General features: G+C 36.0%; 197 protein-coding genes, 1 tRNA gene, 2 pseudogenes, 2 riboswitches and 1 other annotated feature (2 of these 203 cut by a window edge). Of the genes and pseudogenes, 24 read left to right on the top strand and 176 right to left on the bottom strand.

Annotated features, from left to right (window positions below):
• The 28 genes from clpX to WMO14_RS05715 all read right to left on the bottom strand — a co-directional run.
• Positions 1–216: the beginning of an ATP-dependent Clp protease ATP-binding subunit ClpX gene (gene clpX / locus WMO14_RS05850; protein WP_349153448.1), read on the bottom strand. It extends 1,209 nt beyond the left edge of the window; the window shows 216 of its 1,425 coding nt (coding positions 1–216); the start codon lies at positions 214–216; the stop codon falls past the left edge of the window.
• A gap of 30 nt (positions 217–246) precedes the next feature.
• Positions 247–1,965 (bottom strand): S1C family serine protease, encoded by a 1,719-nt coding sequence (locus tag WMO14_RS05845; RefSeq protein WP_318255908.1) that lies wholly within the window; start codon positions 1,963–1,965, stop codon positions 247–249.
• A 170-nt stretch (positions 1,966–2,135) separates the two neighbouring features.
• Positions 2,136–3,863, bottom strand: a complete 1,728-nt coding sequence (locus tag WMO14_RS05840) for a phospho-sugar mutase (RefSeq protein WP_022501918.1) — start codon at positions 3,861–3,863, stop codon at positions 2,136–2,138.
• A gap of 118 nt (positions 3,864–3,981) precedes the next feature.
• Complete coding sequence (locus tag WMO14_RS05835) at positions 3,982–4,248, bottom strand: HPr family phosphocarrier protein (RefSeq protein ID WP_022501919.1); 267 nt, start codon at positions 4,246–4,248, stop codon at positions 3,982–3,984.
• Between the two features lie 34 nt (positions 4,249–4,282).
• Entirely contained in the window at positions 4,283–5,572 is a 1,290-nt protein-coding gene (locus tag WMO14_RS05830; RefSeq protein ID WP_090140911.1) for a CdaR family protein, read from the bottom strand.
• Positions 5,553–6,431: a diadenylate cyclase CdaA gene (gene cdaA / locus WMO14_RS05825; RefSeq protein WP_022501921.1), complete on the bottom strand. Its 879-nt coding sequence runs from the start codon at positions 6,429–6,431 to the stop codon at positions 5,553–5,555. The genes WMO14_RS05830 and cdaA overlap by 20 nt, the downstream gene beginning before the upstream one ends.
• Positions 6,432–6,472: 41 nt before the next feature.
• Entirely contained in the window at positions 6,473–7,495 is a 1,023-nt protein-coding gene (locus WMO14_RS05820) for a hypothetical protein (protein WP_022501922.1), read from the bottom strand.
• A 14-nt stretch (positions 7,496–7,509) separates the two neighbouring features.
• Positions 7,510–7,911, bottom strand: a complete 402-nt coding sequence (locus WMO14_RS05815) for a hypothetical protein (protein ID WP_022501923.1) — start codon at positions 7,909–7,911, stop codon at positions 7,510–7,512.
• 79 nt (positions 7,912–7,990) lie between these two features.
• Positions 7,991–9,157 carry an Ig-like domain-containing protein gene (locus WMO14_RS05810; protein ID WP_349153447.1) on the bottom strand — a complete coding sequence of 389 codons (1,167 nt, stop codon included), beginning with the start codon at positions 9,155–9,157 and terminating at the stop codon, positions 7,991–7,993.
• Positions 9,158–9,159: 2 nt separating this feature from the next.
• On the bottom strand, positions 9,160–10,221 hold the full coding sequence (locus WMO14_RS05805) for a glycosyltransferase family 2 protein (protein WP_116444047.1): 1,062 nt from the start codon (positions 10,219–10,221) through the stop codon (positions 9,160–9,162).
• A gap of 202 nt (positions 10,222–10,423) precedes the next feature.
• A complete protein-coding gene (locus tag WMO14_RS05800; protein WP_349153446.1) occupies positions 10,424–11,401 on the bottom strand; it encodes a siderophore ABC transporter substrate-binding protein in 978 nt (325 codons plus the stop codon).
• 142 nt (positions 11,402–11,543) lie between these two features.
• On the bottom strand, positions 11,544–12,296 hold the full coding sequence (locus WMO14_RS05795; protein ID WP_022501927.1) for an iron ABC transporter ATP-binding protein: 753 nt from the start codon (positions 12,294–12,296) through the stop codon (positions 11,544–11,546).
• A 24-nt stretch (positions 12,297–12,320) separates the two neighbouring features.
• On the bottom strand, positions 12,321–13,304 hold the full coding sequence (locus WMO14_RS05790; protein ID WP_055174014.1) for an iron chelate uptake ABC transporter family permease subunit: 984 nt from the start codon (positions 13,302–13,304) through the stop codon (positions 12,321–12,323).
• Positions 13,285–14,319: an ABC transporter permease gene (locus WMO14_RS05785; protein ID WP_022501929.1), complete on the bottom strand. Its 1,035-nt coding sequence runs from the start codon at positions 14,317–14,319 to the stop codon at positions 13,285–13,287. Before WMO14_RS05785 ends, WMO14_RS05790 begins: the two co-directional genes overlap by 20 nt.
• 113 nt (positions 14,320–14,432) lie before the next feature.
• Entirely contained in the window at positions 14,433–14,804 is a 372-nt protein-coding gene (locus WMO14_RS05780) for a winged helix-turn-helix transcriptional regulator (RefSeq protein ID WP_022501930.1), read from the bottom strand.
• A 164-nt stretch (positions 14,805–14,968) separates the two neighbouring features.
• The gene (locus WMO14_RS05775) at positions 14,969–15,814 is read right to left on the bottom strand and encodes a metal ABC transporter permease (protein ID WP_116444049.1); all 846 of its coding nucleotides are present in this window, start codon (positions 15,812–15,814) and stop codon (positions 14,969–14,971) included.
• Complete coding sequence (locus tag WMO14_RS05770; RefSeq protein WP_022501932.1) at positions 15,814–16,521, bottom strand: metal ABC transporter ATP-binding protein; 708 nt, start codon at positions 16,519–16,521, stop codon at positions 15,814–15,816. Before WMO14_RS05770 ends, WMO14_RS05775 begins: the two co-directional genes overlap by 1 nt.
• 103 nt (positions 16,522–16,624) lie before the next feature.
• Positions 16,625–17,809, bottom strand: a complete 1,185-nt coding sequence (locus tag WMO14_RS05765; RefSeq protein ID WP_349153445.1) for a metal ABC transporter substrate-binding protein — start codon at positions 17,807–17,809, stop codon at positions 16,625–16,627.
• Positions 17,810–17,826: 17 nt separating this feature from the next.
• Positions 17,827–18,240, bottom strand: a complete 414-nt coding sequence (locus WMO14_RS05760; RefSeq protein ID WP_349153444.1) for a Fur family transcriptional regulator — start codon at positions 18,238–18,240, stop codon at positions 17,827–17,829.
• A 408-nt stretch (positions 18,241–18,648) separates the two neighbouring features.
• Positions 18,649–20,685 (bottom strand): FtsX-like permease family protein, encoded by a 2,037-nt coding sequence (locus tag WMO14_RS05755; protein ID WP_349153443.1) that lies wholly within the window; start codon positions 20,683–20,685, stop codon positions 18,649–18,651.
• Positions 20,675–21,445 (bottom strand): ABC transporter ATP-binding protein, encoded by a 771-nt coding sequence (locus WMO14_RS05750; RefSeq protein ID WP_349153442.1) that lies wholly within the window; start codon positions 21,443–21,445, stop codon positions 20,675–20,677. Before WMO14_RS05750 ends, WMO14_RS05755 begins: the two co-directional genes overlap by 11 nt.
• Before the next feature lie 166 nt (positions 21,446–21,611).
• Positions 21,612–22,679 (bottom strand): sensor histidine kinase, encoded by a 1,068-nt coding sequence (locus tag WMO14_RS05745; protein WP_022501937.1) that lies wholly within the window; start codon positions 22,677–22,679, stop codon positions 21,612–21,614.
• Positions 22,676–23,365 (bottom strand): response regulator transcription factor, encoded by a 690-nt coding sequence (locus tag WMO14_RS05740; protein WP_090140140.1) that lies wholly within the window; start codon positions 23,363–23,365, stop codon positions 22,676–22,678. The genes WMO14_RS05745 and WMO14_RS05740 overlap by 4 nt, the downstream gene beginning before the upstream one ends.
• Before the next feature lie 47 nt (positions 23,366–23,412).
• Positions 23,413–24,753, bottom strand: a complete 1,341-nt coding sequence (locus WMO14_RS05735; protein WP_055306218.1) for an MATE family efflux transporter — start codon at positions 24,751–24,753, stop codon at positions 23,413–23,415.
• 77 nt (positions 24,754–24,830) lie between these two features.
• Positions 24,831–25,661: a hypothetical protein gene (locus WMO14_RS05730; RefSeq protein WP_349153441.1), complete on the bottom strand. Its 831-nt coding sequence runs from the start codon at positions 25,659–25,661 to the stop codon at positions 24,831–24,833.
• Positions 25,652–26,353: an ABC transporter ATP-binding protein gene (locus WMO14_RS05725; protein WP_349153440.1), complete on the bottom strand. Its 702-nt coding sequence runs from the start codon at positions 26,351–26,353 to the stop codon at positions 25,652–25,654. Before WMO14_RS05725 ends, WMO14_RS05730 begins: the two co-directional genes overlap by 10 nt.
• 56 nt (positions 26,354–26,409) lie before the next feature.
• The gene (locus tag WMO14_RS05720) at positions 26,410–26,781 is read right to left on the bottom strand and encodes a GntR family transcriptional regulator (RefSeq protein WP_349153439.1); all 372 of its coding nucleotides are present in this window, start codon (positions 26,779–26,781) and stop codon (positions 26,410–26,412) included.
• A 138-nt stretch (positions 26,782–26,919) separates the two neighbouring features.
• Positions 26,920–27,273, bottom strand: coding sequence for a winged helix-turn-helix transcriptional regulator (locus WMO14_RS05715; RefSeq protein WP_242854082.1), 354 nt, complete (start codon positions 27,271–27,273; stop codon positions 26,920–26,922).
• A 301-nt stretch (positions 27,274–27,574) separates the two neighbouring features.
• On the opposite strand from WMO14_RS05715, the gene WMO14_RS05710 reads away from it, so the two are divergent.
• The gene (locus tag WMO14_RS05710; protein ID WP_055174002.1) at positions 27,575–28,219 is read left to right on the top strand and encodes a cupin domain-containing protein; all 645 of its coding nucleotides are present in this window, start codon (positions 27,575–27,577) and stop codon (positions 28,217–28,219) included.
• Positions 28,220–28,599: 380 nt separating this feature from the next.
• On the opposite strand, the gene WMO14_RS05705 is transcribed toward WMO14_RS05710, so the two are convergent.
• On the bottom strand, positions 28,600–31,416 hold the full coding sequence (locus WMO14_RS05705; protein ID WP_349153438.1) for a GLUG motif-containing protein: 2,817 nt from the start codon (positions 31,414–31,416) through the stop codon (positions 28,600–28,602).
• Complete coding sequence (locus tag WMO14_RS05700; protein ID WP_349153437.1) at positions 31,416–33,956, bottom strand: efflux RND transporter permease subunit; 2,541 nt, start codon at positions 33,954–33,956, stop codon at positions 31,416–31,418. Before WMO14_RS05700 ends, WMO14_RS05705 begins: the two co-directional genes overlap by 1 nt.
• A 259-nt stretch (positions 33,957–34,215) precedes the next feature.
• On the opposite strand from WMO14_RS05700, the gene WMO14_RS05695 reads away from it, so the two are divergent.
• Positions 34,216–34,791, top strand: a complete 576-nt coding sequence (locus tag WMO14_RS05695) for a TetR/AcrR family transcriptional regulator (RefSeq protein ID WP_055306225.1) — start codon at positions 34,216–34,218, stop codon at positions 34,789–34,791.
• Between the two features lie 85 nt (positions 34,792–34,876).
• On the opposite strand, the gene WMO14_RS05690 is transcribed toward WMO14_RS05695, so the two are convergent.
• Together WMO14_RS05690 and WMO14_RS05685 are read right to left on the bottom strand one after the other, a co-directional pair.
• The gene (locus tag WMO14_RS05690) at positions 34,877–35,839 is read right to left on the bottom strand and encodes a ketopantoate reductase family protein (RefSeq protein WP_349153436.1); all 963 of its coding nucleotides are present in this window, start codon (positions 35,837–35,839) and stop codon (positions 34,877–34,879) included.
• 20 nt (positions 35,840–35,859) lie between these two features.
• Positions 35,860–37,971 (bottom strand): methyl-accepting chemotaxis protein, encoded by a 2,112-nt coding sequence (locus WMO14_RS05685; protein ID WP_055306227.1) that lies wholly within the window; start codon positions 37,969–37,971, stop codon positions 35,860–35,862.
• Between the two features lie 357 nt (positions 37,972–38,328).
• Between WMO14_RS05685 and WMO14_RS05680 the strand changes: the two genes are divergently transcribed.
• On the top strand, positions 38,329–39,246 hold the full coding sequence (locus WMO14_RS05680) for a calcium/sodium antiporter (protein ID WP_349153435.1): 918 nt from the start codon (positions 38,329–38,331) through the stop codon (positions 39,244–39,246).
• A gap of 16 nt (positions 39,247–39,262) precedes the next feature.
• On the opposite strand, the gene WMO14_RS05675 is transcribed toward WMO14_RS05680, so the two are convergent.
• Positions 39,263–40,150, bottom strand: coding sequence for a LysR family transcriptional regulator (locus tag WMO14_RS05675; protein WP_022501950.1), 888 nt, complete (start codon positions 40,148–40,150; stop codon positions 39,263–39,265).
• Positions 40,151–40,352: 202 nt separating this feature from the next.
• On the opposite strand from WMO14_RS05675, the gene WMO14_RS05670 reads away from it, so the two are divergent.
• From WMO14_RS05670 to WMO14_RS05660, 3 genes are read left to right on the top strand one after another with little or no spacing between them, the layout of a single operon-like run.
• Positions 40,353–41,654, top strand: a complete 1,302-nt coding sequence (locus WMO14_RS05670) for an adenylosuccinate synthase (protein ID WP_055173997.1) — start codon at positions 40,353–40,355, stop codon at positions 41,652–41,654.
• A complete protein-coding gene (pyrB, locus tag WMO14_RS05665; protein ID WP_055173996.1) occupies positions 41,651–42,592 on the top strand; it encodes an aspartate carbamoyltransferase in 942 nt (313 codons plus the stop codon). Before WMO14_RS05670 ends, pyrB begins: the two co-directional genes overlap by 4 nt.
• Before the next feature lie 21 nt (positions 42,593–42,613).
• Positions 42,614–43,036 carry an aspartate carbamoyltransferase regulatory subunit gene (locus tag WMO14_RS05660; protein WP_055173995.1) on the top strand — a complete coding sequence of 141 codons (423 nt, stop codon included), beginning with the start codon at positions 42,614–42,616 and terminating at the stop codon, positions 43,034–43,036.
• A 6-nt stretch (positions 43,037–43,042) separates the two neighbouring features.
• Here the strand turns inward: WMO14_RS05660 and WMO14_RS05655 are convergent.
• The 8 genes and pseudogenes from WMO14_RS05655 to thiW all read right to left on the bottom strand — a co-directional run.
• Positions 43,043–43,186: pseudogene (locus WMO14_RS05655) on the bottom strand (5-methyltetrahydropteroyltriglutamate--homocysteine methyltransferase); the annotation flags it as partial.
• Between the two features lie 11 nt (positions 43,187–43,197).
• Positions 43,198–45,480 (bottom strand): 5-methyltetrahydropteroyltriglutamate--homocysteine S-methyltransferase, encoded by a 2,283-nt coding sequence (gene metE, locus WMO14_RS05650; protein WP_349153434.1) that lies wholly within the window; start codon positions 45,478–45,480, stop codon positions 43,198–43,200.
• Between the two features lie 120 nt (positions 45,481–45,600).
• The gene (locus WMO14_RS05645; RefSeq protein ID WP_022501955.1) at positions 45,601–46,506 is read right to left on the bottom strand and encodes a LysR family transcriptional regulator; all 906 of its coding nucleotides are present in this window, start codon (positions 46,504–46,506) and stop codon (positions 45,601–45,603) included.
• A gap of 12 nt (positions 46,507–46,518) precedes the next feature.
• Positions 46,519–46,941, bottom strand: a complete 423-nt coding sequence (locus WMO14_RS05640) for a threonine/serine exporter family protein (RefSeq protein ID WP_022501956.1) — start codon at positions 46,939–46,941, stop codon at positions 46,519–46,521.
• Between the two features lie 174 nt (positions 46,942–47,115).
• On the bottom strand, positions 47,116–47,862 hold the full coding sequence (locus tag WMO14_RS05635) for a threonine/serine exporter family protein (RefSeq protein WP_055173993.1): 747 nt from the start codon (positions 47,860–47,862) through the stop codon (positions 47,116–47,118).
• Between the two features lie 38 nt (positions 47,863–47,900).
• Positions 47,901–48,458: a histidine phosphatase family protein gene (locus WMO14_RS05630; protein WP_022501958.1), complete on the bottom strand. Its 558-nt coding sequence runs from the start codon at positions 48,456–48,458 to the stop codon at positions 47,901–47,903.
• A gap of 116 nt (positions 48,459–48,574) precedes the next feature.
• Positions 48,575–49,444: a hydroxyethylthiazole kinase gene (thiM, locus tag WMO14_RS05625; RefSeq protein ID WP_349153433.1), complete on the bottom strand. Its 870-nt coding sequence runs from the start codon at positions 49,442–49,444 to the stop codon at positions 48,575–48,577.
• Between the two features lie 146 nt (positions 49,445–49,590).
• Positions 49,591–50,103: an energy coupling factor transporter S component ThiW gene (gene thiW, locus WMO14_RS05620; RefSeq protein ID WP_022501960.1), complete on the bottom strand. Its 513-nt coding sequence runs from the start codon at positions 50,101–50,103 to the stop codon at positions 49,591–49,593.
• A 156-nt stretch (positions 50,104–50,259) separates the two neighbouring features.
• Between thiW and pepT the strand changes: the two genes are divergently transcribed.
• A complete protein-coding gene (pepT, locus tag WMO14_RS05615) occupies positions 50,260–51,489 on the top strand; it encodes a peptidase T (protein ID WP_349153432.1) in 1,230 nt (409 codons plus the stop codon).
• A gap of 11 nt (positions 51,490–51,500) precedes the next feature.
• Here pepT and WMO14_RS05610 read toward each other — a convergent pair whose 3' ends face one another.
• The 19 genes from WMO14_RS05610 to WMO14_RS05520 form a co-directional block, all read right to left on the bottom strand.
• Positions 51,501–51,887, bottom strand: coding sequence for a YbaN family protein (locus tag WMO14_RS05610; RefSeq protein WP_207643370.1), 387 nt, complete (start codon positions 51,885–51,887; stop codon positions 51,501–51,503).
• Positions 51,888–52,158: 271 nt separating this feature from the next.
• A complete protein-coding gene (locus WMO14_RS05605; RefSeq protein ID WP_349153431.1) occupies positions 52,159–53,577 on the bottom strand; it encodes an alanine/glycine:cation symporter family protein in 1,419 nt (472 codons plus the stop codon).
• Between the two features lie 212 nt (positions 53,578–53,789).
• Positions 53,790–53,959: riboswitch (glycine riboswitch) on the bottom strand.
• 8 nt (positions 53,960–53,967) lie between these two features.
• Positions 53,968–54,042: riboswitch (glycine riboswitch) on the bottom strand.
• Positions 54,043–54,260: 218 nt separating this feature from the next.
• Complete coding sequence (locus WMO14_RS05600) at positions 54,261–61,514, bottom strand: pectinesterase family protein (protein WP_349153430.1); 7,254 nt, start codon at positions 61,512–61,514, stop codon at positions 54,261–54,263.
• A 306-nt stretch (positions 61,515–61,820) separates the two neighbouring features.
• Positions 61,821–63,989 carry a hybrid sensor histidine kinase/response regulator gene (locus WMO14_RS05595; RefSeq protein ID WP_349153429.1) on the bottom strand — a complete coding sequence of 723 codons (2,169 nt, stop codon included), beginning with the start codon at positions 63,987–63,989 and terminating at the stop codon, positions 61,821–61,823.
• Positions 63,989–64,807, bottom strand: coding sequence for a substrate-binding periplasmic protein (locus WMO14_RS05590; RefSeq protein WP_349153428.1), 819 nt, complete (start codon positions 64,805–64,807; stop codon positions 63,989–63,991). Before WMO14_RS05590 ends, WMO14_RS05595 begins: the two co-directional genes overlap by 1 nt.
• A gap of 326 nt (positions 64,808–65,133) precedes the next feature.
• A complete protein-coding gene (gene ftsH, locus WMO14_RS05585) occupies positions 65,134–67,296 on the bottom strand; it encodes an ATP-dependent zinc metalloprotease FtsH (protein ID WP_082437072.1) in 2,163 nt (720 codons plus the stop codon).
• A gap of 139 nt (positions 67,297–67,435) precedes the next feature.
• A complete protein-coding gene (locus tag WMO14_RS05580; RefSeq protein WP_055306238.1) occupies positions 67,436–68,257 on the bottom strand; it encodes a DUF2705 family protein in 822 nt (273 codons plus the stop codon).
• A gap of 4 nt (positions 68,258–68,261) precedes the next feature.
• The gene (locus tag WMO14_RS05575) at positions 68,262–69,062 is read right to left on the bottom strand and encodes a hypothetical protein (protein ID WP_349153427.1); all 801 of its coding nucleotides are present in this window, start codon (positions 69,060–69,062) and stop codon (positions 68,262–68,264) included.
• 21 nt (positions 69,063–69,083) lie between these two features.
• Positions 69,084–69,647: a hypothetical protein gene (locus WMO14_RS05570; protein WP_055306240.1), complete on the bottom strand. Its 564-nt coding sequence runs from the start codon at positions 69,645–69,647 to the stop codon at positions 69,084–69,086.
• Positions 69,634–70,470, bottom strand: coding sequence for a hypothetical protein (locus WMO14_RS05565; protein WP_055306241.1), 837 nt, complete (start codon positions 70,468–70,470; stop codon positions 69,634–69,636). The genes WMO14_RS05570 and WMO14_RS05565 overlap by 14 nt, the downstream gene beginning before the upstream one ends.
• A gap of 38 nt (positions 70,471–70,508) precedes the next feature.
• Positions 70,509–71,264: a hypothetical protein gene (locus WMO14_RS05560; protein WP_349153426.1), complete on the bottom strand. Its 756-nt coding sequence runs from the start codon at positions 71,262–71,264 to the stop codon at positions 70,509–70,511.
• Positions 71,265–71,310: 46 nt separating this feature from the next.
• Positions 71,311–72,909 carry a hypothetical protein gene (locus WMO14_RS05555; RefSeq protein WP_055306243.1) on the bottom strand — a complete coding sequence of 533 codons (1,599 nt, stop codon included), beginning with the start codon at positions 72,907–72,909 and terminating at the stop codon, positions 71,311–71,313.
• Complete coding sequence (locus WMO14_RS05550) at positions 72,906–73,442, bottom strand: RNA polymerase sigma factor (protein ID WP_055306244.1); 537 nt, start codon at positions 73,440–73,442, stop codon at positions 72,906–72,908. Before WMO14_RS05550 ends, WMO14_RS05555 begins: the two co-directional genes overlap by 4 nt.
• 234 nt (positions 73,443–73,676) lie before the next feature.
• Positions 73,677–75,290: a CTP synthase gene (gene pyrG, locus WMO14_RS05545; protein ID WP_022501968.1), complete on the bottom strand. Its 1,614-nt coding sequence runs from the start codon at positions 75,288–75,290 to the stop codon at positions 73,677–73,679.
• A 147-nt stretch (positions 75,291–75,437) separates the two neighbouring features.
• On the bottom strand, positions 75,438–76,226 hold the full coding sequence (locus WMO14_RS05540) for a 4'-phosphopantetheinyl transferase family protein (RefSeq protein WP_349153425.1): 789 nt from the start codon (positions 76,224–76,226) through the stop codon (positions 75,438–75,440).
• Positions 76,227–76,233: 7 nt separating this feature from the next.
• Positions 76,234–78,003 carry an ABC transporter ATP-binding protein gene (locus WMO14_RS05535; RefSeq protein ID WP_349153424.1) on the bottom strand — a complete coding sequence of 590 codons (1,770 nt, stop codon included), beginning with the start codon at positions 78,001–78,003 and terminating at the stop codon, positions 76,234–76,236.
• A 19-nt stretch (positions 78,004–78,022) separates the two neighbouring features.
• A complete protein-coding gene (locus WMO14_RS05530; protein WP_349153423.1) occupies positions 78,023–79,741 on the bottom strand; it encodes an ABC transporter ATP-binding protein in 1,719 nt (572 codons plus the stop codon).
• A gap of 48 nt (positions 79,742–79,789) precedes the next feature.
• Positions 79,790–80,956 carry a flagellin lysine-N-methylase gene (gene fliB / locus WMO14_RS05525; RefSeq protein WP_349153422.1) on the bottom strand — a complete coding sequence of 389 codons (1,167 nt, stop codon included), beginning with the start codon at positions 80,954–80,956 and terminating at the stop codon, positions 79,790–79,792.
• Positions 80,957–81,056: 100 nt separating this feature from the next.
• The gene (locus WMO14_RS05520) at positions 81,057–81,590 is read right to left on the bottom strand and encodes a hypothetical protein (protein ID WP_022501973.1); all 534 of its coding nucleotides are present in this window, start codon (positions 81,588–81,590) and stop codon (positions 81,057–81,059) included.
• A 152-nt stretch (positions 81,591–81,742) separates the two neighbouring features.
• On the opposite strand from WMO14_RS05520, the gene WMO14_RS05515 reads away from it, so the two are divergent.
• The 4 genes from WMO14_RS05515 (at position 81,743) to WMO14_RS05500 (ending at position 85,358) form a co-directional block, all read left to right on the top strand.
• A complete protein-coding gene (locus WMO14_RS05515) occupies positions 81,743–83,275 on the top strand; it encodes an ABC transporter permease subunit (RefSeq protein ID WP_318255820.1) in 1,533 nt (510 codons plus the stop codon).
• Positions 83,262–84,002: an amino acid ABC transporter ATP-binding protein gene (locus tag WMO14_RS05510; protein ID WP_022501975.1), complete on the top strand. Its 741-nt coding sequence runs from the start codon at positions 83,262–83,264 to the stop codon at positions 84,000–84,002. The genes WMO14_RS05515 and WMO14_RS05510 overlap by 14 nt, the downstream gene beginning before the upstream one ends.
• 166 nt (positions 84,003–84,168) lie before the next feature.
• Positions 84,169–85,116 carry a DUF6709 family protein gene (locus tag WMO14_RS05505; protein WP_055306248.1) on the top strand — a complete coding sequence of 316 codons (948 nt, stop codon included), beginning with the start codon at positions 84,169–84,171 and terminating at the stop codon, positions 85,114–85,116.
• Complete coding sequence (locus WMO14_RS05500) at positions 85,113–85,358, top strand: hypothetical protein (protein WP_022501977.1); 246 nt, start codon at positions 85,113–85,115, stop codon at positions 85,356–85,358. Before WMO14_RS05505 ends, WMO14_RS05500 begins: the two co-directional genes overlap by 4 nt.
• A 213-nt stretch (positions 85,359–85,571) precedes the next feature.
• Here the strand turns inward: WMO14_RS05500 and WMO14_RS05495 are convergent, their stop codons facing one another.
• Together WMO14_RS05495 and WMO14_RS05490 are read right to left on the bottom strand one after the other, a co-directional pair.
• Entirely contained in the window at positions 85,572–86,360 is a 789-nt protein-coding gene (locus tag WMO14_RS05495; RefSeq protein ID WP_055306249.1) for a prolipoprotein diacylglyceryl transferase, read from the bottom strand.
• A gap of 119 nt (positions 86,361–86,479) precedes the next feature.
• Positions 86,480–87,127: a YkgJ family cysteine cluster protein gene (locus WMO14_RS05490; protein WP_242854081.1), complete on the bottom strand. Its 648-nt coding sequence runs from the start codon at positions 87,125–87,127 to the stop codon at positions 86,480–86,482.
• A gap of 413 nt (positions 87,128–87,540) precedes the next feature.
• Here WMO14_RS05490 and WMO14_RS05485 point away from each other — a divergent pair, with 413 nt between their 5' ends.
• A complete protein-coding gene (locus WMO14_RS05485) occupies positions 87,541–88,548 on the top strand; it encodes a sugar kinase (RefSeq protein ID WP_022501980.1) in 1,008 nt (335 codons plus the stop codon).
• A 270-nt stretch (positions 88,549–88,818) separates the two neighbouring features.
• Here the strand turns inward: WMO14_RS05485 and WMO14_RS05480 are convergent, their stop codons facing one another.
• Complete coding sequence (locus WMO14_RS05480) at positions 88,819–89,766, bottom strand: hypothetical protein (RefSeq protein WP_055173982.1); 948 nt, start codon at positions 89,764–89,766, stop codon at positions 88,819–88,821.
• Between the two features lie 113 nt (positions 89,767–89,879).
• On the opposite strand from WMO14_RS05480, the gene WMO14_RS05475 reads away from it, so the two are divergent.
• Complete coding sequence (locus tag WMO14_RS05475) at positions 89,880–90,662, top strand: hypothetical protein (protein WP_349153421.1); 783 nt, start codon at positions 89,880–89,882, stop codon at positions 90,660–90,662.
• Between the two features lie 12 nt (positions 90,663–90,674).
• On the opposite strand, the gene truA is transcribed toward WMO14_RS05475, so the two are convergent.
• The 5 genes from truA to WMO14_RS05450 form a co-directional block, all read right to left on the bottom strand.
• Positions 90,675–91,421: a tRNA pseudouridine(38-40) synthase TruA gene (truA, locus tag WMO14_RS05470; protein ID WP_055306252.1), complete on the bottom strand. Its 747-nt coding sequence runs from the start codon at positions 91,419–91,421 to the stop codon at positions 90,675–90,677.
• Complete coding sequence (locus WMO14_RS05465; protein WP_022501984.1) at positions 91,422–92,063, bottom strand: endonuclease III domain-containing protein; 642 nt, start codon at positions 92,061–92,063, stop codon at positions 91,422–91,424.
• Positions 92,056–93,570 carry a sodium-dependent transporter gene (locus WMO14_RS05460; protein ID WP_022501985.1) on the bottom strand — a complete coding sequence of 505 codons (1,515 nt, stop codon included), beginning with the start codon at positions 93,568–93,570 and terminating at the stop codon, positions 92,056–92,058. The genes WMO14_RS05465 and WMO14_RS05460 overlap by 8 nt, the downstream gene beginning before the upstream one ends.
• A 52-nt stretch (positions 93,571–93,622) precedes the next feature.
• Positions 93,623–94,792 carry an SGNH/GDSL hydrolase family protein gene (locus tag WMO14_RS05455; protein WP_349153420.1) on the bottom strand — a complete coding sequence of 390 codons (1,170 nt, stop codon included), beginning with the start codon at positions 94,790–94,792 and terminating at the stop codon, positions 93,623–93,625.
• Between the two features lie 107 nt (positions 94,793–94,899).
• Positions 94,900–97,005, bottom strand: a complete 2,106-nt coding sequence (locus WMO14_RS05450) for a methyl-accepting chemotaxis protein (RefSeq protein ID WP_349153419.1) — start codon at positions 97,003–97,005, stop codon at positions 94,900–94,902.
• A gap of 269 nt (positions 97,006–97,274) precedes the next feature.
• Here WMO14_RS05450 and WMO14_RS05445 point away from each other — a divergent pair, with 269 nt between their 5' ends.
• Positions 97,275–97,460 (top strand): hypothetical protein, encoded by a 186-nt coding sequence (locus WMO14_RS05445; protein WP_082421501.1) that lies wholly within the window; start codon positions 97,275–97,277, stop codon positions 97,458–97,460.
• Positions 97,461–97,489: 29 nt separating this feature from the next.
• Here the strand turns inward: WMO14_RS05445 and WMO14_RS05440 are convergent, their stop codons facing one another.
• On the bottom strand, positions 97,490–98,083 hold the full coding sequence (locus WMO14_RS05440; protein ID WP_090140189.1) for a 50S ribosomal protein L25/general stress protein Ctc: 594 nt from the start codon (positions 98,081–98,083) through the stop codon (positions 97,490–97,492).
• 394 nt (positions 98,084–98,477) lie between these two features.
• On the opposite strand from WMO14_RS05440, the gene WMO14_RS05435 reads away from it, so the two are divergent.
• Positions 98,478–99,131 carry a GntR family transcriptional regulator gene (locus WMO14_RS05435; protein WP_022501989.1) on the top strand — a complete coding sequence of 218 codons (654 nt, stop codon included), beginning with the start codon at positions 98,478–98,480 and terminating at the stop codon, positions 99,129–99,131.
• Positions 99,132–99,260: 129 nt separating this feature from the next.
• Here the strand turns inward: WMO14_RS05435 and pckA are convergent, their stop codons facing one another.
• The 11 genes from pckA to WMO14_RS05380 form a co-directional block, all read right to left on the bottom strand.
• Positions 99,261–100,865 (bottom strand): phosphoenolpyruvate carboxykinase (ATP), encoded by a 1,605-nt coding sequence (gene pckA / locus WMO14_RS05430; RefSeq protein WP_349153418.1) that lies wholly within the window; start codon positions 100,863–100,865, stop codon positions 99,261–99,263.
• Between the two features lie 294 nt (positions 100,866–101,159).
• Entirely contained in the window at positions 101,160–102,491 is a 1,332-nt protein-coding gene (locus WMO14_RS05425; protein ID WP_055306254.1) for an MATE family efflux transporter, read from the bottom strand.
• Positions 102,492–102,512: 21 nt separating this feature from the next.
• A complete protein-coding gene (locus WMO14_RS05420) occupies positions 102,513–102,959 on the bottom strand; it encodes a MarR family winged helix-turn-helix transcriptional regulator (protein ID WP_055173973.1) in 447 nt (148 codons plus the stop codon).
• 337 nt (positions 102,960–103,296) lie between these two features.
• Positions 103,297–105,141 carry a sensor domain-containing phosphodiesterase gene (locus WMO14_RS05415; RefSeq protein ID WP_349153417.1) on the bottom strand — a complete coding sequence of 615 codons (1,845 nt, stop codon included), beginning with the start codon at positions 105,139–105,141 and terminating at the stop codon, positions 103,297–103,299.
• A 68-nt stretch (positions 105,142–105,209) separates the two neighbouring features.
• The gene (locus WMO14_RS05410) at positions 105,210–106,385 is read right to left on the bottom strand and encodes a MalY/PatB family protein (protein WP_349153416.1); all 1,176 of its coding nucleotides are present in this window, start codon (positions 106,383–106,385) and stop codon (positions 105,210–105,212) included.
• A gap of 36 nt (positions 106,386–106,421) precedes the next feature.
• On the bottom strand, positions 106,422–107,399 hold the full coding sequence (bsh, locus tag WMO14_RS05405; RefSeq protein ID WP_090140201.1) for a choloylglycine hydrolase: 978 nt from the start codon (positions 107,397–107,399) through the stop codon (positions 106,422–106,424).
• Between the two features lie 261 nt (positions 107,400–107,660).
• Positions 107,661–108,992, bottom strand: a complete 1,332-nt coding sequence (locus WMO14_RS05400) for an MATE family efflux transporter (protein ID WP_349153415.1) — start codon at positions 108,990–108,992, stop codon at positions 107,661–107,663.
• Between the two features lie 325 nt (positions 108,993–109,317).
• Positions 109,318–109,944 carry an SGNH/GDSL hydrolase family protein gene (locus WMO14_RS05395; protein ID WP_055173968.1) on the bottom strand — a complete coding sequence of 209 codons (627 nt, stop codon included), beginning with the start codon at positions 109,942–109,944 and terminating at the stop codon, positions 109,318–109,320.
• A 490-nt stretch (positions 109,945–110,434) separates the two neighbouring features.
• A complete protein-coding gene (locus WMO14_RS05390; protein ID WP_349153414.1) occupies positions 110,435–111,226 on the bottom strand; it encodes an AAC(3) family N-acetyltransferase in 792 nt (263 codons plus the stop codon).
• A gap of 52 nt (positions 111,227–111,278) precedes the next feature.
• On the bottom strand, positions 111,279–112,601 hold the full coding sequence (locus tag WMO14_RS05385; RefSeq protein ID WP_055306339.1) for an MATE family efflux transporter: 1,323 nt from the start codon (positions 112,599–112,601) through the stop codon (positions 111,279–111,281).
• A gap of 178 nt (positions 112,602–112,779) precedes the next feature.
• The gene (locus WMO14_RS05380) at positions 112,780–114,090 is read right to left on the bottom strand and encodes a glycoside hydrolase family 28 protein (protein ID WP_090140208.1); all 1,311 of its coding nucleotides are present in this window, start codon (positions 114,088–114,090) and stop codon (positions 112,780–112,782) included.
• Between the two features lie 163 nt (positions 114,091–114,253).
• Between WMO14_RS05380 and WMO14_RS05375 the strand changes: the two genes are divergently transcribed.
• Together WMO14_RS05375 and WMO14_RS05370 are read left to right on the top strand one after the other, a co-directional pair.
• Positions 114,254–114,463 (top strand): hypothetical protein, encoded by a 210-nt coding sequence (locus tag WMO14_RS05375; RefSeq protein WP_349153413.1) that lies wholly within the window; start codon positions 114,254–114,256, stop codon positions 114,461–114,463.
• Positions 114,463–114,828, top strand: a complete 366-nt coding sequence (locus tag WMO14_RS05370) for a GGDEF domain-containing protein (RefSeq protein WP_349153412.1) — start codon at positions 114,463–114,465, stop codon at positions 114,826–114,828. The genes WMO14_RS05375 and WMO14_RS05370 overlap by 1 nt, the downstream gene beginning before the upstream one ends.
• Before the next feature lie 155 nt (positions 114,829–114,983).
• On the opposite strand, the gene WMO14_RS05365 is transcribed toward WMO14_RS05370, so the two are convergent.
• The 7 genes from WMO14_RS05365 to WMO14_RS05335 form a co-directional block, all read right to left on the bottom strand.
• Positions 114,984–115,706: a hypothetical protein gene (locus tag WMO14_RS05365; RefSeq protein ID WP_082421499.1), complete on the bottom strand. Its 723-nt coding sequence runs from the start codon at positions 115,704–115,706 to the stop codon at positions 114,984–114,986.
• Positions 115,703–115,882, bottom strand: a complete 180-nt coding sequence (locus tag WMO14_RS05360; protein ID WP_022501585.1) for a hypothetical protein — start codon at positions 115,880–115,882, stop codon at positions 115,703–115,705. The genes WMO14_RS05365 and WMO14_RS05360 overlap by 4 nt, the downstream gene beginning before the upstream one ends.
• The gene (locus tag WMO14_RS05355; protein ID WP_349153411.1) at positions 115,879–116,676 is read right to left on the bottom strand and encodes an acyl-CoA dehydratase activase; all 798 of its coding nucleotides are present in this window, start codon (positions 116,674–116,676) and stop codon (positions 115,879–115,881) included. Before WMO14_RS05355 ends, WMO14_RS05360 begins: the two co-directional genes overlap by 4 nt.
• Positions 116,677–116,707: 31 nt before the next feature.
• Positions 116,708–118,246 carry a 2-hydroxyacyl-CoA dehydratase family protein gene (locus tag WMO14_RS05350; RefSeq protein WP_349153410.1) on the bottom strand — a complete coding sequence of 513 codons (1,539 nt, stop codon included), beginning with the start codon at positions 118,244–118,246 and terminating at the stop codon, positions 116,708–116,710.
• 108 nt (positions 118,247–118,354) lie between these two features.
• On the bottom strand, positions 118,355–119,536 hold the full coding sequence (locus tag WMO14_RS05345) for a 2-hydroxyacyl-CoA dehydratase family protein (protein WP_055173962.1): 1,182 nt from the start codon (positions 119,534–119,536) through the stop codon (positions 118,355–118,357).
• Between the two features lie 16 nt (positions 119,537–119,552).
• A complete protein-coding gene (locus WMO14_RS05340) occupies positions 119,553–120,308 on the bottom strand; it encodes an ATP-binding protein (protein WP_349153409.1) in 756 nt (251 codons plus the stop codon).
• 60 nt (positions 120,309–120,368) lie between these two features.
• Positions 120,369–122,348 carry a RecQ family ATP-dependent DNA helicase gene (locus WMO14_RS05335; protein WP_349153408.1) on the bottom strand — a complete coding sequence of 660 codons (1,980 nt, stop codon included), beginning with the start codon at positions 122,346–122,348 and terminating at the stop codon, positions 120,369–120,371.
• Positions 122,349–122,688: 340 nt separating this feature from the next.
• Between WMO14_RS05335 and WMO14_RS05330 the strand changes: the two genes are divergently transcribed.
• Positions 122,689–124,881, top strand: a complete 2,193-nt coding sequence (locus WMO14_RS05330) for a hypothetical protein (protein ID WP_055173960.1) — start codon at positions 122,689–122,691, stop codon at positions 124,879–124,881.
• A gap of 185 nt (positions 124,882–125,066) precedes the next feature.
• Here WMO14_RS05330 and WMO14_RS05325 read toward each other — a convergent pair whose 3' ends face one another.
• The 8 genes from WMO14_RS05325 to WMO14_RS05290 all read right to left on the bottom strand — a co-directional run bounded on the left by WMO14_RS05325 (position 125,067) and on the right by WMO14_RS05290 (position 135,150).
• A complete protein-coding gene (locus tag WMO14_RS05325; RefSeq protein ID WP_022501593.1) occupies positions 125,067–126,545 on the bottom strand; it encodes a DUF1846 domain-containing protein in 1,479 nt (492 codons plus the stop codon).
• Between the two features lie 96 nt (positions 126,546–126,641).
• A complete protein-coding gene (locus tag WMO14_RS05320; RefSeq protein ID WP_022501594.1) occupies positions 126,642–127,661 on the bottom strand; it encodes a metallophosphoesterase in 1,020 nt (339 codons plus the stop codon).
• Positions 127,662–127,722: 61 nt separating this feature from the next.
• Positions 127,723–128,883 (bottom strand): aromatic amino acid transport family protein, encoded by a 1,161-nt coding sequence (locus WMO14_RS05315; RefSeq protein WP_055173957.1) that lies wholly within the window; start codon positions 128,881–128,883, stop codon positions 127,723–127,725.
• Positions 128,884–129,029: 146 nt separating this feature from the next.
• On the bottom strand, positions 129,030–129,875 hold the full coding sequence (locus WMO14_RS05310) for a bacteriohemerythrin (RefSeq protein WP_022501596.1): 846 nt from the start codon (positions 129,873–129,875) through the stop codon (positions 129,030–129,032).
• Between the two features lie 115 nt (positions 129,876–129,990).
• Positions 129,991–131,910 (bottom strand): hypothetical protein, encoded by a 1,920-nt coding sequence (locus WMO14_RS05305; RefSeq protein WP_349153407.1) that lies wholly within the window; start codon positions 131,908–131,910, stop codon positions 129,991–129,993.
• A 375-nt stretch (positions 131,911–132,285) separates the two neighbouring features.
• Positions 132,286–133,398, bottom strand: coding sequence for a tetratricopeptide repeat protein (locus tag WMO14_RS05300; protein WP_055173954.1), 1,113 nt, complete (start codon positions 133,396–133,398; stop codon positions 132,286–132,288).
• Between the two features lie 4 nt (positions 133,399–133,402).
• Complete coding sequence (locus WMO14_RS05295; protein ID WP_022501599.1) at positions 133,403–133,978, bottom strand: hypothetical protein; 576 nt, start codon at positions 133,976–133,978, stop codon at positions 133,403–133,405.
• Positions 133,975–135,150 (bottom strand): SPFH domain-containing protein, encoded by a 1,176-nt coding sequence (locus tag WMO14_RS05290; protein WP_022501600.1) that lies wholly within the window; start codon positions 135,148–135,150, stop codon positions 133,975–133,977. Before WMO14_RS05290 ends, WMO14_RS05295 begins: the two co-directional genes overlap by 4 nt.
• A 209-nt stretch (positions 135,151–135,359) precedes the next feature.
• On the opposite strand from WMO14_RS05290, the gene WMO14_RS05285 reads away from it, so the two are divergent.
• The gene (locus WMO14_RS05285) at positions 135,360–135,602 is read left to right on the top strand and encodes a helix-turn-helix domain-containing protein (RefSeq protein ID WP_022204188.1); all 243 of its coding nucleotides are present in this window, start codon (positions 135,360–135,362) and stop codon (positions 135,600–135,602) included.
• A 121-nt stretch (positions 135,603–135,723) separates the two neighbouring features.
• Here WMO14_RS05285 and WMO14_RS05280 read toward each other — a convergent pair whose 3' ends face one another.
• The 9 genes from WMO14_RS05280 to WMO14_RS05240 all read right to left on the bottom strand — a co-directional run bounded on the left by WMO14_RS05280 (position 135,724) and on the right by WMO14_RS05240 (position 145,527).
• Positions 135,724–136,320, bottom strand: coding sequence for a hypothetical protein (locus WMO14_RS05280; RefSeq protein WP_055173953.1), 597 nt, complete (start codon positions 136,318–136,320; stop codon positions 135,724–135,726).
• The gene (locus WMO14_RS05275) at positions 136,286–136,864 is read right to left on the bottom strand and encodes a hypothetical protein (RefSeq protein ID WP_022501602.1); all 579 of its coding nucleotides are present in this window, start codon (positions 136,862–136,864) and stop codon (positions 136,286–136,288) included. The genes WMO14_RS05280 and WMO14_RS05275 overlap by 35 nt, the downstream gene beginning before the upstream one ends.
• A gap of 213 nt (positions 136,865–137,077) precedes the next feature.
• Positions 137,078–138,484, bottom strand: coding sequence for a hypothetical protein (locus WMO14_RS05270; RefSeq protein ID WP_349153406.1), 1,407 nt, complete (start codon positions 138,482–138,484; stop codon positions 137,078–137,080).
• Between the two features lie 26 nt (positions 138,485–138,510).
• Positions 138,511–139,059: a histidine phosphatase family protein gene (locus tag WMO14_RS05265; protein ID WP_022501604.1), complete on the bottom strand. Its 549-nt coding sequence runs from the start codon at positions 139,057–139,059 to the stop codon at positions 138,511–138,513.
• Between the two features lie 113 nt (positions 139,060–139,172).
• The gene (locus WMO14_RS05260) at positions 139,173–140,231 is read right to left on the bottom strand and encodes an FUSC family protein (RefSeq protein ID WP_055173951.1); all 1,059 of its coding nucleotides are present in this window, start codon (positions 140,229–140,231) and stop codon (positions 139,173–139,175) included.
• A 211-nt stretch (positions 140,232–140,442) separates the two neighbouring features.
• Positions 140,443–141,423 (bottom strand): hypothetical protein, encoded by a 981-nt coding sequence (locus WMO14_RS05255; protein ID WP_022501606.1) that lies wholly within the window; start codon positions 141,421–141,423, stop codon positions 140,443–140,445.
• An 8-nt stretch (positions 141,424–141,431) separates the two neighbouring features.
• Positions 141,432–141,869, bottom strand: a complete 438-nt coding sequence (locus tag WMO14_RS05250) for a DUF4869 domain-containing protein (RefSeq protein ID WP_022501607.1) — start codon at positions 141,867–141,869, stop codon at positions 141,432–141,434.
• A gap of 156 nt (positions 141,870–142,025) precedes the next feature.
• Complete coding sequence (locus tag WMO14_RS05245; protein WP_349153405.1) at positions 142,026–143,795, bottom strand: ABC transporter ATP-binding protein; 1,770 nt, start codon at positions 143,793–143,795, stop codon at positions 142,026–142,028.
• Positions 143,770–145,527, bottom strand: a complete 1,758-nt coding sequence (locus WMO14_RS05240; protein ID WP_055306273.1) for an ABC transporter ATP-binding protein — start codon at positions 145,525–145,527, stop codon at positions 143,770–143,772. The genes WMO14_RS05245 and WMO14_RS05240 overlap by 26 nt, the downstream gene beginning before the upstream one ends.
• Positions 145,528–145,682: 155 nt before the next feature.
• Here WMO14_RS05240 and WMO14_RS05235 point away from each other — a divergent pair, with 155 nt between their 5' ends.
• On the top strand, positions 145,683–146,534 hold the full coding sequence (locus WMO14_RS05235) for a helix-turn-helix domain-containing protein (protein ID WP_318255823.1): 852 nt from the start codon (positions 145,683–145,685) through the stop codon (positions 146,532–146,534).
• A 634-nt stretch (positions 146,535–147,168) separates the two neighbouring features.
• Here the strand turns inward: WMO14_RS05235 and WMO14_RS05230 are convergent.
• Positions 147,169–148,905, bottom strand: a complete 1,737-nt coding sequence (locus WMO14_RS05230; RefSeq protein WP_055173946.1) for a carbon starvation CstA family protein — start codon at positions 148,903–148,905, stop codon at positions 147,169–147,171.
• Positions 148,906–149,061: 156 nt separating this feature from the next.
• Positions 149,062–149,313, bottom strand: a binding site (T-box leader).
• 532 nt (positions 149,314–149,845) lie between these two features.
• Between WMO14_RS05230 and WMO14_RS05225 the strand changes: the two genes are divergently transcribed.
• Positions 149,846–151,627 carry a methyl-accepting chemotaxis protein gene (locus WMO14_RS05225; RefSeq protein WP_022501612.1) on the top strand — a complete coding sequence of 594 codons (1,782 nt, stop codon included), beginning with the start codon at positions 149,846–149,848 and terminating at the stop codon, positions 151,625–151,627.
• A 250-nt stretch (positions 151,628–151,877) separates the two neighbouring features.
• Here the strand turns inward: WMO14_RS05225 and WMO14_RS05220 are convergent, their stop codons facing one another.
• From WMO14_RS05220 to WMO14_RS04915, 62 genes and pseudogenes are all read right to left on the bottom strand, one after another.
• The gene (locus tag WMO14_RS05220) at positions 151,878–154,370 is read right to left on the bottom strand and encodes a hypothetical protein (protein WP_349153404.1); all 2,493 of its coding nucleotides are present in this window, start codon (positions 154,368–154,370) and stop codon (positions 151,878–151,880) included.
• A gap of 368 nt (positions 154,371–154,738) precedes the next feature.
• Entirely contained in the window at positions 154,739–155,140 is a 402-nt protein-coding gene (locus WMO14_RS05215; RefSeq protein ID WP_349153403.1) for a (deoxy)nucleoside triphosphate pyrophosphohydrolase, read from the bottom strand.
• Positions 155,141–155,285: 145 nt separating this feature from the next.
• On the bottom strand, positions 155,286–157,523 hold the full coding sequence (locus tag WMO14_RS05210) for a DUF3427 domain-containing protein (RefSeq protein ID WP_500796441.1): 2,238 nt from the start codon (positions 157,521–157,523) through the stop codon (positions 155,286–155,288).
• 43 nt (positions 157,524–157,566) lie between these two features.
• On the bottom strand, positions 157,567–157,872 hold the full coding sequence (locus WMO14_RS05205; RefSeq protein ID WP_349153402.1) for a hypothetical protein: 306 nt from the start codon (positions 157,870–157,872) through the stop codon (positions 157,567–157,569).
• A 201-nt stretch (positions 157,873–158,073) separates the two neighbouring features.
• A complete protein-coding gene (locus tag WMO14_RS05200) occupies positions 158,074–159,252 on the bottom strand; it encodes a Shedu immune nuclease family protein (RefSeq protein ID WP_055306277.1) in 1,179 nt (392 codons plus the stop codon).
• A gap of 288 nt (positions 159,253–159,540) precedes the next feature.
• Positions 159,541–160,284, bottom strand: a complete 744-nt coding sequence (locus WMO14_RS05195; protein WP_349153401.1) for a hypothetical protein — start codon at positions 160,282–160,284, stop codon at positions 159,541–159,543.
• Between the two features lie 67 nt (positions 160,285–160,351).
• Entirely contained in the window at positions 160,352–161,980 is a 1,629-nt protein-coding gene (locus tag WMO14_RS05190) for a recombinase family protein (protein ID WP_349153400.1), read from the bottom strand.
• Position 161,981: 1 nt separating this feature from the next.
• Complete coding sequence (locus tag WMO14_RS05185; protein WP_349153399.1) at positions 161,982–163,679, bottom strand: recombinase family protein; 1,698 nt, start codon at positions 163,677–163,679, stop codon at positions 161,982–161,984.
• Entirely contained in the window at positions 163,680–165,389 is a 1,710-nt protein-coding gene (locus tag WMO14_RS05180) for a recombinase family protein (protein ID WP_349153398.1), read from the bottom strand.
• A 173-nt stretch (positions 165,390–165,562) separates the two neighbouring features.
• The gene (locus tag WMO14_RS05175; protein ID WP_349153397.1) at positions 165,563–165,691 is read right to left on the bottom strand and encodes a hypothetical protein; all 129 of its coding nucleotides are present in this window, start codon (positions 165,689–165,691) and stop codon (positions 165,563–165,565) included.
• 535 nt (positions 165,692–166,226) lie between these two features.
• Entirely contained in the window at positions 166,227–166,409 is a 183-nt protein-coding gene (locus WMO14_RS05170; RefSeq protein ID WP_349153396.1) for a hypothetical protein, read from the bottom strand.
• A gap of 815 nt (positions 166,410–167,224) precedes the next feature.
• Positions 167,225–168,658 carry an RNA/DNA-binding domain-containing protein gene (locus WMO14_RS05165; protein ID WP_055306283.1) on the bottom strand — a complete coding sequence of 478 codons (1,434 nt, stop codon included), beginning with the start codon at positions 168,656–168,658 and terminating at the stop codon, positions 167,225–167,227.
• Positions 168,659–168,741: 83 nt separating this feature from the next.
• Positions 168,742–169,191 (bottom strand): very short patch repair endonuclease, encoded by a 450-nt coding sequence (locus WMO14_RS05160; protein WP_055306284.1) that lies wholly within the window; start codon positions 169,189–169,191, stop codon positions 168,742–168,744.
• 13 nt (positions 169,192–169,204) lie between these two features.
• Positions 169,205–169,414, bottom strand: a complete 210-nt coding sequence (locus WMO14_RS05155; protein WP_012741086.1) for a helix-turn-helix domain-containing protein — start codon at positions 169,412–169,414, stop codon at positions 169,205–169,207.
• A 2-nt stretch (positions 169,415–169,416) separates the two neighbouring features.
• Positions 169,417–170,172: an HNH endonuclease gene (locus WMO14_RS05150; protein ID WP_349153395.1), complete on the bottom strand. Its 756-nt coding sequence runs from the start codon at positions 170,170–170,172 to the stop codon at positions 169,417–169,419.
• On the bottom strand, positions 170,169–171,428 hold the full coding sequence (dcm, locus tag WMO14_RS05145) for a DNA (cytosine-5-)-methyltransferase (protein ID WP_249752181.1): 1,260 nt from the start codon (positions 171,426–171,428) through the stop codon (positions 170,169–170,171). Before dcm ends, WMO14_RS05150 begins: the two co-directional genes overlap by 4 nt.
• Positions 171,429–171,444: 16 nt before the next feature.
• Entirely contained in the window at positions 171,445–172,344 is a 900-nt protein-coding gene (locus WMO14_RS05140; RefSeq protein WP_302435056.1) for a PD-(D/E)XK motif protein, read from the bottom strand.
• 3 nt (positions 172,345–172,347) lie between these two features.
• Positions 172,348–173,679 (bottom strand): DNA cytosine methyltransferase, encoded by a 1,332-nt coding sequence (locus tag WMO14_RS05135; RefSeq protein WP_055306288.1) that lies wholly within the window; start codon positions 173,677–173,679, stop codon positions 172,348–172,350.
• Positions 173,679–174,401, bottom strand: coding sequence for a DUF6339 family protein (locus WMO14_RS05130; protein ID WP_249752184.1), 723 nt, complete (start codon positions 174,399–174,401; stop codon positions 173,679–173,681). The genes WMO14_RS05135 and WMO14_RS05130 overlap by 1 nt, the downstream gene beginning before the upstream one ends.
• Positions 174,402–174,406: 5 nt before the next feature.
• Positions 174,407–175,348, bottom strand: coding sequence for a hypothetical protein (locus WMO14_RS05125; protein WP_249752185.1), 942 nt, complete (start codon positions 175,346–175,348; stop codon positions 174,407–174,409).
• Positions 175,348–177,435 carry a hypothetical protein gene (locus WMO14_RS05120; RefSeq protein WP_249752186.1) on the bottom strand — a complete coding sequence of 696 codons (2,088 nt, stop codon included), beginning with the start codon at positions 177,433–177,435 and terminating at the stop codon, positions 175,348–175,350. Before WMO14_RS05120 ends, WMO14_RS05125 begins: the two co-directional genes overlap by 1 nt.
• Positions 177,425–180,238, bottom strand: coding sequence for a Z1 domain-containing protein (locus tag WMO14_RS05115; protein WP_349153393.1), 2,814 nt, complete (start codon positions 180,236–180,238; stop codon positions 177,425–177,427). Before WMO14_RS05115 ends, WMO14_RS05120 begins: the two co-directional genes overlap by 11 nt.
• A gap of 182 nt (positions 180,239–180,420) precedes the next feature.
• Entirely contained in the window at positions 180,421–182,400 is a 1,980-nt protein-coding gene (locus WMO14_RS05110; RefSeq protein WP_349153392.1) for a relaxase/mobilization nuclease domain-containing protein, read from the bottom strand.
• Positions 182,373–182,741, bottom strand: a complete 369-nt coding sequence (locus tag WMO14_RS05105; protein WP_015521348.1) for a plasmid mobilization protein — start codon at positions 182,739–182,741, stop codon at positions 182,373–182,375. Before WMO14_RS05105 ends, WMO14_RS05110 begins: the two co-directional genes overlap by 28 nt.
• Before the next feature lie 394 nt (positions 182,742–183,135).
• Positions 183,136–183,570 (bottom strand): hypothetical protein, encoded by a 435-nt coding sequence (locus WMO14_RS05100; RefSeq protein WP_349153391.1) that lies wholly within the window; start codon positions 183,568–183,570, stop codon positions 183,136–183,138.
• 21 nt (positions 183,571–183,591) lie between these two features.
• Complete coding sequence (locus tag WMO14_RS05095) at positions 183,592–184,497, bottom strand: ParM/StbA family protein (protein WP_055306297.1); 906 nt, start codon at positions 184,495–184,497, stop codon at positions 183,592–183,594.
• A 4-nt stretch (positions 184,498–184,501) separates the two neighbouring features.
• The gene (locus tag WMO14_RS05090; RefSeq protein WP_249321221.1) at positions 184,502–185,083 is read right to left on the bottom strand and encodes a TnpV protein; all 582 of its coding nucleotides are present in this window, start codon (positions 185,081–185,083) and stop codon (positions 184,502–184,504) included.
• Positions 185,084–185,195: 112 nt separating this feature from the next.
• Entirely contained in the window at positions 185,196–185,363 is a 168-nt protein-coding gene (locus WMO14_RS05085; protein WP_172678503.1) for a hypothetical protein, read from the bottom strand.
• Between the two features lie 188 nt (positions 185,364–185,551).
• Positions 185,552–186,379 (bottom strand): phospholipase D-like domain-containing protein, encoded by an 828-nt coding sequence (locus WMO14_RS05080; RefSeq protein WP_349153390.1) that lies wholly within the window; start codon positions 186,377–186,379, stop codon positions 185,552–185,554.
• 143 nt (positions 186,380–186,522) lie between these two features.
• Positions 186,523–186,756: a hypothetical protein gene (locus WMO14_RS05075; protein ID WP_349153389.1), complete on the bottom strand. Its 234-nt coding sequence runs from the start codon at positions 186,754–186,756 to the stop codon at positions 186,523–186,525.
• Between the two features lie 20 nt (positions 186,757–186,776).
• Positions 186,777–187,487 (bottom strand): helix-turn-helix domain-containing protein, encoded by a 711-nt coding sequence (locus WMO14_RS05070; protein ID WP_349153388.1) that lies wholly within the window; start codon positions 187,485–187,487, stop codon positions 186,777–186,779.
• Between the two features lie 32 nt (positions 187,488–187,519).
• The gene (locus WMO14_RS05065) at positions 187,520–190,249 is read right to left on the bottom strand and encodes an AAA domain-containing protein (RefSeq protein ID WP_349153387.1); all 2,730 of its coding nucleotides are present in this window, start codon (positions 190,247–190,249) and stop codon (positions 187,520–187,522) included.
• Positions 190,250–190,259: 10 nt separating this feature from the next.
• Complete coding sequence (locus WMO14_RS05060; protein ID WP_278951457.1) at positions 190,260–190,448, bottom strand: tautomerase family protein; 189 nt, start codon at positions 190,446–190,448, stop codon at positions 190,260–190,262.
• Between the two features lie 17 nt (positions 190,449–190,465).
• On the bottom strand, positions 190,466–191,365 hold the full coding sequence (locus WMO14_RS05055) for an NAD-dependent epimerase/dehydratase family protein (protein ID WP_349153386.1): 900 nt from the start codon (positions 191,363–191,365) through the stop codon (positions 190,466–190,468).
• A gap of 19 nt (positions 191,366–191,384) precedes the next feature.
• Positions 191,385–192,035, bottom strand: coding sequence for an HAD family hydrolase (locus WMO14_RS05050; RefSeq protein WP_349153385.1), 651 nt, complete (start codon positions 192,033–192,035; stop codon positions 191,385–191,387).
• A gap of 14 nt (positions 192,036–192,049) precedes the next feature.
• Complete coding sequence (locus WMO14_RS05045) at positions 192,050–192,487, bottom strand: M24 family metallopeptidase (protein ID WP_349153461.1); 438 nt, start codon at positions 192,485–192,487, stop codon at positions 192,050–192,052.
• 38 nt (positions 192,488–192,525) lie between these two features.
• The gene (locus WMO14_RS05040) at positions 192,526–192,690 is read right to left on the bottom strand and encodes a hypothetical protein (protein WP_349153384.1); all 165 of its coding nucleotides are present in this window, start codon (positions 192,688–192,690) and stop codon (positions 192,526–192,528) included.
• A gap of 34 nt (positions 192,691–192,724) precedes the next feature.
• Positions 192,725–193,207, bottom strand: a complete 483-nt coding sequence (locus WMO14_RS05035; RefSeq protein WP_118344900.1) for an NUDIX hydrolase — start codon at positions 193,205–193,207, stop codon at positions 192,725–192,727.
• Between the two features lie 40 nt (positions 193,208–193,247).
• Positions 193,248–193,679, bottom strand: a complete 432-nt coding sequence (locus WMO14_RS05030; RefSeq protein WP_349153383.1) for an 8-oxo-dGTP diphosphatase — start codon at positions 193,677–193,679, stop codon at positions 193,248–193,250.
• A gap of 426 nt (positions 193,680–194,105) precedes the next feature.
• Positions 194,106–195,611, bottom strand: coding sequence for a DNA/RNA helicase domain-containing protein (locus WMO14_RS05025; protein ID WP_349153382.1), 1,506 nt, complete (start codon positions 195,609–195,611; stop codon positions 194,106–194,108).
• Positions 195,612–195,700: 89 nt separating this feature from the next.
• Positions 195,701–196,501 carry a S1 family peptidase gene (locus WMO14_RS05020; RefSeq protein ID WP_118615438.1) on the bottom strand — a complete coding sequence of 267 codons (801 nt, stop codon included), beginning with the start codon at positions 196,499–196,501 and terminating at the stop codon, positions 195,701–195,703.
• Positions 196,501–197,349, bottom strand: a complete 849-nt coding sequence (locus WMO14_RS05015) for an AbiJ-NTD4 domain-containing protein (protein WP_349153381.1) — start codon at positions 197,347–197,349, stop codon at positions 196,501–196,503. The genes WMO14_RS05020 and WMO14_RS05015 overlap by 1 nt, the downstream gene beginning before the upstream one ends.
• 35 nt (positions 197,350–197,384) lie before the next feature.
• The gene (locus WMO14_RS05010; RefSeq protein ID WP_349153380.1) at positions 197,385–197,753 is read right to left on the bottom strand and encodes a hypothetical protein; all 369 of its coding nucleotides are present in this window, start codon (positions 197,751–197,753) and stop codon (positions 197,385–197,387) included.
• Between the two features lie 115 nt (positions 197,754–197,868).
• Complete coding sequence (locus WMO14_RS05005; RefSeq protein WP_349153379.1) at positions 197,869–199,887, bottom strand: HaeIII family restriction endonuclease; 2,019 nt, start codon at positions 199,885–199,887, stop codon at positions 197,869–197,871.
• Positions 199,874–200,056 carry a ribbon-helix-helix protein, CopG family gene (locus tag WMO14_RS05000; RefSeq protein ID WP_055173939.1) on the bottom strand — a complete coding sequence of 61 codons (183 nt, stop codon included), beginning with the start codon at positions 200,054–200,056 and terminating at the stop codon, positions 199,874–199,876. Before WMO14_RS05000 ends, WMO14_RS05005 begins: the two co-directional genes overlap by 14 nt.
• Positions 200,057–200,139: 83 nt before the next feature.
• Positions 200,140–201,357, bottom strand: a complete 1,218-nt coding sequence (locus WMO14_RS04995) for a plasmid recombination protein (RefSeq protein ID WP_349153378.1) — start codon at positions 201,355–201,357, stop codon at positions 200,140–200,142.
• 150 nt (positions 201,358–201,507) lie between these two features.
• On the bottom strand, positions 201,508–201,879 hold the full coding sequence (locus WMO14_RS04990; RefSeq protein ID WP_349153377.1) for a TnpV protein: 372 nt from the start codon (positions 201,877–201,879) through the stop codon (positions 201,508–201,510).
• Between the two features lie 113 nt (positions 201,880–201,992).
• Complete coding sequence (locus WMO14_RS04985) at positions 201,993–202,934, bottom strand: AAA family ATPase (RefSeq protein ID WP_349153460.1); 942 nt, start codon at positions 202,932–202,934, stop codon at positions 201,993–201,995.
• Between the two features lie 155 nt (positions 202,935–203,089).
• Positions 203,090–203,464: a plasmid mobilization protein gene (locus WMO14_RS04980; RefSeq protein ID WP_349153376.1), complete on the bottom strand. Its 375-nt coding sequence runs from the start codon at positions 203,462–203,464 to the stop codon at positions 203,090–203,092.
• Positions 203,461–204,560 (bottom strand): annotated as a pseudogene (locus WMO14_RS04975) (site-specific integrase). Before WMO14_RS04975 ends, WMO14_RS04980 begins: the two are co-directional and overlap by 4 nt.
• Before the next feature lie 16 nt (positions 204,561–204,576).
• Positions 204,577–204,765 (bottom strand): helix-turn-helix domain-containing protein, encoded by a 189-nt coding sequence (locus tag WMO14_RS04970; RefSeq protein WP_021923573.1) that lies wholly within the window; start codon positions 204,763–204,765, stop codon positions 204,577–204,579.
• 559 nt (positions 204,766–205,324) lie between these two features.
• Complete coding sequence (gene guaA, locus WMO14_RS04965; RefSeq protein WP_022204477.1) at positions 205,325–206,899, bottom strand: glutamine-hydrolyzing GMP synthase; 1,575 nt, start codon at positions 206,897–206,899, stop codon at positions 205,325–205,327.
• Between the two features lie 499 nt (positions 206,900–207,398).
• Positions 207,399–208,961: an HAD-IA family hydrolase gene (locus WMO14_RS04960; RefSeq protein WP_349153375.1), complete on the bottom strand. Its 1,563-nt coding sequence runs from the start codon at positions 208,959–208,961 to the stop codon at positions 207,399–207,401.
• Positions 208,962–209,148: 187 nt separating this feature from the next.
• Positions 209,149–211,983: an excinuclease ABC subunit UvrA gene (gene uvrA / locus WMO14_RS04955; protein WP_349153374.1), complete on the bottom strand. Its 2,835-nt coding sequence runs from the start codon at positions 211,981–211,983 to the stop codon at positions 209,149–209,151.
• 152 nt (positions 211,984–212,135) lie between these two features.
• Entirely contained in the window at positions 212,136–214,136 is a 2,001-nt protein-coding gene (uvrB, locus tag WMO14_RS04950; RefSeq protein ID WP_349153373.1) for an excinuclease ABC subunit UvrB, read from the bottom strand.
• Between the two features lie 241 nt (positions 214,137–214,377).
• Positions 214,378–215,814: a S41 family peptidase gene (locus WMO14_RS04945; RefSeq protein WP_242854078.1), complete on the bottom strand. Its 1,437-nt coding sequence runs from the start codon at positions 215,812–215,814 to the stop codon at positions 214,378–214,380.
• A gap of 29 nt (positions 215,815–215,843) precedes the next feature.
• Positions 215,844–217,037 (bottom strand): murein hydrolase activator EnvC family protein, encoded by a 1,194-nt coding sequence (locus WMO14_RS04940; RefSeq protein ID WP_055173933.1) that lies wholly within the window; start codon positions 217,035–217,037, stop codon positions 215,844–215,846.
• 206 nt (positions 217,038–217,243) lie between these two features.
• The gene (gene ftsX, locus WMO14_RS04935) at positions 217,244–218,152 is read right to left on the bottom strand and encodes a permease-like cell division protein FtsX (RefSeq protein ID WP_022501244.1); all 909 of its coding nucleotides are present in this window, start codon (positions 218,150–218,152) and stop codon (positions 217,244–217,246) included.
• Complete coding sequence (gene ftsE / locus WMO14_RS04930) at positions 218,142–218,828, bottom strand: cell division ATP-binding protein FtsE (protein ID WP_022501243.1); 687 nt, start codon at positions 218,826–218,828, stop codon at positions 218,142–218,144. The genes ftsX and ftsE overlap by 11 nt, the downstream gene beginning before the upstream one ends.
• An 18-nt stretch (positions 218,829–218,846) precedes the next feature.
• Positions 218,847–219,938, bottom strand: a complete 1,092-nt coding sequence (locus WMO14_RS04925; RefSeq protein WP_022501242.1) for a PucR family transcriptional regulator — start codon at positions 219,936–219,938, stop codon at positions 218,847–218,849.
• A gap of 160 nt (positions 219,939–220,098) precedes the next feature.
• Positions 220,099–221,214 carry an ABC transporter ATP-binding protein gene (locus WMO14_RS04920; RefSeq protein WP_055173932.1) on the bottom strand — a complete coding sequence of 372 codons (1,116 nt, stop codon included), beginning with the start codon at positions 221,212–221,214 and terminating at the stop codon, positions 220,099–220,101.
• A gap of 173 nt (positions 221,215–221,387) precedes the next feature.
• Complete coding sequence (locus WMO14_RS04915) at positions 221,388–222,062, bottom strand: YitT family protein (protein ID WP_349153372.1); 675 nt, start codon at positions 222,060–222,062, stop codon at positions 221,388–221,390.
• 181 nt (positions 222,063–222,243) lie between these two features.
• Here WMO14_RS04915 and WMO14_RS04910 point away from each other — a divergent pair, with 181 nt between their 5' ends.
• The gene (locus WMO14_RS04910; RefSeq protein WP_022501239.1) at positions 222,244–222,420 is read left to right on the top strand and encodes a YjfB family protein; all 177 of its coding nucleotides are present in this window, start codon (positions 222,244–222,246) and stop codon (positions 222,418–222,420) included.
• Positions 222,421–222,560: 140 nt separating this feature from the next.
• On the opposite strand, the gene WMO14_RS04905 is transcribed toward WMO14_RS04910, so the two are convergent.
• From WMO14_RS04905 to WMO14_RS04875, 7 genes are all read right to left on the bottom strand, one after another.
• Positions 222,561–223,529, bottom strand: coding sequence for a CPBP family intramembrane glutamic endopeptidase (locus WMO14_RS04905; RefSeq protein WP_349153371.1), 969 nt, complete (start codon positions 223,527–223,529; stop codon positions 222,561–222,563).
• The gene (locus WMO14_RS04900; protein WP_022501237.1) at positions 223,520–223,897 is read right to left on the bottom strand and encodes a RidA family protein; all 378 of its coding nucleotides are present in this window, start codon (positions 223,895–223,897) and stop codon (positions 223,520–223,522) included. The genes WMO14_RS04905 and WMO14_RS04900 overlap by 10 nt, the downstream gene beginning before the upstream one ends.
• Positions 223,898–224,069: 172 nt before the next feature.
• A complete protein-coding gene (locus tag WMO14_RS04895) occupies positions 224,070–224,894 on the bottom strand; it encodes a CvfB family protein (RefSeq protein ID WP_349153370.1) in 825 nt (274 codons plus the stop codon).
• A 146-nt stretch (positions 224,895–225,040) separates the two neighbouring features.
• Positions 225,041–225,113, bottom strand: a tRNA-Gln gene (locus WMO14_RS04890).
• Positions 225,114–225,246: 133 nt separating this feature from the next.
• The gene (locus tag WMO14_RS04885; RefSeq protein ID WP_349153369.1) at positions 225,247–225,669 is read right to left on the bottom strand and encodes a hypothetical protein; all 423 of its coding nucleotides are present in this window, start codon (positions 225,667–225,669) and stop codon (positions 225,247–225,249) included.
• Positions 225,670–225,737: 68 nt separating this feature from the next.
• On the bottom strand, positions 225,738–226,235 hold the full coding sequence (locus WMO14_RS04880; RefSeq protein WP_349153368.1) for a hypothetical protein: 498 nt from the start codon (positions 226,233–226,235) through the stop codon (positions 225,738–225,740).
• A gap of 48 nt (positions 226,236–226,283) precedes the next feature.
• On the bottom strand, positions 226,284–227,180 hold the full coding sequence (locus WMO14_RS04875; RefSeq protein WP_349153367.1) for a DUF2156 domain-containing protein: 897 nt from the start codon (positions 227,178–227,180) through the stop codon (positions 226,284–226,286).
• Positions 227,181–227,586: 406 nt separating this feature from the next.
• Here WMO14_RS04875 and WMO14_RS04870 point away from each other — a divergent pair, with 406 nt between their 5' ends.
• Together WMO14_RS04870 and WMO14_RS04865 are read left to right on the top strand one after the other, a co-directional pair.
• Positions 227,587–228,129: a hypothetical protein gene (locus WMO14_RS04870; protein WP_349153366.1), complete on the top strand. Its 543-nt coding sequence runs from the start codon at positions 227,587–227,589 to the stop codon at positions 228,127–228,129.
• Between the two features lie 75 nt (positions 228,130–228,204).
• The gene (locus tag WMO14_RS04865; protein WP_022501231.1) at positions 228,205–228,543 is read left to right on the top strand and encodes a P-II family nitrogen regulator; all 339 of its coding nucleotides are present in this window, start codon (positions 228,205–228,207) and stop codon (positions 228,541–228,543) included.
• 107 nt (positions 228,544–228,650) lie between these two features.
• On the opposite strand, the gene WMO14_RS04860 is transcribed toward WMO14_RS04865, so the two are convergent.
• Together WMO14_RS04860 and WMO14_RS04855 are read right to left on the bottom strand one after the other, a co-directional pair.
• On the bottom strand, positions 228,651–229,307 hold the full coding sequence (locus WMO14_RS04860; protein ID WP_349153365.1) for a hypothetical protein: 657 nt from the start codon (positions 229,305–229,307) through the stop codon (positions 228,651–228,653).
• 141 nt (positions 229,308–229,448) lie between these two features.
• Positions 229,449–230,686: the 3' portion of a sensor histidine kinase gene (locus tag WMO14_RS04855; RefSeq protein ID WP_349153364.1), read on the bottom strand. 10 nt of this gene lie beyond the right edge of the window; only the last 1,238 of its 1,248 coding nucleotides appear in the window; its start codon lies off the right edge, out of view; its stop codon occupies positions 229,449–229,451.

Here is a 230,686-nt window from a genome sequence, read left to right as displayed (position 1 = left end):
AGGCATATTATTCATAAGGTCATCATAATTGATATCACTGTTATTAATTGTATCAAAGGTCTTCTGCATACAATCTGCACATACACATAAACCACCTGGCATATTAATCATTTTACCAGCCTTAGACTCTGACCTTCTGCATATATAACACACCTTTTCGTATTCATCTGTGTTAGCAGTTGTATTGTTCTCATTATTATTATCGTTGTTACTCATTTAATCCTCAATTCTGTGTTACGAGGCTTATTAGTTCTTCTTTCCTAATGTAACCTCCACACTCTTTAGTACATATTCACTACCTTCAAGATGATAGTAGTCAACCTTTACTGTCTCTCCTGCTGAATAATACTGCAGAAGTGACTGTAAGCCTGACATTGTTGATATTGACTGGTCATCAAAACCGACAATTATATCGTAAGCTGAAAGTCCTGCCTTCTCTGCTGCTGAGCCAGATGCTACTGTACGAACCATTATACCCTGTGGGTAACCATACATAGAAGCATATGTGCTTGTTATATCTATAGCAGCAATACCAAGATATCCAGCATTATCTGAATCTACCTTCTGTCTTGTCTGCTTGCTCATAAGTGAGCTTATAAGTTCCTTAACATTAGATACAGGTATTGAATATGCCATACCCTCAACACCATCTGATGATGTCTTAGCAAAGTTAATAGCAATTACCTTGCCGCTTGCATTAAGAAGTGCTCCACCACTATTACCTGAGTTAATAGCTGCGTTAGTCATTATAAGTCCTGAAAATGTAACATTGTTAACTGTTATTGATCTGTCAAGGGCACTTATAATACCATTAGTAACTGACTGTCCTTCTCCAAGTGCATTACCAATTGCCACTACCTGCTGGCCTACTGCAATTGTATCAGAATCTGCAAGTTCTGCAATAGCTATTTTACTTATTGTGTCAGACGGAATATCTGATAATGATACAGCAACTACTGCTATATCCTGATCTGACTTAGAACCCTTTACCGTTGCACTTACTGACTGGTCATCCACAAATACACATTTTAAGTTGGATACATTATCTACAACATGTGCATTAGTTACAATAAGAAGCTCTGTATCATTCTTACCAACAATAATACCAGTTCCACTTGTTGAAGCCTCGTACTGCTGCTGTCCCCAGCCATACATTGAAGATGAACTGCTTACTGTAGTTGTACCATTAAGGGCAACCATAGCCGGAAGTGCTGCCTGTGCCACACTTTCTACATTCATTGATGAATATTGTGAAAGATTAGTATCTCCATTAGCATTAATATCATCGCTTGTAACTTTATCAATATTGCTTGTCACAGTTGAAATTGTATAGTTCTTAGTATCATTACCACCTAAATATTTCTTCTCAATATGATAAGTTCCATACATTGCTGAACCAGCTACAACACCAAATACCACTGCTGCAAGCACACCACTTATATACTTCTTAGCCGTGGAATTCTTAGAAAACCAATTGTTAAATGACTTCTTTCTTGCTTCCTTCTTAGCCTGCTTAGCTGCTCTTTGTGCATTCCTATAAGAATTATTCTGATCACTGCCTATATTATTATTAACATATGAATATCTATAGGTTGAATTACTGTTATCTGATGCATTATGAAAGCCTGTATTAGCACCATTATTATATGCTGTGTTATTATATCCGGCATTAGTTCCTGTGCTATTGTATGATGTATTAGCACCATACTGTGAATTATTCATACCACCCTGATTATATCCATAACCATTATAGCCATAATTATTACTTCCGTTAGAATACTGGTTCTGTCCATTATTCATACCAGCACCACCTGCACTGTTCTGATTATAACCTGTGTTATGGCTGTATGTTGTATATCCAGTTGTTCCTGTACTCTGATTATTATCAGGCTCTACATTCTCATAATTCCTAGAATTATTATCAGAATTATTGTTCATATAATCGTTATCTTCATTATTATACATATCCAAACACTCCTTACTTATGTCATTTCAACGAAAAAATGAACACATTTCGTTGTTGATACTGTTAGTATATTCACGAAATGTGTTCATATTGTGTATTACTTGTTAAGAAAATCTGAACTTATATAATTATGCTATGTAAAACATATCCATCAAATAATACTTACTGATTACTGCCCAACAAGCTCCATAACAGCTTTCTTTAAAGCTTCTTCTTTAGCTGCTGCATCTTCTATGCTGCTGCCCTTAACGCCCATATAGAACTTAATCTTAGGCTCTGTACCAGATGGTCTTGCACAGCACCATGCATTATCTGATAAATCATAATAAAGTACATTAGAGTTAGGAAGTCCTGTGCTATGCTTATCGCCTGTAACCATATTGACACATTCGTCCTTCTTATAATCTCTTGCTTCAAGAACTGTCCAGTTACCAATCTTAGATGGTGTATTATTTCTAAGGTCATCCATCATCTTAGCAATCTTTCCAGCACCCTCAGCACCCTTCATTGTGATAGCAACCTGTCCTTCTTTATAGTAGCCATACTTCTCATAGATGTTAATCATCTGATCCCATAAAGTAAGACCTTTATTCTTATAGTAAGCTGCTGCTTCACAAAGTGCCATAACTGCAACGATAGCATCCTTATCTCTTGCGTGTGTTCCTACAAGACAGCCATAGCTTTCCTCAAAACCAAATTCATATTCATATGTACCCTGCTGTTCAAAGAACTTAATCTGCTCACCGATGAACTTAAAGCCTGTAAGAACTTCAATAAGCTTAAGGTTATATTCCTTAGCAATGCTGTCAGCCATATTAGTTGAAACTATTGTCTTAACAAATGCTCCGTTCTTATGAAGAAGTCCCTTTTCCTGTCTTTGTGAAAGGATATATTCTGCAATAAGCATAGCAGACATATTACCTGTAAATGACTGGTATTCACCTGTCTTAGTATCCTTAGAATATACACCAAGTCTGTCAGCATCCGGATCTGTTGCAAGAACGATATCTGCATCAACTTCCTTAGCAAGCTTTAATGCTAATGTGAATGCCTTAGGATCTTCTGGGTTAGGATATTCAAGCGTTGTAAAATCTGGGTCTGGCTTTTCCTGTTCTGGAACAACATATACGTGCTTAAAGCCTAATTCCTTAAGAACTCTTCTTACTGGAATATTACCTGTACCATGGAATGGTGTGTATACAATCTTAATATCATCCGCTACTTTCTTAATGATATCTCCATTAATACTCATCTTCTTTAATGCGGCCATATATCTGTCATCCATATCGTATCCGATCACATTGTAAAGACCGCAAGCCTTAGCTTCATCTTTATCCATAGTCTTAACTGTATTGTAATCTGTTACAGCCTTAACTTCTGATATAATCTGTGAATCCTTAGGTGCTGTAATCTGTGCACCATCTTCCCAGTACACCTTATATCCGTTGTATTCTGGTGGGTTGTGGCTTGCTGTTACTACAATACCAGCTATGCAGTTAAGGTCTCTTAATGCAAATGATAATTCTGGTGTTGGACGAAGTGAAGGGAATATATATGCCTTAATTCCGTTAGCATTAAGACAAAGTGCTGCTTCATCAGCAAATTCAGGTGACATTCTTCTTGAGTCAAATGCAATAGCTACACCTCTGTCTGCTGCACCTTCCTTAATAATAAAGTTAGCAAGTCCCTGTGTTGCCTTTCTTACAGTGTAAATGTTCATTCTATTAGTACCATTGCCAATTACACCTCTTAAGCCTCCTGTTCCGAATTCAAGATCTTTGTAAAATCTGTCTTCAATCTCCTTCTCATCATTAGCGATCGACTTAAGTTCATCTCTTGTTGCTTCATCAAAATACATATTGTCACACCAAGACTTATAAACTTCCATATAACCCATACTCTGTACCTCTTTCCTTGTTATTTAATAATGTCGGGGAAAATGGTATTTTTCCCTGACTGATGTACACGTATTGCTACATCATTTTATTTAATTATAATTCAATCCGTAGATTAAATCAATCTTTAAGAGCTTCTTTAAACTTTTCTGATACTGTCTTTAACGCTTCTTCTTCATCGCTTCCATCAGCTATTAAAGTTATCTCATCTCCACATTTAACACCTGATGCAAGTATTGATATTACACTCTTTGCATTGGCTGTCTTACCCTCTGCATATTCAAATGATATATTAGAATCAAATTTAATTGCCGCATCACACATAGCACCCGCTGGACGAAGATGTATTCCAAGCTGGCTTGTGACAATTATATTCTCCTTTACCATTATAATCCCTCCTTAAATGGCAGTTCTTAACAAATTACCTTGTCGCCGATGTAGTGCTTTCTGTCGCTTTGGTACTCTCTGTAGTTGTTTCCTGCTGTATTGCCGTTATTGTAACATTAACAGTAACATTACCTACTACAGTTATTCCATCAGGCAGTGATAACGCCACTGTGACATTATGAGTTCCTGCCCCAAGATTCTTAAGGTCAATGCCTGCCTTTACATCTGATGCACTGACAGCCGATAACACATTATCATTACCTGTTACAGTAAATGTAATACCCTGCATTACCTGTGCATTAAACCCTGTCTGTATATTATTAAGTGTTATCTCTGAAGCTGAAAGACTTATCTGCTTTGTAGCCTTCTGTGCTATCTTAACTGTAACAGTAAGACTGCTGTCAGATACAAATTTAATTCCTGATGGAACATAATCTGATAATCTGAAAGTATATGTCTTATCAGCACTCAATCCATCAGCATTAATATTCTGCGATGGAATTGTTATTGTATCTACTTTACCCAGCAAATCATCTGAACCTGTTATAACCGCAGATGCCTGGCTTAATATTGTATCTGTTATAATATATCCGTCTGACGGCGTTCCACCTGTCTTTGCTGTTATTGACACCGTCTTCATTCTTGCTATATCAACATTGATATCTGCTTTAGTACATGACAGTTCAAGTGCATCATTTACTATTTCATTACCATCTTCATCTAACATCTTAACATCTGCACTTGTGCTTATATCTTCCTTAGCACCTGATACATCTACATTTACTGATAATGCTGCTACACTCTCAAGTAAAGATGTAGGACCTGTAACTTTGATATATGTTGGTGATGAACTTGTCGAAGCAACCGTATATCCTGAAGCTGTAGAACCTGTCGTGTTAACATCTAATGACAAAGTCTTGGTATCCCTGTTCTCTATGCTTAGCTTAAGTGCTGATGTTCTTGGAACAGCCTCTACATTATTAAGAACCTGTCCATCTTTAATTACCTGAACCTGTATATCTACATAATCTGTAAATGCAGTAACCTTACTCAAATCTGCGGTTGCACTTATATCACTTGTCTTAAGGTCTGTTACGACACTCTTTGGACCGCTTACTGTAACTGAAATCTTGCCGCCATCAACAACTTCATAACTGTAATCTTTGTCTGTAAGGCTCTGTGTATTAATAAGCTGTACAGTTATATTACTGAATGTATAACTCGTGTTAGGGTCATATATATTAACAATAACTGTCCATAGAACAACTGCAAATACAGCGGATAATAACTTCAGGCTGAAATTCTTAAATATCTTCTCTTTCATGCTTCAACCTGCCTCTCCATATCCTGAAAGACTTAACATCTATATTCTTTCTACGGATATATTCCAGTTTATTCTTTAAAGAATCTGCATCAATATCGTGTATTAATTCACCACCAAAAGCTACGGAAACCTTACCCGTTTCCTCTGATACAATAATTGTCATACTGTCTGTAGCTTCGCTTATTCCGACTCCGGCACGGTGTCTTGTTCCTAAAGCCTTGCTAAGATTAACATTATCTGTAAGTGGAAGATAACAGGTAGCTGCAACAACCCTGTTACCCCTAACTATAACTGCACCATCGTGAAGCGGTGTATTATGCTCAAATATATTAATAAGAAGCTGGCTTGTGACAATACCATCTACAGGTATTCCTGTCTTTATATACTCTTCCAGAAGCATATCCTGTTCTATAACTATCAATGCACCTGTCCTTACCGCTCCCATCCTGTAGCACGCATCAACAATTTCGTCTGCCGTCTTAACACTAAAACGCTCATCTTTATTGCTGTTATCACCAAAATTCAGGAAATTAAGAACAAATTTCTTTCTTCCTAACTGCTCTAACGCCCTTCTTAATTCAGGCTGGAATATAATAACAAGGGCTATAATTCCAACACTTATCGTCTTTCCTGCTATCCACAATATAGTCTTTAAGTTAAGCAGATATGCAACTACCGCGAATAAACCTACTACTATAATTCCTTTAAGCAAAGCCCACGCTTTAGTATTCATTATCCATAACAGAATATTATAAAGAACAACCGCAATAATAATTATCTCTATAATATCTGTCCATGTAATCCTTGGTATATATAATCTTGAAAAATAATTCTGCAACAGATTACCTGATGTAGTCACATTCTCACCACCCTTTTAATTTCTATATGATAAATATACTATTATTTATCAAAAAATATCATATCTTCGTCTTCTTCTGTGGCAGCAGTTGTTGATTTAGCCTGTCTTACATCACTTATATCTGAGGCTTTTCTGGTCTTTCTTGCATTAATCTGCTTAACCTTTACATCCTCACCTGCTACATTAATCTTAGGCACAGCCTTTACATAATAATAGTATTCGTCATCTTCATACTGTACATACTCTGTTCTTCTGAAATCAACTGCAAAGAACATAACATTACAGATATAACCTGCAAGTGCACCTAATATAACTCCGATTACAATAAGAACTATATTAAATTCAGTCTTAAATACAATCTCGCATACAACAAGAATTATGAACTGTAATACACTTCCTATTCCTATAGCGTAACCCCATGCATAGTCAATCTTAAGTCTTCTTATTATGTATACAACAATTACTGTAACTGCAAGTGCTGCAATTAACACTATCATCTGCTTGTCCTTAACAAGACTTTCTATTAAATAAGAAACCTGTAACATACTCTCTGTTAAAGATTTGTTAGTAACTGCTGCTTCGTAAGCACTGGCTGTATTAATTATATAATAAATTATTACACCAAAGCTTACAGGTATTGCCGCAAGAAATGATGAGCATAAACCTACAGCAACCGGTATAACATAAGGTATCTTAAAACCACACATAATTACTGTTAATATTAGCAGATATCCAAGCTTTGGTGTAAATCTGAAATATAACAGATACATAAGAAGCACTACGCACAATGCAATAAGTGCAAATTCTACTGATATTGCATACAAGTGTGCAATCATAAATATCGAAAGCATTACTATTGTAAAGCCATTAGGCAGAAATGCACATATAACCGATACTAATACTGCTATTATAGGACTATTAAGCTTATCCATATAGCCGATAGAGGCATTAAGCATAAGAAATGAAACCAATGCTGCTATAAACTTAGCCACCGGTACAATATATATATCATATTTGTTGTAAAATCTTTTAAAATTCTCTTTGAGTTCTAATAAAACCGCCATTATATCCTCCATATTTACTTTCTTTTCTTCTGGCTGTTATAAAATCTTTCAAGCTTATTAAGTCTTGAAAAATATTTCTTAAGACCTTTTCTTGAACGTTCATACTGGACATTATATACAACAGCTGCTATTACTGTAAATATAACTAACATTCCTATATAGTATATTGCCACTCTCCTGCCAAATGCAAGATAGTCCATTGAATTAATATTCTCAACAAGTCCCTCTGCATTGCATAATACATACATAATTGCAACTATCATAAATGCAAATGTTGTAGTTATTAATGTCTTTAAAATACCGAAAGCAATGAAATCACCTTTGAAATATTTCGCTGTACGAAGCATTTTCCTGCCCTCGTTCTTTTCATATATAGCCATCTTAGTCATCATCTTAACTTTATTCTCATTAAGCACAACTTTCACCTCATTATTCATTTCATAAATATGCTATTGGTTATATAACAGCATTTTATTAAATATAGCATATTTGACATTAATTGTATATTACAATTTGCGAATGTCCTCCGCCTACTGCTGTTACAATTCTTACTTTTCTTCCCTCAGCAGTAAATGTTCTGTCACTTGAAGCAGAAAGATAATTGCTCCATACCTGACTATATTCTGATGGGAGAAGCTCACTTAATACACTATTAATCTTGCTGTCAAAACCACCGCTTCTCTGCTTGATATATATAATAGAAACTTCTGGCTGTATTATTATTTCTCCATAATAAGTATCATTTTCTGTATATATGTATACATTAGAATATTCTCTTGTAAATCCCTGATTACCAAGTATGTCTGGCAGATCTGTACTCTTCATTCCGTCACTGTTTCCAGTTGATGAACTGCTGCTTCCTGTGTTAGTGCTATTGGTATTCGATGAATTAGAGCCTGAATTGTTAGAGGTATTGCCTGAATTATTGTTATAAGACCCATCTGAATTATTAGATGAATCATCTGCAATATAGCCTCCGTCAGAACTACCATTATCTGTACCACTGCTGTTACCATCATCATAGCTTCCTGCCTCACTGTTATATGAGTAGCCCGTTCTGCCTGATGTGCCACTATTAGAAGTCCCTGATGAGCTGCTGTTAGATGAATTAGAACCCGTAATGCTTCCATTACCTGTGTATACAACATATCCATTGGCTGAACCTGCTGATACACTCTTTATTCCCTCAATAGCTACGGCATCTGACACATCTCCTACTGTCGCTGTAAGTGCCGCAACACCTACATTATTAACAGTTACAACACCATCTGAATCAACCTTCATAATATCCTCATTACTGCTTGACCACACAAGTGCCTTATCAGTATTCTCCGGCTCTACAACTGCAGCTGCTTTAAATGTTGTGCCGACAACAACAGCTGTATCATCCATTAATATCTCAACCTTAGTAAGTGACCTGTCAGCTACACTGTTGTTAGATGAATTATTCTGTGGTTTCAAATTCTTCTCTGTCAATGTCATTCCAACAGTATTATCCCCACTTTTCTTATTATTAGAACTTACAGCTCCTGCTATAATAACTGAAAAAAGAGCAATTACAGCTATTACAATAAGTACAATTGCAATTGGGGACAGCTTAGTTCTTGTATTTGCTGTGCCTTTTGAATTATTATCCTTTTCGTTGTGCATCTTTATCTCCATTCTTAAACTATCTCATCAGGAAGCTTCCATTGCTCTGCCTGATACTTATAATCTTCCGCCATCTGTCTGAACTGTGCTATCTGTTCTATATCTTCTGATGTTTCTGAAAGCTTGTCATAACATCTGCTAAGAGCATACAAAGGCTTATTACCTCCGCTTGTAATATCTAACATGCTTGAAGTTTCATATATTGCATTATAATACCACATTGCCGCTTCTGCATAGTCATTTATATCATAATAATAATTACCAAGTTCATAACATATCTCTGAGCTTGGATTATCAGCAACACACCTTAAAGCAAGCTTAAAGAATTCTCCCATATCACCTGCTATGCGGTATATTTTAACAAGTACGCAGTTCACTTCCTGTCGAATGTCGTCACTTCTGTTCTCATTAATAAGAATATCGGCAAATATATCTTTAAAATCCATAAAATCTTTATCTGAACCAGAAATATAAAGCTCCTTGCATAACATAGTTATAACATAGTCCTCCAACTGTGTTCCCCTGGCAAATGCTTTAATATATGTAGAGAAATCCCTCCTGCTGTGGTCTGATACTGGTCTGTGCAGTATCTCTATATCACTGTCATATACCACAGGTGTAAGCCTTACTGTTTCATGAATTGGTGATGTCCATACGAAAGGCCTTAACCTCTTAAAAAGCTTTGGCCTTAATTCTCTGTGTACATTGTACACAGAGTTATAGTCATTATCATTAACATAATACATCTGTACTATATCTATCTCTGGAAGAAGCATTGATTTCAGGTCTTTTAATGCCTGATTATTGCGTTCATCTAATATCTCATCTGCATCTGCACTGAATATATAATCGCAGGAAGCTAATGAAAATGCGTAATTTCTGGCAGCGGCAAAATCGTCACACCATTTATAATCATATACTTTATCTGTGTATTTATGTGCTATATCTTTGGTCGAATCAGTCGAACCAGTGTCCACTATTATTAATTCATCATAAGTTCCTGCGTATGAAATAAGACAGCGTTCTAATATTGACTGTTCATTTTTTACTATCATACATAAGGTGATTGATATCATTTTCGTGGTCTCCTTATAATTGTTTCCTGTTCATAAGTATACCATATCAGTTTTTATGTGGATAGATTTTTATTAAAAAAGGAGTTTGTGTTTGATATGTCACTTGTCTACTGGGACGGGTGGCAATCTAACACAAACTCTTTTTAGGTTTTCTTTATTATTTTTTTATCATTTCAATACTTGAATTATTTATTCCAGCTATTTATTTTAAGCCTTTTTCAAGGTCTGTAAGCATTATGTCTAATGCCTGTATTCCACCTTCGGCTGTGTACCATACATTTGAATGTTCAAGATATATTATATGGTTGTTTTTGTAGGCATCTGCTGTCTTTACAAGTTCATTTTCCACTATTTCTTTAGCAGTCTTAGCACCTGCTGTTGATATTGCGCTATCTCTGTCCATAACGAATATATAATCAGGATTCTGCTGTACTACTGTTTCAAATGAAGATTCATTGCCGTGTGTTGATGTTGAGCCTGCGGCTGTAAGATTGTTAAAGCCTGCTTCTACACCTATTAAAGAGCATCTTCCATCATTTCCAAGAAGATTAAAGCTTCCGCTTGTTGTCATACCTACTAATGCTGTCTTTCCTGATGATATCTTCTTTATTGCATCTATTCTTGCTCCAAAATCAGACATAAGTGAATCAACTTTATCTTCCATTCCGAATATTGAAGCTATTGTCTTTGCATTTTTAGATACGCTATTTACAAGTCCCTCATTAGTATCTGTTGCAAGATATACTACTGGTGCTATTTCACTTAAAGCATCATAGCTCTTTGATAAACGTCCACCAATAAATATAATATCTGGTTCACACTCCATAACTGCTTCTAAATCAGCCTCTTTTATTGTTCCAAGATTTTTAATTGATGCATCATTTGAATATTTTTCAAGGTAATCAATACTTGTTGATGCCATTCCTACTACTCTGTCACCTACGCCAAGTTCATCTATAATATCTAAAGATGCAAGGTCAAGAATTGCTATTCTCTTAGGATTATAAGGAACTTCTAATTCAATTTCATTCTTTGAAGCATCAAGCGAAGTGATTGTCACGCTTGTCTTTTCTTCTTTAGTACTTTCATTATCAGACTTATCAGTACCACACGCTATAAGTCCTACTGCCATTACTGCCATAAGTGCCATTAATAATAATTTCTTAAAATGTTTTTTCATATTTTACCTTTGTGGCTTACTGCCACTTCATCCTTTCTTTAAATTATAATATATCCCAAGCCGTATACATTACTAAACCAATACCAGTAATAAAAGTGAATGGAAAATTCCACTTTTGACATCCTGCCATTATTTAATAAATTTAATAATATATAGACAATGGTTTGCCCTTAATCTGCATAATCTCAAATTCTACATTATATATAGAAGATAAGTTTTCCTTAGTTATAACTTCTTCAACTGTACCAAATGAAGCAATCTTTCCGTCTTTAAATGCACATATATAATCAGAATAAAATGCCGCATAATTAATCTCGTGCAATACAAGTATTACTGTTTTTCCAAGTTCATCACATAATCTTCTTACTATCTTCATAAGATTACTTGCGTGATAGATATCGAGATTATTAGTCGGCTCATCTAAAAGAACATATTCTGTGTCCTGTGCTATAACCATAGCTATATATGCTCTCTGCCTTTGTCCGCCTGAAAGTTCGTCTATAAATCTTTCCCTGAAAGTTTCTAATTCCATATAGTCAATAGCTTTGTCAATCATTTCCTTATCTTTACTATTAAGTCTTCCTCCTGAATGAGGAAATCTTCCAAATGCAACAAGTTCTTCTACAGTAAGCTTCATCTGGATATTATTAGTCTGTGTAAGTATTGCCAGATGCTTTGATAATTCCTTGCTATTCCATTTGTTTATATCTTTCTTTTCTATAACAACTGAACCATTATCCGGTGCAATAAGTCTTGATATTATACTCATAACAGTTGACTTGCCTGCACCATTGGGTCCAATCAGCGATGTCACCTTCCCTTTTGGAAGTGAAAAGCTCACATCATTGACAACTGTCTTTTCATCATATTTTTTAATAATATGGCTAATCTGCATAACTGTAATTCCCTTCAAATTATTTTATGAATTATGCCTGCTTCCCTTTAATATTAAATATAGAAAATATATACCACCTGCAACTGTTATAAATACACTTATTGGAATAGAATACACAAACACTCTTTCAACTATAAACTGTCCTCCAATAAGTGCTATTACACCCATCAACGCCGCACCAGCTATAAGCTGTGTATGCCTGTATGTTTTTAACAGTTGTCTTGAAATATTAGCAATAATCAGCCCCAGAAATGATATCGGGCCAACCATAGCTGTTGCAACTGCTATACACAAAGTTACAGCCAGTAACAATCTTCTTATACATCTGTCATAATCAACACCCAGGTTAATTGCCTGTTCTTTTCCAAGAGTTATTACATCAAGCAGTGCAAGTTCTTTTCTAAAAATCACACCTATAAGTGCAAGTATAATCACCGAAAATATAATTATCTCTGAATTAATATTACTAAAGCTTGCTACAAGTGAAGTCAGAAGCGTGTCATATTCATTAGGGTCCATAACCCTTGTCAATGTACTCTGGATACTTGAGAAAAATGAAGTCAATACTGTTCCAACAAGCAATACATACAGCACATTATGTCCTGTCATCTTAAAAAGCCAGCTATATACAACAGTCGCTATAATTCCCATAAGTACAAGGTCTACAAGAAAACTAAGATTATCATTGGTAAATAATATACTTCCTGAACCTAACACAAAGACAACTGATGTATGTATAAGTGTGTATAAGGCATTCATTCCCAATAGACACGGTGTAACAATTGTATTATTAATAACAGACTGAAATATTATCGTTGCCGCTCCTATTGCAAATGCTGTTATTATCATCGCAATCACTTTAGGTATTCTTAATTTCATTGCATATCTTAGAAGTTTATGATTATGAAACTTAACACCTATAAAAAGAAATGCCGCAACAATAATAATGGCTATTAATGCAATAACAATAAGCTTTATAATATTTTTTCTATAAGCTCTTTTGTTCATAACCTGCTCCATTCGTATCTTTAAATAAAATTTTCTTTATATCAATTGCTTTTCTTCCATATCTTAATCTGTATAAAAGCATTCCTATAAATATAATGCTTCCTAATATTCCAACAATCAGCTCAATTGGTAATTCATATGGTTTAATCACAATTCTGCCAATCATATCGCAGACCAGAACAAATATTGCACCAAATAAAGCGGTATCAATAAGCGTTCCTCTTATTTTGTCACCCTTAAACATTGCCACTATATTAGGAACAATTAAGCCTATGTAAGAAATTGAACCAACGACAACAACAACAGAAGCCGTTATCATTGCGGCAATTGTAAGTCCTCCAAACAACACAATATCATATGGAACACCAAGATTTTTAGAAAAATCTTTTCCCATACCAACTATATTAAAATGATTAGCAAATACAAATGCTAATATAATAAGAGGCACAACCATATAGACTATTTCATATCTTCCTTTAAGTACTAATGAAAAATGTCCAACAAGCCAAGTGGATAACGCCTGTGTCATTTCATACTTATATGCAAGGAAATTAGTTATACCGCCTATAACGTTACCAAACATAATTCCAACGAGAGGAACCATTACCACATCTTTATATTGAACTTTCTGAATAAACCAGACAAATACCCAGGTACCAAGAATAGCCGTTACAAAAGCAAAACCCGCTCTCTGCCATAATGTTGAATTAGGAATAAATAATAATGCCAGAAGAATTCCAAGCTGTGCTGATGAAATCGTTGCTCCTGTTGTTGGCGATACAAACTTGTTCATACATAGCTGCTGCATTATAAGTCCTGCAACACTCATTCCCATACCTGTACATATAATTGCTAACAATCTAGGTAATCTTGAAACAACAAATATCATCAATGCATTATTATCATTTGTTAATAAATCTTTGATATCTATATCAATAACACCAACAAATATAGATATTAATGATAATGCAAGCAGAATTATTGCAAGAATAATTTCTGTACAGTACTTTTTCAACCCATAGTTCCTCCTTTCCTTACTTTTGTTAGTTATTGCTAACTTGCGACCAGCAAATTATATTACATACTAATTTAGTATGTCTATAACTTACTTTTTTGTAACTTTGAGCTCTATTTTTCATACCTGATATTCTCCGTTGCTATATCATTTCTATTACTATAACCTTTAGCAAATTGTTCTAAATTATCAACTATATCAACAATATCGCTATATTCCTTATTGATTTCATATACTACTATCTTTGGCGGCATTTCCTTTATTACATTTCTGTTAATAAGTCCGCTTGCCTCTAACTCCTTTAACTGTGACATCAATACCTTTGGTGTTATATCATCAATTTTTTTCTGTAATATAGAAAATCTGTTGTCACCGTTTATTATGTGTGCAACTATCCTAAGCTTCCACTTTCCACCTATCAGGTCATCTATAAGATTAAATGGGCAATTATAATTATCTTTTATTTTGGAATAAGTATCTTTCATAAACACCTCCTGAATTAATTCCAATAAAAATATTCTAATAAAAACAAAAAAGCAGTGAGATAGCCAATCTGACATCAGTCGGATTTATGCAAAATGCTACTCACTGTTTAATATCTGTATTATATTTAATTGTATGCTGATTTTTTTCTTTTGTGCTCATTATATCATATTCTCAGAATTCTTCCAATTATGCAGTTAATTATGAAAATGAGAATATATATCGTTACGATTGTCGAACCTACTGGAGTTGAGGTAAATATTGATATTATTATTCCAAATACTGCCCCAAATACTGAAAGGATTGCTGAGTATATTATAACTGATTTGAAGCTTGTCATTACTCTCATCGCTGACAAGGCCGGAAATACTAAGAGGGCTGTTATAAGCAGTGAGCCTACGAGGTTCATTGCAAGCACGATTATTACTGCTGTTATAACTGCTATCATAAGATTGTATACATTAGTATTTTTGCCCATTGAGCGTGTAAAATTCTCATCAAATGTCACTGAGAATATTCTGTTATAGAATATTATAAAAAATGCAACAACTACAAGTGAAGCAATTACACACATAACAACTTCTGAACCTGTAAGTGTAAGTATTGATGTTGAACCAAAAAGTGTGGAACACACATCTCCTGATACATTTGAGGATACTGAGAATACATTTAATATAAGGTAACCAACTGCCATTGAGCCTACTGAAAGCATAGCTATTGCTGCATCACCCTTTAATTTCGTGTTAGTTCCTGTTCTAAGAAGCAATATCGCACACACTATTGTTACAGGCATAATGAATATATTTACATTAGCAATCTTTAACACTGTAGCTATTGCAAGTGCACCAAATGCAACGTGTGACAAGCCATCTCCTATGAAGGAAAATCTCTTTAACACAAGTGTCACGCCAAGAAGTGATGAGCATAAAGAGATAAGCACGCCTACGATAAGTGCATATCTTACAAATGGATATGACATATAAAACTGAAATTCCTGTATAAATCCGCTCATTACTCCTCATCTCCTTCCATCTGTCCAAATACATTGGCTTTGTCGCTTTGCATAAATTCTTTCTTAGTACCATAAAAGCTGTCTTTACTGTCAAGATAAAGAATATGTGTCGCATATGATACCGACTGAAGGTCGTGGGACACCATAATTACTGTTATTCCTTTATCGTTAAGCTCCTTTAATAGCTCGTAAAATTCTGCTGTCACCTTAGGGTCCAAACCTGTAACAGGCTCATCTAAAAGTATTACCTTGGAAGTTGCACAGAGTGCTCTTGCAAGTAAGACCCTCTGCTGTTGTCCGCCTGAAAGATTGCGGTAACATTTTTTCTTAAGGTCTGTAATATCAAGCTCTCTCATCTTCTCAATTGCAAGACTTTTCTCTTTCTTTCCGTAAAATGGCTTAAATCCGCTTCCTGCAAGTGTTCCTGACAGAACAACTTCCCATACAGTAGCCGGAAAATCCTTCTGTACAACTGTCTGCTGTGGAAGATAACCTATCTCATAATCCTTAAGGCCATCACCATATTCTATCCTTCCTGATACTTTATCTATAAGGTTAAGCAGTGTCTTTATAAGTGTACTTTTTCCAGCTCCATTTTCACCAAGCACACATAAATAATCACCTTTATTGACCTTGAAATTAAGACCTGATACAACTGCCTTGCCCTCATATCCCAAAGCCAAATTCTCACATTCTATATATGACATTTTCTTTTCCTTTCTCAATTCCTATTTATCAATTGTTATTGATAAACATTCTCTTATAATCATAATAAACACAAAAATTATCGTTCACATCTGACATTAAAATCTATTGTAAAGCCTGTTTTAATACGACAAGGTTATTACTCATAACATTCAGATATGTATAATCTGCATCATCTGTCCCTGCCGACTGCATTGAATCCATAGTAAGTATCTGCTGATTCTTCTGGCTTGTATTGCCCTTAATAGTGTTAGCTATTCTTTTATCAGAACCATCAATTACAAGTATGCTTCCTGTTCCTATCTCGTCTATCTTGCCAGAAAGAAATGTAACTGTCTTAAAACTTGCCTCTGTTTCTGCTGAACAGCCTGCAAATGCGGCATAATAATCAATTCCGTAATCATCAACAAGATACCTGAATGGAAATCTGTCGCCAAATATAACTGTCTTAAGCCTTGAATTCTCACATACATTTTCATAATCACTATCAAGTCCGGCAAGCTGATTTATATACGCATCAGCGTTATCCTGGTATAACTGCGAATTATCTTTATCCAAATCCTTGACTATATCCGCAAGATACTGTGTTAATACAGCCGCATTTTTTAATGAAAGCCATATATGCTCGTCATATTCAATATCCTCGTCTGTGTGACTGTGCCCTGCCTCCAAACTGTGGTCGTCTGCGTGATTATCTTCGCTATGGTCACCTGCCGTATATTCATCTGCGTGGTCATCTGCTGTATGGTCATCACTATGCTCATCTGCGTGGTCATCACTGTGATCGTCTGCACTATGGGAATGTGTGTGTGTATGCCTGAACTGGAAACGGCTCTCCTGCATACCTTCTATTACCTCTTCCTCTTTAGTCCTGTCGCTTATAAGCTCCATCATATTGACTTTTATCATATCATTATTCTTAGTTTCCCTTACCGCATCAAGAACCCACGCATCAGACTCGCCTCCGACATACACAAACACGTCTGCTGATGAAATCTTAGTCATATCCTTAGCTGAAGGCTGGTAACTGTGTAAATCCACTCCACCATTAATAAGAAGTGTCAGCCTGAATTTATCGGAATTATCACCTATTATCTGACTTAGCCAGTCGTACTGTGGGAATGTTGTACACACAATACTTATCCTGTCATCATCATACCCTGTATCTGATGAACAGCCTGTTAATAACAGCATTGAAAATGTACCAATCAGAAGAACAGTACTCATAAATAATGCTTTTATTCTTTTTCCTGTCATTTTTATATCTATATTAAAATGCTTATTCTGCATATTATCTTTACTCCATTCTAACCCTGCTCCTCTTTGCAATTCCTGCAAAGACCGCTTAAAGTTGAGCCATTACATTCAAGTGTAAATCCATATTGTTTCATAAGATTTTTTCTTATTTCGTCCATAAATGCACAGTCAAGGTGCATAAACTTTCCACACTTACGGCACTGCATATGAAGATGTGCATCACAATTATTATGCTCATCTGATATTCTATAATAATAATTACCACTGCTTGCTGTCTTAAAACGCACAAGCACTCCATTATCTGTCATTCTGTCGAGCGTACGGTACACTGTTGACTGGTTTACATCTACATTGTTGCTTTCAAGGTAATGATATACGTCAGCCACGCAGAAGCTCTTGTCTTTCTGGAGTGAAAGATATTGTTCGATTTCCTGGGTAGCTTTGGTGTGGTATGTTTTGGGCATTGTGTACGGCTCCTTTCTTGTGAGGGAGGTCATTAATTGCTAATTTACTTTAATGACTTCCCTTTTTATAAAAAATGCGAAATGCATTGTAATTCGCATTAAATTTGCAAATCGTTTGCATTTCGCATATTATCATTTAACTATAGTTCTGTCAATATGTTTATATTTATTTAACAATATTTACTGGCAAAGAAGTAAACTCTCTCATTCCTGCCAATAATGTAGATTAGGATTGGGGAGAGCTGGCACAGGCATAAGAAGACGATGGGGAGCCGCCGGCACTTAAGTGCTGTCCTTTAGCACTTTAGTACCGCTGCGAGCGACACTTAAGCGCAAGCGTGTCGCCGTTGCCTGTGCCAGCTCTCCCCAATCCCTCACAACCTACATTCCTCTCTCCCAATTGCCCAATCAAATATTCTTTATCATATTCTTACAACTATTATAAGTTATAACAAAATACCCTCCATATATCAAAAGTATAAACACTCCGGTCATTATTATTGACTGTACCATATATTCCGTACCAAGCAGTTCCATCACCATATAGCTTACCCTCATTCCGAATATTGAGTGTATTATTGCAAGAGACATTGGTATTCCAAAGAATATCGCTGTCTGCTTTAATACTGCGTGATTGATTTTGCTATTGTCTGTTCCAAGATTTTTAAGTATCTTATATCTGCCAAGATTGTCGGCACTTTCTGACAGTTCTTTTAATGCAAGTATTGCCGCTCCTGATATAAGGAATATAAGTCCAATGTACAATGCTATAAATGCTATCATAGCACCAAGTCCCATTGAATTCTCTTTTACTGAAATAAGCGTATTAATATCCATTATAATACCTTCTTTACCAGCACCATTCGCTATCTTTACAATCTTTTTATCAACTGCCTCACGTTCATCACCCTCTGGTATATTATAATTACCAATATAATATTCACCTGTTGGAAGCATTGTTTCAAGTACTTCGTCTGGCACAACCACAATTCCTATATTTATATGGTTAGATGACATCTGGACAAAACCATCCGAACAACGATTATATTTTGGCTTTAACAATTTCCCATTTAAAGCAATCTTTACTCCCTTATCTAAGGCTTTGTTTCGCACTTCTGCCATCGACTTAAAGTCTGCAACAATTATATATTCATCAGAACTAAGACTGTATTGTTCATTACCATACAGAGCTGCCACCTTGTTATAATCACTAAGTTTCATAATATCTTCAGAATAATATGCATCAAAATATGATGAATCAATATTATCTGCGATATCCGGATTATCAGCCTTCGCTGCTTCTGTATTTCCTAAAGTATCATTAATTGTAAGTTCACTTGTATTGTATACATACACATCTACTATATCTTTAAGAATATCTTCAAGGTCAATATCTTTTCTCTTATAATAATCTTTAATCAATTCTGCCTCATCATCTGAATAAAGTTTCTTCTCTATCTGCACATCTGCTGGTGATAACATATCAATATTGTGTACAAGTGAATTACGCACTGTAAGTCCGCTTGATAATACGCATATTGTTATAAACATCATAAGGCATATAACTGTCATTGCGAACACGTTGCTGTTCATACGGCTGCTCATCTGACGGAACACAAAGCTGTTAAGCCCCTTATAGTACACCTTTTTCATAGAATGTACTGCTGAGAACATAATTCCTGATAATGACCAGAAGAATAAAAATGTGCCTGCACAGCCCATTACTATATATTTGGCAAGGTCAGTAACTAACTCAAGATTCCTGCTATCTGATACCTTATAGTAGGCAAATGCAAGCAGTACAACTGATATTATCCATACAACTGCACATATATATGGATTTTTGTTAGTTGCTTTTTCTGCCTTTCTGCTTCCTGTAAGAAGGTCTATAAGCTTATATTTGTTAACGCAGAACATATTAAAGAGTATTACGATAACATATATAATTGCAAAATATATCAATGTCTTTACAAATGCCTGATGAGAAAATACAAATCTGTATTTCTCAATGTTAACCCCAAACATATTGGCAACAAATATACTTGTAACCTGTGAAAGTCCTATTCCTGCCATAAGTCCTATTCCTAACGATATAACACCTATAATCAGTGTTTCAAGAAACAGTATAAGTGATATTTTCCTTTTTCCCATTCCAAGAAGAATGTATAATGCAAATTCCTTTTTTCTCTTCTTCATAAGGAAATTACTTGCATATATAACAAGAAATCCAAGTATAAATGCAACAAATACACTTACTCCCGAAAGTGTTGTATTAATAAGCTTTACTATCTCTCTTGTGTCTTCTGATATTTTAAGCATAGTTGTCTGTGTTTCGATTGCATTAAAAAGATAAAATATCGCAACACCGAGTATTAACGTGAAGAAATATACTGCATAATCCTTCAGGCTTTTTTTCATATTAGAAAATGATAGTTTAAAGAGCATCGCCCGCGTCACCTCCCAATAATGAAACAACATCTATTATCTTGTTAAATAAGGTCTTCCTGTCATCAGCGCCACGGTTAAGCTCGTGGAATATCTTACCATCCTTGATAAATATAATTCTGCTTGCATAACTTGCAGTAAATGAGTCGTGTGTTACCATAAGTATTGTCGCCTGCAATTCCCTGTTAAGCATATTAAACCTTTCAAGAAGAAGCTTAGCAGCTCTTGAGTCAAGAGCTCCTGTCGGCTCATCGGCAAGCACCAGACTTGGACTTGTTATAATTGCCCTTGCAGAAGCAACTCTCTGTTTCTGTCCACCTGACATCTGGTAGGGATATTTATTTAATATCTCTGTTATATCAAGCTGTTCTGCTACATTTTTTACTGCCCTGTCAATTACCTCAGGAGAATCATTTCTGATTGACAATGCAAGTGCAATATTCTCATATGCTGTAAGTGTGTCCAGAAGATTAAAATCCTGAAATATAAATCCCAGCTTATCTCTTCTGAATCTGTTAAGAGCACTTCCTTTAAGCTGTGTGATATTATTGCCGTCTACATATATATTGCCACTTGTAACCTTATCAATTGTAGATATGCAGTTAAGAAGTGTTGTCTTACCGCTTCCCGAAGCACCCATAATAGCAACGAATTCACCCTTGTTTACATCAAACGATATATCATCTATCGCTTTAGTCAGGTTATTCCTGCTGCCATAATATTTCTCTACATTTTGAATTTTCAAAATATTCTCACTCATATAAAATCCTCCATTTCTGTATACGAAACCTCTAAGGCTCATATCTGCCAATCACTTGACTTCCTCTACATTGTAATAAGGATTTTGTTATCTGTCGTAATTCTAATATTACGCAATGTTACATTTTTGTAATATTGGCTTTGTATAATATTAACTTTCTGTAATATTAATTCTTTATAATATCGGACTTTTCAATATTAACCGGGTTGTAATAGCTGTCCCCGTAAAATGTTATTTCAACCTCTGTATATTCTCCCTCAATTGACTTTATCTCTATATTATGTCCAAGCTTGCCACACATATTTTTAGCAATATACAAGCCCATTCCTGTTGATTTGGCGTTATTTCTTCCGTTAGAACCTGTATAAGATTTAATGAATACCTTATCTATATCTTTAGCTGGTATTCCAATTCCGTTATCCTTTATATGAAGCACAGCATACCCTACTTTGTCTGTGCCACTGTCCTGTCTTTGCTCTGAATATACTTCGATATAAGCCTCTCCTGATGTCTTTTTGTATTTAATACTGTTGCTTATAATCTGGTTGACTATGAATTCAAGCCATTTGGCATCAGTATTAACATAAGTATCTATGTCGTGGACATTAAGACTTATGTTGTTGCTTAATATTATGTCTTTATTCTTAACTGCCGTCTTGTTAATAATTGTTTTGAGATTAACTTTTCCAAATGAGTAGTCTTTCTCTGCATTTTCTGACCTCACATAATAAAGTACCTTGTCTGCATAATCATCAAGCCTGTTAAGCTGTGTAATAAATTTCTTATCTATATGCTCTTTGTCATTGTGGCACATAAGCGTAAGGCTTGCTATTGGAAGCTTTATCTCGTGAACCCACATTTCTATGAAATCTTTAAAATCCTGCTGTCCCCTCTCGTACTGGTTAATATGCTCAATCATAGATTTATTAATGTCATACATCGCTGTATACACAAGGTTTCCCTCATAGAATTCCGGCTCATCCAGTGTTTCAATAACAAGATATTTCTTATCAATCCTCTGTGTATTATCAATAAGACTGTTATAGAAATTCCGTTTTCTGCAAAAATCCCATATGAACATTATAATAAAAAATATGGCTGCAAGTACAGCCATAAGTGCCGCCATCTGTACTCCGAAGTTAAATGCACACAGAAGCCCACATATAAGTATTATATATACAATAATAAGTATAATTTTAAACAACTCATCTTTTATATATTCTTTTAATTTCATACAAGACAATACCCCTGTTTCTTTCTTGTTTCTATCGCATCTTCGTATCCGAAATCCGAAAGCTTCGCTCTTAACCTGCTTATATTAACAGTGAGTGCATTATCATTAATATATTCCTCGTTATCCCACAGTGCCGTCATAAGTTCATCTCTTGATACAATCTTTCCTATATTGTTAAGCAGACTTAAGAATATTATCATCTCATTCTTGGTAAGCACGAGCTCTTTCTCCCCACGGCTTAATGTTCCTTTCGCAGTATTAACAGCTGCTTGCCTATACTGGTATATTCCCTTCTCACCTGTATCTGCCTCACTGCTGTCCTGCTTTCTTGTCCTCTTTATTACAGCAGATATTCTAAGCATAAGTATTGTCGGGTTATATGGCTTGGTTATATAATCATCTGCCCCATAGCTCATTGACAGCACCTCATCACTCTCTGATGTTCTGCTCGTCACCATAATTACCGGTATATCCGCCTCTTTTCTTAACTTTCTTAATACAAGCTCTCCATTAAGCTCTGGAATGTTAATATCCAGAAGCACAAGATCTGGCTTTGATTTTATAATCTGTCCTGCCGTATCTGAAAATGTACTTATATATTCTGCCTCATATCCTTCATTACGCAAAAGTTCAATAAGCTCATTTCGTAATACCTCATCATCCTCAACAACTAATATCCTGCTCATTATTCTTCTCCATTTCCGCTCACATTTCTGCCACGCTTATGTCACACTTATATGTGGCTTTTACCTGCTTTAAAAATGTAATAAATAATCCCTGCCGCATCTGCTAAGAACCAGCCGATAGGAATAGCCACCCAAATTCCAATAACCCCGATTGCTGATATTCCAGATAAAGTGTATGCAAGCACAACTCTTGTTCCAAGTGATATCACTGTAAGCACAACTGACATCATCGGCTTATTGATTGCCCTGTAATAGCCATACAGCATAAATAATATTCCAATTCCTATATAAAATGTTCCCTCTATTCTAAGATACACAGCTCCCGCATTAATTACGTCCACGCTGGAATTATCAACAAATATGCCCATAAATGTGCCTGCAAATCCACATACAACCGCACTTATGCACACGCAGAATATAATAACGCTTACTACTGACTGCTTTATCCCTTTCTTAATACGCTGTCTCTGCCCTGCCCCGTAATTCTGTGCAACAAATACTGAAAACGCATTTCCAAAATCCTGTACCGGCATATATGCTATGGTATCTATCTTTACAGCCACTGCAAATGCTGCCATAATCACTGTACCAAAACTGTTTACTATTCCCTGTACGCATAATATTCCAAAATTCATAACTGACTGCTGAAGACAGGTAAAGCCTGATAAAGAAAATATATTCGTTATATTCTCTTTATTAAACTGCATATCATCTTTATGTATCCTGTATTCAGGATAAGCCGCAATCATATATATAAATATTCCTATTCCAGATATATACTGTGCTATCACTGTTGCTGCTGCCGCACCCTTAATTCCCATATTAAAACCTGCCACAAACAATATATCTAAAAATATATTAAGCACAACAGACACTGATAGAAATACAAGGGGAACTACCGAGTTGCCAATTCCCCTTAATATATTAGACACATAATTATATATGTATATTGCAATAAAACCTATAAACACATATATAAGATACTCTTTCATATCTCCGGCAATTTCATACGGAACCTGCAAAAGTAATATAATCTTATCAACTAATATATAGAACAATGCCATAATCACAACAGCAATTGCACCTATCATAGATGATGATAAGAATATTCCATTACGGATAGCCTTAACATCTTTTCTGCCATATGCCATAGACACAAATGAACTGCTGCCAAGACACAAGCCTATAATTACTGATGTAAGAAATGTCATAAGCGTATATGACGAACCTACTGCCGCCAGTGCATTATCACCTACATATCGTCCAACAACCCACGTATCTACAAGATTGTAAAGCTGCTGTAATACATTTCCTAACATAAGAGGAAGTGCAAATCCCCATAAGCCTCTCGTTATATTTCCTTTTGTCAAATCCGTACTTCTTGCCATAATACTGCTCCTTAAGTAATTCTCTTGTAAAAAAGACTTCTTAAATAATAGTTACCAGAAATTAAGCTTTAAAATTATTATTCAAGATTTAATTTCTTATCGAGTATATATATTGAGGCAACCACAAACGCAATAAACATAACTACTGACACCACAACCGAACCTGTCATAATATGTCCGAATTCTTCAAACGTAAATGCCACATCACTTCCCGTTACAGATTCCTTAATCATCTCTTCAAACATATTACCATTCCCCTTTATTGGCGTAAGTAAAAGCACAATAACATTCAATATCTGTCCAACAATATACACTGCAATATATGTTACAAATGAGAATGCATCCCTGTTGCCATTGGCTGTATATCCCATACACATACAGAAAAAGAACATTGCATACATATATATCCCTGACAATATAATCAATATAATTATTAATGTGCAGAAACTGCCTTTATATCCTAACACATTTAACTGCTCATTAATACTCTCTGGCACTCTCCATATCCAGTCCACCCTTGCAATTGATATACATACAGAAACAATAATCACTACAAAATTAACAAGATATATAATATATCCTGATATAAGCTTGCATACATATATAAGCCATACAGGAACTGGAAGTGTGTGGGTAAGATAACCCTCATCTTTTAACATACTTCTTCTAAAATATAATATCACAAATACTATGCTTACAATAAATAAAACTACGCATACAATTACATAAACTGCTATCATAACCGGATATGCCACTGGTGTAATGCCATTATCCGGAACATATTCTGATAATATGTGTAATGCCCAGCACCCAAATGCCGCAAGTAATGTAACTATATATAATGCAATGTGTTTTTTAAATAATTCTTTCAAATCATATTTTATTAATCTGCCTGCTGTTAATAACATACGAACACCTCCCTGAATAATGCGTCAACACTCTTATTGTATTTGGTTCTTATATCATCAACTGACTCCTTAAGATACACCTCGCCCTGCTTTATAAATACAACCTCGTCAAGAACATTTTCTATATCACTTATAAGATGTGTTGTTATAACAACTGTCGCATCTTCATTGTAATTGCTTATTATTGTCCGTAAAATGTACTCTCTTGCCGCAGGGTCTACACCTCCCATAGGCTCATCTAAAAGATACAGCTTTGCTTCCCTGCTCATAACAAGCACTATCTGCACCTTTTCCCTTGTTCCTTTAGAAAGTGACTTTATCTTATCCTGCTCATTAATTCCGAACTTCTCAAGCATATCAAGTGCTTTCTGCTTGGAAAAGTCCTCATAGAAATCCGCAAAATAATCAACTGCTTCCTTTACCTTCATAGATGGATTAAGGTATGTTCTTTCTGGAAGATATGACACTATCTTCTTAGTATTAACACCAACCGGATACCCATTAATTGTAATCTGTCCTGAAGTTGGCTTAAGCACGCCTGCCATCATCTTAATAAGTGTACTCTTGCCACTTCCGTTAGGACCTAATATTCCTACAATCCTGCCACTTTCCAGGGAAAGTGACAGATTATTCATAACCTTTTTCTTGCCATAGCATTTGCCTAATTCTTTAATCTCCACCAAATTGCTCATATATCCTCCATTCCAAGATAAATTAAAGCACTGTTATAATTTCCCTGTTATAACTTTTATTCCTTTATACGGCTGATATATTCCTTATACTCTGCAATTGCTTCTTCTGGAGTAAAACCTATCTTTTTCATTCCATTATGAAAGCTCTCACAAAGCTCCAGAGCCATATCCTGCTTTAACCTGTCTATCTGTTTACCTCTGTCTGCAACGAATCTTCCAGATGTTCTCTGTGATTCAAGATAACCTTCTCTTTCAAGCTCTGATAAAGCCTTCTGCATTGTGTTAGGATTAACTCCTGCCTCCAATGCCAGCTCCCTCACCGGCTGAATCTTATCGCCGACCTCAAGCTTTCCGCTGGCTATCTGAACTTTAAAATGCTCCATTATTTGCAGATATATAGGGACATCGTTACTAAAGTTCCAACTCATAACTTATTCCTCCTGCTTATAATCAATATTGATAATTCCCATATGGTAGTAATGCATAAACAATATATGTGCCTTACATTGTATTATTGTATTACTTTATTAGTACAATAATACATAGTTAATAAAATGTCAATATATTTATTTATCATCTCTGTGCTCTCCGCCCCACTTGCACATTGCAACAAGAACCGGTACTAAAGACTTTCCTCTTTCTGACAGGCTGTACTCTACTTTTGGTGGAATTTGAGGATACTCTTTTCTTACAATAAGCCTGTCCGCCTCCATCTCCTTTAATGTGGCACTAAGTGTCTTATGTGATATATTTCCCATACATCTTTTAATCTCACTATACCTCATAACCTCCTTATGATTAGCCAGCCAGTACATAATCACAAGCTTATACTTCCCACTTATAAGCGACAAAGTATACCCAAAATCCGTATCACCAATCCCCTCCCCCGTCTGACAACACAAACTACACATCTCTTTCATAAATCCAACTCCTTCCTAAGTTATCAAAAAACTAAGCGGCTGTCCTTTAGCCGCTTAGTACCGCTACGGTTTCAAGTAGCGAGAGCGTGCCCAGCGGTAATACAACACGTCCTCCACAACGTCCGTCCTCCATTACCCCTCCGCCAGAATTTTTTCACTCCACACTAACCTAAAGGAAAGTATATAACCTAAATGTGCGTACTTCCCATTTATATAATTATAGGTTATATTCTAAATTGTAACAAGAATTATTATACAACCACACCTATTAGATGTACCCTATTCATCAGATTGGAGGATTATGAAATTTAGTATTGAAGAACTTCGCCCGACAAGAAATGGTATGACTATCTCAAGAGATTCCAAGCTTGGCAATTCTACCAAAGTAACTTACTTCTCTATGGGAAAGGATACTTCCATAAGTCAGGAAAGCTATGACAGAATGACTATGTATATTGGAGCTTCCGGCTGGGGAGAATTCATTATTGGAGAAGAACCAGAGATTATTAAATTACAGCCAGATGAACTGCTTATTGTACCTGCTGGTACATTATGCGGAATGCAGACATCTAACGGAATTGTGTATACAGAGATTATATGTACAGGAAAGGATATTAATATGAACGCTAACGTAAAAACTAATGAAGTATTTGCACTTAAGAACCTTATATCTTACGAAGAAGGCAGTATTGCCAATATGGATGTTGTAAGCACTCCTGATATGAAGTATGTGCTTATGGCATTTGATGAGGGAACAGGTCTTACACCTCACAGAGCACCTGGTAATGCTATCGTATTTGCACTTGAAGGCAAGGCAACTATAGGATATGAAGGTAAAGATTATGAGCTTTCAGAAGGTGAATGTTTCCGTTTTGAAAAAAATGGACTTCATAGTGTGACAGCTAATGGAAAGTTTAAGATGGCGCTTTTACTTGTGTTAGAGTAATTCCAAAAAGCAGTGATGAATGACGGACAGCTATTACTAACGGACGTTGCGAGGCTCTGCTATATTACCGCTGGGCACGCTCCCGCTACTTGAAACCGCAGCGGATACTAAGCGGCTAAAGGACAGCCGCTAAGTACCGGCGGCTTCAACAGTACCCAGCTTGCAATATAGCATAGGCTCACAACTTGGTGTAGATTGTTGTGACGTGTGGACACTGTTCTTTGTAGATGAACTCTGTAGAGTGTTATGACTATATCGTATATTATTCGCTTTGGTATGATATTTAAAAATGCTCCTTTCCAGATGATTGGTGAATTGGGATTTACCTGTTAGCTGGATGGGAGCATTTTTTCATATCTTATATTGGCTTTTGTTTCTTACTACTTACCTGTTGGTTTGGCTTTCTTGTGCTTTATTATTATTATTGTAGCAAGAAGTATTATGGCTATAGCGGCGGCTATGTAGTAGATTATTTTGTTGGAGCTCTTGTGTATAAGGGCACAATCGGCTTCGTATGGGATTACGGCTGTTATGTAACTGCCGTTCTTTTTCGTGTCTGCTTTGACCCAGTTGTTGCCGTCTTTATCTACATACCATATTTCATTGCTGCCATCACTATCTTCTACAAGAAAATGCCCTGTAACAGTATCCTGCTGGCTTGTGTGAGAGCTTAATATCTGCCAGCTATAAGCATATACTACATCTCCTGACAGACCGCTTATGTCACAAGTCCTGGTTACAAGCTTGTCATCGTTGTAGAACTTACCTTCTGCAAGGAATAATATTTTGCCATCTGCATTTTTCTCATTAGATGCAAGACTTTCTGTCCAGAGGTGATATTCTGCCTCAACAACTTTATTCTGTGTTATAGGACTTACTGTAATATCTGCCGGCCATTCGCCATAATATCCGTCTTTCTTTGGTATTGATGGCAGGTCTGATGTTGTAATATTGCCATTGTAGGCTATTACCTTAGTTCCAGCAACGTAATCATCAGCTTTAAATGTTATTGTTATCTGATGAAAGCCTTCTGGAATATTATCAAGTGACATAACATAATCATATGTTACCTTATCAGCAATACCGCTATAATTAATATCATCTATGCCGCCTAAAATGTCACTCACAAATATATTATTTCTTACGCTTCCTTCTGAATCAGTAGTTCCGGCAATCACACCTTTTTTCTCACCATCACCGCTGATTGTTGCAATGGACACATTATTCTTAACTGTGTATCCCTGTCCGCATATTCCACCTGCATAACTGTCACTTTCAACATTGCAAAGGCTGTAATTATCTGATACTGAACTGACACTGTTACCAGCTATTCCACCTGCGTAATCACCAGTTTCAGACTTAACACTTCCATAGCCCTCGCAGCCATATATAAGTCCTAATTCCTGCAAACCGGTTATTCCGCCTGCACAATCTTTTCTGGAAGTAACCTCTCCATAATTAACACAGTATATTACTATGTCATTGACTGTTGAACGGAGCTTGACATTTGTTGAACTTCTTAAATCCAGATCATACTCAGGGTCTACATCATATTCAATGTTCATAGTTCCTGTTATTCCACCTACATTAAGGTCACCGTATACAGTTCCCCTGTTCACTGATTTAGTTATAACACCGTCTGTATTCTTTGCATTTTCCGCCGTGGAAATATCTTCTATATGACTGTCATCACTTGTAACAAGCTGTGCTGTATCATTCACTGTACTTCCTATATTGTTAATCTGTGAAGAAATGGTATTGATACTGTCAGAAATATTCTGTATCTGTTCATCAAGAACATTTACAATACCTTGAATATCTCCTGTAATATTGCCTGTTCCAAGCTGGTCTGACACATCTTTTACAAAGTCTTCTGCTGTATCACTCGAATCTGCCATTGTGTTACTGATGTCCTTAAGATTATCATTAATGATATCCCACTGCTCATCGATAGCATCTTTCTGGGAGTCTGATAAAATTTTATCATCACCCTGAATGTCCTTTACCTTATTAAGAGCATTATCAATATTGTCAAAATACTCTCTTGTATCAGGGTTATCCTGCATAGAGTCAGATACTTCTTTTAAAGAGTCCGATAATACATCAACATCTTCCTTATACTGGTTAGTAATGCTTTCTGCATAATCTCTTGTCTTAGATGAAGCACTGCTCATTGAATCTGACAAGCTGTTTAATGTATTGCTTATATTATTAACAGAGCCCTGAATTGTATCAATTCTGTCCTGTAAATATTCAGACTCTATATAAGGCTCTGCCTGTCCGACAATACCGCCGACATCTTTTCTGCCGTATATATCGCCTTCGTTGGTACAGTTAAGTATCTTTCCATTCTGGCTTCCTGCTATACCACCAACATTATAACCTGTATGGTTATATCCAATTGTTCCATAATTTGTACACGATGAAATAACACCAGATGAATTACCTGCTATTCCACCCATATCGTTACGGTCTACAACGTGCTGTGTAATATTAAATGTTCCAACATCAACTCCACCGACATCAAGTGATGAAGCTAATTCATCTGTATTAACGCGGCTTCTTGATACACATTCACTTATAAGTCCTTCATTCTTGCCAGCTATTCCACCTGTCTGGTTAGTTGCTGTAACAACAGCATCACTAAGACAGTTAGTTATATTAGCACCCGGCTTATTAATTCCTGCAATCGCACCTACATATGTTGTACCATTGACTTTTCCATAAAATGTGCAGTTAGTTATTGTACCATAATTAACACCGGCAATTCCTCCTATATTCTTCTGTGAACCAGATGTATTAACGCTTCCTGATACACTAAAATTGCATACATAAGCATTTTCTCCAAGGTAACGGAAAAAGCCATAATCTGAACCCTTATAATCGACATTAAAGCTTCTTATAGTATGGTTAGCACCATCAAATGTTCCATCAAAATATGGTATTCCATTAAAATCTGTATTAGATAAATTGATATCTGTAGCAAGTCTTACTGTCCTGCCCCTGCTGTAACTGTCATATTTACAGTTATTGGCAAATTCAATAAGTTCCCTGGCACTGGAAATTACTATAACATCACTGTCAGCTTCCTCTGCCTGTACCACATATGGAATAATATTTCCAAATGCCGCAAAGATAATGAGCAGTGACAGCATTACTGCAAGTATTTTATTAAATTTTGTATTAAGCTTTACCATTACTGCTCATCTCCTTTCTCTGTATTGTTCGTAACATTTTCTGTATTATCCACACCATCACTTTTATCTGTTAATAAAAGATTATCTGTATCTTCATATGTAACCTGTCCCTGACGTCCTGGAATTAGTGAATCAACTGATACCTTCATCTGTCCCTGGAATGTTCCCTGAATGTCAGCATCAATCTCACCCTGTACATAACCTTTGACGTGTCCTGTAACTCTTACCCTGCCGGCAACTTCTTTCTGTGGTCTTGCAATATTCATTGTAAGAGCTGTCTTTTCAATAATTATATCTCCAAGTAAAAGTATCTGTGGAAGCACGAATAATACAAGGATAATTGATATTAATGTACCTCGTCCAAGTGCAACACCTATTGAAGCAACTGTCGCATCAGAGGCAATCTCACCTATAAGGAAGCCTGCACAAGTAAGAATTGAACCTGATGTAAATATTGTTGGGAATGACTGGTTAAGTGTCTCAATCATTGCATCTTTAAGCTGCATTTCCTTCTTTAACTGCAAATACCTGTTAGATATAACAATCGCATAATCGATTGTAGCACCCATCTGTATTGCTGATACAATCAGGTATGCAATAAAGAATACTGTCTGTCCCTGTAATGCCGGTACAGCAAAGTTAACCCATATACTTCCCTGAATAGTAAGAACAAGAAGCACTGGAAGTCCTGCTGACTGGAATGTAAAGAACAGAATTATCATAACAAAAAGTGCAGTAAGTACGCTTATAATAATATTATCTGATGCAAATGATGACTCAAGATCGTGGTCACTTGTAGAATTACCAACAAGGACTACATTATCTGTGCCATAATACTGAGCTGCAATACCACGGATTTCTTCCAATGCATCATATGTTTCCTGACCTTCTACCGGAAGTGAAAGGTTAAGCACAAATCTTGAATAACCGCTTCCCTGAAGCTGTAGCTGGGCATCGTGAAGCGTATCATACAGGGTGTTAAGCTTATCGTCCAGCTCACTATCTAATGTTACATAACCTTCCCTATACTGGTCATAAAGGAATAAGAACATATCAATAATAGGAACCTCATAATCATTAACTCCTGTAAATACAGGACCATACTGCTCATGATTATAAGCATATGCCATATAAAGCACATCAACTACTTCCCTGTCTATATCAATCAATTCAGCAAATTGTCTAGGATTTAACTTATCCGTAAGCACATAATCATCATTAATTGACACATTTGCAAGACCAAGTGTTGATGTAACATAGCTTAGATTATCTAATTTGCCTAACACTCTCTTCTCTGACTCATAATCGCCCTTTGGCACCATAACAACTAACTGGTTGCTCTTGCCAAATGTATCCTCTATTCTTTCTTCTGCTATCTTAGCATTACTCTTTTTCGCACTCACAATTGAGCTTGTATCATAAATATACTGGCAGTTATTTGAAAATATAGCTGCTGCTATAAGAAATACTATAAATAAAGGTGGAATTATATATTTGGTCTTATTAGCAAATTTACCAACAATTGTAATCTTTGGCACATAACATTTGTGATGTGTATTATCAATTCCCTTGGCAAATATAAGCAGTACTCCCGGCATAAGAAAGAATACTGATATAAGACTTATAATAATGGCCTTAACCAATATAATACCCATATCATAACCAAGCCTGAACTGCATAAACATCATTGCAACCATACCTGATACAGTTGTAAGTGATGATGAACTAATCTCTGGAATAGCCTTTGAGAGTGCAACCTTTACCGCTTCTTCTGCATTAAGCGTTTCGTGCTCCTCCATAAATCTGTCGCAGAGAATAATCGCATAGTCAATAGCCAGTGCAAGCTGTAACACTACTGCTATCGAGTTGGTGATAGACGAAATAGTACCGAACCAGTAATTAGTTCCCATATTAAGAATTGCCGCAACACCAAATGTTATGAGCAATACTGGAATTTGCAGATATGCCTTTGTTGAAAGCATTAACACAACTACTATAATAATTACTGCCAGTACAAGAATAATGTTCATATCCTTTGACAGTGATTCCGCACTATCTTCTTCCGAACCAACCTCCGTTGAAACATATACGTCATAATCTGATAACGTATCCTTGACATCATTCAATGCCTGTTTGCTTATATCCTCATCTTCCGTTCCATCAAATGTAATATCAAACAAAGCATCTGTACCTTTATAATGGTCTGATGAGTCATCAAATGTTACCTGCTTAACTCCATCAATGTCCTCAAGTTCGCTTACAAGCTCGTCTGCCTGATTATAGGTGACATTGGTAAGCATAACCTTAGCACTGCCATATGTAACAAACTGTTCGTCCATAATAGACAATCCCTGTCTTGTCTCACTATCGGCTGGCAGGTATGATGTAATATCCTGATTAACCTGTACTTTATTGATAGATAACACACTATAAATAATCGCAAGAATAAAAAGAATTTCTATTGCTTTACGTTTATTCACAATAAATGTGGCTGCCGTAAGCCAAAAATTACCCTTTTGCTTTTCTTCTTTTTCCTTCATAAATTCTTCTGTACATATAATTCACTAAATATCCTAATAATCTTCAATAAACTTTAATTATTAATCAGTTTCTTAAATGTACCGTCCTTTCTTCATTTTGCTTATTGTGTTTATAAACATAGTGTTGATTATTTTTATAGAATAATTATAATTATCATATAATATTTGCTCAATAATCAGTTTTGCACAAAGTGTTGATTAATAGACATTGTGTTGATATATGTCAATTAATTAAGAAAGATTTAAGAAAGGGTAATATATGGAAAATAATATAGACAGACGTGTAATGAGAACTAAAACACTGCTTATTCACAGCCTTTCCACTCTGATGAAACAAAAAAACATCAAAGACATAACTGTAAAGGAATTATGTGAACTGGCAGATATTAACAGGGGCACGTTTTATCTGCATTACAAAGATATATACGATATGCTCGCCTCTATAGAACAGGAGCTTAGCGACAAGTTCATACAGATATTTCAAAAATATAATGCCAGGAATACAAAGGATTTTCCTTATCCTTTATTCTTAGATATATTTGAATTTGTAAGCGATAATGCCGAACTTTTCCGCGTGCTTATAGGTCCTAATGGTGACATTTCATTTATTATGAAAATACACCAGCTTTATAATATGTACTGCATACAGACCGAAATCAGTAAATTATCGCCTGAACTTTCAATTAACTGTAAATATTACGGTAATTTTATACTTTACGGCTGTGTCGGTCTTATCGAACAGTGGCTCTCAAGCGATAATCCTGAGTCCCCACGCGAAATGGCTAAGCTTGTAACCAAGCTTGTATCAACTGGAGTTTTATCTTTAATAAAATAAATACTTAAAAGGTCTTCTTCTGTAATCAGAAAAAGACCTTTTATTCTTAGTACTCACGAATTCTTCTTTTCTTTCTCAGTCATAACTATTTCGCCCACGTAAGCTCTTCATTATCACTATTGTAATTAAATCTGCCATCGTTCTTTTCTTCAATAGCTTTTATCATATGATAAGTGTACTCATTATATGGTGTAGGAATTCCAAGCTCTTTTCCCATTCTCATTAATGCACCTGAAAACATATCTATCTCCGTATGTCTTTTGGCATCGATATCCTGCAATGTTGAATATCTCGCTGTTGGAAGGACTGCACTGCCCCTGCCGGAAGAACCCTCAACAATGCTTATGTCAATTCCTTTTGCAAGTGCAACTGCCTCAAGCTCCTTACGAAGACCTTCACTGATTGCCTTCATATGAACACTATCCCTGTAACAGCCAACACCTGCCCCAAGAATAGCCTGCGGAAGATTATTGCACACATTAAGTCGGAACTTACACCATATCTCCTCTTTAATATGCTTTGTTACCCGAAAATGTATATTACCTCTTTCAAACAGTTCCTTAACCATACGTACTCTTTCACTGTCAAATGGTGCGTTAAGCTCTCCATATATAATTCCAAGAGTTGTGTCTGGATTAAATACATAACCCTGTCCTTCTTTATGTGATGAAGCTACCTTGATAAGTGAATACAGCATATGTGAAGAACCTATCTTACCAGCAATAATCTCCTCACTGTCCACGCCATTCATAAGGCTCATAACTGTAGTATTATCACCAGTTGCAGCTTTTATATCATCAAGTGCCGCTGGAAGTGCTCCGTATTTTAATGATACTATCAATAAATCAACACCTTTGGCTTCGTCAGGTGTCCATACTTCTGGACGGTATACATTACCATTAATCTTACAGCCATCAGCCTTAAGCTTTTGATTTCTCTCACCTGAGGCTATAACTCCAAGCTTTATATCCTTAACATCTGAAAGTCCCCATATAACATAAGAACCTACCGCACCTGCACCTATAATTCCAACTGACTTAATTGACATAACAACCAACTCCTGCTTTATTACTCACTATAATTCTTATTTACATAGTCTTTAATCTCATTGCTGTCCTCTGGCATTCTACAGCCGACAATATAATTACCCTCATCATTAGAACATCTTATTATACAGCCCTGTATTTCTTTGTCTTTAATAACATCGAAATTATCAATCTCGATAACAATATTCTTACCCTTCATATTTTCAAACGATGAGTCATTAACTGAAAAAGCAAAACCATTAGCACTAATATTAACCATGTGTCCATAATATGTTATATCTGTACCATCAACGCTTATTGTACACTTATTGTCAAGTGGCATTCTTGGATACTTTCTTCTGTTATATACCTGTGGGTTAGTATCAATAGTAAGCTTGAACTGTCCCTTTTCTCCTGCCTTGACATTATGTATTGCTATACCATTCCAGCAATATAATACATTATCTACAACAGCGTTAAATGAACACTTAAGATTTCTTCTCTTATCATCAAATGCTGCTCTGTTATTAATATTTATGTATACATTATTGTCTTTTCTGTCAACAACTTCACCTGTGTATTCTTCCTTGGCATTAGTCTGGTCTTCAATAACCATTCTGAACTTCATACCGCTCTTTATATCGGAAACATTCATAAATCCACCGATACCAAGTTCTTCCATAAGTTCGCCGACAACAGACTCAATATCCGTTGCACTCTTGGCACTTGCTTCATATTTGCTAAGCATCGTCTTAGTTGTCTGTTCTGCATTATTAATGCTCTCTGTCATTATCTGCATTATTTCGCCAACCTGATTCATATTAGCAGTAAGTGTCTCATTAGAATTCTCAACCTGCTTAACTGCACTGTCAACAACCTTTATATTATCACCAAGGCTTGTTGCATCACTCGTTATATCTGATACTGACTTATTAACTGTTGATACCTTCTCAATGTTAAGCTGTATAAGTTCAACTGTTTCTGTAATTGATTGAAGCATTTCATCTGATGTAGCCTCAAGATGTGAAAGTGCTTCCATAATACTGTTAGAAGAGTCTTGAGTTCCACTGCTTAAGCTTCTTATCTGGTCAGCAACAACAGCAAAGCCCTTTCCTGCTTCTCCTGCTCTTGCCGCCTCTATTGAAGCATTAAGTGCAAGAAGATTAGTCTGTGAAGTAATTCCTTCAATAGTACTTGTCTCCTGCTTAACATTTTCAAATTCCTTCTTAAATGTTTCAAGAATAGTCTCAATCTTGCTTGATAATGCTGACATTCTGTTAGTAATTTCAACAACCTCTGTAAGCTCATCAGCACTTAAGTCAGCATGTTCAACTGACTTCTCAATAAGCTTTGAGAATTCCTCCATAAGATCTGATACATCTTTCACCTGAGTATCAATAACCTTAGTCATCTCTATTGATGAAACTGTCTTATCATTAAGGATACCATTGTTCTTTGCAAGTGTTCCCATATCCTTAACTACATTGTTAGCACCCTGTTTATTCTCATCTGCAAGTTCTCTTACAACTGTAACACCATCAACAATTGAATTACTTGCATCTTTAACCTGCTCAACTGTCTGTACAACCTGTGCCAGCTCCGATTCAATCGACCCCGTCAGTGCACCATCTGACTCAACCAGATGTCTTATCGCCATATTAGTACAAGCAAAACAACATAATACAATCGCAAACTGAAGTGCACACTCCTCACTTGCAACAAAATCCATCATTCCCTTAGCCACACCTTTGTAAATATTACTGCTGATTAATACAAACAATGTAAACCACATAATCATCTTTATAAACTTAGGATCTTTGTACAATATAAGAATTGATAATAATGGAAGAATAAATATATAAGAAATCTTATCGAGTGCTGTCCATGCTATAACAGCGTAGAATAAAAGATAACATATACCTAATACCCATTTGTACTCTTTAGCTGCCTTACCCTTAATCATAGATACTATATATCCTGTTATGTAAGTAACCCAGCCTACTACTGTAAATGCTATAAAATATCCCCTTGCAATTTCCCCATTCTTTGTCTTGATACCATAATATATGGTCGCAATAAAAATAAGAGCAAGCCAGGTTATACCTGCTCTTTTGTTGGCTTTCGCCCTGAAAAATGATTCATCATACTCCTGCATATGCATTGTCCTTTCACTGATGTTAGTTTATCATTGATTTCTATATTCTATTGTCGTCACAAATACTTAAATGATGTTTTTATAATACCACATTTTTATCTATATTCATAGTACATTATTGCTTTCACAATTTATATTTTATAATTAGTTGTTGACAGACAATTTGTCCATATACTATTATATTAACAAAGGGAGTAGTTAGCATCTTTAGATGTAATAATAATCGTCATCACGCTGCAAGGCCGGTTATTATTAGTGAGTAACGAGACTTTTATCAATCATTTTTTTGATGTGGTAAAAGGCTTTTTTTGTATAAAGATTAATAAATGTTTCTTTTGCCGCAGGAAAGGACTTAATATGGAATATTTATTACTACTCATTGGATTCGTGCTGTTAATCAAAGGAGCTGACTTTTTCGTAGATGGTAGCTCGTCACTTGCAAGAATTATGAAGGTACCAAGCGTTATTATAGGACTGACGATTGTTGCTATGGGAACAAGTGCCCCGGAAGCTTCTGTAAGTGTTAATGCCGCACTCGCTGGAAGCAACGATATTGCAATAAGCAATGTTATAGGTTCTAACCTTTTTAATGGTCTTGTCGTTGTCGGTGTATGTGCATTTATGGCTGGATTTAAGACTAATCCTGAGATTTTAAAAAGAGATATGCCACTTAACATTATCGTAACAGCAATTCTTTGCATTATGCTTCTTGACAGACATATTAACCATATTGAGGGAATAATCTTACTCATCAGTATGGCTGTATACATTGCAGTTATGGTTATATCAGCACTTAAAAACCGTGAAACTGCTGATGAATGTAAAATACTTTCTCTGCCTAAGAGTCTTATATTTATCATAGGCGGACTTATTTCTGTAATATTTGGTGGAACACTTGTTGTTGATAATGCCTGTCTTATCGCTAAAGATTTCGGTGTCAGTGAGAATTTTATAGGACTTACAATAATCGCTATTGGTACATCACTTCCTGAACTTGTTACCTCTATCACAGCGACACGAAAAGGCGACAGCGGACTTGCACTCGGTAATGCCATAGGCTCTAACCTTTTTAATATACTATTCATATTAGGAATGTCTGCAACAATCTGCCCGCTAAATGTATTATCAGAGTCAATTATCGACTGTATAATACTTCTTGTGTCAGCAGTCATTCTTTATGTATTTGCAAGAACCAAAAAGACTATGAACAGATGGGAAGGAATTGTATGCGTGTTTCTATATGTAGGATACACGGCATATCTTTTAATAAGATAATACCTGTCATTATCTCCTACTCTTCCATAATCATCTTTTTTAATTCTTTTGCCGCTGAATTTAAAGGATGCTGGTAATCATATACCATACACACATTTCTTTCAGGAATCGTTTCTTTTAACGATATCTTTACAATTTCACGCTTGCTAAGGGCTTCCTGTGCCATAAGTTCAGGCACGAAGCCCAGACCAAGCTCATTTTTCACAAGTGGGAGTATCTGGTCTGTTGTAGCTACCTCAGTATCTGGCAGTAATTCAATTCCATTTTTATAGAATAATTCATTATAGAACTGAAATGTCATTGTTTCCCTGCCAAGACATATCAAAGGATAATTCTTTAACTCATTTAATGATAATTCCTGACTTCCCAATGCAGTAAACGTAGTACCTCCTACAAGAATTTCTTTAAATGTCTTTAACATTATCTGCTTAAGAGGTGCTTCTACATTGACAGGTGAAGATGCAACAGCGAAATCTATAATTCCCGATCTTACAGCTTCTATTGCCTGAGGTGTCGAATGGTTATATATTTTAAGACGTATTCCCGGATATTTAATATGGAACTTTTTAAGCTTATCTAACAAGAATATATTAAGTGCTGTCTCACTTGCACCAATTGATACGCTTCCTGTTGTAAGGCTTGAGCTGTCAGATAATTCTTCCTCTGCTTCTAATAACTGGCTCATCGCAACGGATACGTGTGTATACAGCTTCTCACCCTCAGGAGTAAGCTGAATTCCCCTGTTATTTCTTATAAATAACGAACAGCCAAGCTGCTGTTCAAGACAATTCATAGCCCTTGTTATATTCGGCTGGCTGTTACCTAATGCGTGTGCAGCTTTAGTAAAGTTACTGTATTTGGCTACATAATAAAATATCTTATAATATTCATAATTAACATTCATATAATCTGACCCTTTCACTAGCTATAAGTATCACAGTTATATCAAATAATAATCAAAACCATATCAATTATACTTTTTACTTATCATTGTTTCAATAGTATACTCCTTACTTGGTAATAAAAGCAACTAAAATTTATTATCATTATTAAAAGTTACATTTTACCAACTACAACCTATACTATATTTTAAAGGAGATGCTTATATGCTTACTGCTGTAACAGGAATTAACTGGGGTGATGAAGGCAAAGGCCGCGTAATTGACTTGTTAGCTGAGCAGGCTGATATTGTTGTCCGTTATCAGGGCGGTAATAACGCCGGTCACACTGTAGTCACTGATAAAGGGAAATTCGTTCTTAATCTTCTTCCATCTGGAATACTTCACCCTGATGTTGTATGTGTTCTCGGTGATGGAATGGTAATTGACCTTGAACATCTTTCAAATGAAGCTGAACAAATCAAAGAAAAAGGAATATCTGTAACTCCTGATAATCTGAAGCTTTCAAAACATGCCACTATATCTATGCCTTGGCACAAGGTTCAAGATGAACTTGAAGAAAACCGGTTATCTGCAACAGGCAGTGCATTTGGTTCTACACGCAGGGGCATTGCTTATGCCTATAGCGATAAATACCGCAAGAAGACACTTCGTCTTGCCGACCTTCTTCATCTTGATAATGAAAATGTTAAAGCAAGGCTTAAAACCATATTAGATGCAAAAAATCTTGAACTTGCCGGCTGTTATCATCAGGAACCAATGTCATATCCTGCTCTCTTATCGTGGTGTGAAAAACAAGCAGATATATTCAGGGATTATATATGTGATACAGGCATTTTCTTAAATAATGCCTTAGCTGATAATAAAAAAGTAGTTCTTGAAGCCCAGTTAGGCGCTATGAGGGATATTGATTATGGTATATTCCCCTACACTTCAAGCTCATCTACAATAGCTGCCTATGGCCCTTTAGGTGCTGGCATACCTTATGCCCCACTTAACCATATTGTCGGTGTCTTAAAAGCTTATTCAACCTGTGTAGGTGCTGGTCCATTTGTTGCAGAAAATGCAATGTCTGAAGAATGGCAGAAGCTCCTTCGTAAATACGGCGGCGAATATGGTGCTGCTACAGGACGACCAAGGCGTGTCGGACCATTTGATGCTGTTGCCAGTGCTTACGGCCTTAAATGCCAGAATTCAGATTTAATAGCATTAACCAAATTAGATATCTTAAGCTATATGAGAGAAATCCCTATTATAACAGGTTATAAATATAAAAATACTGTCGTAACAGAATTTGACCCAACAGACAATATAGATATGTACAAGCCTGTTGTTGAACTTATGCCAGGCTGGCTTACAGACATATCAAAATACCGCACATATGATGAACTTCCTGATAATGCAAGAAATTATATTGAAAAGCTTGAAAAGCTGCTTAATCACGAAATCCAGTTCATATCTGTCGGGGCAGAGAGAAACCAATATTTAACAAAGGGAGAATGGCTATGAGAAATTTAATTGACCCTCTTGATTTTACACTTGATGAAACAATAAGCATTTTAGACTTAGCTGACAGGATTGCTTCTAATGAAGAAGCCTACAGCCACGTTGCTGACGGCAAAAAGCTTGCTACTTTATTCTATGAACCAAGCACAAGAACTCGTTTATCCTTTGAGTCAGCAATGTTAAGCCTTGGAGGAAAGACCTTAGGCTTTGCCGGTGCTAACCAGTCAAGTGCCACCAAGGGCGAAACTGTCGCAGATACCGCCCGTGTTGTAAGCTGTTATGCCGACATTATTGCAATGCGCCACCCAAAAGAAGGGGCGCCTTTAAGAGCTTCTATGTATTCATCAATTCCAGTTATCAACGCTGGTGACGGCGGTCACAACCACCCAACCCAGACATTAATTGACCTGATGACAATACGCCATAGAAAGGGACGTCTTGATAACCTGACTGTTGGTTTCTGCGGTGATTTAAAATTTGGAAGAACTGTACATTCTCTTGTGAACAGCCTTGTACGTTTCAATGACAATAAGTTCTATTTTATATCACCAGAAGAATTAAAAGTTCCCGATTATCTTATAGAAGATACTCTTATTCCTAATAAATCAGTATATAAAGAAGTAAGAAGCCTTGAAGATACACTCCCAGAGCTTGACGTGCTTTATATGACAAGGGTACAGCGTGAGCGTTTCTTTAATGAAGATGATTATATAAGATTAAAAGATACTTATATACTTAATAAAGAGAAATTACAGCTTGCCCCTGCCGATATGCCGGTTCTTCACCCTCTGCCAAGAGTTGATGAAATATCAACTGATGTTGATACCGATAAGCGTGCCGCCTATTTTGAACAGGTGCAGAATGGCAAATATATCCGTATGGCTCTTATTATGAGTTTACTTGAACTTACAGACCCACTCACAGGAAAAAAAGTACTATAGTAAAATAGAATGGAGATTATAATGTTAAATATAGATTCTTTGCAAAATGGTGTAGTAATCGACCATATCCCTGCTGGACAGGGGTTAGATATATACCGCCTTTTAAACCTTGATGCACAGTCACATTCTGTTGCACTCCTTCAATATGTAAAAAGCGAAAAGTACGGCTGTAAAGATTTAATCAAGATAGAAGGAACCAAGCTTCCTGAAAGATTAGATATTCTTGGTTACATTAATAAACAGATAACTCTGATTATAATTAAAGATGGAAAAGTTGATAAAAAATATCATCCTCTTCCACCTAAAATCTTAACCAATGTTATAAAATGTAAAAATCCACGCTGTATTACAAGTATCGAAACGGGCTGTGAACACATTTTCAAGCTGTATCCATCAGGCAAATACCGCTGTCTTTACTGTAATGAAGAAATCTCTGTAAGATAGATTGGATTATCCCCATACTTCTTCTGCGATTTCTTTTACAAGCTTAAGCTTTGCCCACTGTTGTTCCTCTGTAAGCTTATTACCTATTTCACAAGATGCAAATCTGCACTGTGGACTTAAGTATAATCTTTCAAGAGGAACAGGCTCTGCCTATAACTTATTTATCTGTTTCTTATTATCTTAGCCGCCTCAACCATATTTCTTAAGCTGGCATCTGTTTCCTTTACACCTCGTGTCTTTAAGCCGCAGTCTGGATTAACCCAGAGTTTGTCCCTGCTGATTTTAGTAAGCATTATATTTAACGCATTAACAATTTCATCAACTGATGGAACTCTTGGAGAATGTATGTCATATACTCCCGGTCCTACTTCTGTCTCAAAATTATTCTCTCTTAAAGAATCTAATATTAAAAGGTCTGAACGTGAAGCTTCAAATGTGATAACATCAGCATCCATATCGTCTATTGCTGGAATTATATCTGTGAATTCTGAATAGCACATATGTGTATGTATCTGTGTATCATTCTTTACTCCGCTGTGTGTAAGCCTGAAAGCAGGAATTGCAAAATCAAGATATTCATTATACCAGTCTGACTTTCTAAGTGGAAGCTTCTCTCTTAATGCTGCCTCATCAATCTGTATTACCTTAATTCCTGCCGCCTCTAAGTCTAGAACTTCATCTCTTATTGCAAGTGCAATCTGCAATATTGACTCTTTTATAGTTATATCTTCTCTTGGGAAAGACCAGTTTAATATAGTTACAGGTCCTGTAAGCATACCCTTCATCGGCTTATTAGTTAATGACTGTGCATACACTGACCAGTCAACTGTCATTGGCTTCTTTCTGTATACATCACCCCATATTACTGGTGGCTTAACACATCTTGTACCATAAGACTGAACCCACGCCTTCTGTGTGAATAAATATCCCTCAAGTGCCTCGCCGAAATACTCAACCATATCATTTCTTTCATATTCACCGTGTACAAGCACATCAAGACCAATCTCCTCCTGCCATTTTACGCAATCAGCAATCTGCTTCTTAATATACTGTGTATACTCTTCTTCTGATATTTCATTCTTTCTGTAAGCCGCTCTCTCTGCCTTAATCTCCTTAGTCTGAGGAAATGAACCAATAGTTGTAGTTGGAAATTCCGGAAGACCAAGTTTCTCCTTCTGAAGCTTTTGTCTTTCACTTCTTAATGGAAGACGTACATAATCTTCTTCCTTAATATTAGCAAGTCTTTCCTTAACCTCTGCGTTATGGCAGTTTCTTTCTTCCTCAAATACCTTCTGGTTATCAATATAGGCATTTTCACTCTTAACCTTATCCTGTTTCTTATCAGCAAGAACACCTAACTCGGCAAGCTCTGTAAGCTTTTCTTCTGCGAATGAGAAATGTATTTTATAGCTGTCAGCTAATTTATCCTCGTGCTTTAATGTATATGGAACGTGTAATAATGAGCAGGAAGTTGATATAACAACATTTATATTATTGTCACAGGCATTTTTAATACTGCTTATTAAATCTAATGTCTTCTTATAGTTGTTCTTCCATATATTCTTTCCATTTACAACACCGGCAAATAAAAGCTTACCAGCTGAAAAACCATATTTTTCTACTAATTCAAATGTCTTTCTTCCCTCATTAAAATCAAGTCCAACACCTGCAAATGGCTTATTAATAATGTCCTCATATATATCCCTTACATCTCCGAAATATGTCTGAAGAAGTATATTGCAGTTACCCCTTTCCTTAAGAAGTTCATCATATATCTTATTAAATAAAGCCTTGTCAGCATCACTCAAATCATATACAAGTGCAGGCTCATCAAGCTGTAACCAGCTTATGTTATTATCGTTACATAAAGCTATAAGCTCCTTGTAAGCTGCAATAAAATCATCTAAAAAATCATCAATGCCCTTGTTCTCTGTAAATCTGCATAACTTAAGAACTGTATAAGGACCAGCGATTACCGGCTTTGTTGTAATGCCCAGTTCCTTAGCTTCTTTGTATTCATTAAGGAGTTTGTCTGCTGAAAGCTTAATAACTGTATCATCTTCAACCTCTGGTACAATATAATGGTAATTAGTATTAAACCATTTCTTCATTGCCAGTGCCTTAACATCACCAGACTCTCCCTGATAGCCTCTTGCCATTGCAAAATATGTATCAAGACCTGATAAATTAAGCTCCTTATATCTTCTTGGAACAATTCCAAGTGCAGCTGCTGTATCAAGCAATGTGTCATAAAATGAGAAATCATTACTTGGAATGAAATCTATTCCTTCATTCTTCTGTGTAGTCCAATGTATCTTTCTTAAATTCTTAGCTGTATCTAATAATTCCTGTGAACTAATCTCACCTCTGAAATACTTTTCACTTGCAAATTTTAATTCTCTTAATGTTCCAATTCTTGGAAACCCAATAACCGATGTCTGCATATATATCCTCCAAATTAATTAACCTCAGGCTGTTCGACTAATATACTGAACAACCTGAGGTCATATTATCATTATATGAATTTTTAATAAAATACTTAATTTATTACGCTTATCATAGTTTTAAACTATGGATAAGTTATTTTTCAATGCTTTTATATAGAATTCTGCGTATCTGCTAAGCATTATATTCTTCTTTCTGACAAGTCCTATCCTCATAATACAATCGGATTTTAATGGCTTGGCAATAATATCTGAGCCATTGAGCTTCTCATCAATAATACCTGAACTTACGGTAAATCCATTAAGTCCTATTGCAAGATTAAATAAAGTAGCCCTGTCACGCACCTGTATATTCTTAGGGAAATCAAGCACGCTTAAGAATTCTTCTGAAAAATAAAATGAATTTCTCTCACCCTGCTCAAACACAAGATATGGATACTGTTTTAAATCTTCAATCGTCACAAAATCCATATCTGCAAGCGGGTGCCTCTTGCATATAAATACATGCGGCTTTGCTTCAATAAGCTGTTCGTATACAAGGTCATTTTTCTTAAGAAGCTTGCTTATTACTTCCTCATTATTATCTGACAGATATAGTATTCCAAGTTCACTTTTGCCATAAGCAACATCATCTATAATCTCGCCTGTCTGTGTTTCCCTTAATATAAAACTGTATTTATCTGCATCAAATTGATTAACAACATCAACGAAAGCATTAACGGCAAATGAATAATGCTGGCACGATACTGAGAACTTCGGATCTCTTTTATTAACAACCCCGAAATGCTCTTTCATAATATCCGCCTGCTCTAATAACATTCTTGCAAACGACAATAGTTCTTCACCCTCGTGTGTTACTATAACGCCCTTTTTCGTTCTTATAAAAGCTGTAACACCCATCTCTTTTTCAAGATTGCTTATTGCCGTGCTAAGACTTGGCTGTGATATATATAATTGTTCCGCAGCCTCTGTTATATTGCCGCACTCAGCAACTTTTATAAGATAAGACAGCTGTTGTAATGTCATACCGTCTCTCCTTTATAATACAATACGTTTAACTACAGCAACTAATGCATCAACAATAAATATGGCTATCGCAATTGCCCCTGCCGCACCAATTGTTCCAACAAGACTTGATAATGCCTGCTGTGTATCTGATGTGAACAGGTAATATACCGTCTGGTACATTCCAGCTCCAGGAACTATTGTTAATATCGCCGGTATAAGTGTTGTTGTAACCGGTGTCTTTAAAAGTCTTGCCAGTATGTGGGAGATTATTGCAAGCACAAGTCCTGACATAAAGGTTGCCATAAGAACTGATGTGAACTGTTCTGTATACAAATAGATTGCCCAGCCTGCAAGACCTAGTATGCCGTTAACTAGCAGGCATTTTCTTGGGGCTTCTATTATTACTGAAAATGTTATGATTGCACCGAAAGCGAATAGGCATTGAAGTAGCATATGGATGGCCTCCTGAATTTTATCTTTTCCTTGATGTGTGGGTGATATTATTTACGTTGTGGCTGGATTGCCAGCTCCCAGCAAGTACAACGGCGACACGCTTGCGCTGAGTGCCGCTCGCAGCGGTACTCAGCCGCCAGCTTGGGCTGCCGGCTAAGGACCGGCGGCTCGTTTTTAGGATATTATTACCAGGCCTATGTAGACGCCCAGGGCTATTAGGGCGGCTTCGGTGAAGGCTTGGAGGATATTGGCATTGCCAGAGGCGTAGTCGCCGTGGAGAGTATCTCTTATTGCGTTGGTTATTGCAGCCCCGGGAACAAGTACCATTATCGAACCTATTATTATTAAATCAAGATGGGCAAGTGGATTAAGATGAATGAGTACCCTTGCCACAACTGACAATATAATAGAAGCTGTCAGGTCTTTTATAAGGGAATTAAGCTTCATACTGCCGGCGGCGTGTAACCATATAGCCAAGAATACGCCAACTATCCCTGTAAACAGCATATCCACGCCATTGCCGCCGTACATTCCCGTAAAGAAAAGCCCAACGAATACTGTGCATATATCCTTTAACCACCACGGATACTGATTCTTCTTTAAATGCTTTAACTGCGAAAATGCCTCCTCTAATGATATTATTCCTTTATAAAACTTTCTTGATATGTCATTGACCTGAGCTATCATATTAAGGTTGGTTGCCCCTCTGTCCACTCTCCTGACAACTGTCAGTGCATCTATTGACGGATCATCTAAAGAAATCATAAATCCCGTTGATACAACAAATGCCTGTGTAGTCTTTAAACCTGACGTTTTAAGCATATAATCGATTGTTTCCTCAACTCTGTATATCTCTGCTCCATTTTCTAACATAATCATACCCGCAAGAGCCGCTGTATCAATAAGAAGCTTATAATCCATATATTGTTACTCCTTTACACACACCTTCTACGCATTTTCTAAGCATTTTTATCTTTAAATTCATACTTTTTAAGTTCACAGTTCTTAATTCCAAAGCCTGAAAACTCATCATTGCTCATATTTCTGAAATATGACTCGACAATCCTCGAAATACCATTATGCGCAACTAGAAGATATATTTTATCAGAATTGTCATTTCTTATATCATCTATAAGATTATATATCCTCTGACTCAGATGAAGCATTGTCTCTCCACCGTCAAAATCATCAACAAAGTTCATCTTAGCCGCAGCAAATTCCCTGCCATCTCTTGGTGTAGACTCGTATCTGCCAAAATTCTGCTCCTTTAACCGTATTTCCATTCTGCACGGTATGCCAGCGGTTTCTGATATATGCTTTGCTGTGTCAGCCGCTCTTATAAGTGGAGAATATAATATCTCATCAATATGTATATTTCCCATTTTGATACACTCACCTAATTCTATTGCCTGCTTATGTCCAAGCTCTGTAAGTGCAATGTCTGTCGCACCACATATTTTATTCTCTACATTCCATATAGTCTGTCCGTGTCTTGTAAAATAAAAATAACTGCTCATATATTATTCCTCTGCTATCAAATATTATATACCTATGCATTGTCACGATATATATCTGTATCATTTATATACACCATGTTTTCACATATCTTGTATATATTTCATATTTTTACACACTATATACGCTCTATTCTTCCCAATTCTTTCAAAGTTTCGTCTGTCATATTGTATACAGCATCAATTATATAATTCCTGTAGCTTGCATTGCCATCCACTTCTGCCATTCTGCGGTATGCAAGCTCTCCGCTTATTCCCATTACACTAACAGCTGCACATACACTTTCTAATATATGCTCTTTATCCGCTGCTACATATGCTGATGTAAGAGCTGACAGCTGACAACCGGCACCGGTAACAAGGCTCATCATCTTATGACCATTCCTTATTGCATATACGCGGTTCTCATCAGCAACCATATCAATTCCGCCTGTAACCGCAATCACAGCACCTGTCTTTTGGGACAGCTTATTAATAAAATCTGCCATTTCTTTTATATTATCATCTGTAATTTTATCGGCAATCCCCGCCTCAACACCCATAGCAGACTTATTTTTCTGCATAGTTTCATATACTCCAGCTGCTATATTATGAATTCCCTGCTTTTCGGCTATCGCTTTTATCTCGGATACATTTCCTCTTATAACACCAAACTGTACATTGGACATAAGATTTTGGACAGCTTTAATTCTGTAATCTGATGAACCAGCACCAACAGGGTCAAGTATTACTGGTATTCCAAGTTCATTGGCTGTAGCACCTGCTTTAAGCATTGATGATAATTTATTATCATTAAGCATCCCGATATTAATATCAAGTCCCTGGCATATTGATGTTATCTGGCTCACCTCATTAATATCCTCCGCCATTATAGGTGCACCACCGCATGCAAGCACTATATTGGCACAATCATTAATGCTCACATAGTTCGTTATGCAGTGGATAAGCGGATGTCTGTTATGCACATTTTTTATTATATTTTCAAACATTCACTAAAACCCTCTTTTCTATACAGAAAGCTTGTCTTTTTCCATATATGATTATCACTGTATTGAATATTACAACGTCTTTTATCATTGCTTATAATAGCTTGTATTCTCCTATATATGCCTATCGATTTTGCATATTGAATTGTCTATCCTGCAAGATTGTCCTGAATCTTAACTAACAAGCCTGCCTTTTTTATGCTGAATACTATTATTCCAGATATGACCGCACCCATGGCAGTTGATATAAAAAATGGAATTATATACGCATAAAATGCTATTCCTGCGGCACTTTTTCCCATAAGGAATATTGCAACCGGATATGCACATAAACCACCAAGTATTGATGTTCCTGCTACTTCTCCTATCATTGTTGCAATAATATTATGGGTCTTTTTGTATACAATACCGCATATCAATGCACCGAACATACTTCCCGGAAATGCCATAAGGCTTCCCATTCCAAGCAGATTTCTTATAAGTGAGGCAACAAATGCCGCCATTACGCCGTATCCGGGTCCTAAAAGGACGGCACAGAATATATTAACCATATGTTGTACTGGTGCACATTTACTTCCAAATACAGGAAATGAAATCAGGCTTCCAGCTACTGCGACTGCACATAGGACACCAGCAGTGGAAAGTTTTTTAATGTTGTTCATAGTATTTCTCCTAATCTATTAGTCTATTAACCTCTGATTTATTTTAACATAATTTTGTGGGTTGTGTTATATTATATGAGGGAATTATATCAGGTTATGGTTTTAATTTTATGAGGACGGGGAATATTATAATATATACAGAAATGAGGATTTGTTATGAAAGCTTATGAAAGATTATTAAAGTATGTTGTTGTCAGAACTCCTAGTGATGAAGAGAGTGGAAAGTCACCTTCTTCTGAGTGTCAGTTTAAGCTGGCTGGGCTTCTTAAAGACGAGATGACTGAGCTTGGACTTAGTGATGTTAAGCTTGATAAACATTGTTATCTTTATGGCAGACTGCCTGCAACTAAGGGGCTTGAGAAGCTTCCTTCAATTGGTTTTATTGCCCATATGGATACTGTGTCTGATTATTGCAATGGTGATATCAATCCTGTTGTGACTCCTGATTATGATGGTGGAGACTTATTGCTTGGTAACAGCGGACTTATATTAAGTCCTGATACTTTTCCACATCTTGCTTCTTTAAAGGGCAGAACTCTTATAACTTCTGATGGAACAACTATTCTTGGTGCAGATGATAAGGCTGGAATTGCTGAAATTCTTACTATGATTGAATATATCACTGCTAATAATATTGAACACCCTGCAATTTGCGTAGCATTTACGCCTGATGAAGAGATTGGTATGGGTACTCAACATTTTGACGTTGAACGCTTCGGAGCTGATTACGCATACACTGTTGATGGCGATACTGAGGGTGAGATACAGTACGAGAATTTCAATGCCGCCAAAGCTGAATATGTTGTGAAAGGTTTTAATGTCCACCCCGGCTCATCTAAGGATACTATGATTAACGCTTCCTTAGTAGCTATGGAAATTAATAATTGCCTGCCGGCTATGGAGATACCAAGGGAAACGGAGAATTACGAAGGCTTCTATCATCTTATAAGTATGTCTGGTGATGTTGCAGAAGCACACCTTAATTATATAATCCGTGACCACGATGCTTCGTTATTTGAAGCAAAGAAAGCCACACTGTGCCACATTGAAAAGATTATGAATGAAAAATGGGGTGCTGGAACTGTACAGCTCACTATCACTGACCAGTACCGCAATATGGCTGAGATTATCAAAAAATGTATGTTTCTTATAGAAAATGCTGTGAAAGCCTGCAAGAATACTAATATACCACCCCTTATACTTCCAATAAGAGGTGGCACTGACGGCTGTATGTTAAGTTATATGGGACTTCCCTGCCCTAACCTTGGCACTGGCGGACACGCCTACCACGGTCCTTACGAACACATAACCATCGAAGGTATGGACAAAACTGTTGATATGCTTGTAGAACTCGTGAAAACATTTTCCAAGCCTATAATTAACTAACAGGCATAAGCTTACGCCTTAACTGTTTCAATTCTTGTAAAGAAATATATGTACTTGAATATTATCAAAAATACAATAAATACACGCCCATATATATTAGACATTGCAAGCATTGCCAATATAAGCATTGCTGATGCTGGCAGAAGTATGCACAACTTAGTCTTTAATGTCATTGAACGGCTGGTAACGAAGCTTTCAAGATGTTTTTTGTAAAGCTTTGTTCCAATAAACCACATATGAAATCTGTCAGAGCCTTTGGCAAAGCAGAAAGATGCTAATAATAAAAATGGCGTTGTTGGTAATACTGGAAGTACGACACCTATTGCACCGAGTACCATTGACACAATTCCTATCATAAGCCATAAAAGTTTAATTGGGGATTTAATGATATTCTTCATTAATGTTTCGATGTCCTTTCTTATTATCTTGTTGTGACTAACTTTAGTTAATCATAACTAACTTTGATAAGTATATATGAACATATCATTTTTTGTCAATACACCGGATTAATATACCAAATAATGGCAATACCTCCGCGCCACTTAAGGACAGGAGATATTGCCATTATTTTATAAGTCCATTATTTTCATTTAAACATGCTTTATTTTATAGTTTTTCCGCTCAATGCTTTATTTTAAAGAACTCTTGGATATCTACAATATTTATAAATTAAAGCTTTTCATTATTATGTCTTTCAAAGAAGCTCTTAGTTTCCTTAACCACAACTCCGCTCAATGCGAATAACGCAATCATATTAGGCAGTGCCATAAGTCCGTTAAATATATCAGCAATTGTCCATACCGCACTTACTGTCATATAAGGTCCGATAAATACTGCTAATATATATATCCAGCGGTATATTTTAACGTGCTTCATATTACCACCGCTAAGATATTCAAGACATCTTTCGCTGTAATAGTCCCAACCAAGAATTGTTGTAAATGCAAAGAATACAAGACAGAGCATAAGCACAAAAGAAGATACCTGTGCCGGGAATGGAAGTCCATTCTGGAACGCATATGTAGTAACTGATACACCCTCAAGGCCTTCAACCTGCCAGGCACCTGTAATTACAATTGAAAGTCCTGTAAGAGTACATATTACAATTGTATCAATAAATGTACCTGTCATACTTACAAGTCCCTGTCTTACTGGTTCGTTAGTCTGTGCTGCAGCCGCTGCTATAGGTGCACTACCAAGACCAGCCTCATTAGAGAAAATGCCTCTTGCAACACCTTTCTGCATAGCAACAAGCATACTTCCGACTGCTCCGCCAGTGATTGCCCTAGGAGAAAATGCAGCCTGAACAATAATCTTAAATGCCGCAGGAACTCTAGTAATATTAGCTATTACTAAAACCGCAACAAATAATACATATATAATTGCCATAAATGGCACTACAACCTGACTTACGCTTGCAATTCTCTTAACACCGCCTATAAGCACAAGTGCAACACAGACTGCAAGAATAAGTGAAGCGATTACTACTGACCATGAGTACTCGCCAAGAAATGGAATATTGACACAATGCTCATTATTCGCATCAAAAAATCCATTAACCGCACTTGAAATACCATTTACCTGACTAAATGTACCAATACCAAAAAGTCCAACACATACACCAAAAAATGCAAATAACTTAGCAAGCCATTTCCAGCTCTTGCCCATTCCCTGCTCTATATAATAGAATGGTCCACCAAGACTGTGTCCGTCTTCTCCTATAACTCTGTATTTAACAGCAAGAAGACCTTCTGAATACTTAGTTGCCATTCCGAAAAATGCTGTTATAACCATCCAGAATAATGCACCTGGACCACCTGCACAGACTGCTGTTGCAACACCAACGATATTACCAGTACCAATAGTTGCACTTAACGCTGTACATAGTGCGGCAAAACTTGTAATTTCACCTTCTGCCTCTTCTTCATTTTTAACCATCCATTTTAATGCTAAAGGGAGCTTTCTGATCTGTAATAAACCAAGACGAACTGTCAATAATATTCCGCCAAAAAGGATAATTACCATAAGCGGCACACCCCATACGAAATTATCAATGTTCGCAAGAATCTGATTAATTGAATTCCACATTGTACTTTCTACCTTTCATATCTAAACTACAGCATAGTACAAGCCTATACTGTCCCAACACCGCAAATGCCGTACATTACTAAATACTTTGCTAATATGCAGACTTTTACTTAATGCATTGGAATTATAGACAATATTGCCTGAATAAATATAAAAGCAGAAATAACATTTTAGAATATACAACTTATCATATAACAAGTTATACTATACTTTATGCCTTCTCTGTCCTTTTGCCTGAGAGATTCATATACCCACTTTATAAGAAGTCACAATGTTGTTATTAATAATGTTGTCTTATAATCACATTATTAACTGCTTATAAAGAACTATATGTTGCACCTTCGGCCTCTGTGTTTATCCAGAACTCTCCAGAGAGTCGATCCATTTACAGTTGCGCCAGCAGATGCTGGCACCTGAGAGTGTTACTCCTTCGGCAGGCTTGCGCCGTTTTCCTGCAAACTTCATATCGAAAATTGCCTTATATTAATATAATCTTATTTTCTACATAATTCAACTTATTTTTACATTTTTTAATAATTATAGAATTTCCTATTACATAAAAAGGCAGCCACCGTGATTACACTCCTCCGCTGGATATACCAGAAAGTATGCTGTATCACTTTATGTGACTGCCATTTTATTATCTGCTTATATTATCAGCTTATATTATTAAGTATATAATTCTAAGCATTTTCTTTTCTTCTATATAATGTAAGACATATAACACCTGCACTAATCATAAGAACTGCAAGAAGAATTATTGTTCTTGTAACTGAGAGAGTATCAGCTGTAGCCGCACTATCATCTGCTGTTGCAGCACTGTCTTCTGCCACATCATTATTATCTGCCGCACTGCCATTTCCTGATACATTGCTCTTATCCTCTGTATTAGAATTAGCAACATCCTCATAGACTACAATATATGTTGAGAATCTATCAGTTGCAAATGTAAGTTCTCCTGTTGCTTCATCAAATGTGGCACTAAGAATATCTGATACCCCATTATGAATTCTTATTACACTATACTTCCTTGTCTTTGAAGAATCTTTATTAATAAGGTCTGAATTTAACTTAACCTTAATATTAATTGCACTGTTAAGTTCATATACATCAGACTTCTGCGAACCTATAATCTTCTGTAACTGAATATCAAGTATGCATCCAGCAGCCTGATTGTCCTTAATGTTACTATTAATAAGTTTCTTCTCATCTTCTGTAAGATTAGAACTCTTATCCTTTACAGTAAGTGCAATATCAACCTTTACACCATCTTCTGCCTGTTTAGCTTCATCTTCTGTAAGGATAGCTTTAATAATGTCTTCTGTTGAATCTACAAGTCCTGTTTCCGGTACTCTTTCATCTACCAATACTGAAACTTTAATATCTGTCTTAACATCAGAGTTATCTGAACCCGGCTTGTTGTTATCACCCGGCTTATTATCGTTGTCGCCTGGCTTATTATCGTTGTCGCCCGGCTTATTATCGTTGTCACCTGGCTTATTATCGTTGTCGCCCGGCTGTGTATTCTCAAGCTTAGGAATAACTGTAATGTCTGCCTTGTCACCACATACTGTACAATGATGTGACTTGCTTCCTTCTTCTGTAGTAGTAGCTTCCTTATCGATAGTCCATTCTGTACTATAATTATGTCCTGCCGCTGGAATTACTTCTGTCTTAGTATCTCCACATACTATACAAGTATATAACTTTGAACCTTCTTCTGTACAAGTTGCTTCTTTCTGTACTTCACCATCATTCCATACATGTTCTGTATGTTCTTGCTTAGCTTCATTGTAAGAAGTCTTCTCCCACTGTAATGTTGTAAGTGTAAGCTTTCCTGCACCTGTATATGGTTTAACTTTAGTATCAAGTTCTAAAGCTGCATATAATGTGTAGCCAGTATAAGGAAGGTCTTTCTTGAATTCATCTTTATCCTGAACTAATGCTACTTCACCTTCTTTATCAGTATTAAGAGCTACCTTTAATTCCTGCTGGACTCCGTCAAGCATATAGATTGTATTAAATGCATTAATATAACCTGCTGGACTGCTTCCGTTACCACTTATAAGTGCATTAGTTATACCTGACATATAGCAGTTCTCAAGTAACATATGAGCTCCACAGTTAGATGATGCACCATTACTTACAATTTTCTTAGCTAATTCCGGATTTGTCTTTTCTATATCAAGACGCATTTCTCTTAAATCCTGTGCATCCATAATACAATTGTATACATGTGCTGTACCATAACGAAGTCTTGGCATTCTATCCATCGAATTCTTATAGTAGTTATTAGCAAGTGTAAGTTTAATATTCTTAGCTGATGAATCATCATCAGACTGTCCTAATAAATGAGTCTTTTTCTGACCATAAGCATAATTGTATATCTGCTGATCTGTCATACCCTCTTCAAGCAAATGCTTATAATATGGGTAGTTATCTGGATTAGCCTTCATAGCATTCATCATTTCATCAAAGAATACATTATCTTCACTTGCTGGAAGGAATTCACACCATGATATTGTTATATTACTGTCATTAACTGGTGTCTTAACATCAATAACTCCATCATATGACTTATAGAAAGTACAGTGGTCAACCCATATATCAGAGCTTCCCTTTTCTATTGTCATATAATCCCAGTCATTACGATCATAAGCACCTTCTGTATAATCGTCCCACTCCCATATCTCATCAAATTCAATATTTCTTATGATGATATTATTAGAGCCTGTTATATCTATACATGTATGTGTAATCTTAGCTCCATTCTTAGAGTAGATTGTAAGATTACTCATATCTGCAAGCTTAAGCATTGATACACCTGTCTTTAAAAGTGTTGGGTGTGTAAGTGGCTCAAGCTTATGTGCTGTTATAAATGAGCTGTAGCTGTCAAAGTTATTAACTTCCTTATCACCAAGCGCAATATCTGCTGTAAGCTCGATTACTGATGCCTTACCACTCTTCTTTACACTCTGTATTGCATTAAGAAATTCTTCTGCTGTACCTGCTGTGTAATAGTTATCTGATGTTTCCTTTAATAATCCACCACCTGTTACATTAGCACTCTGTGCATAACCTTCCTGTGCATACTGTGCAAGTCCTGTATCATCACCTTCTGTCTGTGAATAAGTATCTGATACATATTCTTTCTCTACATATCTGTCTGTGCTGTCTGTCTTAACAGTACCTGTATACTTTGTTCCTATTGTATCTACTGATGTATATGGATCCCAGCCAAGATATGATGTTGAAGTCATTTCATTGGCTTTCGTAGCAGATATCTGTCTTCTGTTATTGTTAATTGCAAATGCAGGACCATAGCTTCCATACTCGAAAAATCTTGCATTGGCAGCCAAATTACCACTCATATCTGTATATGGATTAGAAGCATTCGGCTTTAATATCTTACCCATATAGCAGTTAATCCAAGTAATATAAGCATCTGCTCCCCAAGGTCTTGCAAGATAATACTTACTTCCTGAGCATCCCTCTTCTGAGAGAACCTGACAGTTAAAGAATGTAAGACCATATGTTGCAGAGGCTGATGCCTTAGGAGCTGATACATAGCCTGAATTCTTATTAGCATTGTAACGGAATACAAGCTTGCAATCATTGAATAATGCCATAGGCTCATTACCATATATGAAATCCACATTACCAGCTATATAGCACTTGTAATAATACTGAGTGCCACCATTAGCACAAAGCGTATCCTGATAACCAAGTATTCTTAAGTTGATATATGATGTTTCATTGGCATCATTTCTTAAAGCATCTGCTGATTCATTTGACTTAGTACCATCACCAAGATAATTATAAGTATTCTCGATTGTAAGGTTCTCTGCCGAAAAGCCTGTTGCTGTCTTATCTATTCTTACAGCACATCTTAAAGACATATCTCCACCAGCTAATTCCTTAACATCATAATATATTCTTGTCTTCTCGCTATCCTCACCTATAAGTGTTATATAAGGAGATTTAACAACAAGATGTTCTTCATAATCACCTTCTTTAACAAGAATAATTACACGTCTCGTGTTATCAGAAGCAACTGAATCTACTGCCGCCTGAACTGTCTTATAAGTTGGTATTCCATTAACCTCCTCACCATCAGTTCCTGTGTATGCACTATCTACAACCTTGTTGTAATTAGTAAGATATACATAATTAAATGTTTCTCTAGTCTTGTTACCTTTCTTATCTGTGAATATTAATTCAACATCATTTCTTCCTTCTTCAATAGCAATGTCTTTAAATGCAAAGCTTTCTTTTTCTTTAACATCTGTCTTTGCTGCTTCACTGCCATTAACATAAAGCGTTGCTGTTACATTTTCTTCAACTACACCTTCAATTGTAATCTTTCCATTGTATACAGTGTCATATGACTTCTTAGTTATTGTATACTTAACAGCATCATCTTCATATACATATTTACCTGTATGTCCTGCTGTTGGAACAGTCCATAAAGTATCTGATGGGTTACTGTAGTTATCTACTTTTCCATTAACGTGTGAATAAGCTATTATATAATAGTAATATGGCATCTCTGCTGTTACATCTTTATCTTTATAAGCACATTCTGTAACTGTTGCTATCTTTGAAGCATTCTCTGCTGTCTCATCGTATGAATAACGATATACCTCATATTGGTCAGCCTTATCTACTGCATCCCATACAAGATCAACTGTATCTGCACTTGAAGCTATGCTTGCCTTTGGTGAATCCAGTGCTGCTATTACTGTTATTGCATCTGATTCAACATAATCATTAATCTCACCATTAATACCTAACTTACCAGCCACTCTGAACTTATAATCTCCGGCATCCTTAATTGAATACTTATATGTTGGCTCAGTAATGTCTGATGCAACCTTTTCCCAGCTCTTTCCGTTATCTCTTGATACTTCAAGCACATATAAACCATCGCCTTCGGCTGGTACTTCATCTGTCCAGCTTACTGTGATGTAATCTCTTGTATAAGCTGCTTTAGCTGTAACTTCCTTAACAACTGGTGCTGTACCTACTGCATTGTAGCATTTATTCTGGTCGTAAAGAACTGTTCCGTCCTGTGCTATATACTTCATATTCTGGATAGTTGCCTTAACACCTGCTAATACAAATCCATATGATACTGCTGTATTTTTCTTATCTGCATTAAATAAGAGATTATCACTTGCACTATAAGAATATGTAGCTGTCTTAGTCTCTCCACCCTTAGGTGTTGCTGTGATAACAAGAGCATCGTCTGTCTTTTCAACTGTAAATGTCACAACAGTTCCTGCTGGAATAGTTGTATCCACTTTACTTGAAGCACCTGCAAGATCTGATGGCTTCTTTGAGTAAACCATCTTAAGTGCATTAGAATTACGTATTCCTACGGTGTCTATATAATTCTTGTTAAATGCACCAAAGAATATACCATTAGTATTGCTTGAACCACACTCTGTAATTGTTATATCTGCTGTAAGCTTGTTGGCATCTGTAGTCTCATCAAATCCAAAGAAGCTTACTGTATTATTGATATTAGTTGACTTATCAGTGTTTGTAGTTGTATTTAATGTACCACCTGTCTGTGTAAGAACAAGTTTCTGTCCTGTAGGCTGTACAACAAGATTAGAAGCTGTACCATAATCATATGTCTTAGGCATAGCTGGCTGTTCATTATATTCAACATCCTTAGCTGCATATACTATAGATATTGAAACTATGTAAGCTGAACCTGTTGATACAATTTCAACTGTTCCTTCGCTCTCATCTTCATAATTATATACTGTTGTCACATCATCTTTTGATGCCGGCTCACCCGCTATTGTGTAAAGTGCATATGTACTTGCTGGTGCATATGATTTTACTGATATAGTACACTTTCCACTTACAGGTATTGTTATCTTAGCTCCTGTAGTAAACTGTGCTGAATTAGGGCTTGGTCCATTAGGAACTAACTTACCTTTTGTAGCATCAATAGCTAAACCATTGTAGTAGCCTGTTGTTCCCATAATATTATCATCATAATAATCACCATCATCACTCTTAACAAAAGACCAGCTTGTAACCTGCTCAAATATAAGCTTATGTGATGCTTCAGCACCCTTTACTGTAACTGTGTTACCTGACTTTACCTTGTATGGAAGTGCAAGGAAATCACCACCAAGTGTAAGTGTATATGAACCCTCTCTTAACTTAATAGCATCCTTATCTGTAAATACATATTCATATCCATCATCATTATTCATATATATGTATTTTACATTCTTGCCTGTTAAATCAGGTTCTTCCGGAAGACTTACTGTAACGGCATATGTTGGCTTAAGTCCTACAGTTATATCTAATTCTGCATCTTCTGAATATTTAATTCCATCTGATACAGAAGTTACTTCATAGTCATTAGCACCCTTTACGGCTACACTATATGAAACACCTTTTTCAAACTTAGCTGTATATTTCCAAGTATCTGTATCAATAGTTACTTCTGGAACATAGTCTGTTTCCTCAGTTGTTGTAAATACAAGTTCAAGGCCTTCTGTATAATAACCCTCAGTAATGCCATTAATCTTACCTGTTACTGTGCAGGTATCAAGGCTAATGACAGTTAAATCTGCTGTAATCCTGGCAGCAGTCTCTGTACTTACACTATGTTTATAAATACCACTCTTAATCTGGTATGCCGGATTGCTCAGTGATATCTCATATTCCATAACTTCATCTTCTGCTGGTACTTCAATTGAATATGTACCGCTCTTGCCATTCTCTGCAACTGTTATATCTGATGTATATGTAAGTCCAGTTGTATTATTAGTCGCTACAACCTGCATATCAGATGGAATATCTGATTTAGATGTAATAGTTCCATTTATTACTTTCTTATTAAGTTCTACACATTCGATTGAAAGATTTCTAATGTATGTATTAGTTTTAACATCTAATGTAAGCTCTCCTTCATCTCCTGTAAGATAACATTCAAATTCCACATCAACATAATTTTTGTCAGAATTTTCAACACAGGAAATACATTCCATCTTTCTTAAGACCTTGTCACTTCCTGTTATATTAAGTGTATTTCCTAATATGCTGTCCTTATCTGTACCTACGTTCTTATTGACAGTAAGTTTAATAACAGCCTTATCTCCCGCTGCCGGTATAACTATCTTAGTACCAGTATTAACCTGAATTCTATCACCTGTCGTTGGATAAAACTTACCTGATGATGCATCAACATATAATACATCTTTATCACCATTAGTATAAGTTCCTGTATCACTTTGAATTATTGTATTAGAACCTTTACTTGATAAAACTGTTTCTGAATATCCCCATTCAGCTTTAGTATCCCCACCATCTGCGAATGAAGCAGATGTTGTCGCATAACTTGTTGATGAGTCAACCTTTATCATATAAAGATATTTCTGTGCTTTTAACTTAACAGATACTGTTGTTGCATTTTTATCTACCATTCCAGTAATTACATAGCTTTTACTTCCACCTGATGTCACTTTAACATCATTCATTCCTGTACATTCAATATCATCTACAGTTATTCCACTACTTGCCTGCAATGTTACTGTACAACTTTTCGCATTATTAATCACAGGAAAAGTCATTACTGTTCCTGCATTAACCTGAAAATCCTTATTAGTACTGACTGCTTTCAGGCTTCTATTAGCCATTTTACCTGAATTTGCATTTATTAATAATTCATCATTATTAGAATTAACCAGCTTACCTGATTTGCCGTTCAATTCCGTAACTGAATTATCATTATCGCCATCTGCATACATTTTAGAACTTACTGTCCACTCTGCACTGGCTTTTTCTGCCGCTTTGGCTGTAATGCTAAACAAGCCCTCCGGCAATGAAAGTCCAGATATGATTAAAGCTAACGCCATAAACATAGCCGAACTTCTGCGAAACCATTCTCTTCTACGTCTTGATTTCATAGTCCATACTCTCCCTTTCTTAACAATACAATGTTTTGTAACTTTTACACAAAACCAATTGCATATTTTCTATAAGATTACAACTTTTGACGAAAATGTACTACTGATTTTTATAGTTCTCGGGTACCAATTACTGAAATTTTTAGGTTTTGATGTATTTTTTGTAATACATTGCATAAAATCCGTGTGAACATTTACCAATAATCGTCTATATCACAAAATAATATATATGTATTACTGCTAATTATTTACACGGATGTTATACGCATATATTTAGTTATTATCATTCTCTTAGTGTCACATCTATTATCTGCCTGCCTGTCTGGCAATTATATTAACTAATTCATCAGCATCTATTGGCTTTGCTATATGTGTATTCATACCAGCTTTAATGCTCCGTTCTATATCATCATAGAATGCGTTGGCACTCATCGCTATAATTATTACAGTACCCGCATCTTCTCTTCCTGACTTTCTTATCTTCTCTGCGGTTTCCAAGCCGTCCATAACCGGCATCATTATATCAAGGAGTATAACATCATACTCATTAGCATCTGAATTCATATATGTATCCAGTGCTTCCCTGCCATTGCTTACTCCAACAGTCCTTGCACCCGCATTATCAAGAATAAAGCTTACAATCTCCATATTCATCTCGTTGTCTTCTGCAACCAGCACTTTAAGCCCTTCAATTGACATCTGTGCATCATATTTACTATTCTTAGCTTCAGTCACGTTACGGTTAATTTTGAATGGTAATATTATTGTAAACTCTGTTCCAACATTCTGTCTGCTAATAAATTCAATTTCTCCACCCATTATCTCAATAAACCTCTTGGTTATTGCAAGTCCAAGCCCGGTTCCTTTATAAGCTGTTCTTGCATTGCTGCTCTCCTGTGCAAATGGCTCAAAAGCTATCTGCTGGAATTCTTCGCTCATTCCTATTCCGGTGTCTTCACATATGAAAGTAACCTTAACTGTATCGTCATCAGCTGCATTTTCACTATAAAAAAATCTTACAGAGCCATTCTGCACATTATATTTAATCGCATTGGATAATATATTCTGTAATATCTGCCTTAAATGAAGCGAACTGCCTATCAGATTGTCATATTCTATACTACCTCTGTCAACTGAATAATCGATACACTGTTCATCTGCCTGTGTCTCAATAACACTGCTGACCTCATTAATAATCTTCGTAAGCTCAAATGGTTCTTCTTTAATGGCAATCTCCCCCGACTCAAGCTTATTCATATCAAGAACATCATTTACAAGATCTAATAAAAAGCCTGAGGCTGACATAATCTTATCAAGACATTCTTCTTCCTTTTCCCTGTTGCCAAGATTGAACCTGCATATATCGACCATTCCTCTTATTCCATTAATAGGTGTTCTTATATCGTGGCTCATTCGCCTTAGAAAATCTGTCTTTGCAATATTGGCACGTTTCTCCTGCTCTGCCGCCTGTAGAAGCTGTCTTTTATATTCCATTTCCTGTAGCTGCATTTTGCTTTCGTCCTTGGCAATAACAAGCTGTCTTACAAACATGACAACACCTATTACCGCAATATAAACAAATAATGCAGCAGCAACCGCCCTGTTTCTTAAAGAATATACCTGCTTATCCGCAAAGAACGCATATATTGTATAATTCTCTATCTGCTTTCTCTTGCCATAGTAATAATCATTTTTGTATGGTACAGCTATAATACCATTATCATTTTCTTCCCAAGCTCCATCATATCTTTGCCTCAGTGCCTTCATATCAAGCCCCTGAAGCTCCTCGTCATTGGAATTAAGCACCTTGTCCTCATCTGATATATATACAATCCCATCCATATCAAACTCAAAACCTGATATGAGCCTGTCAATGCTTATATCTCCACTATTATCATAGCTTTCCTTCTTCACATATGTAATAACTGCACCTTTTGTATCTTTTCTTGCCGCTACAGCAATATCGGAAAACTCCTCATTCTGGCTTTCGGTATATGTTATGCTCCCTGACCTGGCATTAACTCTTGTTATATATACCTTCTGTGGGTGTTCAATGACATCTTTTACATTACTGTCGTCTATAACTGAATCAATATCCGTATATTCCATTCCCCTGCAATATTCACATTCACCCTCTCCGTCAAGAACAACTATTCCGTCAAGTCTCTGGTTATACATATATTCATCTAAAAATGTATCAATATCATCTTCATACTGCATACACCTTACTAATTCCTGTGTCTTATCAGAAAGCCTGTACAAGCTTTTCACTTTATCATTCTGTATAAAGTATTCATATGTATTAACTCTTGTCTGCACAAAATCCAGCACCCTGTCTGCTGTCTTATTAACCGTTTCATTGCTTATTTCGGTAAATATAACAGCTACTATTGTCAACAGTATAAATCCTGTAATTATTGAAATCAAAAATGCTTTAACATCTGATATGCCCCATATTCTACTCTTATCTTCCATTAGTTCCCCCATACTGCCATACTAACGTCAACCCCATATTTCTCTGCTATGCTCTGTATTGTGCCATCAGCCCTCATTTCATTAAGCACCCCTGTAAGCTTCTTATCAATTCCACTGTCATTATCAAGTGAAAATGCAATTCCCAGCTCTGACATACTTAATTCTTCCCGAAGCACACCAAAATGTTCCTCATTGGACTGTACAAATACTTTCATAGCATTTTCGTGACCTGCTATGGCATCAACATAACCTTTTCTCATACTAGCATATAATTCTTCCATCGTTGACATACTGTACAGCACACCAACCTGCGGCGTATTCGTATTGGATAGTATGTACTCCGGCTTGGAAGTTACCTGCACCGCCACTCTTTTGCCGTTAAGATCATCAAGGTTTTCTATCCCGCTGTCTTTATTGACAACTACTATCTGACGGCTGTACATATATGGACCAGCCCAGTTGTACTTATCCTCCCTGCCGGTCATTGTAAAACAGCCCCACAGGCAGTCTACCGCTCCCTCTTTAAGATATATGTCTTTGTTATCCCATACAATCTGCTTGAATACTGGCGTATAACCCATACGCCTGCAAGCCTCTCTTGCTATCTCAACATCAATTCCTGTAAAGTTGCCATCACTGTCAAGATAACTGTAAGGCACATAATTATCACTGCCTATTATAAGAGGCTTTAAATCATTACTTGAACTCTTAGAGCCGTTATTATGTATATTACTGCACGCCATAAGCCCTGCTGATACTATGACAGACAATATACATATAACTAATTTTAAATAACTAATTATATTATTACTTTTCATTTTTCCCCCACTCTTTAATAAATACACTCTTAAGTATTTCTGCCTGATGTCTGTATATATCCTTTTATATATTTATCAATGTTTTTAATCATATACTCTACTAATCTTACATAACTTTTATGTATTTAATTATATAGCCTGATGAACTATAAGTCTATGTTTATATATTTTAAAATTTTTAATTTATTTATATAAAATAAATTGTTCCGTAGCTTATACTATATATTAATATTAAAAACAGCAGGAAGATATTATGAATTTCCAATATCTTCCTGCTGCTTATATACATCAGCTTATATGCTTTATTATTCTATTATAATTGTATGTTACTCATTATTGCTGTTATTAAATATATCTGGATTTTCTTCGTTAATAGTGCTCTTCGCAGTATCTTTATTATCTGCTCCGGATGAAGCTGTATCAGAAGATGCATCTCCTATTCCCTTCCATATATCACTTTCTGCAGGTCCGCTAAGTGTAGATGAATAACTTCCATCTTCATTGAATGTTACACTCTCGGCAACCTTTTCAGAATGTGTAAAACCTGTTGTGTCAACTGGTTCTGGAATACCTTTGACCTCGCGGAATATCTTCATAAATTCCTTACCTGTAATTGTTTCGTGATCATAAAGATAATGGGCAATCTTGTCAAGGACATCTCTGTTCTCTATAAGAAGCTGCTTAGCTTCCTCATAACATTCCTTTAACATATTCTTGACTTCTTCATCAATCTGTGCAGCTGTTTCATCAGAACAGTCAAGTCTTGCATTACCATTAAGGTAAGGGTCATCAACTGTTGCCAGATTCATAAGTCCGAATCTGTCTGACATACCATACTGTGTAATCATAGCCTTGGCTATCTTGGTAGCCTTTTCTATATCGTTAGCAGCCCCTGTTGTAACTTTGCCAAAGACAATCTCCTCTGCCGCACGTCCAGCAACTAAAGTTACAAGTCTTGCCATAAGCTCATCTTTGTTCTGTAAGTACTTTTCTTCTTCTGGAACCTGCATTACATAACCTAATGAACCCATAGTTCTTGGTACAATAGTAATCTTCTGTACTGGCTCTGAGTCTTTCTTTAAAGCTGTAACAAGTGCGTGTCCTACCTCGTGGTAAGCAACTGTCTGCTTCTCTTCCTTGCTGAGCACCCGATCTTTCTTCTCTTTACCAGCTATGACAACTTCAACTGCCTCAAATAAATCTTTCTGTGATACATACTTTCTTCCTGCCTTAACTGCAGCGATAGCAGCTTCATTAATCATATTGGCAAGATCTGAACCTACTGCACCACTTGTTGCAAGTCCGATTTCTTCAAAATTAACTGTATCGTCCATAAGCACATCTTTAGAATGTACTTTAAGTGTTTCAATACGTCCCTTAAGGTCTGGCTTGTCAACTATAACTCTTCTGTCAAGACGGCCTGGTCTAAGTAACGCCTTATCAAGAACTTCTGGTCTGTTAGTAGCCGCAAGTATAAATATACCCTTTGATGAATCGAAACCATCCATCTCTGCTAATAACTGGTTAAGTGTCTGTTCTCTTTCGTCATTACCGCCGCCATATCTTGAATCACGGCTCTTACCAATAGCATCAATCTCATCTATGAATATGATACAAGGTGCCTGCTTGGTAGCTTCTTTAAAAAGGTCTCTTACTCGTGAAGCACCAACACCTACGAACATCTCAACAAAATCTGAACCTGCAAGTGAGAAGAATGGTACATTAGCCTCACCAGCTACTGCCTTTGCAAGAAGTGTCTTACCAGTTCCCGGAGGACCTACTAAAAGAGCACCCTTTGGAAGCTTGGCACCAATCTTTGAATACTTATCTGGATTATGAAGAAAATCCACTATCTCTGTAAGCGACTCCTTCGCCTCATCCTGTCCTGCTACATCTTTAAATGTAACACCTGTCTTCTTCTGTACATATACCTTAGCGTTATTCTTGCCGACACCCATGCCGCCCATCATACCGCCGCCTTTGGATATTCTTCTATATACAAAGGCAAATATTACATATATGAATAAGAATGGTAATACATATGCAACCAGAAATTCTACTATTGATGAATTAGAATCTGGTATATAACCTGAGAATTCAATACCTTTTCTCTTGAGTAATGGAACAAGTGTGTCATCATTAACATATCCTGTATAGTATGTGTAGCCTAACTTGTTCGCTTCCGGAGTATCCCCTGCACTGTCAACTGGTGTAATAAGAATTCTATCCTGTTCAAGTGCAACGCTCTTTACTTCATCATTATTAACCATCTCTATGAACTCATTATAAGTTATCTCCTTATAAGTAGCATTCTTTACGAGATTGTTAAGCATTGTTATTCCAATAAATGTAATAACCGCAGCAATTATAATAAAGACAATAAGACTGGTGTTCTTAGGCTTTTTATTATTGTTATTATTGCCGCCACCATTATTCCTGTTGTTATTATTACCACCACCGTAATTATTACCGTTGTTGTAATTATCCATTCGGCTTCTCCATTCCTAGTTCTTTATACTCTCATCGTCTGATAACTTACATTAACAGACAATACCCATTATAAAGAAGGAATATTTATAAATCAACCTTTAATAAAAGGTTTCATACTATTTATTTTTTATTAAGATTTTAAAATATATCTATCCGCTTGAACTTTTTAATCAATATAATATTGCTTATCATAATAACAAGACAGCTTACAACTATAATATGCAATGGATTTATTATTCCACCTGAAATATAAGATGTATTAACATACATAAAAGCATTGCCTATGCACAAAGCATTTCTGATATATGCAGATAATATAACTACCATAACTACCATCATATATCCTACTTCTGAATTAATTATAAATGATACCATTAACTGTAAACTTCCCAATGCCAATGAAGTTATATATGACATTAACAATAGCTTTAAAAATACAACCGATGTATTACAGTTATTCGCTAATTCAACACCTGTAATCCTGTATGCAAGTTCTGTATTAATAGCACAGCCAATATTACCCTGTAAATTTATTATGCAGACTAATTCAAGCGTAGCAAGCATACACAAATATACCGTTGATAAAGCACACCATACCCAGACCATCTTTCCAGCAATCCAGCTTATTCTGCTCTTTGTTCTAACTATTATATATCTTGCCCTGCTGTCATAATCTTCCCTTGCATAATCGCCTATAATAAATGCTATAATTAACTGAAATAAAAGATATACAACTGATGGCAGTTCCGCTATTCCGTTGGATACTTCTATCAGCTTTCCCCTGAAACAATATATCCATATGTCGGCTATTGTAAAACCTGTATTATCTATTTTCCCTTCCTGTATCAAATTATTATATGTATATATGTACATAACTGAGATTAATAGGGTTATAACAATTATAACAATATATTTATAAAACTTCTGTAATATTCCCTCTTTGATATCTAATAAAACCATATCATTATTCCTTATACATAATATCTTTTTTTTGCACAATACGCAGTGAAATTATATATATTATCAAACACAGCAGGACAGGATATAAAAGACACCTTACTGGTCCAATACCATATTTTCTAACCATCTGTCCAGGCATCATTGTAATTCTGCTAAACAACACCTTGGTCAAATATGTATATCTGTCAAGACATACCCATATAATTGAAGCCAACATTCCAAGACTTTTATTACTGCTTATCCAATATACAATCTGCGAAATAATAACTGTTATAAACAATATTGAAAATATCTGCACACTTAAATATACAGCCATTTCATATACAGATGGACATTTTTCCATAGTATAACCGGATACAAATCTAAATCTACTATTCTCCATATCCCAGTTACATATTTTAATATGCACATTAAATATTTTTAATATAATGCATAACCCAATAATATTAATCAGAAGAATACTTGTCATTTCCATACATTTTGCCGTTATATTTTTGCAAATATTATTCCAATAATGTCTTATGCTTTTATAACGGATAATAACTGCACACCTATGACTGCTTCTTAAATCTGCCTGAATTATAACTGACAAAAAAATAAGCAGTATCATTTCAAAACCATAATATTCACTATATAAAATATTATCATATATACATACCTCTCCTTTGTCCGGACGGCTAATTCCATACATTATATATGTATAAATAAATGCGGCAATTATAAGAATTTCACATAAAATCAATGTTTCTTTTCTTAATTTCATCTCATATTCTGATGTTCTAAGACTGTTTTTCCTCAATAACATATTTATATTCATCTACCCACTTTATATATTTAACACAAACATAATTTTTTGAGGATATGTACGATATACAAGATGAAATTCCTCTTTTGATATATCAGCATTTTCAGGCACATTAAGAGCATATGCCATCTTTATATCTGTACTTTCCCCCGGCTTTAAGTTGACCTTATTACACTCACTGCTTGCTCCGTTACTCCATCCAGATGGCATACATTCCATAACAAAATTATAAATTAATGCCTCAATATTCTTATCTTCATCTGACTGGTTGCATACATTAAGCCTTACATATATATATTTATAATCTTTTTTACTTTTTTTCAGTTTTGTTATTATATTCTCATCTGTGAACTTTGTTATTGTCTGCTGCGTATTGTCCATAAGTTCACTTTCCTCAAGTTCAATTCTAAGTCCTTCAACTTCCAAGGCTTCTTCACAGGTGTAAATAACTTCTTGCGCTTCTGGAAATGCCGCATTTATCTTAATATAATTGACTGCCCACACAAATATCATTATAGCTATGCAAATACCTATAGCAATCAACTTAACCTTGCGGTTTAATTTAAAATTCTTATAAAACTTCATTATGCATCCCCCTATACATATATACAGCAAATGTAATGCCGCATATTATTATGTATTCAATAATCAGGTTCAATAAAGTGTTATTATATGAATACCCAACTGTCATTATTCTGATAGGATTATATTTTTCTAAATTAAAAAATCCCTGAATTATATAGCAAAAATAATTAAGAAGAAATGGAAATATCATTGTTATAAAATACACTGGAACTATCTGGCTTAACATAACACTAAAAGTGGTAAATAAGCCTGTATACAAAAATATAATCATCAATTCAATAAATATATAAATATACGGATGTGTATATGATACGCCTGATAAAAGACTAAATCCCCGTGGTTCATAAAATCCAACTACTGCCTGCATTTTTACCGAAGGTAGTATTATTGAACAGGCTATCAAATTCATCAACAACGGAACTACAACAACTATTCCTCCAGCTATATGTGAAACCACACATTTAACTATAAGGTAATATTTTTTATCAATTCTGGTATATATATTTTCTATATACCCACTCTTTATATCAGAAACTGCACTATAACCATATGCGAATACTGCCATAAGCGGCATTATCATAATATATAACTGTCTAAGCGGAATTGCATTTTTCTGCAATGAGAAAAACCACGAATTAAACACTGTATTGATAGTATTTCCTATGCTTCCATCAAATGTACCTATTATATCTTTACTGTATCTTAACGGAGCTATAACAAATTCTATTCCTGTTATTACAATTCCCAACAACAACATAAGCCAAAACATCCTGCTTTTAAAAGCTCTTTCCACTTCTATCCTTAACAATGCACCTATCCTCATAGTTTTGTTCCTTTCTATAATTAATCAGGAATTCCTATTCACTCTCTTGATATATTATCCAATATTACTAATGGTGCTTTTTTTCCTTGAGTAGCTGGATTTATTTCTAATTCAAGACAAGGATTTATAAGCAACTGACTATAACTGCCATCATTGTCTGTATAGTTGTCTAGCACCTTAAATAAAACAATATATACTTTTTCTTCACCTGCATTTATATCATCATATAAACAATGTGTTGTCCTTTCATATGAAGATGGATATATTGCCGCACATTCAGATAAACGGTAATATTTATTATCATCATAATAATTGCCTATGCTTGCCATTCCTATTGGACACTCTGCTGTATTGCTGGCAATATTCTTTACTTTTATATACACATACACAAGGCTCATATTCTCCGAATTATAATTACTAAGTGAACCTTTCTGTATCCACTCTGTCTTAAAATATTGTGATGCTTCCAGTTCTATTTCATCATAAGTCTTATCTATTATTACTTTCTGAACCGTTATTTCAAAATCTGAAATATTCACACTGTCATTACATTTATACACACCACCATAATGTTCAACTGCATTTGCTTCCATACTTGTAAGTGAATTTTCTGTTGTGCTTTCTGATTGCTGGTCTTTGTACGGATTGTCAGCTTTTGTTGTCTGTGAATATCTGGAATTATCTATAACTATATCTGTAGCTTTCTGCTTATTACATCCACACAACATAATAAGCATTACCACAGTTACACACACTATATACTTCTTCATATACTCTACAGGCTTGTATAACATCAGCTATACAAGCCTTCCCCCCTCCTTTCTACGACTGTTTCTTATTTTATTTGAGCTTAATACTCGCCAGCTTTCCTTTTCCGTATGCCAGACTTCCATACGAATTATAAAATAAAAGCATATCATCAAGCCTGTCCTCATCTACAAGATATCCCGCTATTATATGTATGTTTTCATTAGGATTAACACTTGTTCTATTAACACTTTGTGCATCTCTGACTATTCCCAATGAAGACTTAAACATTACACACAATGGATATCCCTCACTATTAACAAAGCTATTAGAATAACACTCCCTTGGTATCATAAGCTTTCCATTATGTCTGTACAGACTACATATCTGAGGTATAAGTCTTACATTCTGTATATACTCATCACTTGTATTCTCAACACTTATATCCACTAATACCAATCTTGTTGATATAGTTTCTGCTTCATAATATGAATTAAGTGTGCTCACTCCATCGCCCATATTATAAGTTACAGGTCTTTTATATTTAATAAATGTTCCATCCTCATTAATTAATTCACCTAATAATTCTGATGAAATCCAGTTACTCTTATCTGATATATTATTGTTTTCTTCATTAATCAGACTGTCTTCCAAATCTTGTATTGAACTTATAACTGTATAATTATTAACTGTATATTCAAGCTTATTACTGCTATACATATCCATATCCGGCATATTAAATTTATCATTTAATTTATAATTTATATCAGTATACTCACCTGCATATATGTCCTCATTATCTTCCTTCACATACTCATCCCTATATATCCTGTAATTAGCCTGTGCCGCTTCACTTTCATCACATTCCACAAGTTCAATATTTTTAACTAATTCCTGTAATAAATCTTCTGATGTATTATTCTGTGCTTTTATCTCTATTGCATATCCATAATCACTATATACTGCAAATATATCATTAATATAATTACCATTATTAGTATTTACAGCATTTTCCCCATAACTATGCGTAAACCATACTATTTTCTTATCACTGTATTCTGTTTCTTTTACATCAGTTATGTATTTAAGCTGTATATCTTCATTATCATTAAGTCCTATAAGCATTACCGATATATTTTTATCTTTTAAATTATCATTTCCTGCATACGAAAGTTTATAATTGCTTCCATCTGTTTCTATATCGTAACCACTTAAATCTGTATTGAAATTTATTTTTACATTTGTATGGAATTTAGTATTTGCATTATAATCGCTGTCTTTTCTCAAGCCTAAATCATAGCTGTAATTTCCAGTCTTTTTAATATTAATATTATAGTAACTAACTATCTTCTCTGCCGCTAATACTGTACACGGAATTAATATCATTGCTAATATTACCGCAGCCGCAATCCTGTCATATTTTCTTGTAAATACCCTCTTAATACTTCTTATTGAACTTATTTTTCTATTATTATTAAAATTTTTTATTACAGTATTTTCTTTGCCTGTTGCTTTATGTTCATTTACACTTTCCAGACTTCTAAGAAATTCTTCTTTTCTATTCTTGTAACTATCTGAAAATTCGTGTACATAATCACTGTAAGTATCCAATTCATCTATAAGCAGATTATCTTTAACATTCTGACTATCACTTTTTTTATTATTGGTAAAAATGTTTTTGTTATCAGTCATCTTATATCCTCCGTTACATTTTCTAACTTTTCCGCAAGATATTTTCTAGCTCTTTCCATCTGTTTTCTTATTGTTGCGCTATCTTTTCCTAATATATCCGCTATTTCCGTCATCTTTAATTCATAGCCATATCTCATTGTAATAATCTTACGCAGATAATCAGAAATATCAGACATTGCACTATCAAGTGCATCAAGCTTATATAATGTTACAAGCTGTCTTTCTACTATATTGGCAGGGTCTGTATCCTCGCTCATAGTATCTTCAATGTTCTCACTGTATGTTGATATTTTTTGATTTTTTCTATATATATCTATAGCTGTGTTTTTTACTATCTTTGTTATAAATGCTTTCGTTCTCTTAGAGCCAACTTCTTCTATATCATCAAGATAAGAATATATCTTTAAAAATGTATCCTGTGTTACATCTTCTGCCTGCTCAACATTATTCAATATTGAATATGCAATAGCATAGACGGCTGACTCATAAAGGGAATATAATTGCTCCATTTTAGCTTTTTTATTTATTTCCATCTTTTTCCTTAAGTTTCGTATGTAATCAACGTATAAGTTTCTCTTTATTAATATAACGAAATCAATATTAAAACGTGACATTTTTTGATATTAAATTTATTGTCCAATTTTCAAAAGTTCACCGCACATAAAAAGTCCACAGCCAGAAATCAAATTTCCAACTGTGGACTTTTTTATTATTCTCAAATTAATATATTTTCTTTCCTTTGCTCACAAATTCTCATTGCCACGCTCTTAGTTATTCTTTTCCTGATACTCAAGTGCCGCGCCAATAAATCCTCTGAATAATGGATGTGGTCTGTTAGGTCTTGACTTTAATTCTGGGTGAGCCTGTGTTGCTAAGAACCAAGGGTGCTCCTTAATCTCTATCATCTCAACAATTCTTCCGTCTGGTGAAATACCTGAAAGCTGCATACCATTTTCAACAAGAACTTTTCTGTAGTCATTATTTACTTCATATCTGTGTCTATGTCTTTCATTAATAGTTTCTTCGCCATATAATTCATATGCCTTAGAATCCTTGGCAAGCACACAAGGGTATGAACCAAGTCTTAAAGTTCCACCGATATCGTCAATACCTTCCTGATCTGGCATAAGGTGAATTACTGGATGTGTTGTATCTGGCTTTAACTCAACACTGTGCGCATCTTCATATCCAAGAACGTCTCTTGCAAATTCTACGATTGCAAGCTGCATTCCAAGGCACAGACCTAAGAATGGCACGTTATTCTCTCTTGCATATTTTATAGCCTGAATCTTTCCTTCTACACCTCTGTCACCGAATCCACCTGGTACAAGAATACCTGATACATCTGATAATAATTCAGCGGCATTATCCTTAGTAACTGTCTCTGAGTCAATCCATTTGATTGTGACATCAGCAGAATTATATACACCGCCGTGCTTTAATGCCTCAACTACTGAAATATAAGCATCGTGAAGCTGTATATATTTACCTACTAATGCAACTGTAACCTTCTTAGTTGGATTTTTCCAAGCCTTGCACATAGCTCTCCACTCATCTAAATCTGGTTCTGGACAATCAAGCTCTAGACATTCGCAGGCTACCTGTGCAAGATGTTCTTCTTCCATAGCAAGTGGTGCATCGTAAAGTATCTCAACATCAAGATTTTGTAATACGTGTGTCTTTGGCACGTTACAGAATAATGCAATCTTATCCTTAATACCAGGTTCAAGTGGGTGCTCTGTACGGCATACTAAGATATCTGGCTGAATACCCATTCCCTGTAATTCCTTAACACTTGCCTGAGTAGGCTTTGTCTTCATCTCGCCTGAAGCCTTAAGATAAGGAATAAGTGTAACGTGTATAAGAATAGCATTTTCGTGTCCAACTTCGTGCTGGAACTGTCTGATTGCCTCTAAGAATGGCTGTGATTCGATATCACCTACTGTTCCACCAACCTCGATAATTGCAATCTTAGTTTCATCAGTTGAATAATCTCTATAAAAACGGCTCTTTATTTCATTAGTTATATGAGGAATTACCTGAACTGTTCCTCCACCAAAATCGCCACGGCGTTCCTTCTGTAATACAGACCAGTATACCTTACCTGTTGTTACATTAGAATTCTTATTAAGACTTTCATCAATAAATCTTTCATAATGCCCAAGGTCAAGGTCAGTCTCCGCACCATCATCTGTTACGAATACTTCACCGTGCTGTATTGGGTTCATTGTTCCCGGGTCAATGTTAATATATGGGTCGAACTTCTGCATAGTCACCTTAAATCCACGTGCTTTTAATAATCTACCGAGTGAAGCTGCTGTGATTCCTTTACCAAGACCTGAAACTACACCACCTGTTACAAATACATATTTTACAGACATTATTCCTCCTATCCGCCTTTCGGCTTACACATTAATCAACATTCCTACATTATTTTCAACATTATACAGTCATAAATTGCAAATTTCCACATTTTTTTATAATTAAATCTGTATTAATTCTGATACATTTATTTCATTTTATAATCGTTAATAAAATGTCTTTTCTATGGCAGATATAACGTATTCTGACTTAATATTATTAAGCTGGACAATATTAATATTAGTTATCTTATCTTTATTAATATAACCATTAATAATATCCTCCCCCTTATCATTCTTCTCATACCTGAACTCTGTATCTGATATCGTGAGAGCTATTCCCTGTCCTGTATATTTGGAATATGCTTCCTTTAATGTCCATATTCTAAGAAAACGATTCTCATCTTCGCCAATCCACCGACATTCATTATCAGTAAAAAATCTTCTGGCAACCTTTAAATAATTCTTTCTTGTATGCTCTATATCCACACCAACTGCATTTTCTGATATGGCGCATACAACATAATCTCCTGTGTGGGAAAGATTAAAATGTATATTCTTATCCGCATACTCCGGCTTATTATTCGCAGTAAGTTTGATATCATAATCATAAGCCTTATCATATCCGCTGATAAGCTTATTTATATCTATATCATATTCCGAATTACTTTCCCATAAATGTCCTGCTTGGATATTCTCTCTTTCCCGCTTGGAAGCCTCAATTAGATAATTCTTATCTACACAATTCCCAGTTATATAATTATGAGCTATATAATTCCCAGCTTCATAGTCCTTTGTCGCATAATTAAGAAGAAGCCCTGCAACAAGGCTTCTCCTCTTATCTTCCATATATTGATATCTGTCAATCTTCTCCTGCCTGTACTCTGGCACAAGCATTTTCCCAGTGTTAAACATATCCTCGGTTACATCAGATATGTCCGTTATATACAATCTCATATTCTTCCTATGCTGTTGCTGTATCGAACTGGCTCTCATATAAGTTCTTATAAAATCCGCCAGCCGCAAGCAGTTCTTCGTGATTACCCTTTTCTATAATATGTCCGTCTTTCATAACAAGTATAACATCTGCTGACTGTATTGTAGAAAGTCTGTGGGCAACTATAAAGCTTGTTCTTCCTTCCATAAGCTTGTTAAATGCGTTCTGAATTTTTATTTCAGTTCGGGTATCTATAGATGAAGTTGCCTCATCAAGAATAAGCATTGGTGGTCTTGTAAGCATAATTCTTGTTATGCACAAAAGCTGCTTCTGCCCCTGTGAAAGACTTCCTCCGTCCTCACCAATCACTGTATCAAACCCATTAGGAAGACGCTTTATAAATCCGTATGAGTATGAAGCCTTAGCTGCCTCAATAATCTCTTCTTCTGTGGCATCCGGCTTTCCCATAGTGATATTCTCCCTGATAGTTCCTGCCTTAAGCCATGTTTCCTGTAATACCATACCAAAACCGTGTCTTAATGAATATCTTGTCATATCCCTTATATCAACACCTGATACATCTATGCTTCCTGAATTAACATCATAAAACCTCATTAAAAGGTTGATTACTGTTGTCTTACCACAGCCTGTAGGACCTACAATCGCAATCTTCTGTCCCTTCTTAACGTGAAGTGTGAAGTCCTCTATAAGCTTTCTGTCTGGTGTGTATGAGAAGTATACGTTATTAAGGTCTACCCTGCCATCAATATCTGTAACACTAACTGCTGATGGTGCATCTGGAATTTCTGGTTCTTCCTCTATAAGCTCGAACATTCTTCCTGCACACGCAATGGCATTCTGAAGCTCTGTTATAACGCCTGATATTTCATTAAAAGGCTTAGTATACTGTGTAGCATAACTTAAGAAGCTTGATAACTGTCCAACTGTTATGCCTCCGCCTATTGCAGAAAATGCACCTGCAACAGCTACTGCTGCATACACAAGGCTGTTGACAAATCTCGTCGATGGGTTAGTTATTGATGAGAAGAATATAGCTCTTAAAGAATACTTCTGTAATCTTTTATTAATCTCGTCAAATTCTTCTACTGCCCTGTCTTCATAGCCGTATGCCTTTACAACCTTCTGTCCGCCAATCATCTCATCAATAAATGCCGTCTGCTCACCTCTTGTTTCTGATTGGAGCTTGAACATTGAAAATGTCTTCTTAGCAATAAAGCTTGCAACAAATAATGAAACCGGGGTTATAACAACAACTACAAGTGTAATCTTTACATTTATTGTAAGCATAAATATAAGTGTTCCTGCAATTGTAAGCACACCTGAAAAGAACTGTGTAAATCCCATTAAAAGACCATCTGCGAACTGGTCAACATCGGCAATTACACGGCTTACAATATCACCATATGACTGTGCGTCAATATATTTAAGAGGAAGCTTCTGTAACTTTTCCATAGCCTCATCTCTTATATCTCTTGTAACGTGGTAAGTTATCTTATTATTGCATATATTCATTATCCACTGTGACAGTGCTGTTATGGCAACAACAATTCCTATTGTTATAAGTACCTTTGTTATGCCTGCAAAATCAACATTGCCAGGTCCTATAATATGGTCAATTCCTCTACCAACAAGAATTGGCACATACAATGTAGAAGCAACTGTTACAGCAGCCATAAGGATTGATATAACAAGAAATCCACTATATTTCTTTATTCTTTTTAATACTTTGCCAAGCGTAGACTTCTGCGCTTCTCTTTTATCCTTATTATCTTTCATAACTAATCTCCATTCTGACCTATGACTTGAACTGTGAATTATATATTTCCCTGTATACTTCACAATTCTCCAAAAGTTCTGTATGTGTACCTATTCCTGCAACCTCACCATCATCAAGCACGATAATTTTATCTGCGTGCATAAGTGATGCTGAACGCTGTGATACTATAAATACTGTAGGATTATTAGGCATCGTTCTTATAGACTTTCTAAGTGCCGCATCTGTAGCAAAGTCAAGAGCTGATGCACTGTCATCAAGAATAAGGACATCTGGCTTTTTAACAACTGCCCTTGCAATTGTAAGTCTTTGTCTTTGTCCACCTGAAAGGTTCTTACCACCCTGTTCAATCATATAGTCAAGGCGGCCTTTCTTCTTATCAACGAATTCCTTCGCCTGTGCTATTGCAAGTGCATCATCTATCTCTTTATCTGTAGCATCTGCCTTAGCCATCTGGATATTCTTTCTTATGCTTCCTTTGAATAATACTGCCTTCTGCATTACTATTCCGACTTTGTCCCTTAACTGTTCTATATTAATATCTTTAACATTAGTTCCATTTATTAATACTTCGCCACTGGTTGCATCATAAAACCTTGGTATAAGTCCGACAAGACTTGACTTACCTGAACCAGTACCACCTATTATACCGATAGTCTGTCCCCTGTAAGCCTTAAAATTAACGCCGGCAATACTTGTATCACCAGCTCCATTATACTTAAGGGCAACATTCTTAAATTCTACGACAGGAACATTTTCTTTATATGCTGATAAATCCATACTGCCATCCTTCATACTTGGCTGCACTTCAAATATTGACTCAATTCTTCCTGCACAGGCAAGAGCCTTAGTTATATTAATTACAAGATTAGCAAGCTTGATAAGCTCAACAAGTATCTGTGACATATAATTGTAAAGGGCTACAACCTGTCCCTGTGTAAGACTACCCTGATTAACTCTTATTGCACCAACCCATATGAGTGCAATTATTGAAACATTAACAACTGTGTAAGTAAGAGGATTCATAAGACCTGAAATCTTACCTACGAACTTCTGCATATGATTAAGTTCTTCATTCTTATTCTTAAACCGTGCAAGTTCATCGTCCTGCTTATTAAACGCTCTTATTACTCTTACACCTGTAAGATTTTCCCTTGTTATTCCAAGGATTGTATCAAGACCTGCCTGTACCTTCTTATATAAAGGTCTTGTTCCTATCATAATTCCAAATACTATAACGGCAAGGACTGGTATAGCTGCGACAAATATAAGTGCCGCCTTGACATCTATTGTAAATGCCATAATCATAGCACCAAATACAATAAATGGAGAACGTAAGAATAATCTTAATACAAGATTAACACCATTCTGAACCTGATTAATATCACTTGTCATTCTTGTCATAAGTGTTGACGTTCCAATGTCGTCCATCTCTGTGAAAGAAAGTGACTGTATATGCTTGAATAAAGCGTGCCTTATTCCTGTAGCACAGCCAACTGCCGCCTTGGCACTGAAATACTGTGCTGTTATTGAACATACAAGTCCTATAATTGCAAGGCCTAAAAGCATAAGGCACATTTTTACTATATAAGCTGTGTCCTGCTGTCCTATGCCTCTGTCAATTATAGAAGCAACCACCAATGGAACGAATAACTCAAAGAGTGCTTCAAGCATTTTAAAAAGTGGTGCTAACACACACTCTTTTTTTAATTCTTCCAGATACTTTAGAATCATCTTCATTACTCTTTACCTCACTTGTCCTTATCTTTAAACAGCCAATGGATTATCTTACTCTAAATCTATAAGCTCTGATAAAAGATTCTCATATGCATACGCTCTCTTGCTCATAAAATATTGATTATACACTTCATAATTATAATATGAATGTTCATACTGTCTTGAATACAGATGAGCAAGGTCTACCTTCCGTGTAAATGAAAGTTCTTTGTTATTATACCACCAGTCAGCAATATTCAGCATTTTAATTGCAATTATTCCAACAATACCGCCCTTGACTTTTAAAAGCAGATTATAATCATATACTGAATCAAGAAAATATCTGTACAGATAATACATAAGAAGCTGTTCATATTCAGTTTCATCTTCCTTGTGGTATTCGTCAAATTCCTTCACAACAGCCCTGAACTGCTCTGCACTTGTACATTCCTCAAAGAAATTATTAACTTCCTCTGTGTATATATTCCAATCTTTATTAATAACTTCCATTCCCTCAAAACTTTCAAAGAACTTTCTTATATGCTTATATGTATCTTTCTTTCCAGCAGCAATACGCCTTGCCCTGTTTAACTTATTTTCCCTATAGTCTTCCTTGGCAAAACGTCCACATACACCCACTATTAGTTCATCTCTTTCTCTATCAAGATAATCCTGTATGTTTCTTGCAAACATCAGTATAAGCACACATCTTTCCATTATGGTATAATCCCTGTCCGTGGCTATATTATATGCTATAATTCTTGCCTGCCTTAACTGTACAAAGGTAAGCGGGTCTATATCATTGTAGCTGTTAATCTGCTCCCTGTTCTTTACCTCTCTGAATTTAAGCTCGCCCTTATATCCTAATATAAGCTCACCTGCTGTCTTACAGGATGGTGCAATTCCAATTTCCCTTGTATTGCCATATTCATTAATAAATCTGGGAAACTCTGCACACGTTTCACACAGCGAATCCTTACCAAGCTTGATATAAATCTCACACAAATTCTTCTTATTAAGAAATGGACATCTTCCCTCTTTTAGCGTAAATGTACAGCCACCATCTTCAGATGGCACCATAACACTTCTTAACTTATTGCCAAATGACCCAATTACTCTCCTATACTGCTTGTACGACTCTTTATCAACATCAACATCCCAGCCTGCACAGCATGTATCCGTACATTCTCCCGCTATACATTTAAAATTCTTATAATAATCTGGTGTAACTATCTTCATTTAAGCCTGCTCTGCCTTTCTTTTAGTGTACTTCTACTTTATATATCCTAAGCTATTCATACAATTTAACCCTTTATATTTTCTAATATTCGTGTATTTTCTAAACCTGCTGTGTCTTTCTGCCTGTTATAAGTGAATATATTGAAGTTATTGTAAGCACAGCAAATACTGCCACTCCAATAAAAAATGTATAGAACATATAAGGATTATTCTGTAAAAACACTGCAGCTGACGATGTATACACATCATTAAGTGTCACGCTTACTCCAAGTATATTGGCATACTGTGGATATTTCACCATTGTAAGCATTGCAAAATAATACACAGCTATAAGCTCTGGCACACTGCATACAAGTGAAACAGCTATGCTTATTGTCCTTATAATAAATGTATTATTATTCACCAGCTTTCTTGCAAGCACGCTGAATACTACCGAAGCCACCATAAATACCATAAACATAACATAATCATCAACCATCGAAGCTACCCTGTTAAACATATCTTCTCCGGATATTCCCTTATAAGTAATCATCAGCACATAGAAATTATATATCGTCCTTATTCCCATAAAAAATGCACCAATAATAACAACCCTGAATATAATATTTATAATCTTATTATCATTATTCTTCATATAATTCCTCATCTCCTTTAGTAATCACGCTATCTTTATATTTTACATTATTTCTAATATAATTCAATATTTATAATTTTACTTTTTATCATTGAAATATGATACATAATCTGTGTATAATTATAACATTATAATTAAACGAAAGGATTAAAATGATGAACACTAAAAAGCTCTCAACATTTAAACGCCTTTTTATGCTCTCTGTTGTGCTTGTGTTAAGCCTTGCAAGTACATTGACACTTACTGCCTGTGGCAGTAAAATTCCAGAGAACACTGTATTTTCAGTAGATGACCTTGCTGGAAAGTCAGTCGGCGTACAGCTTGGAACTACAGGTGACATATATGTTTCCGATATGGAATCTGATGGTTCAGGAACTAAGGTTGAACGATACAATAAAGGAAATGATGCAATTCAGGCTCTTAAGCAGGGCAAGATTGATGCTGTTGTAATTGATGCACAGCCAGCTAAAGCATTTGTTGCTGCTAACAACGAACTTATGATTCTTGATGAAGAATTTGTTACAGAAGAATATGCTATATGTATTGCCAAGAACAATTCATCACTAACAGAAAAAGTCAATGAGGCGTTAAATGTCCTTATTGCCAACGGAACAGTTAATACAATTATCAATAATTATATTGGTGAAAATGCCTCTAAAGAGGCATATGTACCTACAAGCTCAGGTTCTAACGGAACTCTTACTATTGCTGTTAACGCTTACTTTGAACCTTATGAATATTACAGCAATGGCAAGGTGTGTGGTATTGATGTCGATATTTCCAATGCCATAGCTGATTACCTTAATATGAAGATTGATGTTGAAGATATGGAATTTGATTCAATTATTACTGCTGTATCTTCTGGAAAAGCAGATTTTGGTATATCTGGTATTACTGTTACAGAAGAACGTCTGAAGAATATTGATTTCTCAATCCCTTACACAACTTCAAGCCAGGTTGTTATCGTAAGAAATAATGATGTTAAAGCTTCTGGTTCTAGTTTTGCTGATAAATTCAAGAGTGATTTCATTGATGATGCAAGATACCAGTATCTTCTCACAGGTTTAAGAAATACTCTTATTATTGCAATATGTGCCGCACTTATCGGTATTGTAATAGGTTTCCTTATTGCAATCGTACGTTCTAACCACGATAAGACAGGTAAGATGAAGGTGCTTAACTTCCTCTGCAACATTTATCTCACAGTTATACGAGGAACACCTACAATGGTACAGCTGCTTATTATATACTATGTAATATTCAGCTCAGTACATATTAACAAGATTGTTGTTGCACTCCTTGCCTTTGGTATTAACTCTGGTGCTTATGTTGCCGAAATCTTCCGTTCAGGTATTATGTCAATTGACAACGGACAGTTTGAGGCCGCACGAAGCCTTGGTCTTAACTATAGACAGACTATGATTCAGGTAATACTTCCACAGGCATTTAAGAATGTACTTCCAGCACTTGCCAATGAATTTATCGTACTCTTAAAAGAGACATCAATAAGTGGTTATATCGGTCTTAACGACCTTACCCGTGGCGGTGATATTATTCGAAGCATAACTTATGATCCAATGCTTCCACTTTTCGGTGTTGCACTTATATATCTTGTACTTGTTGTGATTCTTTCATCACTTGTAAAGAAACTTGAAAGGAGATTAAGAAGCAATGAACGACACTAATGTAATTCTTGAAGTAAAAAATCTTAAAAAGACATTTGGCGACCACGTTGTACTTAAGGACATTAATACAACTATTACCAAGGGCGAAGTTATTGCCATAATAGGTCCTTCCGGCTGTGGTAAATCTACATTTTTAAGATCACTTAATCTACTTGAAGTTCCTACTTCAGGACATATCATATATGAGGGCAATGACCTCACAGAAAAGGGTGTAAATGTTGATAAATTAAGACAGAGCATTGGAATGGTATTCCAGCATTTTAATCTCTTTCCTAATATGACAATCAAGAAAAATATCACTCTTGCACCTACACAGTTAGGACTTATGAGCAAAGAAGATGCTGACAAGAAAGCCTTAGAGCTTCTTGAACGTGTTGGCCTTTTAGACAAAGCTGACTCTTACCCTGATATGTTATCTGGCGGACAGAAGCAGCGAGTTGCAATAGCAAGAGCTCTTGCTATGAACCCGGAGATTATGTTATTTGATGAACCTACTTCTGCCCTTGACCCTGAGATGGTTGGTGAAGTACTTGCAATTATGAAAGAGCTTGCCGCAGATGGTATGACTATGATGGTAGTTACACACGAGATGGGCTTTGCAAGGGAAGTCGCTACACGCTGTATGTTCATTAATGAAGGTATGATTGAAGAGGACGAAGCTCCTAAGGAATTCTTTGATAACCCAAAGAGTGCACGACTTAAAGATTTCTTATCTAAAGTATTATAATAATAATATCCAAAAGCTTATTTTAATATTTTAAGAATTAAGCTATAATAAATAATAGTAATTAAGGCAGGTGTTAATTATCATATAATCTGATGTATAATTAACACTTGCTTTATTATTTAGTACCTGTACTAAAGATTAATAAATCACATCGAGGAGGAGCTATATGGAACAATTCAAAAAAGACCTGATTACAACAGGCCGTCCCAGCTTTATTCCAGCACTAATATTGGGAATAATCGCTATTATATCAGCAGTTACCGGAATTGCTTTTGAATTCAGCCGTTATGATAATTTCGACCCAACACATAAAGGTCTTGCACAGCTTAACGCTATATATCTTATGGGACCATTCGCCGAGGAGACTACTAATGGAAAAGTAACTGCAAGATATTATATTGCAGAGGACACCAATGGATATTTATGTGTGATAAGCACTAACAAGAATACTTCAGTACCTGTATATGGACAGGATTTTACTGACGGCAATGACATTTACTCTTTCACACCACAGACACTTAAAGGTAACAGAGTTAAAATATCTGCAAAGCTTGCTTCCTACCTAGTTAAATACTTCAAAAACTCAGGTCTTGGTATTACTACTTCTAACTACACTGATTACTTTGGAAGCTATTATCTTGATACTAATTACAACCGGCACCAGCTCTCTATTGTATTTTATATATGTTCCGGCATATTGGCATTTGCAGCTATTATGTTATTCATATCAGGAAACCGTAATGGTGCATTTATCAAGCAGAAAATGGCACAGCTTGAAGCCGATGGTTCTCTCAACGCCTTATATGAGAACTTTGCTACTAATAAACATTTTTTCTCTAATAAGTTAAAACTCGCTGTATCACCTGATTACATTATTGACCTGAATCGTACCACCAATGGATTTAATGTTATTCCATTAGATACTATTACCAATGTTTATGTATGCAATATAGCTGACGGCAAGCTTACAGGCACTAACTATATTGCCCTGGAGGTTGAATTCGGCAACAGAATAACTATTGCTCCTCACGAGGGTGAGCTGACTGAATATAATTATGTAGTCAATAACATAAGACATTTTATTAAAGAAAGACACGGGGAGGCAGATGCATGATAGTTATTTACAGTTATGGTACAATATACAAAAAAGATGCTGATACTGGTGTTTTCCAGTGTCCTAACTGTGGACATATAACTCCACACGGCTTATACAGACGAATTAACCGTGTTTCTATATTCTATATACCTGTTATTAATATAAGGGGTAAAAGCGGCGAAACGTGTGAATATTGCGGATTTGTACGCCCACTAAATATAAGCGATTACAGAAAGGCTAAGAAAGCTGCAAGACAGTAATTAAGCAGATTATTGTTATACACTTGTCCATACTAATACGGCACCGGCAATGTAATATTAAATAAGCACTCTTATACTTGACCTATGTCTCTAGTGCTGTAGATTTAGATTATTGACACAATAAAAAACAGATGATTAATTATGTATCTATACAGCAGACCAGAACTAAATTCCGGTCTGTTACAGGAAAATCACATAATTAACCATCTGTTTTTAAGACTGCATTTTCTTCTTTCCAATAATAAGAAGGACCACACCTGCTGCAATAAAGAATATTGATATAAACTGCGATGTTGAAAGAATACCTATCTCGCCCCTGTAATCATTTCTTAAGAACTCAATAAGAAATCTTCCAATCCCATATAAAATCATATATAAATAGCCAATTCCACCAGCTGGAAGCACAAGCTTTCTACCATCTTTCTTCCTTATTGTATAGCCTATAAAATGTGCAACCGCAATAAGTATTATCATATGAATTATATTAGCTCCTGCTGATATAAGCTGTGTAGGAATAAGCTTTACACCTGCTGGTGCCTGAGAACCCACTGGGAATATCACGCCAAATGCACTGTCTGTCACACGTCCATAGCAACAGCCTGCAAGATAACAACCTATTCTTCCAAAGCCCTGTGCTAATGCTATCTCCGGCATTATAAGATCAAAATACTCAAGGAAATTAATCTTCTTAATCTTACAATAAAGCATACTGCAAAGCACACCTGCTATAATTCCTCCATACACAACAAATCCTGATGAACCTAATACCTCTTTAGGATTTTTAATAAAGCTGTCAAATTCAACTATTATAAATAAAAGTTTTGCTCCAGCAAATCCTGTAAGTCCTGCGATTATCGCTATATCTATAACCGACTCGTCCTTAAGTCCAAGTTTCTTTGCTCTGTATTCACCAAGAATCATAGCAAGGATAAATCCAAGTGCTATCATAAAGCCATAGCCGTGAACGGTCAGCCCTCCTATTTTAAACAAATCTGTCTTCATATATATCCTCTTTTCTTTAAATTCCAAACATCTTTATATTAATAATTATCTTTATATCAGAAGCGTTCCACATTCCAAGCATTTCTATATTAACCATCATCTTTATATCTGAAGCCACTCTACATTCCGAACATCTCTATGGATTTATCAAGTCTTTCCTTGAATTCTTCAAAGAATTTATCTGCTTCGTAACCTTTCATGTAAAATGTTCTGAGATTATACATATTAAGTATCTTAATCTGTTCCTCAGAAAGTCCTGCCAAGGCTCTCTGAACCTTCTTAATATAACTATGCCATTGTATCACATATGAATTATAACTTTCAATATTATCAATTCCTATCCACTTGCGTACTTTTATCTTAGTCAGATTATCTTTATTACATTCACCCTTCTGTAATATATAATAAAAATGCTCATCATCTTCCCAATATCTTCCTAACGGAAACATTCTGCATATGCCAGGCCTGTAATTATGTATTGTACATCTGTTATCAGCTCCAAGAAATGAACAGCCATTACTAACTGTCTGCATTTTAATATTAGGAAGTATACAGCCATCTACCATATTAAGCTCAATATTAGTATCCAGAAGCTGCTCAAATGTCTTTCCTGTGCCAATTCCAAGCCTGTAACAATCATAAGGATCAAGCACTATTGTTCTGCCCATTCCTATGCAGCATATCTTCTTACAGCCCTGGCAAGAATTCGTATCTGTCTTTACCATATCATTTTCTCTATATAATCTTCCATCACTAATATCTTCCAATCCTACATCTCTTAACATTATGTCACGTCAGCACCTTTCCTGTTATTTAAAATTTCATCTATCAAATTAAATTTTCATCTATTAAATTATAATCTCATCTAACATATTATAATCTCATCCGTCAAATATCTTTTTAGCCACTCAGACTTATTCATATTATACTTTAATATCGGATATGTGTCGATACTGCTTTTTTTGCTAAACACGGCTTATAATGCTATTTCATTTTCTATTTAATTATTATATCTGCCTGTTGTATACTGCTTCGTGCACTTAATAATCTGAAAAAGCACGCAGAAATGACAAAAAATACCAAACTTCTTTAAAATACATATTACTTTTTTATAAAAATGTGATACAATATATCACTGTACGATAAACAGTAAGCAATTGATGCAAGATGGGAGATAACAATGAAACACAAGATTATAACATTTGGTGAATTAATGCTCAGACTTTCACCTGACAACAATGAAAGATTTACACAGGCACATTCTTATGAAGCTGTATATGGCGGCGGCGAAGCTAATACTGCTGTATCCCTTGCCAATTTTAATGTTAATGTAAGCTATGTTACTAAGCTTCCAGAACATACTATTGGACAGAGTGCTGTTAATTCTTTAAGACAGTATGGTGTCGGTGTTGAACATATAGTAAGAGGCGGCGAACAAATTGGAATATATTTCCTTGAAAAAAAGACAAGCCAGAGACCTACTAATGTTATATATAACAGAAAAGGGTCAGCATTTGCCCTTGCTAATGTGGATGACTTTGACTGGGATTCAATATTTGCTGATGCTACATGGTTTCATTTTTCAGGAATTACTCCAGCAATAAGCGATAATATGGCACAGATTACTCTTCTTGCCTGCAAGAAAGCTAAGGAAAGAGGTATTACAATAAGCTGTGACCTTAATTACAGAAGCAAGCTCTGGTCTGGTGAAAAGGCTAACAAAGTAATGAGCGAAATATGTAAGTATGTTGATATATGTATTGCTAATGAAGATGATGCAGTTGGAATATTCGGACTTGATGCCTCTAATTCAGATAAAGAGAAGAATTCTTACATTGCAGAAGAACTTATAAAAATGTTCCCTAACTTCAAGATGGTTGCATCTGTATGGAGAACAGAAACTTCAATAACAACATTCAAGCTCCAGTCAATGATATACACTGAAGGAAAGGCTTACTACAGCCAGGAATTCTTTATGAATATTCTTGATTATATTGGTGCTGGTGATGCTTATTGTGCTGGTATCATATATAGTCTTATCAATGACTTTGACCCACAGAAAGCTGTTGAATTCTCTAATGCCGCAAGCTGCTTAAAACATACTGTAAGCGGTGATTACAACCTCGTATCTGTAGACGAAGTTATGAAGCTTGCATTTGCCAAGGCCGGTAATGAGGTTTCCCGTTAATATTAATAAACAATAAATATATATGGGTGTCATTTTAAACTAATGCTACAGTATACAGATAATAGCCTGTTATTATCTGTATATTACGTAATAGTCTATTATGACACCCTTTTTAAATTCTCTCTATATATTTATCTTTATATGGCAATAACTTACTATACCACTTATACAGCCTGTGACTGTCACATCTTACTCTTTACATTAACTACCATTAGCGATATAGCAGCTATTTCTATCCTTGTCATATTCCGTCATCATCACACTTTATTCTTATCCACAGTTATTGCAGTCACTTATGTTGTTCCCTGAATTCGTACACACTGGCATATCTTCCTCACACGTTGGCTGACAGCCTGTTTCGCAATCTTGTTTTAATCTACCTTCACATTTTGGTGGGCTTAAATCAAGAGGCTTGATTGCTAGATTCAAAAGATTGCCGCACACGAATTTCATCTCATTAGAATCTTCCTCTGCCACTATGCTTCCCTTAGGAGTTACAATCTTTCCAGCACTTGCAACCCTGTAGCCAGCAAAATACAAGCTCTGTAATATGATTGAAAGACCTATTGTTATCTCATCATCAGTTGTATCAAGGTTAATTACTTTTGGAATTGCAGAAAGATTAAGTCCCTGCGTTATTCTGTTATTATCCGCTGTAAATCCTGTATAATTAAGTGCCGCACTATACTGTGGTGTAGCCGCTGCATTATAATTGTAAGATATTCCATAAGGTGCAAATATTTCAAGCTCCACAGAAGTTGGATTGACATCTTCATCATAGGTAGCCGAAGTTGTTTCTGGTGGCAGATATACAGCTGTTGGATAAAGTGTTGCCACGAGCCTGCAATTCTCATCATACAGACTTACCGCAAATGTCACTGACAAGTTTGACAATGTAACTGAATAACAGTTCGGTCTGCCCGGTATCTGTGTTATAACTACATTTCCTGTTCCATATTCATAGGATACATCTATTACACTTGCAGTTGCGTTGACAGCCGTTGGATAAGTTGCTGATATATCTGCACCTATTGGAAATTCAGCACAAAGGTTAATACCAATCTGGTCATATATCAATGGCGCATAAAGACTAAGTTCACTCGGTGAACCGCATATCGGATTGGTACATACATCAAAACATCCATTAGGCATATTAGATACAAGATTACTTGCAATCTTTGTTGTACAGCATTTTTTCCTGCACTTACACTTTGCCATTTCAAATCCTTCCTTTAAGTATTCTTACTACATTATATGTTCTAAATACTTTGTTGCTACCATACATTTTAATAAGCTTCACATATCAGATCTACTGATGAACAGAGGGTAATATGTCAAATGTATATTCAGTTGGGAATAACCGCCAGTTAATTATCTATAATGCCGGTTCTAATATATTCTTACGTGTAGCCCATTTTGGTGGGCTTGACCGCCCTATCGTGCTTGCTGCAGACTACTTATGCGGTCTTACAGAGTGTATATATAATTCATCTCTTTATTATTCCTACATCAATCAGAATGGTTCACTTATCTTAAAAAATATTATGGATACCGCTAATGTATTGGCTATAGACTGTAATTATGTACAGGAATATTCTAATCCTAAGCTTGCCATATGTAATGACACCCTGCTTCTTTTCTATCTTAAGCAAAATCCTGTATCTGATAAACCCAGCCTGCACTGTATAACACCTGATGACAATAATGCACTGCCTATCCCACTGCCTGATATTAAAAAGCCTGTGAATTCTTACAGTGTGCTTGCATATAATAATTTTATTTTATTATGTGTTAATGAACACATATACAAAATTGAACAAATCGGACATTTCAAACAATTAGCTATATGCACTGCCGACAATAATAGTACTGATAATAACAACGCTGACAATATTAATTCAAATAATAATAATTCTAATAATAATAATAATAATTACATTGAACGTGAAAAATCCCTGACCGAAGATTTCAACAAAAAGATTGCCGCATGCCAGGCAAAAATAAATGAGCAGTCAGCCGTCATTGACAGCATAACCACCCAATATAATGAACTTATGGATATTGCCCGCCAGTACCGTGACGAAGCAATTAAATGGAGAAGTAAATTTATATAACTATTCCAATAATTAATTAGCGTAATGTACTTTTAAGAGGCTTAACCCCTTGGCTGGAGCTGTCGCTCCAGCTAAAGAACGATTCTTTGCCTCTAAAAGCTCTTGCATACTGTCTGCCTCTCTTTTACCAAAACCAACCTCTAATAATGTTCCTGATAATATTCTTACCATATATTGAAGAAATCCACTTCCGTGGAAGGTCATATTAAGATACGAACCCTTAAGCGATATATCAATTGAATATATCTCCCTGACTGTAGATTTCTTCATCTTTGGATTACCGCAGAAGCTTGCAAAATCATGAACTCCTACAAGATAAGAAGCTGCTTTCTTCATAGCCTCAACATCTGGCACAGCACCTGTGATATGCACATATTTTCTATTAAATACAGGCTTCTTATCCCCAACATAACAGGTATAACAGTAGGTTTTCCCCATTGCATTATATCTGCTGTGGAAACGTTCTGAAGCTATTCTTACTTCCATTACACATATGTCCTCAGGCAGATATCTGTTCATATAATCACAGATTTCATCTGGTGTCATACTTGTCTGCATATGTGCATTGGCTGCCATTCCTTTGGCGTGGACTCCTGCATCAGTTCTTCCTGCACCTATTACATCTATCTGCTCCCCTGTCATCTGTGACAGAACAGACTCTAACTTGCCTTGTATCGTCATATCTGTATTAGGCTGATGTTCCCAGCCATAATATCTGGTTCCATCATATGCTATTATCATCTTGTAATTATTCTTCACTTATTGCTTAACTCCATTCTTCTTACATATATCATTAAGACAGCACCCATCACAATGAGGCTTGGTTCTTGCACTGCACACTTCCCTGCCGTGTATTACAAATCTATGGCAAAGGTCACTTCCCTCTTCTGGCGGAACTATCTTCCACAGTGCCATCTCAACCTTTTTAGGTTCTTTCTCATCTTTTACAAGTCCAATTCTGTTGCACAGCCTTATACAATGTGTATCTGTCACAATTGCCGGCTTTCCGAATACATCACCCATAATAAGGTTGGCACTTTTTCTTCCAACTCCAGGAAGCTTTAAAAGTTCCTCTAATGTATCTGGCACTTTATTGTTATACACCGTATGAAGCATACGCATACAGCCGCTTATATCCCTTGCCTTACTCTTTGATAAACCGCATGGACGGACTATTTTCTCTATGTCATATACATCTGCATCAGCAAGTGCCTCTATTGATGGATACTTGTCAAATAACTGTGGCACAATAACATTCACTCTCGCATCTGTACACTGTGCTGCAAGCCTTACGCTTACCAGAAGCTTCCACGCATCATCATAATCAAGCGTACAGCCGGCATCAGGATATTCTGTTTTAAGACGTTCTATAACTTCATAAGCAAGCTGCTTTTTAGTCATTGCTCTTCTTTCCCTTTCCTGCAGCTATGTAGAATACCAACAGTGCAAGAATAACAGCTACTGTCATCCATATGCACACAACCTTAGTACCCTGTGGCTTAAACATATCATAATAACCCTTAAAATATATAACTAAATCAATAACAGGAAGAACGTATACCATATAGCCTTTTAACCATTTAGGAAATGATATGCCTTTTCCCATATTAACTTCTGCCACGAAATTGTCATATCCCCAGCCGTTCTTTCTTGTACAGAAAAGCACGAATAAAAGACAGCCAAGAGGAAGTATATTATATGAAACTATAAAATCTTCCAGATCCATTATAGTTGTACCAGCTCCAAGAGGCTGTACCCCTGATAAAACATTATATCCAAGAACTGCTGGCATACAAAGCACTGATATTACAAAAAGATTAACTAATGACGCTCTCTTTCTGCTACAGTTAAATAAATCCATAGTCATTGCAATAATATTTTCATATACTGCTATTACTGTAGATAATGCCGCAAATGCCATAAATATAAAGAATAATACTTCCCATATAACCCCACCCGGCATCTGGTTGAATACATTAGGAAGTGTTATGAATAATAACGATGGACCTGCACCTGGATTAATTCCATAGGCAAAACAGGCTGGTATAATGATAATTCCAGCTGTAAGTGCAACTACTGTATCAAGTATAACTACATTTATTGACTCTCCTGTAAGCTTGCAGTCTCTTGAAAGATAACTTCCGAATATCTCCATAGAACCTATACCAAGTCCAAGAGTAAAAAATGCGTGTGACATAGCTGCAAATACTACATTACCGATACCCTGCTCCTTCATCTTGGAAAAGTCTGGAACAAGATAGAACTTAAGTCCCTCCGAGCTTCCATCAAGCAGAAGGGAATTAACTGCCATTATTATCATAAGTGCAAATAATAATATCATCATTACCTTACTTATCTTCTCAACGCCTTTCTGTAAGCCAAGCGAACATACAAGTATGCTTATTACAACAACTACAAGTGTCCAGAATATCATAACTGATGGTGTTGAGAGCATATTATTGAACTCCCCGCCTATCTGCTCTACATTCTTTCCTGAAAGCTGTCCCGTAAGACTGTATACAAAGTAGTTGAGCATCCAGCCGGCAACCATTGTATAGAACATCATCAAAAGATAATTACCAGCATAAGCTACCCAGCGGAAATGATGCCATCTTGTTCCTTCTGGCGACAACATTTTAAATGCACTTCCAAGGCTCTTATTACTGCCTCGTCCAATTGCATACTCACATATAAGTATAGGAAGCCCAAGTCCAAGCAGACATAATAGATATATAACAATAAATGCCGCTCCTCCGTTCTTTCCACATATGTATGGGAACTTCCATACATTACCTAGTCCGACAGCACACCCCGCCGACACCAGTATAAAGCCTAATCTTGAAGCAAATTTTTCTCTCTTGTCATTCATTGTTATATATACCTTTCTTTTATTATTAAACAGACCCATTATTTTAATGCCTGCTTTAACCTGTAATTACCAAACTTACATATTTAATATGTTACTCCCAGTAACCTAATTCTACACCCTTGGCATATATTGCAATACCTTTTGAATAATAACCATATGAATTAAAATGTGTCCAGTCATATCTTAACTGTTTAGATATTCTTCCTCGTCTGAACCCTTTATAATCACCTACTGTTGGTCTTAATCCTACATCAGTAAGTCCGTTTTCTATAAGATAAGTTCTCATATTAATAAAATGGTCACCATATGCTTCTCTTAATGTCGCTTCCCACGCTGTATCACCAACCCCTATATAAGTTCCGTCCTCATTACGGATTCCCTGAGTTGTATCTGCTATTGATGTTCCCGGATCATCTGTATCACCGACTATTATATAATAATCACAGCCCGAATTCTGTATCATAGCATCATACTGGCTTATAAGCTGTCTGTAATTCTCCCAGCCGCCATTACTTCCTATCTCAAGTATAAGAATATCATTCTTTCTTTCATAGGAGGCCTTGGTATATACCTGTGTGTCCGCATATACGGTTGTAAAAGCATCATAGTTCACTTCTTCATCTGAATAACGGCATATATGAAGTCCCTCTTCTTCTGTACCTGTTATTTTAAACATTTCATCATTGATGTATACAATATCTGACTCCTGTGGCTCTGTATATCCATATGCACTGAAATCAGCCATATATACTTCCTCGCCATTCTCATCGACAATTGTAACATCTACACTGTCATCATATCCAACCTCAAATGTATCCCTGACATACATCTTTATGCCTCCCTGACGAAGTGCAATCTCATAAGATGTCTCACCTGAAACGCCAAGATTATATACCTTAATTCCAGTAAGATACTGTAATGTATCGGGACTTGTCCAGCCTGATATATCAAAAGGCTCATCATCTCCAAATACTATATAAGCCTCACCTGCACCCATTCCAAACATCATCGAATCACCCCAGCACGATATTGTTCTTGGAACTCCATCATATGGGATAACATCTGAGTTAAGTGTTCTTTCAGGCAGCTCATAAGCCTCTGCATCCTCATCAGGATACTCCTCTTCAATATCCTGATTATGATTACTTTTCTTATTATCAATGTGCTGTTTAGCAGCCGCAACAACTGATATCATTAGAATAAGTATCAGCGTTACAGCTATAAATCTTAATAAATTCCTATACTTTTTCTTTAATCTCATTCAATTATCCACTTTCGTTATTATTATGTCCTAAATATATTCCCCCATACTAAATAACAATTTATAATACGAAAATTGTGAATTAATGCTTATACATTTTCTTAATATTATTCAGAATAATTCTTGCTTACATAATTACCAATCTCAATGCGGTCTTCCGGCATACGGCATCCAACAATATGGCTTCCGTCATTGTCAGTACTTCTTATAATTGTACCTTCAAGAACCCTGCCCTGCTCAACTGGAAAATCTGGTACTTTTACAATTATATTCTCACCCTTACAATCTGCGAATTCTGTTTCTCTTGTCTGGAAAGCGAAGCCGTTGGCACTTATATTTACCATTGTACCCTCATATACATCTGCTCCGCCCTTGAATGTAACTGTACATTTATTATTAACAGGCATTCTTACATACTTTCTTCTGTTGACAATGCTTGGAAGTGAAGCTACTATGAGCCTGCATACATCACTGCCATACTGTGTGGCGGGTGCTGCTGACACAGAAGACCAGTGATAAAGTACATTTGCCGCTACAATATCAAGTTCGTATTTCAATGAGGTATTCTTATAATCTACATCTTTGTTCTTGAAACGTACATATAATACCCCATCTGCCTGTTCAACTATCTCGCCGTGGCTTTCTGTATCAGCTGGCTTTCCTGATATAATCTGTCTTATGGTACAATACATACCCTGCTTGATATCCTGAACACCCATAAAGCCGCCAACTCCAAGCTTTTCCATCATTGCACCAACAACATTTTCTATCTTATCAACATTGCGGGCTGACTCTTCATATTTGCTGAGCATTATCTTAGTGCTTTCGTCTGCGTTGCCTATGCAGTCAGTAATGTCTTTCATAACATTTTCAATCTCGTGCATATTGTCAACCATATTACGGTTAGAGCTTTCAACTTCCTGCATTGCTGAATCTACGACACCAATGTGTTCACCTATCTGTGTAGAGTCCTTAGCTATTCCTGACACGCTGTCATTAACCTGTACAACCTTGGTCTGTGTTGTCTGTATAAGTTCAAGTATTGTCGTTATTGACTTTAACATTCTGTTAGATGTATTTTCCAGATGTCCTAACGCTGTCATAATTCTATCTGATGATTCTTCTGTTTCTGTACTTAAATTTCTTATCTCATCTGCTACTACCGCAAAGCCTTTTCCTGCTTCGCCAGCTCTTGCCGCCTCAATTGAAGCATTAAGTGCTAACAGGTTAGTCTGTGAGTTAATCTCTCCAATTGTACCTGTCTCTGTCTTAACTTTACTGAATTCCTGCTGGAATTCTCTAAGTATATTATCTACCTCACCTGATAATTCAGCCATAGTCTTAGTACTTTCAACTACATCTGCAAGCTCTTTTGAACTTGTATCTGTATGTTCCACTGACTCACTGACAAGCTGCACAACTTCATTGATAAGTGAAGCTACATTTTCTACCTGATTATTAATCTGCGTAGTCATCTGTGTTGAAGAATATGTCTTATCATGAAGTATATCATTATTATGCGAAAGCTCTTTCATACTTGATACAACGAAATTAGCTCCCTGCTTGTTCTCTTCTTCCAGCTCTCTTACAACTGTAATTCCGTCAACTATCATATTACTTGAATCTTTAACCTGCTCAACTGTCTTGACAACTCTGTCAAGGTCAGCCTTAATTGAATCTGTAAGTGCTCCGTCTGAAAGATTAAGATGATTAATTGATAATACATAACATACATAGCAAAGGATTATACACGATATCTGTAATGAATAATTATCAATATCTGCCAACGCATTCATACCTGACATAAATTTAATAATTGTACTTAATATAACTATGGCAATATTACCAATTCCACAGCTCACTATGAACTTTCTGTCCTTGAACAGAATAGTCATGCTTGCTACTGGAAATATATATGCAAATGTAAGCAGTGATGTGCTTGTACATACTATATATCCATAAAACAAACCATATCCAACACCTAATATATGCTTGTATCCATCAGCTGATTTTCCTTTTATCTTAGTATATATAACACCAATTATATATGGGACCCAGCCTATAATAAGAAATGGAATTATAAACTTCCGATCATATGTACCTTTAGTCATATTTGACAAATACTGCATTGTAAGCAGGATATTTAATATAAGCCATATATTTCCTGCTTTAGTATTAGCTCTGGCTTTGAATTTTTCAGCATCATATCCCATATTGTATCCTCCGTTCTTTCGTTACATAACATTATGTATAGTATATATCTTTACGCATAATTATTCAAGGAAAACGTATTTTACTGTCGAATTCTGCACCATATTTTAAAAAAAGCCAGCTATAGGGTAACATAACTCTCCCTATAGCTGACTTTTATCTTTATTCTATCGTAAGTTTACATATTAATATTCTCACTATTACATATGCGTCTATTATCTTACTTACATACTTTCGTATGTTTCTGTACCTGAAATATTACTATAATACTATGATGTCGGGGTCTAAAGCCCCCGACTTTGATACCTACGAATTGTTCCGTGCTACGCACTCCCACAATTCTCCCCAATATTCGCATATCGTGGGATTATCATCCCACTTTTATGCTCATATCGGGGCGGGTCCCAAGGTCTTTCACCCACCTATGAGCAAGCTCATATGGGTTTATACCTTTTGACCCTGGTATCATACTATATTACCATAATATTAAGCTTCTGATGCTTCGCCATCCTCATCAGTATCAGTATCTGTCTCGGCATATGTCTGCTCTGTTACGCTTACAATAACCTTCTCTAATACATCAGGTGATATTGATACATCTTTGTCCTTAGCAATATCAAGGTCTCCTACCTTAATACTGTCGCCTGGCTTAAGTTCTCCTATATCAACGCTTACCTTTTCAACAAGCGCTGATTTAGCTGCCTTATAAGGAATTTCCTCCATATGCTGTTCAACAACACCCTGTACCTTGTCATGATTAACTAATACTATCTCTGCAACTGAGTGAACCTTTTCTCCTTCTGTAAGCACCTGGAAATCAATCTCTAATGTCTGTCTCTTGATTGGGTCGTAATCAACTTCCTTTACAAGAACATCATAATCTGTTGTATCGATTGTAAGCTTTGCCTCACTACCTTTGTTGCAGACTGATAAGAAACGCTCTGCTTCTTTCTTCTCAATCTTTACCGGTATTGATTCTGCAAGGCTTCTTCCAAATACATTGCCAGTTACATAACCTTCCCTTCTTAATTTCTTTGCCTTGTCATCCATGCTTCTTTTTTCAGCTTTTAAAGTATTCATTTATCTTTTCCTCCAAAAATCTGATTTGCTTAGCAAGCCTTCAACAAAGAGGTTCTGTTAAGTTTATCTATTCTTTATTACGATTTGTATTATAGTCCTTTGCAATTAAACAGATTAACCAAATTTTCAAGTTTTTTTTGTGCAATCATTACATATTTTCATTATAGTATTTTAACACAATAACTTTACATATTCAGATTTTAAATTATTTTATTACGAACATTGCGTGCCGGTATACCGATTTTATATTTATTTTATTGATTTTAATATAATAATCGTCTATTATATATCAGTAAATTGTATTTTTTATGTTTTTTTTAATTTATTTTAAAAGTCCATTTATAAATTTATTATCGTAACTTTTTATTCAGGCATTTATACAACGGAGGAATCTATGCAGCTTATGTCATCATTGCAGCTTGAGGCTTATAATTACATTAAGAATTTAATTCTTACTCACCAGCTCGATGTCAACACACTTTACTCAGAAACTAAATTATCCAAAGAACTCGGCATATCAAGAACACCTATGAGAGAGGCTCTGCAATGCTTAAGCCAGGATGGTTATATCACAGTTATCCCAAGCAAAGGCTTTCGCATAAGACAATTAAGCCAGAAAGATATGAGGGAAACCATCCAGATAAGATGTGCTATCGAAGGATTTTGTACGCAATGCCTAGCTAAAGAATATCAGACCGCTAAAGGTCAGAATACAATACAGAAACTTGGTGAAATTCTCAAACACCAGAAAGAATCACTTGCTCTTGATGATAACTACGAAAGTTTTATTAATTACGACCATAAGTTTCACCTGCTCTTAGTTAATTACATTGAGAATGAGGAGATTAATCATATGTTCCAAAAGCTTATGTATCTTATCCGACTTACAACACAGTCGGCACTTGAGGTTGAAGGCCGTATTAATGGAACAATAGATGAACATTCTGAATACTTTGAGAACCTGAAAACCGGCAATGGCAATGAGGCTTACAGAATCCTTATTGATCATCTTATGATGCCTCTTAATATTGTCAGGACAGAACTTTAATTTATAGAGAATATAGTCAAACAAAACCGCTTGTAACTAATGCTTACCATTAATTACAAGCGGTCTTTTTATATACCAATAAAATATTTAATTAAATTGACAATCGTCTGTTATATCCAGAATTATTAATTATAACTGAGGACCAGCAGCTACTAAAGCCTTACCAGCTTCGTTGCCTGTATACTTAACAAAGTTCTTGTTAAATCTTTCTGCAAGATCCTTAGCCTTTGTCTCCCATTCAGAAGCATCAGCGTATGTGTCTCTAGGATCAAGGATACCTGAATCAACACCTGGAAGTTCTGTAGGTACTTCAAAGTTGAACATAGGAAGTGTCTTTGTAGGAGCTGTCTTAATAGCACCTGAAAGGATAGCATCGATGATACCACGAGTATCCTTAATAGAAATTCTCTTACCTGTTCCATTCCAGCCTGTGTTAACTAAGTAAGCCTTAGCTCCGCTCTTTTCCATCTTCTTAACAAGCTCAGCAGCATACTTTGTAGGATGAAGCTCAAGGAATGCCTGTCCGAAGCAAGCTGAGAATGTAGGTGTAGGCTCTGTGATACCTCTTTCTGTACCAGCAAGCTTTGCAGTAAATCCTGAAAGGAAGTAGTACTGTGTCTGCTCTGGAGTAAGAATAGATACTGGAGGAAGTACACCAAATGCATCAGCTGAAAGGAAGATAACATTCTTAGCAGCTGGAGCTGAAGATATAGGTCTTACAATATTCTTAATATGGTTAATTGGATAAGATACACGAGTATTCTCTGTTACGCTCTTATCAGCAAAGTCAATCTTACCATTCTCATCAAGAGTAACGTTCTCAAGAAGAGCATTTCTCTTAATAGCATTGTAGATATCTGGCTCTGAATCCTTATCAAGGTTGATAACCTTAGCGTAGCATCCACCTTCAAAGTTGAATACGCCATTGTCATCCCAGCCGTGTTCATCATCACCGATAAGAAGTCTCTTAGGATCTGTAGAAAGTGTTGTCTTACCTGTTCCTGAAAGACCGAAGAAGATAGCTGTGTTCTCACCATTCTTATCTGTGTTAGCTGAGCAGTGCATTGAAGCTATTCCCTTAAGTGGAAGGTAGTAGTTCATCATAGAGAACATACCCTTCTTCATTTCTCCACCATACCATGTGTTGATGATTACCTGCTCGTGGCTTGTGATGTTGAATGCTACACATGTCTCTGAGTTAAGACCTAATTCTGCGTAATTCTCAACCTTAGCCTTAGAAGCGTTATATACTACGAAATCTGGCTCGAAGTTTTCAAGTTCTTCTGCTGTTGGCTTAATGAACATGTTAGTTACGAAATGTGCCTGCCATGCTACTTCTACGATAAAACGAACAGCCATTCTTGTATCCTTATTAGCACCACAGAATGCATCTACTACGAAAAGTCTCTTGTTGCAGAGTTCTTTCTTAGCAATATCCTTAACCTTAGCCCATACATCTTCTGACATTGGGTGGTTATCATTCTTGTACTCATCTGAAGTCCACCATACTGTGTCCTTAGAATTCTCATCTACTACAATGTACTTATCCTTAGGAGAACGACCTGTATAGATACCTGTCATAACATTAACAGCACCAAGTTCGCTTTCCTTTCCTACTTCGTAACCCTCGTTAGAAGCCTTTGTTTCTTCTTCGAATAATAATTCATAAGAAGGATTGTGAATAATCTCTGTAGCGCCTGTAATACCATACTTGCTTAAATCAACGTTTGCCATTTTACATTAAACCTCTTTTCTTAAATTGTAGCACCAATAGGGCTTGTATGCCCTTTGGCAGATTACAGAAAATGGATTTAACCAAATTCTTCTGTTAGTATACATAATCAGCCTGCAAAAAGCAACCTTTTAATTGTTAAGTTTTTAACTTTTTATATCAATAATTCCTAATATTTATGTTAAATTCCAATTAAATATCATTACTATTTTACATATAACCGTATTTATACATATATCTGTATTATATATGCCGTATTCCTACACATATGTGTATTATTATCTATATCTATATTCTTACACATAACCGTATTTCTTGCGGTTTATTATTATGAATATAAGGCTTACGAACAATGCCAGAAGTTCTGCCGCTATAACAGCCATCCATATTCCATTAATTCCAAGTATAAGCGGAAGTATCATAATCATCGCTATCTGGAATACGAACATTCTAAGAAATGATACTGCCGCCGATACCGCACCATTATTAAGTGCAGTAAAGAATGACGAAGTAAATATATTAAGTCCATTGAAAAGATATGCTACTGAATATATTCTTATAGCAAGCGTTGTAAGCTCAAGCAGTTCCTTATCGTAGCTTACAAATATTCCTGCAAGATATTTTGCAAGCACCTCAGCAAGTCCGGTCATAACTAAGGACGCCACAATAATAAGCGTTATGCTTTTCCTGAACAGATTTTTAAGTTCTTTTTTATTGCCTGAACCATAATGATAGCTTATTACTGGTGCTGAACCTACCGCATAACCAAGATATGTTCCTGAGAATATAAATCCAACATACATAATTATTCCGTATGCAACAACACCATTTGTACCTATATACTTCATAAGCTGCATATTATAAAGCATATTTACAAGTGACATCGACATATTGGTAACCATCTCTGATGAGCCGTTAATGCAGGTCTTTATTATTATATCTTTGTTAAAACGCGCCTTCTGCAATTTAAGCACGTCACTTTTATCACTAAGGAAATATATTATCGGTATTATCGAACCAACTATCTGGCTTATTCCTGTTGCAAGTGCCGCACCAAATACGCCAAGCTTTAATACATATATGAACAGGAAATCCAAAAACATATTCGTAAATCCTGCAAGCAGTGAAACTCCAAGTCCAAGCTTTGGCTTTTCAGCCACAACAAGAAAGCTCTGGAAAGCATTTTGCAAGAATAATGCTGTAAGCATAACAAGCAGTGTTCTTCCGTATATTACACAATCATCAGCGATACTTCCCCTTGCACCAAGTGCCGCAGCTATAGGACGTATAAATATAATTCCGATTGCTGACAGTGCAACACCTGACACTATGCAAAGGTATATAAGCATAGAAAAATATTCTCTTGCCTTTTCTTTCTTGCCCTCTCCAAGTGTCTTTGATACGATGGCACTTCCTCCCGTACCAATCATAAATCCAACCGAGCCAAGTATCATTACAACCGGCATTATAAGATTAACTGCCGCAAATGCATCACTTCCTACAAAGTTGGATACAAATACTCCATCGACAACACCATATATTGATGTAAATATCATCATAATAATTGTAGGTAATGTAAATTTAATAAGCTTACCGTATGAAAAATGGTCTGATAATTTTATCTTCACTTTAATTCTCCTTGATGTTCTCTAATTCTTTATACTCTCTATAAGGCTCTCAAGCTTCTTCATATGCTTATATGTTGTTTCAAACATAACCTCAATCTCCCTGCTGTCCAATTGCTCAAAAGACTGCTTTTCTGCCTCTATTACAGGTTTAATAATCTTTTCCGCTAGCAGTTGTCCTTCTTTGGTAAAATGTATCTGCTTCTCTTTCTTATTATCATTAGACGGCTCTAATATTATAAGTCCATTTTTTTCCATAGTCTTAAGTGAGGAATTAACGGTCTGTGCACTGTAGAACCACTCCTCACATATATTCTTCTGTGTTATCCCCTCACCATAATAATATACAGAATACATTATCCAGAAAGCTGTATCTGATATGCCATTCTTCGCCGCATAATCGTGGTATATAACATTGGTTTCTTTACATACCTGATTAAACATCTGAAGATTTTTTGATATATTTTTCACTCTAACTCCTTCTTAAATTATATTTGCTATCTACTTACTTTTATTTTTTAATTATCCATTCCCGCAGTTTATTCCGAAATCGGATTATAGTATATTACTCCGATTTCGGAATAAAATCAAGTTGTCAGCTTACTCCCAATACGTAAGGTTCCCACCATACATCAAGTTCCCAGCTTAACCCCTGTAATTTCGCATAAATTTCAATTTCTGCTATATTAATAAAGCTATAATCATACCATTATAAAAAAAGACTTTTTAATTATTAACAGCCATATAACTTCACACGGCTGCGTTAATAATTAAAAAGTCTTATTAAACTTACTAATATTACCAATGCTTATGCATTATTATTTATTTTATACTTAATGCCATACTTCTCCTCAAAATCCCCGACAGCAATCGGCTTTGAGAAGTAATAACCCTGAAACCAGTCACAATTCATCTTGGCAAGCATAGAAAGCTGGTCAACATTCTCAACGCCCTCCGTTATTACGTCCATTCCTATATCGTGTGAAAGACTTATAATCGACCTTAATATCTGCTCTCCACGCTCCTCGTGGCTTGACTTCTTAAGGAATACCCTGTCTATCTTGATAACATCAGCACACACATCTTTAAGGAAATTAAAAGAAGAATATCCGCTTCCAAAATCATCTATCTCTATTATAAATCCCTCATCGTGAAGTCTTTCTATAGTCTTATGTGCCGCCTGCTTATCCTCTGATAACGCTGTTTCTGTTATCTCAATGTGAAGCTTATCTGTATCTATACCATACTTACTTACAAGATTTTTGAAAGTCTGGTATACATCAATATGATAGAAATCCTTTGCTGATATATTAACCGATATATAATAATTATAACCAGAGTCTTTCCATATCTTAAGCTGCTTAGCAGCTTCCTCCCATATGTAGTTATCCAGCCTGTATATAAGTCCTGCATCTTCAAAGCACTCTATAAATGCACCTGGCATAATAAGTCCCATATTAGGATGATTCCATCTTATAAGTGCCTCTGCTCCAAGCATATTGCCATCCTTATCCGTCTGTGGCTGTAAATACATACAGAACTGGTTCTCATTAAGTGCTGTCTCGAACTCACCTATAAGCTGCTGTTTAAATATGTCATTCCTATATGAATTCTCATCATAATAAAGAATATAATTGCTCATATTACCTTTACTCTTCATAATCACAAGAGATACCTTGTCTACCATCTGTCTTATCGTTTCATTGACATCTTTTATGTAATATACTCCAAGATATATATGAAGCCTGAAATTCTTGTTGGAATACCTGTCACTAAGCAGCTTTATCATATCAGAAAATTCTTTCTCAGACAGATACTCCTTAGGAATAACCATAGCAATTATGTCACCATTAAGTCTTCCAAGAACTGAATTACCTTTCATCTTCTGCCTGATAATATTAACTTCATCTATTAATATCTTATCTGCAATATTCTCACCATATATTTCATTAATAAGCTTAAAACTCTTAATATCTGATAATATAAGGCAATACTCTGTATCAGTATGCTCCTTTATGAGCTTCTGTGCATTCTTGTAAAACCCATACCTGTTATATGCCTTGGTAAGTGAATCGTAATTAAGCCTGTATTCAAGCTTGGCATATACAGCGGCATTCTCTCTTGTAGTACCAAGATAACTCCCCAGTGCCGCAAGTAGTCTGATTACGTCCTTTGCATCCTTTATATTAGGATTATCAACACCTATAAACCCTTTTAATGTATTGCTTAATATTATTGGAAACACTATAAGTGTATGTATATTCTGAGGCTTTAATATTTCATATTCAACAGGCATAGTCTCTTTTACATTTTCCAAATCTTCAATAAATATACTCTCACCACTTGAAAGCTTTGGTATCCAATACGGCATATCCTCTGCTCTCAAATTCTGAAGTTGATTAATCTGTGGTTCAATACCTTCATTACACCACTCATATGTATTATAATAACAACCGTCTTTTTCATCAACTATATATGCTCTGTCAGCTTTCGTAAAATGTCCGATTTTTTCAAGAAGATTATTTATTGCTACCTGACATTCCCGTACATTTCTTACCTTTCCAAGTTCTGCCATCTGTGTAAGAATAAAATGCTCTGCCTCAAGTTCTGATTTTAATATTTGATTTTCGTATTGCAAACTTCCATTTTCCATATATTACCCCATTAATTATCAGCTAGTATATCCTTACAAAGTTAATCAACTGCCAGCTTAACAACTTGTTAATTCATAGCCAGCCTGATACCTTCTTCAAGTCTTTTAAGCCCGTCCATAAGCACTGCCTTAGGACACGCAATATTTAATCTTAAGAATTGATTGCCATTACCGCCATACACATTGCCTGCTGACAGATATAACCCTGTCCTGTTTCTTATGTATGCCGCTAATTCACTGCTATTATCAGTAATTGCTGAACAATCCAGCCATAAAAGATATGTTGCCTCTGATTGCACAACTTTTATTGATGTAATATTGTCATTGACATACTCGTTAACAATTCTTTTATTATTATAAATGTAACCTCTCAATTCATCAAGCCATTTATCACCATAATTATAAGCTGCTTCTGCTGCCCATACCGCAAACGCGTTAGGCTCTGCAACCTCATCAGTATTAAGTGCTCTCCACACCTTATGCCTTAAATTCTTATGTGGCACAATGACAGCTGCTGTCTGTAGTCCTGCAATATTAAATGTCTTAGTAGGTGCAACACAGGTTATGCTTATATCCCTGCATACATCTGATACAGAAGCAAATGGGATATATTCCTTTCCAGGGTCTGTAAGATCACAATGAATTTCATCAGATACCACTGTTACATAATACCTTGCACACAGCTCACCTATCCTTGATAAATCTTCCCTGCTCCATATCTTTCCTGATGGATTTTGTGGATTGCATAATATCATAAGACTTGTCTGTGGATTGGCTAACTTATTCTTTAGGTCTTCCCAGTCAATGCTGTATTCGCCATTCTCATATCTTAATGGATTTTCAAGCACCCTTCTTCCATTATTGATTATTGAATTAAAAAATATATTATAAACTGGTGTCTGTATAACAACATTTTCATTAGGTGTTGTAAGCTTTCTTACTATGCTTGACACTGATGGTATAACTCCTGTGCAAAATACAAGCCAGTCTTTATCAATATCCCAGTTATGTCTTCTTGACCACCAGCCTGCTACAGCCTCATTCCAGCTTTCCGGTATTATTGAATATCCAAATACTCCGTGCGCCGCTCTCTTATTAACAGCCTCAATTATCTCTGGTGCTGTCTTAAAATCCATATCAGCAACCCACATAGGAAGTTCATTTTCTGCAACATCCCATTTCAAGGACTGCGTATTAGTTCTGTCTATTGGTGTATCAAAATCATACTTATCAGTACATTCCATCGCCTTATCTCTCCATCACTATTATTCTGACATATTCTATCTATTCTGCCATCTTACTTCACCCTTAGTAATAATTGGATATCTTATAAGCTCTGTTCCGTCCAGATTTTCCTTGTGCATATCTACTGCTGTTATCTGATGATTATCATATGTTGTGTAATAATATATTCCCTTTGCCGCATTGCAGCAGGATGTATAAATAGTAATCTCATACTTTCCGTCAGTTACCTCACAACAACCTCTCTGCTGTTCTACCGAACCTAGTATATGAAAGAACTGGCTTACACTTTCTTCCTCTGTATCGCTTGAAATTGCGTTAAGTCTTGTAAATGCTGCTCTTATAAAACGTGACTGGCTTGATAAATCTCCCGGAAGTCCCATAGCTCCCATTCCACGGCTGTAAGCATTTAACTTAAGCTTGTCTGCAAATGTATTATCTGGCTGTCTGCTTGAAAGCCCTGCATAATTATTAAGTGCAAACATCTGCATATCAAATGGCGGATTGTTAGTAAGCACTCCGACCGGATTGTCATATATATGAAGTCCGTCTTTCATAGACTCAACTGTGATTGCTTCATCTTTATCTGCAATTATCCAGTGAAGCTGTGCCGCTGGAAGCTGGCTGCTGAATGGTGTTCCTGTAAGATTAATTCCATCAAGCTTAGCTCTTGCTTCGCTGACTGTCGCACACTGGCTTAATATCCAAGGTATGAACTCAAACTGTGCTATATCCTTCTCACCACATACTGATGCTTTATATGCCGCATTGCCAACAAAGTTAAGTCCAGCCATTCCAAGACCTTTTTCGTTAACCGCATCATAATAAAGTGGGTATCCTTCTGACACAAATGCCATACCAATTATTGCATAATGGCTTTTAAGCTGTCCTATATGCCTGAAATCAAATATATAATTCCTTGGTGTAACTGTTATCTCTTCACCATATGAGAACTCATAATCAAGAGTTCTTCCAAAATAGAAATCTTTAGTCTTATAAGTAACTGCTGTACACATATATTAAGCCTCCTCTTTTATTCGCAATTTATATATTTTATTGTATACCAATTATATTATCTTCACTCTCCATATAATTACAATTAATATTTTTATATAATATTGTAAATTGTATTTTTAATTATACAACCATTATTCTTCAAAATAAAGCAATTATACAAATCCAATAATTAAATTTACATAAACCATATTATTGACTTTACCTCAAATCTGTAATGATGACATGCTGTTTCATAAGATACCTTATATGTCTGATTACATTTAATGATGATGTGTCGCCTTTTTATAGATTATATACGATATAAATGCAGTTACCAACTCAGTAACTCCAAATGACCACCACACTCCATTAACCTCATATATCCTTGAAAGAATAAATGCAACTGGAATTATAATAACTGCATATCTGAATACTGATATTACAAGTGATGGAAGTCCTTTTCCCAATCCTTCCAGTGCACCAGAGGCTGTTACAGATACTGACGATACGATAAAGCCTGCACTGATTATTCTAAGTGCCTTGGCACCGGCACTAATTGTATTTGCATTAGTTGTGAATAAGCCTATAAGCTTATCTGGTATTTCAAGGCATATAGCTGTTCCAGCACACATAATTATTAATACTATTATTGTGGCTGTCGAATATATTTTCTTAACCCTCTTATGCTCTCCTGCACCATAATTATATCCGATTAATGGTCTCATTCCCTGAACAACTCCATTGGCAGGCAGATAAAGAAATGTCTGTAACTTGTAATATACACCAAGCACGAATACATATGTCTGTGAAAATGCTGCTAGTATTACATTAAGTGCTGATATTAACAGTGAAGGAAGTGCCATATTAAGACTGGCTGGTATGCCGACCGAATACATTTTCAGACATAATGTTTTCTCTGGCTTCATACATTTTCTTGTAAAACGAACTGGCATAGGTCGTAGTATATATATGATAACATACACAAGAAGGCTTACTGTCTGTCCTATTCCTGTGGCAATTGCCGCTCCTCTTATTCCAAGATCAGGGAATATTCCTACTCCGAATATAAGCATCGGGTCAAGCAGGATATTAGTTATACAGCCACCAAGCATTGCCGTCATTGATGCTGTCATTCTTCCAACTGCCTGAAATGTCTTTTCAAACACCAGCTGCCATGCAAGTATTGTTGAAAATGCAAATGCTATATATGAGTATTGAAGTCCTAATTCTACAATACTGCTGTCATTAGTAAACATACAAAGGAATGGCTTTATAAGCATAATACATCCTGCTGTCATTACTATTCCGTGTATTGTCGCAAGTAATATCCCCTGACTTGCGGCTTTGTCTGCCTGTACCTTATCCTGTGCACCCATATAAAATGATATTACTGAATTTATTCCTATTCCAAAACCTATCATTACCGAATTAATAAAGTTCTGCATTGGAAACACAAGCGATATAGCAGTCATCGCGTCTTCGCTTATCTGTGCTACGAAGAAGCTGTCTACAATGTTGTAGAGTGAATTTACAAGCATTGATATAACCATTGGAAGTGCCATAGTTATCAGAAGTTTTAATACGTTTTCTTTCTTCATATAAGTCTGATCCATACTTATCTCCTTATCTTATTGGGGTAAATCCCCTATTTCATAAAAATGAATGTGCTAAACACATTCCTGTGCCGAGTGCGGTCGCCTGCGACCAATTACATCTTCGCACGAATGTGCATTATTGGCACATAGTGCCTTTTGTGCAATAAGGAATTACGATAGAATTCCCTATTACACAAAAATAGCCACATAGCTGTGATTAACAGCTATGTGGCGAAAAATAGATTCAACTAGAAAAATCCACATATATTTTATAAATTAATTGTAGCTGACAGCCTTTGTTATTATCATACTCAAGGCTATGGTATTATAACATTATGTATTTTTAAATGTCAAACCACTTTAATATGTTTCTTGCAAGTTCTTTATGTCCCTGTTCGCTTAGGTGTTCCCTGTCTATTTCGCTTGGCTGTGCTGCATCTGAGGCTGATAAGAAATCTATTGATTCTTTTTCTGCAATTTTGCTGTATACACCTGCAAGCTTCTTAGATACTTCAACAGAAGCTTCTGAGAACTCAGGGTCGTAGTCCTGCTCCCACACACCTTTTCCAAGATGTATCGGTGATACAAGAAGTATTCTGCTGTGTGGAAGGCAGCTCTTTACCTGATTAATTAATCTCTCCACACCCTGTCCGATAACTTCTGCCGAAGCGTTGTATACTGTCTTGCAGTCATTAGTTCCTAACATTATAATCACATCTGTTACTGGATTGTGCGACTCTAATATTGTTGGAAGGAGTTTGAATGAATTGCGGCCATCTCTTAATGGGTCGTCAAATACTGTTGTTCTTCCGCACAATCCTTCCTCTATCACACGATATTCATTATTAAAATGTCTGTTAAGTTCATTATCTAAAATACTTGTCCATCTTACGCCCCAAGGGTAACGCTGGTTAGTCTTAGGGATAAGTCCCCAGGTGTTGGAATCTCCAAAACATAGTATCTGCTTCATATGGTATGCCTCCAATATTATATAAATTTATTGCTTTTGAATTGCATTACACTTTCAAATTGCATTACAGTGGTGCTCTAATTCAATGTTATGACAACGGACATTAGAAAAGCATTGTTATATAGTGAGGCGTGCTGGATTGTTATAAGCAACAAAGACACGTTTGCACTAAGTGTCGCTCGCAGCGGTACTAAAGTGCTAAAGAACAGCACTTAAGGACCGGCGGCTCCCCATTGTCTTTTTATGCTTATATCAATCCAGCACTTGACGGTAGGGTTGCGATGGCTTTTCTAATTGGGCGTTGTTACAAAATTCAAATAAGTTATCAACTTGTAATTGCTATTTACATATATTTATTGTATGTTTATAGGATTATTATATGTTATTATTGGGGGATTGTAAAATTGATATATTTTATGCCTTGTTATAGTTTTTAACTATAGCAAGGCATTTTTAAACACTGACCATATAAAAAGATATTTTTATTTGGTTAATCTGTAAAGTCCTGCCACTGGGACTTTTCAATCGGGCTTGTTACTATACATTCGGGGGCTTGTGACAATATGTGCCTTACCACCTTAAAGATTTGGCCGGCATCACACAGGAGGCTGTCGGCATCTGCGAATTTTACTCTGGTCATTGCATTACATTCTAATAATGCCTGGTCAAGCTTTACAAAGTCTTCTGATATATGTGGCTGGATAGCATTGTAATGCTTTCTTACATATACTGTCTTTATAGATTTATCTGGCATAATTATCTGTAGTTTCATTGGTTTGTCTGACAGTCTGTTAGGTATGTTAAGCACTTCTTCAACGCTGTGAATGTATGTATTACGCTCATTGCCAACTCCTATAAGAAGTATCTTTCCACCACAGTCTTTTAAGCGGTCATAACAGCCGCCCGGTGTACAAGGTGTGTTATTGTATTCTTCACCTGCAAGATATTCTTTGGCACTTACACCTATTCCTGCCATACTGTGTGTTGGGTGAAGTGAACGTATTACCCCATCTCTTTTAAGAAACAGATTAGTAAGTATCCCAACACAGGACGGCGTAACCGCTGGGTCGTATACTGGATTGTCCTCGTTAATATTTTTCCATGTATGGGTTGGAAGCAGTAAAAGTCCGTCCTTAAAATATTCTATTAGGGCATCAAGCACTGTATCTGCCCTGCCTTCTACTTCCCCTATGGATTTCATTGAAGAATGAACAAGTATTGTTTCTTTTCCTGTAAGCCCCATAGCCTTTAAATATTCTTTTAAATCTTCCTTTGTATACATACTAACCCTCACTTCTTGTAATTTAATCCATCATTGATTATATATTGGATAATCATTCTTTGTTTCTTACCTTTTTTCTTACAAATACAAGACATATTGCCTGCATTACAATTGTTATAAACCACGAAGCTGGATACGATATGAATAACTCATACAGACTTCTATGGCTTGGGAATACACCATATATCCACACAAGTCTTGTCCCAACTGTACCTACAATTGAAAGGACCATAGGAACTGCTGAATAACCTACTCCGCGCATAGCTCCTGGAAGCATATCCATAATGCCACACAGAAAATATGGTATTGTCGATATTGAAAGTATCTCCATACCACACTCTATAACCTCACTCTGGTTCGTGTATATACCAAGTATCTGGCGTCCTAAAATGTATGAACCACCACCGATAACTACTGACACTATAACCGAAAGTATCATACAGTCAATTAACACCTTATCCATTCGCTTGAATTTTCTAACGCCATAATTCTGGCTCGTAAAGCTCATACACGCCTGTGTTATTGAGTTGACAGACACATAAAGAAAGCCAAGTATATTATTAGCGGCTGTATAACCTGCCATTGCTATCTCGCCAAATGAATTAACTGATGATTGAAGCAATACATTTGAAAAGTTAATAACAGTACTCTGTATTCCTGCTGGAAGTCCTACACTTAGTATCTGTAAAAGGTAATATTTTCTTATTCTTAAATCCCTTATTCTTAACTTGTAATCTGACTCTGTTGTCATAAGGCATCTTATTACAAGAATACACGATATAAGCTGTGAAGTAACTGTTCCTATAGCAACACCTGCAACACCCATTTTAAATATTATCACAAGCACAAGGTCTAAAACCGCATTGGTAGAACCTGCTATTATAAGATACATAAGTGGTCTTTTCGTGTCACCTACTGCCCTTAATATTGCCGCTCCATAGTTATAAAGCATAAAAAATGGCATACCACAAAAATACAGTCTTAAATACAGTGCTGCCTGTCCAATTACATCATCTGGTGTGTCAATAAGGACAAGTGCCTCTCTTGCGGCAGCAATGCCAATAATGCACATAACAACACCACTTATTGCCGCAAGTGCTATGGCTGTATGGACTGTCTCCGACATTTCTTTAGCTTTGCCTGTTGCATAAAATCTTGCCGCAAGTACATTTGCTCCTAGTGAAACACCTATAAAAAGATTGGTAAACGTACTAATCAGTGCCGTTGTCGAGCCTACCGCGGCAAGTGCAGTACTGCCTGTGAATCTTCCAACAACAATTATATCTACAGCATTAAACATAAGCTGTAACATACCTGAAAGCATTAACGGAAGTGCAAAGGAAATTAGCTTATCCATTAATGTACCATTACACATATCTATTTCATATTTATTATTTTTCACAACTTTATCCTCTTTCTATATATAAACAAGAATGTGCAACGCACATTCTAACACCGAGCACAGCCGCTTACGACATACTACAGCTTCGAGCGAGTGTACATCATCGGCACATAACATCTGTTAATAATCAGAAAGACATTACTACATTTTATTAGCAGAACTTCTGTTTATTAATGACTACATCCTTAATCGTGTCTGGACGACCGTTTAAAGGTTCAATCTTAGCGAATTCCTTACAGTCTGTACACACAATGCCATCCATATCAATATTTCTGAAGTATGGAACATCTTCTTCATTATCCATAGCTATTGTTTCATTACGGTTAAGCAGGTTGAGTACATAACCCATAGTAAGTATAACTGCCTCACCCTTTATATTAACCATATCGATATTGCGTATTGTGATATTCTCAACAACACCGCCTCTGCCTAGTGCACTCTTTATTCTTACACCTACATCCGTACCTATAAATGTGCAGTTCTCAACAAGTATATCCTTAACACCTCTTGACATTTCACTTCCGATTACGAAACCACCATGTCCTTCATTAACAACACAATCGTGTATATATATATTACTGCAAGGTCCATCTATTGTTCTTGCTATTGCATTCTTGCCTGCTTTGATACATATTGCATCATCACCTGTCTCAAATACACTGTGGTGAATATGGACATTAGTACAAGACTCTACATCAATGCCATCACCATTCTGTGCATAATAAGGATTGCGTACCTTAATATTGTCAATTGTGACATTCTCACAGAAAAATGGATGTATATTCCAGGCTGGTGAATTCATAAATGTTACACCACTTAAAAGTACGTTAGTACAATGACGCAGGCTCACCATTACTGGTCTGTAGAAATCATAATAATCTCTTGCTTCTTCTAAAGCTTCATCTTTATCTGACTGGATATTCTTCTCATTACCAAGAAGGCTTGATTTAGTAGGCATCCATATCTGTGTTTCTTTAGTTTCAAATACGTTATCACTCTTTTTTAGAAGCTGTTCCCACTGTTTATCTGTTACCTTGAACTTCTTAACCGGACGCCATTCATCACCACTTCCGTCAACCATACCCATACCTGTAATTGCAACATTTACCGCATTCTCTGCTGTAATAGGTGATACAGTTCTTATGCATGGCTGTCCCTCATAATTAGTTATAATTAAAGGATAATCTTCTTTGGATTTTATGAACTTAAGAAGTCCCTGACTTTCAATTCTTATGCTTACATCTGATAAAAGACGTATTGGTGCACTTGCCCATATTCCTTTAGGAATTACAATTGTACCACCACCATTTTCTGAAAGTTCTTTTACCTTATCATTAATTACTCTGGCATTATGTCTTCCTGTTTCAATATCAAGCTTTCCGCTTATTGCTCCACAATCACTTAATAATACCTCAAGTCTTTTAAACTGGGGAACAGTTACCTTATAATCTTCTCTATACATTCTTTCTCCATTCTGCCTGTTTCTGGCTTTAACATTTTGACTGCATAAACACTGATTGCATACTATTATATACAATTGTTTACTATTATTTATTGTTATTTCGTGCTATATTTAATATTAACATTTACAATTCAAGTAATCAATGAAAGGATAATATTCATCGATGCAAAATATCAAATCGAATATGTCTTTAATTAATAAAAGCATATATTTTGTTATTGCCGGACTTGCAGTTATATGTACCGCCATATTCTTTAGCACCAGAATAACAGGGTTATGCCTTAATAATGAAACAACTGCTTCTATATATAATGATTTTAATATACAGTATAATGAACATAATTATACAACCGATCTTCCGGCGGCTGCATAATGATTGCCGACCTTAATAACCTTAAGCGTATTAACGATACTTACGGACACAGGCTTGGAGATGAAGCCATTATTAACACTGCTAATCTTATCAACGATAATTTTAACGACATTGGTAACTGCTACCGTATCGGCGGTGATGAATTCTGTGTCATTTCCAATATATCTGATATCAATATACTGCTTAGAAGAATTGATAATTTCCTTGATGATGTCAAAAATATTGCGGCTGACAAACATTATCCATATTCCGTTGCCACAGGTTACGGTATAATCGATGATAGTGGAATTGATCAGTGCTTTAAGGTTGTTGATTCGAAAATGTATCAGAATAAAAGGGCGAGCAAGAAAGGCCGTCTTAACTAGACAAAAAAGCACCCTCCATAATTACTGTTATGAAACACCTCTAGCAGTCAGATTTCAGGTCTGGCTTTTGTGGTATTTCATACAGACTTTGTGGAGGGAACATTTTATTTTATACACCTATAATTTATTCAATTGTTATAACTTAATTCTAATTATTACAACTTATCCATATGAAACTTTCTTAAATCCTCTATTTCATCACATAACTCCCTGCTTGAACACGTTGAACAATCCATAACAAGCCCATTGAATATGTGGTTAAGTGAATCAGTTATCTGCTCACATCTGCCTGCATACTGCTTAAGCATTGTATAATCTGCACTACCTGATGTAATAAAGTATATCTTTACAGCCTCAACTTCTTCTCTTGTCTTATAAGCTCTTATAAGCTCTGAACCTATATTAGAAAAGCTTATATTACTATTTACAGCTTCCTTTGATATTCTTACCGGCTCTCTTTCTTTAACTGATGATATTCTCATCATAAATCCATCCGGATATGTATTGTATCTTACATAATCGACAGCTCTCATAACTGCATATAATGCACCTTTTTTAGTGTCATCAAGCACATTTTCCTTAAGCCTTATAAATGTAAGTCTTGCATATGGTATATCTTTGTCAATGCTTGTCATATCATCACCTATAAGATACACTCCGTCTGTATCAACAACAGCTTTATCCGTAGTAAATGCCAATGCACTCACAGCCTCATTCATTCCGCCGCCAAGCTCGTATGCCATATCACTTCTTAGCACAAGCTTTTCTTTATCATTCATCTTCCAGTGTGCATTATTATCAAGCCTTCTGCACTCTCCATATGCCTTTATATTCTGCATTACACAGGCTATATCCTTATCATATAACTTCATACTCATTTATTCTTCTTATCTGCCTCACGTCTGTTCTTTGACCAGTTATAATATGCCGTAAGCGGTTTTATAAGCTTTGAGGCAAATTTCATATCAAGATTAAAGAAATATATAAAAAGGCTGAGTATAAACAGCACCGCAATAACAATCGCTATTATTCCAATTATCTTTAATATTATCATCTGGCCATTCCTTTCTGTCTGGCATATTCAGCCGCTCCTAAAGCACCCATAAGCTGTGGATCTATAGGAAGTTCTACCACCTTAACCTTTAACACCTTCTCTATAGCCTGCTTTAAGCCCTCATTCTTGGCACAGCCGCCTGTAAGTGTAACTGATTCAACAACTCCTGCCTTCTTAGCCATTACAAAACATCTCTTTGCTACCGAAAGCTCAATTCCTGCGGCTATCTCCTCCATTGGCTTTCCTTCTCCTACAAGTGAGATTACCTCACTCTCTGCAAATACAGCACATTGTGCTGTTATAGGGATAACATTTTTAGCTATTAAAGAAAGCTTGGAGAACTCATCAAGGCTCATCTCAAATGCCCTTGCCATTGACTCAAAAAATCTTCCTGTACCAGCCGCACATTTATCATTCATTGAGAAATTAAGAACTGTTCCATCTGTATCTATAGCAATACCCTTAACGTCCTGCCCACCGATATCTATTATCGCCTTTACATCTGGTGCGGCAACGTGAACACCCATAGCGTGACAGCTTATCTCTGATATGTTCTCGTCAGCAAATGGTACTTTATTACGTCCATAGCCTGTTCCAATAAGATAATCAAGTTCGTCTGCACTATTAAGCCCGTCTACTAAAGCTACAGCCTCATCTAAGCTGTCTTTAGCACTAAGCACTGGATTAATTCTGCTTCTTTTAGTGATATTTGCTGCTATTTTTCCTGTTTCATCTAATATAACGCATTTGGTGTAAGTACTTCCTGCATCACAACCGCCATAATATTTAGCCATATTATTATTCCTTTCTTATCTTTATGAATTCTTACCAGTTCTGTGAGTCGTCAAAATCTTCCAATGTAGGGTCAAGCGGCTCTTCACGGAATACAGTTCTCATATATCTGTTGATTTCTGTCCTCATATCTCTTCTGCTACCGTCCTCAGGACACATAAGATTATGTGTTACCCATATAAGATGTACGCCGTGCTTTCTTGCTTCTTCCTCAAATAAGCCGTGATATCCTGACATTGATTTACAGCCCATATGTACATACATAATAACTATGTCTATATTAAACATCTCACAATAACGCCATAACGCTTCAACACCTGTTTCATAACCGCCATTAGAACGATTACGCATAATCATATTCTCATACAGATATGCAAGGTCAAGCATTGCCTGATGTTTATCCTCTGTATTGACCATCTCTGTTGATACCATACTTAACATATCGGTTATTGTAACTATGCCCCAGCAGTTAAGCAGCCATATTGGAAGTGCTGTATAATATGCCGCCTGAACACCCCACGTCATAGCACGGTGCCGGTATTCCCTTGCCGCAAGTTCTTTCTTCTTATAGCCTTCCATAGCCATTCTTGTGAGCTTCTTATCTATATCAAGAAATGCCTGGTTTCTTCCGCCTGCCGCCTGATATACGCCATATCTGTAAAGTGCAAGTGTAACACCCATAACCTGCGGATAGTCAGTCTTTGAGATTTCCATCCATTCAAGGAATTCTTCTGTCTCTGCATTGAACCTTTTCATACTCTTAAAGAAAGCATCCCAGTTAAACTTTTCTCCTGTCTGCTCCTCAATAAAATGTATTGCATTGACAACTTCTTCTGCCGCATATTCCTGCACGCTTTCCTGCCTGTGCCTTATAGGGACAGCAAGCTGGAATGTTGGAATCTTAAATGAGCGTGCCTCAATTCCATTTCCCATAAGACTTCCATCACAGGTTGTATTACACTGTACAGCACAACAGCCAATAAGCGGGAAATCGTCTGCAAGTGCAACTCCAAGCTCTGCCGCCGGCATAGGACATACATCTGTCGGAACTCCATATTCGTGTGTTACATCAACATAATAGCTAACTCCATTCTGCGACATCATTGAGCTTGTATACACGGCTGGAACTTCAACTGAAAGCCACACAAGATTAGGAAATCCACCCATAAGTGTACTCATCATATTCTCATCAAAAAGAACAATCTTCTTATTAAGTTCCTTATCATTGCCGATTGCAGGGTCTGCCCTAAATATCTGTCCAAGCATACCACATATATCTGTAACAATAAGTCCCAGTGCCTGATGTGCCATACGAAGCTGTAAGCCTCTCATTCCTTCCGTATGCCTGTCCATAAAATCAGGCAGTGCAAGATAATTAAGCATCCAGCGGTATCTGAAAAAGCCTTTTATATTATTAGGTTTTATTATAAATGTAATCAAAGTTTTCCAATATCCAAGCCACCTTACATAGTCATACCATGTATCTTTGAAACCTCTCCATTCACGTCTTTTCTTAGGTTTCTTACCAGTATAGAACTTACCAAGCGGCTCACTTCCAAGTTTACCTGACATAGCCAATCCTTTCTTAACCATATATCTGTATTTTTATTGTTAATTTCTTAAATGTATTCTTTCAGTCATACATTTACATCTTAATATTTACATCTTATTATTCATTTATTATTTTTTAAGCTTCTTAAGCTCAAGGCTCTCAACAAATGCCTGTATTCGTGTCCTTATCTGTCCCGAATTACCTGCTACATAAGGTCTGTCAATTGATAACACCGGATATCCGTATTCTTCACGCATAATATGAAATGCCGAAGCTCTCTCATATCCCCAGTAATCGCAGAACTTTATCTGCTGGTATATAAGCCCGTCTGCCTTGTATTCTTTGGCAATGCTGTCTACATATTCCTGACGTTCCTTAATCTTAGCTGTATTCATATAACGTGGACATTTGCCCCAGTGCATATACTGCCTGCATATCTGCATAAGTACATCTTCCGTGTCATTAAGAATAATCTCGCTTCTTCCCGGAAGTGAACCAAAACAGAACCTGTCAGCAACAACTAACGCACCAGCCTCCTCACAAAGCTTTATAAGCTCTGGATTATCAATCTCCGAACCTACCATAACAACCTTTGCCCTGTAATTCTTCTTATCATCTGGCTGTCTTGTGCCCAACTCCTTAAGCGTATCCTCCAGCTTTTCAATAAGTGCCTCTTTAGGACAGCAATATGTCGCAAGGCATAACACTGCGAATTCATAGCCTGTTATTCTTGGATTGTCTTCTTTTCTGTAGTCACCAATCTGTGTTATGAGCCTGCTTATCTTATTCTGCAAATCAACTGACTTTCTTAATGCTTCATCTGATATATCAATTCCATACACCTTGTTAAGCGGCTCTAATACATGTGCCCTCATCTGCCTTACATAATGTCTTAATGCTGTTTCATCGTCCTTCATAGGAACATCAGAATATTCCACAAAGAACTTTTCCTTGGAACATAAATTCTGTCTTTCTATATTCTCAACGCACCTGTTCATCTGTGCACACGCATCAGGTGCTATTATGCAGTCAAGAAATTCAAACCCTCCCTCGATTGCTCTTTCAAGTATGGCACGACAGCCCTCACAAAGCATACTGCTCATATAATATGTACCCATCTCTATAGAACCTGTTCTTGGTGCTCTAAGTCTTACCGAGAAACAGCCAGGAAGATTAATTAGTGGCTCTGGAATTTGAAAACAGACTGCTCCAATTGCAATACTGCCTTTATTCTGTGCTTCTCTTACAAGGTCATTATTGACCTCCTCTAATAGTTTCTCAAAATAATATAAATGCTGTAAATCCTTCAAAAATATTCCTCCAATACTATATCAAACCAATATTGCAAAGTGCCTCTGCCGCCCCTGCAACAATTCTGTCATCATCTGAAAGTGTAAGTATATTCTCGCCCTTAATATCTGCCTCTGCCAGTTTCATATCATTTTCAATTACAGATAATAATGGAAGCCCACCTATATCCATAAGTTCTATCACTTTCTTATCCGGTATGCGGTTAACTATAACTCCAGCTTTCTCATACATAACAAGCTCATCTGCAACATTTTTAATAGTCTTAACTACCTGACAGCCTTTCTTGCTTGCATCTGTTACAAGCACAAGATGTGTAACCTTTTCCATAACACGCCTGTTAATCTGCTCAACTCCAGCCTCGCCGTCTATAACCACATAATCAAACTGTTCAGAAAGAAGTGTTATCACCTCTTTAAGATATGAATTAATCCGGCAGTAACAGCCGGCTGTTTCCGGTCTTCCTATCGCTATAAATGCATAGCCGTCCTGTTCTTTAATTGCATCATATATCTCATACTTCGCCTCACCTAACAGCTCAACGGCTGACTTGGTATCGCCGTCCTCTACATTTTTAATGACTTCTTTTCTTATATCATCTATTGTCTTGTCCACTTCTATGTTAAGCACTGTAGAAAGTCCAACCGCAGGGTCAGCATCAATCGCCAGTATCTTCTTATCTGGATATTTCTCTACAAGCACTTTAACAAATGCTCCTGCAAGCGAAGTCTTTCCAACGCCGCCCTTACCTGCTACTGCTACTATCTTTGTCATAATAATCCTCTTTTCTGTGCACTATTCTATATAACCTGACTGTGCCTATGCACACTTTTTCTAATTAATTGTTGCTGCCATTCCTTTATGTTCTTTAACAAATGTATCTATCTCATTTACAAATCTCTGTCCATATTTCATCAGTTTATTCTGTCCTACACCTGATACCTCAAGCATTGCTTCTGCATTTAAAGGAAGCTTCTCACACATATCTATAAGTGTCTTATCACTAAATACAATATATGGAGGCATACCTTCTTCCCTTGCTATTATCATTCGCAATGCCTTTAAGCGTTCAAATAACTCATAACCTGCACTTGTAAGTGAATCTGTACTCTTCTTTCCTGTTGATGAACTGCTTCTTTTACCTGCTTTGCCTGTCTGCTTTCTGCCTTTCTTTCCTGAACCTGATAGAAAAGTTTCATCACCAGCCTCATAAGAACTGCCTGTGCTTCTTGTCTTACCTACAAGCTTTGCATTTTTCACTTCCTCGGACTCTTTCATACGCTTTAGATATATATGTGCATTTTCCTGCTTTAAAGGTGTTATATCTCCCATTTTAAGGACACTGTATTCGTCCTGTGTCTGTATTATATAACCGTCTGATATAAGCTGGGCTATAAGCGGTCTTAACTCAGCTTCTTTCATTCCTGCAAGCTTTCCATATGATTTATAATTAACAGCTCCAACCTCTTTAAGCCTTGCCCTGTCAGCTCCAAGCAGAGTTCCTATAACTATGCCCTGTCCAAATCTTCCCTTGGTTTCTGCTATACAGTTAATGACCCATTTTGCCTGCGCTGTCATATCAATTTCTTCATATTCACTATTGCAGTTGCCGCAATTACCACATACTCCGGTTACATTTTCTCCAAAATAATTAAGTATGTAATTTCTTAAACAGCCCGTTGTCTTGCAATACCCCTCCATTACATACAATCTATGCAGGTCACGCTGTTTAATAACGTCTATATCCTCATATTCAACGCCTTCAAATTCTTTCTTATCAAGAAGGAACTTATCTATTATCACATCCTGTGCAGAAAACAGCATTATACACTGTGAGTCCTCTCCATCTCTGCCAGCTCTTCCTGCCTCCTGATAATAATTCTCCATACTCTGTGGCATATTATAATGAATTACATATCTTACATTTGACTTATCTATTCCCATTCCAAATGCATTAGTAGCAACGACCACCAATGACCTGTCATATATGAAATCGTCCTGATTTCTTTTTCTTTCTTCATTGCTAAGTCCCGCGTGGTATCTTGTGACACTTATCCCCATACTGCTTAAGGTTTCATATAAAGTGTCCACATTTTTCCTTGTTGCGCAGTAGATAATTCCACTCTCATCAATATGCTCTTTAACATAATTGCTTATATACCTGTCCTTATTCTTGCCACTTATATGCTCTACGCTGTAGTAAAGATTTTTCCTGTCAAAGCCAGTAATTACAACCTTAGGATTATCAAGCCTTAATATACACTCTATATCCGTCTTTACTTCATTGGTTGCTGTCGCTGTAAATGCACTGACAACCGGTCTTGCTGGAAGACTGTTTATATAATCAACTATCTTTACATAGCTTGGTCTGAAATCCTGTCCCCACTGTGATATACAATGTGCCTCATCAACCGTCACCATTGATATATCTGCCTGCTTGGAGAACTCACAGAACTTCGCACTTTCAAGCCTTTCTGGTGCAATATATATAATCTTGTATATGCCATTAAGTACCATATTTAATGTGCCGTCTATCTCACTTTCTGAAAGCGTGGAATTGACATATGCCGCATTAATTCCGACATCGTTAAGTGATTTCACCTGATCCTGCATAAGTGAAATCAATGGGGATATTACTACTGTAATTCCTGAAAGCATCATAGCTGGCACTTGATAACAAAGCGACTTTCCTGCTCCTGTCGGCATTATCGCAAGCACATCTTTCTTTTCTAAGAGTGCATTAATAATATCTTCCTGCCCAGCCCTAAAGGAATCATATCCAAAATATTCCTTTAATACCTCTTTTGAATCCATCACATATCCCTTTCTTAATATCTATTGCAATATTATCTGCTGTCTGAATAATTACTCTATTATTCAATCCTGTGCAAAAGCCCGTAACACATTCTGACTATAACTTTAATATTAACATATAATCGCCTATTATTCTATCTTAATAATTAATTATCAATAAGCACCAGTCAATTATATCTCCAGACTTCCAATAAACATTACTATCATAATTCCATATAATGATAAATAAATCTGTTATTCATAAGTTAACAAATATCATTTTGCCATAATTTAATTATTATATGTGCTATACTTGTATTAATTAATTCGTGAGTATACAACTTACAGATACGAGGTGGCTATGAATAATACACATACATACTGCAATGCACAGCGCCCAGATGCCAGACAGGGCACTGTAACTACTAATACAGACAATAAACTTATTAACAGACTTGATATAATTGCCAGTTTTAATCCACATTTAACAGATATTAATCCCCAATCTCCACTATCAGTTGGCAATGGGCGGTTCTGCTATACTGCCGACATTACTGGTATGCAGACTTTATATGAGGAATACTCAGCCGAAACTCCACTCTGCACAATGGCTGAATGGGGCTGGCATACTAAGAAAGCTGATAACGAAAAAGGCTTCTATACTTTAGACGATGTCAGAATGACACCATACAATTACTGCAAACGAACTGTCACTTATCCACGTGTAAAATACGAGGGCAATGAAGCCGCCTACGACTGGGTAAGACAGAACCCTCATAAGTTCAATCTTGCAAAAATCGGACTTTATTTTCATAACGAACCTATTAAAGCTGGCAGCATTTATTGTATAAATCAGACATTAGATATAACAACTGGTATTCTAAAAAGCAGTTTCAGGCTTAATGTTAACAGTAATAACAATGTTCGTACACTTAATAATATTGCCGCTGATAATATAAATACCAATGCTATTATTGATAATCTCATAACTGTATACACAGTATGCGATGATAATTCTGACACCGTTGCATTTTATATAAGCTCTGGTCTTTTGCAGTGCGGACTTAGCGTTAATATCGCCTTTCCATACGCATCCTGTGATATAACAGGTTCAGACTGGAATAACACTGACGGACACAGCAACTTTCTTAACGCTTCCCATATACACCGGCAGATAGATGATACCGCTTACTATGTCAATTTTAATATAAATGGAACTGGCACCTCACAGCATACTGCTAATAATAGTACAATTACATCTGATTCTAATGTTACTATTAATAAATGTAATAACTCTGCTGCTGCCACTATTAAATCTAACGGTATACACAGCTATAATATTACAACTACTGATGATGAACTTAATATGTCCGTTAATTTCAATAAATCAATATACACACCTGCCACATACGACACAATTGCCGGTAACAGCAGACATTTCTGGCACAACTACTGGACAACTGGAAAGTTTCTTAACTCTGATAATAAAGAGCTTATGCGCCGTGTAATATTATCGCAGTATCTTCTTGTGATTAATGACAGCGGCTATATTCCACCTGCCGAAACTGGTCTTACCTGCAATAGCTGGTATGGCAAGGCGCACCTTGAAATGCACTACTGGCATATGGCGTGGGCTCCTTTATGGGGACACCCTGAACTGCTTACACGAAGCTTTGACTGGTATATTGATATATTAGATGAAGCTAAGAAAAATGCTTCACGCAACGGCTATAAAGGTGCACGCTGGACTAAGATGGTGTCTTACACCGGTTCGGACTGCCCGTCAAAGATTGCACCACTTCTTGTCTGGCAGCAGCCACATATAATCAATATGTTACAAATAGTAATTGATAATAATACCTCTGATGATTTTGACGTTAAGGCATATATGAGCAAATACTGGATACTTGTAAAAGAAACCGCCGTGTTTATAGCTGATTATCTTGTATATGACCCGATGTCCGATATTTACAATATAGAAGCACCTGTAATTCCAGTTCAGGAACGTCATCTGCCAGAGGATACAAGAAATCCTATATTTGAACTTGCATATTTCAGATATGGTCTTTTGATTGCCGCAAAATGGGCTTATGAATTAGGTTTTACTGATGAAGCCAGCCAATGGCACAATATTGCAATGCATATAGCACCACTTCCAATTAATGACGATGTATACATTGCACATAGTAACTGCCCTGATACATTTACTAATAAAGCTATAGACCACCCTCTTATGCTTCAAATCTATGGTATGCTTGACGGCTATGGTGCAGAGGATATTGTCGATAAAGATATCTACCGCAACACCCTTATGAAGGTAATTGATGTGTGGGACTATTCTACATTATGGGGCTGGGATTTTGCTGTTATAGCAATGGCGGCTCATAAGCTTGGACTTGATGACATTGCCTTAGAACAGTTACTTATTAACTCCCCTAAAAATGATTATGTAGAAAGCGGCAACAACAGGCAGAACTCTCGCAAAGATTTACCTTTGTACCTCCCCGGTAATGGAAGCCTGCTTCTTGCCGCCGCCAGAATATTTAATATATAACTTAGAATTATATGCGGATTTTCCTGTAATACAGCCGACAGCCTACATCATTGCCAGGCACAACTGGTATATCATTGGCTATTGGCTGTTATAATACATTTGCCGCTCATAACAGACATATCTTTAGTTCCGTCTATAATCTTTCCGTTAATAAATGCTTTCTGCATAATCAATGCCCTGCCTTATTAATATAATTTAGAACTGCTTCTTACTGGTTCACTTGTAAGATTAACTCCTAATCTGTTAAAAGTCTTGGTATCTGCCTCTGATAACATTACAGATGTATGTACCTGACAGCCCTTAAGATCAGGTATCTGTTCTAATGCTTTCTTGGCATTCTCATTAGCTACAGATGTCATCGCAAGTGCAATAAGAATCTCGTCACTATGAAGTCTTGGGTTTCTGCCGCCAAGATATTTAACTTTAAGCTTCTGGATTGGCTCAATATATTCTGGCTTTATAAGCTTCTCATCGTGCTTGATTCCTGCAAGATACTTAAGTGCATTAAGTATAAGTGCTGAGGACGCTCCAAGAAAATCCGTAGTCTTAGATGTAATAACTGTACCATCATTAAGTTCGATAGCGGCACACGCAACACCAAGCTCCTCTGCTCTCTTCTTAGCTGCAACAGTAACCTTTCTGTCATCTGTTGTAATCTTAGCCTGCTTCATTAAAAGCTCAATCTTATATACTTCGCTCTCAGAAGCTTCTTCCTTTGCCACTCTGTTGACTGCATCATAATATCTTCTTATAATCTCCATTTTGGAAGCTTCACAGCAGGCTTCATCATCAATAATACAATTGCCCGCCATATTAACACCCATATCTGTAGGTGATTTATAATATGTATTCTCACCGTAGATTTCCTCTAATATAGCATTAAGAACAGGATATATCTCTATATCACGATTATAATTAACTGCTGTACTTCCATATGCCTCAAGGTGGAATGGGTCAATCATATTAACATCATTAAGGTCTGCTGTAGCCGCCTCATATGCAAGATTGACAGGGTGCTTAAGTGGAATATTCCATATTGGAAATGTCTCAAATTTAGCATATCCTGCCTTAATTCCTCTCTTATTCTCGTGATATAACTGTGAAAGGCAGGTAGCCATCTTACCACTTCCCGGACCCGGTGCTGTAATTACTACCAATGGTCTTGTTGTTTCTATGTAATCGTTCTTTCCAAAACCTTCTTCACTTACAATCATAGGAATATTAGATGGATATCCGTCTATAACATAATGCTGGTATACCTTTATATTCTTCTTTTCAAGCTTTTCCTTGAACTGTACTGCCGCATTCTGTCCTGTAAATTTAGTGATAACAACACTTCCTACATATAAACCCTTCTTCTCAAATTCGCCAATTAATCTAAGCACGTCTACATCATAAGTAATACCCAAATCTCCACGGACTTTATTCTTCTCAATATCAGCTGCACTTATTACGATTACTATCTCAGCAACATCTGATAGCTGCATAAGCATCTGAAGCTTGCTGTCTGGCTGAAATCCCGGAAGCACTCTTGAAGCGTGGTAATCATCAAATAATTTGCCTCCAAATTCAAGATAAAGCTTGTCACCAAACTTACCAATTCTTTCTTTAATGTGTTCTGACTGAATTTTTAAATATTTGTCATTGTCAAATCCTGTTCTCATAAAACTCCTCATTAATTATTTTAATTATTCCTTCGTTTATTTATTAATATATTAATATTAACATACATTTCAGCACAAATACATATCAACTTTATATTATTTTACTCCGCTTACTTTAGTTGATACTACTGATGTTAAAGGAACCATTTTAACACTCACACTTCCGTCTTTCTTTCTTGTAATTAATGTTCCGCCTCTTTGTGTATACTGCTTCTCAATACCCTTGTATCCAAGGTAATCTATCGACATTCCATAAGTAAGCTGTATACCTTTATACACAAGTGATAATGTATTTAAGTGGTCGTGTCCACAAAACATCCATTTTATTACGCCATTATCAACTGCACTGTTAAAAAATATCCCCTTAAACCTGGATATTCCAAAATGGTCATTCTTCTCGCCAACACTTCCGTGCTTATATATTACATCATTATCACCAAGCTTCATACGCTCATAAGCTTCCTTAAATTCCCTGACAGGCATATGGAAAAAAGCCATTGCCTTGATATTCTCATCTTCATTTTTAAGGCTGGTTAGCTTATTCATACACCATTCAGTCTGATCCTTGTGTATACAATCAAATCCGCTGTAGAACCAGCCTCCATCACCATACATATTAGAGTCAAGCATAACAAGCGGAAGCACAGCTTTATTATTATCATCAACAAGATTAATAAAGAAATTCCCCACTCCGTAAATATATCTGTTACCTTTAGTGAATATACAATATTTTCCCTCAGCAAATATATCAGCAAGCTCGTCCTTATTACAAAATGCACCAAGCTCACAGTCGTGGTTACCAAAGCACAATGTATATGGAATTTTAAATCTGTCCATAAATGCTGTAAGAATTCTTGCCTGTCTTCCATTATTCATAGTTCCAGACTTAGGAAAAAAAGGGAATATAGAATCACCCGTAAGAACAATTAAATCCGGCCTGCTCTTTTTAATAATCTTGGTAACCGCACTAAGTGCAAGCTTATCCTTCTTTCCTGATAATATTCCAAATCCAAGATGAAGGTCTGTAAGTTGTAGAATTTTATAATCTTTATCTGTATCTATGTGAAGATTGAAAGTTTCATTATCTATCTTAGTAAAATTATGAGAATTATACATATATATGTTCCTTTCATTTTCTTAATTATTACAGTTATACATTTAACCACCGTCTTGCTCATTAACTTAATGGTATAAGTGCCCCGACAGCTGATATTATAGTCGATATTACCATAATTATCTGGAATGGGAGTGTGCCTATAACACCACATATCGGACTGCTACCAGCCTTCTTTCTAGACTTTCCATAGGTAAGTACAAGCATTATGCTCACAAGCACAACAACACCGCTCATAATTCTTGTAAGCACTATAAAGCTGCTCACACCGAATATTGCAAATAATATACATGGAATAGTTGCTATAACCCAGCTTATTCTGTTGCCAATTCCTATCTGTTCGTGAACTACATCTCTTAATGCAAGTGTATTAGACCAGAAGGTTGTAAGCAGTGCAAAAAGTGAGAATATACCAGCAAGTATCATAGCCCACGAACCTATGCTCTCACCTAACTGCATATATGCTAATTCCTTATCAAGTGTTCCCTTAGTTCCAAGAAGCACCGTAAGCGTAACGATAAGCACAAGTATTGATGATAACGCAAAACCTATAAATATTGACTTTCTTATCTTATGTGGGTTGCCATCAAGTCCCTTAACAACCTGTATTACCGCCTGATTAGCTGATGTTGCAAATACAACCATACTATATAAAGCAAGCAGGTTATTAATATGAAATGGTGCTGTATACAAAACATTTAGTGGTCTTGTAAATGTTCCAGCTGTCATAATAACAACTATAACCATAAGAAAACTTACTGCATATTTCTGTGCGATACCTACCGCTTTCATTCCAATAAACACTACACTTCCTGCAATCAGATAATATATAAGCTGTGCCACCCACAGCGGCATATGAAACCAATTAACAAATATCTGTGCACCACCATTAATATTGCCACTGACACCTATCATTATGGCAAGTCCATATACAACAAACATTATCCAGCTGAATACTTTCTTCATTCTTCCCTTAAAAAGCTCTCCTTCAAAGCTTTTAACAAGCTGTACACCTCCATTGTTAAAAGAAAGTTCTGCTATGATAAGATGAAGAATAACATTTACTACATAAGCAAGTCCCACCATCCATACAACATCTAACATACTGTTTCTTGTTGCCAGATATGGAACAGCTATAATTCCTGTACCAATGCTGTTACCCATAATCATACTTATCGCTTCAAAAGTTGTAAGCTGAGCTTCTGAATTAATCGTCTTTGGCATATATTCACCTCTCGCAATTCTCATAATATTAATTAAAACTAAACGGGCTGCTGCACAAACCACAATTCACACAATATGCGAATAAGCAACAGCTTATAAATAACTCATACTGTATTAATTATGTCTGGTGCAACAGCCCTTTCAATCTACTTTGCTGGAATCTGCTTATCCATCTTTAATATGTGGTTCTTTAACCATTCAAGAAGGTAATCAATAAGCTCGAACAGATACTCCTGCTGTCCATCGTCAACTTCTTCCATATTAATCCCTGTAAGTCTGTCAACAAATGACTCGTGTGCAAGCTTCTGAGCTGCTAGTCCCTCGTATCCTATCTTTTCCATATACTCCTCCTCATCTTTAAAATGAAGCTTAGTATAATCTTTTAACTCATTAATTATTGAAACTATATGGTCATACTTATCGTGTAAATAATAGTCATTAATAACTTCATATGTACGCTCTATAATCTCAAATAACTTCTTATGCTCTGCATCTACAAAATCAATATCTGTCTTGTATTCATCTGTAAATTCAAACATACCCTTCTTGGCTGTGCTGACATTTTCAGCTTTCTTAGAATCCTGTGTCTTATGAACAACAGGCTCTAACTTTCCAATCATAATATCACTTCCAAGGATATGGTGGTAAAGCCACTTAGCAAGGAACTTTACAAGCTCAGCTAATTCCTTCCTGCTCTCCTCATCTGTCATATTATCAAAGTCCACTGATTTAACTTTATTAGCAAAGTCTGTATGCTCCTTCTTCTGTCGCATAAGTTCAGGGTCATTAATTGACTCCATATATGATTCCTCGTGTGCAAAATGCTCTGCGGCATAATCAACAAGATGTGCCACAATGCTCTTTACTGTCTTAACATCAACAGCCTGTTCCTCTAATAATGCCTGTGCTTCATTAATTATTTTAAAAAGCTGTTCGTGTTCTTTATCAATTGACTCAATTCCTGTCATACAGTCTTTAGTAAACTTATACATAATATTTCCTCCAATCCTGACATATTCACATAAGTAAATAACAATATGCTTATATATTTCATTCTATTATATATATTACTCAATCTCAATAGTCATTGTGCTATTTTAGCAATAATTACTTATTCTGTGTATGTCTTAATATATAATATGGTGTAAAATCATACTCCAAAGTATCAGGCTTTTCAACCTTTAACACTTCCCATTTTGATATGCAAGGGTGTGTCCTGGCATACAAGTCTTTCCTGTCAGCCTTCTCATATTTAAAGCCGTGTGTAATCATAAAGATATTCCATCTTCTATGCTCTATACGCTCAAGTTCCTCTTTATCAGAAAATGTATATGCCTTCTTGTCACACACAAGCCATTTCTTAATGTCCTGATGAAGCGACTGTGCTATGCTTGATTCACGGTCAAATATGCTCATCTTATGCCAGGCAGCATTAAGCTTTGCCTGACTGCTCTCAACAGCAAGTGCTTCCTCTGATAACACATCTTCTATCTTTAACATAAACTCATCGTTAAGAACCTTACCCTGCTTCTTATATTCATTTATAACATCATAAAGCACATTATATCTATGGTTAAACATCTTAGCTTCATCGACAATATAATGGTCTGTGAGTGACTCATATGAGAATATATCCCTATTCTGTTCAATTGTGAACAAGTTCTTCTCATCATATATCTTGGAAATGTTGTTGCTGTCCTTCATTCTTATAACTACAGGAATGTTAATGCATTTATCGCCCTTCTTATAAAGAAGCTGCTTTAATTCAATAATCGTGTTAGCCATAGAATGTGTGTCGCCCATAGCAACTACAAGATATGTAAAAGGCTTATCAGCATTACACTTCTTGAATATTTTATTAAACTGTAATGTTGTAGCATCTGTTTCCCAAAATCTTATTTTTATATGTCCGTCTATTCCAAATCTGTCATTATTCTCCTCAAATGGGAAATTTAACTCATAATATTCTGCTTTCTCACCTATAAATACATCTTCAGCTACAAGCTTTAAGCCATCAAGTGCATCTACACTGAAATTCTTCATAAATGAACCGATTATCGACTTCATATCCTTATCAAATACATCTATACATATATCAGACTCCGCTGATAACACTGCCATATTAATCCCCTGTATAAGCGTACTCTGTCCGAACTCACCAAAGCCTATAATACCAAGATGAACATCATAATCATCACCTGTATTAACCTGATATACTGGATGTTCCTTGAACATTTTATTAACTGCCATTCTGTTTACATCTATTATATTAAGGTCAAAATTCTTCTCATCAAGTCTGTCATAATACTGCTTAATAAGCTGGCTCATTGAGTTATCACTACAGCTTAAATATATCTGCTTATATGAAGCATTATCTCCTGAGGGCTTCTGCAAGCTGTTGCATATACTTCCTATAACCTTAAGATATTCAATATTCTCCATTGCATTGTCATCACAAAGAATAATATCTGCATATTTAGTTATATCGATTGTCTTCAATATATCTTCAATAGACATATCATCATACTTCTGTCTGTAATTTACGCCTTTATTCATATATTTAAGCTTAGCTTCTTCGGTCATTGCACCTGTCTCTATCGTAGTTATACGGCATTCCTTTGCAAGTCCGCTAATAAACTGCTTCTTATATGTTCCCTCACCTATAAGAAGAATTCTTTTCTTACCACGCTGGCTTAAAAGGCTTCTTACATAGCTTGCCGGCTTGCGGACAAGTATTGCCAAAGCACCTACAGTACATAAAGGTGCTATAATAACTGCTATGCAATACACATATGTAAGAATAATGGTGAACACTCCACCACCCGCAGTCTTAACATATTCAAGTGCATCTGCCTGATCAATATCAGGGTCAATCTTGTATGCCTTAATCGCATTCTGGATATTAAGCATTACCTTAAGAAATGGACTTTCCACACTATGGTAATAGAATATACCCTCAAGTACACATATAACAAACACTGCTATAGCTGTATACCACAAATAATCCTTATATTTATTTCGTTTCATTCTGTCCTCATTTCTTCACACTTTTTATTCATTATTATTAATATAGTAATAGTGCTTGGTTTGTTATATTTATTATATAATTTTGGCTGTTTTTTTACAATATTGATTTAAAAAAGAATGTGCAATGCACATTTCCTCTCCGGGCACAATTAGCTGCGACAAACTACAGCTTCATACAAGTGTGCATCACCGGCACATAAAAAGCCCAGCATATTTTAAGATGTAATGTCAGCTTTCTGACTATACTGCTTAAATATACTGGACTTTTTATGTGTTAATCTAAAAATTTAATGTGTTAATTTAACAGACTGATTTTCACTCTGCCACTTTAATCTTTGCCCTAACGGATTAATCTTTACTCTGACATATCAATTTTTATTTGACTGCATCAAGTAAGTAATTATATCTTTCCATTTTACCATCTAATAAATCAAATATAAATTTCTCTGAGTTGTCTGATACCTGATCATAATCTTTCATACCATCAAACTCACCTTCAAGATAACCTTCCATAAACTTATTCTTATTCTTAAGATTATCTAATACAATATTGTAATTATCTAAATCTATGCAATAACGCATAACTGCCTGAACCTGTGATTCCATATCCTCGATTATCGGAGCAAATTGCTGTTCGGCAGCATTATCCCATTCAACGCCCTCAGCTTTAGCGTTACTAAAACTTCTTCCTATGAATTTACCACCGAATTTTAAAACAAGTACAACACCAGCAACGCCTAATACCTTGCCAAGCCAGTCTCCTGATGCAAAGAAATACCATACGCATACTGCTAAAAGTGCAAGCACAATAATAGCTGGAATAAATGCCTTCGTCTTGTCCTTCTTCTTTTCTTTCTTTACAATATCTCTCTGTGAATCTAAATCTTTTCTCATTGACTCAAAGCCTTCAAGTAATTCCTTTATGCTGTCCTCAATATCTTTTTTACCATACTCTGCACATTTCTTAATAAATGCAGTTACATTATCAATTATTCCTGTTTTATCGGAATCAGGACAATCTAAAGCTCTGCTTATAAAACCATTTCCATAGAAAAATGACTGACTTCCCATTTCTTTATCATCATCATCAAAATAATTGCCATCACATACGAATAAAGCATACCTGTCAACAGCTTCAAAATCTCCTGTAAGAGCTCTATATAAGCCATACCAGGCCTTTGACTTATCAGGATTTTCTTGTGTTGCTTTATCATAAAGGTCACTGGCTATATCCCAGTCTTTTTTCTTTAAATGCTGTTCGGCTTTTTCAATTATTGCATCAGGATCTATATTATTGCTATTCATAAGCTTACTGATATCATCTTTTAAATCTTGATGCATACTGCTTATATGCTCATCTGTCTTTCTGAATTCCTTTGAATGATTATGTATTAAAAACACATTATCACACGCCATACAAGCATACTTTTCTTCTGTTAACTCTTTAACCTGTTCACTTCCGCAATTTGGGCATTTTATCGCCTTCATATCTTTACTGCTCCTTTGTATTCTTTATTTTTCTTATATCAAGCTGTTTAACAATCTCATTACATTTTGCTTCAAATAAAGTATTATCTGTAATATCAGCTAACTCAGCTATCAACCCTTTAATTCTTAAATTCTCCTCTATAGCCTTTGGAGAACTCACCGGATTTTCATATCTCATTCTCTCGTAAAGCTTGTCTATATTCGCTTTATTGGCTGTATCCTGTACATTAACCCTGCATATTTCCAAATCTTTAATTAATTCTTTAAAATCCTGTATAGATTGCTTCTCTTTATTATCTACATCTTCTATATACTTATTGCTTCCCCACAAAATCATCTCAAATATTACAAATCCTAACAGTATAGCCGCCTGTATAAGATAAGAATAAATGCTGTATCTTTCTGGAAACTTTGAACAGAATTTAAAAAATACATATAACTGGACTACCATATATGCCACACTGTAATAAAGCATTGGCATCTTTAGTGCTGCTTTTTTCTTATCCTGCTTGTGATACACATACCAGCTAAATACCGGTTGTATCAGTAATGCAATAATACAAAATATATATTTCATCATACATTTCTCCTTGTTCCGCAGTTCATACAAAACTGTGCATTAGCCGGCATAACTGCTCCACATTCCTGACAATACACTTCTTTAGGAGTGACCTTCTCACCACAATTCATACAAAACTTAGCCCCCTGTGGAAGTGGGCTGTTACACTTACTGCACACCAGCGAAGCACCCTGCGTATTCATTGAATCACCCTGTACGCCCATTGTGCCACCCTGCATATTCATTGCTGAATTCTGCATTGTGTTATTGGCATTTACTGCCGCTTCCATATTTCCTTTAAGCATATCGCCCATTGAAAATGCAAGCGGAATCTGTGCCATCATATTAGCTGGATTGCCTGCAAAACCCTCATTTTCTGCAAATGCCTTGCTTACATTAAACTGCTGTTCCTGCTGCCAGTTGTAGCCTTGTATCTCTCGTGATTTAGCAAGTCCTTGTGCCTCAATAACAGCCGCATCCCTGTTACCCATAGCTTCAAAACGCTTCTGTGCCATACTATTATCCAGATTCTTTAACTCAATTAAATCATCTTCATTAATATTAACTGCTGATAAGAAAAAATTAAGAATTTGAATTCCATATTCTGCTATATCATCTCTTATAAGCCCAGCAACATTTTCAGAAATATCATTCAAATGCTGGTTAAATTCATTGTAGCTGTACCTGCTAAGTTCCACTGCTATACAATTCTTAACCCTTGTAACTATCAAATCCTTAAAATATTTCTGGATATTTGCTGTAGACATTTCCTGTTCTGTTCCAACAAGATTAATCAGAAGCTTTCGTCCATCAATTATCTTAAGCCCAAATGAACCGCTTGCTCCTGCACTATAACTATAGCCATAATTAGGGTCTTTTACTGTAACCTGGCTTGGTGTTCCCCAAGGTATATCCATCATTGTTGCAAGATTAATGAAGTATACTTCTGTGTGAAATGGAGATACTCCACCTGTAACAAGATTTCTAAGCTTTGAAATTAATGGAATATTCTTAGTTTCCAATGTGTAACGTCCAGCCTTGAAACTATCTAATGCCTGTCCATCACTGAAAAAAACTGCTTCCTGTGACTCGTGTACAATAAGCTGTGATAATGTATTAAAATCCTCCGCAGGATGCTTATATATAAGAATGTCATTATCACCTTCATATTTAATAACTTCCTGTATTGCCATTTATTTTCTCCTGTAAAATACGTACTTTTTGCTAAGTATAGCACATAACTTCCATTTTGGATACTATTTTCTTCTATTTTGGATACTTTTTTCTTCCTTATTGGATACAATTTTTAATGTGTGTTAATAAATTTCCAGCCATATTAATATATGGATTTTATAAATCCACCATTATTTACCTATATTTAGTACCTGAGGATTGGAGCTATATGTCAGAACGAATTAACCAGCACTTAAATCCACTTGTTGGAAATAATATAAGAAGACTCCGCAAGGAACGTGGACTGAAAGCAACTGAGGTTATTGCCAAGCTCCAGCTTGAAAATGTCAATGTAACAACCGGCATTTTCAGTAAAGTAGAAAATGGCTACAACAACCCTACAGTTGATATGCTTGTCGCCCTTACCAAAATATTTGAGTGCGATTTCAATGAATTTTTTAAAACAGAGTGAGAACAATTCTACTATATGATTATATATGTGGATTGTTCTCACTTTTTTGTACAGTAACACTCTGCCTTAATAATGGAGCGTGCTCTGTTTCCAAGCTTTGTCTGCACTCTGTCTTCGTACCTTAATCTACGCTCTTCTGTCCTAAATCTTTCTCCTTCTTTAGATACACAACACCGGCATATATACGCTCTATTGGTCTTAACACACTTTCTATAAATTCTATGTCCTCATCTATAATATCTACAAGTTCATTACTGCCATCTGATGTGCTTTCTATCTTTAGTACTACAAGATTTCCTGCAAATATTCTCTCAGGCTTTAAACTTTCCAAATCTTTATTACTTATTTTATTGTGAACTGTATTTTTAACATCTGCTGATTTTTTATCTGTTTCATTATTAACTGGAAGTCTGTAAAATGCCCTGTTAAGCGTTCTGCCCTGCACTACTGCATCTTTTTCAGCTATTAGTAACAGACCGTCATTCAGCCACACAATATCAAGTTCATCTGTACCGCAGCCTTCATCAATATTTTTACTGTCAATTCTTCTATCAGCACATTTACATAAGATATATTTTCTTACATATGATAATTTATCGCCTGTCCATTCTGTGTAACCTTTGTATACAACGCCATTCTGTGCACACATATAATATGCCTTTATCATCTTAGTGAGTGTTCTCTTAGAAATCCTTCCATTCATCATCTGATAAATCATCTTGCATATCCTCGTCATATTCTCCTGAATGTGATGGCTTTCCGCCTATCAACTCCTCAGTATTATTATCTGCAGCTGGTCCACAGACACGACCCATAGTGTTGAATACGTCAGCCGTTGTCAGACAGAAATTATTACCTATGCCAGGTATAACCATATTGGTTGTTGCCTGAAAACCGTCAAGGCAATAAGGCTTGGACTTTCCCTCATCAAATACTGTATCTGCAATAATAGAAGTCTTTGGCTGATAGTCATACACTGAAATATCTACATAGCCTTTAGTAAGAAGCATATCCAGAATTCTCTGCACCTCACTATACTGAAGATTTCCGACCAATACAGCATCTTCATTTACTGCAAATACCGATATATCATCATCTCTGCCATCTTTTAACTTAAACAGAATACCTGTTATATCTTCTTTGCTGCTATTTGCCTTTGCTACCATACGCAGTGTATCTCCATTAAATGTAAATCTTTTTTCAACTATTGGTTCTGCCTTTTTAATCTCTCTAACTGCTCCATTGTTTAATTTAACTACCATAATGTCCTCCATTCTTACCTGTTATAACAGGTACTTAAATTGATTATCAGCTATACAGCCTTTATCTTATCTTTAGGAACTCTCTTTCCTATCGACAATTGAAGCATAATAAAAAGCAGCCTGATTTTCCAAGCCGCTTTTTTTAATCTTTAAAATATGCTATTTTACTGTATCTGCAATTTCAAAAAAATTCTTCATCGCATAAATTCACTATCAGAACATTTTCCAATGGGAATTTCTTATAAATTTGTCTATAAATTCAGGCATTGTCATTTTCCTTATATGTCCGCCATCACGAAACCCAACATCGTATTTGTCCATAAATGCCCTGTCGTCTGCCTCACTGCAATCTATATCCGTTATAAACGCTATGCTCTGTGGTCTGTTTCTGTCTTTATCACGATATACATAGACATATAATGGTTTAACATTGTGCATATTGAGCATTTCCCTATATATAACTTCAAGTGTTACATCATTCTCATAGTCAGCTTCTTTGCTTGAAAGCCTGTAATAAGGGCTATTCTCATTCTGGTTCTCAACATAAGTCTTCCAAGTCATAATCCAGTTGCCACGGTAGGTCTTAAGAACCTTAAGTATATCCATCATATGAGCACCGCTAAACTCAAATCTTTTATATTCCCTTATATATTTTGGCATATCTATATAAAGAAACTGCCTGTCAAATTGAAAATCAAGCCCCTGCTTAACTATGCTTGTGGAGATGCTTTCTATATTAAGATAATCAGCTTCTATAAGATGCAAATGTATTTTCTTTACATACATATCAGCAAATTTGCAGAAATCCTCTTTGCTTAATCCACATAACTGCTTTATCCTGCTTCTGGACATTTTCGTATCATCAAGATATGAAGATATATCGTCTACAACAAGCTTTCCGTCTTTATATGAATAAGTCTTCTCAAGCTTAGAATCAAGCCAGTATTCAGTCCGCAGACAATTGCACATAAAATACCTTGCCGCAAGCGTGTATTCATCATAACCTGTTGCACTCCAGTCCTGATATACACTAAACAGTGCAAGCCACTGGTTAATCTTGGATATCAGCACTTCCTTCTGCTTCTCGATACCCATCACTTCTATTGTCTTAGTAAATGCTTTGATGTGCTTGTATACTTTAACTGGTTTTTTCAATGCATTCTGAAACTGCACAAGCTGGTGATAATTCCTGCGTGCTAAAAGAACAATTCTGTTAGAATATCCATTTGCACAAAACAGCGGAACAAGTCCCATTTTGCCGAACATATCGAAAAATGTATCCGTCCTCTGGTCTGCCTGACTTATAATATAATGCAGCATTCCACGGTATATCTCATTACACTCAACCTCAGCATAATTAAGTAGTATATGCAGATTATGGTAAACCTGCTGTCTAAGCTTCATATCAGGTGAATACATATTCCAATACTTCTCCTTAAAGACGTCCTTAGGAAGCCCCAGATATTCAAGAAGCTGTGTCTGAGTATAAGTGTTATCTTTGCTCGCAAGCTGCTTACATATAATTGAATACACCTGCCTTTTCAGTTCCATTGGGAAATCCGTATAACCTGTATGTCTGCTTCTTAATTCACTTATTATATTCTTAACATCTTCGTACAAATGTATATTCACTCCTTGTGTACACACTACTTTAATTGCAGTAATTCACACTGATTAATTCCTGCATCCCAAAAATGTTCTGTGCTTAAACCCCTGACCTGGCATATTATTCCTGAATTCATTGCACCATGTCCGATTATTACAATATTCTTTCCATCCTCAAGCTGTGGTTCCACTACATTTCTAAGAAAGTCACCTGTTCTTTCAAATAACTTCTCAATGCTTTCCCCACCTTCAACTGCCTTATACTTTTCTGGTTCTTTAAATAATATATTAATCGGACAATCTAAAGCCCTTGCTGACTGTTCTGTTCCTTCATATATTCCAAAGCTCATCTCAACAAGCCTGTCATCTGTTATAATCGGAATATTGCGGTTTTTTAAAAATATCTCTGCCGTCTGTCTTGCTCTTGCCAATGGAGAACAATAGCATACATCAAGCGGCACATTTTTATAAACCGCTGCTGCCTCTTCCGCCATCTTTCTTCCAGCTGCATTGAGTGGAATATCTGTTCTCCCCTGCAGTTTATTTCTCTCATTCCAATCAGTCCTGCCGTGCCTCATTATGTATAACATTGTACTCTCTCCTTATCTTATGAAGTAGTATTTCGACGAGATGTTATTCTTATATTATAACACCTCATCTCCAGTATTAACAATGTGTTACAGCTCAATCTGAATTATGTATGTTACGCTGTTTCGACTTTCCTGCCTGTGCAGGCAGCATATATCTTATCTATCAACCTGTCACATAACAATGTATACGCCGCTCCTACTACATTTACACCTATTCTAAGTAAAACAGCATATTTAAGTCCGAACAATTCCGCCGCTATTGAAAGTGCGCCAAATGTATTAAACACTGTCTGCCACGAATAACCAGCTGAATATCCGACACCTATTCCACCTATCATACCGATATAAGGATACATCGACTTTGGAAGCACAATATACATAATTGAAAAAATCAGACATCCAACAATGTTAAATGCACCTCTCTTGCCTGCCCGTCCTTCTATATCCTTTGAAAATGGCAGGCACACTGACATGCACGCTATACCTATCCACATTGCTCTTGGCATATTAAGCAGATTCATCACAAGCATTGCACTTGATACTATAAATGTAAGCTTGATATACCATCTGTTTCTTGCCGAATTAATATTGAATTCATAGAATAAATCCTGGAATGTTCTTCGATATGGTCTGTTCTTCTGGTTCTTATAAAAGATAATCATACAAATTACCATACCACAAAGAAGTCCGATAACCCTTAACACATAGTCCTGTCCTGTAACGTCATACCCCTGTAATAACAGATAACCAAGCACAAATGTCGAATGATTATACATAATTACATTATGACAGCCCATTATCATAAGAAGCATTATACATACTATATTAATAAGAAATGCTGCAAATGGTGGCACCATATTACTAAGCCTTGGTCCTGCTATCAATATAGCATATATTCCCATAATTGACAAAAGTCCATGTGATGTCTTTATTCCAAAGTCCGCCTGTCTTAACACAAGCACTGCAAGAAGTACTGTAACACCTACCACACTGTTAGCACTGCCTAGAAGCTTACTGAATATTGTAACAACTGCTACACAGAATACCATAACAAGGTAAACCTTGAAATTATATATTAATATATGTTTTCTTTTCTCTTTAGCATCTTTTGTGTTCTTAATAAGCTGTTTAGAGCCTGCAGAACTTAACTGTAATTCCTGATAAAATGTCATAAAACCACTCTGATCCTTTCATCCCCATATATTTATTGAGTTACATTTCATATGATTTGTACTCAATAATCATCTTCTTTTTATAATTTTAATGATGATGAAATAAGATGATAGGGTGGAGTAATATAACACTATTCCTTGCTATTGTCAATTATAAACTTATAACCCTGTCCGCCATCTGTATTGTTGATGTCCTGTGTGCAATCATTTGCTATTTAGTTTCTTCACTTTGCAAAATATCACTTAATATTTTTATCTGCTTTACTATATTATCCTTTATACTGCCCTTAATATAGACATCATTCAAATCATTTTTACTATACTGTAAATATGTATTATTGGTTAATTCTACTAACAAAGCTGTAAAATATCTTTCCCAGCTCATATACATACTGCTGTCCACATAATCCCACGTATTTTGTAATATTGCTGACAAATCTGCATTTTTAATAACACCTGATTTCAATATCAGCCATTCAAATGACTCTGGCAGATATAAATAACAATTATTATTCTGTCTGGCATATAATTCAATCTTTTCTACTTCCGAACCAAATGCAGCTCCATCTGCAACTACAAGTACATTTTTATCTTTTTTCAAATGCTTATATATATTCGATTTTCCATCTGCTGATATACACTGTAAATGTTCTGATGAATATACTTCTTTGAAAAACTGGTATCCTGCCTTGGAGTCTTCTGTTATAATATAATCCACTTTAACGCTTTCATTTACATTAACATTTGTATATATCTTATACATTTCGTTATATACATTTTTTAATGTTCCATATTTACCGGAATTTCTTATGCCATATATCTCATCTACACTATATGGAAGTGTTTCAAGTGTCTCTCTTGTTATTATAACGAAATAATTGTCTGACTTTTTTACTTCTTCTGCAAACTCTACACTTGATACGAACTTATTTCCCTCATCTATAAAAATTATGCTATTCTTCATCTCTGCCAATAAAGCTTTCCAATATCGCCCCTGCAAAATATGACATTCCCTGTCGCATGCTAATCTTATTCCGCTATCAGCTCCATTTTCCTCATACTCTGATATCATATCTGCCAGTGTTGTCTTACCGGTTGCACTATCACCTTTTATTATTGTAATATTACGTTTTACCTCGAAATCATATCTTATTTTCTTATTTTCTACTATTATTCTATACTTTCCTTTCATATATCCCCCTAGACATATGCCATAGCCTCATCTAATAATTCGCTCATATTGTGAACTATCTTTTCTGTATTAAGTACTTTTATGTTAAACCTTCCAGCTCCGAAATCCATCAAATGCCTCAGATTAATAGTTACATCTTCATTTTCAGATATTTTTAGAAGCCACTTTGCACAATTATTACCACAGGTTGAGGCATTAAATATTTTCTCTTTATCATTTATTATTAATATTAAGGTTTTTGTTCCACCAGATAACGCAAGTGGTGATATCTTACCCAACACTGGACTTTCTATAAGATTGCTGTCAATAACTTCTGATTTATCAACATCTTTTATTATATCCCTGACTATAGGTTCTGTTATCCAGTTATCCTCATATGTATTTTTAAAATATACTGCTGTATTATATACAGCTTCTTCCATATCTCCATAATATATATTTAACATATCCTGCCCCTTTCCTATAAATTAAATATATCTCATCAATATATTCTAATTATCACAAAATATATCAATATCAATAATATGCTATATTACTAATAATGTATTATTATATCAAAGCATTTCTATAAAGCAAATAATCTATACTTTAAATTAAGGTATCTACAAGCCTATAACCCTGTCTGCCATCTGTATTGTTGATGTCCTGTGCGCAATCATTATAATTGTCATTCTACCCTTTAAGTTCTGTAATGTTTCGTTTACTGCACGCTCCGACTCATTATCAAGTGCGGAGGTTGCCTCATCCATAAGCATTATCGGAGCATTTTTAAGGATTGCCCTTGCTATGGCTATACGCTGTCTTTGACCACCTGATACAGACATCCCCTTTTCACCAACAACTGTGTCATAACCATCTGTAAATTCTATTATAAACTGGTGAGCATTAGCCATCTTTGCAGCTTTAATAATCTCAGCTTCCGTGGCATCAAGCCTTCCCATTCTTATATTATCCATTATACTCATATTAAAAAGTATTGCATCCTGTGGAACAAGTGCAAAAAAGCTTCTGCCAGCCGCCAGACTTATATCATCAAGATTATTGCCGCACACTTCAATCATTCCACTGTCCGGCTTATAAAATCCCATAAGAAGCTTAGAAAGTGTTGTCTTTCCAGAACCTGAAGCACCTGTAACTGCCACGAACTCGCCTGACTTTATTCTTTCATTATAATTATCAAGAACTACAATCGGTGCATTATTTTCATCTTTTATATATGAAAATGTTAAATCACTTATCTTAACTGAATAATCAGCATTATTTAAAATTGTATTATGACCGCAAAAGTTGTTTATTTCATTAATTACAACATCCTCATTTATATCTTTATGATTTAGAATGTCCGATTTATTCAATTTTTTACTTTTATCTTCTGTTTTCTCATCTAGAAAATCAAATATATTCTGTGCATATGTCAGATACGCAATAAGCTCCGGAATATACTTTCCCATTTGCAGGAATTGTCTTGAAAAACGTCCATACATTGTATATATCGCCGCAATAGCACCAAGTGTTGTATAGCCCTTCTGCACGAATAATATTCCAAGTGCCAAAAAAACAAGATTACATATAAGGTCAAAGCCTGTATTAGCACATTCAAGCAAAGATGAAAACATATTTCTTTTATCAGACTTTACAGCATACACATCTGCCTCTTCATTATATCTGTCAACTGTTTTTCTTCCTGCCGGAAACATCCTTACCTGTATAATTCCCTGAATAAGATCTGTTATATGCTTTGTCATTATGCTGTTTGACTCAGACATTTTCTTACTTAAGCTTTTAAGCGGTCCAGTCAGAACCATCGTAACTCCTATCAGCACTGTATTTACAGCCACAAGACAAAGTGTAAGCTGCCAGCTGAGTGCAAACATAGGCACTAAGAATACAACTACCATTATAAATGGCATAACAACTCTTCTGAATCTTGAACCAAATATATCACCCATTCTTCCAAGGTCAAATGATACTTTTGATAACATTTCCCCGCTATGGTGATTTTCATAATATTCACAAGGCAGCTTCATTTCGTGACTTAACACCTGTTCGTACAGCTTTCCATATATTCGCTTTGCTTCCACGTTATATCTTATGCAGGCAAATCTATATCCTAACAACACTATCACACCTGTTATGACTATTATTACGACAGAACTTATAAGCCTGTCCCACTCGCCTTTCTGTGCTATGTCAACAACTATCTTCATAAGAAATGCTTCCATAACTGAAAACATTGCAAATGTTATACTCATCCCTAATATTGAACCATAATACATAAAACGTCTTTTTCCCATAGTTCTCATAGTCCGTAAGAATAACTGCCATATTCCGGAATTCTTCTTATTATTATCCTTCTGCGTACATTTCTGCATATACCCCTCCCATATCAAGCAACTGTTTATGAGTTCCAGCCTCAACTATCCTTCCATGCTGAAGTACAATTATCCTGTCGGCATCTTTTATTGTAGACAATCTGTGTGCTATCGTTATGCTAGTTTTCCCTTTGCATAACCTGTCAAGAGCATCCTGTATAAGCTGCTCTGTTCCCTCATCAATAGCAGATGTAGGCTCATCTAACAACAGAATTGGCATATTTTTTAATATTGCCCTTGCTATAGCAATACGCTGCCTCTGACCACCTGAAAGCTGGCTTCCACCCTCACTTATCACAGTTTCATATCCGTCAGCAAGTCCTTCTATGAAGTCGTGAATTCTTGCATCCTTACATGCATTAACAACTTCATCGTGAGTTGCATTAGTATTTCCATACCTGATATTTTCCTCAATAGTTCCTGGAAATAAAAATGTATCCTGTGAAACAAGCGCCATATTTTCTCTTGCGCTTTCAATATTCCATTCATTAATATCCATTCCGTACAGCTTATATGTTCCGGCACTGGCATGATATAAGCCGCATAACAGTCTGAAAATAGTAGTCTTTCCACCACCTGAGCTTCCGACTATTGCTATATTTTCGCCATTTTTAATCTTAAAGCTGACATCATTAAGAACATTTTCGCCCTCTTTATATGCAAACTTTATATTGTCAAATTCTATAACGTAATCTACATCTAAGATGCTCTTATCAGATACGCTATTAGCTATATTCGTTGCCTTGTAAGTCTTGTCCCCAAAATGCTCATCTTTAGCCGAAAGTATTCCTTCAAGCCTTCCTATACACACCATACAGCCTGTTGCATCAACTATGGCAAACGGAATTCCTATAATCGACTCAACAAACTTTTCCAGAATAACGACAAAACCAACAAGTTCTCCAACTGTAAGCTGTCCATTTCTTACAAGCCATATGCTTAAAAATGCACATAATATAGAAGGAATCCATTGTATGAGTCTTCTTATAACTATCGCCGTATTGCTTATGCCTGTTCTTATCTGCTCTGTTTCCACAAGCTCCTCTGATGCATTATGCATTCTGTTTTCAAAATACTTCTGTAATCCAAAGGCTTTTATTATCTGATACCCCATTATAGCTTCATGATCAATCCCAAGCATTGCATCAACCTTTAAACGATATACCTTTGACACATCACGCATTTTCTTCACAAGAATATTTGACAGCCATATTACAAGTGGATAACTCACAACAACTGCAACAAAAAGCACTACATTTATCCTTCGCACATAATTGGCATATATAAGTGCTGCCGTAATATTTGTTATAATTGCTGCAAAATGCTCTGTCAAAAAGTTTTCCGCTTCTGCTATATCAGAATTCACCTTATTAATTATTGTTGCTGTACCTGCATTATCATAATATGAATAATCTATCCGGTATAACTTGCTGCTTATCTGTTTTCTGTATGAATTAATAACCCTTACCGCATATTTAAGTGAAAGCCTGCTTCCTGCAAAGGAAAGTACAAAGCCTGATAATGTCAGATATATAAACTTCTCAATAATACTGCCAATATCAACAGCTTCGCCTGACAGCATATAATCTATGTTGACACTTATTATCTTATTGGCACTCACAATTATCTCATTCACAACAGCATTAAGAAGCAGTGCCATAATTATCAGATACGAATACCTGAGCATATTTTTTATAAAATTATTCGCTTTAAGATTAAACTTCTGATTCATATGTTATCCACCTCTTATTATGATTTAACTATAACTTATTCTTGCACAAAATTTTATTTTTTTCATTAAATATTATTGCTTTTATGACATATAATTTATAAAATTATGCTATGTCAATTATAACTTGGTTAAACCACTCAAGAATGGAGATTACTATGCCTCTTCCACTTAAACCCGGAGAAAATATTTATATAGACCACAAAATAAAAGAAGCAAGCTACACAATGCCAGCAATGCAGGCAGCACATGACCACTACACCATCGGTTATATGGTATCAGGTGATCGAAGATGGATTGCAACTGATAACATACGTGTATGCCACGCCGGCGATTTTGGGATTGCTAAACCTGAGGTTTATCACAGGAACTGTCCTATATCGGATGTTCCTTATGACAGATATGTAATAAAAGTTCGTACAGAAGTATTTGAACCTATTATTGAAATAATCGGACATACTCAATTAGATATTCTTTGTCGCAATTATCTACATTTTACCAAAGCTTCACAGAATGAAATACAAAAAATGTGTGCTGAAATGTTATACGAATACGAACGAAATTCTGACCACTCACAACTGCTTCTTCAGGGAATGTTTTATAAACTATTCTTCTATGTATATGAGCATCACATTTCTAGTGACTCAGATAACAATACTTTATATCTGAAAAGATTCGATGACAGAATTCAGAAGGCTATGATATATGCTGAAAATAATCTTGAATATGGTGCCAGCCTGCAGAATGTGGCAGACTTTGCCTGTCTTTCTCCATCACATTTTTCAAGACTTTTCAAAGCTGTAACTGGTTCATCATATACTGAATATATAACAACGGTCCGATTACAACACGCAAAGATTCTTTTAGAAATCGGGGAAATATCTATAAGTGAGGTTGCAAACAAAGTCGGCATATCTAATGCAAGCTACCTTAGTGCACTGCTTAAGAAGCATTATGGTATCACACCGACACAGATAAAAAGAAATTCTAATTCTGGGAATTTAACGTAATAATTTGACATAAAAATAGAAATAGAGTAATATAATATTATAAAAGATGCTACCGATAGACGGCTTAGTCTTTTCAATAATGATTAAAAAATAACCGCTTAGTTGACCAGACTGGGGCGGTTATTTTTTTGATTTATACACAGAAATGCATATAGAAACTATCGCACAAATAACTAAAGTATAGTTAAATAAATCTGAATATGTAACCATGTCTATCACCTCCCTTCTGAAGAGGTTCAAGACTAAACCGCCTACCGTTATGGCAGCACCCGAATTCTATATTAACACCAAATATCAAATTTTACAAATTATAAAATGACTGTAAGAACTATGAACTATGCTCATATTAGACCTTTTAACCTTGGTATCATTAAATAAATTTAAAATAGCTGATATCTTATAAATGTAACTATCCACATCGTCCAATCTGTAACCTGACTTTGTAAACTGTCACATCTTATATAAGATACCAGCTATTTTTAATTAAATTTCAACTATAATATTCATTTATAACACTTCTATAATTATAGTAATTTTCTTTAAATTAAATTATTTCTTCTATATTATAATGTATTAATCAGAAGTTAAAATCTATCACTTTCCAATACATCTACATTATAACACATCAACCTGCTTAAGCAGCCTTCTCTGAGTTCTTCTCACTCTTTGCATAGCTCTTAGCTGAGTTAACTACAATGATAAGACCAAGTACGATAAGAAGAATTGCTATTATAAGCTGAAGTCCATTTGCTATGAACACCTTACCCCATGTAGTAGTACCTGCTGGGATTGTAACTGATGCTGCGTTCTGGATAGCCTTAACCATAGCGATAAGTCTCTGTACAAGTGCTGTAAATGTTACACAAAGCATAATGATAAGAGGTGGGAAGAGCATCTTGTTGCTGCGTCCTGTAACCTTTAAGAATACGCAGAGTGTTATAAGAACAAGTGCACTTAATAACTGGTTAGCTGAACCAAATAATGGCCAGATGTTAGCATATCCAATCTTTGTAAGTACGAAACCACAAAGAAGTGTTACGATTGTTGAGAAATATGTATTGCAAAGTAACTTTCTCCAGCCTTCTGCATGTTCCATATCATCTACGCTGAAAAGCTCCTGGAAGCTCATACGTCCGATACGTGCAACTGCATCAAGTGATGTAAGGGCAAGTGCTGATACACACATTGTCATAAATACTGTTGCGAAATGTACTGGAACACCAAACATTTCAAAGAAACCAGCTACACCACGGCTGAATATCTGGAATGGAGTACCTGTTGCTGCTGTACCATCAGCGGCTGCGGCTGCACCTGCTACACAAAGAGCAAGAACTGCAAGTAAGCTTTCAAGTACCATAGCACCATAACCAACCTTAAGCATATCCTTCTCATTCTCTACTGTCTTAGAAGATGTACCAGATGAAACAAGGCTGTGGAAACCTGAAACAGCACCACAGGCAACTGTTACAAAAAGGATAGGGAACATTGTTCCAAGCTTTGCATTGTTAAATCCTGTGTATACAGGAAGGTTCATAGATGGATGGGCAACTACAAGACCAAGTGCTGCTCCAACTATCATAGCGATAAACATAAATGTTGTCATATAATCTCTTGGCTGCTTCATAAGCCACATTGGCATAACTGCTGCAAAGAAGATATATACGAATGTGATATAGCTCCATGCATTCTTACCTAAGATAATTGGACAGAAGTTACCAATTACAAATGAAGCAACAATAAATGCAATACCAACTACTGCTTCTTTCCAGCCTGAAAGATTAAACTTCTTCTGGATAAGACCAAATACTACTGCGAATACCATAAACATAATTGATACTGTACCAGCAGAACCATTAGTTGAAGCTGCTGGTGCTAACTGTGATGCTCCATCAACTACTGTATATGCATTAAATGTACCTGCAACCATATCAGCAAATGCTGCAATAACGATAAGTGTAAATAACCAGCAGAAAAGTAAGAAAATCTTACGTCCAAACTTACCGATATATTTCTCAATGATCATACCCATTGACTTACCTTCGTTCTTAACTGAGGCATATAAAGCACCGAAGTCTGTTACAGCACCAAAGAATACACCACCGATAAGAATCCAGAGTAATACTGGTAACCATCCAAATGCTGCTGCCTGAATAGCACCTGTTACAGGACCTGCACCAGCGATTGATGAGAACTGATGACTAAATACAGTCCATCCTTTGGTTGGAACATAATCTTTTCCATCATTGTACTTTACGGCAGGTGTTTCTGCCTTAGGGTCTATACCCCACTTGTTTGCTAACCAACGGCCATATACCATATAGGCACCAAATAATATAACAGCCGCGATTAAAACGATTACTAAAGTGTTCATAATGTCACTCTCCTATATATAATATTAGCTGAGCAAATAAATATTCCCAGCCTATTTCACTAGCCAAATACAATGAACGCAGAAAAACGGAAATTAAAAATAACTAATTCCATAATGCAAAAAACCTTCGCCTCTGCACATATCTTAACGATATCGTACAAAGACGAAGGTAAATTACATTACTTCCGCGTTACCACTTTGCTTGCCGGATAAATCCGACCTCTCTACTGCCACACATATGGCATGCCCTGTTAACGATGGGTACCGGTTCTGACTACTAAATTAATATCTTTCACCAGAACTGCTTGCAGGTGAGGGCTTATCTATTCCTTGCTGCCGTTTCTCATCAACCAACGGCTCTCTGTAGGCGGTGATATAAATAAATCATTTCCTGTTCTTCGCATTTGACTATTGAATTAAGTAATAAGATAATCTCTTCATTTTAATTTGTCAATAAAAAATTTAATTATTTTTTTGTATTTTTAATGTATTTTTAATTTGACTACATTTCTACTATATCTTTACTGTAACATTTATTATGTTCTGAATGTCTTTAAAGCATCTATTGTCTGCTGTATAAGGTCATCAACACTCAAGCCGGGCATATCTGCTCTATTTTAAATAACCTCTCTTGAACAGCCAGCAGCAAAACCTTTGCTCTTGTGATAGTTGTGAATAAAAGGAATATTTGATTTTTTTATAATCACTCTGATGTATATTATATATCATTTTGGTATGGTATATATTTATTTTATATATTAATAAATTACAAACTTTATAATTATATACATATATAAGTATATGAAAATTTAAGATTTTTTTAATATTTACAGCTGGTTTTATTGACACAATTCTTTTATAACATTATAATTATTAGATAAAGATGCGTGGAGATATATAATTTTTCACAAATTAATCTAATTTAAGGAGCGTGATTCCAATGAAAAATATTAAGGTTCGAACAAAGCTTACTATAATTCTGGCTTTAGTAATTGTCCTTGTAACTTCTGAAAGTTTTATTTCTATTAAGAATATGAACCAGTTAAAAGACAAGGCACTTGAAACTATGGACACATCATCAAGACAAAATTATGATGATTCAATTAAAGAGCAGGTTGGTGTTGTCATCTCCCTGTTATCGGAAATCAATAATGAGTATAAGTCTGGTAAATATACTCTTGATGAAGCTAAGAAAATAGCCGCTGATGAAATCCGTCAGATGCGTTATGGCGAAGCTGGATATTTCTGGGTTGACCAGTCCGATGGCAAGAATATTGTTCTGCTTGGAAGTTCAACTGAGGGTACTAATCGTATGAATACTAAAGATGCTGATGGCTACCAGATGGTCAAGGAAATAATACGTGTTGCAGTCCAGGATGGTGGTGGTTATACAGATTATGTATTTCCTAAGGAGGGAGAAACAGAACCTTCACCAAAGCGTTCTTACAGCGAATACTTCAAACCTTTTGACTGGGTTGTTGGTACTGGCAACTATACTGATTACATAGACACTGCTATTGCACAGCAGGATGAGGAATTCACCAGCTATGCTTCAAGCAAAGCTATTTCGCTTATTTTATGCAGCGTATGTATGCTTATTGTTGTTGCTATACTCGTTGCTCTCATCGCAATTGATATTACTAAATCATTAAGAAAAATAAAAGAACAATTCGAAGTAATTGCCGGTGGTAATTTTGCCACAAAAATGCAACAGCCTATGCTTAAGCGTAAGGATGATTTCGGACAGCTAGCCAATGCACTTGAAACTATGCGCGAATCTGTACGAAGCCTGTTAGCTCAGGTAAAAAACGAGGCTGCCAATATTGATAAGGTTGTAGAAACTATCGACACTAATGTATACAATCTTAATGCAGAAATTGAAGACGTATCTGCAACAACAGAAGAGCTTGCTGCAAGTTCAGAGGAAACTGCCGCCTCTGCTGAACAGATTAACGGAATGACACAGCAGATTGAAGAAGCTGCAAGGGAAATTGCCATAAGAGCACAGGATGGTGCAACTGAATCCCAGGACATCCATAAACGTGCTGTAAAGACTAAGGATGATACTGTAGAAAACCGTCAGAAAGTTAAACAGATGATGGCTGACATCAGAGTAAATCTTGAGCAGGCTCTTGAAGATGCCAAAGTAGTTGACCAGATTGGTGTGCTTGCCGACTCTATCCTGAATATTACTGCACAGACCAATCTGCTTGCCCTTAACGCTTCTATTGAAGCTGCAAGAGCTGGTGAGGCTGGTAAAGGCTTTGCGGTTGTTGCAGAGGAAATACGTGTATTAGCTGAACAGTCTAAAGATGCTGTAGCCAACATTCAGGCTGTTACAGAAAATGTAAACAAAGCTGTAGGCAACCTGACAAGCGATTCTAACCGCCTGCTTGATTTCGTTGATACTGATATTGTTGAATGTCTTAACGGATTTGAAAAGATGGCTGATGACTATAATATGGATGCTTCCAACATTAACGATCTTGTATCTGATTTCAGTGCAACATCAGAAGAGCTTGTTGCATCTATAAGCAATATCACTCAGGCGATAGATGGAATCACTTCCGCTTCTAATGACAGTGCAACTGGAACAACCAACATAGCCCAGAAGACAATCGTAATCGTAAAAGGCTCAGAAGCTGTTATGAATGGAGCTAAAACCGCAGAAGCCTCTGCTGCTGAACTTCGTAAGAATGTTAATAACTTTGTTATTGATTAATTTTATATATAGCAGAGGAATGAAATAGGTGTGGAAATGTTTGTTTCCACACCTATTTCATTCCTCTGCTTTATTCTTTTATATTTATCCTTAATATACAGATATACCCGGCTCCACAACAATATGAAGCCGGGTATGATTAATTATCTTTAGTTTCTACTTATTACTAATCTTATTATCCTCATCAATGACTTTAGATACTATCTGCCATTTGTCTGATTATAACAATAAGATAAATAACCTCTTTACTTTATACATTCTTCTTTCTTGTTACAGCAGCAATACCTGCTAATGCAATTGCCATCACACACAGAACAGCATACAATGCTATAGGTGTGCTGTCTCCTGTTGCTATGCCGCCTGTTGCTGTATTATCAGCATTATCTGTTGTTACAGCATAATCTGCTATTACAACTGCATATTCAGATGCGTGACTAAAGTTAAGAGATATGTTACCATCTGCATCTATTGCACCTGCATTCTGGAATATCATTCTGCCTGTGCTGTCATAATAATAGAGATTGCCATATTTGCCAGCATATTCACTTCCTATATTGTATGTAAGACTTGCCTTGAATCCAAAATCTCCACTATACGCAAGTGAAATCTGCTTAACTGGATTATTGCCAGCAAGCTCTGATATAACATCATCTGGTATTGCATCAGAGTCTGTATCTACCGAAAGGTTAATATCCTTAAGATTATCAGCCTGAATATTATTACCATTGATAGTCCATTTATAACCATTCATATCAAGAACAATATCAACATCCTTACCCTTGGCTGCTTCTAACACATCCTTTGGTGCAACTGTTGCATCTGACATATCAACTGTATAAGTATCTCCAGCCTTGGCAGTAGTAATTGCTGCTACAGCTTCCTGTATCTTATCAGATGATAACTTAGTTCCTTCATTGTTGCCTTTGTTTCCATCAGTTGTTGTCTGATTATTGTTACCACCGGTACTACCATTGTTATCATCAGTAGGTGGAACAGAATCGTCTATTTCCGCATCTGCCTCGAAATAATAACTTCCAGTATCTGTATTAATGATATATCCATTCTTTATAAGTTCATCTAATTCTTCAGTTTTAATCCACTTTACATTCTTAACTCCAGGAATTACTGTTGGAAGTTCAATCTTCTGTCCTTTTTTAACAAATGATGTTTCTTTATATAAACACTTTGAACCAACATCTGGCGAATATGAATACACATATTTTTCTACGATATTGGTATTATAATTTGCCAAAAACGTTGTATTATTACTAACTATAGTATCTGAATCTGGATAGCCAACCATTGTCCAGCCTGTGATTTTTGCATCATCAAATTTAACACCGGTATCAAACTTCTCTAATGCCTTACTTAGCTTAGTTCTTCGTGGAACTTCTATTGTTTTGATTTCCCATTCCATATCTGCGTTAATATAACTGAACATAACATTTACATTTGGCTGAACAAATGTACCATTTTGTGTTACATTGAAATAATAATCATACATTAATGGAAGTTCTCTTCCACTTGTTTGTCTTTCAGTAGATGTATACAACATATTATTATATACATCACGAGCCTCTATACTTGAAACATACCATTCACATGGATAATCGTTTTCTGTAATAGTATATGTATATTCGTATTTGCTTGTTCCTTCAACATTCTGCATATAGCAGTCTACATCATCTTTAGAAGACAATTCAGAATTTACGTTTTTTAATACCATTTTCACAGAGGCTACACCTGTATCATCAGTAACATCCACTGTGAATTTCACCTGATCTCCTGCGGTGAGTGTCTGACCTGCCTTATCCATAGAAATACTGTTAAACTTTGGTGCATTTTTTTCATTTACTACATAATTGTCATTCTGTACTGTTACCTTACAATCCATTGCTGAATTTTTCTCCGCAAGGTTACCAGTTACATCTTTCACTCCTATATAATTAACATACCACTCACCAGGTACAATATCATCTGGGAGCTCCCATGAACCTATATAACAGCCATTAGCAGAATCCCATTGCAGATATATAGAATGTGAGTTATTCCTTTCAGCTACATTAACTTGAAATTGCACATAACAAGTGTCTTGTAAAGCGTAATTATCAGTTGCACCTATTGTAACATGAAGTGTATCTCCCGGTTTTACTGTCTGTCCATTTTCCTTTAACTCAACAGATGTAACCACTGGTTTCTCGTTATCACTACGAGTTATATTTACCCAGTATAAAGCTGATGAAGCTGTTACATTTAATACATCTGGTGTGCTTGAAATCACTGGCGAACATGTATTTCCTGCTTTATCTGTTACTGTAATATTGCCGATGAAGACCTTTCCATCAACAAGTGTAGTATCAGCAATCTTTACTGTACACTCATAACTGTTAGCCGCTTCATTAAACTGTAATCTGCCATTGGCATATGAATATTCATCCAATAAATAGACATCACCTTCTGATTCTAAAATCATCCTTACATCCTGAATACCTGATTCAGAATCATAAGCCTTGATTGTAATCTTAAATGTGTCATCATCTCCTACATTCTGTCCCTGTTTATCAATCGAAATACTTTCGACTACAGGTGCTGTTGTATCAAACTGTTCTGATGCGGCAGCTACATTTGTTTCCTGTGCCTGTGCTGTCCTGATATCTGCATTTATGCCACCACTAAACAAGGCAGCAAGCATTGCGGCAGAAACTGTCACTGTTGCCAGCTTCTTTATAAATTGTCTTTTCATACACATTTCCTCCTTCTATAAGCGGATACCTTTTATTCAACTGCCTGATTAATACTATATCAACCACCTGATTAACACTATATCAACAGCCTGATTAACACTATATATTCAGCCAGTTAAAATGTAAGATTCTCACTTATTCTTTCTGTAAATTAGTAGTTCAGATATTCATCATTAGAAATTCCTGTAAATATCCGCTATTATTGTACCCCCCCGAAAAAATTTTTCAATAGCTGAATATGTAAATTGATGTTGTAAATTCTTATAGTAACTCCCCGTTTATGAAGATCGGGAACTCCTTTTTACTGGATATTAAATACAAATTTTATTTTAATATCATTCTTATCAAATGTTCCGTATAAATTCTCCTACATATTCATTCTTATCTTATCAATCAAAATAACATCTGCCGGCAGCCATTCAACCTCATCAAGATGCTCCTTAGTCAGCCATTTTGCATTTTCATGTTCCTTTAACTTCAATTCTCCGCTTACTATCTCACACCAAAAACAATCCATTAAAAGGTGAAAATTGGGATAATCATATTCAATTGTATCTATTAAATTTCCAATTTTAACTTTTGTATCTAATTCTTCCATAATTTCTCGTTTTAATGCTTCCTGTGGTGTCTCTCCTGCCTCTATTTTTCCTCCTGGAAATTCCCAGCCATCCTTGAATTCTCCATACCCGCGCTGCGTTGCGAATATAATTGGCTCCCCATTATCATTAACTTCTTTTATTACTGCTGCAACTACTTTAACTGTTTTCATATAATTCTTGTGTGACAATTATTAAATTAATTATCTCACTTTCCTTCTTTCTTTTAATATCGTGATTTAATGCAATAAATCAAGTAAAAAAGTCTTTTTCTGCAAGCACACACGACTTTTTATACTTTTGACATATACATAATATTTATGAATTTACAATATACTCATATATATCTTCACGCACTGGAACATCAAGTATCCATTCTATCTCAACCGCTGTTTTCTGTGTATTTGGCATTGTAAATTCCTTAGTATTTCCACTAGCCGTCATATGTCCAAGATAATAAAATTCCTTAGAAATCTTATCGTCCTTATTCTTTCGCACAAAAAGTTCTACTCTAATTCCTCTCTCTTTAGCCTTAAGAAAATTCTGTACATCCTCAGATTGCAGACTCCTTCCCGATTTTGATATTGCTATCAATCGATCCCTAAATCCTTGTTCAAAATGATCCTCATATTTTGTTGTGTCACTAATATCATCCGATTTATCATAATTAATAAATACTGGAAATGTCTTTGTTTTCTTATCATATTTATAACCACCAATATTTAATGGAACTTCATTCTGTTCCCAATTAAGCAGACGACATACGTCCTCATACGTATATTTTTGATAAAGGACAAAATCTGTTACATCATAACTTTGTTTATAATCTCTCTCATATCTACTTATTCCAAAATCAACAAGTTCTTTAATAATATTATAAAAATCTTTATTTGATAGCATTTCAAGAAATGTTTTTGTTGGCTTATAATCATTGCCTTCCTTTTCTATAAAAACACACTGTGCATATGTTTTCTTACCAGATCCTGCCGGAAATTCATTAGTCATAACATTTATAATATTTTCCTTCTGTTCCTTGCTAATTGATTTACCATAAGTCAACATATCCTGTGAAAGGCTTGAAAATAATCCACATTTGGACAATCCTTTTGCATACATAAGCATTCTCTTAAGTAATTGTAATTCTTGAATTCTCTTACCATTTGCCAGTTTCTTGGAAATAAATTCGACTATCTTTTCTTCTTCCTGTGAAAGACGAAGCTTATAATCCTTCTCATATTTAACTAAAAACTTATAATACGAACCCAGACTATTATTATCAAAAATACGGGCAACATCCATTTCTCCATAATCATCAAAATCCCGTAAATGTGGTATTCTTCCTAATTTATTCTTAAGATTTGTGTAATTTTCTTTTATCAGTTTAATATCACTAAAATTAGCATTATCAACAGATGCAAATATTCTTTTCTTACTTATTTCATCAAAATGCACTGTAGATGCACCTGGAATAACCCTTCCACCTTCCATTATGTATCTACGTATATTATCTTTATTGTAAGTTCTATCCCCTGACAGTGCTATTGGAATCATGAAATTATTATAATAATTACCAATAAAATCAAGAATAACAACATACTCTTTTCCATCGGCCTTTCTAAGTCCTCGTCCCAACTGCTGTATAAATATTATCGGCGATTGTGTCGGTCTAAGCATAATAACCTGATTAACCTCTACAATGTCAACACCTTCATTCAATATTTCTACAGAAAATATATAGTCTAACGGCTTCTTATTAATATTTTCCTCATTCTCATCCATTGCAAGTCTCTCAAATGCATTCTGTCTTTCCTGTTCCGTTGCATCACCATTCAACGCTATCGTACGAAAATATTTTCCTGTGTCTGGATTAACTATATTATTAAATTTATGTGATAATTCCTGTGTTTCTTTGATACTGCTACAAAATATAAGACCTTTAACTTTTTCTCCACTATATCCATAATAATTTACCTGCTGGATTATATGCCTTACACGTTCATCGCTTGTAAGCATACTAAAATCATGATTTTCTTTAACATCTCCAACTACAGACAAATCAGTAATTCCAAAATAATGAAATGGGCACAACAAGTTTTCTTCCATGGCCTGTTGTAAACGTATCTCATATGCAATCTTATAATTGAACAACTCATAAACATTTCTACCTGCAATATTATCATCCCGCTTATCAGGAGTTGCTGTCATTCCAAGCCACAACTTAGGCGTAAAATGTTTCATAATCTTCTGATATGTATCAGCAGTTACATGATGTGCTTCATCAAAAATAATACAGTCAAATGCATTTTTATCATATTGAAGCAAATGTTCATCCCTATTTAACGTCTGAACAGTAGCAAATACATAATCCGCTTCATATTCATGATAACCTGCACCAACCAAACCCATAGAAACAGATTTTGCAAACACCTTCTCATAAGATTTCTTAGTCTGTCTTGCAAGCTGTCCTCTATGAACTAAAAATAAAACTTTTTTAAATCCAAGTTCTCTCATTGCAAATGCAGAAGCATAAGTCTTACCTGTTCCCCTTCGTGTCAAGGGTGTGATGGGAAGGTTTTTGATATTTTTTCTGATAGGGTTGTTATTCAGTTGTATTCTTATTATGGTTGTTCGCAAATAAGCGTTCTAATACTTCTAGCGTTTTGCCACTTTCTGTATAGAGAAAAGTTCCATCTCCATCAATCGAATAAAGAATATCAAAGACACCTTCTCCAATAGTGCAATTCTGATACCAATCACAATCTGGTGCTATATATTTATCACTAATAATTGCACCTTCTTCTTTAAGAATTTTCATAACCTCTGCAAACTCTTCATCATCAGGTCTTCTCTCGTAGTTTTTAAAATACAACCGGTTATTATCACCAGCCATTCTAAATGTTTCCATTATTAGATATGCACCTACCTTTCATAATGCGGTAGCGGGTTATGACTCCCGCTTTGCAATCACCTAGTTGCACCAATATGTACTACTCAATAAATTCATCTATTATCTTTATAATACGTTCACATTTTCCCAAATAACAATATAACCCTGACACATATCAGAACTATATCATCTTTATGCATCATTACCTTATATTCTTTACTATTTTATTTGATTTAAGATATTTCTAAATCTCTTAAGCAAATCATCATAAGTCATAATATCTACAATATTTTTGTGCTGACGTTTTATAATTTCAAAATCAAATAATTGCTCATCTGTTAAATTATTACTTCTTCCAAGTAACAAAATCCCTTGCGGATTAACTACCTTTAAGCGAAAATTTGAAGGCAAATGATTTCGCACCTTATCTTGTATCTTTTTTACCCTTGCTTCTCCTTCATGATTAAGAATGTATATATACTTTTCTATTTGAACTATTGCTCCTTCAAGATCTCTACTTGCAACGTAATTATTTCTATATTCTGTAGTTGAAACAACTTTAATGCCATCAGGCTTTTTAATTTCTAAAATATCAACAAAACCGGCTGAATCTACCAAAATAAAATCTGGTGTTTTCATATGACGGCCATCTGTTCCAACTTCAATTTCCCTAAAGCGAGCAATATACTTGGGGTATAATACACAAATTATCTCATAAATTCGCCTTTGCCATTCTTTCTCTGAATATGACATTGAATCTTCAAGCATTAGTTCAAGTTCATCATAAGCCTTCTTATACATTTCATATCCCATTAACTTAATATTAGGAAAAGAAGATAATGGCAAATTTGCTTCCTTTTTCTCTAAGTATCTTTCATACGACTCTTTGTTTTTCCATACGCCCTCGACATAGGTCGAAAGCAAATATGATATTCTAGAAGATACATATTTTTTTACCTCATATGAATTTGGAAATACTTCTATCAACTCAAGAAATGCTCTCGACGGTAAATAATTTTCCTCTCCATTTTCATCAGCCACTATACACAAATCATCTTGCAATAATTCATCTATCTTTTTTATCACTGAAGTTTTTGGATATGTAATAAACCACTTATCTGAGATATTCAACTTTTTCTCAATTGAAATATTATGCTTAATTCCAAATACTTCTCTATCAAGCAAATAGTAATTTCCTTTAGTTTTTGCAATTGTAAAACAAATTGATTCGTCATCCTGATTAATTTCAACTATGTTTGTCTTATTTACCCAAAAAGTTCCTTTTATCCAAGTTCCGTCATTTATATTTTGTTCAATTACATCAAAGTTTATTGCAGGCGAATAAATAATATTCAAACATTTTTCTTCGCACACCACCTTAATTGATTTTGATGACATTTCTTATACTCCCTATTCTTGCATTATTCCATCTCTATTCTACCGTCTTAGCAATTCTTTTGTCTTATTTTCATCAGTTACTCATTCAATGTGTAACGATTTGTTTCTATAAAAAGAAATATTTAAGTGCAATATGTATTGTATCGGATTAGTGTTTTCTTCACTGAATCGTTTTCTACACATTCAATTTTTGCATCAAAGTCTCCATACATTATATGTTCAAATTATTTCTACTAAAATTCCAAACGATATTTTCTATCCTTCCTTCACATAACATTACTCATGACACTATTTATTAGCTTCAAATCTAGAATTCTTTTGATATTTATTCTTGATAACAATACCCAATAAGAACGAAATACTTCCAATTGCAAATCCTATTATCATTTCATCAAATATCATTCTAGCTTGTTCAAAATAATTTAGTGCTATAAAACACACAAGCACAAACATAAAAATTGTCCCTGTAATAGGCACTAATTTACTCCTTACTTCGAACACCGTTTTCCAATCCCTCAGCACCTCTTTAATTGTATTCTTTTGCTGTACTTTCTGAATCGAAATATATGACCCCATCCAAATAGAAAAAGCCATACTTATTACTTCAAAATAATCCTCTTCACCAGTTTGTGCAAACAAAATTATACCTATTACAATCATGCCACCGATACTTATTGAATTACACCATTGCCTTTCTCCATCTGACAATTCTATATTGTATTCAATGACTCCTGTATCTACATTTCTTTCTCTCCAAATCCAGCCAAAAATCTTATATGCAATTTTCCATGTAATCAGCAATATAAGTGCGCCAGCCAACGCAGAACCCTTCCATTGTTTCCAACTCCATATATACGATGCCAGAAATGCCATTATATATCCACTCAACATAAAAAGCATATACAAGATCATCTGCGCGTATTTTCTAAATGTACTCACGAAATTCTTTGTCTGCCATTCAAAACAATAAGTACTCAAGCATATTACCAAAAAAATAATCCACCAAATAAAAAATCCAAACAAATAATTCATTGATTACCTCCAGTGCCTTTAATATATAAATATCAGATACAATTTTTCTATATTTAACACATTTTAATTATACCACCCCATTTCCATATTCTCCACCGAATGTTCTATCTTTTTCGACCTTTCCCACCTCCCCAAACTCATCCTTAAACTTCCACTTTATCTCCACCCTATCCTTAGCATACACGACAATCTCCTCCACAAAAGCATCCACCATTTCCCTGTTAAGTCCCGTCAATTTCAACTTTCCTTCCAGCATCTCCAGGCCTGCCACTTCTGGCACATCCACATCTGCCATTTTGGTAACTGCTGCCCTCTGCTTTTCGATATTCTCCTGCAAGCTCGCCAGCATCTGCTCATATGTCTTACGTTGTTCCAAATATGTTTCCTTATCCGTCATGCCAAGCTTGTAACTTTCATAAGCTTCACGCAGGTCCTTTTCGATCAGTTCACGGCTATGCTCCATATCTGAAAGATGCTTCTCTGCCTGCTTTAATCGTTCTGCCTGTTTCTCCCGTTGCATATCCACAACATTTCTGGAATCTACCAGGACATCAATCATCATCTGAAGTGCTTTCTTCACAACGCTCTCCATATCCACATCCAGCACACTGATATTGCATTTTTCATCAGTCTTGTCCAGATAATGATTTGCACAATAATACTTCGGTCGTCCGGCATAAGTATGGGACAGGCGATGCCCACAGTTACCACAGATCATTTTACCAGTCAGGCAATGTGTTTCATGCTTTCTTTTGGCACTGGCACATGTATTTTCTTTTCGCATGGCAGCTACTTTTTCAAAATTCTCCTTGCTTATAATTGCTTCGTGACAATTTTCCACACGCTTCCATTCATCCTCTGGAAGTGCTTTTGCATGTTTATCGCCAACATTCTCAATCTTGAAGCGGCTGTAAATCATCGTGCCGGTATATTGCTCATTTCCGAGGATTCTTCCTATTGCAACATTATTCCAGAGAGGCTTTTTCTCACGATATCTGGCAAGTTGCTTTTCACTTCCTACTTGCATGGCAATATACACGCCCGGCGTATCTATTCCATCCCGGTTCAGTCCTTCTGAAATTTTGTACATAGATTTTCCAGACAGAAACTCTTTGAAAATGCGCTTTACAATCTGACTGGCAAACTCATCCACAACCAACTTATGCTTGTCCTCCGGACTTTTCACATAGCCATAAGGAGCATAAGTAGCTATATACTTACCATTGCCACGCTTTGTATCAAGTGTCAATGATACTTTGGAAGACTGCTCCTCGCTGAAGAAATCATACAGGATTCCCTTAAATGCAACATCAATCTCACCGATACCACCCACGTAATCTGCGCTGTCATAATTATCATTTATGGCAATAAATCGCACACCCATAAAAGGAAATATTTGTTCAATATACTTTCCCTGCTCGATATGATCTCTGGAAAATCTGGAAAAATCCTTTACAATAACGCATGAAATCTGCTTTCTTTTCACCAGTTCCAGCATTCTCTGCATATCCGGGCGGTCCATATTTTTACCCGAATAGCCATCATCCACAAACTCAACCACACTCATTTTGCGAAGTTCCTTATTTTTATTAATAAATCCACGGATAAAAGCACGCTGATTGATAATACTGTTGCTCTCATCTTTTACAAATTCATCTTCCTTTGATAATCTCAAATATATTGCTATCTGCTCCATTTTAAATCTCCTCTCCGTCTGTCATCCTGGCATACTCATCTTTAAAATTCAGATTAATTACCAGCCTCTTATCCGGATACAGGTAAATGCTGTCGACCAGAATTTTAATCATATTTCTATCCAGGGTAACCTCACTTTGAAAACGATAAATTGCTTTCAGCCATTGTATCTTCTTCTCACAAAATCTCTTCACACGCCTGCGGCTTGCCTCTTCATCCGATATCTGTCCCCGAAGTCTCATTATGGCATCAGCGTTTTTCTCCTGCCTGCACTTGAAATCAGCCTTGGTAATCTCACCGGTAACATAAGACTGATACTCTTTGCTTTCTTCGTAATTCTTCCTGTCAATCTGCTTTTGAAACTTCTGAATCCTCATGTCATGATTTTTCAGTTCCCTGTCCATTACGCATCGCATGGAAGCCTCCGTCCTGGCACTGTCGGTCATTACTGCAATTTGAGTTGTAAGCAGGTTATGCACCACCTTTATAAGCTCCTGCTCCATGATGGTACAGCCACACTGTTTTCCACCAAAATCATAATTGTATCTGCAGGAATAAAAATACTGGCGCTCCAACACTCCATCCTTCTCCAGGATTCTGGAAGCTAAAGGAATTCTTCTGCCACAATTTCCACAGAATAAAATTCCTGCAAAGATATCCTCTTTTATTGGCAGATTCTTTCCCCTGTCAGAGGTAAAAATGCTTTCTTCCACCTTCTTATCCATAACAGCTCTTACCTTGTTAAACAGTTCCTTATCCACAATCGCTTCATGGGTATTTTCAACCACAATCCAATCGTTTTCATCCGTAGCATGCCTTGCCTCATTATCATACAGACTGATACGCCTTTTCCCTTGTACCATGTTCCCAATATAAGCCTGATTTTTCAGAATGTTGGAAATCGTACCAGGATACCATGACTTTGCTTCTGTCCCTTCCTCCACATAGAGATTCCCTGTTTTCAGATAATCTCCCGGTAATGCAAGGCGATACTCCTGAAGTGCTTTCGCAATCTCCCTTAGTGTCACTCCATCTGCTGCCAGTTCAAAAATCTGACGGACAACTGCCGCCGCATCCCTGTCTATCACATACTTACGAAGGGCATCCCCACTATCCACTTTATAACCATATGGTGCATTGCTTCCCGTAAATTTGCCCCTTTCCATATCAAGCCTGCGACTGACTGAAACACGCTTTGAAATATCCTTGGCATACATATCATTCACCAGATTTTTCAACGCTATTTCCAACGCCTTATTCTGGTTATATTCTACCTCTGTGTCAAAATGATCACTCACCGATATAAAACGTACCCCAAGAAACGGGAATATCGTCTCAATATAGTTGCTGGATTCGATATAATCCCTGCCAAAACGGGACATATCCTTTACAATAATGCAACTGATTTTCCCCTCCCTGACATCATCCATCATCTGCCCGAATACCGGTCTGTCAAAACTGGTTCCCGACACTGCACTGTCAACATACTCTTGATATTCTGCAAATTCAGCCTTATCCCTGATAAATTCTCTTAAAATACTCAGCTGGTTTGCTATGGACTCCGACGGTCTTGATTTCAGTTCCACCGACAATCTGGCATAAAGTGCAACGCGAAAGGATTTTCTCTGCTTTACAGGTACACCAGCTGTTACCGCTTCCGGTATCTGAACTGCATTAAATCTGTTCTTCGTTCTCGCCATTTACACCGCCTCCTTAAGTTCTATCACCGGCAAACCGTCTACCATGGTGTACACAGGCTCCGCGTCCTTCTCATTTGCGACATCAAACAATCCGGCAACCTTTTCCATCTCCTGACGATACTTGAACACAATTTCCACCCTGAAATCATCATAAATCAGAATCCTGTCAATAAATGAAACCAGTGCCACACGATCCAGATTTCCAATTACCAGACCTTCACGGAATCGCTCCAGGTTCTTTGCCACAGCAATTCCATTTTCATATATATCGCGGATGATTGTCTCCTGCTCCCTGACTGCCTGTTCAAGCGCCCTCTCTTTTGCCGAAAACTCCTCGCGGTACCTTGTAAACTGCTCTTTGCTGATAATCTCATCTCGCAAATCCTGATAGAGGGAAGCCTTAAATGCAGAGCATTTTGTAAGCTCCTGCTTCAGGGCAACAATCTCTTTATCATGGGCAACCGCCTCATCATAATTCACGTTCAGCTCATCCAGATGCGCCAATACCTTTTCACAGTCACACATACTGTTGATATATCCCTGCAATTCTCCCAGCACAATCTGATTCAGGTCCTCCTCACGGATGCAGTGACGACTGCAGGCATCTTTCCCGTTTCGGTTATAATTAGAACAGATATAGTTGATATATTCCCTGCCCTTGTATGACTCCTTGCGATGAACCATACTGCTGCCACAATCACCACAATATAAAATACCCGCATACATATATGATTCGCTTTTTCCAGCAACGGCTATGGTATCCCGCCTCATCAAAATCTGTACTGCATCAAAATCCATCCTGCTGATAATTGCTTCATGTGCATTCTCCACTACCACCCAGTCACATTCCGGTACTTCTATTTCTTTCTTAACCTTGTGACTGACAGTTGTTCTTTTTCCCTGTGCCAATGTTCCGATATACACCACATTTTTAAGAATTCTTGATACTGTCTGAGCAGACCATTTTGACTGTCCTGCGCCTTTAAAACTGGTACTGTATTTCTCTCCACATTTTGCCTTATATTCCGATGGTGCAAGCACGCCATTCTTGTTAAGAATCTTTGCAATTCCTGATGCACTCATTCCCGAAAGCTTCTTTGCAAATATTCCCTGCACCACACCGGCTGCATAAGGATCCCGCACCAGATGATTCTTATTATCCTCTGCCTTTTGATAACCATATGGTGCAAATGCACCGATAAACAATCCATTTCTTCTCAAAATATCCTGACTTGTACGAACCTTTATGGACGTATCACCGTTGTACTGCTCATTCAGCAGGTTCTTGAACGGAATAATCGTATGTGTCTCGCTGCTACTGGCAGTCAGGCTATCGTACCCTTCCGACACTGCAATAAAACGCATGTTATACTTCTTAAAAGTTTTCTGTATCAGCTCATCCGCACCAATACGCTCCCTGGCAAGTCGGGATAAATCTTTTACAATAATGCAGTCAAGATTCCCCTCCTTCATGGATGCCATCATCCTCTGAAACTCCGGTCTGTCAAAATTACTTCCACTGTAGCCATCATCAATAAAAATATCCACCAGTTTCAAATCATCATGGGCATCTATAAATCCCTCTAGCAAAAGCTTCTGGTTGGAAATACTGTTACTTTCCTTCTTCTCCAGTCCATCAACATCTTCATCTCCCTGAGACAATCTCAGATAAATTCCTGTTCTATATACATCAATCTGTTTCTTACTCATTACAATTCCTCCTGTCGTTTTTCAACTGCTGTAAAAACAGCTTCTATTGATATCTAAGTGACGCTTTCCGTTCTATATAGCAATTCATAACATCCGTAATGCTACAGCTTCCTGCAAAGGTGGACTGAACAGTATATTTTCCATACCGTTTCGCCTTTCCCTGCTGTTTTGCATCATGCTGCGAACACTCCGTCACATTCAGCTCTTTCGTATCTGTCTCCTGCAAAATACACTCTTCTCCTTCCCTTCAAAAATGAAAAACAGCCTGAAAATGTCCTGCTTATGGCTAAATCATGAGACACAAAAACCGCTCTCCATAGTTAACAAAGTCTCTTGTTACATCTGCTGTAACAACTACGCTACATATCACATTTACACACGAAAGCCGAAAAGCACAAACCATACAGAAAAGCTAAATAACTTACATCTTTTCTTCATTCTGGTTCGATATTCATTTCAACTTAAACTGTTTTGACGTCATATATTCTTATAATCTCTGACGCCATACTCTGCATCCATACGATGTTTCCGTATGTAAATATGTATGTAAGCTTGCGCTTACTTTGTTGACCATGGACAGCGGTTATTATTTCATGGTGTCTCATCTGCACCGACATTTTCAAGCTGTCTTGATGTCAACTATTCAATTAGAAAAACTTAACATTGGTCATTACGTTGGCTGGACGTTCACAATGTTTTACAGGTATTGTGGCTATTTTTTCAAATTCATTTGTTTGCCACATGTTTATGTTACATCCCGAACAAATATTTGTCCACCACTTTTTTCCACCTTTTTTGACAAAATATGATTTTCAGCATTTTTGCCAGTCACAACCATCACACGAGCCATTCTGAATCATCAGGCAGCCCACTTCCACCTGCTATTTCCTGTCCCAGATATGCTATCAACAACTCTTCCAGAGTTGATTGTTCACCATATGACATGGTTACCTTTATGGTATTCCCTTTACCCGTATCCATCTTAATTGTCTTTGCTTTAATATCTATTTTTCCCTTCATCTGCGTTACCTCCATTAAAAAAATCGCTACCCATAGCTCATTTGAAAATGCATAAACTATGGATAACGATTCTGGTTATCACTTATTCTGTTTTGGACTTCTCTTAACGTCCTATGAAGGTATACGCCGGTCTTTCTGACCCCTCATCGCCCCGTATACGTAGAGGTGTACTCACCTCCGGGAATTACAGACGAGCCACTAGCTGTGTTCACGACGCCCTTCTCCATTCCAGAGAAGCACTATCTCCCCTACCTGCATTGCGGGGATCGGGACGAACCTCTCGCCCCTCATGGGTTATTATCCTTACGCAACATACCTGCTCCCGCATTGCCCGGACTTCCATCCAGCCTCTCAGCCTTCATCTCTCAATCCATCAGCCTACTAATATGATAACTGTGACTTTCATCCTGCGGGTATATGATCCGTAATTTTACTCAAATCTGTAACTGCTATTCAGTTGTCATTTTTCATTTTCTCATTGGCTTGTCTCAAGCCTGAATATAGTATAAACCAATCCGGTGTCGTCCACAAGGGACTATCATGGTTCATTTTTGCGAAAAAAGCGTCAGTTTGTGACCTTTTTCTGATTTATGCAAAAGTATCATACCGCTTCGGTCAGTAATTGTACACTTCGGCAGAGTATGAAATTTGCAAATCGTGTATTCATTATACGATGAGGTTTTGTGTTTGTCTATGGACATGGTTGGTGTTTTTTAAAGAAAACGCACCAGATTTTGGTTGAAATAAGCACAATACTTCTTATTCTTAAAAATGCCCTTCCAAACTAGTCCATTGTTCTATTCGCCCACCATTAATTACTTCACGGTTACATACTTTTGATTCTTACTTTGAGGCTTATCCGGAATCGTCATCGCCAAACGTCCTTGTTCAACCAATGGTTTGACATATTTCTTCGTTGGCTTTCTTCCGGAATATCCTAACATTTCTGTGATTTCTAATATACCTTTCGGGGTTTGACAAAATTCCAAAATACGCTTAATTTTCTCATCCTCCGAACTACCCTTACTATCTTCTTGAGTTCCATCTTGGGTCCTATCTTGGGTCCTATCTTGGGTCCATCTTGGGTCCTCATCCTCTGTTGATACCCTGGTAAACGGAATCGACACGACAATAGAATTTTCCCTGAACTCATATGTTCCTTTTCCATAAACCTCTGTTATCTTTGGGACTCCACGACCTGTACGCTCACTTATGTGCAGTTGCAATAACATATCTGATAATTTTTGATTTACCGGTACAGATTCACCCGCGAAAAATCCTTCCATTGTCTGTCCCGGAGGAATTGTTCCTCTGGATAAAATCTCTATTCTGTCAGAAAACGCTGTTATCATTGGCGCATTCCCCGTTGTCCACTGATTATGCACAAATGCATTTATCATTGCTTCTCGGAATGCCTCTTCATCAAATAGAGGAATCTCTTTTCTCTCCACTATTCTTTCTCGTTCATCTGCCTGTGGAACATTCAGTACACCACCATACTCAAGAACTTTATCTAACGACATCAGCAAGCAGGTATTTCCGAATTCACGAACAGAATACATCGTGGATGTTTTATCTTTACCTTTAAAAATTGCAAAACGTATTGGAATGCCGCTATTATCTGACATTAACTGCGCCAACATATTATATTTCCCATTGTCCAGCAAAAAGCCAAGATTCTTCTTAAAAGTTCTTTTATTTAGTGTAATTCCCTTTGATGCATAATATACAAACAATTTATCAAATGTTAATTCTTGATTCTCCGATTCTGTATTACAAATCGTAGGTAGCCCAACACGCAATACATGAAATAGGTTCGACTCACGCTCTGGGTATTTATTCAGATTTACTTTACTGGATCCAATGCGTAAATATCTGTTATTATCAAAACTGGTCGGTACTTTAGTTGCTGCAGGTATATCTAAAATGACAACTCTTTTTCCTTCTACTGTAATTTCGTGAAATGAAAAATTGTTATCCGGAAAAACCTGTCTGGCCAAATAATGCTCTAGTGGCTCATTCTTTACATCAACCGTATAATCAAAAGTTGTTCCAATAATTTCATGAGTATCATTGTCTACTCCCCATACCAAATATCCGGCTTCACGCCCTTCCAATGCGGCAGCATTTGACAACGAAGAAATATATTCACCAATTCCTGCTGGCTCATACCAGTTGGTCTTGAATTCATACCAATTCGCTTCTCTAGGATATTCAATTAGCTCTTTCACTTTGCTTTTATAATCCATGCAAATATCCACCTTTCCTAAAATAGAACTGCTATCTATTAGTCTCATTTTTTCGGATTTAAATTATAACTCAGACTTTATTCTTAATTAAAGTCTTCACTTTCATCAAAATTCAAATCAAATATTGCCTCCTCGACAACCTTCACACACTCATCCGTATGCTTCTTAATATCATCACCCCAAAATCGGATAACAGTCCACCCTTCAAACAACAATCTTTTGTTTACCTCATCATCCCTCTCTCTGTTTCTAGATATCTTGCTTATCCAAAACTCACTGTTATTGCTCTTCTCCAGCCTGGGTTTTAATACTTCCCAGTCCTTTCCATGGAAAAATTCTCCGTCACAGAAAATTGCTATCTTATATTTTGTCAACACAATATCCGGATTTCCCGGTAACTTTTTATAATTCTTCCGGTACCGATAACCTTTTGCCCATAAAGCTTTTCTAAGGATAATTTCAATTTTAGTATCCTTTCCATGAATATTTTTCATGTTTTTATGCCGTTGTTCTTTAGTCAAAACATCCGCCATATATATCACCTTCTTATACTGTGTCTCCATCATCCAACACAAAACTTCTTTCAAAAGTAACTCCCGCGGCTTCTGCTATATCCTCAAGCTCTGCCACAGTAAAACTTTCTCTTTTCAGTTTTGCATTAAAATTTTGAGGTGTTGTTCCCAATCTCCTTGCCAACTCTGCCAAACTTATTTTCTGTCTGACACATAATACTTTTATTTGCTCAGATATTGTCATTTTTATTCTTCCTCCTTACCATGAGTCAGATGCAAATCCAATATAATTTTATCAGTCTTTCCGTCTAGATAAATATACTGTAATTCATCATAATCAAATTTTGGATTTAATGCATGAATCAGACTATGATGATTTGGACACAATATAAGAAGATTATCTGATGAATTATCAACACTCTTTGAAAAATACTTAATATGATGAGCTTCCGCAATATTAACGCCATGTTCTTCACCGACATTTTGACCACATATCTGACATCTATACGCATATAGACGCTTTAACATATTTACTTTCTTTTTAGAATAGGTACGTTCTATCACAGATTTTACCGTCTTATTTAATGCTGCTGTATTATCATCAAAGTTTAAATACTGTTCAACATCATATTCTGAAACTTTTTCTCCATCAACATCTAAATTTATCACCTGAGTTTCTTCCATTGTTCCATCCAAAACTGATTTCACAATTTCTGTTATTTCTTTAAACTCCATTACATCCCATTGCTCATAAAGTTCTGTTACAGTCGCTGTTGGTTTTCTGTTATGTTGTCCAGCTCTTCCATTATCAAAAAACACATCAAATTCATCCCGTCTTCGTCTTAAATAAGCATTAGGTTCAACACCCGGACCGGTAATTCGTACTGATAAGTCATCCATCGCTTTTGACACCGGTCCACCATATCCCAATTCACGAAATGCATCATCATTAAACTTTGAAATATAAAATGCCACTAGTGATTTTTTCTGATTTATTGTCATTTTCTTTCACCTAAAATCTTCCCATTAATATCCATTATCTGTCGGAAAATAGCCTCCAAAACATCAACCACGATACTATTGCCTGCCAGTTTAATAAGCTTCTCTGTTGAATACAAATGTCTGTTCTTTGTTACCATAGGATTATCACTGATTATCCTGTCAAAATCCGATTCATCAAATCCCATCAACTTAAAACATTCTCTTGGAGTCAGGTATCTCCATTTTGTCTTTCCTCTTTCCCAATTCTTATAAATAATCAATCCTGAATTAGGATTACGGTCTTGCTTTGTCGTTACTGTATTAACAACTATGTCCCTAATCTCTTTTCCATCATACAGCAATTCATTATCTTCCCATATTTTTCTTCTGGAAGGCGTATCATTAGGTTTACTTGCATCAGCTTCTTCCTTATATTGGGGAACATTATCGTAATCTAAACAAAGAATGTCTTTTAACCTTAAATCTCTTTGCTTTAAATGTGTTGCCTCGTCCTTTTCCAAATTATGTTCTTCAAAGTACTTTTCTAGCTGTTCTATTGTTTCTGCATTGTTTTTGCACAATATACTGATCATATATGCTCTTTCTCTTTTTTGAGGAATACCAAAATTTTGAGCATTAAGCCTATATATTTTATTATAATATCCCAGATTTTCTAAAGTTGCCTTCCAATCACCAAAATCTGCAGCATGCGGTTTTGACAGAATATTGGTCACGTTTTCCATAAGCAGAAAACGAGGTAATTCTTTTCCCATTTCATTCATTTCAAGCAATATACGTTCAACTTCCCAAAGCATACCAGAACGATTATGTGCATCCCTTGCTATTCCACTTTTATTTCCATGCCAACATCCACATAATGATAAATCCTGGCAAGGAAATGAATATGTGAACAAATCAATATTGTCGGGTATATCACTTCCCATAACATCCGTAATACTTACCATATTTCTTGTTTCTTTTATTGCTGCATACAATCTTCGTTTCAAATGCATTGGCATTCGCCTGAACGCCTCATCACTCATAGGTTTCTTTCCATCGGAACTCAGCGATAAACCTTTTAAAAAATTTGTAACATCTTCATCTGAAATTTCTGCATATTTATTAATATCAATTTTACCTTTATGTATCAGACAATATGCCAGTATTGCGTTAATATCCCAATCTGCAGTATTTACAATTTCAAAAGGTTTTCCAATTCTTGTTAATGCTTTTGCCTGACTGCCAATTCCACTAAAAGTTTCAATTACTCTAAACATTTCTTTTCTCCCGGGATCACCATACAGTATATTCCAAGCCGTCCAAATCAATGGTATATGTAATTTGCGTTATTGACTCCGGTATATGATCATCCTTAAATGAGGCTTTTGTTATCTTCGGAAATTTATCATCGACCTCATATTTTCTTTTTTCTAGTACTTTGTATTTTTCTTCCCTTATACTTGCACCCCGCTCATATCCTAACTGATATAACTGCTGTTCAATCTTATCTTTATCATATCCATCTGCAACCAGTCTATCCTTCATATCATTTATAGATATTCCTGTTCTTGACTGTTCTAATCTACAGAAATATAGCTGTAATCTTTTTAAACTTTGGAGCTGATGCTGTCCAGATATAGTAATAGTAGCACCATAACGTTTTACTGTTGACTTAACTTCATAGCTGCTCTCGTTTCCCTCTATATCGTGGCTCCCAGAATTAACAGCCGTCCATTCCACAGTATTATCCTGAGTGTATAAATCATCTAAAACCATCATTTCTGCAATTACACTGTAGGCTTCCTTATTAGAAATGGTATTTCCCATTAACTCACGCCACTTTTTCCACCATTCCAATGGTTCAGACATAAGATTTTTTCTATCTATACCATCAATCCCCGGCTCTACAAATTGCGCACAAACCGTAGCAAATTCATATCGTAAACTATCCAACATACAACTCAGTATAAGATACTTCTTTTCTATACCGCCAATTGCAAGAGTTCTGGAAAACAATCTGCTATTGGCAAATTTTTCTGAAATATCTCTGATATCATCAAATTCAATAGCAACACCATATCCTTCATTATCACGGATAACCATTGCTGAGTATTCTTTTGGTAACGTTTTAATTTCTCTCGCACCATTTTGCGTCGATGCAAAATACTCTCTAATTTCCTCCAGTATTCCCATAGCCTATTCCTCCTCAAAAGTATTCAACACTGTTTTTGCAACTCCATATGCCAACAATGGAGGCACAGCATTTCCAATTTGCTTAAATGCATCGCCCATAGAACAATCAAAGAAAAAATCATCTGGAAAAGATTGTAACCTTGCAGCCTCCCTTACGGTAATTCCTCTTGGTTCAATTGGATGAATATGACTATATGTATCCTTTCCCAAATGTGCTACTAATGTATGAGATGGTTTTGTTTCATCAAGTTTTTTCCATTTATTCTCAAATTTTTCTTTATCATATTGCGGAACCATTTTATTATAGAGACTAATGTATTCCTCACTATCCTTCTCATACCCAAAAAGTTTTGCCTCTTCATAGAATAACTCTTCTGCTATCTTTGTCGCCGCAATATAATTATCTCCTTGTTGCATTCTCTCAAAGATCGGAAAATCTCTGGTATTCCTTCTGAATGCATTTGCCGAAACACCAAATCCCTCTTTACCATACCAGGTTCTCATTAATTTTTGATATTCATTCTGTGCTTCCGTTTTATATGGATACTCAATATTTAATGACACTAATTTGTATTTTGAGTCTGCTGTCGGAAATACTTCTGGTAAATCTGAAAAAGCATCTCCTACAGTAACCCATGGTTTTAATTCATCTGTTGTTCCATTGGGTTCCACAAAAAATTGACATTGCTTATATCCCTCAAATCGTTTTTGATGCTGGGTCAATACATCAACCTCATTTCGATGTGTTGGATTTGGTAATTTTATCTCTTTTCCTTCATCCCCCTTGATTGCTACAACAAAAACTCTCTCTCTTACCTGTGGAACACCATAGTCGGCAGAATTAAGTATTGTCCAATATGCCTTATAACCTTTTTTAGTTAACTCAGTACATACTATTTCTGGTATATTTTTACCGCCAAAATTTGTTGATTCCGGAACATTCTCCATCACAACAGCTCTTGCTTCCAATTCGAATACAAATCTCAAAAAATCCTGATACAGATATCCTCTTGCATCTTTTATATTTACTCTATCTTCACCGAGTGATCTAAGTTTCCCGCGACCTGCCATAGAATACGCCTGGCATGGCGGTCCTCCTATAACAATACACCCCTCATCTCCAAAACTATTTTTAAACACACTTGCTTCTATTTCTGTTATATCTCCGCATATATGTGTTTCTTTTTTTCCATAGCGCCAGGAAAGATTGTAAGAAATAGTTTTACATGCTTCTGGCATCAATTCAATTCCTGCCACAATATCAAAACCCGCTTTTTCAAATCCGAGTGCCAATCCACCACACCCTGAAAACAGATCAATAATTTTAGGTAACATTACACACGCACCCCCGCGTCCATAAATAAAGAGCGTACATATTCTTTTTCGCCACCCAAATATAATGCCGGATCCACAACCATCACTTTAGCAGTGTTCAATTTCATTACAATTCTGAATAAATCATCCTGCTGCGTTTCTGTGTTCTTATTGTATTCATCAAGAACCTGTTGCGGTATATGACTATAGTAATACATAATGTATCTATATACATTTATAAAAGTTCCCTTACGTCCTGTTCTTTCCTCTAAATTCAATATACTGTCGGTTGTAAAACATGGAGCCTCCAATACTTTGGCAGTTGTCTGCATATCTCCCTGCCACGACAAATGTACGTACCACCAAATTGATCTAAGCCATATTCTTGCAGGTTTGCTCCAATAATGACTCTCATTATCATATCCCCATCTTTCAGCAACGACATCTGGTATAACCTTTATCGAAAGATATCTCCAAAAATCGTCATTAGCTGCAGCTCTAAGGTTAAATCCCGGCACACGCCACAAATAATCGTACAACAAAATTCCTATGTGAGCATCTATGTAGTAGTCTTTTTTTGCTATACTATCCGGGCACTCACTTCTCACCTTTTGATTAAACTCTTGTATATCTTTACGTATCTTCAAATAATCTCCCTCGACTTCCGGCAATGAAGGATAATTCAAAACCCATTCTTTCATTGCATTCTGAGCCTCCGAACGATTTAATGTTTTAATAATCATACTTTCTATATCCTTTGATCAAAAAATTTTCTTATAGACAATGACATTGCCTCCGGTCCAGAAACATCCCACTCCAATGTATCAATGAAATAGTGGATAGCTTCTGACACACTACCATTTTGCAAATCCTCACCAGAAGTAGTTGCATCCCAATAATTTTCCTGCTCTTTTAATTTTGTAATAATAACACCTAGTGCACTTGCCATTATTTCCTTTAAAAGTTGCTCATCAAATGTTCTTTTCGTTTTATCTAAATACTTGTAATTTTTGTGTGCAGTATTTATGTATATAGAAACACTGTCTGAAAACAGGTCATATGTAGGATCTATCCAATCACATTTTACATACCACAATGGCTGACCCGGTTCATGTATTTCATACATAGGAAATACTGAACCATTTCCATCTAGCCTTATTACAAATTTATTATCTAACTCTCCTAAAATACATCCATATTGATTAGCCAGATGTTCCTCTCCCCAAAGCGGAGTGCCTGCTTCTTTCAAATAAATAATTGTCGAAAATTCCACACTTCCTCTTAATTGAGCTTCTGAGAATTCATAATTTAACTCAAATTCCAAATCTCTTTGGAAATTTTCTATCTCTCCAATCGGAATAACACCTCTTTGCTTTGAATCAGGGGATGTCCACATTAATGCTATTCCCAGTTTTGCATTATTACATGCTATTCCGTTTGGTCCAAACAAACACTGATATGTACGAATTGAATACTTTCTTCTAATACATAACTGATAATCATCCGGAGACCATATTCCCTCATCATCGATCACTTTATGAACTATAGTACTGCTATCAACTTCTTCCGTACGTAATACATATTCCTGATCATCTCTTACATAATAAAGCTGATATGGTGATGCCTGGAATCTAGTTTTACTTAACAAATCATCCGTTATTACCGGAAAAAGTGAAATATTCGCTGCCATTATTTATCACCTTCATTCTTTTCAACATTAAACAATGGTTTAATATCTTTTCTATTCAACTGCAAAGTAATATCAAGTTCCATTTCTATCAAATGCTCAGCATCTGACCTTACATGTATACCATAACCAGCACCATTTTTCGTTTTAAGTAATTCACAGGAAATGTCACTTATTCCAGAACTTTCATTACTGCTATCTACTGCCATTTTTAAATTTGTTTTAAGTTTATCTACTTTTGTAACAACAGTATCTGCAGAAACTATCTCAAACGGCATGGATAATCCCATTTTTTCTTCCCAGTCTTTAGGTTTAATTGCACCTGTCTCAGAATCAATTGCCAAATTAATCCCTGTAGCCAAAATCTTTCTTCGCGATTTGATTGTTAACTTAACCGTCATTCCATTCGCAAAATATTTTGTTTTTGATGATTCATAACCAAAAACAACATTTTTATGTGTTTCGGTGTGTCCACTTCCGCCTTGTCCACCACTTGTTCCGCCACTTGGCTTTTTACCAAAATTTTCAGGTGGTAATAACAAATCTCCAAACATTTTTCCAAGACCAGAGTTTAATCTGCTAGTTGTATCTTCTTCCTCTACAGAAAATTCCTTAGAAATTTTACTATTAATCTGCGCTTGTACCTTCGACACAATTCTCGGGTTATTATTACCCATACTAAAGTCTCCCCAAGAAGTATGATCGGCCATCTCACTTTTTCTTACATATTCCTCAAGACTATATGGCTCTCTTGTATTAGTAAGTTTATTTTCTGAGTTTAGCACAAAAATAGCAAAAATAAATTCATCTTTACTAGAAGCACTTATTCCATCAACCCAGTTTCCCACATCCTCATATGATACAATCATCCCTGGTTTACGAGTAAAAAATAAAACAGGTTTATTCTTTTCTTTATCCTTTATTTCACAATTAAAATACATGTACGGCTCTGGTTTGTTATCTGGATATCCTGTTTTCAATATTTTACGTGGAACTTTCGTATACGCAATCGTACCAGCCTTTGTTGTTTCCAGTACCTTACGCAAAAGAATGTCTTCTGATTTACACTCCACGCCGTCTTGTGCCAAAATATCATTCCCAGCCTCTTCTGACACAGCCCTATTGTAAAGTGCTTGTACAATCTGAAATGCAGGTTCCATATTGTCTAAACCAATTCCTTTTTTATTGATTCGTGCGCGTAGAAATTTCCCATATGGATATTTTTCATTGTTTAATCTCGGAGCATACCATCTTTGTATAGAGATTCGAAGATAATCTTCAATACTGCATCTCCAAAAAGGACGTATTCTATTATCTTCACTATCTTTATATTCTATCTGATTATTTTCAAGTAACATCTGTTCATCAATATAAGGAATGATTATTGTGGTTCCTGTTAAATCACCTTCATATGGTTCAATTTCAAATATATTTAAAATTTTTTCAATATACTTTTCATCTGTAATAGGTTTTGTTTTGTTGCTTCCGATTTCCTGTCCCCACCATGCTATACCTCGCTTTGATTTTCCCGGCAAAGCAGGAATAAGTGAGTCAGCATTCATTTCATTTTCCACCAGTGAGGCTGCTAATCGCGACTCATATATTCCTTCTTCATTCAGTATTCTGCTATAATAAACAACCAGTCCTATTCCAACTCTGAAATATACAGTTTTACCAAGTCCCCATGAACCACCTGCACCTTCTGCTTCCTGTGGTTTACTTATTTCATAAATCAACTTTAATAAATTTCCATACTGGTTATCTGTTACTTCATCATAATGCAGCTTGCCTGTCAGTCCAACAGTATTTGAATCACGTACTGCTATGAATTTGTACGTGTCTTTCCAATATTTTCTATTTAAAGTTTCTGTTATGCCCTCTAATTCCTTATTTAAAGATATTTTATTAAATTCTCCTGTAAAAAAATCTACAGTCACATATGGGTCTGTATCATTTTTTGCATCTAGACTATTCTGTATGGATTCTCGAACCAACAAATCTAAAATAGGCATATTATTATTTTGTATCAATTTTAGTAATGAACTCCCCGACTGGGTCATTCTACCAGGTTCAGCAATTTCAATTTTCATTTGTTCCCTCCAAGTCACCTTCGTCGTCAAATGGATTATTTTGCATATGTATAGATACAGTCGCTGTATAATCTGTTCCGCGTTTTCCACCCGGAATATTCATACAAATACCTACAATATCCTCAACCGAATTTAGATCTTCTCTCGTATCAGAGCCTTTTACCGCTTTTGAATCTTTATCTATTACATAAACAATCAACTGTGGAGTTGAATCTAAACCAGCTAAACTTCTAATCTCTTTTGCATATTTTGATTTAAAATCCTTAACCTTGCTCACAATCTCTTGCGGCTGTCCTTCCAAATCTATATCAGCTATAATATCTTTTGGATCCCTTAAAACACCAATATTTATTACCGTATCCGATTCATTCTTCAATTTCTTCCTTGTACGGCTTACTTTTTTTACCGGACCTACTGGTGAATTCCAAACAGAACCACTACCTTTTCCAGCCAAAATAATATTCCAATTTTCAAGTTTCCCTTCTGCAGAAATTTTTTCAATCCAAGCAATAACAGAAGCTATATCATTGAAAACTCCTAATCTCGAATTAAATTTGTACTCTTCAAGATATTTTTTCACCAAAGAGAATTCAACATTTCTCCAAATAAAAGTATTTTCCGCATGTTGATTGCATTCTTTTCGTTCTTCCGGTTGTCCTAATGAAGCAATAAACTTTTCAGTCTCAACAATGTTATGTTTCAGCGCTGCTACATCATTATCAAACAAATATGTCTGATTAAAAGAGCCACTGAAATCCATATCTGTTGCTTGTGCGCTCTGCATCCTATTTTTTGCAGTTATACGTATAAAACTTGCTTTAGGAGTATTTTTCACTCTTGGTCCATAATTTGCAGGACTCTTTCCTAAGGTGTCCATTTCATGTATTTCATCACGTAACTCCTGATCCAGCGCTGCAAGAAATTTAAATTGATCATTTGTCTTAGATGTAATCCATAATCTCGGCAACAACTCATACCCTTTTCTGTATCCAAACCATCTCCCCATTTGCATAAGTGTATCAGCCTGACTAACAGAACGAAGGAAAAATGTGCTGATAAGTCCTTCAATCGTTAAACCTCTGGACAAAGTTGCTCCACCCACAACAATAAACGCCGGTGCTGGTGTTGGCATGTTATCAGCCGTAGGATATGCCAATCTGACATACATTCCATCGTCGGTAATTCCATTATTCTTGCAATTATCAATACACATATGAATTCCTTCGTGATATGCGAACTCATCGTCCTCATCCAATGGAATATTAGTTGGTTCTTTACTCAACAAAATTGTAATTTCCTTACGTATGTCCTCAAATGAAGGATATCTGTTTATTTCTTCATCCTTCCTATCGTATTGTGGATATTGTTCTCTAAACTTTTCAAATGTAAATTGACTGGTTTCAGTATTCCATACTTTTTCACATCTTCTAATCATCTCATCTACATCTTTGCTCACAATCCAATCTCTGACCGCTTCTGCAATATTCTGATGATGATCAGTTTTCTGACTTGTATGTATCAGCATACTAATCGGCTTTCCGTATCCCCATATTCTCATACAGGCTACGCCACACAGAAACCAGCATATAGCATCCTGTAACGCGAGCGGAACATACGGGGATCCTTCTTCATGAATTTCTTTGATTGCCTGAAGATCATCCTCATCAATAATTCTCACGATATCTAAACCATCATAATCATAATCCCCGCCCTCAAATCCAAATATCTGTTGTGGTCCAAAATATTCCTTTGATACACTTAATGTTGATATAAAATTTCTAGGATATAACGAATCTTCTCCAGCCTCATTTAATATATTTGCATATGGCGTGGCTGTATATCCAATATAATTCATCGCCTTATATTTATTACTGATTTCCTGCGATTTCTCATTTTTTCCATTTACCAAATCTCTTATCAATCTATTAATTGTTTTAATCGTTGAACTATTAACATTTGCTGTGTTAATACCAGCCTGGTCAGCCTCATCATCTATAACCAGTATCTTCATCTGTTTTTGTTTATTACCATCAGATTGCAGCCATTGTATAAGTCCCCTGAGTCTTCCCGGATTTTTCAGACAAACTGTAAAATATCTCTGTTTTGACGTTTTATCAAAGTGTAAATCCTGTGTTCTTTGTCCTAGCATTGGTTTTTTAGATAAATGCTCTAAACCATTCCAATTGAGATTGCCCTGACAATTTAAATCATTTAATAACCGGTTTTGTGTTTGTTGCCTAAGATTTTCGATGGTTCCAGATAAAACTATAAACATATTCCATCCCCAGTCAGCCGCCATAGCCATTAAAGCTGCCATATTAGCAGTTTTTCCAGACTGAACGTTACCAATAACCAATCCCTTAACTGGCTTCATTTCGGTTGTATCACTGCTCAGTCTCTTCAAAATCTTTAATGTAGTTCTCTCCATCTCATCAACGATTTCTTCTTTAAAACCACCCTTAATCAATTTTTTTCTATATAACTGCCATGCGGATTGTGGATCTGCTGGTACCGTAACATCATTATCTTCGCCTTCACCCATAATCATAGCCTGACCACTAAGATAATCTATAACCTGTGTCTGCTCTTCTGCCTCTTTTTGTAAGCGAACGAGTTCTTTCCATTCACTGCAACTAACTTCTTTCCAAAAATTCAATAAGGACTGTTGGGTTAGAAATTCTGATAATCCTTCATCATTACCACGCCCCGCATAATCAATCTCTTCCCACTTCATGTTACGATTTCTCGCATTACGAATCCATTCTCTGTGTTGATCATATTCAGGCAAACCAAAATTAGACATATGCATTCCTCCATTGGTACATTTGAAATTTTATCGACAATTTTTTACCTTTTCCATAACCTTATTATAAAATCAGAGTTTTATATCGTCAACTTTGTTTTTTACTTTTCAAGGAAGGGTCTCCAATCAAAATTTCCAATTAATAAGCCAATCAATAAGCCCTATATTGACAGAGGGCACACCTATCGTGCCCTCTCGCTGCCTCCATCCTTTCTTTCCACACTCCACTCTGGTTGCATCTCCAATGTCTTTTCATAAACAGCCTGATAATCTTCAAATATCTTATCCTCATCAGAAGTATCCACTCCACACGCCTTGCAAACAGCACTGTACAGCTGAATATTGTATGAATTATTGTCTGGCTGAAACTGTAGCATCCTTGCCTTCTCGATAACAGACAAATCATCAAAAGCAATTCCCCGCTGTTTAATCTCATCCAGCACCTCTTCTGTTTTGTTTTTGACAACCAATTCACACATGCCCTTATAAAGCAAGTCCGTCTCTTCAAGAAGTTCGTCGACATCTGCAATATGCCCCATGTCCAGAAACTTCATCTGTACAATAGACCTAACTGTGTCGTAACTCTTTAGTTCCCTAAATCCATGCATCTGAGCCTTTTCCATAGATGTCATCTTTTTGTACGTCTCATAGTTGCCTTTATCATCTGACCAATCATCAACATATTCCTCCACAATATTCGCTTCGCTGGCATCTCCTACTGTGGCATCCATGGTATCTTCTGCTGAAATCTGCTCACATACCTCTGCGCCTAACGAAGTTTCATAATTTTCTGATTCATTCATTACTGATACACCATCCATCCCCATATCAGACACTGCATCATTAACAGATAACGCAATATTTTTCTCCTCCGCATACGGATACTCCGGCACTTCTATTGAATTACGAATCTCATCCTCAATAGTTGAGAAATCCAGCATTGAAAACTTCTTATACTCTTGTACACACCCTTCAGCAATCTTCAATTTCTTATTAATTGCTTTCTTCTCCGCCTTAAGTTCATTCAATTTCTCCTGTACTCCCATATGCCAGATCTGGTAATCACGAATATCCTCCTCTGTTTTGCAAACGCGTCTTCTTGCTCTGTTCTGCTGATATAATTCCTGCTGCCGTTCAGAGATTTTCTCTACATCACGCTCTCCCAGAACCTGATAAGTCACAAGCCCCTCCACAGTTTTGATATTGTTATTCACAAGGAAAAGATACTGTTCCTGCAGCTGATTCATACGCTCCAGTTCCTTCGCAAGATATGCAGAATGCTTATCAAATCGACGCTGTTCCACCATTCTCGCCTGATAGATTCTGCGGTAATACTTCATCTGAAAATCTGTTATTCCACGTTTATGAATTGCCACAGTATTACCCACAACAAATCCCGGACGGGTAAAAGACATATCCAGATAAAATCGGAATTTTTCTTCCGAAAAACGTTCATCCAGCTTATCCAGTTCATGATACCATTTACCACCCGGAACCTTTACCGAAAGGTACTTCCCGTACTCAAACTGATACCCGATTCTCTTCATCAGGAATATAAAATGGTCAAAGCTTCCCGCCTGACTCTGACAAAACTCTGCATCTGCCAGAATCATTTTTCGAAAGCATTGTTCACACTCCCATTCTTTCCTTGATAAATTCTTAGGCTCCTTCACATACTCTGCTGGCACAATGGACAGTCCGTACTCTTTACAGAGTCTGTTTGTAATCGGCTGCATACGGTGCTTCCATTCCCCTTTTTTGCACTCATGCTTCATCCCCGTTTCAAAACTGACGCTATTGAAAACAATGTGCCCATGCATATGCTTTTTATCATTATGCACCGCATATACTGCCTCATATTTATCCTTCAGGTATTCCTGTGCAAAACGTGCCACGATATCCAGCGCCTGTTCCTCTGTCGCTTCTCCCGGTGCAAAGGAAATGATAATGTGATATCCCTGTCGCTTATTTGTTTTTCCGAAAGTAACCTTCGTATCCATCATCTGCTCAAAGGCTGTATCCGGCAGGCAGTTTATACTGCCCACCAGAACATTTTCCTCTGTTTTCTCTGGATTCTGAATATACGAAAGAGCATTCTTAAGATGTGCCGCCGGGTTCCCGGTATGTGCCTCATTCAGGCACTGTATCTTAGTGATTGCCATACCATAAGCACCTCCCTCATCAGCCTCTTTACATCCTCCAAATCCTGCTTAACAGCAAGGATATCCCTCGTGTAACCATATCCCTGGGTATTTACTACCTTCGCAATCTGATTCACATTGGTAGCAATTCCTGTTATCTGTCTGATAAAATTCCCTCTGTCTGTCGTAAAAGATGCGTCCACATTTCCGCCGCCACGCACCAGATTGCGCAGGTATTCACTGATATTCATTCCAGCCTTTTTTGCACCTTCTTCCAACAATCGTTTATCTTCCTCTGACAACTTAAAAGAAACCTTATATAGCTTTTTGTCAGACTTGTACCTTCTGTTTCCATCTGCCATACACATAACCTCCAATTCTCAAAATTAATCCCATCAAAATCTCACTTATCATGCTCATGGCTGTGACCTCCTTTTTATTCTTCTTCAGGAACTGCTTATAGCAAATCCTCAAAAATGCTTCTGTTACCGTTCACTTGTTTTGCAAGATTCGGGAAAAGTCGGACCTTTCCCCGAAAAAAATATAATTGCTAACCGCAATTACCATTTTTTCGTCTTGGCAGGAGCTCCTGCACCCAATATATGGCACGAATTTCGTGCCAAAATACCGACAGCAAACCGTTCTCCAACTGTCGTCAGTTTGCCGTCAGATATATTTATTTTATATATGAATGACGTCAATCAGCCGTCATTCAGGATTCCATTGTCGTCAATTCGACGTCGCTGACGTAGCTTCCTAATCATCATTCAGTCCTTTTAGAAAATTGAATGTCTGACTTGGAATAATGACTTCATCATCAGTGACAGATGCCGTATTATCCTTTGGTGCATCATGCATTGATGCTAAAGCGGGTGTTGGTGGTGTTGGTGTTTCCGTTGCGGCAACTCTCGCCTCACACTCTGCCATCAACTTCTCCATTTCCGGCTTCAATGCCCTGGCTACTTCTTCCGCAAACTTCTTTACATCAATCTCTTGCCTATGGGACGCCTTAACCTCTTCCGCCTCTCCGTACGCTTCTTCATAGGCCAGTTCAATACCTCTCTTGATAAGCTCCGTCTGGTTAAGAAAGCTACCATCCACAAGCATCCTATCCAGCTTTTTCAGAATATTTGCATCCGACTGGCGGTCCACATAGAGACGGCAGCCAAGCCGCCTCTCTCTAAATCCCATTACCATGTGTACCACCTGCCTTTATGCCATCTGTTTTGCAAGAAACTCATAGCCCTTTGCATTGGCTCTGACATCCGTCACATATGAAATGTTATCCCCATGTTTTCCAAATCTCTCCATTGCCTTTGCTCCGCCACCCACATAAATAATGTTGGTAAATTCCGTATCGTGCCCGTTCTCTTTCAGAACTCCTTCCACTCTTGCAACAAACTTTTCAAGCGACTCGTCCATAATCCTTGCATACTTTTCCGGATAATTGCCGCCAAGATTGCTGATATAATCTGTAATCACATTCTCCGAAATCTCTTTTCCAAAAACCTCACTGCTTCTGCTCTTGATTTCCTGAATAACAGAAATCATGGACTCCGTGAAGGTCTCACATTTACTTTCCACTGGAACACCATCCTTCACATGCATGATATCAATCGTCCAGGAACCCACATCCACAATCAGATATTCCCCCTTCATACTGCCAAGCCTGTCTGCCACTGCTGCATAACACTGCGGAAATGCCAGTACATTTTCAATGGTAAAATCATATGCCACATCCTCAAATTTAAAATGCACTGGCTGATTTCCACGTTTCAAATATTTCACGAACTGCTTTCTTACCGTTGCAAACTGTTTTAAAGGAAGTCCGACTCCAAGCACCACTCTGGCACCATTTGGAATATTCCCTGACTGACATTCCTTTGCCAGTGCCGCAAGTGTCAACAGATAATAATCATCATCTGCAAGCTTACTGTCCTTCACACTGTTACGCTTTTCTCCAATCTTATAAAATGCTCCATCATAAACCAGTGTATTAGCCTGGAAGGTAGGCTTTACAGCCTGCCTTTCCACACCATTCTCAAACACATGGTTTGATGTTTTCATTAAATGATTCCCGTGGTCAATTCCCACATAATAAATTCTTTTCTCTTCCATAAACTCATGCCTCCATTCTCTGTGTCTCCGCATGTTCAAATGCGATATTTTCCTTTGCATGTTCCAGACGTACACGCTTGTTGTAATCAATTGTTGCAAACAAATCCTCTGTTACAATCTCATCTGCTGTCATTGCCGCCTGCATGTTTTCATGAAATGTTACCTGAAATCCTTTTTCTTCCAAAGTATCCAAAGCAATTCCTCTTACCTTGCTTATTCCCTGTAAAACAGTGTCATACAGTTGCCATGCATAATTCTCATATTCCGCTGCTTTATCAAAAAGTACCCCTTGCATAAAATACTTGTTATACAGATAACGGTCATTTTCCATCAAAACCCTGAGATAACGGTGTCCATACTTTCCAAGACTTGCATAACTTCTCGGATCCGACTCTCCCAAAATCGGATAAAACAATCCATCCACCTCTTTGTACTTAATACCACACTGTTCTGCAATTGTAGGTGCTGCAGTCACCTTTGCTTTTTCTTCCATAAAAAGTCCTTTCTGCGCCTTGCGCCTTAAAAATATCGTTATTTGCCTTAACGCCAGCCCGCGGAGAGTTACTGCCCTCAAATGTTCTGCCATGCAGAAAATCCTCCTTTCTCATTGCCTCTTGCGAAGCTATGTATAAATGCTGTCCACACCTGACAGTTAAATTATCTGTAACGCTGGAACACACAAAAATCACCATTCCATCCTAATCGACTACTGCCTTAGCAAACACAAGAAATACTCTTGCAACCAGCCCAAACACTAATAATGTCAGCTTCGCCAATCCCAGTACACACCGAAGCATTAACAACGCCATCCATACCATAGCCTTTAAAACATTCAGTAAAACTCTGCCAACAAATTCTAAAATCATAAATTCAACTCTCCTTTCCACCCATCGGGAGCTACCCGAAAAAAGGGTATAAAAAATAAGACCATATTGACTTCAATATGGAACCGATTAAATCTTCGATTCTCTGTGTCAATTTAGTCCTATCAGCAAAAATACCTGTTAAGTTTTCCCGTCCAGAGCTAATCCGGACAATTTTCACACGGAAACGTCTAGGACCAGGCTTCCGAAACCCTTGTAAATCCTGGGTTTCTTCCACCTGTCACAAATATACCACGTTCCCCTGTCGCCGATATAAGAAGTGCCCTGTCCTCTCCTTCTTCTAAAATCTTCTTAAGATTTGTAATAAATCCAATCTGCATGCTGTTTGGCTTAAGCTTATATTTTTCAAGCGATACAACATTATCAATCCTCGCAATATCTCTCTGATGTTTAATAATTTCATATTGTTCTTTATAATTGTCGTAAAACTCATTAAAATCTAAGGCATAACTAGAATTCCATAATCTATTAAATTCATCAACTATTTCCTTCGCTATCTTCCCTTGCTGCGTTGATACAAGCTTAGTATTCCACTCATGATTACTGGTAAGTGCTGCACTTGTTATATTCGAACTTCCAATGATAATACGATATACTTCATCTGTTTTAAAAATATATCCTTTTGTATGAAATCCTTCATCTGCTTCTTGTACATCATACATTTTTAATGTAATATTTGATAATCCATTAAGCTTCTCCAATGCTTTAGGCTCACTAAAATTCAAATAATTAGTTGTGAGAATTTCACCTGGAATATTTTTCTTTTCCAAATCTTTAAATGTCTGAAGTAATGGTGTGATTCCGCTCATAGTAATAAATGCAACACTGATCTGAAACTTATCACATCTTAACAGCTCATCTTCAATCGAAGATAAAACTTTCTTACCAGATTTATAATTATTCGATACAAACTGAGGACAATAAAAACTGTCAGAAGCAACAGAACCATCTATGTATGCAGTTTCTAATCCTAATCGTAATTCATTTATTTTATCCATATTGATATCCATTCAATTAATATTTATTATATCAATTATATTATTTATTGTAATATATTGCAATGAAAGTATCATCTATTCCAAAATATTTCACTTGATTGCAGAAAATAATATAAAACATACATGTCTATTTTTAATATTGTTCATATAAATATTGATATACCAAAGTTTCTTGTTTCTGAGGCTTGCTTAGAAAGAACCCTTTCATTCCGTTCCTTTAATTGAATTGCCAGTATAACATCTTCAAGATTTATAATTAAATCCGCTAATTCTATCTCTGTCCCACCTTCTGGAACAAATTTCAAATCAGCATATACAAGCTCTTTATAAAAGAAATCTTCCGAAAAATAACTTAATAGTTTTTCTGAGTTAGTCACTAAAACACCACCTATTTTATTTACTGCTTGTCCACTTCCGTAAAGAAGTATTCCAATGTATCTACAAACATATTTGCATCAAACAATTCTTTTATCTGTTCCCTGTTCATCCAAGCAACCTGTGCCACTTCATCCGTTGTGGCATTGCCTAAATCAACCTCTCCATCGTAATCAAACAGCCAAACATCAACAATTTTATTAACCACTTTCCCAAACTCGATTTTCTTAATGTCTGACAAAACAACTTGACCTTTTTCTGGCAATAAATCTATTCCAACCTCTTCTTTGACTTCTCTAAGCACTCCTTGCAGACTGTCCTCTCCTTTTACTACAGAACCATCCACACATTCCCACATCAAAGGATATGTTGGCCTATTTGCGGAACGCTGCGAGATAATGTACTGTCCCTTAGAATTACGAATCCACACATGCACCACCAGATGATATCCGTCTATTGGTAACTGTTCTCCTCTGATATGGTCTTTTCCCAGAAGCTCTCTGTTCTCATTATACAAATCCCATATTTCTGCATCTGGCACATACTCCACAATATCCCCAAAGTCTGCATGTAAAGTTTTGCAGATTTTGCTAAGAATTGTTAGACTCACCTCTTCATCACGGCGAAGCTTTGTCATTGTGTTAGGAGCAATTTCTGCCTTTTTACGCAAATCAGATTTGCTCATTTCTTTATCCACTAATAATTTCCATAATCGTTTATATGATACAGCCATAATAGCATCTCCCATTTTATTTCCTATTTCGGTTACCCAACCAACTTATCCAACATCTCGATAATCTTTTCTTTCTCGCCACTACCATTAGTCATAAATCTCAGTAATGGAATTTCATACAACTCCATAATATGATTTTTCAACAAATCTCTTGAAGCCTGAACAGTATCCTCTTTATGGTATTCATATCCGTCAACCTCAATCGCCAACACAGGCTTTTTACCAATTCTGTTATAAATCAGAAAATCTAAATGTGTTGCTGGATTCATTGCATACTGACATTCCTGCTCATTTAATAGTTCTGGATTCTTAATCAACATATTCAACGGAAAATGACAAACAACATCCAAGCTTGAATACTTGTTAGCGGAGATAATGTCCTCTATCAATGAATACATCAGATTTTCCGAATCATATTCTGATACTTTTTTGTGCTTCTGCAAATATACCCTTCTTTCCTCAGTATACTGCTTGTAAAGGTAATCAAAAATCGAATAAATCTTGCTTTCAGTAACCTCAAAATTATTATACTGAATATAATCAATCAAATCTGTTATATTGCGCTCTTTTGATTGCTCATTTCCAGTTACAACCAGCATCAATTTCTTTTTAGCTCTTGATACAGCAACATTAATTAAATATGGATCATCAGCAAAATCAGATATTTCATCATCCACGGTAGATATAATAATATTCTCTTTCTCCTTTCCCTGAAACTTATGCACTGTGGAAGCATCAATATCTGTTATCTCCTTGCTTAATGCTTCTACCTGATTTTTGTATGGTGCAATAATTCCCGTTTCTTCCGGATTTGAAACATATTTGGGTATAATCTCATTTTTAATAACATCTATCTGGCGCTGGCTATAATGATTACGCTCATGATTTCCCGCTACCGTTTTTACTACCGATAAAACATCCTCTTCACCCTTATCCGTTGTCATAATAATCAATTCACCACGATAGAATTTCTGGTTACAGAAATTTATTATTTTAGGGTGACACCTATAATGTTCCCGCAACAATGTTTGTGTTACGTTTGGCATAACATCCAAAATGGATTGCAGAAAGCTATTTGTATACTGATATCCCTCACTAATATGAAAGCTGTCAAATATAACTTTTGCTTTAACCTTTGTATCATCTTTAACAACATTAGGAAGCTGCTTGGTATCACCCACAATAACAACATTCCTTGCACAGGACAATGCCAATGCACCAGTTGCAATATCTACCTGCGATGCCTCATCCATGATAAGGTAATCATACACCACATCTGAATTCAGACTGTTTCTTGACGAAAATGTTGTACTTAATATAACCGGATACTCAACCAGTACACCATATGGCTCCTTCCACAGATTATCTTCACTAAACATTTTTCTCTTGCTGTTACCTTCATACTTTCTTGCCAGTTTATCTTTTAGGACAACCATTGACTGATTGCATAAATCCTCAAGCAAATTTTTATTAACACTATTTAAATACTTTTCAATATCTGCAATTTCTGCAGACAACTCCGCTTGCTTTGCACGATAATACATTGCCTGAAAGGTTGTAATTATCTTTGAAATATCCTGCTTATAAATGCCCCAATCGGTTACTCCATATTTAAATAAGGCTTTTATCTTAAACCAAAATCCTATTGCCGTTTTTTCTTCTGAAATCAACTGGCAATCCTGCCACAATACCATCCATTGCTTTGAAGATAGCTTTTTCTTGAACTTAATACTATCTGTATGAACATCTGATTCTTTAACATATTGATTGAAATATTCCTGTTCAGTAACCAACTGTGAAAGTTCCTGCCTTAAACACGCCAGTTTTTCCTGCTTATCAAAAACGCTTTTTAACTGACTGGATTGGTCAGCTATTCCCTTTTGCAAAACACTTGAATCTTCTTGCGTTTTCCATGACGAAAAATCTGGATAAGCGGCATCCTGATGCTCAACAAATAATTTCTTATTTTTAGAACTTCCTAATGTCGCAGCAATAAAACCTAAATTGTATTTTGAAGAAGATAATTTTTCATATACATTTTCTGTTGCCGAATTATTATTGGATACTATCTGTACCGTTTTCCCTTGCATTAATATATTGGCAATAATATTCAATATTGTTTGTGTCTTCCCTGTTCCCGGAGGTCCCTGTATAACACTAATCTGATTCTCCATGGCATTTTTTACAGCCTTATACTGACTGTTATTGCATCCAAATGGGAAAATCAGAATGTATTCGCGTCCTGTTCTTTTTCCTTGCAATGATGATGGATTCAAATACTTTGCTAAAGCTACATCACTACCCACAAAAGAAATCTTATCAAACCTCTTAGACAATAATTTTTCACCAGTCTCTTCTTTCTTAAGATTACTCAAACCTGCAATTTGCTTTATATATTCAAATACATTTGATGACTGACTATGAGTAAGACATGATTCCACAATATTTAACTCACTGCGGTGATAATCTCTTTCACTCCCATTGCCAAAACAAATATGCCAATAGGACTCATATCTGCTTCTAAACACATATATTGCTTTAACATCAAAAAACTCGCGTCCTTCTCTGCTAATACGATACATATCAGGATTTAAAACTTCTGGCTCAGTCAATTTTTCCACATTCAAATATGCATAAGAGTATATTTTTCCAGTATTGAATTTTACATCCCATTTTTGAGTATTTCTATTGTAACCACATGACATTATTTCGGATGTCTTTATTTCACCCTTGATAATGACCATATAATATCGTGTATTCATCTATTCCTCACTACTTCTTATCCGCACGCTGATTGCCCTTGAATTCCTTCTCCACATAGCAATGTTCATGCTTACCAACCAACTTATCACCCATATCTACCTTCAATTCTTCTGCAACAGTATGTGCTATTCTCTTTGCCAAGTTACTTTTGATTTCATCGTTTCGTCCCGGCCATAGTTTTACAATCACATGTGGCATATTTTCTCCCTCGCAATCTAATGAAATCTACCATTATCAACCTTATCCATTTCTTCGACTACCTGAATATAATAATCCAGCAACTCATATATCCAATCTTTCAATTCTGTAAATTGATAACCTAATTCCTTCGCCTTATCCGTACATATACTATATTCCGGTTCCCCATTGTATGGTGCATCCTCGCCAGAATTATCAATTATCGCTCTTGCTCCCGTCTTTTCTTCAACATATTCGATAATTTCCTTTATAGAAATCGTACCATCCGAAGCACCATTAATTGCTCCTTTAACATCTTTATCCACCAAAAATGTAAGGAATTTTCCTGCTTCGTCGGAACGAATATAACTCATCTGATAATCAACATTATCAATATTCATTGGAATAGATTTCATAGTATGTTCTACATAGAACAGCAGCCTTTTTGTATAATCATCCTTTCCAATGGCAAATGGATATCTAACGGCAATCCAATTCTTTTCTGGATACTGCTGCCATAACGCACACTCTGCCTGACGCTTTATTTGCTCATAAGGGAATGCTTTTCTATCACACCATATCAGTTCATTTTCAATTCCATCAAAATCTGCCTCAACGGTATTGATATGTTTCGGGTTATACACAGATGTGCTTGACATATAAATATACTTATCACAATCTATAACATCCATCACATACTTAATATCATTTGAGCAATATGCAATTTTATCAATTACTACATCGTAATGAGTACCGCTTAATGCCTCTCGTACACTTTCTTCCTTAGTCCTTTCCAGAAATATCCTTTTAACCTTATCCCCAAATGAATCTGATGCCTTCCCACGTGTTGCAATTGTTACATCATAACCTGCGGTTAAAAGCTCATTAACCATATGTATACCAAAAAATCGTGTTCCACCAATAACTAGAATATTCACTGTTGTGCCTCCCTTGTTTCTATATTTCACCACTTTCAAACGCCTTTTTCACCTGTTCCAAATCGGAATACTTGCCCTTTATTATCTGCAATATTTCTTCATCAGGTTGCCACAAATCCGGAACCATGATTGGCTTACATCCCGCTCTGTAAGCCGATAGTAATCCGTTTTTTGAATCTTCAAGAGCTATACACTCTTCAGGATTTTCATTTAACATTTCACAGGCTTTTATGTAAATGTCCGGCGCTGGCTTAGATTTCTCAACCATATCTCCACAAATAATTGCGGAAAAACAATCTATAATTCCTGCATCATTTAGATGTTTTTCCACTTCCCAACGCGGTGATAAAGAAGCAACTGCCAACTTGGCATTTGCATTTTTCAAATATTCCAACAAGACATACAATCCTTGCTTTAAAGGAACTTTATTATTTTCATAATAGTTTTTTAGAAATTCTTTTGTGTATTTACGCAATTCTTCCTGATTATACCGATCACCAAACTCTTCGTTCCAAATCTCATAAGAGGCAACAATGCTCATGCCTAAAGTTTTATAGACCATATATCCAGCTTTCCAAATACCTATCCTTTCACCAGCATAATCCCAAGCCTTTATAAACACTTTCTCTGTGTCAAACATTAGTCCATCCATATCAAAAATAACATTCATTTTCTTTACTCCTTTTAAAGTTCCATCAACCCGTTTTCGTTAAAGTAATAAATATTCTCTTTTTTATATCCATACTTTGAATCTGGAAATGCTACGTGCGGTTTAAATGTAAAATACTTTACATCGCCAAGCTTGGTCATATTACCTTTTTCAATGTAAACTCTATCACCTTTGGTTTTCACAATGGAATGTCCCAGATTGTCCATAAAATCAAGATTTACAAATCCATTTTCCACTATTAACTTATTCATATGATAGTACAATTTCTCAAAGGTTGTTTCCTTCGTAGCAAAACGTAACAATTCTGCATGTAATTTCTCTTCCATCTGCAGACCGCTTTTCCATTCCAGATTTTCAATCAGCCCTATATCCTCTACAACCTTTCCATTCTCCACAATAATAGTTCTCGCATAATCTCCCCATATATTACCTGCCTGTGGACTTAAATCAATGGTTATAATATCGTTATTTCCTATAACTCTATCCGAAGTTACATACTGCTTACCAGATACAGAAACGTATGTTTCATCTCCTGCAAATACAAATGCACCAACATCCCAATATTAGAACGAATCCGCACCCTCCTCTGTGAAATTATTACTGCAAACTTCAGTAATGAATCATCTACTGTATCATAAAATTTAACTTCTAACATATTTCTTCTCCATCGACACCTATAATCTCATCTTCTAAATTTGCTTTGAAACAAAATGTACAATTTCCTTCTTTGGTTCAAGAATATAAGGTACCAACTCCTGCGGATATACCTTTACATCATTCTTTAAATCCTCAAGTGGAACCCAGCAAAAATCTAAATCAATCCTTTTGTCATCCAGACCATCATAACCATGAAATACTCCATCTAAAGGAATATCATAATTAACGAGATGTACATTATAATATAAACATATCTGATGACATGGTCTTTTACCCCATGGAAAATATATTTCACCAATCGCCAGCAGATTATCTACCTCTATTTTAGTGTGAAGTTCTTCTTCAAATTCCCGCTTCAAAGTTTCTATACTTGTTTCCATTGCTGCTACATGTCCACCTATAATGGAATAATCATCATTCTTAGGACGCTGTAATAGAATTTTTCCATTGCGTATCAATATTCCACCAACTCTGTATGAAAATACAAAATCATCATTCTTAAATAAAATATCCACTTCAAACTCCTTTGCATTTATTTAAACTATTTCAACTCTTCTATCCATTTTCTTCAAAAAAGAAATATTCACTAATATTGTCATTTAAAAATACTTCCAACATCTTATCCATTCCATAAGCAAGTTTTCTCTGCTTCATTTCATCTAATGTCAGCCAGAATACATCCCCTTCTTCAGACGAAGTAACTATTCCTTCAAACTTATCTGTCTTATATAATAACACTATATATCTTGTTTCCTCATCCTTCATCCAGTCTTTTATCCCACAAAGTTTTGGTTCTGAAATTTTCAATCCAGTTTCTTCCCACACTTCGCGTATCACAGCATCTGTAAATGATTCTCCTCTTTCCACATGTCCTCCCGGAAATGTTATTCCAGAGTAATCATCATCCGTCTTATCTTGGACAAGTATCCTATTTTCACTAAACACCATACACATATTAGTCATTATCACTTTTTCTGTTCTTGCCATTCGTAATACCCTTATCCTTCATTTGCTGAATCCATATATATCATTTCAACAATACTGTCTGCATCAATATCAGATGTAATAATTTTTTCATAATTTCTCCTTAATCTTGCTATTACTCTCCCCACAAATAGAGCCAAACTAGAGCCATTTGATAAAACAAATGCCGGAAGCCCGCATAAATACAGGCTTTCGGCATTCTAATCCGTTATTCAAACTCCCTGCAGAGGAACTTATTATCCCTGTGAAGGCTTGATTTCTAGAGCTTTTAATGGCTATTATTCCGCCTTTTATCACAATTATTTTATATTTTCAAAAATTTAAGTATCATATGGGTATCAAAATTCCTATTAAAATCTAGGCACCAAATGATATAACATTCAAGTAATATATTGCTTTACAATATTTACAAAAATAGCAGTTGTATATCTACTCACTAAACTGCATCTTAACTTGTAAAATATTGTTAAACAAAGGTTCATTCCCTATTATTAATATACATAATCGTTCCCTTGCTCTAGATACTCCTTGAAACCAAAGTTTATAAAATATGTAATCAGGATTTGGATGAATTCTTCCCTGTAAATGTCCATCTTCAGTATATTTAAAATTATTATCCATACTAAAAATCACATTGTCAAATTCCTGTCCTATTATATGATGTGTATTTGTATAATTAGAAAGTTTATCTATATCATTACTTTTTATTCTCGATGGCGTATACGATATAAATTTATATTCCTTATTTGTGACATAATGTTCAATTATATTTTTTGCCACTGTATAGTCAAAAGCATATAGAACTTCTATATTGCTATAATCCATATATCTTTTTGGTCGATGTGCTAAATTAATCACGTTTTTAATAAATGACGCAACTTCCTTGTTTGTACGTATTTTTTCAGATAATTTATTTTCACAAAAAAAGCTCAATCTATTTAATTGTTCTGGAATATTTCTATTTTCTTCGGCATATGATAAAACCTGATAATAGTCGTATCCAAAAATACAATGAATATTCAAATCCTGAAATGCCTTAACTATACAATCAAAATCTACTTGATATAACCTTTGCGACTCATCAATCAAAATGCAATCATATTGCCTAATCAAGTTTTCATTACATTCTTTAACTGGAATTATGTCAACTTCTCGTAAAATTGAATTTAATTCAATATGTCCTTGAGAAAGAATGCCCGAATGTATCACACATACCCTCATCATTTGTCCTAATGTTCTTGCAATATCATAGAGCAACAATGTTTTTCCAGTTCCAGCACTGCCTTGAATCCCCCATATTTTGTGTTCTCTATTATCAATTCCGTTAATTATTTTATTCTTAATCTCTTCCTGTTGACCTGTTAAATAATAATTTCCCTCGACAAAAAGCTGTGGTGTATTAATTGGAGAGATCAAATAATCCTTAGCCTTAAATAGGCTCTCAATATTTTCTTTAATAAACGTACCTTTTAAAGAAATTAATTGAGCAATTTCTTCTATATTGCTTTCTAATAATTTGTCTCCATCATATGAATATATCTTACCATTCTCCCCAGAATTAACATAAGTAAAACTATAAATTTTTTTCTTTAAATGTGATAAATAATATCTATTTTTCCTCAACTGATACTCTATTTTGTCCATAGCTATATCATTACTTTTTAATTCAATATTTACAACTACATCATTTTCGAATATTTTTAACAAATCAAACTCTTTTGATATTTGTGGAATAGAAAATCCATAAAAAAATCCATCTAAATCCTCTATGGCTATACCCCAATTCAAAAGTTCATTAACAAATCTTTTCAATGTATCAATTTCAGCATTTTTCAATTGTTTTTTTTCATATGAATTTGTCAATACTTTCTGATAATCAACCCAATTATCCAATTTTGTTCCTTCACATAAAATATATAAATTTACTGAATTCATATTATTAAATTTCTCCTAACCTTTTATTTGCCACTTTAATCATAGTAAATCGCTATTGGATACGAAATTAATACCTTCTCGTCATTTTCTCAATTATTCATCGGTAAAGTATCTATTAATTCTTTTATTGCTGTTGATTTATAAACAATTCCTAATCCTAATACTTCTTCTGTTAAATAATGAGTATTTGTTTCTATCGATTTTAATTGATTATTCCTTATCATAGTAGCAGAAACAATGCCTAATAATTTTATATCTTTTTTACCAACAATTATTTGTCCATTCTTCATATTTTCATATGTCAAATCTATGTAAACCGGACTACCACTTGAACCTGGGAACACCTGTGCGTCAATTATAAATGTTGGATTACCATTATAGTCATATTTAGGATTACTAGCAATCATACCAGTTCGTATCAATGGTAAATTATTTGCCTTATCATATCTATTATCTGGATATCCAACAAAATATACATTTTCAGCTACAGATAATTCTTCTTCATTGAATGTTGCTAACATATCATACGATACAGCTTTATAATATAGTTGTTCAGGCATCATAATAAAAAGTCCTGTACATTCTAAAACAGCAATATCAACATTAGAATCTGGATGCCCTACAATACTATCCTTTATATTTGATATTGGCAAACGTACCCTGTTACCAACATCTGGTTCATTTCCCTTATTTGCAGTAAAAGATATTGCAATTGAATCTGTATTGCACAAAACATGCTTATTAGAGACCAAATATAACTTATATTTATTATCTCCCACAGGTCTTTGTATAAGGAATCCTGTACCAATTGAAAAAATATTTCCAATACTATCTATACACTCAATTCTTAATGTAGTATACATTAATTGCTCAAATATATTATCTAACATTAAATATCTCTCCTTCCATTAAGTTTTATCCATTTTTCAATCAGATAGTTTACAAAAGCTGAGCATGAAACCAACATGTACTTAGCATCTTCACTTGCCACATTAACAAATTCAATGCTTCCATGTCTTATTCCACCTGAATCAGATGTATACCCATACAACTGCTTAAACGCATTTTCCATTGCTGGATGTATATTAATTCCACATTCCTTTAATTTTTTCAATGTATTACCTAATGTTGCCGTTCCACCTGAAGTACCTGTTATAATACTGCACATAGCTTCAACACTACTTATTGATTCTTTTACCGAATTTTCATAATCTGGTTTTTGTCTATCAGAGTATAACTCTAATGCCTTTGTCATATGTTTACTAACAGATTCATATTCCAAGTCAATTGTTTCACTTATTGAATTCAATTCACTTTTACCAATAATCGGTACAACTAATCCATTTAAAATTCTGTATGGAGCAACCTCCTCTTCTAGTATTCGATTAAATTCTAACGTCAGCCTTTGAGTTTTTTCACTATCAGTCAATCTAAGATATTTTTCAATAAAATCATATATTCGATACCATATACCTTCACATTGAACCACATACTTATGCAACTTTTCTGCATTTTCATTTTTGTAGATTTTATTTGCTGGAAATTCGTATTTAATTCCCATTTCCAGCATCATATCTTCTATTCCCGTTGTGTAAGATGTATATTCCGATGTATCATAGTAGTCATACTCTTCCTTATAAAATACATTCCATATACGTTCTCTCAATTGCATGCTTGTGCTTCTCACCCCATTGGGATTTACTCTTAAAACCTTATTTCTTGTCGAAAAAAATTCCATAAAGCGTTAACTCACCCCTCTCTAACAATGCCTAATTAATGCACACAAACCTGACAAGTCTCTATTCTTTCAAATGAGTGTTCTACCTGCAAATCTATCATTTTTAAGTTACTCTCTATATACTCCAACAATTCTGTACCATCCAAATATATATACATCTGTGGTGCTACAAATCCCGGAACATTTTCTCTTAAGTCATCTAATGATATCTGTGATGTTTCCTGAAATCTATCTATTTCCATAGCATACCTATAATGATACTTTTCTATATATTCTTTTATTCGTGTAACGGCATTGCTATCTTCTTTATAGTCTTCCATCCAGTCAGATAGACAATGCCTTTTACCCAAGTATACAACACCGGTGATTGCTTTCACCGGTGAGCTGACATACATGTATGCCATTATAGGTTCGTCTGGAAAATTTCTCCTGTGTTCAAATATCTTCACACCAGATTTTATTTTTTCATAAACATCCGGTCTGAAACTTAATAGCATTTTTCTCAATGTCTGTACCGCCTTATTTCCATTTACATTCAATATTCAGCACTGATGTCGGCATACCAATAAACTGTACATCAAATTTTAAGCTTGGTTCAACCTTTGTACTTGCATTATGAATTCTGAAACTTAATTGCCATCCATTATCCAAAAACATTTCTACTGTATTAGTGCTTCCTGGCTTAAACTCAAGTGCCACAAGTCTTGTAGGTAGCTCTACTACTGGAACAGTAATTGCCGACACCTTATTTTCACTTGGTTTATTTAAAGTATCATGCATATTAAAAGTATGAATTATTGTAAGACGCTTACTATCACGGCTGACAACCTTATAGTAATCCTCTATTCCAATAAGATATTCTATCATCTTACGTGGCATATTCTTATCTTCTTTATATGCTCTATTAACCTCATCCATAAAAGCATGTAATAACGGTACATATACTACTTCGTCTTTGTCATTGATTTCAGACCATCTTGAACCGTTATCCTTTTCATTCTTCAACATATCAAATATTGGTTGAACCGCATCCCAATATGCATCACTACAAGGCATATCAAACCATTCTTTACCAAAATCAAGTTTATGACTTAATCTGCTATGTTTTACGGCATCGTGATTATGTTTGATACTTAATCCTATTTCCCACTCAATATCTTCTCTTCTAATAACAATATCTCTTACATCACCATTTACGCCTGCTCCGTCCTTCTGAAATTCTAATGTCAATTCATCACTACTGCCTTCTGACATTTTAGGTTCCATTTCAAGTACTGTATCAATTGCTGATTCTGCTGATATCATAAATGTCTGCTGCATTTCCTCATCCATAAGAGCCCATGCCTTTTCATTTGCATGCAAGCTAGAATTATCAACTATTCTAGTTTTTCGCATCTCACATAATGCCTTGTAAAGTGTTTTTATCCAAGCATACTCATATGCTCTACCCTGATCATTACTCTTTGTACTCACTTTCTTCTCATTAACCTCCTTTGCATCTATAACCTCATTATCTACAGCAACCTCTGCACCATTACCTTCTAGGTATTTCTTTATCGCAACAGCTATTTCATATGCAAGGTTAACTGGAACAGCATTACCAATCATTTTATATGCTGTATTAGTATCCTCATATATAAATTTGAAATCATCCGGAAATCCCTGTACTCTGGCAACCTCTCTAATTGTCATTCGACGATAAAGATGTTCTTTTCCTTCTACAAATCTGCAATCATTCTGTGCCACTTTAACCATTTTAGGTGCCTGTGGATGAAGCTGACATTGTCTTCCTGATGCCTGAACTGTAAATGCCTGTTCATCCCATGCTTTTACCCTGTTACGACTCATAAATATTGGCGAATATGCTCCAGTATAGTATTCATTGTTATTGATTGCTTCTGGATTATGATGATTTTTCTCTCCTGATGGAACCGCTGTATCTTGCAAATCCCATATAATATCACGAAGAGTGATTTTCTTATCATCATCCTTTGTTGAACCTTTAGGAAATCCAAAATCAATGTTCAAATCCTTCCTGAAACCTATATAAAATACTCTCTTTCTTTCTTCTGCGACTCCGTAATCCTTTGCATTTACAAGGGTAAATGACACATCATATCCTGCATCATCAAAAAGATTTAGAATATTCTGCACCGCTTCTGAATGTCTGTTTGCCAACATTCCGCTTACATTTTCTGCCAAAAAGAACTTAGGTTTGAATTCCTTTAGTATTCTAATATAATCAAAGAACAACTGTCCTCTGGCATCCTTAATTCCCTTTAATGAACCTGCTTCAGACCACGACTGACAAGGTGGTCCACCGATAATTCCGTCAACTTCTCCATTTATAAACTGTTCTATATCTTCTTTTGTTACCTGTCTTATATCACCTTCAATCAGATGAGTATTAGGATGATTGGCTTTAAATGTCGCCCATATTGTTTTATCAAACTCATTTGCAACAGGAATATTAAACCCAGCTCTTTCAAAGCCTAAATCTAATCCACCACATCCACTAAACAAACTAATTATGTTCATGGGTATCCTCTCCTTCATTGTTTTCCTTAATTATTCTGGCAGCTTCTATTAATGCCGTTCTTCTTATAAACTCACTATATGATGAATATGCTTCTAATCTTGCTGCTTCCTTAAACTTATCTAATTCTTCTTCACTCACTCTTATACTGATTGAAATTGATTTTCTCATCTCATTTGTTCCTCCTGCTTCATAAATTTATGATACTTCCTTCGTATGTCAATGTCAATACTTTGTTGCACGAACAGATGTTTTTATTTTGTTCTTTTAGGAACTTTATCAATCATCTTCCCAACACTCTCCAGAAACCTCTCCAACAAGTTAACCCCATCAATTACAAACTGCTTCATAAACTCATACGCCTTTTCCAGCAATTCCTTTAATGTCGTATTTTCTTCTCTAAGCTTCTGGTTCTCATACATCACATCAATAAGTTTCTCCCTGACATCATCAGTTCCACTCTGTCGGAACATATCAAATACACTCTCTGCAATTTTTGTTCTTTCAATCAGTTCACTTTCCTTAGAAGAAAGAAGTTCCAGATTATTCTTTTTATCCGTAATCATATCAGCATATTTTGCATATTCCGTTTCCGCTGCATTAATACTACTCCTGACTGTCTCCAGCCTGTCCTCATCAGCAACTATAACATCCAGATTTCTGCTATGGCGTTGTTCCTGTGTAGCAATCTGATATGATATGCTTGCGTTATTGCTTCTCAGTTTAGTATTTTTCTTCTGCTCTTCATTGTTCTGCTGTTTTATATCAGCAAGCTTCCTACTCTCCTGTGCTACCTTATATTCTGTCACAGACAAGTCATGGTTACGACCCTTTTTCTTCTCTGCCAGCTGTTCCTTGAAATAACATTCAAAACCATAGCTTGCCTCTTCACGCAGTTTATCCTGAAGAATCACTGATAATGTTTGTGGTGTAAACACATTTCTTTTTGATACTTTCTTGGATAAGCCACGCTTTGCTCCTTCCCATACCGGAACGCCTACTACATGCATATGCGGACTGGCTTCATCAAAGTGTATGACTGCATTTGCAATCTTGAACTCCGGCAGTAGCTTTTGCAGGCAGTCAAGAATATAATCAAATACCTCAGACATATAATCTTTATTTTTCCAATGTTCTTCCCAGTATTTCTTGTCCCCGCATTGAAAGATAATCTCAACTGCCATATCCTGATTAAGACCTGCAACATGTTCAAAGTAATCCTTTATCTTTCTGTCTTCTCTTTTCTGTCTGCTGTTATATTCCTTTACCGCATCATCAAATTCTCTGTGATATACCTGCTTAACATCCTGAAACAAATCTGTTGTTCCATATATCAGCCTGATGTTATCTGAGCTGTAATCTGCAGATTTATATTTACGCAGGTTATGCTTTGCGACTCCTGCAAGTGCTTTTTTACTTGTTATCGCACTCTTGCCATTGCTTATATGAGCAGAGTATGATACATTTCCCATAGGCATTTGTCCTTTCTTATTCGTATTTTTCTGTCGGAGCAGTGCGGTTATCATCTTGGCTCTGCCATAGATGATAACCCCCTAGCAGTTTCGTCATGCTGACAAAACTGCGGGGGCTCTCCGAGGGTTTTTGCATCAGCCTTTTAAACCTCATCTGCACTTAAACACACTCTCATTTATCACAATTTCTTCTGCCATCGCTCTTGCCTGATTCCGCAAATACAGCTGCTCCATAAATGTTTTCTTTTTACCCGTCATATGCTTTTTCAACCATGCTGCTTCAATATTGTCCAATCGCTCATATGCTTCTTCATTTACTGCTTCTGCCTGCTTTCTAAGCTGTCCCATTCGTGCCATATGACGATACTCAGAAGGTTTATTTTCTTTCATATACCTAAGCCACATCCGACCATATTTTCCTATATCCGTAAGATTGTATTCTGCTTCATCTACAGATAAAAGAGGATATAAAATCCCATCCACTTCTTTATATTCAACATCTAATTCTTCAAATAATGTCATCGTAATTGTCCTTTCTATTCAAGACCGCAACATCGCAAGGTCTATATATTTTGCAACCTTGCAAGCTTCAAGATTACAAAACCTGACACTTTGCAATGTTGCGATGTTGATTTTTATGCTCTCAAATTCCAGTACCAGTTATTATTGCAACGCTCAGCCTTTATCTTTAGTTCCTTCTTTGCTGTCTCAAGTGTTCTTTTCGATATTCCTTCCTGTGCTGCAAGTTCTATAATCTCTGTACTTAAAATTTTCTGTGTTCTTTCTGCCCGTTCTCTTAAAAATTGCTTTGCCACCTCAAGTTTACTTGCCTTTGGCACCATACCGCCCAGTACTTCATCAGCAGTAATTTCATAATCACCTAACCAATGAAATCCGTCCTCTGCCAATTCAAATGCTTTTGGATGACCAAATGCTGCAAGATTATTCTTTATCTGTATCATTGCCCTGAGGTTACTCTGCCCTTCTATTCTGCCAACAAGCATTACACTCCTTGCCACAGCAAAGAAATCAATGGAACCCATTCCCCTGTAAGCAGCCTTTGCTCCTGAGCCTTTATTCATATGACCGATAAGAACAATGGCACAGCCTGTTCTTTCAGCAATACCTCCAAGCTTCTTCGTCATTTCTCTGGCTTCATTTGCCCGGTTCATATCAGTATCACCGCCAAGATAAGCCTGTATCGGATCAAATATGCACAATTTCGCATTTTCTCTTTTTATGGCTTCCTCTATCCTGTCATCCGTCATACTAACGCTCCTATCAGACTCATCTATGATTGATATTCTGCTACAGTCTGCATTTGCTGCTTCAAGTCTTGGCTTGACTGTATCTGCAAGTCCGTCTTCTGCTGTTTGATATATTACATTTACAGGCTCAGTAATATTCATATTTTCATCTATACATTCTCCCCTTGATAGCTTTGCCGCAATATTTAGTATCAGCGTAGATTTCCCATCACCGGGGTCTCCCTGCACTATTGACAGCTTTCCATAAGGGATAAATGGATACCACAGCCATTTAATCTTCTGTGATTCAACCTCAGAGAGGTGTATCATTTTTAATTCTGTATTTGTTTCCACTGTCTGCCTCACTTTCGTAAATAATCATTGTCTCAAAAGTGGGCTGCTGTTATACTTTAATTGGTGTTTTGGTAACAGAAGCCCGCTTTTGTTATCTGCCGTGGCTTTCCCGATTGCCGTCAGGAAAGCCACTATTTCTGCCAGAGGTATTTTGCTCCATCCAGCATATCCACAACTGCTTTTATCATAGCAAGATAGTCATGCTGCAATTCTTCAATATCTGTATAAGCTTCACCATCAACTGGTGATTCTTTTTCTTTTATCCGTCCTGTTTCTATGATTTCATCATACATTTTGTGAATATCTGCCTGCATCTTCTCAAGCGTCTGCACCAGCATATATACTGTTTCTTTCTTACCTACAACACAGATTCGACCATAAATACAGCATCTTGTAAAAAATGTTTTCTTCATCATTCCACTTGCCTTGATTCTTGCTTCAATTTCACGCCTTTCATAGTCTGATATGCGAAAACTGATTGTCGGATTCTTATGAACTCCACTCACTGAATATCACCTCCATTTCCTGTCCCCGGCACAAATTCTTCATTAAGCTTATCAGCCATCTCAATCTGCTCTGTCGGAAACATATGTGCATAATGAAATGTGATTGTCTGGCTCTCATGTCCAACCCTGTTTCCAATGGCTACCGCTGAAAAACCCAGGCGAATAAGTAAAGAAATGTGCGAATGCCTAAGATCATGAATTCTTATTCTCTTTACTCCTGCCGCTTTAGCTCCCCTGCTCATCTCGTGGTGCAGATATGACTTCGTAATCTGAAATATTCTGTCATCTCTTCCATATCCATACAGCATTCCGATAAACTGTCTTAACTCTTCTACCAGAAAATCAGGAATTACAACATCCCTTCTGCTCTTTTCCGTCTTAGGATCTGTGATGATATCTTCACCATTGATATACTGATAAGACTTTGTGATATGAAGTTTCTTATTCTCAAAATCAATATCTGCCGGTATCAGGGCAAGCAGTTCACCTTCCCTTATTCCGCACCAGTAAAGAATCTGGAACGCATAATAAGATATTGGCTTGTCTTTTACACATTCTATGAACTTGAGATATTCTTCTTTTGTCCAGAAATCCATCTCATCAGCTTTGCCTTTACCAATCGTCCCAGCCTTCTTTACAGGATTTTCTCTCAGATTGTAAAAGCGTACCGCATGATTAAATATGGCTGACAGCTCTGACTGCATTGTTTTCAGATAAGTCGGCTTATAGGGCTTACCGTCTGCCTGTCTCTTCTTGATCATCTCATTCTGCCATTTGATAATATCCGCAGGACTGATTTCATTCATCTTCTTGTCCTTGAAATATGGAATCAACTTCTTCTGAAAAATAACATCCTTTGTACGCCACGTGTTAAGCTTCAGCTTAGGCTTTAAATCTTCCTCATACAGCTTGTAAAAGTCCGCAAACCTCATATCCAGATTTGTTGCCTGCTGCAGCAGAAACTTCTGCTCGTATTCCAATGCCTCCTTTCTCGTCCGAAAGCCACGCTTTAGCTTTCTTTTGTTTTTACCTGTCCAATCGTTGTAGTGGAAGGAGACATACCATGTCCCCTCGCCTCATCCTTGTATGCTGCCATACACTACTCCTTTCCCTTATGCTGTCTTATCACATAAGTCATATACTTTACTGTCAAGATACTTACGGCTGACTCTGCCGGCTCTGACATAAAAGCCTTTAGAAGATAATTCCCTGTTAGCTTCTCTTATTACTTTGTATGCATGAGATACCGATACATCAAGCATCTCAGCAACCTCTTTTGCTGTGTAATATAACTTCTCCATAGTGCATTCACCTCCTCTCCACGGCAATTACCGGTATGTATCAAGCACTTGTATTGGCAGCTACTTATATATAACTCGTTGCAACTATTGTATTTTCTTGTCTTATATTTTAAAAGGGACAAACCCGACCCTTTTTCTCAGATAAGGGTACAATAGCGGTTTTTTTACAAATATTGCAGCCCCCTGTCTCTTGATTACATCATTCATTCTAATTCAAATCATGAATTTGCTAAATATTCTCTCATGGACTTTTTTCGTAAAAACATATTCTCTGGCGGACTTTTTATTTCTGTGTTATAAAGTCTACCGCAAACCATATTTTTACGGAAGAGACACCACTGGCGTATTTTCACTAATTTGCACCAGTTTTTGGTGCTTCATATAATTGGGATAATTTTTGAAAATATAAAGAAATGTGATAATAGAAAATACCTCTGACACATCTGCTCAGTACTCTTAAATATCTGTGGTACTACGAAAACAGGTATCATATAGGTATCACAATAAAAGAAAAAGCTCCATAAATGGCTTGTTTACGCCATTTATGAAGCTCTGTTTACTACTCAAACTCAATCGTTCCAGGTGGCTTACTAGTCAGGTCATAGAATACCCTATTAACCCCACGCACCTCGTTTATAATTCTACTCATAACTGTCTGGAGTACCTCAAATGGTATCTCGGCACTTTCGGCTGTCATAAAGTCAATTGTATTGACTGCACGAAGTGCAACTGCGTAGTCATAAGTTCTTTCATCACCCATAACACCAACTGAACGCATATTAGTGAGGGCTGCAAAGTACTGGTTTGGCATCCAGGCTGGTGCCTTGCCATTTTCTTTCTTGTAGGCTTCTACTGCCTTGTCTACTTCTTCACGGTAGATGTAATCAGCATCCTGTACGATACGCACCTTGTCGCCTGTTACTTCGCCGATAATTCTTATTCCAAGTCCTGGACCTGGGAATGGCTGACGGAACACAAGATGTTCTGGTATGCCAAGTTCAAGACCAGCCTTACGTACTTCATCCTTGAATAAATCACGGAGTGGCTCAATAATCTCCTTGAAATCAACGAAATCTGGAAGACCTCCTACATTGTGATGTGACTTGATTACCGCTGATTCACCGCCAAGTCCACTCTCTACAACGTCTGGATATATAGTTCCCTGTGCAAGGAAGTCAACTGCACCAATCTTCTTGGCTTCTTCCTCAAACACACGAATGAACTCTTCACCGATTATCTTTCTCTTAGCCTCTGGTTCAGTAACACCTGCAAGCTTAGAGTAATATCTTTCCTGTGCATTTACCCTTATAAAGTTAAGGTCAAACTGTCCTTCTGGACCGAATACGCTTTCAACCTCATCGCCCTCGTTCTTACGAAGAAGACCATGGTCTACGAATACGCATGTAAGCTGCTTTCCGATAGCTCTTGAAAGAAGACCTGCTGCCACTGATGAATCAACTCCACCAGAAAGTGCAAGTAATACTTTACCATCGCCAACCTTTTCACGTATTTCCTTAATAGTATTCTCTACAAATGCATCCATTTTCCAGGTTCCAGCACATCCGCATACTCCACGCACAAAGTTGTGAAGCATCTTAGTACCTTCCTGTGTATGAAGAACTTCTGGATGGAACTGGATTGCATAGAGGTTCTTTTCTGAACACTCTGCTGCTGCCACTGGACAGTCTGCTGTATGTGCAATTATCTTAAATCCTGGAGCAACCTGTGAAATGTAGTCAAAATGGCTCATCCACACGATAGTCTTTTCTGAAACATCTCCAAATAAAGCACTGCTCTTATCAACAAATGTCTCTGTCTTTCCATACTCTCTTACTGGAGCTTTCTCAACCTTGCCGCCAAGAACGTGCTGCATAAGCTGAGCACCATAACATAATCCAAGCACTGGAACACCAAGTTCAAAAAGCTCTTTAGTACAAGTAGGTGAACCTTCTTCATAGCAGCTATTCGGACCACCTGTAAGGATAATTCCTTTAGGGTTCATCGCCTTAATCTGCTCAAGAGGTGTTTTGTAAGAATATATCTCACAATATACGTTACATTCACGGACACGACGTGCAACTAACTGGTTGTACTGTCCGCCAAAGTCAATAACTATAACCTTTTCCTGATTCATATTGTCCCTTTCCTAATCATAAGTTTGCGTTGAAGATATATTTTATATGCATTTCTATACTTTAATCAGCCAATCATAAAAAATATACAGACACAATATGCATATATAAATAATATGCACATATATAACATACACATATATAATATACACATATATAACATATACATATACATATACATATACATATACATATACATATACATATACATATATAATATTATAATATATACATATAACACACATATATTAATTAGATATTTTACATAACAATTTTTTATATCAATTTACAGCTTTTATTGTTTTATATTTCTTTCCATTGCTTTTAAAGTATATATCAGTATATATAACACATCTACAACTCATATATACATTTATTATAGTAAACAAGCGGTATAATGACAAGCATATTCTTCAATCTTTATTACAATCCCATACAACACAACCTCGTGTTATTAATCTGTTGTATGCTTATACCGCTTAATTTCAGATTTATACAGCTTTATATTTCCATAAGGAACTCGTCTACATATTTCCTCATATCGTCAAATTCTGCATTAACCTCAGGTACATCAGACTTAAAATTCAGCAGTTTATATACATAACCTTGTTCCTTGGCCTGTCTATAACTTTCTTTATACACAAGTTCAAAAAGCAGTGATATATGCCCTACTATATGGTCAACTGCACTCCTTCTTACACTTTTAAGTACTGTTTCCTTCTTATAAAAGCTCTCAAGTACCTCTTTGGTTATAATTCCATTCTTAAGCTCCTCTGTTGTTACATCATATATAATCTCCATAGGAATATCTGCATTTACCTTAAATATGTCAACCTTATCTGCATCACGCAGTATATCACAAAACATACGCTGTCTTTCGGTGAGGTCTTCTTTTACACGATACTTATTATGCTGTCTTATTGCCATTTCAAGAAGTCCTGTATCTTTATTGTGGTACTCATTGTTTTTTATTATCTGCTCATCATCGACAGCCGTTGCATCATTATTAACTAAGAATTCTTTAGTTTTCCGTTCTTCCTGACAATAATCAGACTGATTATCCGATTGTGCAAGCTCACATTCTTCATAATACCCTTCTGCAAACTTCCTTATAAGACCTTCCTTAAACAGTAGGTCTGCCCCGAATTCTGCATGGTCTACTGACTGGACATCATTAAATGTACCGAAACGCCTTATCTGCTCAAATCTTCCTATGTCGTGTAACATTCCAAGAAGCCACGCAATATCCACATCCGGTTCACTTAAACCTAATGATTCTGCAATTCTTTGACACAATCCTGCTACTCTGTATGTATGATCTATCTTAAGCTTTATCTTTTCATCTGATGGGTCATAATTTCTTACATACTCTGCAAATGCATTGATAACATTTTCCCTGTTAATAACTGGTTTGTTAATACTTTCCACAACATCAATAAGTCCATTAAGGTCAGCACATACCATATATGTAAGCTTCCTGATATCATCATCTATTGCTATTGTATCGGGAATATGAACAACTCTCATATCTGCCGCATATCCAGCCTTAATGCCATTAATGCTGTCCTCAACTACTACTGCCTCTGACGGATTTACGCCTATTGCCTTAGCCGCACGAAGGAATATATCTGGTTCTGGCTTTCCATGTTCGACTTCATCTCCATATACAACCGCATCAAGATAATCCCACACTCCTATTTCATGAAGTGTTTTCTCAGCACTTTCACGCCTTGTTGATGTAGCAACTGCACACTTTAATCCATTATTTCTTATATATTCAAATATGTCCTTTACGCCCTTTTTAACAGGAATACCTTCTGTTTCCCTTATCTTGTATACATGCTGTGTTCTAAGCTCCTTCGCTTCCCAATAATCTATCACACCCTTGTAATAATCATCAAAGAACTTGCAGCAAAGCTCTGCCGGAGCACCCTTAAAGCTGTCTATAAGCCACATAGGCATATCCACTCCAAGCTGCCCTGCCGCCCATAGCCAGCCCTCATTAGACTGTCTTTCTGAATCTATAAGAACGCCATCCATATCAAATATAATGCCTGATACCATTTTTCTTCTCCTAGCAATCAAATGTCGTATTTTTACACTTTATATTATTTAAAGTAACTATAAAAGATATGTTTTTATAATTTATAACACTGACCAGCACCTGCAATTTTCAAATTTACCAATTTAGATATTTTAAACATCTTCTATCATTGAACTTTCATCCACAATGCCGTCATCTGCACCATCCTTATAAATACTTCTTAACATACTGTCCCGTATAAGACTTCTTAACCTTGGCAACCTCTTCTGGTGTACCCTTTGCAATAACTGTACCACCTCTGTCGCCGCCTTCTGGTCCCATATCTATAATATAATCGGCTGTTTTGATAACATCAAGATTATGCTCGATAACAACAACAGTGTTACCGCCCTCCGCAAGCTTATGAAGTATATCAACAAGCTTGTGGACATCTGCAAAATGAAGTCCTGTTGTAGGCTCATCAAGAATGTATATAGTCTTTCCTGTACTTCTTTTTGAAAGCTCTGTAGCAAGCTTTATTCTCTGTGCCTCTCCACCTGAAAGCTCTGTAGATGGCTGTCCTAACTTAATGTATGAAAGTCCAACGTCATTAAGAGTTTCTATTTTTCTTCTGACTGATGGCACATTTTCAAAGAAATCAACTGCATCCTCAACTGTCATATCAAGTACATCATATATGCTCTTTCCCTTATACTTAACTTCAAGTGTTTCCCTGTTATAACGCTTTCCGTCACACACTTCACAAGGAACATATACATCAGGCAGGAAATGCATTTCTATCTTGATAATACCATCTCCGGAACAAGCCTCACAACGTCCTCCCTTTACATTAAAGCTGAAACGTCCTTTGTTATAACCTCTTTCCTTAGCATCTGTTGTTGAAGCAAAAAGATCCCTTATCATATCAAATACACCCGTATATGTCGCAGGATTAGAACGTGGAGTTCTTCCTATTGGCGACTGGTCAATATCTATAACCTTATCAAGCTGCTCGATTCCTATAATATCATCATGGTCACCAGCGATACATCTTGCACGGTTTAAAGACTTAGCAAGGTGCTTATACAGAATTTCATTCACTAGGGAACTCTTTCCTGAACCCGATACACCTGTTACACATGTAAATACTCCAAGTGGTATATCAACATCAATATTTTTAAGATTATTCTCCCTTGCACCCTTAACAGTTATCCAGCCTGTCGGCTTTCTTCTCTTAGCCGGCACTGGAATCTTGATTCTTCCGCTAAGATATGCACCTGTAAGCGAATCCTTGAATGCCATAATATCAGCTGCTGTTCCTGTCGCAACAACTTCTCCACCATTACGTCCGGCACCCGGTCCTATATCAACAATATAATCTGCGGCACGCATAGTATCTTCATCGTGTTCAACCACAATAACTGAGTTACCAAGGTCACGCAAATGTATAAGTGTCCCAAGCAGCTTGTCGTTATCTCTCTGATGAAGTCCGATACTTGGCTCATCAAGTATATAAGCCACACCAACAAGTCCTGAACCTATCTGTGTCGCAAGTCTTATTCTCTGTGCCTCTCCTCCTGAAAGCGTACCTGTAGCTCTTGATAATGAAAGATAATCAAGTCCTACATCCATAAGAAACTGTATTCTTGCCTTAATCTCCTTAAGTATCTCTGCACCGATAAACTTCTGTCTGTCTGTAAGTTCAAGCTCATCTAAAAACTTCTTTAACTTAACAATAGACATATCTGTAATCTGATATATATTCTTATCTGCTATCGTAACAGCAAGAGATGATGGCTTTAATCTCTGTCCGTGGCAGGACTTACAAGGTCTTATGCGCATGAATTCCTCATACTGCTGCTTTGCACTGTCTGAGTAAGTTTCCCTGTATCTTTTCTCCATATTATGGATAAGGCCTTCAAATGCTATATCGTATTCTCCAACGCCTCTCTGGCCTTTGTAATGCACTTTAACACTTCTGCCCTTAGTACCATTTATAATCATATCCTTAATATCATCTGGATAATCCTTAAATGGTGTTGATAAACTGAAGTTATATTCCTTTGCAAGTGCACTCATAATAGCCCTTGAAAAGCTGCCCTCATCCTTTACAGACTGCCATCCCATACCAACTATAGCTCCCTCATCGATGCTTAATGAATCATCTGGTATAAGAAGCTCTGCATCAAAATTCATTGTATAACCAAGTCCGTAACAATCAGGACACGCACCAAATGGATTGTTGAACGAAAAGCTTCTTGGCTCTATCTCATCTATGCTTATGCCACAATCCGGACACGAAAAGCTCTGTGAAAAGTTAATCGGCTCACCATCTATAACATCAACTGTCATAAGTCCCTCTGCAAGCTTAAGTGCTGTTTCTATTGAGTCTGTAAGTCTTTTGTTAATTCCATCTTTAACTACAAGACGGTCAACAACAATTTCTATATTATGCTTCTTGTTCTTATCAAGATTTATCTCATCTGTAAGCTCATACATATTGCCATCAGCAATAACTCTTACATAACCACTCTTTTTAGCCTGTTCAAAAAGCTTCTTATGTTCACCTTTTCTTCCTCTTACAACTGGAGCTAATATCTGTATCTTTGTTCTTTCTGGAAGCTCCATAATAGTATCAACCATCTGGTCTACAGTCTGCTTGTTGATTACTTTGCCACACTTTGGACAATGTGGTGTACCTATTCTTGCATATAATAATCTGAAATAATCATATATCTCTGTAACAGTTCCAACTGTTGAACGTGGATTTCTGTTAGTTGACTTCTGGTCTATGGAAATAGCTGGTGAAAGTCCTTCTATGCTCTCTACCGCCGGCTTTTCCATCTGTCCTAAGAATTGCCTTGCATATGAAGATAATGACTCCATATATCTTCTCTGACCTTCTGCATATATAGTGTCAAAGGCAAGACTTGACTTACCAGAACCAGACAGACCCGTAAGTACTACAAGACTGTCCCTTGGTATATCTACATCAATATTTTTAAGATTATGCTCGCTTGCACCTCTTATTCTTATATAATTCCTGTAATCGCCTTTTTCCATATTCTATTTTCTCCGTTATTTCTTCTTTCTTAATCCTTAATCGTCTCAGGTACATAAATCTTTTTCTGTAATCAGCAGCTGCTTTTTATAATTCTGACTGCGTAATATTGCTTTTGAACTTATAGCCTCACCTGGTATAATAGCTATTAATTCTATCTGCCTGACTTCTTATCCTCATAAATATACTTATTAATCTCGATCATCTTATCACGAAGCATAGCCGCCTGTTCAAAGTCAAGCTCTGCTGCAGCCTTACGCATATTTTTCTCAATCTGCTTCTTAACCTTTTCAAGATCTTTAATGCTCATAGATTCATAATCTACATCAAGCCTTCCATTTGAATTATCTGCTTCTGCTGCCTTAGATATACTTATAAGATCTCTTACTGCCTTCTTTATAGTCTGAGGGGTTATTCCGTGTACCTCATTGTACTCCTGCTGTATCTTTCTACGTCTTTCCGTCTCAGATATAGCCTTTTCCATAGACTCTGTTATAGTATCTGCATACATAATAACGTGTCCATCTGCATTTCTGGCAGCTCGTCCTATCGTCTGGATAAGTGAAGTCTCTGTTCTTAAGAAGCCCTCTTTATCAGCATCAAGAATAGCCACAAGACTTATCTCTGGAATATCAAGTCCCTCTCTAAGCAGATTGATACCAACAAGCACATCGAATCCGTCAAGTCGCATATCCCTTATAATCTTCTGTCGCTCTAGTGTATCAATATCCGCATGAAGATACTTGACTCTTATGCCGACTTCCTTAAGATAATCTGTGAGATCCTCTGCCATACGCTTGGTAAGTGTAGTTACAAGTATCTTATTCTTTTTCTCAACTTCCTTATTAATCTCACTTATAAGATCATCTATCTGACCCTCTATTGGTCTGACTGTTATCTCTGGATCAAGAAGTCCTGTAGGCCTTATAATCTGCTCTGCCCTCATAAGTTCATGTTCTTCCTCATACCTGCTAGGCGTAGCAGATACAAAAAGCATCTGTGATATCTTGCTCTCAAACTCCTGAAAATTAAGCGGTCTGTTATCCTTCGCTGATGGAAGCCTGAAGCCATAATCAACAAGTGTCGTCTTTCTTGCCTGATCGCCTGCATACATTCCCCTTATCTGTGGAATAGTTATATGTGATTCATCAACAATTATCATAAAATCATCTGGAAAATAATCCATAAGCGTATATGGCGGACACCCTGCCGGAAGCCCTGCTAAATGTCTTGAATAATTCTCAATACCTGAACAGAAGCCTGTTTCCTGCATCATCTCTATATCAAAGTTCGTTCGTTCTTCTATTCTCTGTGCCTCAAGAAGTTTATCCTCACTCTTGAAATACTCTATTCTCTCTGCAAGCTCTTTCTTAATATTCTCAATCGCCTTTTCCATCTTCTCTTTTTCAACAACATAATGTGAATTAGGAAATATAGCAACATGGTCAAGGTTACATTTAACCTCACCGGTAAGAGAATCAATCTCGCTTATCCTGTCTATCTCATCACCAAAAAACTCTACTCTCACAGCATCTCCACTGGAAGCTGACGGATATATCTCTACAACATCTCCCCTTACCCTGAATGTTCCTCTTTTAAAATCCTGGTCATTGCGCATATACTGTATATCTATAAGCTTTCTTATCATTTCATCCCTGTCTTTTTCCATACCTGGACGAAGTGAGATAACCATATTCTTATAATCAATAGGTGCACCAAGACCATATATACACGAAACTGATGCTACTATAATAACATCATCTCTCTCTGACAATGCCGCTGTTGCTGAATGTCTTAACTTATCTATCTCGTCATTAATCGAAGAATCCTTGGCTATATAAGTATCGCTCTGTGGCACATAAGCCTCTGGCTGATAATAATCATAATAGGATACAAAATACTCTACTGCATTCTCAGGAAAGAACTCTTTCATCTCAGAGTACAGCTGAGCTGCTAATGTTTTATTATGACTGATTATAAGAGTAGGCTTCTGTACATGCTGTATTATGTTCGCCATAGTAAATGTCTTACCAGAGCCTGTAACACCGACAAGTGTCTCGAACTGATTACCCTCTTCAAATCCCTGCACAAGCTTCTCTATTGCACGGGGCTGATCTCCTGTCGGTTTATAAGGAGCGTGTAACTTGAATTCCATAACAATTCTCCCTTCGTTAATCTATAGTAAAATAGTCAACAACAATATTATTTAATAGTATTTACCTTATATATTGATTTTACTACAAATAAATGCCTTTGTCTATCAAAAACAGAACATTTGTTTCATTTTATAACAAAAATCACCTGACTGCTGATACACAACAGATTTCAACAAACTGCCAATCTGCATATCAGCCATCAGGCTTACTGTAATTTATATATTTTCCATTTGCATATATTTAATTAATCTGTGCTTCCACATTCTTAATTGCCGCATCAAGCTGGGTATCAACATCTGCATCAGTATCATATTCCACTACCATATCCGGAGTAACACCTTTTCCGTGTATATCCTGACCCTTTGGTGTAAAATACTTGGCAATTGTGAACTTTATTGCACTTCCATCTGTAAGTGGTTTAACTGTCTGCACAATTCCTTTGCCATATGTCTGGGTTCCAATTATCGTTCCTTTGCCATAATCCTGTATAGCACCTGCAAATATCTCTGAGGCACTGGCACTATTGCCATTTACAATGACTGCCAGTGGCAGATTGAACTCATCATTATCCTGACCTTTATACTCTTTTCTATTGCCCTGCTTATCCTCTGTATACACAATAAGTCCGTCAGGAAGCATATATTTAAGCATACCTACAACCGTATCAAGCAATCCACCTGGATTGTTTCTTATATCAATTACAAGTCCTTTCATACCCTGTGACTGCAAATCTTCAACAGCCGCCTTGAACTGCTTTGTTGTTACCTCCTCAAACTGTGATATCGAAAGATAACCTATATTATTATCAAGAAGTGTATATGACACTGTCTTTGCTTCAACAGCATCTCTTACCGCAGAAAATGTCAGTCGCTCAGTTCCACGAATGACCTCCAGCGTGACAGATGTACCCTTGTCGCCTTTAATAAGTGCAACGGCTGATGAAAGCTCCATATCTGTTATGTCCCTGCCATCAACATTTACAACCCTGTCGCCACTCCTGAGTCCAGCCTGATAACCTGCCCCATTATCATATACATCTACAAGAAGAACACCACCTTCACCGCTAAGCTGGCAGACTGCTCCTATGCCATAGAACTTGCCATTTGTTGACTCCTTTAAGGCTTTATATTCATCCGCTGTATAATACATGGTATACTTGTCACCATATGAACTAAGATACGCCTTGTAAATGTTATCTTTGGCGGTTTCATCATCTACATCACCAAAATAAAAGGATTCAAGCACAGAATCAATTGCATTAAGCTTGCCTTCTACCTCACTTCCAATTCCGTCTGAATCTGTGACTGCATCAGATTGTATATATACATCTCCATTAACACCTATATGAATGTAGCCTTTGGCTATACACACTGCTGCCACACTTAATATTAGAAGTATAACAGCCATAAATGCTGATACAGCACCGATAATCATTCCGCTTGCAAAGCCTTGTGATTTCTTCTTTCTTGGCGGCTGTGCATTTCTTCTTAAATCATTCATTCCATACAAATCACCAATATTTCCACGATTATCCGAAGCACTATTATTAATTCTGTTACCGGCATTGATGTCATTATCTGCATTAACATTATTAATTGCATTAATGTTATCACCAGCATTAAAATCATCACTATTGACATTATCATTTGAATAAATGTTGTTATTTTGATTGTCCATACCTATATGCCTCTGCATTTATTAAATTTTTATTTGCTTAAGTAGTTCCAAGGTGAAACATAACTTCCGTTATATCTTACATCAAAATGTAGATGAACTCCGTCAGAATCACCAGTTGTTCCCATAAGTGCTATCTTCTGTCCCTTAGTTACATGTGTTCCTGCACTGACAAGAAGCTTTGAAGCATGCAGATATCTTGTATACAATCCACCACCATGATTAATCATAATATAATTACCCGCTGATGAACTAAATGTCGCAATTACCACATCACCATCATACGCCGCATATATAGCATCACCCGCAACGCCTCTGTTAAGTGCACCGATATCAATTCCCTTATGCGGAGAGCTTCTGCCCTCTGTATCACCATAAGGTGAGGTTATCCTTGTTGACTCTGTAGGCCACTTGAACTTTCCACCATCATATTTTACAACATTGGCACTTCCACTATTCTCCTTGGCCTTAATCTCTGCCTCTATCTTGGCAATATATTCGTCCTGAGCCTTTATATCAGCTTCTATCTTAGCTTTATAATTCTCCTGCTGCTGCTTATTCTTCTGTAATGAAGCCATTTCACTCTTCTTGGTTGACTCAAGCAGTGAAAGTGAAGCTCTCTTATCTTCAAGCTCCTCCTGCTTGGTTACAAGTGTCTCCCTGTCCGTTTCTAACTGTGCTTTGGCGACAGTTATATAAGTAACAGTAGCATTATATTTTTCAAGCATTTCCCTGTCATACTGTGAGATTTTTGTAATATATTCCGCCTTATTAAGCATATCACCCATACTCTGGGAATTCATAAGCAATGCAAAATATGTTTCATCATTATGTTCATACATAAACTGAATTCTAAGCTTCATTGAACTATACTGTTCTTCTGCCTCTATCTCTGCCTGTGCAAGCTTTTCTTCTGTATCCGCTATCTCAGCCTCTATCTGCTCAACCTGCTCATTAACCTCATTAAGCTCGCCATCAACACTGGACATCTGTGCATCAAGCTGGGCAATATAAGCTATCATATCATCGTTCTGTGCCTTTAAGTCTTCAATTATTTTCTCTGTCTGTTCATACTGGCTCTGCAAATCTTTTTTCTTGCTGTTAGCATCATTGAGATTCTGCTTATCATCTCCATATACATCATAATATGACACTGCAAAATATGGTATTACAAGCACAAGTACAATCAACAATGGAATAAGCCTTTTTGCTAATGCTCTCCTCATACAACTCCTCCATTCAGCCAAACCATTTATAAAATGCATACAAACAGCCGCTTAACAATAGCATAACAATCTATACTGTAGGATACCATTTTTATTTTTAAATAGGACTTCCACATATCATATACAATCACATAATATAATCTTCATATATAATACATAATCATATAATTCAATGTAGCAGTCCTATGTCTGGCTAATATTATCTGCTATACATTAGCATGCTTTCTTACGGCAAAGAAGCTTCCTAATGCACCTATTCCGATACCAAGAAGAATTCCTACTGGAACCAGTATTCTGAATACATCATTAACCGGCATAAACGCAAGAATGTTCTGAAGTATCGAGAACTTATTCATAACAAAATTAATAATATTCTCATATACAAATCTAAGAATAACTATTGGAATAATTGAACCAACAAGTCCAATTACAATACCTTCTACGAAAAATGGTGCATTAACAAACGCATCTGTAGCACCTATATACTTCATAATAGAAATCTCTTCTTTACGGACAGTAATACCTATTACAATTGTGTTAGTAATAAGGAATATAGATACTGCAAGAAGAATAACTATAATTGCTATTGTTATGTAACTAACAAGTCTTGCGGCACTAGCAAGTCCACTTGCTGTTGCCTCTGAACGGTTAACCTGTCTTATACCATCAAGATTTTCAAGGTATGTTACAAGTGTAGCCTGACTTGAAGCTTCATTAAGATATATCTCATATGATGAAGAATTAGCAAGAGGATTATCATCCTTGAAACCCTCTGCAAGTTCTGGGTAATCTTTAAAATACTCAGCCTTGTAATTCTCCCACGCTTCATCAGCTGATGTATAATGAATTCTTGACACTTCATTACGCTGGCTTATCGTATCGCCAAGCTTCTTAATATCTGCGTCTGTAAGTCCTTCATCGAAAAATACTGTTACACATACTTCATTCTCAGCCTTATGAATCATATACTGAAAATTGGATACAAGTGCATAGAATACACCAAAAAGGAATATACACGCTGTAATTGTTGCTATAGACGCAAGAGAGAACAATCTATTACGATAGATGTTCTTTAATCCGTCTTTAATATGATAAAATAACGATCTAATCTTCATAGAAATAACCACCTTTTTCCAAATCACTGATAATCTTGCCTTCGCTCATAGTAATAGTTCTCTTCTTCATCTGCTGAACTATCTCCATATTATGAGTAACAACAAGTACTGTTGTTCCCTGCTTGTTAACCTGATCTAATATCTTCATAATCTCATTAGAATTAGCTGGGTCAAGGTTACCTGTAGGCTCATCGCACAATAATATAGCTGGCTTATTAACCAGTGCTCTGGCTATGGCAACTCTCTGCTGTTCACCACCTGATAACTCATTAGGAAATGACTTATACTTATCAAGAAGTCCTACCATTGAAAGCATAGCAAGAACCCTGCTCTTAATCTTCTTATTAGGAGCTTCGACAACTTTCTGTGCAAATGCAATATTATCGTATATATTACGATCTGGTAAAAGTCTGAAATCCTGAAATACAACACCGATATCTCTTCTAAGATATGGTAACTTCTTTCTTGTAAGTTTATTAAGGTACTTTTTATTAACGTATATCTTACCCGATGTTGGGTCAAGTTCCTTAAGAAGAAGCTTTATAAGAGTTGACTTACCTGAACCACTCTTACCTACTATAAACACGAATTCTCCTTTCTGAACGTGAAGATTAATTCCGTTCAAAGCAGGAACTCCAGATGTATACGTTTTGGTAACATCTTCCATTATAATCATTATTAATATTCCTCCAAATTAGTATGTATCTTTACTTTCCATATATTTCATATATTTAACTACCATAAGTGCAATCTTAAATGTTATGGCATCATCAAACACTCTCAAATCAAGGCCTGTAGTCTTCTGAAGCTTATCTAGTCTGTATACAAGAGTATTTCTGTGGATATATAACTGTCTTGATGTCTCTGATACATTAAGGCTGTTATCAAAGAACTTGTTAATTGTTGATAATGTCTCCTCATCTAAATCATCAGGTGACTTTCCGTCAAATATCTCTCTTATGAACATCTGACAAAGTGGAAGTGGAAGCTGATATATTAAACGTCCAATACCAAGTCTGTTATATGCAACAACATTCTTGTCACTATAGAATATCTTGCCTACATCAAGAGCCATATTAGCTTCCTTGTAAGAACGTGATACTTCTCTTATATCATTAACAATAGTACCATAAGCAATATGAGCAGAACTCATAGCCTCTGTATTTAACATATCTATAATAACTTCTGCTGTCTTATCAAGGTCTTCGTAAGTTTCATTACTCTTAACCTCTCTGACAAGTATTATACTCTTCTCGTCAACTGCTGTGATAAAATCCCTTGTTCTTGAAGCAAATAAAGTTCTTATTGTCTCTAATGCATTAATATCTTTCTCGTGCTTAGTCTCAATAATATATACAACTCTCTTTACATCCGTATCAATATGAAGCTTCTCAGCTCTTGTATACATATCAACCCTTAGAAGATTATCAAGAAGAAGATTCTTTATAAAGTTATCCTTATCAAATCTTTCCTTATAAGCAACTAAAAGATTCTGTATCTGAAATGCTGCAAGCTTTCCTAACATAAATACATCATCAGTTGTTCCCTTAGCCAATATTATATACTCAAGATTGCCATCTTCAACAACCTTAAAGAACTGATATCCATTAACCACCTGACTATCTGCTGGTGAATCTATAAATACAAGTGCATCTGCTGTACATTCAGCAACATTATCAAATGTCTTAGCTACAACCTTGCCCTCTGCATCAATAACACATAAATCAACTCGTGATATTTCTTTTAACCCATCAACGGTTGTCTGTAAAATCTGATTTGAAATCATATTATACTCCATTCCTTCGCATCTTTTTGACATTTACTATATCATTGTAAAGCAAAATGACAAAAAAAAAAAGAGGAAATGTATAGAAATTATACACTTCCTCTAAATTTTATAAAATAATTATATTTGAATAATACAAATATCTAATTATGTATAGTAATTAGTGAGTAATTACCATTTCTGTTTCCTTATCAAATACATGAAGTCTTGCAACATCCATAGCGAATTCAACTTCATCACCTGGACGAGCTGTTGTTCTAGGATTAACCTTAGCTGTACATGTAACATCACCGATTTCATAGTGAAGGTTAACTTCAGCACCAAGTAATTCATATACTCTGATTGTTGACTTAAACTTAGTATCCTGATGAGCAGCGATAAATTCTGGATCATCTTTAACGTCTTCTGGACGGATACCAACTACAACTGTCTTTCCAACATAACCTTCATCGATAAGCTTCTTGCTCTTTTCAGCTGGAAGTTTGATAGTAACTTCTTCGCTCATCTTAAGAACTGCCTGTGAACCTTCCTGAGATACTGTAGCATCAATAAGGTTCATCTGAGGTGAACCAATGAAACCAGCAACGAAGATGTTGTTAGGTGTATTGTAAAGGTTCTGAGGTGTATCTACCTGCTGTATAATACCATCCTTAAGAACTACGATTCTTGTACCAAGTGTCATAGCCTCTGTCTGGTCATGTGTAACGTAGATGATTGTTGTCTGTAATCTCTTATGAAGCTTAGAAATCTCAACACGCATCTGAACTCTTAACTTAGCATCAAGATTTGAAAGAGGCTCATCCATAAGGAATACCTTAGGACTACGAACGATAGCACGTCCCATAGCAACTCTCTGTCTCTGACCACCTGAAAGAGCCTTTGGCTTACGATCAAGTAAGTGCTCGATATCAAGAATCTTAGCAGCTTCATGAACTGACTTATCTATTTCATCCTTAGGTACCTTTCTTAACTTAAGACCAAATGCCATATTGTCATATACTGACATATGTGGATATAACGCATAATTCTGGAATACCATAGCGATATCTCTATCCTTAGGCTCTACATCATTAACGAGCTTGTCTCCGATCCATAATTCACCAGAACTGATTTCTTCAAGACCAGCGATCATACGAAGAGTTGTAGACTTACCACAACCAGATGGTCCTACGAAGATAATAAATTCCTGATCTGCGATTTCAAGGTTGAAATCTTTAACAGCTACAAAGCCGTTAGGATATACTTTACAAACATTTTTAAGTGATAAACTTGCCATTGAAAACTTTCCTCCTAAAATATAAAAAGCGTATGCACGCTTTCTGATACTGCTTATTCTACACTAAATGCCTGTCCTTGGCTATATGGTAATTAGCCAAATATCGCAGTTGCTTTTTTATCACTTTTACCATAATTATTAAATTGATGTGTATTTTGCACAAATTTACTCAATCAATCTTCACTAACATCACCAAAACTCTTAACTTTCATATGCCATCTTATAATAAATTCAGCTATAAAAGTTGTTATAACAATCGCCAGAATTGCATACATCGTAACCCTTATTCCAAATACAAACGCCCCTGCTATTATTATAAGAGCATCAATTATATTCATAATTACAACCACACTTAAATATCTGCTTCTTTCAACAATCAGACCCGCCAGCAGATCCGTTCCCCCCGTCGTAATCTCAGTCCTTAATACCATTCCAATACCAACACCTGCCATTATGCCTCCAATTATGGCAGTCTTTAAATAACTTACATCTACTATTGTATCTGCTGGAAGTACTGCCATAAAAAATGTAAGCAGTGCATCAGCAGCAAGCGTATCTTTAATATAATCTATGCCTTTTTTGCAGTATGCCCATATGAATAAAGGAATATCAAGAATAATATTAGTGAACCATATCGGTATGCCAGATTGCGGAAACCACCCCGACTTCCAGCTTTCCTTTGCAATTAATGACAATCTTCTTATTATGATACTTATTCCTGATATTCCGCCTGTAACCATTCCGGCAGAATCATATATACTTTTATATGCAATTGCCATAAGAAATGTTCCTGTGATTATATATATCCATTTTAAATTAATATTTTTGACATTCTCTTTTATCTTCATTCTCAATATTTCCTGGTCTATGTCTTATTATCTTTATTATCCAGCCTCCCAGCTTATTGTCCTGTTACTATTTTTTGCAGTATCTTTATATATATTCAGCTATTTACCCTTGCATTATGGCTGTTATGTGCTTATAATTATATTAATCTATTAATTATTCCAAAGAAGAGAGGATTTATATATGGACATAGCTGGATTATCTACTAACTTAAGTACAATCAATGTAGTGAATGATGTTCAGGTTGCTGTGCTCAGACAATCTCTTGACACTCTTGAGACATCAGGAGATAGTCTTACTAAGATGATGGAAGCATCTGTTAATCCTGAATTAGGACAGAATATTGATATTCGTATATAACGGAATATTTCTTACTCCTTTTATCTGATACATTAAACCAATAATACGCCGTCAATTATCTTTATTGATAACTGACGGCGTATTATTCTGCATACGAATTATGCTCATTATTAATTATCTTAACTCATTGAATTTCTCAATTAAAATATTTCACTTACAATCATATATATAACAACTGCAATAACTGTAATGATTGCCGGAACTGTCATAATCCTCTGCTGCGGAACTGACTGTTCTGACGCAGCATTTTCTTGCACTCTGAAAGATTTCACATCATTAACGATATATTCCCATCTTCCATTATGCTGTGCCATTTTCTTAATGCACAGATACACAAGCGACATAAATCCAATCGATACTCCAAGAAGCATAGCAAGTGTCAGTAACATAGAAATTGACGAACTCTGTACTACCGTTTCACCAGCCGCTTCCTGCATTGTATCATAAGTACCTGTAATCTTAAGAAGCTGTATAATCGTAATTGAATAAGTATTAATCGCAAAATGTGCAAGCACTGATGACCATATAGAACCTGTAGCCTCTACCAAAAACGCAAATACAACACCAATGACAAACGCATAACAGAACTGGTTAATATTAAGGTGGAATAATCCAAACACAAGACCACTCATAAGAGCTCCCTTTAATATTCCGCATTTTCTATACGTTCCATAAAACAAGCCTCTGAATATGAATTCTTCAACAAGTGCTGGTATAACTGCCATAAGTATAATCTGTACCACAAATGGATATGTAAGCAATGTCTGTGATGCCGCTTCAAGATAATTCTTTGAAAAAAGCATTGAAACGTTGTTAATAAACAGCACCATAGGTATCATCATATAACCCGCAAGTATAGAAACAATTACATCTTTAAATGCAATTATATGATATTGCATATCACGCTTTATGCTTATTCCCATAACAGCAATATATATAAGCCCTATTACAATAATGACTGTCTCGCTGATAACGTAAGACACCCAGCCTGGTATATGAATACCCAGCTGATTAATTGCCACAACCATCAGCAATGATACTAATGATGAAAGAAATACATACGAAACAATCAATACCGGCATAAAACAATTAATCTTTTTTACTTCCATGCGATAGCTTCCACTTCAAGTAATACATCTTTAGGAAGTCTTGCAACTTCTACACAAGAACGAGCTGGAAATGGTTCTTTGAAGTACTTCTTATAGATTTCATTAATCTTTCCAAAATCATTCATTTCTTTAATAAATACTGTTGTCTTTACAATATTCTCAACCTTTGAACCTGACTCTTCTACAAGATTGCAAAGATTTTTAAAAGCCTGTTCTGCCTGAGCCTCTACTCCGCCCTCAGCAATTTCTCCTGTTGCTGGAATAACCGGAATAACACCTGATGTATACACCATTCCATTAATCTCAATAGCCTGTGAGTATGGTCCAATTGCACTTGGAGCTTTGTCTGTACTAATAACTTTCTGCATATTATCCTCCTTCTAATGCCTTCGCATATATAAAAGTTGATGTGTAACTGTGCATATCTAATCTGAATGTACACATATATCATTCACATCAGGTTAAATTGTATAACAATAGTTATCTTTATTCAAGAAATATTGTTTTAGAACTATTATTATTTTCATTTTAGAACAATTATTATTTTAAAACTATTGAATTCTCTGTAATAACAACCTTTTCCTGCTTTAAAAGTCTTCCTACTGCTCTCTTAAAAGCATTCTTGCTCATATTAAAATACTTCTTTATAACCTCCGGGTCTGCCTTATCTGTAAATCCAAGGCTTCCGCCAAGTTCAACTATCTTATTATAGATAAGTGTTGAATCTTCGTCCATCTGTATATAAGCTTTCTGATGTATACTTATTGTTATTTTATTATCTTCCCTTACCTTTATAACTCTTCCGTGGACTACATCTCCGATTTTGATATCATCTGACATTTCATTTCTTGTTATAAATCCGTAGTATTTATCATCAATAGCCACATATATTCCGTGTTCTGGCTTAATTCCAATAACAGTTCCTGATACAGCACTATCCTTTACATACTTATCTGTAGTCTGAAGATATCTGCTTACCTTCATTGTTGCGGCAAGTCTGTTGCTCCTGTCTATATATAAAGCTACAAGGTATTCATCACCCGTATTAACGTGTGTTGTCTGTTCCCTGTAAGGAAGCAGTAAATTCTTCTCAAGTCCCCAGTCAAGAAATGCACCTATACTGCTTACCTCTGACACTTTAAGTCTTGCAAGTCCGCCTAACTCAATCCTAGGTGTGTTAGTTGTAGCTATAAGTCTGTCGCTTGAATCTCTGTATACAAATACCGTAAGTGCATCTCCTATCTCTGTATCTTCAGGCACCTGCTTCTTTGGAAGAAGCACCTTATCATCTTCTGTTCCAAGATATACACCGAAATCAGTCTTCTTTATTACATTAAGACATTGTGTTTTACCCAATTGTATCATAACTGCCTCCTTTAATTATTATAACCCCCGATGAATACTTTTCTGGCAGCCGCAGTGCAAACCTGCCCGAAAGTATATTCAATAAAAAATTCTATAGGAATTTCCTGTTAAACAAAAAACCCTCGCAATAAATGCGAGGGTACAAGCTGGGCTTGAGGGATTCGAACCCCCGAAATGCTGGAATCAGAATCCAGTGCCTTACCACTTGGCGAAAGCCCATTGTCGTGACAACAAAATGAATTATATACTAGTATTTTACAAAATGCAAGTGTTTTTTTAAATTTTTTTAAAAATTTTGAATTTTTTTATCTGTGATTAAATTAAGTGCCTTAAAAAGCATATAATAACGCCTTTAACGCCTTACAATCCGTACCGTTCCATCTGTGTCAGTTCCAAGATTTGGAGAATCTACAAAGAACTTATATCGTTCAAGAACTTCATCTTTCTTCATATCTGTAAGCGCTTTACTAACATTAATATCTTCATAATCCCTAGTCGCACCCTCAAGATTGAATTCATTCCCTTTCTTGAAGTCAAATGTAAAATTCTTAGGATCAGAATGTCTTGGTGTTTTATCAGCTTCCTTAACCTGTTCGTCATCTGCATATACATCATCTACAGACTTATCACTGGCAGCTTCTGCATTTTCAAGCTTTGAATTAATGCCGGATGACGAAACATTAGTGTCTGTATTCTGATTATCTTTTATAACAGTTATGTCATTATTATAACTAACACTTTTAATACTATAACTTCCTGCTCCTATAACAGTCATAACCAGACCCCTTTCCTAATCATTTTTTACTACATACGATCGATATATCGGGCAAGCTTTATACTTTGTTAACCCATAATTATAGGAAATCCCTCTTTATATTCTTTAATAATAAATGGATTTTCCTTTGCATAATTATATATAACCTCACCTAAGCCGTTATTCACAAGCTCTTTTAACTCCTCTGACGGCTCTCTTCCTATCGAAGGACAAGTTGGTGTAAGTGCTATTACAAGCCTGTCGCCTTTTCTCATTATTCTAAGAGGCCATATCTTACAATCAAATGGTTTGTCCTCTTGTGAAAGAATACATCCCTTATGTGCATCAAGGTAATCACAAGCTGCTTCTTCCTCACTATCCTGTGTACAATATTTGTGTAAAAGCTTCATCTGCCCATACTCTCCCTGCATCTGAAAATCTGATTTGACACCATATTCATTATCCTTTGATAATTTTTCACACTCATTTTTGGGAAATAAAGGTGTTTCCCAAAGACTGCACCTTCTAAACGAACAGCAAAAACGACATTTTGCACAAGTTTCTTTTGATAATACCTTCGACAGCATATTGTATATTACTCCTCATTCTTACGCATACATTATCCTACACGCATTTTATTTCACTCTCACACCATATTTTTTAAGCATAAACTTAGGATGATATGACTCCTTCGCCTTTCTTAAACCTGGTATGTTAATATCTTCTTCCCTGTTAATAAATTTAACATCTTTAAGCGTTGAAGCATACATCTGGTTAATCGCGGCAAATCCACCATTAACAGCATATTCCCCGACTGCCTTCTCAAAATGTATATCGACCACCGCATCATTAATATATGATGCTATTGTCATAGCCACAGGAACATTATTCGCATAAATAATTCCACCAGAAAGCGATAATTCTTCAAAATTATCAACTGCTTCCCTTATTGCCTCATATTCCTTCATTGCAGAAATGTCGTCCTGCTGTAAGCGGTCATAATACCACTCTTCTTCTATAATCATAACATCATCAAGATTACCATTTCCTATTTCACAGAACATATAATCCTCATATGTCCTTTTAAATTTGGAAACGTGGTTCTTCTTCTTATGATATATTCTTCCGCTAAGCAGTGAAAGTTCTGGCTGTCCATATATGTAATCATAATCGCCTGCATCTGACGAACTCTCTGTCCTGCCTGCAAATGTATTCTCTAATATTTCTTTCTGTTCCTCTGTCACAAAACAGAACTCCAATGGTCTGTTCATTTCCTTAGCATCCTGCTCTATTGCATAAAGCGCGGATAACACATCTTTTCTTCCCAATGGAAAGGTATACCCTTTTCTATTGCCAAGCCCCTCATAATATCTTATGAGTAAATCCTTATAATATGTCACTTTTATATTATATTTGCTTCTTAACAGGTATATATTGGCAAATGCCGCGTCACTCCCTATATATTGTGACTCTTTTACGCACTGTTCTATCCATTCTTTATCACTAAGCTTTGGAGTATTCCAATCTAACATACACATCTCCATTTCTAAAGCACATAGGGCTTATGATAATTATCTGACATTCTAGCACACACATTTATAATAAACAACTATTCCCTATATAAATTATGTGTTAAACCTCTGTAAAATCCCCATAAAATTAACTTTTCTTTTTTATTTGACATATAGCTTATTGTATATCATACTATACTTATAGTATATAAGATAGTATATTTCCTGCTATATTACATACCATTAGATAGTACAGTTTAGTGTCATATCAACAACCAATTTTTGATAATAACAGAAAGCTTACTTTGTCAAGCTTTCCATTATCTGTTATTTAATACAATTTTTATTGAAATAATCTACCTAAAATATTATATTGTATTGAAAGACTATATCGAAAGGAGATGTCTTTTCCTTAAAGACACAGAATATGAACAAAAAAAATATTATTTTAATTCTTGTAGGAATATTAATTATTTCTATGCGTTTCAACGTAACATTTGGTCATATTAATATTGATGTAACTAATGACTGCGTTGGTTTTCTCTTAATTATAATTGGCGTACTTCCAATGATTAACCGTAACTCAAGATTCAAAAAATCCGGCATTGTTGCTATTGTCGGCTTTATTGCTTCTGTCATCGCACAGGTCATCAACTTTATTGACTGGCAGGAAGCTGCTGGCTCAATGCTTACTATTTCACTTGGAATAACTGTAATATTTGCAATCTATTTTACTTATTATTTTACAGAAGCACTTATTATGGAATCTAATATTCAGGAGAAATCTGCTGTAACACGTAATTATCAAATTACCTGGCTTATTTTATCGGCTGCTGTATTTGCACATTTTATGATATTTGGTTCAACAATTTCTTTATATTCAATACTTGTTGAAGCTCTCGTTGGAATATGTGCTTTATACTACTGCTTCACAGTTTACAGCTCAAGCAAACAGCTTTATGAAGATTAATTTTATGAATATTAATAATGCATTTTTAACAAATTCACTATGCACTAGAAGCGTGCGCAGAAATGAGGCTTAATTATGAAAAAACTCGAAATAATTATACGTCCAGAAAGACTTGACGATTTAAAGGTAATTCTTAACAATAACAACGCTCACGGGCTTATGATTACTAATATAATGGGTTACGGAAGCCAGAAAGGACATAAGCAGGTATACAACGGCGTTGACTTCGGCGGCAACCTGCTGCCTAAAGTAAAGGTTGAATCTATTGTATCTGATGAAACCTACGAACAAATCATTGACCAGATTATCGAAGAAATCAACACTGGTGTATATGGCGATGGCAAAATCTTCGTCTATGAAGTAACTGATGCCATTCGTATTCGTACTGGCGAACGTGGAGAAGATGCTCTTTAGGACTGTCCTGACTATAATAAATAAGAGCTGGAAGCATACCTCCAGCTCTTATTTATTATAGAAGTTTGAATTTACAGACTTTTTTCATAATCTCGAAAGTTCACTATTCACTTTCCTTCTTTATCATTCCCTACTATGCCTTCCGTTACTTTATCCATAAAATTGTCCAGCATTGTGTCCATCTTATCTTTAATATAGTCATAATTGATTGTATCTGATAATTTTAGACTTTCTAACTTTTTAACTTCTTTTGCCACAGCTTCCTGACAACACTTACTATCATACCTCCATCCAGCTTGTATTCTACCATTTTCATAATCAAGCTCACCAGTAGTATATGGCAAATCTGAACCACCGTGGGTTCGTGCCTCATCATAATGTTCAATTATTTGTTGCAAATCCAACTTGGCTTCTAAATAATAAGACGGGTCTTCTTGTATTTTCTTAATTACCCCCACATCTATAAATACATTCTTTTTACTTGGATTCCCAAAGTCTTTTCCTATTCGTGTATCAACATTATTAAAAAATAGATTTTTTTCATCACTTCTATCTTCCAATATGTAATTAGCTTCTGGAAATTCTGAACACAACATTTCATATATTGTCATTATGTCATTGTTTCCTGCCGTTGAATTTATCTCTACACTATCTGTTTTCTGCTGGTAGATTTTATCAAATTCCAGCTCACTATTAGCTTTACTGCTATTAACTCCACTGTAACTAGTCAATGCACTAAAACTGCCTATTCCACCTACTGCCATTGAACTTCCTCCTACATTTTTCTAAGTTTTTTAACTGACTTTGTCATTTTATCTTGTTCACAAGCTGGATTATAACACTTTATATGCCTTTATTTAGGACAACGATATTTTTGGTAGATAATTCGACATAATTTGCACATATTAGCTACATAAATGTATTAAAATGCTGCTTTTAAACTCATTATTAATGCAGTCTATTTTATAAGTTCCATTATATTTCTTTACAATTTTATCAATATTACTTATGCCATATCCGTGATTACTTCCCTTGGTGCTGATAATTTTATTATTTTTATAGGTTACTGAATTTTCTAAGCACGAATTACTAACATATATGTATAATATTCCCGTCTTATATTCAATTCGTATATTTATGCTTGGTGCTTGCGTTAAAATCGTGCTTTGGACTGAATTATCCAGAAGATTTCCCAATATAATATTCAAATTATATGAACTTATATCCAGCTTATCCGGCACAGCAATCTTTGTTTCATATTGGATTTTATTTTCTTTGAATTTACATATATAATAATTAATTATTCCGTCCATTATCTGATTTCCAGAATTGATATATGATGTATTATCGTACACATCATTTTCCAAAGAATTAAGATATTTTTTCACCTCTGCATAATTATTATCCGTCACAAGATATGTAAGTTCCCTTATGTGATGCTTCATATCGTGTTTAATTGCTCTTATATTTCGTTCATTCTGTATATTGTTCTGCATTCTCAACTCATACACATCCATTTGCTTCTTTAATGCTTCCATTTCCTGCTGTAATGAATACTGTTCTATCATAGAAAGATAAAAGAAATACAAAATGACATTTATCAATAAAATTATAAAACTAATCTCTATTACCGTTATATATGCTATCCCCTTATCAATTGATAAAATATATTCAGAAGCAATACTCATAGCTGAAATTATAAGCAGAAAATACCATTTTCCTGCGAATTCATCCTGTATTCTGCCTTTATATATTTTCTTTATAATCAATATGACTACATAAAATATCAACAAAGACATAATCATACCTATAACTTCGTTATTTCTGTTTTCTACCGTAACTCCTAATATAAAAGAACATATTATGTCTATTGCACAGCATATTCCAAAGTTCATACACGATAATAAGAATTTCTTTTTTAGAGAACCGCTATATACATTGGCAATAGCAAATATTGTCACAAATGTTATTATCATATTTATGATTACGTTATTAAACGTAATATAAACCAGCACTGTTGCAACAAACATAAATCCACTAACCAGATATTTGTGCAGACTATTATTCTTATCAAAAAACACTTGAAAATACTGTACAATAAGTATTGTCCTTACTAACTCCACAAAAACTGATATTATATAAT

This window comes from Lachnospira rogosae (ex Hitch et al. 2025) (genome assembly GCF_040096455.1).
GTDB classification, from domain to species: Bacteria; Bacillota; Clostridia; order Lachnospirales; family Lachnospiraceae; genus Lachnospira; species Lachnospira rogosae.
The sequence above is the reverse complement of the archived record's forward strand: the minus strand, read 5'-3'. Positions and strand labels throughout refer to the sequence as shown.

Bases quoted from the DNA above. Each gene is read 5' to 3' on its own strand.
- WMO14_RS05260 (WP_055173951.1), bottom strand. From the start codon at position 140,231: ATGACATTTTATCAGGAATTACAGTTAAGTTCTGCAGGCTCTAAACAG.
- WMO14_RS05635 (WP_055173993.1), bottom strand. From the start codon at position 47,862: ATGGATTATAAGCTTCTTATTGATACAGCGGCTCTTGCGGGTATGATT.
- WMO14_RS04970 (WP_021923573.1), bottom strand. From the start codon at position 204,765: ATGGAGAAGTTATATTACACAGCAAAAGAGGTTGCTGAGATGCTTGAT.
- WMO14_RS05105 (WP_015521348.1), bottom strand. From the start codon at position 182,741: ATGGCAGATGGAAACAGAAGGTACAAGTCTGACAAAAAGCTATATAAG.
- WMO14_RS05720 (WP_349153439.1), bottom strand. From the start codon at position 26,781: ATGAGTTGGAACTTTAGTAACGATGTCCCTATATATCTGCAAATAATG.
- WMO14_RS04910 (WP_022501239.1), top strand. From the start codon at position 222,244: ATGGACATAGCTGGATTATCTACTAACTTAAGTACAATCAATGTAGTG.
- WMO14_RS05180 (WP_349153398.1), bottom strand. From the start codon at position 165,389: ATGAGTAAGAAACAGATTGATGTATATAGAACAGGAATTTATCTGAGA.
- WMO14_RS04895 (WP_349153370.1), bottom strand. From the start codon at position 224,894: ATGATACAATTGGGTAAAACACAATGTCTTAATGTAATAAAGAAGACT.
- WMO14_RS05360 (WP_022501585.1), bottom strand. From the start codon at position 115,882: ATGATAATATTAAAGATAATTGGAATAATAGCGATTGTTATTGCGGTG.
- WMO14_RS05165 (WP_055306283.1), bottom strand. From the start codon at position 168,658: ATGGATTATAAAAGCAAAGTGAAAGAGCTAATTGAATATCCTAGAGAA.
- WMO14_RS04985 (WP_349153460.1), bottom strand. From the start codon at position 202,934: ATGATACACCTCTCTGAGGTTGAATCACAGAAGATTAAATGGCTGTGG.
- WMO14_RS05185 (WP_349153399.1), bottom strand. From the start codon at position 163,679: ATGGCGAGAACGAAGAACAGATTTAATGCAGTTCAGATACCGGAAGCG.
- WMO14_RS05395 (WP_055173968.1), bottom strand. From the start codon at position 109,944: ATGAAGCAGATACTATGTTTTGGAGATTCCAACACCTGGGGACTTATC.
- WMO14_RS05455 (WP_349153420.1), bottom strand. From the start codon at position 94,792: ATGAGATTAAAGAAAAAGTATAGGAATTTATTAAGATTTATAGCTGTA.
- WMO14_RS05830 (WP_090140911.1), bottom strand. From the start codon at position 5,572: ATGAAAGAGAAGATATTTAAGAATTTCAGCCTGAAGTTATTATCCGCT.
- WMO14_RS05010 (WP_349153380.1), bottom strand. From the start codon at position 197,753: ATGGCATACATGTATGTCAGCTCACCGGTGAAAGCAATCACCGGTGTT.
- WMO14_RS04885 (WP_349153369.1), bottom strand. From the start codon at position 225,669: ATGACTGTTATAGGAGCAGGAAGTTATAGTATTAAAAGTGTTAGTTAT.
- WMO14_RS04905 (WP_349153371.1), bottom strand. From the start codon at position 223,529: ATGGAAGTAAAAAAGATTAATTGTTTTATGCCGGTATTGATTGTTTCG.
- WMO14_RS04920 (WP_055173932.1), bottom strand. From the start codon at position 221,214: ATGGCAAGTTTATCACTTAAAAATGTTTGTAAAGTATATCCTAACGGC.
- WMO14_RS05245 (WP_349153405.1), bottom strand. From the start codon at position 143,795: ATGCAGAAATGTACGCAGAAGGATAATAATAAGAAGAATTCCGGAATA.
- WMO14_RS05315 (WP_055173957.1), bottom strand. From the start codon at position 128,883: ATGCCAAAGACGATTAATTCAGAAGCTCAGCTTACAACTTTTGAAGCG.
- WMO14_RS05800 (WP_349153446.1), bottom strand. From the start codon at position 11,401: ATGAAAAAACATTTTAAGAAATTATTATTAATGGCACTTATGGCAGTA.
- WMO14_RS05590 (WP_349153428.1), bottom strand. From the start codon at position 64,807: ATGAAAAGTAATAATATAATTAGTTATTTAAAATTAGTTATATGTATA.
- WMO14_RS05410 (WP_349153416.1), bottom strand. From the start codon at position 106,385: ATGGAATGTACTGATAAGTATGATTTTGATACACCAATAGACAGAACT.
- WMO14_RS05690 (WP_349153436.1), bottom strand. From the start codon at position 35,839: ATGTCAATTAAGTCAGTTGGAATTATAGGTGCAGGTGCGGTAGGTTCT.
- WMO14_RS05845 (WP_318255908.1), bottom strand. From the start codon at position 1,965: ATGTATAATAATGAAGATAACGATTATATGAACAATAATTCTGATAAT.
- WMO14_RS05115 (WP_349153393.1), bottom strand. From the start codon at position 180,238: ATGTCTAATTTTGGTTTGCCTGAATATGATCAACACAGAGAATGGATT.
- WMO14_RS05190 (WP_349153400.1), bottom strand. From the start codon at position 161,980: ATGGAGCAGATAGCAATATATTTGAGATTATCAAAGGAAGATGAATTT.
- dcm (WP_249752181.1), bottom strand. From the start codon at position 171,428: ATGTTTAGAGTAATTGAAACTTTTAGTGGAATTGGCAGTCAGGCAAAA.
- WMO14_RS05495 (WP_055306249.1), bottom strand. From the start codon at position 86,360: ATGAAGACAGATTTGTTTAAAATAGGAGGGCTGACCGTTCACGGCTAT.
- WMO14_RS05005 (WP_349153379.1), bottom strand. From the start codon at position 199,887: ATGAACATAATTAGTTTGTTTAGTGGATGTGGTGGATTAGATTTAGGC.
- WMO14_RS05350 (WP_349153410.1), bottom strand. From the start codon at position 118,246: ATGTCAGGTAAACTTGGAAGTGAGCCGCTTGGTAAGTTCTATACTGGT.
- WMO14_RS05445 (WP_082421501.1), top strand. From the start codon at position 97,275: ATGATGTCGGGGTCTAAAGCCCCCGACTTTGATACCTACGAATTGTTC.
- WMO14_RS05450 (WP_349153419.1), bottom strand. From the start codon at position 97,005: ATGGGATATGATGCTGAAAAATTCAAAGCCAGAGCTAATACTAAAGCA.
- ftsX (WP_022501244.1), bottom strand. From the start codon at position 218,152: ATGAAGATTAGATCGTTATTTTATCATATTAAAGACGGATTAAAGAAC.
- WMO14_RS05700 (WP_349153437.1), bottom strand. From the start codon at position 33,956: ATGAAGGAAAAAGAAGAAAAGCAAAAGGGTAATTTTTGGCTTACGGCA.
- ftsE (WP_022501243.1), bottom strand. From the start codon at position 218,828: ATGATTATAATGGAAGATGTTACCAAAACGTATACATCTGGAGTTCCT.
- WMO14_RS05305 (WP_349153407.1), bottom strand. From the start codon at position 131,910: ATGAAACGAAATAAATATAAGGATTATTTGTGGTATACAGCTATAGCA.
- WMO14_RS05600 (WP_349153430.1), bottom strand. From the start codon at position 61,514: ATGAAATCAAGACGTAGAAGAGAATGGTTTCGCAGAAGTTCGGCTATG.
- WMO14_RS05310 (WP_022501596.1), bottom strand. From the start codon at position 129,875: ATGTATAAGTTTACTAAAGACTGTATGACAGGAATTGAGTCAATTGAT.
- WMO14_RS05280 (WP_055173953.1), bottom strand. From the start codon at position 136,320: ATGATTTATCAGATGATGAATGGAAGGATTTCTAAGAGAACACTCACT.
- WMO14_RS05805 (WP_116444047.1), bottom strand. From the start codon at position 10,221: ATGATATCAATCACCTTATGTATGATAGTAAAAAATGAACAGTCAATA.
- thiM (WP_349153433.1), bottom strand. From the start codon at position 49,444: ATGTTTGAAAATATAATAAAAAATGTGCATAACAGACATCCGCTTATC.
- WMO14_RS05340 (WP_349153409.1), bottom strand. From the start codon at position 120,308: ATGACAAAGATAGTAGCAGTAGCAGGTAAGGGCGGCGTTGGAAAGACT.
- WMO14_RS05050 (WP_349153385.1), bottom strand. From the start codon at position 192,035: ATGAATGTTATTTTTGATATGGATGGACTAATGTTTGACACAGAGAAA.
- WMO14_RS05250 (WP_022501607.1), bottom strand. From the start codon at position 141,869: ATGTTAAATATATATTATGGAGATATGGAAGAAGCTGTATATAATACA.
- WMO14_RS05755 (WP_349153443.1), bottom strand. From the start codon at position 20,685: ATGCTCTTTAAACTATCATTTTCTAATATGAAAAAAAGCCTGAAGGAT.
- guaA (WP_022204477.1), bottom strand. From the start codon at position 206,899: ATGAATCAGGAAAAGGTTATAGTTATTGACTTTGGCGGACAGTACAAC.
- WMO14_RS05670 (WP_055173997.1), top strand. From the start codon at position 40,353: ATGCTTACTGCTGTAACAGGAATTAACTGGGGTGATGAAGGCAAAGGC.
- WMO14_RS05680 (WP_349153435.1), top strand. From the start codon at position 38,329: ATGGAATATTTATTACTACTCATTGGATTCGTGCTGTTAATCAAAGGA.
- WMO14_RS05695 (WP_055306225.1), top strand. From the start codon at position 34,216: ATGGAAAATAATATAGACAGACGTGTAATGAGAACTAAAACACTGCTT.
- WMO14_RS04870 (WP_349153366.1), top strand. From the start codon at position 227,587: ATGAACAAAAAAAATATTATTTTAATTCTTGTAGGAATATTAATTATT.
- WMO14_RS05780 (WP_022501930.1), bottom strand. From the start codon at position 14,804: ATGAAAGATACTTATTCCAAAATAAAAGATAATTATAATTGCCCATTT.
- WMO14_RS05195 (WP_349153401.1), bottom strand. From the start codon at position 160,284: ATGAATTATTTGTTTGGATTTTTTATTTGGTGGATTATTTTTTTGGTA.
- WMO14_RS05555 (WP_055306243.1), bottom strand. From the start codon at position 72,909: ATGACTGATAACAAAAACATTTTTACCAATAATAAAAAAAGTGATAGT.
- WMO14_RS05375 (WP_349153413.1), top strand. From the start codon at position 114,254: ATGCAAAATATCAAATCGAATATGTCTTTAATTAATAAAAGCATATAT.
- WMO14_RS05100 (WP_349153391.1), bottom strand. From the start codon at position 183,570: ATGGGATTTAGAGAGAGGCGGCTTGGCTGCCGTCTCTATGTGGACCGC.
- WMO14_RS05025 (WP_349153382.1), bottom strand. From the start codon at position 195,611: ATGAATTCAGTAAATTTATATATTTTATGTGAAGGAACAAAATTGGAT.
- pyrG (WP_022501968.1), bottom strand. From the start codon at position 75,290: ATGTCTGTAAAATATGTATTTGTAACAGGTGGTGTAGTTTCAGGTCTT.
- WMO14_RS05460 (WP_022501985.1), bottom strand. From the start codon at position 93,570: ATGGGTCTGTTTAATAATAAAAGAAAGGTATATATAACAATGAATGAC.
- WMO14_RS04925 (WP_022501242.1), bottom strand. From the start codon at position 219,938: ATGATTTCAAATCAGATTTTACAGACAACCGTTGATGGGTTAAAAGAA.
- WMO14_RS05065 (WP_349153387.1), bottom strand. From the start codon at position 190,249: ATGAATACACGATATTATATGGTCATTATCAAGGGTGAAATAAAGACA.
- pyrB (WP_055173996.1), top strand. From the start codon at position 41,651: ATGAGAAATTTAATTGACCCTCTTGATTTTACACTTGATGAAACAATA.
- WMO14_RS05335 (WP_349153408.1), bottom strand. From the start codon at position 122,348: ATGGATTCAAAAGAGGTATTAAAGGAATATTTTGGATATGATTCCTTT.
- WMO14_RS05255 (WP_022501606.1), bottom strand. From the start codon at position 141,423: ATGAAAGGAAAGTATAGAATAATAGTAGAAAATAAGAAAATAAGATAT.
- uvrA (WP_349153374.1), bottom strand. From the start codon at position 211,983: ATGGAAAAAGGCGATTACAGGAATTATATAAGAATAAGAGGTGCAAGC.
- WMO14_RS05330 (WP_055173960.1), top strand. From the start codon at position 122,689: ATGAATAATACACATACATACTGCAATGCACAGCGCCCAGATGCCAGA.
- pepT (WP_349153432.1), top strand. From the start codon at position 50,260: ATGAAAGCTTATGAAAGATTATTAAAGTATGTTGTTGTCAGAACTCCT.
- WMO14_RS05080 (WP_349153390.1), bottom strand. From the start codon at position 186,379: ATGGATAAAATAAATGAATTACGATTAGGATTAGAAACTGCATACATA.
- WMO14_RS05240 (WP_055306273.1), bottom strand. From the start codon at position 145,527: ATGAATCAGAAGTTTAATCTTAAAGCGAATAATTTTATAAAAAATATG.
- WMO14_RS05485 (WP_022501980.1), top strand. From the start codon at position 87,541: ATGAAACACAAGATTATAACATTTGGTGAATTAATGCTCAGACTTTCA.
- WMO14_RS05275 (WP_022501602.1), bottom strand. From the start codon at position 136,864: ATGGTAGTTAAATTAAACAATGGAGCAGTTAGAGAGATTAAAAAGGCA.
- WMO14_RS05370 (WP_349153412.1), top strand. From the start codon at position 114,463: ATGATTGCCGACCTTAATAACCTTAAGCGTATTAACGATACTTACGGA.
- WMO14_RS05155 (WP_012741086.1), bottom strand. From the start codon at position 169,414: ATGACAATATCTGAGCAAATAAAAGTATTATGTGTCAGACAGAAAATA.
- WMO14_RS05415 (WP_349153417.1), bottom strand. From the start codon at position 105,141: ATGGAAAATGGAAGTTTGCAATACGAAAATCAAATATTAAAATCAGAA.
- WMO14_RS05630 (WP_022501958.1), bottom strand. From the start codon at position 48,458: ATGAGCAGTTATTTTTATTTTACAAGACACGGACAGACTATATGGAAT.
- WMO14_RS05660 (WP_055173995.1), top strand. From the start codon at position 42,614: ATGTTAAATATAGATTCTTTGCAAAATGGTGTAGTAATCGACCATATC.
- WMO14_RS05835 (WP_022501919.1), bottom strand. From the start codon at position 4,248: ATGGTAAAGGAGAATATAATTGTCACAAGCCAGCTTGGAATACATCTT.
- WMO14_RS05070 (WP_349153388.1), bottom strand. From the start codon at position 187,487: ATGGCTGTATCATATAAACGATTATGGAAATTATTAGTGGATAAAGAA.
- WMO14_RS05125 (WP_249752185.1), bottom strand. From the start codon at position 175,348: ATGGCAGCGAATATTTCACTTTTTCCGGTAATAACGGATGATTTGTTA.
- WMO14_RS05085 (WP_172678503.1), bottom strand. From the start codon at position 185,363: ATGATTTTAGAATTTGTTGGCAGAGTTTTACTGAATGTTTTAAAGGCT.
- WMO14_RS04990 (WP_349153377.1), bottom strand. From the start codon at position 201,879: ATGACATTATTTGAAGAATTAGATGTTGAATATAAAGAAGTGGATGGG.
- WMO14_RS04940 (WP_055173933.1), bottom strand. From the start codon at position 217,037: ATGAGGAGAGCATTAGCAAAAAGGCTTATTCCATTGTTGATTGTACTT.
- WMO14_RS05740 (WP_090140140.1), bottom strand. From the start codon at position 23,365: ATGAGCAGGATATTAGTTGTTGAGGATGATGAGGTATTACGAAATGAG.
- WMO14_RS05130 (WP_249752184.1), bottom strand. From the start codon at position 174,401: ATGATTATTAAAACATTAAATCGTTCGGAGGCTCAGAATGCAATGAAA.
- WMO14_RS05605 (WP_349153431.1), bottom strand. From the start codon at position 53,577: ATGTGGAATTCAATTAATCAGATTCTTGCGAACATTGATAATTTCGTA.
- WMO14_RS05295 (WP_022501599.1), bottom strand. From the start codon at position 133,978: ATGATGAAATATATATTTTGTATTATTGCATTACTGATACAACCGGTA.
- ftsH (WP_082437072.1), bottom strand. From the start codon at position 67,296: ATGGATAATTACAACAACGGTAATAATTACGGTGGTGGTAATAATAAC.
- WMO14_RS05285 (WP_022204188.1), top strand. From the start codon at position 135,360: ATGTCAGAACGAATTAACCAGCACTTAAATCCACTTGTTGGAAATAAT.
- WMO14_RS05640 (WP_022501956.1), bottom strand. From the start codon at position 46,941: ATGCTACTTCAATGCCTATTCGCTTTCGGTGCAATCATAACATTTTCA.
- WMO14_RS05565 (WP_055306241.1), bottom strand. From the start codon at position 70,470: ATGAGGATAGGTGCATTGTTAAGGATAGAAGTGGAAAGAGCTTTTAAA.
- WMO14_RS05090 (WP_249321221.1), bottom strand. From the start codon at position 185,083: ATGGCAGAACATTTGAGGGCAGTAACTCTCCGCGGGCTGGCGTTAAGG.
- WMO14_RS05120 (WP_249752186.1), bottom strand. From the start codon at position 177,435: ATGAAAATTGAAATTGCTGAACCTGGTAGAATGACCCAGTCGGGGAGT.
- thiW (WP_022501960.1), bottom strand. From the start codon at position 50,103: ATGAACAACATTAAAAAACTTTCCACTGCTGGTGTCCTATGTGCAGTC.
- WMO14_RS05730 (WP_349153441.1), bottom strand. From the start codon at position 25,661: ATGTTATTAACAGCAGGCAGATTAATAAAATATGATTTGAAAGAATTA.
- WMO14_RS05570 (WP_055306240.1), bottom strand. From the start codon at position 69,647: ATGAAGTTTTATAAGAATTTTAAATTAAACCGCAAGGTTAAGTTGATT.
- WMO14_RS05040 (WP_349153384.1), bottom strand. From the start codon at position 192,690: ATGTTAGAAGTTAAATTTTATGATACAGTAGATGATTCATTACTGAAG.
- WMO14_RS05235 (WP_318255823.1), top strand. From the start codon at position 145,683: ATGCCTCTTCCACTTAAACCCGGAGAAAATATTTATATAGACCACAAA.
- WMO14_RS05765 (WP_349153445.1), bottom strand. From the start codon at position 17,809: ATGCAGAATAAGCATTTTAATATAGATATAAAAATGACAGGAAAAAGA.
- WMO14_RS05560 (WP_349153426.1), bottom strand. From the start codon at position 71,264: ATGTTATACAAGCCTGTAGAGTATATGAAGAAGTATATAGTGTGTGTA.
- uvrB (WP_349153373.1), bottom strand. From the start codon at position 214,136: ATGGAATTCAAGTTACACGCTCCTTATAAACCGACAGGAGATCAGCCC.
- WMO14_RS05465 (WP_022501984.1), bottom strand. From the start codon at position 92,063: ATGACTAAAAAGCAGCTTGCTTATGAAGTTATAGAACGTCTTAAAACA.
- WMO14_RS04900 (WP_022501237.1), bottom strand. From the start codon at position 223,897: ATGCAGAAAGTTATTAGTACAGACAAAGCTCCAAGTGCAATTGGACCA.
- WMO14_RS05715 (WP_242854082.1), bottom strand. From the start codon at position 27,273: ATGAAAGAGATGTGTAGTTTGTGTTGTCAGACGGGGGAGGGGATTGGT.
- WMO14_RS05170 (WP_349153396.1), bottom strand. From the start codon at position 166,409: ATGAAGGGAAAAATAGATATTAAAGCAAAGACAATTAAGATGGATACG.
- WMO14_RS05770 (WP_022501932.1), bottom strand. From the start codon at position 16,521: ATGTCATATATAGAATGTGAGAATTTGGCTTTGGGATATGAGGGCAAG.
- WMO14_RS05750 (WP_349153442.1), bottom strand. From the start codon at position 21,445: ATGAGTGAGAATATTTTGAAAATTCAAAATGTAGAGAAATATTATGGC.
- WMO14_RS04995 (WP_349153378.1), bottom strand. From the start codon at position 201,357: ATGGGAAATGTATCATACTCTGCTCATATAAGCAATGGCAAGAGTGCG.
- WMO14_RS05550 (WP_055306244.1), bottom strand. From the start codon at position 73,442: ATGGAAATAAATAAAAAAGCTAAAATGGAGCAATTATATTCCCTTTAT.
- WMO14_RS05535 (WP_349153424.1), bottom strand. From the start codon at position 78,003: ATGAAAGATAATAAGGATAAAAGAGAAGCGCAGAAGTCTACGCTTGGC.
- WMO14_RS05265 (WP_022501604.1), bottom strand. From the start codon at position 139,059: ATGTTATACATAATGAGGCACGGCAGGACTGATTGGAATGAGAGAAAT.
- WMO14_RS05595 (WP_349153429.1), bottom strand. From the start codon at position 63,989: ATGGAAGATAAGAGTAGAATATGGGGCATATCAGATGTTAAAGCATTT.
- WMO14_RS05515 (WP_318255820.1), top strand. From the start codon at position 81,743: ATGATGAACACTAAAAAGCTCTCAACATTTAAACGCCTTTTTATGCTC.
- WMO14_RS05365 (WP_082421499.1), bottom strand. From the start codon at position 115,706: ATGAGTATGAAGTTATATGATAAGGATATAGCCTGTGTAATGCAGAAT.
- WMO14_RS05160 (WP_055306284.1), bottom strand. From the start codon at position 169,191: ATGGCGGATGTTTTGACTAAAGAACAACGGCATAAAAACATGAAAAAT.
- pckA (WP_349153418.1), bottom strand. From the start codon at position 100,865: ATGGCAAACGTTGATTTAAGCAAGTATGGTATTACAGGCGCTACAGAG.
- WMO14_RS05685 (WP_055306227.1), bottom strand. From the start codon at position 37,971: ATGCAGGAGTATGATGAATCATTTTTCAGGGCGAAAGCCAACAAAAGA.
- WMO14_RS05140 (WP_302435056.1), bottom strand. From the start codon at position 172,344: ATGGGAATACTGGAGGAAATTAGAGAGTATTTTGCATCGACGCAAAAT.
- WMO14_RS05530 (WP_349153423.1), bottom strand. From the start codon at position 79,741: ATGAAGATGATTCTAAAGTATCTGGAAGAATTAAAAAAAGAGTGTGTG.
- WMO14_RS05110 (WP_349153392.1), bottom strand. From the start codon at position 182,400: ATGGCAATCACTAAGATACAGTGCCTGAATGAGGCACATACCGGGAAC.
- WMO14_RS05385 (WP_055306339.1), bottom strand. From the start codon at position 112,601: ATGTGTAATGGTACATTAATGGATAAGCTAATTTCCTTTGCACTTCCG.
- WMO14_RS05320 (WP_022501594.1), bottom strand. From the start codon at position 127,661: ATGTATAATTCTCATAATTTTACTAAGATAGATAATGAAACTTTCAAT.
- WMO14_RS04945 (WP_242854078.1), bottom strand. From the start codon at position 215,814: ATGGACAATCAAAATAACAACATTTATTCAAATGATAATGTCAATAGT.
- WMO14_RS05575 (WP_349153427.1), bottom strand. From the start codon at position 69,062: ATGTTATTGAGGAAAAACAGTCTTAGAACATCAGAATATGAGATGAAA.
- WMO14_RS05380 (WP_090140208.1), bottom strand. From the start codon at position 114,090: ATGTATAGAGAAGATTATAAGGTAACTGTTCCCCAGTTTAAAAGACTT.
- WMO14_RS05580 (WP_055306238.1), bottom strand. From the start codon at position 68,257: ATGGTTTTATTAGATATCAAAGAGGGAATATTACAGAAGTTTTATAAA.
- WMO14_RS04915 (WP_349153372.1), bottom strand. From the start codon at position 222,062: ATGAAGATAAAAGAGAATGTCAAAAATATTAATTTAAAATGGATATAT.
- metE (WP_349153434.1), bottom strand. From the start codon at position 45,480: ATGCAGACATCGGTTATTGGGTTTCCAAGAATTGGAACATTAAGAGAA.
- WMO14_RS05225 (WP_022501612.1), top strand. From the start codon at position 149,846: ATGAAAAATATTAAGGTTCGAACAAAGCTTACTATAATTCTGGCTTTA.
- WMO14_RS05710 (WP_055174002.1), top strand. From the start codon at position 27,575: ATGAAATTTAGTATTGAAGAACTTCGCCCGACAAGAAATGGTATGACT.
- WMO14_RS05150 (WP_349153395.1), bottom strand. From the start codon at position 170,172: ATGACAATAAATCAGAAAAAATCACTAGTGGCATTTTATATTTCAAAG.
- WMO14_RS05505 (WP_055306248.1), top strand. From the start codon at position 84,169: ATGGAACAATTCAAAAAAGACCTGATTACAACAGGCCGTCCCAGCTTT.
- WMO14_RS05290 (WP_022501600.1), bottom strand. From the start codon at position 135,150: ATGGCAATACAGGAAGTTATTAAATATGAAGGTGATAATGACATTCTT.
- WMO14_RS04860 (WP_349153365.1), bottom strand. From the start codon at position 229,307: ATGGCAGTAGGTGGAATAGGCAGTTTTAGTGCATTGACTAGTTACAGT.
- WMO14_RS05095 (WP_055306297.1), bottom strand. From the start codon at position 184,497: ATGGAAGAGAAAAGAATTTATTATGTGGGAATTGACCACGGGAATCAT.
- WMO14_RS05135 (WP_055306288.1), bottom strand. From the start codon at position 173,679: ATGTTACCTAAAATTATTGATCTGTTTTCAGGGTGTGGTGGATTGGCA.
- WMO14_RS05030 (WP_349153383.1), bottom strand. From the start codon at position 193,679: ATGGCAAGAACAGAAAAAGTGATAATGACTAATATGTGTATGGTGTTT.
- WMO14_RS05205 (WP_349153402.1), bottom strand. From the start codon at position 157,872: ATGGAAACATTTAGAATGGCTGGTGATAATAACCGGTTGTATTTTAAA.
- WMO14_RS05230 (WP_055173946.1), bottom strand. From the start codon at position 148,905: ATGAACACTTTAGTAATCGTTTTAATCGCGGCTGTTATATTATTTGGT.
- WMO14_RS04875 (WP_349153367.1), bottom strand. From the start codon at position 227,180: ATGTTAGATTGGAATACTCCAAAGCTTAGTGATAAAGAATGGATAGAA.
- WMO14_RS05390 (WP_349153414.1), bottom strand. From the start codon at position 111,226: ATGTATACAAAGGAAGATTTAAAAGAATATTTAAAGGCTATGGGGCTT.
- WMO14_RS05520 (WP_022501973.1), bottom strand. From the start codon at position 81,590: ATGAAGAATAATGATAATAAGATTATAAATATTATATTCAGGGTTGTT.
- WMO14_RS05795 (WP_022501927.1), bottom strand. From the start codon at position 12,296: ATGCAGATTAGCCATATTATTAAAAAATATGATGAAAAGACAGTTGTC.
- WMO14_RS05015 (WP_349153381.1), bottom strand. From the start codon at position 197,349: ATGGAATTTTTTTCGACAAGAAATAAGGTTTTAAGAGTAAATCCCAAT.
- WMO14_RS04865 (WP_022501231.1), top strand. From the start codon at position 228,205: ATGAAAAAACTCGAAATAATTATACGTCCAGAAAGACTTGACGATTTA.
- WMO14_RS05735 (WP_055306218.1), bottom strand. From the start codon at position 24,753: ATGGCAAGAAGTACGGATTTGACAAAAGGAAATATAACGAGAGGCTTA.
- WMO14_RS05675 (WP_022501950.1), bottom strand. From the start codon at position 40,150: ATGAATGTTAATTATGAATATTATAAGATATTTTATTATGTAGCCAAA.
- WMO14_RS05440 (WP_090140189.1), bottom strand. From the start codon at position 98,083: ATGAATACTTTAAAAGCTGAAAAAAGAAGCATGGATGACAAGGCAAAG.
- WMO14_RS05790 (WP_055174014.1), bottom strand. From the start codon at position 13,304: ATGAACAAAAGAGCTTATAGAAAAAATATTATAAAGCTTATTGTTATT.
- WMO14_RS05810 (WP_349153447.1), bottom strand. From the start codon at position 9,157: ATGGAGATAAAGATGCACAACGAAAAGGATAATAATTCAAAAGGCACA.
- WMO14_RS05435 (WP_022501989.1), top strand. From the start codon at position 98,478: ATGCAGCTTATGTCATCATTGCAGCTTGAGGCTTATAATTACATTAAG.
- fliB (WP_349153422.1), bottom strand. From the start codon at position 80,956: ATGAAGATAGTTACACCAGATTATTATAAGAATTTTAAATGTATAGCG.
- WMO14_RS05820 (WP_022501922.1), bottom strand. From the start codon at position 7,495: ATGGCGGTTTTATTAGAACTCAAAGAGAATTTTAAAAGATTTTACAAC.
- WMO14_RS05200 (WP_055306277.1), bottom strand. From the start codon at position 159,252: ATGTCATCAAAATCAATTAAGGTGGTGTGCGAAGAAAAATGTTTGAAT.
- WMO14_RS05215 (WP_349153403.1), bottom strand. From the start codon at position 155,140: ATGAAAACAGTTAAAGTAGTTGCAGCAGTAATAAAAGAAGTTAATGAT.
- WMO14_RS05300 (WP_055173954.1), bottom strand. From the start codon at position 133,398: ATGAAGGCGATAAAATGCCCAAATTGCGGAAGTGAACAGGTTAAAGAG.
- WMO14_RS04960 (WP_349153375.1), bottom strand. From the start codon at position 208,961: ATGGTATCAGGCATTATATTTGATATGGATGGCGTTCTTATAGATTCA.
- WMO14_RS05000 (WP_055173939.1), bottom strand. From the start codon at position 200,056: ATGAGAAAATCAATTTCAATCAGTATAAGAGTGAGTGAAGAAGAATTA.
- WMO14_RS04880 (WP_349153368.1), bottom strand. From the start codon at position 226,235: ATGCTGTCGAAGGTATTATCAAAAGAAACTTGTGCAAAATGTCGTTTT.
- WMO14_RS05020 (WP_118615438.1), bottom strand. From the start codon at position 196,501: ATGTTAGATAATATATTTGAGCAATTAATGTATACTACATTAAGAATT.
- WMO14_RS05480 (WP_055173982.1), bottom strand. From the start codon at position 89,766: ATGGCAAAGTGTAAGTGCAGGAAAAAATGCTGTACAACAAAGATTGCA.
- WMO14_RS05840 (WP_022501918.1), bottom strand. From the start codon at position 3,863: ATGGGTTATATGGAAGTTTATAAGTCTTGGTGTGACAATATGTATTTT.
- WMO14_RS05610 (WP_207643370.1), bottom strand. From the start codon at position 51,887: ATGAAGAATATCATTAAATCCCCAATTAAACTTTTATGGCTTATGATA.
- WMO14_RS05475 (WP_349153421.1), top strand. From the start codon at position 89,880: ATGTCAAATGTATATTCAGTTGGGAATAACCGCCAGTTAATTATCTAT.
- WMO14_RS05725 (WP_349153440.1), bottom strand. From the start codon at position 26,353: ATGAGCAATTTGGTGGAGATTAAAGAATTAGGCAAATGCTATGGCAAG.
- WMO14_RS05540 (WP_349153425.1), bottom strand. From the start codon at position 76,226: ATGAGATTGTATATAACGGACATATCTGATGTAACCGAGGATATGTTT.
- WMO14_RS05760 (WP_349153444.1), bottom strand. From the start codon at position 18,240: ATGCCCAAAACATACCACACCAAAGCTACCCAGGAAATCGAACAATAT.
- WMO14_RS05355 (WP_349153411.1), bottom strand. From the start codon at position 116,676: ATGGCTAAATATTATGGCGGTTGTGATGCAGGAAGTACTTACACCAAA.
- WMO14_RS05500 (WP_022501977.1), top strand. From the start codon at position 85,113: ATGATAGTTATTTACAGTTATGGTACAATATACAAAAAAGATGCTGAT.
- WMO14_RS05060 (WP_278951457.1), bottom strand. From the start codon at position 190,448: ATGCCACATGTGATTGTAAAACTATGGCCGGGACGAAACGATGAAATC.
- WMO14_RS05325 (WP_022501593.1), bottom strand. From the start codon at position 126,545: ATGAGAACAGGATTTGACAATGACAAATATTTAAAAATTCAGTCAGAA.
- WMO14_RS05510 (WP_022501975.1), top strand. From the start codon at position 83,262: ATGAACGACACTAATGTAATTCTTGAAGTAAAAAATCTTAAAAAGACA.
- WMO14_RS05400 (WP_349153415.1), bottom strand. From the start codon at position 108,992: ATGGATCAGACTTATATGAAGAAAGAAAACGTATTAAAACTTCTGATA.
- WMO14_RS05645 (WP_022501955.1), bottom strand. From the start codon at position 46,506: ATGACATTACAACAGCTGTCTTATCTTATAAAAGTTGCTGAGTGCGGC.
- WMO14_RS05775 (WP_116444049.1), bottom strand. From the start codon at position 15,814: ATGAGCGGATTTATACAGGAATTTCAGTTTTATATGTCATATCCATTT.
- WMO14_RS05705 (WP_349153438.1), bottom strand. From the start codon at position 31,416: ATGGTAAAGCTTAATACAAAATTTAATAAAATACTTGCAGTAATGCTG.
- bsh (WP_090140201.1), bottom strand. From the start codon at position 107,399: ATGTGTACAGCAGTTACTTATAAGACTAAAGATTTCTATTTTGGAAGA.
- WMO14_RS05745 (WP_022501937.1), bottom strand. From the start codon at position 22,679: ATGAAATTAAAAGAATATATAAAAGATGAGTTGTTTAAAATTATACTT.
- WMO14_RS05220 (WP_349153404.1), bottom strand. From the start codon at position 154,370: ATGAAAAGACAATTTATAAAGAAGCTGGCAACAGTGACAGTTTCTGCC.